The following is a 228,484-nucleotide window of genomic DNA, read 5'->3' on the forward strand; positions in this document are numbered from 1 at the left end:
CCGAACGGCCCGGACGGCGAGGTCGTCCTCGACATCGAGGTGGCCGGCGCGGTCGCGCACGGCGCCAAGATCGTCGTCTACTTCGCTCCGAACACCACCAAGGGCTTCCTCGACGCGGTCAACGCCGCCGTGCACGACACCACGCAGGACATCTCGGTGCTCTCGATCAGCTGGGGCGCGGCCGAGTCGGCGTGGACCCCACGGGCGATGAACGCCCTGAACGGGGCCTTCCAGACGGCGAGCCTGCTCGGCATCTCGGTGTTCTGCGCATCCGGCGACAACGGCTCGGACGACGGCGTCGGCGACGGCCGGGCACACGTCGACTTCCCGGCGTCCAGCCCGTTCGCGGTCGGCTGCGGGGGAACGACGCTGGAAGCGGACGGGACGGCGATCACCCGGGAGGAGGTCTGGAACGAGGACGGCGCCACCGGCGGCGGGGTCAGCGACCACTTCCCGGTCCCGCCGTACCAGGACGACCTCCGCCCCACCTCGGCCAACCCGCCGGGCACCCGGCACGGGCGGGGCGTGCCGGACGTGGCCGCGGTCAGCGACCCGCGGACCGGCTTCCGGGTGCTGGTCGACGGGCAGTCGATGGTGATCGGCGGCACGAGCGCGGCGGCGCCGCTGTGGGCCGGGCTCACCGCCCGCATCCAGCAGGCGGCCGGGCAGCGGGTGGCGCCGGTGCACGCGACGCTCTACCGGTCGCCCGGCGCGTTCCGCGACATCCGGGCCGGCGACAACGGGGATTATGCGGCGCGGCACGGCTGGGATGCCTGCACCGGGCTCGGGAGCCCGCGGGGCGAGGCGCTGCTCGCCGCGCTCGCCGGGTCCCCGTTCGACGCACAGGCGACATCGTCACCGGCAGCATCTGCGCAGGCATCGCAGGAAGCGTCGTCGGCGTCGTCGTCGGAGGCGTCGGAGGCCGACGTGACGTCGGAGTCGGAGGCCGAGGAGACGACGGCCGCGCCGTCCAGGTCGGTCGCGCGCCGGACGCCGCGCAAGGCGACGAAGCGGAGCCCCGGCCGGTGACCCGGCTGCGGGAGGCGATCCTGGTCATGCTCAGCGAGCGGCCGATGCACGGCTACGAGATCATGCGGGAACTCGCCGAACGCAGCGCCGGAACGTGGCACCCGGGCTCCGGCTCGGTCTATCCCACCCTGGAACGCCTGCGCCGGGACGGCTGCGTGGTCGCCGACGAGGTCCGGCGGCGCCGGATCCGCTACACGCTCACCGAGGCCGGCGAGACGGAGGCCCGGCGGGTGCGGCCCAGCCCGTGGTCACCGGGCCCCGCGCCGGCCGGCCACGTCGACGTCGTCTTCATGGTCGAGGCCGGCCACCTCCTGCACGACGTCCTGACCGCCGCGGCCGAGGTCCTCACGGCCGGCACGCCGGCCCAGGGCAGACAGGCCCACGCCGTCCTGACCGACACCAAGGACCAGCTCTACCTGGTCCTCGCCGGCCGCCGCTGACCGCCCGCCCGGGTCTTCGCGCCGACAGTCCGGCCGCCGCCCAGGCCGCCGCCAGATCCCGGCTCCGCGCCACCGCCGCGTCGACCGCTTGCCGCGACCCCGGCCGGCGTGTACGAACGGGTCCGGCCCGCGCGACAGCACATTTCGACGGAGCTCCCCGCCGTACCGAATCGTCTTTGTTCGGTAGGTTTTTGATGATGACGCTGTCGAGGGGACGATCATGAGCGTGGATCAGGTGGAGGCCGGCGTGCTGTCGGTCGCCTATCTGCGGGACGGGCCGCCGGACGGCTGGCCGGTCATCCTGTCGCACGGTTTCCCCTATGACGTCCACGCCTACGACCAGGTCGTCCCGGCGCTGACCGCGGCGGGCGCCCGGGTGATCCGCCCGTACCTGCGCGGCTTCGGCCCCACCCGGTTCCGCTCGGCCGGCACGATGCGCGCCGGACAGCAGGCCGCCCTCGGATCCGACCTGATCGCGCTGGCCGGCGCGCTGCGCCTGGACCGGCCGATCGTGGCCGGATACGACTGGGGTGGCCTCGCCTCCTGCGTCGCGGCCGCGCTGTGGCCCGAGCGGGTGGCCGGTCTGGTGGCCCTGGGCGGCTACGACATCATCGACATCGAGCGGCAGCGGCACGCGTTCGACCCGGCCGTCGAGCACGCCGTGTGGTACCAGCACCTGTTCCAGACCGAACGCGGCCGGGAGAGCCTGGCCGCGCACCGCCGCGACCTGTGCCGGATGCTGTGGCGGCAGTGGTCCCCCCGCTGGGCCTTCGACGAGGCGACCTTCGCCCGGACCGCCGCGTCCTTCGACAACCCGGACTTCGTCGACGTGGTCATCCACGCCTACCGGCACGCGCTCGGCCAGGCGACCGGCGATCCGGCCTACGACGACCTCGAGGCCCGCCTCGCCACCCGCCCGGGGATCACCGTGCCCGCGGTGACCCTGGACGGCGCGACCGACACGCTGAAGCCGGGTGGCACCGCCGGGCACGCGCCGATGTTCCTCGCCGGTCACGAGCACCGCCTGGTCGACGCCGGCCACAACCTCGCGCAGGAGGCGCCCGGCGCGTTCGCGGACGCGGTGCTGGCGGTCCGCGGCCTCATCCGGAAGTCGTAGAGGCCGGACCAGTCTCCTGACTGAGGCCCCGGAGCCGCGCGAACTCCTACGCTGAGAGTCATCCGCACCGAGCATGGAGGGTATCGATGACGAACGACAGCGCCTGGACCGGAACGGTCATCAAGAAGTCGCGCGCGGCGCTCGACGGCGCCAACCTCTACCGCCGCCTCAAGGTCCAGCTCGACGACGGCACCCAGTTGGACGTGAAGGTCGACCGGGACGTCTGGAAGGACCTGAACGTCGGCGACCACCTCGTCAAGCCGGAAGGCGAGTCCCCGCGCAAGAGCTGATCACGCGGAGAGTCATCGAGCGAGGGCCTCGATCGGAACAGCCCAGCACTCGATGGTCACCGGACCGACCGTCGTCGTGGTCCGGTGACTCGTGGCCGCGGGGTACACCAGCGCCGCCGAGGTGACGCCGAGCCGCTGCGCGTACGTGAAGAGCTGGTAGATCTCATCGGTACTCGGCGGCGACCGCCACGGCTTGTACTTGGCGTCGTAGACCGCGACCGCCTCCCCGCCGCGATACAGCACGAAGTCGGCATACCCGGTCCGCTTCTGCCCGGAGTCGGTCAGCGGAATCGCCTGCTGCGCGGCCACGGTGACCTCCGGTGACCGGTGCCGCAGCCAGGCACCGACATAGTTCTCCCAGAGCCGGGTCATGTCGAACATGACGCTCACCCCGGACACCCCCGCACCGGTGGGCAGCGCGCTGCGCTCATCCAGGATCAGCCGGGCCAGCTTCTCGATCTCGCGATAGCGGGCCGGGACCGGGCCGAGCACCACCGGGCGCCCGGCCGGCAGGCTTCCGATGCCGCGAAAAGCCGGATCCAGCGCCCGCACCCGGGCCCCGAGCCGCGCCTCCGGATAGGCCAACCCGCTCAACCGCCGATGCGCGCTCGCCACCAGGCGATTCAGCGTCACGTCGGGGGTGAGCCGGTTCGCCGAGGTGGCCAGCCGATCCGGCCGGCCCGCGTGCACCTTGAGATGCAGGGTCGCCGACGGCACCCCCGGATAGGGCGGCCGGGTGAAGGCGCGCCGCTGGTACTCCTTGGCCAGCCCCTGCCCGGCGAGCCGCTCCGCCTCCCGGACGAACGCCAGCGCGATCAGGTCCACCAGGCTGTGCCCGCCGCTGCCCGGTGCGGCGGCGTCGTCGAGCAGCGCCGCGCCCCGCCCGAGCCCGAGCAGCGTCGCCAGGTCCTGAAAGGGGAACCGGCCGGCGACCTCGACCACCTGACCGCTGAGCAGCTGAAACCTGCCGACGTACGGACCCGGCTGCAGGTCGTAGCAGCCGGGCTCGGCCGTCGGTGTCAGCCGCTCGATCACCCGGGCCCGCTCGCGCTCGCCGCGCGTTCCGACGGTCAGCCGGGCCAGTTCGGCCGCTTCTCCCGCGCTGAGCCGTACCGTCCTGGTCTGATACTCGACCAGCCGCAGCATCTCAGGCGAGTTCCGCGATCAGCGTCCGGACATCCGCGTCCAGCCGCCCCAGCTCGGCCGGTTGCTCGAACCAGTATTCGGCCAGGTAGGGGCGCAACTGGTACGCCCAGATCCGTTCGGCGACGGCGGCATCCAGGGCTTCCGTCATCCAGTAGGAGTGCCCGGGACTGACCGGCGCCTCGGGCCCGACCCGGTCCCGGATGAGCCGGAACACACCCAGCGCGAGCTCGGCGTTGCCGTCCGGGCGGCCCGCGGTCCACCGGTCGAGCACCTTCTCGTCGGGCGGCAGCGGAAAAGCGTTGAACCGCCGCCGCAGCGCGAAATCGAGCATCGCCAGACTGCGATCAGCGGTGTTCATCGTGCCGAGCAGAAAAACATTCGGAGGTACGGAGAAACGCCGTTGCGAATACGGCAGCGTCACCTCGGTGTCCCGGTACTCCAGCAGGTAGAGCAGCTCACCGAAGACAGCCGCGAGGTCGGCCCGGTTCATCTCGTCGATGATCATCACGAAGGTCTCGCCGGGCGCCTCCCGGGCCCGCTCACACAGCCGCGCGAAGATCCCGGGACGCACCTCGTAGCGCAACCCACCCTCGGACGCCTCCGGCCGCAGCCCTTCGATGAAGTCCTCGTACGAATACGCCGGATGAAACTGCGCGAGCTCGATGTGCGCGGGGGAGGTGGCCAGATGCCGGGCGAGCAGTCGTGCCACGTGGGTCTTGCCGGTGCCGGGCGGCCCGTGGAACACCCCCTGTCGCATCCCGGTGGTGAGCGCCTGAACCCACTGGTCCACCTGCTCGACCTCGAGGAAGCAGCCCTCGGCGACCTCCTCCACGCCGAGTTCCAGCGGCAGTTCCGGCTCGGCCGGCGCCGGCCGAGCGGCGCGCATGACGGCGGTCAGGATCGCATCGGCCTCCTGCGGCGCCACTCCGTGTCTCTCCCGCCAGGCGCGCAGATCAGCGCAGAACGTCTGGTATGCGGTCTGGCTGTTTGCGCTGTATCTGACCCCGGTTTCCTGGGCGAGCCCGAGCATCGTCGCGTTGACGCAGACGCCGAACTGGTCGGGATCGCGCAGGTAGAGCAGGAAGCTGGGCAGCGATGAGCCGGCATGCGCGAACATCGGCCGGAACGTGTAGATCCGCCCGAGCGTGGCCAGCGCCTCGGGGATGGGCTCACGCCACAGCCGGGTCGTCATCCGGTTGAACGTGGCCGGGTCGGTGCCGAGCTTGCTCATGATCGCGCCGGTGAAGCCCGGGGTGAACCGGTCGAACCGCGCCCGGCCGAGTTTGCCGTGCTGATTTATCAATCGGCCGAGCGCGATGATCCGCTCAGCGTCCATCACCCCGAGCTGTTCGTCGAGAAACGCGCGCACCTGATCCTCGGCGGCGATCCGGGCCGACACGAACTCCGGCCCGAACTGCTCACGGACAGCGGCAATGACCTCGGTGGTCCTGGTGACCGACATCCGCCAGTTCTAGCAGCCCGCCCGGCGACCCGTCATCGGCCGCCCCTGCCCGCCGCTCCCGGAATCCGGGTCGGGCGGATCGAACGTCAGGGTCAGGGTGCTGTGGTGACCGGCCGATTCACGGGACGAAGACCAGCCGGTCGCCGGTCTCCGAGGTCCACTCCCGGCCGATGTCCGCGAGCGGCACGGCCCGCGCCCGCACCTCCAGCCCACCCCCACCCAGCGCCCCGGCGAGCTCCGGCAGCTCGGCCATGAAGTCGCGCGGGCTGACCGACCCGATCCCACTGCCGATGATCCGCAGCCGGGCCGCCCGCAGCGCGACCGACGGCACGGCCGCCACCTCCCCGGCGATCGACCCGATCTGGATCCAGGTCAGCGGGGCCCCGCGATCCGCGCGGGCGGTCAGCATCGGAACCATGGCCCGGGCGGCCGGGTCCCCCCACACGTAGTCGATCACCACGTCGACGTCGGCGGCCCGCTCGATCCGGTCGAAGGTGATCGTCTCGTCCGCGCCGAGGCCGGTCAGCTCCGCGAGCCGGTCGGCGTCGCGCCCGGCGGCGATCACCCGGGCGGCGCCGAACAGCTTGGCGATCTGCACCGCCAACCGGCCCGCGCCGCCGGTCGCGCCCAGGACCAGCACCCGCTGCCCGGGCCGGAAGTCGATGCGCCGGCGCAGGGCGACCCAGGAGGACATCGCCGGGTTCATCCCGGCGGCGATCCGGACCGGGTCGGCGCCGGCCGGCAGCACGATGCTGCGGCGCACGTCGATCACCGTACGGTCGGCGAACGTCCCGAGGTTCGTGTCGTCGAGCGCGGCGTACCGCAGGTCGCCCGCCGGGTCACGCACGACGGCGTCGACGCCCGGCACGATCGGGAACCCGCCGGTGCCGCTGTAGTGCGTGCCGCCGGCCTTGGCCCGGGTCAGGTGGTGCAGGCCGGCGGCGAGCACGTCGACGACCATCTCGTGGTCGCCGGCGGCGACCGGGTCGGGCTGCTCGCGGTAGACCGGCGGAGCGTCGAACGAGGTGAGGACGGCGGCGTGCATGAGAACCTCCACGAAAGATAGGTGGGATTACCAACTAATCCGAGGATGGTTGGTAATCCCACCTATGTCAACTAGGGTGTGGGCATGACGTCGGACGCCGTGGTGGACGCGCTGGTCCGCAGCTGTTTCCAGGTGATGGGCGTGCTGACCCGGATCGGCGCGGAGAACGACCTGTCCCTGACCCAGCTGCGCGTGCTCGGCATCCTGCGCGACCGCCGTGCCCGGGTCACCGACCTGGCCCTGTTCCTGGGCGTGGACAAGTCGTCGATGTCCGGGCTGATCGACCGCGCCGAGCGCCGCGGGCTGATCGGCCGCGACCGGAATCCCGGCGACCGGCGGGCGACGGACGTGTTCCTGACCCCGGCCGGGATCGAGCTGACCGGGCGCCTCTACGCCGACGTCCGCCGCGCCCTGGAGCCGGCGACCCGCGAGCTCGACGCGGAGCAGCAGCGGACCCTGGTCACGCTGCTCGACCCGATCCTGATCGGCTCGGCCGGCCCCGGTCCGCTGAGTCCCGCCTGACGCCGGCGAACTTCAGGAAACAATCTTCGATTCGGTACGGACACAGCCCGCCCGCGTCGACCAGGATTCAACCCAGGTTCCTAGGATGCTCTAGCGGGTGTCGCGTGGCACACGGGGGATCGATCGGCTCCGACGCTAGGATGACCGGCAGTGCTGGTTCGCCCCGTCAGCCAGACGGCGGCGTCGTAAGAGGGAACCTGGTGCGAGACCAGGACTGCCCCGCAGCGGTGAGTGGGAACGAAAGCCGTCATCAAGCACTGGACCGCGAGGTCTGGGAAGCGACGGCCGGTAGGCGACCGGAAACGGTCCTGCCCGCGAGTCCGAAGACCTGCCAGCGCCGCGCCCGCCGTCCGGCGGGCGCCGCCGGCGGTCCCTCGGGAGGACCCAGGGGCCGAAGCCCTCCTTCCGTGTGCCCGCCGGGCACTTCGAGGGAAGGAACCCCCTGTGAGCACCGCATTCGGTCAGAGCACCGTGCTCGGCTATCCGCGCATCGGCGCGAACCGTGAGCTGAAGAAGGCCGTCGAGGCCTACTGGGCCGGCACGATCGACGAGGCGGCGCTGGCGTCGACCGCCGCCGGGCTGCGCGCCGAGGTGTGGCAGCAGCTGCGCAACGCCCGTCTCGACGCGATCCCGTCGAACACGTTCTCCTACTACGACCACGTGCTGGACACCGCGGTCGCGGTCGGGGCGATCCCGGCCCGGTTCCGCCGGCTGGAGCTGCCCGCGCTGGACACCTACTTCGCGATGGCGCGCGGTGTCGACGCCGAGCCCGCGCTCGAACTGACCAAGTGGTTCGCCACGAACTACCACTACCTGGTGCCCGAGATCGACCCGGAGACGATCTTCACCCCCAACCCCGCAAAACCGATTGCCGAGTACGCCGAGGCCCGCGCCCTGGGCATCGAGACCCGTCCCGTGCTGGTCGGCCCGGCCACGTTCCTGCTCCTGGCGAAGGGGCCGGATCCGTTCGCCCGCCTCGACGACCTGCTCGACACGTACGCGCAGATCCTGACCGCGCTGGCCGAGGCCGGCGTCGCCTGGGTCCAGCTGGACGAGCCGGCCTACGTCGCCGACCGGACGCCGGCCGAGATCGACGCCCTGCGGCACGCCTACACCCGGCTCGGCGAGGTGGAGCACCGGCCGCGGATCTTCGTCGCCACCTACTTCGGGGAGCTCGGCGACGCCCTGCCGGCGCTGCTCGACACCCCGATCGAGGCGCTCGGCCTGGACCTGGTCGCCGGCCCGGGCAACCTGGAACGGCTGGCCGCGTCCGGGCCGCTGGCCGGGCGGACGATCGTGGCCGGGCTGGTGGACGGGCACAACATCTGGCGCACCGACCTGCGCCGGGCGGTGGCCACCGGCGCGACCGTGACCGCGCTCGCCGACCACGTCGCCGTGTCGTCGTCGTGCTCGCTGCTGCACGTGCCGGTCGACCTGTCCGTGGAGACGCGGCTGGACCCGGAGCTGTTCGCGCGACTGGCGTTCGCCCGGCAGAAGGTCGACGAGGTGGTGCTGCTCGGCAAGGCCCTGCGCGACGGGACCGCGCACCTGCCGGCGCCGCTGCCGGCGACGCCCGCGGCGTGGCGCGATGACGCCGTACGGGCAAATCTTGCGGCCCTGACCGCGGCGGACCGTGAGCGAGGGGAATATGCGCAGCGTGCGGCTGCGCAGCAGGCGCGGCTGAAGCTGCCGGCGTTGCCGACCACGACGATCGGGTCGTTCCCGCAGACCGCCGAGCTGCGGGCGGCGCGGGCCGGGCTGCGGGCCGGCACGCTCGACGCGGCCGGGTACGAGCAGCGGATGCGCGCCGAGGTCGAGCACGTGATCCGGCTGCAGGAGCAGCTCGGGCTGGACGTGCTCGTGCACGGCGAGCCGGAGCGCAACGACATGGTGCAGTACTTCGGCGAGCGGCTCGCCGGGTTCGCCGCGACCGATCTCGGCTGGGTGCAGTCCTACGGGTCGCGGTGCGTGCGGCCGCCGATCATCTTCGGTGACGTGGCCCGCCCGGCGCCGATGACCGTGGCCTGGTCGAGCTACGCCCAGTCACTGACGGCGAAGCCGGTCAAGGGCATGCTGACCGGCCCGGTCACGATTCTGGCCTGGTCGTTCGTGCGCGCCGACCAGCCGCTGGCGGCGACCGCCGACCAGGTGGCGCTCGCGCTGCGCGACGAGTGCCGGGACCTGGAGGCCGCCGGGATCCGGGTGATCCAGGTGGACGAGCCGGCGCTGCGCGAGACGCTGCCGCTGCGCCGGGCCGACCAGCAGGCCTACCTGGAGTGGGCGGTCGGCGCGTTCCGGCTGGCGACCGGCGGGGTCGCCGACGACACCCAGGTGCACACGCACCTGTGCTACTCGGAGTTCGGCGAGGTGATCACCGCGATCGACGCCCTCGACGCGGACGTGACAAGCATCGAGGCGTCCCGCTCGAAGATGGAGATCCTCGGCGACCTGGCCGCGATCGGGTACGGCCGGGGCGTCGGGCCGGGCGTCTGGGACATCCACTCGCCGCGGGTGCCCGCGCACCGGGAGGTGGTCGAGGCGCTGCGGCGCGCGGTCGCGGCGGTCCCGGCGCGGCGGCTGTGGGTGAACCCGGACTGCGGGCTCAAGACCCGCGGTTATGCCGAGGTGGAGGCGTCGCTGCGGCGCCTGGTCGCGGCGGCCGCCGAGGTCCGCGGCAGCTGAACCACCGGGGCGAAACCACCTGATGTGCTGCCGGTTTCGTCCGTACGACTGATCCGCCGCATCGATTCGTGCCGTTCAGTGGCCCAGTGTCTGAATCTTGGTCGTCATCGGCGGGGCCGGCCGGCGGCGTGGTCCCGGCCTGGCGGCCGACCGGGACCCTGCTCCTGGCCGGCGCCATGGTCGTGGTGGCCGCGGTCTGGTTCTCGATCGGACTGGATCACCGCATCCCGTCGCTGGCCGGCTGGCTGCCGTTGTCCGTGGCGGTGCCGAACGCGGCGGTCGCCTCGTGGCGCGCCGCCGGCCAGGGCCGGGCCATGTGGCGGTACGTGTCGGTCGGCATCGCGCTGATCGGCCTGGGCGCCGCCGGGAACGCCTACGACTACTTCAGCGGACGGCAGCAGGGCCAGCACATCAGCGGCGTGACCGCCGGGATCTACGTGTCCGGGCTGCTGGTGATGCTGCTGGGCCTGCTGCGGGTGCCCGGCACCCGGCGTCCCCGGACCGAGTGGACCCGCTTCGGGCTCGACACCGCGACCGGCATCGTCACCGTGCTGACCTTCTGCTGGCACCTGATGTCCCCGCACTGGCACGGCTGGGTCAGCGGCGACATCGGCGGCGCGATCACCCTGCTGATCCTGCTCGCGGCCGGGTTCATCTGCGTCTTCGCGTTCATCAAGGTGGCGTTCACCGGGACCGGCCCGATCGACCGGCGGGCCCTGCACCTGATGGCGCTGACCGGCGCGGTCGGTGCGGCCGGCGGCGCGCTGGCTCCGCTGCTGGCGTCGCGTCCGTATCTGAACACCGCGCACGTGCTGCTCCCGACCACCTGCCTGTGCCTGTGCGTCGCCGCCGACCGGCAGTCGCGGGCCACCCGGGCGGGCCGGTCGGTGCCGCGCCCGGCGAGTCGCCGGCTCAGCCTGACGCCGTACGCGGCGGTGCTGGCCACCGGTGGGCTGCTGCTGTACGGGACGGCCACCCACGCGCCGGGGCTGCTGGTCGTCGCGGCCGGATCGGTGACCGTGGCGACGCTTGTCGCGATCCGCCAGCTGGTCGCGTTGCGCGACAACCTGCTGCTGCTCGACGACCTCGACGCCCGCCAGCGCGAGCTGGTCCACCAGGCGACCCACGACGTGCTGACCGGGCTGCCGAACCGGACCGTCCTGACCCGGGAGATCGACGCCGCGCTGGCCGGCGGACCGGAGGGGATCAGTGCCGCCCTGATCGATCTGGACGACTTCAAGGAGATCAACGACGACCTCGGGCACGCGGTGGGGGACGCCCTGCTGGTGGCGGTGGCCGGCCGGCTCGCCGAGCACCTGCCGGCCACCGCGGTCGTCGCCCGGCTCGGCGGTGACGAGTACGCGCTGCTGCTGCGCGCCGGCGACCACAGCGCGATCCTCGACCGGCTCGCCGAGCGGCTGCGCCTGCCGTTGCGCGCGGCCGGCCACGAGCTGGTCGTCGAGGCCAGTGTCGGGCTGGCGCCGGCCCGCGCCGGGGACGGCGCCGACGAGCTGCTGCGCCGCGCCGACGTGGCGATGTACGAGGCGAAGAGCCGGGGTAAGGGGCGCCGCGCCGGGTACACCGCCGAGCTGGACCAGCGCACCACCGAACAGTCGCGCCTCTCCGCCGACCTGCGCGCGGCGTTGCGCACCGACCAGCTGTACCTGCGGTACCAGCCGATCGTGTCGATGCCCGGTGGCGAGCTGTTCGGCGTCGAGGCCCTGGTCCGCTGGACCCATCCGGAGCGGGGCCCGGTCGCTCCGGCCGTGTTCGTCCCGGCGGCCGAGCGCACCGGCCTGATCGTCCCGCTCGGCGCCTGGGTCCTGGAGCAGGCCTGCCGTCAGGCGGCCGCGTGGCGGGCGCAGCTCGGTGCCGCCGCGCCGAAGACGGTGACGGTCAACGTGTCGGCCCGGCAGCTGCGCGAGGCCGACTTCGCCGCCGAGGTCGGTGCGGTCCTGCACCGGACCGGCCTGCCCGCACACGTCCTCACCGTCGAGGTGACCGAGACCGCGGTCTTCGACGGTGGCGCGGCCCTGGCCGAGCTGAAGGCGATCGCGGCGCTCGGGGTGAACATCGCGCTCGACGACTTCGGCACCGGCCACTCGTCGCTGAGTCTGCTGCGGACCTGCCCGGCCGACATCCTCAAGGTCGACAAGTCGTTCGTCGACGACATCACCGTGGGCGGCCAGCACGCCGTGGTCACCGCCGCCCTGATCCACATCTGTGACGGGCTGGGCCTGCGGGCGGTGGCCGAAGGTGTCGAGACGGCCGAGCAGGCCGAGGAGCTGCAGCGGCTCGGGTACCGGTACGCGCAGGGGTATCACTACGCGTGGCCGCTGCCGGCCGCGGAGATCCCCGCGTATCGGCCGCCGGCGTCATGGGCGGCGCAGGGCGAGCACCGCGTTGTGGCCGCCGAAGCCGTAGGACATGCTCAGGGCCACCGCGGCCGGCCCGGGTTCGGGCAGTGACCGCGCCCGCTCCAGCACCAGGTCGACGTCGTCGTCGACCGTCCGGGTCCCGGCGGTGGGCGGCACCACCCGGTGATGCACCGTCAGGGCGGCGATGACCGCCTCGACCCCGCCGGCCGCCCCCTGGAGATGGCCGAGCGCCCCCTTGGGCGCGGTCACCGGCGGCCGGTGACCGAAGAGGTCCCGCAGCAGCGCGGCCTCCACCGCGTCCCCGAGCACCGTCGACGTGGCGTGGGCGTTGACGTGCACCACGTCGGCCGGCTCGGCGCCGGCGTCGGCCAGCGCCTTGTGCACGGCGATGCGCACGCCGGCGCCGTCCGGCCGCGGCGCCACCATGTGGAACGCGTCCGAGGACAGCCCGTAGCCGGCGACCTCGCAGTAGACCCGGGCGCCGCGCGCGCGGGCGTGCCCGGCCGATTCGAGGATCAGGAGGCCGGCGCCCTCGCCGAGGACGAAGCCGTCGCGGTCCCGGTCGAACGGGCGGGACGCCCGCTCGGGGCTCCGGGCCGGGGTCATCGCCCGCATCGCGGCCAGCCCGGCGATCGCGGCGGGGTTGAGGAAGCCCTCGGTGCCGCCGGCGATCGCGACGTCCACGTGCCCGAGCCGGATCCGGTCCAGCGCGACCGCGATCGCCTCGGTGCCGGACGCGCAGGCCGAGCTGACGGTGCGGGCCTCGCCCCGGACGTCGAGGTCCATGGCGACGGCGGACGCCGGGCTGCTGGGCACGATCATCGAGATGGCGTGCGGTGACACGTGCCGGGCCCCGCGCGTGGCCAGCACGCGATCCAGGGTCATCAGCTCGGCGGCGCCCGGATTGATCGTCCCGAGGCTGACCGCGACCCGGTGCGGGTCGGCCGAGCCGGCCCCGGTCAGTCCGGCGTCGGCCCAGGCCTCGCGGGCCGCGACGACCGCGAACCGGGACGCTCGATTGAGGATCCGGGCCCGCTTGCGGTCCAGCCGGGTGGTGAGGTCGGCGGTCACCGGGGCTCCGATCCGGACCGGCAGACCGGTGAAGGCCGGGTCGTCGAGCAGCCGGATCCCGTGCGCCCCGGCGAGCAGCTTCGCCCAGGTCTCGGGGGCTGTCGCGCCGAGCGGGGTGACCGCGCCCAGACCCGTGACGACCACTCTGTCGGACACCGGCGCTCCTGACCGTCGCGGACCTGATGCGAGCAGGCTAGGAGCACCTAGTTGACGTCCACTTACTCCGCGGTGGACGCGCGGACCTGCCGGATGATCGCGTGGCCGACGACCCGCGGGCCCTCCAGGATCAGGATCTGCCGGCCGGGCCGCAGGTGTGGCTCGGCCAGGCCGGGGACCAGGAAGTCGACCCGGGCCAGCCGCTCGTGGGCGTCCCCGGCGAACTGCTCGACCAGGATGCTCAACTGGTCGGCCGATCCCGGCCAGCCCGGGACCACCTGCTCCTCCCCGCCGAGCGGGAAGACGCAGGTCGCCGCGTAGACCGGCGCGGTGGGCGGCCCGGACCTGCGCCCGCCTTCCGCCGCGGTCAGCCAGCGCACCGAGACCACCGCCGCTGGGTCGTCAATCCGGTCGATCATGATCCCCACCCGCGTCGCGTCTCGGTCATCGCCGCAGATCGTAGTGGGGCGAGGCTCAGGCGGGGTGGGCCATGGTGAGGTCGGCGTAGACCACGATGTTGTCCTCGTAGTGCCCGGCCGCGGTGTCGAAGTTGCCGCCGCAGGTGATCAGGCGCAGCCCGGCGCGGTTGATCGCCCCGTACACGGCGTTGGTGGGGAATTTCGCCTTGGCGTAACGGGCCACCTTGACCACGGTGAACATCGCCATGCTGCCGTCCGCGCGGTCCACGTTGATCGAGTCACCGGCCTTGAGGGTGGTGAGCTTGTTGAACGTGCCGGGCCGGTTCTGGTAGTCGACGTGGCCGGCGAGCACGGCCGGGCCGAGCGCCCCCGGCGTGGGGGCCTTGGTGTACCAGCCGACGGTCTTCGCGTCGGTCGGCACCTGCATGGTGCCGTCGCTCTGCTGTCCGAGGCCGGTCAGCGGCACGTCCACGTCGAGCGCCGGGATGACCACCCGGGTCGGCGCCGAGGTGCTCATCAGCGGCCCGCTGGTCAGGGTGGCGGCGGCCGCGTTGTCGGGCGGTGTCGCGTCGGCGGCCACCGCGGCCAGCGGCGGCTGGGCCGGCTCGTCCTGGTGGCCCCGGACGAGCGCGGTGATGCCGAGCAGGCTGAGGACCAGGACGGCCGCCGAGAGCGCGTAGCGCCCCCGGCGGTTCCCGGCCGGCCGTCGGGTGCCGGTGTCCGTCATGATCAGCTCAGGCGGCGACGGGCGACGAAGGCGCCGGCCGCACCGAGCAGGGCGAGCCCGCCGAGCGCGTACAGCGGGGTGGAGTCGTGGCGGGTGCTGCCGTCACCGGTGGCGACGCCGCCGACCGGCACCGAACCGGCGGCCGCGCCGGAGACCATGCCGCACAGGGCCGGGTCGGTCGCCTCCTCCGGGATGCCGCTCAGGCCGGCCGACTTCGCCAGGGTGGACTCGCCGAGCCCGTCCAGGTCGTACTTGCCGTTCTTGTTGGCGTCGATCCCGTGCTGGACCACGTGCAGGTCCTTGAGGTGGGTGATGGTCCCGGCGGGCAGGTCGGCGGCCGCGATGACCCGGTCGTAGCTCAGGTTGCCCTTGGCGTCGGCGGTCGGCATCCGGTCGATGGCCAGGCCGCTCTTGGGGGCGGTGTCACCCTTGGTGGTCAGCGAGATGAAGATGTTGCCGTAGACCGGCATGCCCTCCTCGGTGCTGACGTATCCGTTGCCGTCCTTGTCCGCCGACATGTCCGGGCAGTGGAAGTCCATGCCCTCGGTGGAGCCGTGCAGGTGCTGCGCGTGCGGCGAGTTCGGGACCAGCCCGGTGGACCGGATGCTGACCTTCAGGTCGCCGTCGGCCATCGCGGTCAGCGTCGCGCTGCCCGAGGCGCCGGAGTGGTTGAGCGCGTCGAGCTTGACGTGCACGCTCTCGTCGGCGAACGCGGCGCTCGGGATCGCCAGCAGCAGGACGGCCGCGGCGGGCAGGGCGAGAACGGTGCGGGAAAGCTTCACAGGGGCTCCTCGTTTTCGGTCACGAGGAATTCGGAGCGGGACCCGTACCGGATTGGCTCGAATGATGAATTTCTTTTCGTCAACGTCCGGGCCCGGGGATCGTCCAGGTGGCCGCCGGGTGCGCCGAGTCGCGGAAACCGTCCACGATGATGCGCTGGATGGGCAGGTCAAGGCTCCACTCGGAGTCCTGGGTGGTCCAGGTCAGGGTGTACGAGCGATCCCCGCCGGCGGCCAGCAGCACCCGATAGGCGTGCCGTCGCCGCCCACTGTCCGGCTGCCACGAGTACTCCCAGTCGGCGCCACCGCCAGTGATCAGAAGCAGTCCCATGCTGACTCGCTGATAGCCGGGCAGGGCCGCCGTCCGTTCGGCGTCCCGCAGCTGTTGCAGCGGTTTGCCGTCGATCGGCCCGCCGGCCCGCACGGTGAACGACCGGGTCCCGCCGGGGTCGCCGAAGCACACGCCGGCGGCGGTGTCCCGGCGATCCCAGCCGCGCGGCACCGGAAGCGCGAACCCGGCGGTGTCGACATGCCACGCCCACCCCTCGGGCAGCGAGATCGGCGCGTCCACCCCGGAGTCGGTCAGCCGCTGGGCCGCCGCGGTGCCGCAGGCGCTCAAGGGACTGACCGCCGCCGCCGAGGGCGGCGTGGCCCGGGCGTCGCCGTGGGTGTGCACCGCCGCGGTGGCACCGACCGCCGCCACGACAGCGGTGGCGACCCCGGCCAGGAGCAGCCCCCGCCGACGGCGCGCCGGCACCGGGGCGGCGGCGGACCGATAGTCGACCGCGCTGCCGGTCGGGCGGCGCGGCCGCGGCACGGCGTGCACCCCGACGGCGCGCCGGGTCACGTCCCGCATCGCCGACCGGGCGGCGCCGGTGCTCAGCCGCCGGCCCGGGTCGGCGGCGAGCAGCCCGGCGATCACCTCGTGCAACGGTCCCGGTTGCTGCGGCGGATCGGGCGCCTCGGCCTGCCGGGCGGCCAGCGAGACGGCGATCTCCGGCCGGGCGTACGGCGGCCGCCCCTCGACCGCCGAGTACAGCGTGGCGCCCAGCGACCACAGGTCGGCCGCCGGGCTGGCGACGCCGTCGCGGAAGCGCTCCGGGGCGATGTAGTTGGGCGAGCCGAGCAGCGGCTCGCCCCGCCCGGACGACCCGGCCACGATCGTGGCCAGCCCGAAGTCGGTGAGCACGACCCGGCCGTCGTCGGCGATCAGCACGTTGTGCGGTTTGACGTCGAGGTGCAGCACGCCCGCGCGGTGGGCGGCGTCCAGGGCGTCCAGCAGCGCCAGCCCGATCCGGGCCGCGTGCTGGTGGGTCAGCGGGCCGTCCCGGCTCACCACGTCGTGCAGCGAGTGGCCGGACACGTACTCCATGACGATCCAGGACCGGCCGATCGAGCGGACCACGTCGAAGATCCGGATGACGTTGGGGTGGTCCAGGCGGGCAGCGGCCCGGGCCTCGCGGACGGTGTTGTGCAGCAGCTCGGTCCGGTCCATCGCGGGCAGCGCGGCCGGCGCCAGCACCTCCTTGACCGCGACCTCCCGGTCCAGGAGCTCGTCGTGGGCGCGCCAGACCCGGCCCATGCCACCGGTCCCGGCCAGCTCGGTCAGGCGATACCGGTCGGCCACCAGGTGGCCGAGAATCTGTTCCACGCCGTCACCGTCTCCCCGGGCGCCCACCGCCCGCTATTCAGGGATTCGGAGCCGACCGGCGGCCGGATTGGTCCACTCTTCCGAGGGATATGTCCAATCTGTTGGCAAATCCACCAATCCGGCGGGCCGGCGGCACCGAATCGAAGGGGCAAGGGCCGTCACCGACGACGGCTCGTGACCCCGAGGGGGCACCACCATGTTCGATCTTCACCGTCAGCGGAGCGGACGCACCGGCGGACTGCGGCGCTGGGCCGTCCCGGTCGCCGTCGCCACGGTCGTCCTCACCGCCGGAGGCGGCGCCATCGCCAAGGCCGCCTCGGCGGCCGCACCCGGGCACGCCGCCGCGACGGCGGCCGACGGCGGGCGCGGCCCGGACGGCTTCGGCATGACCATGGGCAGCCACGCCGGCCACTCGTCGAGCTTCACCTACAACCACGGCTTCTACTGCGACCCGCACGTGAGCACCGAGTCGGCCACCGGCTGCGAGGCCGGCGCGGCCGCAAAGGTGCCGCCGGCGAAGGACTTCGACCCGCTGTTCATCACCGTGCCGCTCGGCTTCACCGCCAAGGGCCTGGACTGCCCGGACAAGCTCACCTGCGTGGACCACCCGATGAGCCTGGACATGACCCGGCTGGCCACGGCGCTCGCTCCGGTGTACAAGACCACCCCGGAGAAGCTGACGCCGGCGCTGCGCAACTTCACCACGCCCGGCCACGACCACTTCATCGGCACGAAGGCCCACGGCAAGGCGGAGTGGTGGGACGTGCGCGTGGTCGGCGTGACCGACGCCGCCACGTACCGCAGCATCCAGCGGCACCAGAGCTGGACCTACCTGAACGGCCTGATCAAGGCCAAGAACAAGCACGTGGTCGGGCCGATCCCGACCAACATGTTCCTGTTCTTCGCCGCCCGCTGACCGACCGCGGGGTGCGCCGGGCAAACACTCCGGCGCACCCCGCCGAAAAGCCCAGGACCAGGATCAACACCCTTTTTCCCGTACGGCGTTGAGCACCGTCACCGGCCGGGGGAGCGGGCCTGGCACGATCGTGGGATGTGTCCCCGGTGGATCCTGCGATGATCACTGAGTGAGATCAATGAGTCACACGGTCCTGGCCGGCGTTTCCCTTCTCGCTCTGCTCGGTGCGGCCGCGGGCTGCGCCAATGACACCACCACCGACTCCGCGGACCAGTCCGCTGCCGACGGCACCCCCGCCGCGGCCACCAAGAAGAAGCCGGCCGTCGACTCCTGCACCCTGCTCAAGGCCGATGAGGTCAAGAAGATCATCGGCGCCAACAGCGGCGCCAAGCCCGGCGGCGGCGTCGGCGAGAGCACCTGCTCGTGGGAGAACGAGGACAACTACCACTCGTTGACCGTGGCGATCGGCAACGCGAAGACCGCGCCGGGCGGGAAGCTGTCGAAGAGCGACACCGACGGGCTGCCCGGCGCGGGCAAGGCCGAGGCGGGTCCGGACGGCATCGTGTTCGCCGCCGACAACACCGCCACCTTCGCCGCCGGCGACCGGGAATGCTACGTGCAGGTCGTCACCGACCCGACCAGCACGAAGGACCGCGACGTGGCGGTCCGGCTGATCAAGCTGATCCGCACCCGGACCGAGGGCAAGCTCTGATTCACCGCGGGTCAGCCGGTCACCGGCTGACCCGCGGCTTTCAGTCCAGCGCGGCGGCCTTGCGGAGCAGGACCGCGCGTTCCCGGGTGTTGCCGCACAGCCGGGCGGCGAGCTCCAGCTCGGCGCGGGCCTCGACGGTCCGGCCGAGCCGGGTGAGCAGCTCGCCGCGGACGGTCGGCAGCAGGTGCGAGCCGGCCAGCCGGTCGGTGGCCACCAGGTCGTCCACGATCGGCAGGGCCGACGCCGGGCCGGTGGCCATCGCGACGGCCACCGCGCGGTTCAGCTCGACGACCGGGGACGGGGCGACCCGGCCGAGCGCCTCGTAGAGCAGCACGATCCGCTCCCAGTCGGTGCCGGCCACCGACGGCGCGCCGGCGTGACAGGCGGCGATCGCGGCCTGCAGCCCGTACGGGCCCAGCCCGCGGCCCAGCGCCGCGGCCCGGCTGATCGCGGCCAGCCCGCGCCGGATCGCCGCCCGGTCCCACAACCGCCGGTCCTGGTCCTCGAGCAGCACCGCCTCCCCGTCCGGCCCGGTCCGCGCGGCGAACCGGGCGGCGGTCAGCTCGCAGAGCCCGAGCAGGCCGTGCACCTCGGGTTCGTCGCCCAGCAGCGCGGCCAGCATCCGGATCAGCCGGATCGACTCGGCCGCGAGGTCGGCCCGCAGCAGCCGCTCGCCGGCCGTCGCGGTCGACCCCTCGGTGAAGATCACGTAGAGCACGCTGAGCACCCCGCCGAGCCGCTGCCGGCGCTGCTCCGGCGGCGGCAGCTCGAAGGGCACCCCGGCCGCGCCGATCGTCTTCTTCGCCCGGGTGATCCGGGCCTGGATCGTCGGCACCGGCACCAGGAACGCCCGCGCGATCTCCTCGCTGGTCAGGCCGCCGACCGCGCGCAGGGTGAGCGCCACCCGGGCCTCCGGGGAGAGCACCGGATGGCAGGCGATGAACATCAGCGCCAGCACGTCGTCGTCGATCCGGTCCGGATCCCAGGGCAGCTCGTCCGGCCCGGCCTCGTCCTCGGCGACCAGCGCGTACTTCGCGTCCTGGACGGCCCGGCGGCGGAAGACGTCGATCGCACGCCGCCGGGCCACGGTCAGCAGCCAGGCCCGCGGATTCGGCGGGACGCCGTCGGCCGGCCAGGAGACCAGCGCCTCCGCGACCGCCTCCTGCGCGACGTCCTCGGCCAGCGCGAAGTCCCCGGTGTGGCGGGCCAGGGCGCCGACGATCCGCGCCGACTCGATCCGCCACACCGCCTCGACCGCGCGCCGCGCCCGCTCCGCGCCCGGCTCGGTCATCAGATCTGGCCGGTCCGCTCGCGCCACGCCTTCTCCCGCACGACCCACTCGTTGTCCTGCGGGAACTCGTCGATCACCGGCACCCGCCGGATCTCACACTTGGCGCCGCTCATCGCCGGCATCCGCTTGGCCCACTCCACCGCGTCCTCCCTGGTCGGGACGTCGAGCAGGTAGAAGCCACCGAACAGCTCCTTGGTCTCCCCGTACGGCCCGTCGGTGACGACCGGGGTCTCGCCGGTGAAGTCGACCACCACGCCCTGCGACGGGTCGTCGAGCCCCTCGGCGGCGATCAGCACCCCCGCCTTGATCAGCTCTTCGTTGAACCGCCCCATCGTCTCGAGCATCTCCTCGAACGGGGTCTCCATCATCTTCGCCATCGTCTCGTCGGTGCCCCGCATGATCAGCATGTACTTCGCCATCGTGACGTCCTCTCGGTGCGCTCGGGCCGGGCCACTTCCCGACCCTCTCACCATGGGATCGAACAGCCCGGCCCCCGGATCGACACGCGGCCCGGAAATCTTGCGAAAATGTCGCGGACCGAAGGAAACCCTGGTGGCGGACCCGGTTCGACCCGGATCAGGAGGCGGCGGGGAAGGGGGCCAGGTCCTGGGCGCAGCGGGTGCCGGCCGGGGGGAGCCGGCCGGCCAGCAGGTAACGCGTGTACCAGTCCTGGACGCACGCGCTGTACCGGCTGGTGTGCCCGAACCCGTCGAGCGTGAGCAGCCGGGCGTTGCCCAGCTCCCGGGACATCCGCACGCCGAAGTCGTAGCGGGTGGCCGGGTCGAACGTGCCGTTGACGACCAGGACGGTGTTGGCGGTCCGCCTGTTCCACGGGCCGGCGTAGCGTTCCGTGACCCTCGGCCAGTTGGCGCAGCCGACCTCGCTGAACGCCTCGGCCCGGCCGAACGTCGGGTTGGCCTTCTCGAACACGTCGGCGAAGGCCGGGTAGAGCGCCGGGTTGCGCGGCAGCGGCGCGTCGGCGCAGTTCACCGCGTAGAAGGCGTCGTTGGAGGTGTAGCCGTAGGCGTCCGGCAGCCCGCCCCGGGCCGGCGGCGTCACGGGCATCGGCGGCGCCGGGGTCGCGCTCAGCGTGGCCGGGCCGCCGAACAGCTCGCCGTAGACGATCTGCAGGATCTGCGCGGTCTCCGGGAAGCTGGCCACGTCGTACATGCTGCCGCTGACCAGGCTGGTCAGGTCGTCGATGGTGACCTCGCCGTAGGTCGGTGAGGTCACCGGCCCCTGCCGGAAGCGGTCCCGCAGCCGGGTGAACTTCGCCTCGGCGTGGCCGGCGAACGCGCAGTCCGGCCCGGCCTTGTCGCACTCGCGGAAGAAGCCGGCCAGCGCGATCTCGAAGCCGCCGGCCCGCTCGAACTTGTTCGCCAGCCGGTGGTTGGCGCGCTGGTCCGGGTCGACGTTGCCGTCGATGATGACCGCCCGCACCTTGCTCGGGAACAGGTTGACGTAGGTGGCGCCGATCATCGTCCCGTAGGAGAAGCCGATGTAGGTCAGCGCCCGGTCACCGACCGCCTGACGCAGCCGGTCCAGATCCTTGGCCACGTTCAGCGTGCTCATGTGGGTCAGCAGCGGGCCGGCGTTGCGCTTGCAACCCTCGGTGTACGCCCGGTTCGCGGCGAGCGTCTCGGCGATCTCCGCCTTGGTGATCGGCACCGCCCGCATCCGGGACAGCAGCGCCTCGGCCTCCTCGTCGGTGGCGAAGCACTGGATCGGGTCGCTGGCGCCGATGCCCCGCGGGTCGAAGCCGACGAAGTCGAACCGGGCCAGCACCTCGGGCCGCACGATCCGGGCGGCCGCCTGGACCAGCCCGCGACCGGCGCCGCCGGGCCCGCCCGGGTTGACGAAGATCGTGCCGAGCTTGTGCGCCTGGTCGTCGGCGGGCCGCCGGGCCAGCGCGATCGTGGTGGTCGGGCCACCGGGACGGTCATAGTCGAGGGGGACCTGGTAGCTCGCGCAGTCGAATCCCGCCAGGGTGGACTCGGTGCACGCCGACCAGCCGACCGCGGCGGCCGGCCCGGCCTGAGCCGCGCCGGGAACGGCGACCGACGCGGCCACCAGCGCGAGAAGCACGCCGGCCCGGGCGGCGATCGATTGACGTACGGCCATGTTTTCGCCTTCCGCTGGGAAGCAGAACCAGCCGCCAATCTGTCACACATAGACGAAGATCGTTGCCCTGCTCGGCCTCGCGATCGGCGGTTGACCGCGAGGCCGGCCGCCCGACATATTGGAGCGCATGAGGCTGCGCCCGGGGCCGCTGCTCGCGCTCGCGGTGGCGTCCGCCTTCGCGCTGGTCGGAAACCTGGCCACCGGCACCGTTGACATCAACGCGGTGTGGATCAAGTGGACCGTGTGGGGCGCGACGCTGGCGCTCCTGGTCGCCGCCCTGGCTGTCGAACGGCTGAACGCCCGGGCCTGTCGCGCTGCGCCGCCGGGCGACGCCGAGGTGGAGCGGATCACCGACGAGATGGCTCTCCTGCTGCGGATGCAGTGGAAGGAGGAGGAGACGCGGCGCAAGGTGCGGGCCCCGGTCGCCCTGCCGGTGAGCTGGCACACGGTGACCGACCGGCGTCTGGTCGATCACTGGGAGAACGTCCGGATCCAACCGCTCGGCAGCAGCGCCGCACCGCTGTGTCTCGACGGCGGCCTCGACTCGATCCTCGAGGTGTACCGGCGGATCCCGTCCGCGCGTCTGGTGATCCTGGGCCGGGCCGGCGCGGGGAAGACCGTGTTGTCGGTGCACCTGCTGCTCATGCTGCTCGATGCCCGGACGACGGGCGGGCCGGTTCCGGTCATCTTCCACCTGCGGACCTGGGATCCGTCCACGCCGTTGCGAACGTGGCTGGCCGAGCGCCTGGCTGCCGGGTTCCCGCAGCTGGCCGACCCGGTCCCGCTGCTGGATCGAGACCGGATCCTGCCGATCCTCGACGGGTTCGACGAGATCAACCCCGGCCTGCACGAGGCGGCCATGCGGACCTTCGACCTCGTGCCCGGACCTCTGGTGCTCACCAGTCGGCCGGAACAGTTCGCCGAGGCTCTCCGCCGGACCCGTCCACTCGGCTCGGCGGCGGTGGTCCACCTCGACGACCTGCCGCTGGCCACCGTCGCGCAATACCTGCCCCGAACCACGCGGCAGACGGCATCGGCGTGGACTTCGGTGTTCGACCGCATCAGCGCCGATCCCGCCAGGCGGGGCGAGAGCAATGTCGGATACGCGCTCACCACGCCGCTGATGGTCTATCTCGCACGAACCATCTACTCGGGGACGAGAGATCCCCACGAGTTGCTTGACGCGGCCCGTTATCCGACGGCGCAGGCGATCGAACAGCATCTGCTCAGCGCCTACATTCCCGCCGTATACGGCGCCGACGGCCCCGAAGGGCGCTGGCTGACCACCATGGCCACGCTGCTGGAACGCTCCGGGAGCCGAAATCTGGCCTGGTGGCGACTGCGTGACAGCGTCCCCCGGGCGGTCCGGGTCGGTGCCTTCGCCCTCGCGTTCACGATGGTCCTCGGCTCCCTCCTGTTCGCCGTGGCAGCCGACGCGGGGTGGGACTTCCTTCTCGCCGGGATCCTCAGCATCGTTGTCGGCCCCGCGTTCGGCCTGCCGCGGAACGGGCCCGCTCCCGTACGGGGCCGCCTTCGCTACGACAGCAAGATGCGGGACACGGTCGAGAACATCGTCGCCTGCACCGCCACCTGCACCGTGTGTGGCATCGTCTTCGGCGGCATCGGCGCATGGGCCGCCGGCGGCTTGCTGCTCGGAATGGTGATGAGCGCCCCAAGGTCCGCCCTCATCGGAGCGACGATCGCCGCTCTGGGCGGCGCGGCCCTCGGTATCCGGTTCGGGCCGGCAGTGTTCGAGGCGGTTCTCGGCATGATCGCGGCCGGCGCTCTCGTCGGTGGTTGGATCGGTGGCGTCGGCGATATCGCCGACGCCACCGAAGCTCGGATCGACATGGCGTCGGTTGCACACCCGCTGGAATCACTGCGAGCCGACCGGGTCAATGCCGTCCGGCGGTCACTCGTCGTGGCGGCCACCTTCGACCTGTTGATCTTCGGTCTGATCGGTTGGGATTGGCAGGGCCTCTACCTGACAGGAGTGCTCTCCGCGCTCGTCGCGGCTCTCGGCACTGCGTGGGTCCAGTGGCTCATCCTCGCGCGGGTCTGGCTTCCCCTGCGTGGTCGCCTTCCCTGGCGGCTTCCCGCGTTCCTGGCCGACGCCCACGACCGCGGCGTCCTCCGGCAGTCCGGCGGCTTCTTCCAGCTGAGGCATGAACTGCTGCAACGCCACCTCGCCGGGGGTCGTTGATCGGCGGGACGGGTGGCCCTCGCCACGCGTGGAAAGGTTGACGCTACAACCTTTTCTGCCTACTGTGCGTGAGCAGGCAATAGTTGACGTTTCAAGGAAGGTGTCGGTCATGGGCATCGGATCCGTTCCGCTCCATCACGCCGCGCCCGTCGTGGCCACCGCCGGGTCGGTGGATCCGGCGGCGCCGCTGGTGGTGCTGCTGCACGGCCGGGGCTCGCACGAGCGGGAGATCCTCGGGCTGGCCGAGCACCTCCCGGCCGGGGCGGCGTACGCGGCCGTGCGCGCCCCGATCGCCGAGGGCGGCGGCTACGCCTGGTTCGCCAACCGGGGTATCGGCCGGCCGGTCGCCGCGTCGCTGCGCGCCGGTATGGACTGGTTCCGGGGCTGGCTCGACGGCGTCGCGCCCGCGGGCCGGCCGGTCGTGCTGATCGGTTTCAGCGGGGGAGCGGCGTTCGCCGGCGGGCTGCTGCTCGACGATCCGGCCCGGTACTCAGGCGCCGCGATCCTCTACGGCACCCTGCCGTTCGACGCCGGCGTGCCGACCACCGCGGGCCGGCTCGCCGGGGTGCCGGTCGTCGTCGCGCAGGGTGAGCACGACACCGTCATCCCGCGTGAGCTGCTCGATCGCACCTGGGACTACCTGCTCGGCGAGTCCGGCGCGCTGGCCACCGCGCGCCGCGACCCGGTCGGGCACGGCATCGCGGGGCCCGCGCTGCAGGCGGTCGCCGGCTGGCTGGGCGAGCGCCTGGCGGCGCAGGCCGAGGATCAAAACCATTGAGGGGTACGACGTGAAGCCGCGCGCTGACGACGTACCGTAAGCGGATTTTGATCTTGGGTTAGCGGTCGTAGCGGTTGTAGGTGCCGCTCATCCGGGCGTCCGGGTCGAGGCGGCCCAGGATGGCGTCGGCGATCGCGGTGAGCTGGGTGATCTGTTCCGGGCTGAGCGCGTCGACGACGTTGGCGCGGACGTTGGCGGCGTGCCCCGGGGCGGTCTCGACGACCTTGGTCCAGCCGGACTCGGTGAGCCGTGCGTTGGTCGCCCGGCGGTCCTGCGGGCAGGGGAAACGCTCGATCAGCCGGCGGCTCTCCAGGCGCTGCACGACGTGCGAGAGCCGGGGGAGCGTGGCGTTGGTCTGGCGGGCCAATGCGGTCATCCGCAGGGTGCGGTCCGGGGCCTCGGAGAGCATCGCGAGCACGAAGTAGTCGAACGAGCTCACGTCGGCGTCCCGGCGCAGCTGGGTGTCGAGCACCCCGGGGAGCAGTTCCACGACGGCGACCAGGCGCACCCAGGCCGCGCGTTCGGCGTCGGTCAGCCACGGCGAGTCCATGGCCCCATGATCGCGGTAGCGCCCGCGGGCATAAGCAGACACCTCCCGGTGTTTGACGTGTCAACTACTAGGGAGACAACACGATGACTGAGCTCGTACTGGGCCTGGACACCTTCGGCGACGTTCCGCGCGACGACGCCGGACAGCCGATCACGCAGGCCGCCGCGATCCGGCAGGTGGTCGACGAGGCGGTGCTCGCCGACGAGCTCGGCGTCGACGTGATCGCGCTCGGCGAGCACCACCGTCCGGAGTACTCGATCTCCACCCCGGAGACCGTGCTGGCCGGCATCGCCGCCCGCACCTCGCGGATCCGGCTGGCCTCGGGCGTGACCGTGCTCAGCTCCGACGACCCGGTGCGGGTGTTCCAGCGCTTCGCGACCGTGGACGCGATCTCGAACGGCCGGGCGCAGGTCATCCTCGGGCGGGGCTCGTTCACCGAGTCGTTCCCGCTGTTCGGGTACGACATGGCCGACTACGACACGCTGTTCGAGGAGAAGGTCGAGCTGTTCGCCGCGCTGCTCGAGGAGAAGCCGGTCACCTGGACGGGCACCACCCGCGCCCCGCTGGCCGACGCCGACGTGTTCCCGAAGACCGAGTCCGGGCGGCTCGACACCTGGGTCGGCGTGGGCGGCTCGCCGCAGTCGGTGGTGCGCACCGCGCGCTACGGGCTGCCGCTGATGCTCGCCATCATCGGCGGACAGGCGGAGCGGTTCGCGCCGTACGTCGACCTGTACCGGCGGGCCGCCGAGCAGCTCGGCACGGTCGCGCACCCGGTCGGCATGCACTCGCCGGGGTTCGTCGCCGACACCGACGAGCAGGCCAAGGAGCTGTGGTTCCCGCACTACAAGGTGCAGATGGACCGGATCGGCGCGCTGCGCGGCTGGCCGCCGCTGAGCCGGGCGAACTTCGAGGCCGAGGTCGAGGACGGTTCGCTGTACGTCGGTTCGCCGGAGACCGTGGCCCGCAAGATCGCCAAGTCGGTCCGGGGGCTGGGGGTCGGGCGCTTCGACCTGATCTACACGGCCGGGGCGCAGCCGGTGAGCGCCCGGATGCGCGCGGTCGAGCTGTACGGCTCGAAGGTGATCCCGATGGTCCGCGACCTGCTCAACGACTGATCCACCGCCCGGCGGCGCGGCCGAGGGCCGGGACAACATGCATGAGCGTCGATATGCTGGCGGGCATGAGGCTCAGCCGGATCCTGCTTGTCCTGGCCCTCGTGCTCGCCGGGGGCGGCCTGGCCGGCGCGCCATCGGTGGCGGCGCCCCGGCACCGCGTCGGCTACGACGCGCACTCGGTGACCGTGGACGGCCGGCGGGTGCTGGTGCAGGCCGCCGAGTTCCACTATTTCCGGCTGCCCAGCCCGGACCTGTGGCGCGACATCCTGGAGAAGGAGAAGGCGGCCGGGTTCAACGCGATCTCGGTCTACTTCGACTGGGCGTTCCACTCGCCGGCGCCGGGGGTCTACGACTTCACCGGCGTCCGGGACGTGGATCGGCTGCTGCGCACCGCGGAGCAGGCCGGGCTCTACGTGATCGCGCGGCCCGGGCCGTACATCAACGCCGAGACCAGCGGCGGCGGCTTCCCGGCCTGGCTCAAGCTGGTTCCGGGCCGGGCGCGCAGCAGCGCTCCCGGGTACACCGCGGCCTACCGGGACTGGCTCGGTCATCTCAACCCGATCATCGCCCGGCACCAGGTGACCCGCGGCGGGTCGGTGCTGCTCTACAACGTCGAGAACGAGTACGCGGTGAACACCGACGCCGCGTACATGCAGGATCTGCAGGACGTGGCCCGGGCGGCCGGGATCGACGTGCCGATCACCACCAACCTGTGCTGCGACGCCGGGTCGTGGAGTTCGACGTGGGGGTCCGGGCCGGGGGCGGTGCAGATCCCCGGGGTGGACGACTATCCGCAGTCGTTCGACTGCGGGAACGCCGCGACGGTCTGGGGGCCGTGGGGCGCCGGGCTCACCGAACGGGTCCGCGACGACGCGCCGGTCTTCGCCGCCGAGTACCAGGCGGGCGCGATCGACGTGAACAACGCCGGGTACGACGCGTGCCGGGAGCTGACCGGTGTGGCCTACACCCGGTTCTTCCAGAAGGGCAACCTGATCCTCAGCGGGGCGACGGCGTTCAACTACTACATGGGGTTCGGCGGCACGAACTGGGGCTGGCTGCCGCAACCCAACGACGTCTACACCTCCTACGACTACGGCGCGGCGATCACCGAGGCGCGGCAGCTCACCGCGAAGTACGACGAGTACAAGCGGCAGGGCTACTTCCTGCACGCGGTGGCCGGCTCGCTGACCCGGACCGACCCGGCGACCGCGCCGTCGGCGGCCGGGCTGGAGACCGCCGCGCGGGCCAACCCGGCCGACGGCGCCCAGTTCGTGCTGGTCCGCAACCCGGGCACCGCGGACGTGACGAGCACGCTCGACTGGGGCATGCCCGACGGGCACTACCTGCTGCCGGTGACGCTCACCGGGCATGACGCCAAGGTCCTGGTCGGCGGGTACGCCCTCGGCGGCCAGCGGCTGGTGGCGTCCACCTCGGAGATCCTGACGCACGAGACGATCGGCGGGCGGGACGTCGCGGTGCTCTACGGCAACGACGGCACCCCGGGCACCACGATCCTGCGCTACGCCGCCGCCCCGCGGGTGACCGTGCTCGCCGGCCGGGTCACCTCGGCCTTCGACCCGGCCGCCGGTGACCTGCGGCTCGACTACCGGCACACCGGCCTGGCCCGGGTGCTGATCCAGGGTGCCGGGCGCCGCCCGCTGCTGCTCCTGCTCGGCACGGACGCGGCCGCCGCGTCGTTCTGGCGGGCCGACACCGCCGCCGGTCCGGTGCTGGTGCGCGGTACGGACCTGCTGCGGTCGGCCACCGCGGTCGCGGGCGCGGTCGCGCTGCGCGCCGACACCGCCGCGGCCGGGCCGGTCGAGGTCTTCACGGCCGCGTCCGCGGTGACCGTCGACGGCGACGGGGTCGCCACCCGGCGCACGACCAGCGGCTCCCTGCTGGGGCACCTGCCCGGACCGGAGCGGGTGACCCTGCCGGCGCTGACCGGCTGGCGACAGCACGCCGAGACCCCCGAGGCCGCGCCCGGCTTCGACGACTCCGGCTGGACGATCGCCGGCAAGACCACCAGCCTCAGCCCGTTCGTCCCGGTCACGCTTCCGGTGCTGTTCAGCGACGAGTACGGCTTCCACACCGGCGACGTCTGGTACCGGGGCCGGTTCACCGCCACCGGGGCCGAGACCGCGGTGGACCTGAACGCGATCACCGGCAAGCGCGGCAACTACCTGGTCTGGCTCAACGGGCGGTACCTGGGGTCGGCGGCCGGTGGCGTCGAGGCCGACTCGGACGCGCCGGGCAACCCGCGGCCCGGGCCGGGCACGTTCCCGGTCCCGGCGGGCCTGCTCGACCCGGGCGCCCCGGCCGTGCTGTCGGTGCTGGTGCAGAACATGGGCCACAACGACGACTGGACCGCCGAGGACACCCGGTTCCGGCAGCCGCGCGGCCTGGTCGGCGCCCGGCTCGACGGTTCGGCGGCGCCGATCACCTGGCGGATCCAGGGCACCGCGAAGGTCGACCCGGTGCGGGGCGGCCTCAACACCGGCGGCCTCTACGGCGAGCGGGCCGGCTGGACCCTGCCCGGTCACCCGGACCGGGACTGGCCTTCCGCCACGATGACGGTCCCGGCCGGGGTCACCTGGCTGCGCACCGGTTTCCGGCTGGACCTGCCGGCCGGGCAGGACACCTCGGTGGTGCTGCGCTTCGACGGGACGCCGCCGGCCGGGTACCGCGAGATCGTCTACCTGAACGGGTGGCAGCTCGGGCAGTACGGGGCGGACCTCGGCCCGCAGACCGACTTCGTCCTGCCGGCCGGTCTGCTGCGCCAGGCCGGCGCCAACACCCTGGCCGTCGCGGTCATCGCCACCACGCCGGGCACCGTCGCCACCCCGCACCTGGCGGTGGCCGGCGTGCGGCGCGGCGGCGTCCCGGTGCGGGACGTGCCGTGACCCGGCTGCGCCGAGGCGGTTCGGCGCAGCCGGCGGCGGGGGTCAGCAGGTGGCGAGGCTGAAGTTGAACAGGGTGTCGACGTCGCCGTCGGTGGTGTTCATCGACATGGTGCTGGTGCCGGTGGAGGTTCCGGCGTCGACGCGCAGTTCGGTGTTGAGGTTGAGGACGCTCTGCGAGCCGCACTCGGCGTAGGCCAGCACCGGGGCGACGTCCCAGGTGGTCCAGAGGCCGGACCACGGGCCGGCGAACGTCGCGTCCTTGCGCTCGGTGGCCGACGACCCCTGCCAGTAGTAGCTGGTGCGCTGCAGGGCGGTGGCGCCGGACTGCAGGTTCGCCCGGCCGCGGTAGTTGGCCGAGGCGATCGCGATGGTCCAGCCGTCCGGGATCGTCACCAGGACGCTGAGCTGGCAGTTCTTGCGGCGGTCGACGATGCTGGCGCCGCCGCCGGCCGCGGCCACGAAGTCCCGGTACCTGACCCGGAACCCGGTGTTGTCGGCGTTGCTCACGACCGAGGCGGTGCCCGGGGCGCATCCGGAGCCGTTGGCGGCGATCACCTCGACGGTGATGGCGGCCGCGGCCGCGGCCGCGGTGGCGCCGGTCGCGGGGGCGGCGGCGTGCGCGGGCGTGCCGAGGGGGAGGGCGAGGGCCGTTGTCAGCACGGCGGCCAGCACGCGATTCCTGTTTTTCATGGACTTCCTTCCGGGGCAGAGGACATGCACCGGGCGCGGTTGTCGAGCGCGCCGCGGTATTGATTCTTGATGCATTCCAGAACTGTCTACAGCGCATCCGCGCCTACCGTAGTGGCGACCATCCGGGCCGCACAAGCATCGACCGTCCTCGATCTGAAATGCCTGCACAGCCTGCTCACAGGGTGCAATTTAGGCCAGTAAAAGGGGCAAAACGCCGTACGTTAAGCGGCTTTTATGGGGTTTTCTGCCTTGCAGGCCTCTTTTTCGAAAGGCATCAAGAATTCCCTCGCGGTGAACTGCCGCTGTTGACTCGCATTGAGTTTCGTCAATAGCTTGAGCCGGTCCGCCCCCGTTCCCGAAGGGATGAAAATGAAAAGGTTGTTAACTCATGGCTGCGTGGCGCTGGCGCTTCTGGCGTCATCGCTGCTCATCGCCGCACCGGCGTCCGCGAGAATCATTCTCACCGACCCGCCGCCGACCGGCGAGATGTCCATCGAGCTGGTCGCGATGGCCGGCTCGGGCTGCGCGCCGGGCACCGCGGACGTCGCGGTCTCGCCGGACAACTCGGCGTTCACGGCGATCTACAGCGCCTACCTGGCGCAGGCCGGACCGAACGTCCCGGTGACCGAGAACCGCAAGAACTGCCAGCTCAACGTGCTCGTGCACGCCCCGTCCGGGTTCACCTTCGCGATCGCGAAGGTCGACTACCGGGGGTACGGGTACCTGCGCAGCGGCGCGGTCGCCCAGCAGCGGGCGAACTACTACTTCCAGGGCATGACGACCGGCAGCTACGCCAACCACCCGATCGCGGCGCCGCTGGACGACAACTGGATCGCCACGGACGAGGTCCCGATCGCGTCCCAGGTCTTCCGGCCCTGCGGCGAGCAGCGCAATTTGAACATCAACACCGAACTCCGGGTCGCCAAGGGGACCTCGACCGACGTCAGCTACCTGACCATGGACTCGACCGACGGCAGCATCGAGACGATCTACCACTTCTCCTGGATGCGCTGCAACACCGGTAAGTAGACGACGGGGATGGTGGCGGATCCGCAACGTCCGCCACCATCGCCTCAATGCTGTCGCCGGCGCCGGGAGACCAGCAGGGCGAGCAGGGCTGTCACGCCGAGGGCGGTGCCGCCGAGGGTGGCGAGCAGTGGGCCGCGCGAGCGTTCCGGCGGCGCGGCCACGCTCGCACCGGCGGCGAGCTGGGTCGCCTTGGTGGTGCCGGCCGCCGACGCGACGGCCGAGGTCACCGCGGCCGGCGCCGAGGAAGCCGGCGGGACCGGGGTGCGCTGGACCGCGCCGAGGTCGCACGTCGTTTTCGGCCGGGCGGTGCCCCGCTGGTCGGTCGACGGGCAACTCCGGCCGGCGCCGAGCACGCCGCTGCCGGCCGCCGGGAGCATGGTCAGCGTCGGGCCGCCGTTGGCGGCCGGCCTGCCCAGCCTCGGGTTCTTCGCGAGCACGGCCGGGACGCACTTCTGTGAGCTGTCGGCCTTCCCGGCGCCCCACTGCAGGACGTGCGCGCCCCGACCGGGCGCGGAGCAGGTCTGGTTCATGCCCCACGGGTTGCCGGCCGTGTTGCCCGCGAACACGCTGCTGTCGTAGGTGGCGTTCTTGCCGAAGACCGCCCCGCCGTGCTGGCCGGCGTGGTTGTCCGCGTAGGTGACGTTGCGGCTGCTGTGCCCGTCACCGAAGAGCGCGCCGCCGAGGTCGCCGGCCCGGTTGCCGTAGAACGTGGTGTTGCTCAGCCGGCAGATCGGCGGGCAGTCCAGGTAGAAGCCGCCCCCGCCGCCGGGCGTGGTGTTCGACAGCACGCTGGAGTTCTGCACGATCAGCGTGCCGGTCCGGTGCTTGTCGGTGAGGCCGACGGCGAGCCGCGCGGCGCCGCCGAAGCTGCCGTCGCCGACGGCGTTCCGCACCGTGGTGTTGCCGTCGAACGTGGTCCGGTCGACGATCACCTGCTGTGGGGCGTACGACCAGACGAACGCCGCGCCGCCGCTGCCGTGCGCGGAGTTGCCACGGAACACCGCGCCGCAGAACCGGATCGTGCCCGGCTCGTCGGGCGCTGCGGCGCCGTCGGTGAGGATCGCGCCGCCGTTGCCGTACGCCGTCGTGCGGTTCCCGATGAACGTCGAGTTCACCACGGTCAGCCGGGTCAACGGGCTGTAGATCGCCCCGCCGCCCTCGGTCGAGCTGTCCGCCGTGTTGCCGCGGAACGTGCTGCCGACCACGGTGAGCCGGCTGCCCGAGCCCATCGAGATCGCCCCGCCGGCCTCGGTCGCGGTGTTGCCCTGGAACGTGCTGCCGATCGTCTCGATCCGGTTCCGGAAGTCGCTGATGATCGCCCCGCCGCGGGTCATCCCGGCGGTGCCGCCGTTGACCAGGCGCAGGTTCCGTACCGACAGGGTGGCGCCGAGCATCGCGTGCAGGATCCGGCCCGCGTGCCGGCCGTCGAGGGTGATCCGGCCCGCGCCGTCGATGACCGTGGTCCTGGTGACCTTGAGCTCGCTGGTCACCGCGATGGTGGCCGGGCCGCCGCAGGCGAACGTGACGTGCCCGCCGGCCAGCACGGCCCGGCGCAGGGCGGCCTCGGTGCAGCCGGCCGCCGTGCCGGAGCCGACCACCCGGGCGGCGGACGGCACCGGGACCCGCTCCGGGGCGGCGCAGGCCCCGGCCGCCGACGCCGGTGATCCGGTGCCGGCGACTACCGCGCCGGTCATCAGCACGCAGGCCAGCAGCCGTCCGAGATCTCTCCACTGCATGTGTGTGCTCCCGAGGTTCGGTGGGTGGTTCCGTGCAGGAGGCTCGGGGGCCGGGCCCGGCATAACGAAAATCTGTTCCTGAGGTTCGGGAGCCGGGGCCGGCATAGCGAAAATCGCTGTGAGCGCTGCCACACGGGCGCGGCACCGGTGGTTGCGTAAGGTGCCAGGGCGATGAGAACGATGGACGCCGCCGGGGTGGCCCGGGTCGCCGCGGCCCGCGCCGGCGACCGGGACGCGCTCGACACGCTGCTGGCCGAGCACCTGCCGCTGGTCTACAACGTGGTCGGCCGCGCCCTGGACGGGCACCCGGACACCGACGACGTGGTCCAGGAGACGATGCTGCGAGCCGTCCGCGACCTGCCCGGCCTGCGCGCGCCGGAGAGCTTCCGGTCCTGGCTGATCGCGATCACCGTGCGCCAGGTGGGCACGCACCGGATGCGGCGGCAGGCCGCCCGGCAGCGCGGCGAGCCGCTGGAGGAGGCCGCGGCGGCACCGGATCCGCAGGCCGAGATCGAGAACGTGACGCTGCTGCGGATGCGGGTCTCCGGCCAGCGGCAGGAGGCGGCCGAGGCGAGCCGCTGGCTCGACGACGACGACCGGACGGTGCTGGCGCTGTGGTGGCAGGAGACCGCCGGGCTGCTCACCCGGGCCGAGGTCGCCGCCGCGCTGGGGCTGTCCGCCGCCCATGCCGGGGTCCGGGTCCAGCGCGTCCGGGAACAATTCGATTCTTCCCGTACGGTCGTGGCCGCGCTCGCCGCCGACCCGGTCTGCCCGGAGCTGGCGGGGCTGATCTCCGGGTGGGACGGGGTGCCCGCGCCGGTCTGGCGCAAGCGGCTGGTCCGGCACACCCGGGACTGCCCGATCTGCCCGGCCGCCGACGCCGATCGGATCCCGGCCGAGCGTCTGCTGGCCGGCGCGACGGCACTGATCGTCCCGCCCGGCCTGCTGAAGAGCGGGCGTACCGCGACGATGACCAAGATCATCGCGGCCGTGGCGGCAACCGCTGCTGCTGTCACCGCCGCTGTCGTCGTGGTCTACCAGCGCGATCCCGAGCCGCTGGCGACGGCCGCCGAGCCGCCACCGGTGGCGGCGGCCACGGCCGCGCCCGGCCCCAGCGCGTCGCCGTCCGCCTCGCCATCGCCGGCCCGCCGCGCCGGGACGATCGTGGCGGGCCGGCTCTCGCTGGAGTCGGCCCGCGGCGGCTACCTGAGCGCCCGCGCCGACGACGTGGCCACGGTGGTGACGGTGGGCAGCGGGTCAGCCCAGCGCCGGGCGGCCACGTTCGTCGCGGTCGCCGGGCTGGCCGACCCGGACTGCTTCTCGTTCCACACGCTCGACGGCCGCTACCTGCGGCACTACACGCTGCTCGCGTTCACCCACGCCAAGCAGGACAACGAGCAGTTCCGGCAGGACGCGACGTTCTGCCCGCGGCGGGGCGCGGTGACCGATTCGGTACGCCTGGAGGCGGTCAACTTCGACCACCAGTACCTGCGGTGGACCGGGACCGAGCTACGCCTGGCCTACGACGACGGCAGCAGCGGCTTCCGCACCGACAGCACGTTCCGCGTCCGGCCGGCCCGGACGCCCTGACCGTCCCGCCGGCCCAGCCAGGTCAGCATCGCCCGATTCGTTTCCGCCGGCTTTTCCTGCTGGATCCAATGCCCGCAATCCAGCGTCAGCACTTCCGCGCCGGGCACGAATTCCGTCAGCTTCTCGGACGGCTGGATCGTATCCCGCTCGCCGTAGATCATGAGGGTGGGCTGGTGGATGATCGGGTCCACGTCCGCCAGCAGCCGCCAGTTGCGGTCCAGATTCCGGTACCAATTGATACTGCCCGCGAACCCTGATTCTTCGAAGGCGGCGACGAAAACGGCCAGTTCGTCGTCGCTCATCAAGGGCTCGCCCCGCGGGGCCTCCGCATTGGCGAGATTGATCATCATCATTCCCGGTTCCGGTGCTGCGAGTGGCACGTTCTTCCGGTACATGTTGCGCAGGAACCGGAACGTGTTCTCGTCCAGGACCGCGTCCGCGACGCCCGGCTGCCGGTTGAAGTGGACGAAGTAGAAGTCGCCGCCGAGCACCGCTTCCATGAACTCGATCCAGGGCTGTTCGCCCCGCTCCTGGTACGGCAGGCTCAGGTTGATCACCGCGTGCACGCGGTCCGGATGCAGCAGGGTCAGCCCCCACACGACCATCGCACCCCAGTCGTGACCGACGAAGGTGGCATTCTGGTATCCGTAGTGATCGAGCAGCGCGACGAGATCACCCGACAAATGTGCGATGTCATAATCCGTCACTTCGGCCGGCCGGGAAGAATTGCCGTAGCCCCGCTGGTTCGGGACGATGACGTGATAGCCCGCCGCGGCCAGGGCCGGCATCTGATGGCGCCAGGAAAATGCGTGCTCCGGCCAGCCGTGACAGAGCACGATGGGGTTTCCGGCATTTTGCCGCCCGGCTTCGAAGACTTCGAGCTGCACGCCGTTGACGGAAACCATGGTCGGCTCAGGAAAATCGATCATGCCGCCATTCTGCCGACCGAAATAGGTCACCCGATGACCGGTTTGAAAGAAAAGAGCGAACGTCCTACGGCCGGAGCCGAGCCATGAGACGGTCGTGGTGATGAGAACCTCGCGAGTGCGGCTCGGCTCGGTCGTCGCCGCCACCTCACTGGCCACGTTGGGCGCGGTCGCCCTGGACGTCGCACCGGCGGCCGCGGCTGCCGGCACCGAGCGGATCAGCGTCAGCACCGCTGGCGTCCAGGGCGACGCCGACAGTGGCCTCGACCTGCCCACCCAGGGTTCCAGCGACGACGGCCGCTACGTCGTGTTCGACTCGTTCGCCACCGATCTGGTCGCCGGGGACACCAACGACGAGTTGGACGTCTTCGTGCGCGACCGCCAGGCCGGCAGCACCGAGCGGGTCAGCGTCTCGTCCGCCGGCGTCCAGGGCGACAGCATGTCCGGCATCGCGGCGATCAGCGGCAACGGACGGTTCGTGGTCTTCACCTCGTCGGCCGACAACCTCGTGCCCGGTGACACCAACGGCACCGGCGACGTGTTCCTGCGCGACCGCTGGTCCGGCACCACCGAACGGGTCAGCCTCACCGACGGCGAGGCGCCGGGCAACGGCGCGTCGCTGCTGCCCACGGTCTCCGACGACGGCACCCGCGTGGCGTTCATCTCGGCGGCCGACAATCTGGTCGCGGGGGACACCAACAACACCACCGACGTTTTCGTACGGGATCGGCAGTCCGCCACCACCACCCGGGTCAGCGTCTCCGCCACCGGAGCGCAGAGCGACGACTCCTCGGGACTTCCGGCGATCAGCGGTGACGGCGGTTCCGTCTCGTTCACCTCGGGCGCGGACAACCTGGTGGCGGGCGACACCAATGACCAGTCCGACATCTTCGTCCGCGACCTGCAAGGCTCGACCACCGAGCGGGTCAGCGTCGCCACCGGCGGCGGCCAGGGTTCGAACCAGTCGGCCAGCCGCACCTCGATGAGCACCGACGGCCGCTACGTCGCCTTCGAGTCCGAGGCGCCCGACCTGGTCGCCGCGGACACCAACGGCGCCGGTGACGTGTTCGTCCGCGACCGGCAGAGCGCCACGACCGTCCGGGTCAGCGTCGCCACCGGCGGCGCCCAGGCCGACGCCGACTCGGGCGGCCCGTCGATCAGCGACGACGGCCGCTACGTCGTCTTCCCGACGGCGGCGACCAACCTCGTCGCCGCCGACACCAACGGCGTCGTCGACATCTTCCTGCGCGACCGGCAGGCCGGCACCACCGAACGGGTGAGCGTCACCGGCGCCGGCGCGGAGGGCAACGGTGACTCGGACCCCGGCTTCATCAGCGGCGACGGCCATCACGTGGCGTTCAGCTCGTCGGCGAGCAACCTGGTGGCGGGGGACACCAACAATGCCAGAGACATGTTCGTACGCGACCTCGCCACCGACAACTGCACCATCACCGGCACCGGCGGCAACGACACCCTGACCGGCACCGCCGGCGCCGACGTCATCTGCGGCCTGGGCGGCAACGACACGATCAGCGGTCTCGGCGGCAACGACACGATCAGCGGCGGTGGCGGCGACGACACGATCAGCGGCGGCGGTGGCCGCGACACGATCACCGGCGGTAGCGGCGACGACCTGATCGCCGGCGGCCCGGGCAACGACCACCTGGACGGGCAGGGCGGCGACGACGTCGTGGTCGACCACGGCGGCGCCGACACCGCGCTCGGCGGCTCCGGCAACGACCACCTCGACGTGCGCGACGGCGCGGGCGGCGACCTGGCCGGCGGCGGATCGGGCGCCGACGTCTGCACTGTCGACGGCGGCGACACGGTCAGCGGCTGCTGACTGCGCCGATCGCGGAGCGCGATCTCCGTCAGGTGACGGATTCCGCCGGCTCGCCGGGCCGAGGCGCTCGCCCACCTGACCGGAAACGGTCAGCTGCCGGCCGGCGTCGAGAGCACCGAGGTCGCGGCCCGGCTCGGCGAGGCGTTCGCGGCGGCCCGTCGACGCGCATGGCAGGACGTTGCTCATGCCGTACGCCAAGGTCGTGGTCTTTGATCGGGAAGGCCGGCCCCGGGCGGCCGGGACCGAACCGCCCGCCGGGCTGGTGGCGGCCCTGATCGATCCGCGGGCCGGCACCCGGCAACCGCACGGGCCCGGCCTGGAGATCGAGACGCCGATCATCGTCCCCGATCGCGTCGCCGTGGCCGTTCGAACCCCGAGGACCGCTGCGGCTCAGGCGTCGGTCTTCTTCAGCCGGTAGGCGGCGCCGGCCAGGGTGGCCGCGACGTACGCGGCGAAGACCAGCAGCCCGGTCCACGGCCCGAGCGAGCCGTCGGAGGTGTGCAGGGCCATGATCGCGCTGCCGGCGTTGCTGGGCAGGTAGGGGGAGACCGCCTCGGCGAGCGACCCGGGCAGCAGCATCAGCACCCCGGGCAGGATCAGCAGGGCGCCGGCCAGCACCGCGATGCTGCCCGCGCTGGAGCGCAGCAGCATCCCGAGCGCGACTCCGAGCACCGCGACCAGCCCCAGGTAGAGGCCGGCCCCGACCAGGGCGCGCAGCACTCCGGCGTCGCCGAGCCCGAGCGAGGCGCCGTCCAGCAGCGTGCTGCCGACGGTGAACGCGACGATCGCCCCGACGGTCATGACGGTGAACGCGGTGCCACCGGCGATCAGCGCTTTGGCCCACAGCACCGGCGTGCGGGCCGGAACCGCGGTGAACGTGGCCCGGACCATGCCGGTGGTGTATTCACCGGCGGCGAGCAGCACCCCGAGCACCCCGACCGCGAGCGCGGCGAAGGTGCTGCCGGACAGCGCCAGGCTGACCGGATCCGAGCCGGTTCCGGACCGGCCGACCAGCGACGCGATCAGGCCCAGGGCGACCAGCAGCACCGCCGAGACGCCGGTGGTGATCCAGGTGGAGCGCAGTGACCAGAATTTGGTCCACTCGCCGGCGAGCACGCCTTGGGGCGTGAGCCGGTAGGCCGGGCGGGGCAGGGTTGCGGTGGTCATCGCGCGAGCTCCAGGTGGCTGACGTATTCGACGGATTCCCGGGTCAGGTCCATGAACGCCTCTTCGAGGGAGACCGTGCGCGGGGTCAGTTCGAACAGCGGGATGCCGTGCTCGGCCGCGATCACGCCGATCCGGCGCGGGTCCAGGCCCGCGACGAGCAGTTCTTCCTCACCGAGCGGGCTGGCCGTCACGCCGGGGCCGGCGAGCAGCGTGCCCAGCAGTCCGGTGGCGGTCGTGCCGACCTTGACACCGCCGCCGGCGGCCTGCGCGACCAGGTCCGCGACGCTGGTGTCGGCGAGCAGTTTGCCGCGGCCGATCACCACCAGGTGGTCGGCGATCAGGGCGACCTCACTCATCAGATGAGAAGACAAGACGACGGTACGGCCTTCGCCGGCCAGCCCGGCCAGCAGATTGCGGACCCACAGCACGCCCTCGGGGTCGAGGCCGTTGACCGGTTCGTCGAGCATCACCACGGCGGGGTCGCCGAGCAGCGCGGCGGCGATCCCGAGACGCTGCCCCATGCCCAGGGAGAAGTTGCCGACCCGCTTGTTGGCCACCTTGGTCAGGCCGGCCAGCTCGATCACCTCGTGCACCCGGCGCCGCGGGATCCCGTGCGTGCGGGCCAGGGCGAGCAGGTGGTTCGCGGCGGTCCGGCCCGGGTGCACGGCCTTGGCGTCGAGCAGCACGCCGATCTCCTGCAGCGGGGAGGCGTGCTCGGGGTAGCGCCGGCCGTTGACCAGGACCTCGCCCGAGGTCGGCGTGTCCAGCCCGACGATCATCCGCATGGTCGTCGACTTGCCGGCGCCGTTCGGCCCGAGGAACCCGGTCACCTGACCCGGCCGGGCGGTGAACGACAGCCGGTCGACCACCGTCTTGTCGCCGTAGCGCTTGGTGACTTCCCTGACCTCGATCATCGGCGGTCTCTCCTCGTGTCCGGGCACCGGTCGTCCCCTTTTCGGCCGCCATCCGCCCCGCTTGAGGAGCCCTGCCGGCCGTCCGGATCCCATGGTGCCGGGCCGCCGAGGGCACCCGCCTCGTCCAGACGCAGGCAGAACGCCTACTCCGCCGGCGGTAGTCGCGGCTCCTGACCTACTGCCGGACGGCCCGGGGATCGCCGGCGGCCGGGGGCGCGGTGAGGCCGGCGCTGAGCATCGCCACCAGATCGTCGATCAGCACACCGATCGGCGCGGGCAGGCTGGACCGTTTGCGCTGGGCCGCGTGGTAGCGGGCCAGCGCGTGAACGGCGCTGGTCAGCGTCACCCACCAGCGTTCCTCCAGCACCGCGTCCGGGATGTCCGGGACGAGCCGGCGCAGGACGGTCTGCAGGGTGACGACCGACGCGCCGGTGTGGACGTTCCCGCCGAGCCCCTCGTAGCCGCCCTCCTCGGTGATGTAGAGCGAGAGGAACGTCAGGTAGTAGTTGTCCGGCTGGATGTGGATGGCCAGCGGCCGGACGAACGCGGCGACCACGTCGGCGACCGTGGGCGGGGTCGTGCCGAGCATCAGCCCGGCGACCAGGTCCACCCGGCTGGCCTCGCTCTGCGCGCCGCGGAACTCCATGATGGCCTTGACCACCTCGTCCCGCTCGCCGAAGTGGTACTGCACGACGGCGTGGTTGCGCTGCCCGGCGGCCGCGCCGATGTCGCGCAGCGGGACCGCCGCGATGCCGTGCAGGGCGAACAGGCGTTCCGCGGCGGTGAGCAGGAGCTGGCGGGTCACTTCGCCCCGGGAGTTCTTGCGCTCCCCGCCGGATCGCGAGGTGCCGCGGCGTGCTGCCCGGTCGGGCGGAGTCTGGGACATGGTTCAGAAATCTATCGGTACGGCGGTGTCGAGCGGCGCAAGGCCGGTGCCGGCCGGGTAGACGTTGCCGAACACCGCGACGCCGGCCTCGGTCAGCGTCGGAAGCAGTTCCCGCCCCGGCGGCAGCGTGGCCAGGACCAGCCCGTCGATGCCGAGATGCCCGCCGTCCGGGCGCAGCACCAGCCGCAGCCCGGTCAGGTTGACGTCGAGCGCGCCGTGATGCGCGCGGAACCGCACCCCGCCGCCGAAGCTCAGCTCCCGGCCCTCCGGCACCCGCACCGCGGCGACCAGCGGGAACTCGATGACGTCATCCGCGCCGAGCACGGCGCCACCGGTCACCTCGACGGTGCCGGCGGCGATCACCCGGACGTAGCGGACGAAGGACGTCTTCACCGCCCAGCGCAGGATCCCGGGCGGCGGGTTCAAGCGTCGCGCCGGTGGTCGTCGGGGAACCCGGTCAGGCCCTCGTCGAGCTGCAGCCCGAGCACGGTGAAGGCGGTGCAGTGCATGTCGTAGGTGCCGACGGTGAACGTGAGGTCGATCAGCTGCTGCTGGGAGAACTGTGCCGTCAACTCGCCCCAGGTGGTGTCGGAGACGTTCTTGACCGTGCACATCTCGTCGACGGCCCGCACCACCGCGGCGTCGGCCGGCGACCATTCGGCGGCGTCCGGGCCCTCGGCGAGCGCGGCGATCTCCGCCTCGGTCAGGAAGCCGGCGGCCTTGCTCATCCAGACGTGCTGGGCCCACTCGTATTCGCCGAAGCCGAGCCAGGTGGTCCGCAGAATCACCATCTCGCGCACCCGATCCGGGAGAGTCGAGTGGCGCAGGTGCTGAGAAAAGGGCATCCAGCCGCGTACGAAGGCGGGATGCCACGCATAGATGCCGAGGATGTTGGCCTTCGGCCGAGGCTGGCCGCTCGTCGGACCGAGGACCGCGAACGCCTCGTCGACCTCGTCGGTCCAGTCCTCGGTGGGGCGGGGGTTGATACGTGGCTTGGTCATCGAATGTCTTCCGTTCGGTGCGTGCGGTTTAAGGTTGTCATGAGACTAGTTGTCGTACGTTCAGGTTGCTCGGTAGGGTGTCCGGCATGTCCATCGAGACGGTGCGGTTCACCTATCGCCTGCGGCCGGGCCGCATCGCGCAGGCCGCGCTGCTCGAGGAGTGGGGTCGCTGCCGGTGGCTGTGGAACGAAGCCGTCCATCAGCAGAGGACCGGCCGCAAACCGACGTTCGGCAAGCTGTCGAAGATGCTGACCGAGGCTCGCTCCCGTAACGCCTGGCTGCGGGCCGGTTCTTCGGTTGCTCAGCAGCAGACCTTGCGGACCTACGGCATGGCCCTGAGCGCCTCGTTCACGGTCAAGGGCCGGGGTCGGCCGAAGGTCAAGCGCAAGAGGGACGCGCTGCCGAGCCTGGAGTTCACCACCCGGAGCTTCTCCGTCAAAGGTGGCCGGTTGCGGCTGCCGAACAGGGTCAGCGTTCCGGTTGTCTGGTCTCGCGACCTGCCGTCCGAGCCGACCAGCGTGCGTGTCTACCGGGACAGCCTCGGCCACTGGTACGCCTCCTTTGTGGTCCGCCGCGAGAGAGTCGTCGCTCCCGAGGCTGACCTGCCGGGCATCGGTGTCGATTGGGGTGTGAAGACCACCGCCACCACCACCGACCCGGTCTTCGACCTGCCGCACCTCGGGCATCGCCGCCGCTGCGCGGCGGAACTGGCCAAGGCCCAGCGCAGGATGGCGCGCCGTCGCCGGCCCCAAGGTCAGCCGGCGTCGAAGGGCTACCAGGCGGCGAGGCGGCAGGCCGCCCGGATCGCGAAGAAAGCGGCCCGGCGGAACACCCACGACGCCCGCGCCTGGGCCAAGAACGTCACCGACCACCACGCACTGATCGCGGTCGAGGACTTCAAGCCGAAGTTCCTGGCCAAGAGCACGATGGCCGGTAAAGCCGCCGACGCGGCAATCGGCGCCTGCAAACGGGAACTGATCTACATGGGTACGCGGGCGGGCCGGAAGGTGGTGCTGGTGCCGCCCGCCTACACCACGATGACCTGCTCCGGGTGCGGCGAGAGAGCCAATCACCGCCTCGGACTGGGTGTGCGCATCTTCGAGTGCGCGGCCTGCGGCTACACCGCCGACCGCGACCTCAACGCCGCGAGGACGATCCTCGCCACGGCTGAACGCCACCGTGTCAGTGCCGACGACGTCAGACAACTGATCGCCTCCTACCGGGACGGTGGATCAGGTGCGGTCCGAGCTGAAAATCCCGGGCCTCGACTCGGGAGGGAAAGTCCCCCGGATTCATCCGTGAGGATCGTTAACCGATAAAGGAGCCGCCATTGACGCTGACGGTCTGGCCGGTTACGTAGGAGGCCTCGTCCGAGACGAGGTAGGAGACGGCGGCGGCGATGTCCTCGCCGGTGCCCGTGCGCCCGACCGGGATGAACGTGGCCATCTGCTCGGCCGACGGCATCTTCCCGGCGTCGCGCTTCTTCTGCACGCTCGGCGTGTCGATCGACGACGGGGCGACGGTGTTGACCGTGACCCCGGTGCGTCCGAACTCCATCGCGAGCGCCTTGGTGAGCGCCAGCTGCCCGCCCTTGGACGCGGCGTAGTGCGCCATGTTCGGCGCGCCGCGCTGGGCGCTGGACGAGGAGATCAGCACGACCCGCCCCCAGCCGGCCGCGACCAGGTCGGGCAGCGCGGACTGGACCACGTTGAACGTCCCGGTGAGGTTGATGGCCAGCGTGCTGTTCCACTGGTCGAGGGTCATCTCCAGGAACGGCTGCTGCAGGGCGACCGCCGCGTTGGCGACGACCACGCTCAGCGGGCCGAGCTCGGATCGGGCCGCTTCGAGGGCGGCGTCGACCTGCGCGCGGTCGCTGACGTCGGCCCGGTAGCCGGTGATGTCCCGGCCGCCGGTCTGCTCGGCCACGTCGAGGGCCGCGACCTTGAATCCGTCCTTCGCGAGGCGCTCGGCGATCGCCCGGCCGATTCCGGCCGCGGCCCCCGTCACCACCGCGACGCGTCCAGCTCCCGCCATCAGGCTCACCTCTCGCCGCTTTCAAGAGAACAACTGTTCCGTTGCAGAATGTCGCGGTGATCGGGCGATGTCAAGCAACACGCTGGTCACCCGGCGTTGACACCCGATGACGGGCTTGGTGATACTGAATGCTCGTTGCGTTGTATCGGTATGCCGTTCTCTTCAATGACAAGGACCGGATTCGATGATCCACGTTGTAATCGTCGGCGCGTCCCTGGCCGGTACGCGGGCCGTGCAGGGCCTCCGCGCCCTCGGGCACACCGGTCCGGTCACGCTCGTCGGGGCGGAGGCCGAGCTTCCGTACGACCGTCCGCCGCTCTCCAAGTCGTTGCTCACCAGTGACTGGTCGGCGGCCGCGGTCGACGGGGTCCGGCTGATCACCGCCGCGGAGCTCGACCAGCTCGCCGTCACGGTGAGGCTGGGCGTCGCCGCCGTCGCCCTGGACACCGCGGCCAGGCTCGTCCGGCTGGCCGACGGGACCGAGGTCGCCTACGACGTGCTGGTCATCGCGACCGGGGCCGCGGCCCGGCCCTCGCCGTGGAATCCCGGGTCGGGGGTCTACCAGCTGCGGACCCTCGACGACGCGCGGGCGATCGCCGCCCGGCTGGCCCGGAGGGAGCCGGTCGTCGTCGTGGGCGGCGGCTTCATCGGCACCGAGATCGCCGCCGCCGCGGCCGGTCAGGGCTGTCCGGTGGTCGTCGTCGACCCGCTCCCGGAGCCGATGGCCCGGCTGGTCGGGCCGGAGATCGCCGGGAGCCTGGCCGGCCTGCACCTGCGCAACGGGGTGCGGACCCGCTTCGGCGCCGGGGTCGTCGGCATCGAGGGCGAGGCCGGCGCCCTCACGGTTTCGCTGGACACCGGCGAGCGGCTGGCCGCCTCGACCGCCGTGGTGGGGATCGGCTCGGTCCCGGCCGTCGAGTGGCTGGCCGGCTCCGGCCTCAAGCTCGACAACGGCGTGGTGACCGACCGCTTCCTGCGCGCGGTCGGCGCCGACGACGTGTACGCCGTCGGCGACGTCGCCCGCTGGCCGCACTCCGGTCGCGGCGTCGAGGTGCGGGCGGAGCACTGGACCAACGCCGGTGATCAGGCGCGCTACGTCGCCGCCGCGATCGTGACGGGCACGCCGGACCCCTACGAGTCCTCCGACTACGTCTGGTCCGACCAGTACGACTGGAAGGTCAACGCGGTCGGCTGGCGTGACCCCGAGGGCAGCACGGTCGTCATCGGCAGCCTCGACGACCTGGGCAAGGTGGCCGTCGTGCACACGGATGCGACAGGCGCCCCGTGCGGCGTGGTCACGGTCAACTGGGTCCGCGCGCTCAACCAGGCCCGCCGCCGGCTGATGGCGGGGGAGTCGGGGGCCACCATCGCCGAGGCCCTGCGGCAGTTGCTGTGAAGCAGGCGTGAGCGTCAGTCCTGCCAGTGGATGTTTCTCGTGCCGTTGGCCTCGGCCAGCTGCGCGGGCGTCAACTGACCGTGCCGGAGCTTGGCCCCCGCGAGCCACGTCCCGGTCACCGAGGCCGCGTCAAGATCGGCACCCCGCAGGTCCGCACCCTTGAGGATGGCCGCGTCCAGGACCGCCTCCCGGAGCCGGGCGTTCCCCAGGCCGGCCGCTTCGAGGTCCGCGCCGTCCAGGCGCGCCGCGCTGAGCCACGCCCCCTGCAGGCTCACCCCGCGCAGCCGGCCGTTCGTCAGATGGGCCGCGCGCAGCAGGGCTCCGTCGAACATGGCGTTGGTGAGATCTACCCCGTCCAGGTAGGCGCCGCGTAGGTCGACCGGAACCGACGATCGACTCAGCGGAGCCCGGCCCAGCACGTTGACCGCCGCCTGCACATCAGGCCGGAGGGCGGACACCTCGGCCGGGTCCGCCGGCAGGGGACAGGCGGCGCGGACGAACGTGGACAGCACCTCGACGATCGTGCCCGCGTCGCGCGGCGAGTCGCGCCCGACGCGCTCCAGGGCATAGACCGCACCCACCCGCACCGCGACGTCCTTCTCACCCAGCTGGCCCACGGCCTTCGAGTAACGGTCCGTCACCTGGCCGCTGGCGTTGAGAAAATAGGTCCGCCCGGTGAACGTCAGCCCGATCGCGGCCGCGGTGGCGGCCAACAGCGTGACCAGGGTGGACCGCACGTCATTCTGGGCCTTCAGTAATTCCGCCGCCGAAATGCCGTCGTCGTGCCCCGCGGTCAGGAGCAGGGGCAAGATCCAAAGAATTGCTACGAGTACGACGACGAACGTCAGCGTGAGAGCCAGGACCGCGCGAACCCTCCGCCACCGACGCATCTTCCCCGGCCGATCCACCGTGCCATGCTAGGTGGCGGGCCGGCCGCCTCGCCAGGTCGCGACCGGGCCGCGGGAGGGTGCGGTGACCGACAGGTCCGACGTCGAGAGATACTTCGCCGACTACACGGAGCTGGCGACGTCCATCCTGATGGCACACGGCGTCCCCGGTTCGGACATTCCTGATCTGATGCAGGAGCTGTGGGCGCTGCTGCTTTCGCATCCACCTCAGGACCAGGCGGCTGCCGCGACATTCGTGACCCGGGTCGCGCAGCGGCTGGCTCTGCAGTGGATCCGGCAGAGCGGCCGCGAGTTTCCCCGCGGCCTGCTCGCCGACGTGCCGGCGCCACTTGTCGACCACACCGACTTCGACGACCTCGGCCTCGGGCTGACCGACGAGGATCTGATCGAGGCGATCCGCCGGCTGCCGCGGCATTGCCAGGTGCTGCTGTTCACCCTCCTGGGCGGCCTGCCGGACGGCAACTACGCGCAGCTGTCCCAGGGCGCCGGAATGGCCGTCGGCAGCATCGGCCCGACCCGGCAGCGATGTCTGAAACGGCTCCGGGAGGACCTGGTCGCCAGGTTCGGGCGCCCCGATCCGTAGCCGGAACGGGGCGCAGCCACCCGGCCGTCAGGCGACCTGCTCGGCGAGCGAGTCGGCGAACACCACCCGGTCGGCGATCATCGCGTCGACCTCCGCCTCGGAGAACCCCAGTTCGTCGAGCATGATTCCGGCGGTGTCGGCCCCGAGTGCCGGCGGATAGACCGGCTGGACCGGCGTGGTGCCGACGAACCGGATCGGGGTCGCCACGTTCTCGAACGCGGCCGCCGCGCACTTCACCTCGATCAGGCTGCCGTCCCCGGCCGCCCGCGCGTCCTGCATGGCCTCCAGCACGTTCTTCACCGGGGCGGCCGGCACCGACGCCGCCGCGAGCGCCTCCACCCAGTCGGCCGCGGGCCGCTGGGCGAACCGCGCCTCCAGGATCGCCCAGAGCGCGTGCTTGTTCCGCAGCCGGCTCGCGGCGTCGGTGAAGCGCGGATCGGCGATCAGCTCGTCGACGCCGAGCACCCGGCACAGGGCCTCCCACATCCGCGGGGTGTTCGCGGTGACGACCAGTTCCCGGCCGTCGCCGCCGCGGAACGACCGGTAGGTGGCGATCGAGTCGTGGCCGGCGCCCTGCGGTTCCGGCGCGACGCCGTTGAGGTTGGTGTAGAGCGCCTGGTAGGACAGCATCGCGAGCTGCCCGCGCAGCATCGACACGTCGATGATCCGGCCGCGGCCGCTCTGCTGGCGGGCCTGCAGGGCGGCCAGCACGCCGATCACCGCGTACAGGCCGGCCACCACGTCGCCGGCCGGGATGCCGAGGCGGGCGGCCGGGGCGCCCGGGTGCCCGTTGAGGCTCATCACGCCGCTGAGCGCCTGCACGATCATGTCGTAGGCCGGCCGGTCGCGCAGCTCGCCCTCCTGGCCGAACCCGCTGATCGACGCCCACACCAGGCTCGGGTGCTCGGCGAGCAGGGCGTCCGGGTCCAGGCCGAGCCGGGCCGTCACGCCGGGCCGGAAGTTCTCGACGACCACGTCGGCCCCGGCGATCAGGCGCCTGAGCACCTCGAGCCCGCGCGGGGTCTTCAGGTTGAGCGCGATGCTGCGCTTGTTGCGGTTGTTGGCCAGGAAGTACGCGCTCTCGCCGAGCACGGTCGGCCCGACGATCGCCCGGCTGGAGTCGCCGTCCAGGGACTCCACCTTGATCACGTCCGCGCCGAGGTCGCCGAGCAGCTGGGTCGCCGACGGCCCGGACAGGAACGTGGTCAGGTCGACGACCCGGACCCCGGCCAGCGGCGGCGGCGCGCTCACGCCGCCTCGAAGATGTGGATCGTGCACGCCCCGTGGTCCAGGCCGGCGGTGCCGCCGCCGGTGACGTGGGTCGCCGCCCAGCGGGCGTCGTCGACCTGCCGCGCGCCGGCCTGCCCGGTGAGCTGCCAGAACGCCTCGGCGACCTGGGCCACGCCGCTGGCCCCGACCGGGTGCCCCTTGGCGAGCAGCCCGCCGCTGGGGTTGACCACGACGTCGCCGCCGAAGGTGGTGCGGCCCTCCCGCAGCAGGCTCGCCGCGCTCTGCTTCGCGGTCAGCCCGAACGCCTCGTAGTAGACGAGCTCGGCGATCGAGAACGCGTCGTGGAACTCGATCATGTCGAGATCGTGCGGTTCGATGCCGGCCTGGGCGTACGCGTCCCGCGCCGACTGATAGGTGATCTCCGGCTTGGTCATGTCCCGGAAGCCCTCCTCGACCTGTCCGGAGTGCAGCACCGACGCGGCCACCCGGGCGGCCCGGCCGGCGTCCAGCCGGTTGCGGGCCCGCTCGGAGGCGAGCACGACGACCGCCGCCCCGTCCCCGGTCGGGCAGCACATCAGCAGGGTGAGCGGGTCGGCGACCGGGCGGGCCGCGAGCACCTGCTCGACGGTGACCTCCTGGCGGTACTGCGCGAACGGGTTGAGCGCGCCGTGCCGGCGGGCCTTCACGCTGACCAGCGCCAGGTCCTCGACGGTGGCGTCGTTCTCGTACAGGTAGCGGGTGGCCCGCATCGCGTAGACCGCGGGCATCACGATGCCCTGCTTGACCTCGCGGTCCTCGGGGGAGAGCGGCAGGGTGCCGCCGCCGAACTGGGTGAGCTTCTCCACGCCGATGACCACGGCCACGTCGATCAGGCCCTGCGCGATCGCGGTCGTGGCCTCGTGCACCGCGGTGGCGCCGCTGGAGCAGGCGTTGTCCACGTTGACGGTGGGGACCGTGCCGAGCCCGATCTCCTTGGTGATCCGCTGGCCGGTCATCATGCCGCCGTAGGAGTGGCCGACGTAGACCGCGTCGACGTCGGACTTGCGCACCCCGGCGCGCTGCAGGGCGTCGATGAGCGGTGACACGGCCAGGCCCACGTAGGAGGAGCCGCGGTACTTGCCGAACGGGATCATCGAGGCGGAGATGACGTACACGTCTTCAGTCATGGGGGGTCCTTTTCGGTCAGGCGCCGGCGGACGGCGTGAAGAACCAGTCGTCGCCGTCGACGACGAGCTCGACGGGCGCGTCCGGCCGCAGCGGGGCCGGGCCCTCGCGCAGGTCGGCCAGCGTGCGCACGTCGTCGTCGAGGTCGACGTAGCCGACCGCGCGCACCCCGTCCCCGCCCACGTGCAGCCGGGTGAAGGAGTACAGGACGCCGGTGGCCGGCAGCGGGACGCGCGAGACGGCGCGGCTCACGCAGGTGCTGCACACGACCCGGGCGCCGATCATCGTCCGGCCGCAGTCGTCGCAGCGGGTGCCGACCAGGCGGCGGCCCACGTCGAAGGTGCCGAGCGGGTCGTCGCCGTCCAGGTCGGCGATCGGTGTGGAGACCGGAGCCTCGGGCGTGGTGCTCACGACGTACCCCCCAATTGTTTATCGGACGAGGCACGGGCGAGGGATCGGGTCGGGCACACGCTGATCGCCATGTCGATCTTGTCGTCGGGGTCGCCGTGGGCGTCGATGACGACCGCGACGTCGATGTCGTCGAGGTCGAACGTGTGCGGGGCGTAGAACGTGCACTGGCCCGAGCCCATGCAGCGATCCCGGTCGACGGTGATCTCCGGGTCCGCGCTCATCAGGCGAACTCCAGGTAGAGGTGGGTGTGGCCGCGGAACTTGTAGCTCTGCATCAGCTCCCAGTGGCGCTCCCCGGCCGGGCCGTGGTGCTGGTCCGAGATGGTGATCCGCTCGGTGCGCGCGAGCAGCCGCTGGATCGAGAAGACCGCCTCGGCGCGGGCCAGCGGCGCGCCCGGGCAGGTGTGGATGCCGCGGCCGAAGGCCAGGTGCTGGCGGGCGTTGGCGCGCTTGACGTCGAACGCGCCGGGGTCGTCGAAGACCCGCGCGTCGCGCCCGGCGGCCCCGTGCAGCAGCATCACCACCGTCCCGGGGGCGAGGTCGAGGCCGCCGATGCTGGTGGCGACCTTGGTGAGCCGGAACGAGCCGCGGATCGGCGCCTCGATGCGCAGCACCTCCTCGATGAACTTGGGCACCAGCGCGGGCTCGCGGCGCAGCAGGTCCTGCAGCTCGGGGTCCTCGGCGATCCGCGCCAGCGAGATGCCCAGCAGTTGCACGGTCGTCTCGTTGCCGGCCGCGAACAGGTTCGCGGCGATCCGGGCGACCTGGATCGGCTCGGGCAGCGAGCCGTCCGGGAAGGTGGCCAGGGCCATGCCGGTCAGGATGTCGCCGGCCGGGTCGGCCCGCCGCTCCTCGATCTGCCGCACGAAGTAGCCGTAGAGCCGCTCCAGGCTGTTGTGCCCGGTCTTCTTCAGCTCGAGGTTGCCCAGCATCGGCGCCTCGGTGGCCAGCTGATCGATCAGCATCAGGTGATCGGATTCGGGCACCCCGAGCAGGTCGGCGACCGCGAGGATCGCGTAGCGCTTGGCGTACCTCCAGATGAACTCGACCTCGCCGGCGGGCAGCAGCTCGTCCAGGAACCGGTCCGCGGTGCTGCGCAGGAACTCCTCGTTCTCCTTGAGCCGCTTCGGCGTGATCAGGCCCATCAGCAGCGCCCGGTGGTCGGTGTGCATCGGCGGGTCGAACGTGACGATCTGGTCGTTGGTCGGGAAGTGCTCCCGGTACCGCTCCAGCAGCTCGGTCAGGTCGTCGCCGACCAGCTCGACGGGCAGGTCGAGGACCGGGCCGCCGGTCCGGTTGATCGAGGAGTAGACCTCGGGCTGGTGGTAGACCTGCAGCGCCTCCTCGTAACCGGTGACGATGACGACCCCGTACTTCGACTCGCGCCACACCGGGTGGTTGGCCAGCATGTAGTCGAAATAGGGAGCCGAGTTCGCCGCCACGCCGGCGTCGGTGAAGTAGTCGATCTCCGCGATGCTCATCCGCTGCCCCTTCCTCATGAGCCTGCTGTTTCGCTGTAGCGAACGTCTGTCCTGTTATGCAGCGTGCTCAGGATGGTCCGCACGCTGCGGCAGTGTCAAGCCTCGCGGGCCGTTGACAGCAATGCGGGCCACATGAAGAATCCCGAACGTATTTCGTTGTAGAGTAACGGTGTTCGGTTTAAGGAGAAGCAGATGACCGAGGATCCGCTCGCCCCGTGGCTGCGTGCGATCGCCACGAAGCACGACGCCGAGCGTCACACCGCCGGAACGCAGTGCCGCGGCTCGGTCGCGCTGATCGACGAGGCGGCCCGCCTGCGCGGCGTCGCCGAGGTCCGCCTCGGAAAGGCGATCTCCCTCGAACGCGAGGTGGAGACCCGGCCCGCCCAGCTCGCCCGGCTCGCCGAGGCCGCCGCCGAGGAGAAACGGCAGTGGCAGGCGCTGGCCCAGGCCGAGCTCCCGGACGGCCACGGCTCGGTGGACCTGCAGGTCAAGGTCGGTCTCTACGGCCGCTCGGCGCACGGCGGCGACGTCATCTCCTACGACGCCCACGGCGTGCACAACACCCACATGGACGGCCTGGCCCACCTCGGCACCGACGCCACCTGGCACGGCCCGATCCCGGTCGAGAACTCCCGGACCGACGAGGACACCATCGTCAACTGGGCCCAGCACGGCATCGCCACCCGCGCCGTCCTGCTGGACATCCCCGCGGCTCGCGGCACGGACTGGGTCACCGCCGACCAGCCGGTCACCGCCGACGACCTGGACGCCGCCCTGACAGTCCCCCTCGAACCCGGCGACGCCCTGCTCATCTACCAGGGCCGCGACCGCTTCGAAGCGGCCGGCCACCGCTACACCCCGGGCGCGGTCTTCCAGGCCCGCCCCGGCATCGGCGAATCCGGCGCCAAGTGGATCGCCGCCCACGATCCGGGCGTCGTCCTCTGGGACTTCCACGACGCCCGCAGCAACCCCCGATTCGCCCTGGAGGTCCACTCGCTGATCTTCGCCATCGGCCTCTGCCTGATCGACAACAGCCTGCTCGGCCCGGCCGCCGCCGCCCTCCGGTCCGCCGGCACCGCCACCGGCCTGCTGGTCGCCGCCCCGACCGCGATCCACCGCTCCACCGGCGTGTTGATCAACCCACTGCTCCTGTACTGACGGGTGGGCTTCAAAATCAAGATCAAATTCTTCATTTCCGACGCTGCGGCCAATAACTGATCGTCGCTCCCGCGGGGACCCTTCCGGGCCTCGCAGGGCGCGGGGCGCCCAAAACGCGAGGCCCTACAGGGCGATGTCCGTGGGTGGTTGCGGTCAGAACACCAAACCCGTCCACGGGTGAGACTGAGTAGCGTTTGCGAGACCAGTACCACATCTGACGTGTAGTACTGTTTCCCGCATGCAGGGTGAGCGTCGTCCCGGTGCACGTGAGCTCGCCCGCCGTGCCATGCGGGCGCAGATCGCGGACATGGCCCTCGACCTGTTCCTGGACCGCGGCTTCGACCAGACCACCGTCGAGGACATCTGCTCGGCCGCCGGCATCTCGCGCAGCACGTTCTTCCGCTACTTCCCCTCCAAAGAGGACGTCTTCGCCGGCGAGACCTCGTCCGCCGTCGACGAGATCCTGGACGGCTTGCTCCAGCGCCCGGACGACGAAGCCCCGTGGACCGCGCTCCGCCACTCGATGGGCCCGCTCGTCGAGTACTACGCGAGCCGGAGCGAGCGCGCCTTCCGCCTGGCCGCCCTCGCCGTGGCGACCCCGGCCCTGGCCACCGTCCAGCGGGACAAGCAGGCCAAATTCCACGCCCTGATCACCCCCGAGCTGGCCCGGCGCCTCGGCGCGGACCTGGACGACCCGACCGATCCGCGCCCCCGGGCCCTCATCGCCGGCGCCCTGGGCTGTCTGGACGCCGCTGTGGCCGCCTGGATCGCCGGCAACGGCAAGCAGCAGCTGGGCCAGCTGCTCGACCGCGCGATGGACGCGATCAACCAGCCCGGCGCGAACTGAACGACCGCACACCACCCCTGCGGAACGTTCGCGTCCACGAGTCCGGTTGCCCGGGTCTCCGCCGCCGAGGTCGAAGGCGCCGGGGTGACCGTCGGCGCGGTCGGCCCCGGCATCTCCGGACTGCCGGTTATGCGCCCGGGTAGAGGTGGGACATGAAACGGCCGCCCCAGTCCATGGTTCCGGTCGGGACGTAGTAGTCCTTCTCGTCGACGATCTCGTCCCAGTGCGCGGCCACCCCCTCCGGCGTCGGCACACCGTCGGCGGTGTCGAGCCAGCCCGGCGTGAAGCCCAGGAACCACCGGCCGAACCGCCGCGCGCCGGCCACCAGGATCTCGCCGTTGACCGTGCACGACTCGTGGGCCAGGTAGGCGACCATCGGTGACACGTTCTCGGTCGCCATCGCCGCCGCCCGGGCCGCGTCCATCGGGTTGGCCGTGACCACGTTGGGCTTGGCCGCCGACTCGCTGGGCCGGGTCACCGAGTTCGGTGCGACGCAGTTGACCAGGATCCCCTTGGCGGCGCTGCCGAACGCGAGGCTGCGGGTGAACCCGATCAGCGCGCCCTTCGCCGTCGCGTACGCCAGGTTGTCGGCCAGCCCGAGCATCCCGGTCGACGCGGTCGTGACGACCCGCCCGTACCCCTGCTCCACCATGTGCGGCCAGGCCGCGCGTGTCGTGTGCCAGGTGCCCCGCAGGTGGACGTCGAGGGTCGGCTCCAGGTTCTCCGCATCGGCCTCGGGGAACCCGGCCCACCGGGAGATCCCGGCGTTGTTGACCACGATGTCGATCCGCCCGAACTCGCGTACCGCCCCGTCGACCAGGGCCTGACACCCGGCCTCGGAGCCCACCGAGTTGGTGTCGGCGACCGCGATCCCACCGGCGGCGACGATCTCCGCGACGACGTCGTTGGCCGGCCCGGTGTCGCTGCCCGCACCCTCCTTCGAGCCGCCGAAGTCGTTGACGACGACCTTCGCGCCGCGGGCGGCCAGGAGCAGGGCGTGCGCCCGGCCGAGCCCGCGCCCGGCGCCGGTCACGACGGCCACGCGGCCGTCGAATCGAAGTTGCTCAGAAGCGTCCATCGGTCTCCCTTTTCCTCACGTGTGCTCAGATCCTACGACCGCAATCAGCTTGAAACTTGCTACGAACGTACTGGAAGTCTTCAACTTTTGAGCACAGCGGCTTATATTTCGTCGCAGGACGCCGGGACGGCGGCCAGGGACGAGCGAGGGTGGGCCAATGACTGGGCGGACCGACAACGACGTTGACGTGGAAGTGCTGGTGATCGGGGCCGGCGTGGTCGGCATCTACGCGCTCTACCGCGCGCTCGACGCCGGATTCACGGCGCGGACCCTCGAAGCCGGCGACGGCGTCGGCGGGGTCTGGTACTTCAACCGGTACCCGCAGGCGCGCTTCGACTCGGAGAGCTACACCTACGCGTACATCTTCTCGAAGGACCTGTTCGACGAGTGGCGCTGGACGGAGGAGTTCGCCACCCAGCCCGAGATCGAGAGCTACCTCAACTTCGTCGTCGACCGCTTCGACCTGCGCGAGCACATCCACACCGGCCAGCGGGTCACCTCGGCCGAGTACGACGAGCCGGCCAACGTCTGGACGGTGACGACCGCCAGGGGCGACGTCGTCCGCGCCCGCTGGATCATCTCGGCCACCGGCGGCCTCTCCGTCCCGCACTACCCGGAGATCGACGGCCTGGACGACTTCGACGGCCTGGCGTACCACACCGGAGACTGGCCGCACACGCCCGTGGACTTCACCGGCAAGCGCGTCGCCATCATCGGCAACGGCCCCAGCGGCGCCCAGCTGCTCCCGGCCATCGTCGACATCGTCGCGTCGGTCGACCTCTACCAGCGCACCCCGACCTGGACCACCCCGCTCAACAACGCCCCGCTCACCGACGAGCGCCACCAATGGCTCAGCGAGAACTGGGACACCGTGGTCACGACACTGACCACCTCGCCGTCGGGCTTCCTGCACGCGCCGGCCGGCAAGTTCTCCACCGCCGACACCGCCGAGCAGCGGCAGGCCTTCTTCGAGACGATCTGGCGGGCACCCGGCTTCGGCAAGCTGACCATGAACTACTACGACATGACCACGAACCGCGAGCTCAACCTGGAGTTCTGCGAATTCCTGGCCGGCAAGATCCGCGGCATCGTCGAGGACCCGGTGACCGCCGAGCGGCTGATCCCCACGGACCACCTGTTCGGCGCCAAACGGCCGCCGTTCGTGGCGAACTACTTCGAGTCGTTCAACAAGCCGGCCGCGTCGCTGATCTCGCTCCGGGAGACCCCGATCGTGCGGGTCGACGCGACCGGCATCGAGACCACCGAGACGCACCGCGACTACGACATCATCGTGTACGCGACCGGCTTCGACTTCGGCACCGGAGCGCTCACCCGGATGGGCGTACAGGGACGTGCCGGTCTTGATCTGAGCAAGGACTGGGAAGACGGCCCGGCCGACTTCGGCGGCTTCAGCGCCCACCGGCTGCCGAACTTCTTCTTCCCCGGCGGCCCGCACGGCGCCGGTGGCGGCAACTATCCGCGCTACTCCCAGGACCAGGTCGACTGGATCCTGTCGACGCTGATCCACGCGCGCGAGCACGGCTTCGACGTCTTCGAGCCCACGCAGGACCACCAGGACGCGTGGATGTCCATGATCGAGACGCTGGCCCCGAAGTCGATCTTCTCGGCCGAGCACAGCCACTACTACGGCGCCAACGTCCAGGGCAAGCCCCGCAAGTTCCTGCTCAACCCGGGCGGGCGCCCCAAGCTGCACGAAATGCTCGGCGAGATGTCCTCGACCGAGAACTACACCGGTGCGTTCGGAAAGGTCGTCAACGATGTCCACGCCTGACCCTCGTCGCGAGGCGCTGCTGGCCCTCAGCAACCCCATCGAAGGCAAAGACGAAGAATTTCGTACGTGGTACTGGGGCACCCACATCCCGGAAATCCTCGCGCTGCCCGGCTTCGTGGCGGCCCACCGCTACCGGGTCCCGGACGCGGTCACGCTCGGGGCGCCGCACCGGTACGCCACGCTCTACGAGGTGGACGGCTCGGCCGACGAGGCCCGCACCCTGCTGTTCACCTCAAACCTGACCACCAGCGACGCCCTCGACGTGGCAACCGCCGTAGTCCTCCCCGTCGCCGCCGCCGACTGAGCCACCCGGGCCGGTTTTGATCCGATACGCCGACCACTGAGCCGTCCAGGCCGCGAGGTCACGCATCCACGGCGCCGTCGATCCGGCCGACTTGGACGCCCACTTCGCCGCGTTCTTCGCCGCGAAGTGGTCCAGGACCACCGGATCGGCGGACCGCCACGCGGGTTGGCGCGCCAGCCATCGGTCAGCCTGCTCGGGGGTATGGCCGGCGCCGATCAGCCACGGCGTGAGCATGGCCGGCTCGACCCACGGTGCTGCCCTGGTCGCCATCGCCCAGTCGACGATGCGCAGGCCGTGCCGGGTCACGATCAGGTTGGCCGGGCCGAGGTCGGTATGCACGAGCGTGTCGCCGCTCATCGCCGGATGGTCGAACCCGAGCCGCGCTTGCGGGCTGAACAGCGGCACATCGGGTGCCGGGGTCTCCCCGAGAACCGTCAGTGCCCCGCCGAGGAGCTCCAGACCGGGACTGCCCGGGGACAGGTCGGCGTGCGGGCCCGCGCAGTGCTCGAAGCCCACCGCCAGCCAGCCGGCCGCCTCGAAGTGCCAGGCGACCGCGGGTGAGTGCGGCCCGCTGACGGCCTCGCTCACCCGCCGCTCGAATCGCAGCGACCGGACACCGAAGTCGCTGCGGGCCGCCTTGACGAACACCGTGCCACTCGTCCCGGTGACGGTCGCGGCTATCTCCGCGTGGTCACCGGTCGTGGCGGGGACGACACGAAGTCCGCCGACGCGGTCGGCCACCTCTTTCGTGACGGCCTCGGGCAACGCGGTCCAGTCAATGCGCATCGATCAGGTAGCCCTCTCAGATCCCCGGATTCGGCGGGCAGCAGGACCTCGCCTCGCCATCCCGGAACTCGGGGGTCGATGTGGTAGCCGGTCGCCTTGAGCGCCTGGCGGATCTACTCCATGCTCGCCGTCGGAATCGGCACGTGGTGGACGAATCCTCCCGCAATCTGCTCGCAGGCCGACTGAGTCGGGGGAGCGGGCCGGGGTGTCCCAGGCCGTGGAATTCGGCGGGGATGCCTTGGCCCCGGCCTCCTACGCTGCGCGCATGACCGACACCTCCCTGCTGCCCGCCGCGGTGGCCGTCGCCTATCGCCGGGCCGAGACCGCCGGGTTCGGCTACTCCAGCGAACCGCTCGCCGGGCAGCTGCTGGCGACGCTGAGTGCCGCCGTGCGCCCGGGCGGCCGGATTCTCGAACTCGGCACCGGGGCCGGCGCCGGCCTGGCGTGGATCGGTCACGGCCTCGGCGATCGCCGGGATGTCGAGGTCGTCTCGGTGGAGTTCGACAAGAGCCTGGCCACCGCGGTCCGGGAGGCCGGTCTGCCGGACCGGTTCGAGGTCCGCGTCGGTGACGCCGAGGCGCTGCTGCCGGAGCTCGGCACCTTCGACCTGGTCTTCGCGGATGCCCCGGCCGGGAAGTGGACCGGCCTGGACCTGACCATTGCCGCGCTCGCCGACGGCGGGGTGCTGTTCGTCGACGACATGGACCCGGGCCGGTACGCCGAACCGGAGCACCGGGCGGTGGTCGACGGCATCCGGCGCACGCTCACCGGGCACGACGCGCTGGTCGCCACCGACCTCCCGGTGGGCAGCGGATTCATCCTGGCCGTCCGCCGCTGACCGGAAGCGGAAGATCGCGTTCCGCTCAACCGGTCGGACCCGGCCTACAACGCGTCAGCCGCCGGCCTTCGCCGACTCGGGGCGGGCGCCGGTGAAGCGCCGGGTCAGCAGCGCCGCCGCCTCCTTGACGAGCGCGGTCATCTCGGCCGTCCGGGTGGCGTTGAAACGCGTCTCCGGAATGGTGATGCCGACATCGCCGATCACCGCGTCGGCCGGCCCCAGCACCGGGGCGGCGATGGCGATCGCCCCGTCGATCCGCTCCCCGTGCGACAGCGCGTACCCGTCCCGCCGGATCTGGGCCAGCCGCTCGGCCAGCTTGTCCGCGTCGACCAGCGTCCGCTCGGTGAGCGCGTCCAGCGCCCCGTGGATGATCTGATCCTGCACGTCGGCGGGCAGGAAGGCGAGGATCGCCAGCCCGCTGGCCCCGGCGTGCAGCGGCAGCCAGACGCCCTGGGGCACCGTGTACCGCAGCGGGTGCGGGGACTCGACCGAGACCGCGAACATCAGCCGGCGGCGCTGTTCGTTGTAGACCGCGAAGAACGACGACTCGCCGCTCTCCTTGCTCAGGTCGGCCAGCACGTCGGTGGCCGCCTCGCGGATCGGGAAGCGGGTGCTGGCGGTCCAGGCCAGGCGCAGGAACTCCATGCCCAGGCGGTAGTTGCCGGCCGGGGTGCGCGACACCATCCCCAGCTCCTCCAGGTCGCCGAGCAGCCGGTGGGCGGTGCTGGCGCTGACCCCGAGACGGTTGCCGAGCTCGCGCACGCCGTAGGACGGCTCGCCGCTGTCGACCATCAGGGTGACGATCTCGATCCCGCGCGCCAGGGGATGACGCTGCCGGTCGGGGGCGCTCGGCGCTCCGGTTGCCTGCGTGTCCACGTCCTGCTCCTCTGCCTGTCCGGGAATCCCGCTCAGTCGAATGGCGGTTCTCTTAAACAAAACACTAGCAGGGCGGACGTACGACGAAAGCCCCGCACCGATCGGTGCGGGGCCTCTTCGCGGGTGGCCGGTCAGGCGATGCCGGCCGCCGCCAGCATGCTCGCCGTGTCGTGCAGCTTGACCCGGTCGCGCCCGTGCGCGGCGCCCAGCCGCGCCTCGGCGGCCTCGATGCGCTGCCAGCGGTCCCAGCCGACCACCGGTACGCCGCGCGAGCGCAGCAGGTCGTCGACCGGCCCGCCGGCCAGGTCCCGATCGAGCAGGGCGGGAGCGTCGGCCAGGAGGCTGGCCACGGTCTCGCTCGCGCACAGGCGATTGGTGCCGATCACGCCGCTGGGTCCGCGCTTGGCCCAGCCCACGACGTAGAGCCCGCCGGCCCGGTCGACGCGGGAGTCGGCGTGCGGGATCGTCCCGGTGGCGTCGTCGAAGGGGGCGCCCGGCAGCGGCGTGCTGCGGTAGCCCACCGCCGGCAGGACCAGGCCGGCGTCGATCTCCTCGACGACGGTGGGATCGCTGGTGCGGGCCAGGCGCACCGTCCGCACGCCGGTGTCGCCGGTGAACTCGATCGGGGTCCGGTCGAACAGCAACCGGATGCGCCGGTCGCGGCCCGCCGGCTCCCGGTCGGCGATCTTCTGCAGCGAGGCGAGCAGCCGCTTGGTGGCCGGCTCACCGGCGACGCGAGAGAGCTCGGCGTCGGGCAGCGCCAGGTCCGCGGGCTCGACGATCAGGTCGGCGCTCGGCACCGCGGCCAGTTCGAGCAGCTCCTTGTTGGTGAACCTGGCGAACCGCGGGCCGCGGCGCCCGACGACGGTGACCTCGCGGACCGCGTGCCCGGCCAGCGCGTCGATCACGTGCTCGGGCACGTCGGTGCGGCGCAGCTCGTCCGGGGTACGGACCAGCATGCGCGCCACGTCGAGCGCCACGTTGCCGACGCCCACGACCATGGCCCGCTCGGCGGCCAGCAGCGCGGTGTCGAAGGTCGCGTCCGGGTGGCCGCTGTACCAGGACACGAAGTGCCGGGCGGGCAGGACGCCGGGCAGGTGCTCGCCGGGGACACCGAGCCGGCGGTCCAGCGGCGCGCCGGCGGCCAGCACCACGGCGTCGTAGCGGGCACGCAGCTCGTCGAGGCCGAGGTCGGCGCCGACTGTCACGTTGCCGAGGAACCGCACGCGGGGGGACTCGAACGTCTCGGCCAGCGCGGCGACGATCGACTTGATCTTCTGGTGGTCCGGCGCGACGCCGTACCGGACCAGGCCGAACGGGGTGGGCAGGCGCTCGAACACGTCCACCGCGACGTCCCGGTCGGCCTCCTCGGTCAGGATCTGCGCGCAGTACAGGCCGGCCGGGCCGGAGCCGACGATCGCGACACGCAGCGGGCGGGCCATCAGCTCCCCTGGGGCGGCAGCTGAACGACGTAGTCGACGTCGTGCTCGATCCGGCCGAGCTTGCGGGCGCCCTTGAGCGGGCCGGTCGCCTCGAAGAACTCGGCGTTGAGGTCGAGGAACTTCTCGTCCTCGCCGGCCAGGTCGCCGTCGAAGCGGATCGCCGACATCGGGCACACCTCTTCGCAGGCGCCGCAGTCGATGCACTGGTCCGGGTTGATGTACATCATCCGGGCGCCCTCGTAGATGCAGTCGGCCGGGCAGACCTGGATGCAGCTCTTGTCCTGAACGTCGACGCAGCCCTGCGTCACCACGAAGGTCATGTTCTTCTCCAACGGAACGTATGTCACACACAACGGGACGGGCTCCGGTCGTACCGAAGCAAGGTTTTGACGGCCCGGCCCGGTGGCCGCAGCAGTGAGTGGCCGAACGGGATGGATGTTCGGTTGAGCGGTCAGTCGGCGAGCGAGAGGGCGCGGCCCGGGCAGACGTTGACCGCTTCCCGGGCCCGGGCGAGTCCGGCGTCGTCGTGCGGTTGCGCGCGGAGCAGGACGACCAGGCCGTCGGCGTCGTCCTGGTCGAAGGCGTCCGGGTCGACCAGGACGCACTGCCCGGAGCCGACGCAGCGGTCCCGGTTGGCCTCGAGGTGCATGCTCACCACGCCACCTGCAGCTCGTTGACGCCGTAGTTCGGGCCGTTCTCCTTGAACGGGATCTCGTCGAACGGCACCGCCAGCCGCAGCGTGGGCATCCGGCGCAGCACGGTGGCGAGGACGATCTCCAGCTCCAGGCGGGCGAGGTTCTGGCCGAGGCACTGGTGCGGGCCGAACCCGAACGCGAGGTGGTTGCGGGCCAGCCGGGTGAAGTCGAGGTCGTCCGGCTCGGGGAAGACCGATGCGTCCCGGTTCGCGGTGTGGGCGAGCCCGAACACCACCTCGCCCTCCCGGATCAGGACGCCGCCGATCTCGATGTCGGCCAGTGCGAGGCGCTGGTGCCCGACCTCGGCGATGGTGAAGTAGCGCAGCAGCTCCTCCACCGCGCCGACGGTGATCGCCGGGTCGTCGCGGAGCGCCTGCAGCTTCTCGCGCCGGTCCAGCAGGGTGGCGATGGACAGCGAGATCATGTTCGCGGTGGTCTCGTGCCCGGCGATCAGCAGCAGGAACCCGATCGGGCCGAGGTCCTCGGGGGCGACGCCGGCGGCGAGCTGGCGGGTGAGCAGGTCGTTGCCCGGCTCCTTGAGCTTCTGCTGGACCAGGTCGGCGAGGTAGCCGCGCAGGTTGGCGACGGCGGCGCCCTTCTGCTCCGGGGTCGTGTCGATCCGCGAGAAGTTCGCGCTGTTCTCCTGGAAGAAGGCGTGATCCGTGTACGGCACCCCGAGCATCTCGGAGATGACCATCGACGGGATCGGCAGCGAGAGCGCCTCGACCAGATCGGTGTGCGCCGGCCCGGCCAGCATCGCGTCGATGCTCTCGTCGACCATCTGCTGGATCCGCGGCCGCCAGGCGGCCAGCCGCGACACGGTGAACTCGCCGATCAGCGAGCGGCGCAGCGCGGTGTGCTCGGGCGGATCCATCTCGATCAGCCCCGGTTTGTAGTCCGGCCCCATGTGGGCCATGTGCGCGGGGTGCCGCGGGTCGCGACGGTCCGAGCTGAACCGGGTGTCCATCAGCATGGCCCGGACGTCCTCGTGCCGGGTGAGCACCCAGAGCTCGCGGCCGTCGGGCCGGCGCACCCGGCTGATCGGGGCCTCGGCCTGCAGTTTCACGTGATCGGCCGGCGGCCGGTAGGGCTCCGTACGGGTGAACGAGATCGTCGGTGACGTCATGGCGGGCTCCTGGGAGGCGCTAAGCTGTAAACGGAAGGTCATCGTCCGGTTATCTCTGCGAGGCTAATCACACGATGCCGTCCCCGGCCATACTTTTCGACAGGGGATTTTAAAAATTGGCTAGCGAGTCGACGATGCGCGCGGACGCCCGGCGCAACCTGCAGCAGATCATCGCGACGGCGATGCGGATGTTCGGCGAGTCGGGCCTGGACGTGCCGATGGAGGCGATCGCCCGCCGGGCCGGCGTCGGCGTCGGCACGTTGTACCGGCGCTTCCCGGACCGTGGCGAGCTGGTCGCCGCGGTCGCCGCGCACGCCTTCCGGGCCGTGCTGGAAGACCTGCGGGCCGCGTCCCGGGAGTCGGCGAGCGCCTGGGACGCGCTGGTCCGGTTGCTGACCGGTTCGGAGAACCTGCTCCTGACGATTCATCTGGCCTTCCTGTCTCCGCAGGTCTGGACCCCGGTGCACGCCGCGCCGGAGTCCCGCGACGTGCACCGGGAGATGATGGGCGCGCTGGACGCCCTGGTGCGCGACGCGCAGCGGGAGGGCGCGATCCGCGCCGACGTCGGTTCCGGGGACGTGCTGAGCCTGGTGTCGCTGGTGCTCGGGTCGCCGCTCGCGGCCGCCGATCCGGCCGGGCGGGTCCGGGCGCAGCGGTGGCTGCGTCTGGTGCTCGACGGGCTGCGCGCGGACCCGGGGAGCACGCTGCCCGGGTCCGCGGTCACGCTCGGGGATCTGGGGGTCGCCGAATTGAGCCTGCGTGATTAAAACAGTCGTTCATGCGGAGAGATGGGTCAACTGACCTTGCGACTCCGCCTGGCCGAGGTCGCCGGCCGTCTCGCCGAGCGTGCCCTTGCGGATGAACAGCGCCACCACGAAGGCCAGCACCGCGCCGACCGCGATGATCGCGAACAGGATGTTGTAGCTGGCATGGGTGCTGAACGGGGTGCCCTGGATCAGGTGCTGGGACAGGATGGTCGTCCCGACCGAGGTGCCGACGGCCGCGAACGCGTTCTGGGTGACCATGTAGAAGCCGGACACCTCGCTGGTGTTCTCGCCGTGCACGCCCTCGACGATCAGGTTCGGCAGCGAGCTGAGCATGAATCCGGTGGCGCAGGTCAGCACGAGCTGCGAGACGATCCACCCGGCGACCGTGCCGAGCAGCAGGGCCGAGAGGACCGCGGCGGCCAGGCCGAACGCGGCGCCGATCAGGAACGCGTTGCGCGAGCGCCCGCCGCGCGAGAGCCGGCCGCTCAGCGGGGCGATCGCGAAGCCGAGCAGCGAGCAGGCGAACGAGATGTCCCCGGCGACCCCGGCGCTCAGGCCGAGGCCGACCGGCGCGATCTTCGGCATCTGCATGACCAGCTGGCCGAGGAAACCGGAGATGCCCAGCGTGCCGAAGGAGACCAGCATCGTGACGACCAGGGTCAGGCCGATCTTGCGCGAGGCGAAGTACCGGACGTTGAGCAGTGGGTTGTCGTGGAAGTACTCCCAGGCCACCCAGGCGGCCAGCACCAGCAGGCCGCCGGCGATGAAGCCGAGGGTCTTGCCGCTGTCCCAGCCCCAGTTGCTGCTCTCGTGGATGCCGTACATGGCCAGGGCGATGCCCGGCGCGAACAGGATGCCGCCGAGCCAGTCGATCTTCGCGAAGCCGGTCCGGCTGACCGCCGCCGGCAGCAGGACCGCGCCGGCCGCGGTGACCAGGGCGAGCACCAGGGAGACCACGAAGATGTAGTGCCAGCCCCAGGCGTCGTAGATGTTGCCCGCGACGATGTTGCCGGCCGCGCCACCGCACATCGCCGCGCCGGCGACCGTGGCCACCGCGACCGGCAGGTTCCTACGCGGCAGGTTCTCGCGCAGGATGCCGACGCAGAGCGGGACCAGGCCACCGGCCAGGCCCTGGATCGACCGCCCGGCGATCAGCACGGCCAGGCTGTGCGCGAACAGGCTGACCGCCGAGCCGACCACTGACGCGAGCAGCACGACGATCAGGACGTTGCGACGGCCGAAGGCGTCTCCGAGGCGACCGCTGATGGCCGCCGACGCGGCGCCGACCAGGAGGAACCCGGTGAGGATCCATCCGGCGGCACTGGGCGTGGAGTGGAACTGCTCGATGATCCCGGGCAGTGCGGTGTACATCATCGTCGCCTCGAACGAGCTGACGACCGCGGCCAGGATCAGGATCGTGATGATCAGCGCGGGGGCGCGCTGGGCCCGCGGCGGCGCCGTCGGGCCAAGGGAATCTGCCATTCTCGCCTCTTTCATTCGGCGTTTCGTTGTAGAGAACGCGTGATCTCTACAACGTGATCGAGTGTGTTGGAGGTAACAATGGCTGTCAAGGACGTGTTACGGGAGGCGACCTTCCAGGCCCACGTCCTTGACAGTGACCAGCCGTAGTCCGATGCTGTTCGTGTTTACAATGAAACAGTCGTTCTACTAAAGGGAACGGTGGTCGGATGTCCAGCGAACTCCGCGCTGATCAGCGGGACGCCGAGGTGCCGCTGCGGCACCCGGAGAGGTTCTTCATCGACGGGCGGTGGGTCGCACCGGCCTCGGCCGCGAGCTTCGGCATCGTGGACCCCGCCACGGAGGAGCTCTACTACCGCGTGTCGCTCGCCGGCGAGGCGGACATGTCGGCGGCCATCGCGGCGGCCCGCACCGCGTTCGACCGCACCGGCTGGTCGCTGCTGCCCCCGGCCGAGCGCGCCGCCTGGGTGCACAAACTCGCCGAGGGCCTGCGGCGCCGGGCGGACGACGCCGGGCTGCTCTGGACCCGGCAGGTCGGCGTCCTGCACACGATGGCGGTCGCCTCGATGGCCCGGGTCGGCGCCACCTACGACTTCTACGCCGACCTGGCCGCCGACTTCGAGTGGGCGACCCGGCACACGCCGATGCAGGGCGGCTTCGGCGCGGTCGTGCGCGAGGCGATCGGCGTGGTCGGGGCGATCGTCGCCTGGAACACGCCCGCCTCGCTGATCGCCTACAAGGTCGCGCCGGCCCTGGTCGCCGGCTGCACGGTCGTCGTCAAGGCGCCGCCCGAGGCGCCCGGCGAGGCCTACGTGCTGGCCGAGGTCGCCGAGGAGATCGGCCTGCCGGCCGGCGTGCTCAACGTGCTGACCGCCGACCGGGAGGCCTCCGAGCTGCTGGTCCGGGATCCGCGGGTCGACAAGATCGCCTTCACCGGCTCCAGCGCGGTGGGCCGGCGGATCGCGAGCATCTGCGGCGAGCGGGTGGCCCGCTACACCCTCGAACTGGGCGGCAAGTCGCCGGCGATCATCTTCGACGACTACGACCTGGACACCGCGGCCAAGGCGCTGGCCGCCGCCGAGTGCACGCTCAACGGGCAGGTGTGCGCGTCACTGACCCGGATCATCGTGACCCGCGACCGGCACGACGCGTTCGCCGAGGCGCTGGCCGGCCACTTCAGTGCGGCCCGGATCGGCGACCCGTTCGACCCGAACGCGCAGATCGGGCCGCTGGCCATGGAGCGCCAGCGCGACCGGGTGGAGAGCTACATCCGGAAAGGTGTGGCCGAGGGCGCCAAGCTGATCGGCGGTGGCGGCCGGCCCAAGGACTTCGACCGCGGCTACTACCTCGAGCCGACCGTCTTCGCCGGCGTCGACAACCAGTCGACGATCGCTCAGGAGGAGATCTTCGGCCCGGTGCTGAGCGTCATCCCGGCCGACAGCGAGGAACATGCGATCGAGCTGGCCAACCAGACCGTCTTCGGCCTCAACGCGTCGGTCTTCACCAACGACATCGACCGCGCTTACCACGCGGCGCGGCGGATCCGCTCGGGCACGGTCGGGCACAACGGCTTCCGCAGCGACCCGCGGATGGGGGTCGGCGGCGTCAAGCAGTCCGGCTTCGGGCGCGAGGGCAACCGGGACGGCCTGCTGCCGTACCTGGAGCCCAAGAGCGTGATCCTCGACCAGATCCCGGCCGGTTTCTAGAAGGAGAGAGCTATGTCAGGACGTCTTGAGGGCAAGGTCGCCTTCATCACCGGCGCCGCCCGGGGGCAGGGCCGCACCCACGCGGTCCGGCTGGCCCGCGAGGGCGCCGACATCATCGCGGTCGACCTGCTCGACACCATCGACACGGTGCCCTATCCACTGTCCCGAAAAGACGATTTCGAGGAGACGGTACGGCAGGTCGAGGCGCTCGGCCGCCGGATCGTCGCCACGCCGGCCGACGTGCGGGTGCCGGCCGACCTGGCGGCCGCGGTCAGCGCGGGCATCGCCGAGTTCGGCCGCCTGGACATCGTGGTCGCCAACGCCGGCATCCTGACCATGGGGTCGGACACGGTGAAGGCGTTCCTCGACGTCGTCGACGTGAACCTGGTCGGCGTGTTCAACACCGTCGCCGCCGCCGAGCCGCACCTGCAAGCCGGGGCCTCGATCATCCTCACCGGTTCGACCGCCGCGCTGCTGGTCGGCACGGTCGACCGGGGCGGCCCCGGCGGTCTGGGCTACGCGCACGCCAAGCGGCACGTCGCCCGGCTCGGCCACGACCTGTCCCGGGTCTTCGCGAGCCGCCGGATCCGGGTCAACGTGGTGCACCCGACCAACGTGCACTCCGGAATGATGGACAACGACTTCATGTACCACGCCTTCCGGCCCGACCTGGCGAACCCGACCGGTGAGGACATGCTGCCCGCCCTGGTCGACAAGTCGCCGATGGGTGTGCCGTGGCTCGAGCCGGAGGAGGTCTCCGAGGCGGTGCTCTACTTCGCCTGCGACGAGTCGAAGTGGGTCACCGGCCAGCAGCTCAAGCTCGACGGCGGTCAGCTCGGCCCGGTCACCGACCCGGGAGTCCCCGCCTAACCCGCCTAACCCGCCGAACGCGTCGGAGCCAGGGTGCCTCAGGGCGTCCTGGCTCTTGGTGTTTGCGCTGCTCAGAGTGCCAAAACTACTTATGGCACGTGGTGCCAAAATAGCGTACGGTCATCGCAGAAGAGAAAGGGTGACAGCGCGATGGCGAGCACACGAGACTGGTTCGAGACGGTGGCCGAGGCCCAGCGGCGGGCGAAGAAGCGCCTGCCCCGCGGCGTCTACCTGGCGCTGGTGGCCGGCGCCGAGGCCGGCGTCACGATGGACGACAACGTCGCCGCGTTCAGCGAGCTGCGGTTCCGGCCGCACGTCGCCGACCTGCCGGAAAAGCGGAGCCTGGCCACCACCGTGATGGGCCAGGAGGTGAGCCTGCCGGTGCTGATCTCGCCGACCGGCGTGCAGGCCGTGCACCCCGACGGCGAGCTGGCGGTGGCCCGGGCCGCCCGCGACGCCGGCACCGTCATGGCGCTGTCCTCGTTCGCCTCCAAACCGGTCGAGCAGGTCGGTAGGGAGAACGACAAGCTGCTGTTCCAGTCGTACTGGGTGGGCAGCCGCGACGACGTGCTGGCCCGGGCCGAGCGGGCCCGCGCGGCCGGCGCCAAGGGCCTGATCGTCACCGTGGACTGGGTCTTCGGCTACCGGCGGGACTGGGGGAGTCCGTACATTCCGGAGCGGATCAACCTGAAGGCGATGCTGCGCTACGCCCCGCAGGTCGCGCCGAAGCCCGGCTACCTGTGGACCTGGCTGCGCAGCGGGCACCTGCCCGACCTGGGCGTGCCCAACCTGGGCGCCCGCGAGGCGCCGGTGCCGACCTTCTTCGGCGCCTACGGCCAGTGGATGGGCTCGGCGCAGCCGACCTGGGAGGACCTGGCCTGGCTGCGCGAGCAGTGGGGCGGCCCCTTCATGGTCAAGGGGATCACCCGGCCCGACGACGCGCGCCGCGCGGTGGACATCGGCGCCACCGCGATCTCGGTCTCCAACCACGGCGGCAACAACCTCGACTCCACCCCGGCCAGCATCCGCAACCTGCCCGCGGTGGCCGACGCGGTCGGCGACCAGATCGAGGTGCTGCTCGACGGCGGCATCCGGCGCGGCAGTGACGTGGTCAAGGCCCTCGCGCTGGGCGCGAAGGCCGTCCTGATCGGCCGCGCCTACCTGTGGGGGATGGCGGCCGGCGGCCAGCGCGGCGTCACCAACGTCCTGGAGATCATCCGCCAGGGCATCGACGAGACCCTGCTCGGCCTGGGCAGATCCTCGATCCACGAGGTCACCCGCGACGACGTCATCGTCCCCGACGGCTTCACCCTCAACGTCAAAAACTGATTTCGGTACGCGGTCAGCCCCCGCCCGTCGCCCCCGGAGGCGTGGATCCTCGTGTGCGAGGATTCACGCGACGGGCGTGGCCGACGGAGTGGAGCGAGCGTGGCGGAGCCGGCGACCGGTGCGGTCCGGAGTGGGCGGCCGCGGGTCGCGTCGCGGGCCGAGCTGGAGCGCATCGGGTTCGCGCTGTTCGAGCGGCAGGGCTTCGACGACACCACGATCGACGACATCGCCACCGCGGCCGGCATCGGCCGCCGTACCTTCTTCCGGTATTTCGCCTCCAAGAACGACCTGGTCTGGGGCGAGTTCGAGGAGCAGCTGACCCGGCTGCGGGCGCTGCTCGACGAGGTTCCCGCGGACGTGCCGATGATGGACGCGATCCGGCACGCGGTGATCGAGTTCAACCGGTTCGACAGCGCGGTCGTGCCCTGGCACCGCCGCCGCATGGAACTCATCCTGCGGGTGCCCGCGCTGCGCGCCGACTCGACGTTGCGCTACCTCTCGTGGCAGAAACTGATCACCGAGTTCATCGCCGGGCGCACCGGGCAACCCGCGGACGGCCCGGTGCCGCGACTGGCCGGCAACCTCGCGCTGACGACCAGTGTCACCGCCTACGAGCTGTGGCTGGAGGACGAGTCCGCGGACCTGACCGGGCTGCTCGACACGCTGTTCACCCGGCTCGCCGGCGCCTTCCGGGACGTGCCCGAGGTGCGCAGCTGAGGCAGCAGCGCCTTTACCGATCGGCCACGAAGAGCCGACCACCAGACCCCGCTTCCGTACGCGATGTCGTCGAGCCGATGGGCCAGCCAGTACCGCGGTGGGTCGAGGTCGATCCGCCCGCCGTTCGCGTACTCCAGGAGCACGTCGGCGACCACGGCCACCGCGGTCGCGCGGCGCACCCGCTTCGACACCAGGCAGCCCGCCACGGTCGCCGGCCACCAGTGCCGGGTGAGCAGGGCGCCGGTCTGCAGCAGCGTGCCGACCGCGCCACCGGCGGTGAGCCGCACGCCGAGCCCGGCCGACTCCTCGACGTCGAGCTTGCGGGCGATCCGCACCGCGGTCACCCCGCAGATCGCCGCCGCGACCGGAAGTGACCATCGGCGCTGAGCGAGCAGGGCAACCGTGAGGGCAGCGCTCCACGGCGCGACGATCGCCGGGGCGACCGACTCCGGGTGGCGCACGGCCAGAGGGTGCGCGCCGGTGCCGTAGACGAGCTTGCGAGTGAACCAGTCGCCGAACCTCGCCCGGTGCTCGTGCGCGGCGGCGACCGACGGCTCGAACCGGACCCGCCAGCCGGCGGCGACCGCGCGCCAGCCGAAGTCGACGTCCTCGGCGACCCGCATGTCCTCGTCGAACCCGTCGGCGATCGCCGCCACCCGGGCGATCGAGCAGGCGGTCGACGCCCAGGACACGTAGGAACCGGGCCGGACCGAGGCGGGCCGGGCCCCCAGATCCAGCGAGCCCCGCGCGTTCTCGAAGCGCCCGATCCAGGTGTGCGACGACGGGGTGTGCAGTCCGGTGATGCGGGGGACGGCCACCGCCGTACGCGGGTCATGGAAGTGTTTTAGAAGGGTTTGCACGGTGTTCTCGCCGAGCACGATGTCGGAGTCGACGAACGCCACGAACGGCGTGGTCACCTCGCGCAGGCCGGCGTTGCGGGCGCCGGCCGGGCCGAGATTGCGGGGCAGCGCGATCAGGCGCGCGCCGTGCCGGGCGGCGACCGCCGCGATGCCGGCCCGATCCTCCGACGCGTCGTCCACGACGATCACCTCGTGGCCCGGGCCGATACTGGTCAGCAGACGGTCGAGCGGCCGCGGCCGGTCGTGCACCGGGATGACATAGGTGCAGCGCGGATCCGGGTGTGGCGGCAACTCCTCGACCAGGGGATGCGCGATCGCGAGTTCGAGCAGGCGGTCGGCGAGCGTGGCGCTCGCGGCGTCGCGGACCCGCAGCTTCCGTCCGGTGAACAGCTTCTGCGCGCGCGGCGTCAGCCGCAGCAGATGGGTGGTCGGCGCGCCGCCGAGCAGCGCGCGGCCGTTGTCGACGAGCCGGGTCTTCTCGTCGAGCACGACGACGAAACCGATCGGGAGGGTCATGCCGTCACCAACCTTCCACGGGAGTCGGGGGCGAATCTGCTGATGCGCCGGATCGTGGCCGTGACCAGCGCGTCCAGCAGGTCACGGCCCTCGTCGGCGGACGCACCGGCCGGATCGCCGAGCACGCCGTTCGGTGCTACCGACCGGACTCCGCCGTTGACGAGCTCCGGCATCAGCTCGGCCAGCGGGCGGGTGTTCCCGGCGGCCGCGGCGGCCACTCGGACCTGGTCCGGGGCCAGGTGCAGCATCACGGCGGTCTCGGAGCGGCCGGCGTGCGCGTCGCCGGGGAACGCGCACGGCGTCCAGGCGACGTGGTGCCCCTCGGCCCGCAGCATCGTGACCGCGTTTTCGAGCGTGCGCACGTTGCCGCCGTGACCGTTTACGAACACCACCCGGTCGGCCCACAGCGCCAGCGAGCGCATCGTCTCGATCAATACCAGCCGCAGCGCCTCGTGCCCGATCGAGATCGTGCCGGGGAACCCCGCGTGTTCGCCGCTGTTGCCGAACGCGATCGCCGGCGTGACCAGGGCTCCGGGTAGGTCGGCGGCGGTCCGCTCGGCGACGGCGCGGGCGATGACGGTGTCGGTGGTGAACGGTAGGTGCGGGCCGTGCTGCTCGGTCGAGCCCACCGGGACCAGGACCAGCGAGCCGGCGGCGGGCACCTCGGTCCACACGGCGCGGGCCAGCTCGGTCATGGGATCGTCCGTCCTAGGGTGCGGGTGAAGCCGTCCGGGATCACCAGGTCGTCCGGTCCCAGGTCCCCGGGCGAGGCGTGGCCCAGTCCCAGGACCGCCGAGTCGAGGCCACCGCGCAGGATGTCCAGGACGTTCTCCACACCGGCCGGACCGTTCGCCGCGAGGCCCCACAGGTAGGCGCGGCCGATCAGGACGGCTTTCGCGCCGAGCGCGAGGGCTTTGGCCACGTCGCCGCCGCGCCGGATCCCGCCGTCGAGCAGCACCTCGACCTGGTCGCCGACGGCCGCGGCGATCGAGGGCAGCAGCCGGATCGTCGCCGGGGTGGTGTCCAGGTTGTTGCCGCCGTGGTTGGAGACCGACAGCGCGGTGACGCCTGCGTCGACCGCCCGGCGCGCGTCGTCGACCCGGCTGATCCCCTTGAGCAGGATTGGCCCACCCCACTGCTGCGCCAGCCAGGCGACGTCCGCCCAGGTGGGCGGCGTCGCCTGTTGCCACCGCCGGTAGGCGTCGAAGAAGGTCGTCGAGCCCTGGTTGGGGGTGGTCAGGTCCGGGATCCGCCCGGCCCGCGCGAACCGCCACAGCCAGCCCGGGTGCCGCAGCACGCCGGGAGCCATCCGCAGCATCGTCGCGAAGTCGACCTTCTCCGGGATGACCGGGCTGCCCCAGTCGCGGCCGTGCGAGAACGACCAGTCCAGGGTGATGATCAACGCCCGGCACCCCGCCGCCCGGGCCCGATCCACGCGCTGGAGAAGCGTGTCCCGGTCGGCGCTCCAATGGATCTGGAACACGGTGTCCGGGTTGGCCGCGACGACCTCTTCGACCGGCTTCGACGCGAAGTCGCTCAGGCTCATGATCACGCCACGGTTCGCGGCGGCGCGGGCGACCGCGACCTCGCCGTCCGGGTGCACGGCCTGCACCCCGGTCGGCGAGATCAGCACCGGCATGGACGTCCGCATGCCGAGCACGGTCGTGGACAGGTCCCGCTGCGCGTGCTGGCCGGCGACCCGCGGGGCGAAGCCCAGCTCGCCGAACGCGGCGACGTTGTCCGCGACGGTGCGGCCGGCCTCCGAACCGGCCAGCAGCGCGCCGTACACGACGTACGGCAAATTCTTCTTTGCCTGTCGTTGTGCCTCGGCGACCGATTCGAACCAGGGCATCAGCGCAGGTCCGCACCGGCCAGTGGCGACTCCGCGCAGGCGCTGACCGGCGGACGGGAGATGGTGACCCGGACCTTGCGGTGCGAGTGGTCGCCGGACGGCTTGGGCACCGCGCCGCGGTTGGCCAGCATCGCCTCGCCGTAGCCCTGCACGCATTCCGGGTCCGGCCCGTCCAGCGGCAGCCCGGTGAAGAACTTGGCCGCCATGCATCCGCCCTTGCAGGTGTCGAAGAACGCGCACGAACTGCACGCCCCGCCCTGCTGCGGCTCGCGCAGCCGCCGGAACAGCGCCGACTCGCGCCACACCGTCGCGAAGCCGCCCTCGCCGCGGACGTTGCCGGCCAGGAACTCGTCGTGGATCGCGAACGGGCAGGCGTACACGTCACCGACCGGGTCGATCAGGCACACCACCCGGCCCGCGCCGCACAGGTTGAGCCCGGGCAGCGGATCGCCGAACGCCGACAGGTGGAAGAACGAGTCGCCGGTCAGCACCTGCTCGCCGTTGGCCACCAGCCAGTCGTAGAGCTCGCGCTGCTGGTGCGGCAGCGGGTGCAGGTCGTCCCAGACGTCGGCGCCGCGGCCCGAGGGGCGCAGCCGGGTCAGGCGCAGCTGCGCGCCGTACCGGTCAGCGATGTCCTTGAATTCATCCAGCTGCGCGATGTTGTGCCGGGTGCACACCACCGACAGCTTGAAGTTCTTCATGCCGGCCGCGGCCAGGTTCGCCATCGCCCGCATCGCCGTCTCATAGGACCCATTTCCGCGTACGGCGTCGTTCACCTCCGCGGTCGCGCCGTCGAGCGAGATCTGCACGTCGACGTAGTCGTTGCCGGCCAGTCGCCGGGCGATCGCCGGGGTGATCCGCACGCCGTTGGTGGAGAACTTCACGCCCACGTGGTGCTCGGTGGCGTAGTCCAGCAGCTCCCAGAAGTCGGCGCGCACGGTCGGCTCGCCGCCGCCGATGTTGACGTAGAAGACCTGCATGGCCTCCAGCTCGTCGATGACCGCCTTGGCCTCGGCGGTGCTCAGCTCGCGCGGATCACGCCGGCCGGAGCTGGACAGGCAGTGCGTGCAGGACAGGTTGCAGGCGTAGGTGAGCTCCCAGGTCAGGCAGATCGGGGAGTCGAGGCCGTACTCGAAGAGATCCACCAGGGCGGTCATGGCTGCGGGCCCCTTTCGGTCAGCATGGACGATTCCGCGAGCACCGCGAGGGCTCGCGCGTACCGGGGGAGGTCGCCGACACCGGCGGCCTGGCAGGCGGCCCGCGCGCTCGGCGCGTCCGCGAGCTCCTGCACGACGGCGAGCAGCCCGCGGTCCTTGAGGAAGGACAGCTTGCGGGTGCCGAAGTGGTACAGCAGCGCCCCGAAGGGCTCGGGCCGCACCGAGACCTGCGGGTGCAGGTCCCAGGCGCGGTCCAGGTCGAAGACCGAGGCGACGGACATGGCGCGGGGTCTAGTAGACGCCGCACATGCCGTCGATGGAGACCTCTTCGACCAGGTCGTCGGCCTCGATCAGGGCCTCGGCCGGGACCTGCTCGGCGACGATCTCGGCCGGGTTGTCGGCAGTCTTCTGCTCGTCCATGATTGCTCCTCTGCCAGGGCGGATACCGTTGTTGCGAGATTAATGGCATGCGGTGCCAAAATGGAAGGGTGGAGAAGACCGAACCTGCTGACGTCGTGGTGATCGGGGCGGGCGCCGCCGGTGCCGTGCTGGCCGCGCGCCTGAGCGAGGACCCCGGCCGGGTCGTGCTCGTCCTGGAGGCGGGCCCGCTGGAACAGGACCCCGGACTGCTCGACGCCCGCCGCGTCCCCGGGGCGCAGCCCGGGCATCCGGCCACCGTCGACTACCCGGTGAACCTGATGCCCGGGCGCCCCTGGATCGTGCCGCGCGGGCGGATCCTCGGCGGCTCGACGACGGTCAACGGGGGCTACTTCATCCGCGCCCGGCACGCGGACTTCACCCGCTGGGCCGAGCCGGCCTGGGCGTACGACCGGGTACTGCCGTTGATGCGCCGGCTGGAATCCGGGCCGATGCCGATCCGCCACGCCCGCCTGGAGCATCCCGCCGCCGTGGCGTTTCAGCGGGCCGCCGCCGCTCTCGGGTTCCCGGCGGAGCCGGACAAGAACCAGCAGGGGGCGCCCGGGTTCGGCCCGGTGCCGTGCAACGTCGTCGCCGGGATCCGGCGGAACGCCGGGCTCGCCTATCTGCCCGCCGAGGTGCGCGCCCGGCCCAACCTGACCGTCCTCGGCGGGTGCCGGGCGACCCGGATCCTGACCGGGAGCGGCCGGGTCACCGGCGTGCTCACCGCGCACGGCACCGTCGCGGCCGGATCGGTCGTGCTCAGCGCCGGAGCGTTCGCCACCGCGCAGTTGCTGCTGCTGTCCGGCATCGGGCCGCGGGACGACCTGGAGCGCCTGGGGATCCCCGTGGTGCGCGACGCGCCCGGCGTCGGCGCCGGGTTCAGCGACCACCCCCACGTGGTGCTGCCGTGGGACATGCCGGCCGATCCGGGCGGCTCCTGGCTCGGCGGGTGCCTGCACCTGAACTCCAGCGACGCCGCCGGCGGTCCGGGCAACCTGGAGATCCTGCAGTCGCTGGACCCGCCGGCGTTCCTGGTGGCCGATCAGACACCGAGCCGGACCGGGACGCTGCGGCTGCGGTCGTCCGATCCGGATCAGCCGCCGGTGATCGACTACGGCTACCTCGGCACCCCGGCCAGCCGTCGCCGGCTGCGCGAGGCGGTGCGGGTCACCGCCGAGATCGCCGGCGCCCGGCTGCGCGGGCCGGCGCCCGCGACCCTGCGCGACGACCGGGCGCTCGACGAGTGGATCCGGGCGCATCTCGGGACCGCCCAGCACACCTGCGGCACGGCCCCGATGGGTCCGGTCGCCGATCAGTACGGCCGGGTGCACGGCGTCGACGGCCTGCGCCTCGCCGACACGTCACTGCTGCCCGACGCGCCGATGCGCGGACCGGCCGCCACCGCCGTCCTGATCGGCGAGCTGATCGCCGACGCCGTCCGCCGCGATTGGTGAGGCGAGATCGCGGAACACCTGGTGGGTCCGGGAGCCCGGGGCGGCGCAGTAGGCGATCAGCCGCTGGCCGGTCTCCGGGATGTGCAGGACCTGGCACTCGTACTCCAGCGGCCCCAGCCTCGCGGTCCGCACCTTCTTGGTGATCGCCCGGCGGACCTCGATGTCGTGCTCGGCCCACATCGCCGCGAACCGTGGCGCGGTGCCGAGCAGCTCGGTGACCAGGGCGGCGAGCCCGGCGTCCCCGGGATGCCGGGCGTAGGCGGCGCGCAGGTCGGCGACGGTCGACCGGGTGAACGCGTCCGCCGACCCGCTGTCCCAGCGCTCGTGGTCGACGTCGTGCCCGAACAGCCAGCGGATCATGTTCCGGTCACCGCGACCGGGATCGAGAAGATCACCCATGACGTACGGGGCCAGGCCGTTCCAGGCGAGGATGTCGTACTTGGCGTCGACGACGTACGCGGGTGTCGCCGGCAGCCCGTCCAGCAGGTAGCGGATCGCCGTGGGAATCTCGGTCGACGGGCCGCTCGCCCGCGGGGGAGTGACCCCCGCGACCCGGAACAGGTAGTCACGCTCGTCCCGGTTCAGTAGCAACGCCCGGGTCAGCGCGGCCAGGATCTGCCGCGACGGATTCGGCCCGCGGCCCTGCTCCAGCCGGATGTAGTAGTCGATCGACATGCCGGCCAGCTGCGCCACCTCCTGCCGGCGCAGCCCGGGCGTGCGCCGGCGCGACCCGTCCGGCAGCCCGACGTCACCGGGTCGCAGCCGGGCCCGCCGTGATCGCAGGAACGCCGCCAGCTCCGCCCGGTCCATCGCCCAAGGATGCCCCGGTGGCCGCCCCGGAAGGTGGTATCGGTTGTACCAGCATCGGGTGATCCCTGCCTCGCGCCGCCCGGGCCGCGCAGGATCGCGGCATGACGAAGATCGCGCTGGTCACCGGCGCCAACAAGGGAATCGGGTACGAGACCGCCCGGCTGCTCGCCGAGCAGGGCATGACGGTGCTGGTCGGGGCGCGCGACGAGGAGCTCGGCGCGACCGCCGCGGCGGCGCTCGGCGCGCGGTTCGTGCGGCTCGACGTCAGCGACGACGACTCCATCGCCCGGGCGGCCGAGCTGGTCGCCGCCGAATACGGCCGGCTGGACGTGCTGGTCAACAACGCCGGCATCACCGGCAGCGTCGAGGGCGCCCGGGGCGGCCCGAGCCGGACCAGCCGGGCGGCGCTGCGGCAGGTGTTCGAGACGAACGTCTTCGGCCTGGTCGCGGTCACCAACGCGTTCCTGCCGCTGCTGCGGAAGGCGGACGCCGCCCGGATCGTCAACGTGTCCAGCGAGGTCGGCTCGTTCACGTCGATGACCGACCCGGCGAACCCGCTCTCCGGGATGGCGGCGATCGTCTACCCGACGTCCAAGACCGCGGTCAACATGATCACCGTGATGTACGCCAAGGAGCTGGCCGGCACCGGGATCAAGGTCAACGCCGCGGTCCCCGGGCACTGCGCCACCGACCTGACCCGCCACACCGGCGACCGCAGCGCCACCGACGGCGCCACGGTCAGCGTCCACCTCGCCACCCTCCCGGCCGACGGCCCCACCGGCCGGCTCCTCACCGACGGCGGCCGCCAACTTCCCTTCTGACCCGGCCGGCACCCCCGCACCGCTTCACCGGGTGGTTCGGATGCCCAGGTTTCGCCGCGGACGATCGGTGCGGATCATGCTGGGCGTCACCCGGATGGCGATCAGCCCGGACGGGCCGCCGGCCATGATGGTGTCGCCGCCGACCACGGCGACGGACCAGACCGCGGGGCCGATCTCGATCACCTCGCCGACCCGGCCGTCGAGGTCCCAGATGGCGATCGCCCCGCCGTAGCTGCCGGTGACCACCACGGGACGGTCGTGCAGGCGGGTCACGACGACATCGCTCAGGCGCAAGCCGTGTCCGTCGTCCAGGGTGGTGTCGGCCAGGAGCGTGCCGTCCGCGGCGTCCCAGACGTGCACATGTGCCTGCGCGCCGACGCCGACGGCGACCGTCCGCCCGCCGATCCGGCCGGTGCTGATGCGCCAGATATCCGTGCCGGACCGGCATCCGTCGGCGAGTTTCCCGGCACAGAGCTCACCTTTGTCCAGGTCGACCGTCGTGATCCGGTTCCCGCCGGGCACGACCGCGACGTTGCCGATCGATGCCACCGATCTGACGAGGCCCCCGACGTCGACGGTCGCGAGCTCCTGCCGCAGCTGGTCCGGATCCCAGATCTGCAGGAGACCGGTCCTGGTCATCACCATGATCCGGCCCGGGGCCGTGCCCAATGCGGAGATCTGGCGCGGCTCACACGCGGTGAACCGGCGCCGGGTCTCGAGCGTGGCGACCTTGATGAGGTGCACGCTGCCGTCGGCCATTGCCAGCGCGAGGTCTTCCGGGCCGGGACCGGGATTGCGGGCCATCGGCGACAGGTCCTCGCACGGGGCGGGACGGGCGGCGACCGTGTGGCCGTTCGCGGGATCGAGGAGCAGGAGATGCTCACCGGTCGAAGCGAGCAGGCGTTCCTGGCCGTCTACGGGTATCGGCAGCAGCTGGCCGACGCCGAAGCCATGACGGGTCTCGGTGGTCCCGCCGGGGTACCAGATCCGCGTCGCGCCGTCGCCGCCACAGGTAGCCGCCACGGGACCGCCGGACAGGCTGAGCGTCGCGACGCCGGCGACGCCACCCTCGTGCGCGGCGATCTCCTGCGCCACGGGCCGACCGTCGGGCCAGGTCCACAGCCGCAGCCGTCCGTCGCCGCCGCCCGCCCACAACAGGCCGCCACCGATGGTCAGCGCCGTCGTGCCGATGCCGGGGCCGGTGAGGTCGTCGCCTACTCCGCGGCCGGTCAGGATGTCCCGCCGGATGATCGGGCGGTCCAGCCGGCCCCCGAGCACAGCCACGGCACGTCCGCCGGCCTCGCCGAGCGCACCCGACCACACGGGTCCGTCCGGGTCGGCGATACCGTCCTCGAAGGCCTGGAAGGGAACGCCGTACCGGGTCCCGGCCAGCAGATCGAGCGTTTCGACCGTCCCGTGCCGGTCGACCAGCAGCAGCGGGCGATCCACCACCACCGCGGCGGCGAGCGGCCGGGATCCGGCCGGAAGGCGGAGCAGTGGTCCGGCAGGCTCCGCGCGCTGCGGATCCCAGAGCCGGGCGGTTTCGGCACCCGCCAACAGCAGAAAATCCCTGCCCCGGTACGCCATCGGGGCGCAGTAGTTCGGCCGGTCCACCTCAGCCCGGGGAGTCCAGGGTTCGACGCCCCGGCTGTCCAGGTCGTATCGGCTCATGCTGCCGTCGTTGCCCAGGATGACGATGCCGCCGGGGACGGGCGCCGCCCAGCGTGCTGGCGGGCGAGGCTCGGGAAGGAAGACGGGCATGATCTGTTCCGGTGTTATCCGCCACGCGCTGATCCGGCTCTCGGAGTGCGCCACGATCAACCCGGCTCCGACTGCCACGCCGCGGACCGGGTGGGCCTGGGAACCGATCAGGCCGCTTCCGCCGGTGATGGCGTGCCATCGGGCCCACGGCACCGACCAGGGCAGTCGCAGCGGCAAGGCGCCGAGTTCGTCGGCGAGGTCGTCCGCGCCGAGCTTGCGTGCCGCCATCTGCAGGTAGGCCGCGCGCTCGCCGTCCTCGTGGACGAACAGCATCCGGCCCGCGCGCTGGACCACGTCGATGACGGCCTGGATCGCCGCGGTGGGTGGTCCCTCGGTCCGGTCGTAGACCGGCAGGTATCCGATCACCTGGTCGGGATCTGTCGCGACCAGGAACAGCGGATCGGTGAGCAGGCCGGTGATCTCGCGTGCGGCGGACGCGTGGGCGGCCAGGTGCAGGCGGACGTACTCACCGGCGGACAGCCAGTCGGGTCCGCTGCCGTCGGCCTGGGCCGGCACGTGCCTGATCAACGTGCGCATCACTACCCGGTGCGCGGCGCGGACGTCCATCCGGGCGGTGACCAGCCCCCGTAGGTGTTCCCGCAGAGCCTCGTGGAAGAGCCGGAAGGTGCGGTCGGTGACGTCCAGCAGGTGAACCGCCCGGCGCTCACCGAGCAGCCACGCCACGTCCTGTGCCGTGTAGCGGTCCGTGCCGAGTTCGGTTGCCAGCGCGGCCCACACGACGGGGTCGCTCAGACCGGCGCCCTCGGCGAAGGCCAGCGGAACCAGAAGATCGCGTACCCGCCTGCGCTCATCCCCGAATGCGGCCAGGTAGCGCTCCATCGCGGCATCGACCGAGTCCGGAAACTGTTCAGGCGAATCGTCGGTGGCCTGCGGCAGGGCTGCCAGCGTCAGACAGGTCAACTGCACGACCAGGAAGTTCGTGCCGGCGCGCCGGGCCAACGCGCCCGCCACGCGGTCCGCGAGCTCGGGCTCGTCCCGGTACGGCGAGGACACCCCGGGCTCGTCCTCGGCGGTCAGACACCGCCGGCCGTACTCGGCAAGGTCCACCTGCTCGAAGTAGGCGGGAGCTTCCAGCGGCAGTTCCACTGCGTGCGGGCCACAGCGGCGCAGCAGCGTGCGGTCGGGGCCGGTGCGCATACCGAGCAGGAGGCACAGACGCCACGCCGCCGCCCCCGCGGCCAGCGGTTCGAGCAGATCGGAGATGAGCTGCTCCGGGTCCTGGGCCTCGTCGATGGCGTCGACCACGATCCCGTAGACCGGCCGCGTCGCGTCGCGCGGCACCGCCGTCAGCAGCTCCTCGGCGGTCCGGACCGGCCTGCCCAGGTCGTGGCCGATGGCGGCGGCGACCTGATCGGTCGTCCGGCCGCGGGCATGCACGGCGCAGTGGACACTTCCCGGCGGTGGCACCAGGCCCGGTTCGTCCGGCACCTGGCCGGCAGGCACGTCTCGGCGCAACACGGCGTGCCCGAACGTCACCACCCGGCCCAGCACCGCGGATTTACCTGTCCCCGGGCCGCCGGTCACCACGCGTACCCGGAAATCGTCGGGGGACTCGCGCGCCAGCCATGCGGTGAGTTCCCGCAGCACACGCTGTCGTCCGGTGAAATACCACTGTTGGCGGAACGACGACGGCGTGACCCCTCGGCCCCGGGTCACGAAGTGCCGCCGGGTCGCGTCCATCGCCTCACCTGCCAGCCGGCGGCGATCCAGGCGCGACTCGGCGAGCACCAGCAGAATCGGCAGCGCGAACGCGAGAACGACGACGCTCAGCCAAAGGGTGATCGTGACGGCGCCGGGATCCTGTGCGCCGGAGAGCTCTGCCATCGCCGCGACCGCAACGCCGACGCCCGGGACCATGGCGAGCCACCACCGGCCCCTCCCGCTACGACTGCGTGATGCAGGGGACATACGCCGATCGTAGGGAGGAGGGGCCACCGCGCGTAGTTGCCGGATTTCGAAGCGTCAGCAATGGTGGTAGGTCATCCGAGGGCGAAGGTGCGCTCGTCGGGAGCGGCCTTGCGCAGGGCCAGGATCTGCCGGGCGAACTCGCCGACCGGCACGCGCAGGGGCAGGTCGGCCACGTCGACCGCGTCGGCGATCACCGACGCCGCCTCCTCGGTGGAGATCATGCCGGGGAAGGTGGTCTGGGCGTGCAGGTCGGCGTACGCGTCGTCGGGCCCCCGCAGCTCCCGCGGCGAGTCGAGCGCCCCGCTGGCGACCGGGCCAGGCTGCAGCAGCCCGACCGAGATCCCGTGCGCGGCGGTCTCCTGGGCCAGTGACTCGGCGAGCGCTTCGAGGGCGAACTTCGAGGCCGAGTACGCCCCGTCGAGGGGGAACGCGATCCGCCCGTTGATGCTGGACACGTAGAGGACGCGGCCGCTGCCCCGGCGGCGCATCTGCGGCAGCACGGCCCGGGTCGCCCGGATCGCGCCGACGGTGTTCACGTTGATCAGGTTCAGCAGTTCGTCGGCGGGGGTCTCCTCCACGGCGGACCGGAAGTACTGGGCCGAGTTGGAGATCAGCACGTCGACCTGGCCGGCCGCGGCGACGGCGGCGTCCACCGAGGCCTGGTCGCTGACGTCGAGCGCCAGCCGGGTGTCGACGTCGAGGTCGGCAATCGCGGACCGGCTGCGGGCGGTGGCGATCACCCGGTGGCCGCGCTTGGCCAGCTCGATCGCGGTGGCCCGGCCGATGCCGCTGGAGGTGCCGGTAATGAGTACAGCTGCCATGGTTCTCGTTCTCCCTGGTGAAAGGTGTTCTGTACTGGTTCGTCAAAAACATACCTCGGTTCTGTACTGAAGCGTCAAGAACTGGGGATGTGTTCTGTACTACACCGTCAAGAACGCGCTGCCGTGGGTGCCGTGCCGCCGTCGACCGCGTGCACGCCCGGGATTTCAAGCACTTGACTTAAACCGGGATCGGCGCGTTGACTGATCCCGACGAAGGGCAGAAATCCGCCCCAACGCCTCGGCACTGCTGTATCGAGGAGGTTATTCCCATGGCGCACGAAACCGCTGCCGCCTTCCCCATGGCACGAGCCCCGCAATGCCCGTTCGATCCGCCCCCTGACCTGCGTGAACTCCAGGAGCAGGCGCCGCTGACCCGGGTCCGGCTCTGGGACGGGTCCACACCCTGGCTGGTCACCCGGTTCGCGGAGCAGCGCACGCTGCTGGCCGACCCCCGGCTCAGCTCCGACCCGGCCCGGCCCGGCTATCCGTCGCCCTCCCCGGCGCGGCCGGCCGGCGGCACCGGCAGCAACATCGGCTTCATCCTGATGGACGACCCGGAGCACGCCCGGCTGCGCCGCATGGTGACCGCTCCGTTCGCGATCAAGCGGGTCGAGGCGCTGCGGCCGGCCGTCCAGAAGATCGTCGACGACCTGATCGACGACATGCTGGCCGGGCCGAATCCGGCCGACCTGGTCGAAGCGTTCGCCTTGCCGGTCCCGTCGCTGGTCATCTGCGCGCTGCTCGGCGTCCCGTACACCGATCACGACCTGTTCCAGGGCCACAGCCGCAACCTGATCAGCCGCAGTGTCCCGCCCGAACAGCGCGGCGCGTCGTTCCAGGCTCTGCACGACTACCTGGACCAGCTGCTCGAGCGGAAGCTCGCCGAGCCCGCCGACGACCTGCTGTCCCAATTGGTCGCCCGCGTGCGAGCGGGCGAGCTGAAACGCTCCGACGCCGCCGGTATCGGTGTGTTGCTGCTGGTCGCGGGCCACGAGACCACCGCCAACATGATCGCGCTGGGCACCCTGGCCCTGCTTGAGCACCCCGGCCAGCTGGCCCTGCTGCGCGACAGCGACGACCCGAAACTGGTGGCCGGCGCCGTCGAGGAACTGCTGCGCTACCTCAACATCACCCATACCGGCCGGCGCCGGGTCGCGCTGGACGACATCGAGATCGCCGGCGTCACGATCCGCGCGGGCGACGGCCTGATCATGGCCAACGACATCGGTAACCGTGACCCCGGCGTCTTCCCGGATCCCGGCCGTCTCGACGTGACCCGCGACGCCCGCCGGCACGTCGCCTTCGGCTTCGGTGTGCATCAGTGCCTCGGTCAGCCCCTGGCCCGGCTGGAGCTCCAGGTCGTCTACAGCACGCTCTACCGGCGCGTCCCGACCCTGCGCCGGGCGACCGCCCTGGAGAGCATCCCGTTCAAACACGACGGCGCCGTGTACGGCGTCTACGAGCTACCGGTGAGCTGGTGAGAACTGATGAAGGTCACCCTGGATCAGGACAGGTGCGTCGCCTCCGGCCAGTGCGTGATGGCCGCGCCGGAGGTCTTCGACCAGCGTGACGAGGACGGCGTCGCGGTGCTGCTCGCCACCGAGCCCGATCCGGTTCATCTCGAGGACGTGCGACAGGCCGCCGCGGTGTGCCCGGCCGTCGCCATCCGTGTCACGGCCGGCGACTGACCCGCCGCGCGGCCGGGCCGGCGTCCGGTCGCGCGCCGCCGGGGCGTCGGCGGGAGGATGGAGGCGCCCGGAACACCTGAGCGCACCTGGGGGACGCTGTGAAGCTCCTGCTGACGTCCGGCGGCGTGACCAATCCGAGCATCCGCGACGCGCTCGTGCGACTGCTCGGCAAGCCGATCGCCGACTGTCATGCCCTGGTCATCCCGACCGCGCAGTGGGGTCACCCGAGGTGCGGGCCGGCCTCGGTGCGCGGGCTGGTGGCCGCCGAGTCCGGCTTCGCGCACTTCACCGGCCTGGGCTGGGCGTCGCTCGGGGTCCTCGAGCTCACCGCGCTGCCCACCATCGGCGAGCAGCGCTGGGAGCCCTGGGTCCGGCAGGCCGACGTGCTGCTGGCCGACGGCGGCGACGCGACGTACCTGAGTCACTGGATGCGGGAGTCCGGGCTGGCCGGGCTGCTGCCGTCCATGCCGGACCAGGTCTGGGTCGGGGTCAGTGCCGGCAGCATGGTGATGACGCCGCGGATCGGCGACTACTTCGTCGAGTGGCCCGATGCTCCGGACGACCGCACCCTGGGGGTCGTCGACTTCTCGATCTTTCCGCACCTGGACGCGTTCCCGACGAACACGCTCGCGCACGCGGAGCGGTGGGCCGCCGGCCTCGGTGTCCCGGCCTACGTCATCGACGAGCAGACGGCGATCACGGTGGTGGACGGCTCGGTCGAGGTGGTCTCGGAGGGCCGGTGGACGAAGCTCGGCTGAGCGGGCGCCGGCTCACGCCGTACCCAAGCAAGGTTTTGATCGTCGAAACCCGCACGTGACATCGGCGTGATCGTCGTGCGAAGCTACCCATCGGTAACTTCAGTGACGAAGGGCGGCACCATGACCAGCGCGACCGAACCCGCGGCGATCGATCACGCGCTGGTGCGCCACACCTGGCGGGTGGCCGAGCCGCTGCACGGCATGATCTATTTCGTGCCCGAGGGGCCGGAGCGCTACGCCGCGCTCGGCATCGGCGCCCGCGAGGGCTATTTCGCGTCGCGGGCCGCCGCTCTGGGCGCCGTCGGCGCCGGCCCGGTCGTCGCCACCTTCTTCAACTTCAACCCGCGCCTGGTTGCCGCCGCCCTGCCCGCGGCCTGGGCAAAGGCCACCCCGGAGGCGATGCTGGCGGCCCGGCTGGACGCCGCCGGCGCGGCCCTGACCCGCGGTCTCGGCGACGCGGTGCACGGCCCGGAGGTGGCCGAGGCCGCCGAACTGGCCCGCCGGGCCGCCGAATCCGTCGCCGATCGTCCCGAGGGCCGCCCGCTGTTCGCCGCGCACGCCGCGCTGCCCTGGCCGGACCAGCCGCATCAGGTGCTCTGGCAGGCGCAGACGCTGCTGCGGGAGTTCCGCGGCGACGGGCACGTCGCGGCGCTGCTGCTCGCCGGGCTGACCGGGCTGGAGGCGCTGGTGCTGCACGCGGCCTCCGGTGACGTGCCGGAACGCTTCCTGCGCCGCAGCCGGGGCTGGAGCCAGGAGCAGTGGGACGGCGCCGTCGACGAGCTGCGGCACCGCGGGCTGATCGAGGCCGGCGAGCCGGTCCTGAGCGAGGCCGGCCGGGCGCAGCGCGCCGAGATCGAGGCGGCCACCGATCGGCTCGCCGCTCCCGCGTACGCGATCCTCGGCGTCGAGGGCTGCAACCGGCTGGCCGAGCTGGCCCGTCCACTGAGCCGGGCGATCGTCGCCGCCGGGCTGTTGAACGTGGACAACGCGATCCGCAAGGAGGGGTAACCCCCGGATAACCCGGGGGGCGATCCGGGGGTCTGCACCATTCTGCGGAGGCGCTCTGAGCAGCAGGATTGGTCCTGTCAGCAAGACCAGGGAACATCCCGGCAGACAGGACAGAGACCATGTGGCAGAGCAGCTACTCCTACGACGACAGCCAGACCTCCGCCTCCAGCGCGGCGGAGAGCTACCAGGGCCACTGCGGCACCGACGACTCCCAGCACCAGGATTCCCACCAGCAGGACTCCCACCAGCAGGACTTCCAGCACCAGGACTTCCAGCACCAGGACTTCCAGCACCAGGACTTCCAGCACCAGGACTTCCAGTACGAGGAGCACTACGAGTACCAGGAGTTCCACTACTACCACGCCGAGCACCACGTCGACTCGTCCGCGTTCTGCGGCTGACCGGCGGGAGGGGCCCGATGACGATCACCGTCGAGCACGACGAACTGCGGGAGCTCGTCCGGCTGGTCCGGCAGGGTGCCGAGGCCAACGCGCGACCCGACCTGATCGCCCGGCTGTCGGCGGGCCCCGTGACCGCCGATCAGGTCATCCGGTCCCTGCAGTCACTGGAGATCGACCTGCGCAACCGCCGTGCCGGGCTGTGCGAGCCGGGCCGTGGCGCCCGGCTCGCCGCCGAGGCCGGGCACGCCGAAACCCGGCTTCGCCGGTTCCGGGATCATTGCTCGCGCTGGCCCCGCACGCTCGCCGATGCGGTGGGCACGGCCGATTCGGATTTGGGGTACGGGCTTCAGCGCCACGTCCGTGCCCTCGTCGACGAGGGCACCGCGATGATCGCGGCCGGTGCCCAGCGTGCTGACGTCGACCGCTGGCTGCAGTACCGACTGGCCGCCGAGGTGACCGAATGTGATCGCACCCTGCGCCGGACCGCGCAGACCATCACCGCCCGGATGACCGCCGCCCTCGGCCTGCCCGCCGCGATCCCGCCGGTGAACCTGGTCTTCGGCGCGCCGACCGTGATCGCCCCGCCCCGGCGCGCCCCCGGGGGCCGGCAGCCGCTGGCGACCCGGCTGATGGGCGTCCTGATGCCCGCCTACAGCGGGATCGCGATCTGCCTGGTCCTGTCCCGGAGTCTCGGGCACCGGGTGCCGGGCCCGCTGCTGGCCGCGGTCGCGGTCGTCGCCGTGCTCGCCCTGGGCGGCGCCGCGCTGGCCGGCGACCGGTGGCGGCAGGCCGACCGGGAGCGCGGCGAGACCCTGAACTGGCTCCGCTCGACCGCCGACGCGTTGCGGCCGGCCCTGGGCAAGCAGGTCCGCGACGGCCTGCGCGCCATCGAGCAGCAGGTGCACGCCGCGGCGGACGCGGCGGTCACCGAGCACACCCGGCGGCTGACCGTCGCCGCCGGCACCGCCCGGCGGGCGGCCGAGGACCAGCGCTCCGGCCGGGCCCTCACGAACATCGACGCGGATCTGGCCTCGATCCGGGAGCTCCGGGCCCGGGCGGCACGTCTCCGGCCGTCGGGGTGAGCGGCAAAGGCTCGGGCGGCGGGGTGAGCGGCAGGTGCCCGGGTGTGGTGTCCCCGGCCGGTCGGGTGAGCAGCAGATGTTCACATGTCCGGACCACGGTCGCGGCGATTCTTCGGACCCCGTGGGCGGTTCCCGGGTGCGAGGCCCGGGCCCGCCAGATCGCCAGTGCCCGGCGCGCGGCCGCCGCGACCTGCGCCGGGTCGGCGTCCGGCGCCAGCGCGAGCCGGCTGTGCGGATCGGCTCCGTCGTCGCCGAGCAGCCGGGTGGCCGCCTCGACCTCGGCCGGGCCCAGGTCACCGGGGTCCGCGCGCAGCTCGTCGATCGCGGTCACCTCGGCGAACTCGCGGCTGCCGGAGCGGATCCGGTCCAGCCGGTGCCGCAGGTACTGCGCCCCGGTCGCCGGCGGGTCGTCGCGGACCAGCTCGTCCAGGGCCCGCAGCGCCGACCACGCCGCCAGGACGGCGTCGCGCCGGGTCGCCGGCGGGCCCAGATCGGCCCGGATCGCCGGCCGGTCCAGGCCAGTCCGGGTCGCGGGCCGGTCCAGGTCGGCCTGGGTCGCGGACCGGTCCAGGTCGGCCCGGATCCGGCGGATTCGCTCGGCCGGCTCGTCGTCGCCGTACGCGGCCGCGGCCTCCTGGATCGCCGCGCGGACCGCCCCGGCCAGCGAGGAGTCCGGCGGCGCGGCCCGCACCGGGACCCAGCCGTCGACCCGGGTGCCCGCGCCCGGCGCGGACCGGACCGTCACGAGCCCGCCGACGGCGGTCACCCGGGCCATCACGTTGCGCATGCCCCGGCCCGGCGATCCGTCCTGCGCGGTGGTGTCCCAGCCCGGCCCGTCGTCCTGGATCCCGAACCCGAGCCGGTCGCCGGTGCGGGTCAGCGCGAGGCGGATCGCCGCGCCCGGGGCGTGCTTGCGCGCGTTGTTCACCGCCTCCAGGCAGCAGAACCAGACGGCCGACTCGAGGTCCGCGGCGAACCGGCGGCCGTCGTCCATCCCGCCGACCGTGACCGGCACCCCGGTGCCCAGCTCGGCCCGCAGCGCCGCGGCCAGTCCCCGCCGGGCCAGCAGGGGAGAGGTCACCCCGGAGACGGTCCGGGCCAGGATCTCCTCGGCGTCGTCGATCCGCCCGGCGATCCGGTCCAGCGCGGCGCCGGCCTCGGCGAGGCGCCCGGCGCCGGTCTGGTGCTCGGCCAGGCCGAGCGCGAGCCGCAGCGAGACCAGGTGGTGCTGGGCGCCGTCGTGCAGGTCGCGTTCGATGCGGCGGCGTTCGGCGTCCATCTCGGCGACCAGCCGCCGCCGTGACCCGGCGATGTCGGCGGCGTGCGCCCGCACCACCCGCAGTTGCCGTTCCAGCTCGATGCCGAGCCGGTTCGCGGCGAGCACGGCGCCCAGGCCGTCCGCGATGTCCCGGACGAGCCGGCCGCGCTGGCCGTCCGGGCCGCCGGCCGCGGCCGCCCGGTCCACGGTGATCGACCCGAGCCGCTCGGCACCACGGGTGATCGGCAGGGTGAGCTCGGCACCGCGGGTGATCGGCAGGGTGAGCTCGGCGCCGGCCGGGCCGGGGCCGGACCACGCCCAGGTGCGGTCGGGAAGTCCCGGGCGGTGCACGGTCAGCCGGCACACCCGGGCGCCCAGGGCCTGCCCGACACCCTCGGCGACCTGCGACAGGTCGGTTCCGGACAGGGCGCCGAGACCGGCCAGGACGGCGTACGGCGAAGGCCGCCGCCCGTGCAGGATGCGCTCGGCGTAACGCTCCGCCCGTACCAAAGCGGGGTTTAGAAGCAGCGCCACCGGCGCTGCCGCAAGCGGTGCGGCGAGCCTGGTGTTCAGGAGCAGGAACAGCGCGCCCAGCAGGGCGGCCACCGGAAGCACGGTGAGCAGGCGGAACGTCGGCGTCACCGGGCCGGCTCGGCGTCGAGTCGATCGGGCAGCCGGGCGAGCAGGCGCAGCCCCTCGGCCGCGTCGTCGCACGCGAGGTCGCCGCCGAGCGCGGCCAGCCGTTCGGTGTCGTGGGCCAGCGCGGCCCGGATCTGCGCCGCGGTCACCGGCGGGTCGGCGTCCTCGACCAGCGCCCGGATCCGGCCGTCCACGCTGGTCAGACTGACCCGGATGGCGGCGCCGGGGGAGTCCGCGAGCACGGTCAGCGCGGCCGCGACGACCTGGTAGACGGCCGATTCGAGCTCCCAGGCGACCCGGACCCCGAGGTCCCCGCTGACGTGCACGCCGCGACGCAGATCGGCGGCCAGCTCCTCCAGGGCCGGGCCGGGTCCCTGGCCGCGCAGCACCGCGGGATAGACGCCGCGGGCGATCACCCGGAACCGGTCGACCAGCTCGTCGACCTCGGCGCGGGCCCGCGCCAGGCCCGGTCCGCGCGGGTCGGCCCGGGCGGTCGTGACGTGTTCGCGCAGCGCGACGAGCCGGCCGGAGGTCGCCCGGGCCAGCTCGGTCAGCAGCCGGCGCCGTTCCACCTCGCGGGCCTGCGCGAGCCGCTGCCGGGAGGCGGCCAGCTCCCGCGCCAGGTGGTCGGCGCGGTCGACCCGCTCGGCGAGCACGGCGTTGAGCGCGACCGTACGCAGCAGCAACGCCGCCCCGTTGGCCACGTCGCGCATCAGGTCCCGATCGCCGGGCGTGACCGGCAGCCCCGGCTTCTCGATCGACAGCACGGCCCGCAGCTCGGTGCCGTCGAGCACCGGCACGACGTGCCCGACGTCGGGGCGGGCGAGCAGCACGGCCAGGTTCTCCGCGCTGTCGGTGCCGGCCTGCAGACGTGGCCCGACCGCCAGCCACACCGCGGCCCGGCGCGCGCCGGTGCCGTCGGCGAGCACCCGTTCGAGCGCGGGCAGCGCCTCCTGGATCGACGCGGCGCCCAGGTGGCGGGCCGCGTCGGCCAGCGCGGTGTACGGCGTGACCGCCCGCCGCCCGGTCACCCGTGCCACCAGCGCGTCGGCGCCGCGCCGCAGCCGGGGCAGCAGCGCGGCGACCGCGGCGCAGATCAGGAACGGCAGCACGACGGCCCGCCCGGCGAACAGCAGCGGCAGGAACGCCGCCCCGGCCAGCAGCAGCGCGCTAGGCGACATCCGGTGCGGACCTCAGATAGGTCAGCACGGCCAGCACCCGCCGGTGGTGTTCGGCCGCGTCGGGCGGCAGCCCGAGCTTGGTGAAGATGTTCGCGATGTGCTTCTCGACGGCCTTCGGCATCACCACCAGCTGCCCGGCGATCCCGGTGTTGGACCGGCCCTCGGCCATCAGCCGCAGCACCTGCCGCTCGCGGCCGGACAGCGCGGCGACCACGTCGCGGCGTTCGCTGCTGGGCCGTTCGACCAGGCGCTGGGCCAGCATCGGCTCGATCACGATCTCGCCGTCGCGGATCCGGGTCAGCGTGTCGCTGAGGATCTCGACGCTGCCCACCTTCTCCTTGAGCCGGTAGCCGATCGCCTCGGTGCCGATCCGCAGCACCCGCATCAGGTAGTGCGTCTCCGCGTAGTGCGACAGGAACAGCAGGCCGAGCTTCGGGTGCGCGGCCCGCAGCCGTTCGGCGGTGGGCAGGCCGCCGTCCGGCTCGGGCGGCATCCGGATGTCCAGGATGGCGACATCGGCCGGCCGGGTGGCCAGCAGCTCCACCAGCGAGTCGCCGTCGGCGGTGCACCCGACCACCTCGTGCCCGGCCGCCTCCAGCAGCATGACCAGGCCGTCCCGGAACAGCGCGCCGTCCTCGGCGAGCGCTACCCGCACGGGATCCGCACCTTGAGCGTGGGCAACGCGGCACCTCCGACGATCTCGACCGCCCCGCCGAGCCACTCGATGCGGTCACGTACGGCTACGACCTGGCCAGTATCGACATTGGCCAGATCAAGAACCAGACCACTGTCATCCCTGCGTACGGTGATGTCCACCGTTCGAGTGGCATCGCGGAGGCCTTCGAGAACCTCGCGGACCGTGAAGAAGGCGACCCCCTCCACCGCGGTGTCGAACCGTCCGTCGCCGGCGTCCACCCGCACCGGCCCCGGGAGGCCGGCCGCCAGCTCCCGCAGGGCCGCGCCCAGCCCCTCCTCACGCAGCAGCGGCGGATAGATCTGGCCGGCGATCACGCGCAGCTCCTGCAGGGCGAGGTGCAGCTGGTCCTGCAGGTCCGCGATGTCCGGCCGCAGGTCGTGGGCCTTCTCGCCGAGCAGGCCCAGCCGCAGCGTCAGCGCCGCGATCCGGAGCGCCGGGCCGTCGTGCAGCCGCTGCTCCAGGGCGAGGCGGCGCCCCCAGTACTCGTCCGGCGTCATGCGGCCATTGTGGGCCATTCGTCCGACCTCGTCCGGGTGACATTCCTAGGTTATTGCCGCAAACTGCCCAAAAATGGTCAGGTGGGTTACAACCTCGGCGTCGATCTGGGCACCACCTTCGTGGCCGCCGCGATCGCGCGCGACGGCCGCACCGAGATGTGCACGCTGGGCAGCCAGACCGTGGTCAGCCCGGCGGTCGTCTACCTGACCGAGGAGTCCCGGCTGGCGTTCGGGGACGCCGCCGAGCGGCGGGCGCTGAGCCGGCCGGAGCGGGTGGAGCGCGCCTTCAAACGACGCCTCGGCGATCCGACCCCGGTCGTGCTCGGCGGGGTGCCGCACGCGGTGACCGCGCTGATGGCGGCCCAGCTGCGGGACGTGCTCGACACGGTGGCCCGGGTCGAGGGCGGGCCGCCGGACCGGGTCGCGCTGACCTGCCCGGCGACCTGGGGTCCGTACCGGCGGGAGCTGTTCGAGGAGGTGCCCCGGCTGGCCGGGCTGCACGAGCACGTGACGCTGACCGAGCCGGAGGCGGCGGCCGCGTTCTACGGCGCCTCCCGGCTGCTCGGCGAGGGCGACACGCTCGCCGTCTACGACCTCGGCGGCGGCACGTTCGACGCCACGGTGCTGCGCAAACGCGACGGGGCCGTCGAGGTCGTGGGTGACCCGGACGGGATGGAACGCCTCGGCGGCATCGACTTCGACGAGGCGATCCTGCAGTGGCTGGACTACAAGCACGGCGGCGCGCTGGCCGACCTCGACCTGTCGGCGCCCCCGGCCGCGGCGGCGATGGCCCGGCTGCGCCAGGAGTGCGTGCAGGCCAAGGAGGCGCTGTCGGCCGACACCGAGACCACCATCCCGGTGCTGCTGCCGAACCGGCACTTCTTCGCCAAGCTCACCCGGGCCGAGTTCGAGACGCTGATCCGGGCGCCGGTCGAGTCCACCATCGGCACCCTGATCCGGGCCGTGCACACCGCCCGGCTCGACGTCGGCCAGCTCTCCGGCGTGCTGCTGGTCGGCGGGTCGTCGCGGATCCCGCTGATCGAGCGGATGGTCGCCGCCGAGACCGGCCGGCCGACGGTGACCGACGCGCATCCGAAGTACGCGGTCGCGCTGGGCGCCGCGGTCGTCGCCGGTCAGCGGCCCGTCTCGGCCGGGGCACCGCCGCCGCCCTTCCTCGCCGCCGATCCCGAGCCCGCGCCCGCGGGTCCGCCGATCGTCCTGCCGCCCCCGCCCCGGCGGCGGTTCCCGGCCGTGCTCGCGATCCTCGCCGCCGTCCTGCTCCTCTCCGGTGCGTCGATCTACCTGGCCGAACGCGGCGAGGGCCGGGTGCAGCCGGCGCCGACGATCGCCGCCGCCACCTTCCGGGCCTCGCCCACCGTCGTTCCCGTTCCCGCGGCGGTGGCGGTGCCCTCGCTCGGCCGGGCGATCAAGCTGGCCCACACGCCCGACTTCGTCACCGCCGCGCCGGACGGGCGCCGGCTCTACATCGCCTCCGGCGAGCAGACGGTGTCCGTGCTCGACGTCGCCACCGGCACGGTGACCAGCGAGATCCCCACGCCCGGGCCGGCCCGCTTCGTGTCGTTCTCGCCCGACGGCCGCTTCGCCTACGTCAGTCTGTGGGACCAGCGCGACGGCAAGGTGCACGCGGTCAGCGTCCTGGACACCGACGACAACACCATCAAGAAGACCTTTCCGGTACGGACGAGGCCCTTCCTCGCCGCGGTGACCCCGGACGGGAAGTGGCTGTACGTGCCCAACCACGACGGTCACACGGTGACCGTGATCGACACCGGGCGACTGGTCCAGGTCGCCGAGATCACCGTCCCGCCGGAGCCGCACTACGTCTCGTTCTCGGTCGACGGCACCCGCGCCTACGTCGCCGACCACGAGTCCAACGAGATCAGCGTCGTCGACACGGCCACCCGGCGGGTGCTCGGCAACATCGGTGTCGGCCGCTCGCCGCACGCCGTCGAGCAGAACCCGCGCCGCCCGCTGCTGATCAACGTCAACTGGGACGACGCCACCGTCTGCGCGATCGACACCACCGACGGCACCGTGCACCGGACCGTCAAGGTCGGCAGCCAGCCGCTGGGCCTGCGCTGGTCCCCGGACGGGCGCTACGCCTACGTGGTGAACAGCGGCAGCGACAACCTGTCGGTGATCCGCGCCGACACGCTGACGGTCACCGCCACCCTGCCGACCGGCGACGCCCCGACCTCGATCGCCGTCCTGCCCGACGGCTCCCGCGGCTACGTCAGCAACAGCCACGACAAAACGTTGACGGTCCTGAACCTGACCCGTTGATCGCGGATCTGGTAGGGATAGGGGCATGAAAGTCTTGGTGGTGCGCGGGGGATGGGACGGCCACCGGCCGGTCGAGGCCACCGAGATGTTCCTGCCGTTCCTCACCGCCAACGGTTACCAGGTCACGGTCTCCGCCACGACGGCCGTCTACGCCGATCCGGCGGTGATGGTCGCGACCGACCTGATCGTCCAGTGCGTCACCATGTCGGAGATCGACCGCGCGGAGGTCGCCGGGCTGCGGGCCGCCGTCGCGGCCGGGACCGGGTTCACCGGCTGGCACGGCGGCATCGCCGACTCGTTCCGCGCCTCGTCGGACTACCTGCAGTTGGTCGGCGGCCAGTTCGCCACCCATCCGAGCAAGGAGCCCGGCGCCTGCGGCGGCGACGAGACCGACAACTTCCTCCGGCACCGGGTCGACCTGACCGCGCTGGGCCGGGAGCACCCGATCACCGCCGGTCTCGACGACTTCGAGCTGACCACCGAGCAGTACTGGGTGCTGCACGACGACCTCTGCGACGTGCTCGCCACCACCACCCACCCGGTGCGGCCGTGGCATCCCTGGCACCGGCCGATCGTTTCCCCGGCCGTCTGGACCCGGCAGTGGGGCAGCGGCCGGATCGTCGTCACCACCCCCGGGCACAGCCTCGACGTCCTGGCGAACCCGAACGTGCGTACCGTCATCGAGAGAGGAATGCTGTGGGCGACCCGCACCGCATCGGCGTCGTAGGCACCGGATACATCTCCGGGCAGTACCTGTCCACCCTGGCCGGGCACCCCGGGGTGCGGATCGCGGCGGTCGCCGACATCGACGCCGCCCGGGCGGCCTCGGTCGCCGCCGGCATCGACGGGTGCCGCGCCGTCGCGGTCGACGAACTGCTGCAGGACCCGGAGATCGACACGGTTCTCAACCTCACCGTGCCCGCCGCCCACGCGGCGGTCGCGCTGGGCGCCATCGGCAACAACAAGCAGGTGTACGGCGAGAAGCCGCTCGCCGCCGACCTGGCCGCCGCGCGCGTGGTGCTGGACCAGGCGGCCGCCTTCGGTGTGCCGGTCGGCTGCGCCCCGGACACCGTGCTCGGCACCGGCATCCAGAGCGCCCGGGCCGCCGTCGACGCCGGGCTGATCGGCCGCCCGATGTCCGCGGTCGCGGTGATGGCCACGCCCGGCCACGAGCGCTGGCACCCGAACCCGGACTTCTACTACCGGCCCGGCGGCGGCCCGCTGCTGGACATGGGCCCGTACTACCTGTCCGCGCTGATCCACCTGCTCGGCCCGATCGTGTCGGTGACCGGCGCCGGCTCCCGGCTGCGCGAGTCCCGGGTGATCGGCTCCGGGCCGCGCGCCGGCGAGCGGATCGAGGTATCGGTCGACACCCACGTGACAGGTGTCCTGCACCATGCCGGCGGCGCCCTGTCGACGATCACCACCAGCTTCGACGCGGTCCGGACCACGGCCGCCCCGATCGAGGTGCACGGCGAGACCGGCACCCTCGCCGTCCCGGACCCGAACACCTTCGACGGCGACGTCCGCCTCTTCGAGCTTGGCGCCGGGGACTGGCGCACGCTCGCCCCGTCGGCCGGGTACGTGGACGCGACCCGCGGCATCGGCCTGCTCGACATGATCACCGCGCCGGCGCCCCGGGCCGGCGGCGCCCTTGCCCTGCACGTCCTCGACGCGATGACCGCCCTGCTCCACTCGGCCGACCAGGGCCGCCGCATCGACCTCACCACCACCGCCGAACGCCCCGCCCCGGTCCCTTTCACCACCCCGGAGCAGTGGCGCTGATCAGATGAGTTCGGGGAGATCAGCACGCCGCGGCGTTGGGGGCTGCCGGGGGTGTTGGTGCTGTTGGCGGCGTATGCGTCCTAACACTTGCCGAACGCCAGATCGCCGGAGCCGGCCGGCTTCAGCGGCAGGGAGAAGGCCCATCCGGCATCTCGTTCGTAGACGTCGAACTCCAGCATCTCGCTGAGGACGGTGTCCCGGCCGATCTCCTCGACCTGCACCGCCAGCGTCACCACCTGCCCGGACATGGCGTCGGCTCCCAGCACCGACACGCCCCAGTCGCCGGCCGCGGTGGTGGCCGCCGGCGCTGTGCCCGGCTTCGGCGTGGGAACGCGGTACGAGATCTGACCGGCCAGGACCGGCGACATCGGATCCACCGTGACGTGGCCGTCGGTGAGTACGAGCCGGTCACCCTCCGGCGAACACCAGGTGCCGAGGAAGTCCGCCTCGGCCGGCGGGGTGCCGGGCTCGAACGCGGCCGCGATCATCTTGACGCCCGCCACGACGACGAGCAGCGCGATGACCAGGAGCGCCCCGGCGAGGGCCAGTGCCCGGCTCCACCGCGTCGGCACGTCAGGCCGTCGCCCGGCGCGAGCCGGCCACGATGACCTGCGAGTTCCTGTTCCGAACGACCATGGGCGGGGATCCTAGGAAGGCGGCGGCCCGCCGTCAAATGATCATGGCTGGGCGCCGTCGGGTCCGGCTTCGGAGCACAGGGCGGAGAGCAGGGCCTGGGCGCGGGCCGACGGGCGGGCGCGGGTCACGGCCACGGTGGCGCGACCGGCCCAGCGACTGTCGGTGACCGCCACCGTCCGGATGCCGGCCGGCAGGGCCCGCACCGCCAGGTCCGGGATGACGGTGATGCCGAGCCCGGCCGCGACCAGCCCGAGCCGGGTCGACCAGTGCCGCGCGGTGTGCGCGATCACCGGCTCGGCCAGGGTCGGCCACGCGCCGAACTGCGGCTCGCCGGCCGCCCCGGCGCCGACGATCCACGGCTCCTGGGCCAGGTCGGCGACGGCGACCGTCCGGCGGTCGGCGAGCCGGTGCCGTTCGCCGACCGCCAGCAGCAGGTCGCCGTGCAGCACGGTGGTCAGGTGCAGGTCGCCGAGGTCGTAGTCCGGCAGGCCGGAACCGACGCCGAGCACCGCCACGTCGAGCCGTTTCGCGCGCAGCTGTCGCAGCAGCGCCGGGGTGGACGCCTCGGTGAGCTGCACGGCGAGGCCGGGATGGGTGGCTTTCAGCCGCGCCATGGCCCGGGGCACCAGCGCCATCGCGGCGGCCGGGAACGAGCCCACCGTGAGCCGGCCGGCCAGCCGGTCCCGCAGCCCCGCGAGCTCCTGCTCGGTCGCCGACACGTCGGCCAGGATCGCGGTGGCCCGCCTGATCACGACCTCGCCCGCGGCGGTGACGGTCACGCCGCGGCGCCCCCGCTCGAAGATCGGCGCGCCGGCGGCGGCCTCCATGGCGGCCACCTGCCGGGAGACCGCCGACTGGGTGTAGCCGAGCAGATCCGCGGCCTGGGTGAACGAGCCGGTGGCCGCCACCTGCCCGACGACGCGCAGCCCGACCAGGGTGAACTCGGTCATGCCGGGAACCTAGCATGCGTACCTCGCATGGTTCCCAGTCCGAAACGTGTTGGGTACGCATGCCTGCGGCGCGTCATGGTGGGGGGAGATCCCGATCCGAGGAGTACGAGATGACGCAGCAGTACACGCGGGACCAGCTGGTGGCGCGCCTGGTCCGGGCCGGCGAGCTGGAAGTCACCGGCGAGCACCCGGACGAGGTCGGCGACTACTTCGACACGGAGAAGTTCCGCTTCCACGGCCCGGACGGCTTCGAGTCCGACTACGCCGGCCTGACCGCCTACTTCGCCGCGGTCCGCGCCGCGTTCGACGACCGCTCGATCCGGCGCGGCATCGTGGTCGCCGAGGGGGAGCACCTGGCCTGCCAGACCTGGATCGAGGGCACGTTCGTCCGCGAGTTCAGCCAGTCACCGGTGGGCCCGCTGCCGCCGAACGGCCGGCGGGTCGTCTTCGACCTGCTCAACATCTTCCGGGTCGACGACCGGGGCCGCCTGGTCGAGGAGTGGGTGCGCACCGACAACCGTGGCCTGCTGCGGCAGCTCGGTGCCGACGCCGCCTGAGCCCCGCGGGGCGCCGGTGCTGTCGCGCTCGACGATGTGCGCCTGTGGCGCCTCGTAGATCTCGCCGGAGCTGTCCCGCATCGCGTCGAGGACGGCGTCGGCGGCGATCTCGCCCACCCGGCTGACGTCGTGGCTCATCGCCGACAGCGCGGGCACGGCGAGCTGGCAGGGCACCGAGTCGTCCCAGGCGATCACCGACACCTCGCCGGGCACGGCCAGCCCGTACGTCTTGATCGTCGCCAGTCCGCTGAGCGCCATCACGTCGTTGTCGTAGATGATCGCGGTCGGCCGGGAGGCGAGCAACTGGGCGGTGGCGGTCCGCCCGGACGCCTGGGAGTAGTCGCCCTCGACGCTGATCAGCGTGACGCCGTGCGCGGCGGCCTCGGTCCGCAGGCCACCGAACCGCAGCTGGGTGTGCGCCAGCGCGAGCGGCCCGCTGACGTGCCCGATCCGCCGGTGCCCGCGGCCGGTGAGGAAACGGATCGCCTCCCGGGCCGAGCCGGCGTCGTCGGTCCACACGGTGGGCAGGCCGTCGGCGGTCGACGGGTCGCCGATCACCACGGCCGGCAGGTTCAGCCGGCGGACCAGGGCGACGCGGTCGTCACCGGGGGACAGGTCGACCATGATGACGCCGCCGACCCGTTCCTCGGCCGCCCACTGCCGGTAGGTGGCGCTCTCGGCCGCGTGGTCGGCGACGACCTTGACCAGCACCGAGACCCCGGCCGGGATCAGCACCCGGTCAAGGCCCTCGATGAACTCGTGGTAGTACGGCTCGTCGCCGAGCACCTGGGACGCCCGGGCCAGGATCAAGCCCACTCGACGGGTCACAGACGGTTCCTTTCCACGGTGTGTCCGGGTGCGACCGACGCCTGGATGACCAGCGCCGCGGCCCCGATCCCGGCCGCGTCGCGGGGCTGGGCGGAGATCTCCACGGCGACGCCGTCCAGCGCGGAGCGCAGCCGGCGGGCGTAGATCGAGCCGGCCAGGGCCACGCCCGGGCCGGTGAGCACGATGCGTTCCAGGTTGAGCAGGTTGACCATCGAGGTGACGGCCACGCCGAGGTAGCCGGCCGCCGTCTCGATCAGGGCGAAGGCCGCCGGGTCCCCGCCGATCGCGGCCCGGGCGATCGCGTCGTACCCGCGGAACGGCAGCCCGGCGGCGCGGGCCGCCTCGACGGTCGCGGTGGTCGAGGCGTACTGCTGCACGCAGCCCCGGTTGCCGCACGGGCAGGCCCGGCCGTCGTGGCCGATGGAGATGTGGCCGAACCGGTCGCCGCGGAACAGCGCGCCGCCGAAGACCAGCCCGGCGCCGATGCTGTCGGACAGGTAGACACAGCCGAACGCCTGCTCGCGCGGCACCCGCCGGCTCCAGAACTCGCCGAGCGCGGCCGCCGCGGCGTCGTTGTCGACCAGGACCGGGACGCCGATCAGCCCGGCCAGCTCGGGGGCGGCCGGCACCGGGCCGGGCGCCACGATCGCCAGGCCCTCGATCCGGTCGCGGGGCAGCGCCAGGGCGGCGGTGAAGTCGTGGAACAGGTCGGCGAAGGCGGGCCAGGGCCGGGGCACGACCTCGCGGCCGATCAGCCCGCCGGTCAGGTCGGCGGCCACGCAGGTCACCGTCTCCGGGCCGAGGTGGAACCCGATGCCGACCCGGTTGGCCGGGTTGATCGCGATGAGCCTGCGGGGCCGGCCCTGCGCCGAGTCCAGCGAGCCGATCTCGTGGATGATGCCGTCGGCGATCAGCTCCCGGACGATGTTGGAGATCGACGGCTGGGTCAGGCCGGTCAGCCCGACCAGCTCGCCGCGGCTGATCCGGGCCGCCGAGCGGATCACGTCGACGACGAGGGCCCGGCTGCCGGGCCCGGCAGCCGGTGTTTCGCGACGCGCCATCGGTCCGTCCCTTCGTTGTCGAGCCTCAGTACAGCATCTAATAAATTAATAATCTAATCTTGACATGCCTGTAACGACCGTCTCATGCTGGGCGCTCCACAGGGCTGAACCAGCAGGACGGATAACCGGCATGATCAATAGAAGGCAGTTCCTCGGCTTCGGCGCGGCGGCCACCCTGGCACTCGCGGCCGGCTGCACCGGCGGCGCCGGCGGCGACGACACCGCCGCGAGCGGCGACTTCTCCGGCGAGGTCAAGGGCACCATCACGGTGCTGACCAACCGGACCGACCTGGTCAGCACGACGCTGCCCGGGTACGCCAAGAAGTTCGAGGCCAAGTACCCCGGCACCAAGGTCGTCTTCCAGGGCGTGACGAACTACGACGACGACGTCACCACCCAGCTCAGCAGCGGCGACTACGGCGACGTGCTGCTGGTCCCGAACGCCGTCGCGATCGACCAGTACAGCCAGTTCTTCGAGCCGCTCGGCACGCAGGACGAGCTCAAGGCCAAGTACCGGTTCCTCAGCCCGGCGACGTACCAGGGAAAGGTCTTCGCTCTGTCCCTGGGCGGCGTGGCGAAGGGCTTCGTGATCAACAAGCGGATCTGGGCGCAGGCCGGGATCACCGCGCCGCCGAAGACGCCCGAGGAGTTCCTCGCCGGGCTCAAGGCGGTCGCGGACAAGACCGACGCCGTGCCGTACTACACCAACTACAAGGACGGCTGGCCGCTCGCCGAGTGGAACACCCACCGGGCCGTGCTCGGTGACCCGGCGATCAACGACAAGTTCCCGGCCGACCCGAACCCCTGGCAGCCCGGCAAGATCGAATACCTGGCGGACGGGCTGCTCTACGACATCGTGCACGCCAAGCTCAGCGAGAAGGACCCGCTGACGACCAACTGGGAGAGCTCCAAGCCGATGCTCGCCACCGGTAGGACGGCGACCATGCTGCTCGGCTCGTGGGCGGTCCCGCAGATGCAGGACGCCGCCAGGGCCGCCGGGGCGAACCCCGACGACATCGCGTTCTGGCCGTTCCCGTACCAGACCGGCGGCAAGTTCCACGCCAACATCGACGGCGACAAGCTCGGCGCGGTCAGCCGGAACTCCAAGAACAAGGCCACCGCGAAGGCCTGGCTGGACTTCTTCGTCAACGAGTCCGGCTTCGCCACCGACCAGCAGGCCATCCCGCCGGCCATCGACCAGCCGCTGCCCAAGAGCCTGCAGGACTTCACCGCGACCGGCGTCGAGCTGGTCGAGACCCCGGCCGCGACCACGAACTCCGGCAAGGAGGACGAGATCATCAAGGAGTCGGAGATCGACCTCAAGGGCAACATCTACCGGCAGAAGCTGGTCGACGTCGCCCGCGGCGCCGCCAAGGGCGACAAGGACTCCTTCTTCGCCGACCTGAACAAGCGCTGGAGCGAGGCCCAGTCCCGGGTCATGAAGTGACGACCAGGATCAAGATCTTCAAAACCCCTTGGCCGTACGTCGCCCCGGCGCTGATCCTGTTGATCACGTTCACCTACGTGCCGGTCGGCAACATGCTCTGGTACAGCTTCCACAAATGGGACGGCCTGGATCCCACGATGACCCCGGCCGGCCTGGACAACTACGTGCGCGTGCTCACCGACGAGCAGTACTGGCGGGTCTTCCTGGTCAGCCTCTACTACTTCGCCGCGTCGTTCGCACAGATCGCGATCGCCCTCTACTTCGCGGTCGTGCTGTCGTTCAGCGTCCGGTTCCGCAACCTGTTCAAGGGCATCCTGTTCTTCCCGTACCTGCTCAACGGCGTCGCGGTCGGCTTCGTCTTCCTGTACCTGTTCCAGCCGGACGGCACCCTCGACACGCTGCTGGGGGTGCTCGGCCTCGGCGGGCACACCCAGCAGTGGCTCGGCGACCCGGACATCGCCAACCTCTCGCTGGCCGGCACGTCGGTGTGGCGGTTCACCGGGCTCAACTTCGTGCTGTTCCTCGGCGCGATCCAGTCCATCCCGGGCGAGATCTACGAGGCCGCGGAGATCGACGGCGCGAACCGGTGGCACCAGTTCCGGCACATCATCGCGCCCGGCATCCGGCGGATCATCAGCCTCTCGTTCATCCTGGCGATCTCCGGCAGCCTCAGCGTCTTCGAGATCCCGTTCATCATGACCGGCGGCGCGAACGGCACCCGCACGTTCGTGGTCCAGGCGTACCAGACCGCGTTCCAGTTCCGGCAGATCGGCCTGGCCTCGGCCATGGCGGTCGTGCTGCTGCTGATCGTGCTGCTGCTGACCTGGATCCAGCGCCGGATCCTGCCCGACGACGAGGTGACCCTGACGTGAGTACCGTGGCGCGCGCCGCCAAGTACGCCTCGCTGATCCTGGCGTCGCTGGTGGTGCTGATCCCGCTCGTGGTGGTGCTGTTCGCGGCGTTCAAGACGCACGCCGAGTACAACAGCACCGGCCCGCTGACCCCGCCGCACGACTGGCTCAACTTCCACAATTTCGCGACCGCGTGGACCGCCGGCGACATGCTGCGCGGCTTCTGGAACACCACCGTCATCCTGGTCGTCTCGCTGACCGGCACCGTGCTGGTGGGGACGCTCGCGGCGTACGCGATCAGTCGTTTCGTCTTTCCCTTCAAGCGCTTGATACTCGGCCTCTTCCTGGTCGCGGCACTCGTGCCCGGGGTGACCACCCAGGTCGCCACCTACCAGATCGTCAAATCGATGGGCCTGGTCAACACGTCGTGGTCGGCGATCGTGCTGTTCCTCGGCACCGACATCGTGTCCATCTACATCTTCATCCAGTTCATGCAGTCGATTCCGCAGAGCATCGACCAGGCCGCGATGATCGACGGCGCCGGGCGGTTCACCATCTACCGCAAGGTGATCCTGCCGCTGATGAGACCGGCGATCGCCACCGTGGTCATCATCAAGGGCATCGCCATCTACAACGAGTTCTACATCCCGTTCCTCTACATGCGCTCGCCGGATCTGAGCGTCATCTCCACCGCGCTGTTCCGCTTCAAAGGACCCTACGGAGCGCAATGGGAGACGATCGCGGCCTGCACGATGATCGTCATCATTCCGACCGTGGTGATCTTCCTGTTGCTGCAGCGCTTCATCTACAACGGCATCACCGCGGGAGCGACCAAGTGACCTCTGTTCAAGACCTCTCCGGCGCCTGGGAGCTGCACGGCGACGACGTCCGCATCGCGGCGAGCGTGCCCGGGTGCGTGCACACCGATCTGCTCGCCGCGGGCCGCATTCCGGATCCGTTCCTGGACGACAACGAAAAAGCCGTCGCCTGGGTCGGACGTGCGGACTGGGCCTATCAGCGGGAAATTGCCTGGGACGGGCCGGAGCATGAACGCGTCGACCTGGTCTTCGACGGGCTCGACACGGTTGCCGCGATCGAGCTGGGCGGGGTGGAGGTCGGCACGACCCGCAACATGCACCGCAGCTATCGGTACGACGTCACCGGGCTGCTCGCCGGCGGCCCGCAGCCGCTGAGCGTGCGGTTCACCTCGGCCTACACCGAGGCCGAGCGGGTGCGGGAGCTGCTCGGGGCGCGGGACAACGCGTACCCGGAGCCGTTCAACTTCATCCGCAAGATGGCCTGCGGTTTCGGGTGGGACTGGGGGCCGACGCTGGTCACGGCCGGGATCTGGCGGCCGGTGCGGCTCGAGGGGTGGAGCACGGCGCGACTGGCCTCGGTGCGGCCGCTGGCCACCTGGTCGGACGGCATAGGGCGGCTCGACCTGAGCGTGGCGATCGAGCGGACCCGGCCGAGGGACCTGCGTGTCCGGGTTTCGCTGGGCGGGCGGGAAATTGCCGTACGCCAAATTGATGGTCTTGAATTGCGGTTGTCTTTGGACGTCGACGACGTGGTTCCGTGGCGACCGCTGGAACCGGCTCTCGATGATTTGCGGGTCGAGCTCCTCGACGGTGCCGACGTGCTCGATCATTGGGAGCGGCGCATCGGGTTCCGGAGCGTCGCCATCGACCGGAGCGGCGGTGGATTCGTCTTCCACCTCAACGGCGAACCGGTGCTGATCAAGGGTGTGAACTGGATTCCGGACGACATCTTCCCGTCCCGGATGACCCGGGAACGCTATGCGCTCCGGCTTGGTGAGGCCGTCGCGGCCGGCGTCAATCTGATCCGGGTGTGGGGCGGCGGCATTTACGAGAGCCGTGATTTCTACGAGGTCTGCGACGAGCTCGGGCTGATGGTGTGGCAGGACTTCCTGTTCGCCTGCGCCGACTATCCCGAGGAGGAGCCGATCTTTTCCGAAGTGGTCGCCGAGGCGCGGGAGAACGTGGCTCGACTCGCGCCGCATCCGAGCCTGATCACCTGGAACGGCAACAACGAGAATCTGTGGCTGCACCAGGCGATGCCGTGGAACGCGGCCGGCGCCTATCAGACCTGGGGCGAGCGGTATTACCTGGAGACGCTGCCGGCGATCGTGGCCGAACTCGACCCGTCGCGGCCCTATCAGGCGGGTAGCCCCTGGTCCGGTTCCTGGGAGCACGAACCCAACGACCCGGAGCACGGCACGTTCCATTCCTGGGAGGTGTGGAATCGCGAGGACTATCTGAACTACCGCGATTCCACGCCCCGATTCGTCGCCGAATTCGGCTGGCAGGCGCCGCCGGCGTGGACCACGCTGCGGGAGGCGGTCTCCGACGAGCCGATGCTGCCGGACTCGCCCGGCGTGCTGCATCATCAGAAGGCCGAGGACGGCAACGGCAAACTGGCGCGCGGCCTGGCCCCGCACTTCGGCGTTTTTGATGGAAGCACCGAGGCCTGGCACTATCTGACCCAGCTCAACCAGGTGCGGGCGGTGCGGACCGGCGTCGAGCACTGGCGCTCGCACTGGCCGCACACCGGCGGCAGCATCCTCTGGCAGCTCAACGACCTGTGGCCGGTCACCTCGTGGGCGGCGATCGACGGGGCCGGGCGGTACAAACCGCTGTACTTCGCGCTGCGCGAGATGAACGCGGACCGGGCGCTGACCATCCAGCCCCGCGACGGCGGCCTGACGCTGGCCGTGCTCAACAACACCGCCGCTCCCTGGGTGGGGACCGTGCGGTTCTCCTCGCTCGCGGCTGTGCAGGTCAGCGTGCCGCCGCGGTCGGTGGCGCTGGTCCCGGCGCCGGCGGCGGAGATGCTCGTCGCCGATCTCGACGAGTGCCGGGCGTTGTTTTTCAAGGCCGATTTCTCGTACGAGGATCCGGGGCTGACCGTCGACGCCGTGCCGGTGCCCGGTGGACTCGACGTGCGGGTGCACGCCGCCGGCCTGGCCCGCGACCTCCTGCTGCAGCCCGACCGCATCCACCCGCGGGCGACCGTCGACCGGGGCTTCGTCACGCTGCTGCCCGGCGAGTCGACGGTGTTCCACGTCCGCGCGCCGCTCGACCTGGACCCGGCCGCGGTCAAGGCCCCGTGGGTGCTGACCGACCTGGCCACGGTCATGGCGTCGATGAATCCTCAATGAAACGTCTACGGTGCTCGGTCATGGTTCGGGGGTAACGCATTTCAGAACTACCGAGGGACTTCTCGTGGCAAGGAAACTCCGCACCGCCGCTGTCGCCGCGTGCCTGGCGATCACCGCTCTCGCCGGGGGACTGACGGTTTCGGCCGCCCCCGCGGCGGCCGCGTCCAGCACCGCGTCCCAGCTGCTCTACCTGTACAACGGGCCGGCCGGCGGGCACGCCTGGGTCTCCGGGTACGACACGGGTAACTGGTACAACTACGGGTGGGCGAACTACGACGGCTCCGGCTGGGCGGTCACCGGCAACCACCGCTGGAGTGGCGGGCAGGTCTGGTTCGACGTGTACGACAGCAACTGGACGTTCCAGTACACGCACTCCTGCTACATGCAGCCGAACACGTGGGGGCTCGACGCGTACTGCTCCTGAGCACTGAAAAGGCCCGGCCGGTTCCCGTTGCCGGCCGGGCCTTTCGCTGGTTCACCTCGCCGGGGCCTCCTCCGGTGGCGCCGCGTCCGAGCCGGAACCGTGCCGGAACACCAGGTCGACGTCGAGGGCGGCGGCGTAGTCGCAGACGTTGCGGAGCGTCGGAACCTTGCGGCCCTCCTCCAGGGCCCGGAACGCCGCCAGCGGGACGCCGAGGCGTCGCGCGACGTCCGTGGCGTCCACATCGCGGGCGATGCGCAGCTTCCGCAGGTCCCCAAGAGCCGTGGCAGCATCGGCGATGACCAGCTCGGTGCCACCGCGCCGTCTCCGCCGCCGGGCTCGCGTCTCCATCACCGCGACCGTTCCCACCACGCCCACCACCGCGGAAGCGATCGGGACGATCCGGCCGGCCCAGTCCACCCAGGACGCGATGCTCTTCCCCGCCGGGACGGCCACGTCGACGCTCGACGTGAACGGGGCGATGGCACCCCGCGGATTCACCAGGTTGGTGTTCGACTGATCCAGGACCTTCAGCGCCGGCTGCAGCTCCAGGATCAGCTCCTTGGCGCCGCCGGACCGGGGCGTGACCCGCCACGCCCAGCGCGCCGATCCATTCTCGAACAGCGCCTGCGACACCCAGTCGGTCTGATCGATCGTGAAGTCGTCGGTGGCGCCGCGCAACCGGGCGTAGACCTCGCACGTCACGAGGACGGGCTCGGCGGTGGCGTTCCCGTGCCCGGGGAGAATCACCGAGGGGGCCAGGCTCCGGTCATAGGTGACCACGGCCTCGACGGTGTCCGTCCGGCCCAGTTCCATGGTCAGCCTGGGGTCGAAGACGACGCGGGCCGCGGCCAGTTCACCGGCCCGTTCACGGCATCGAGCCGAGACGACCGCGAGGTCGGCGCTCGGGGACTGAGCGGCCGGCGGGCTGGTGGTACCGGCCTGCGGGCTCGTCGGAGTGGCCTGTGGGATAGGTGTCGCATGGGCGGTGCCATCGGATGAATGGCCGTCGGAGGCCAGGTACGCCAACGTCAACGCGAGCAGGATGAGCAGCGTCACCGCGGCCCCGAGCGCCAGCAGGACCGGTGCTCTCCTCGGTGGTGGGGGCGTCGATTGCATCGGTGTGGCTCCTCGACCAGCAACGATGATGTCGGGGCCACGGTAACCGCGGCGACGCCGACCGGCGCGCCCGCGACGGAAACTTGTCAGCCGTCGGCGGCCTGCCGGTCAGCCTTCCTGCAGGAAGAACAGGAACTCCGCGGTTCCGTGGTCGGCGAGCGAACCCAGTGCCCCGTATCCCTTCGGGCCGGCGAGGTTCCAGTCGGCGAATCGGATGGGCACGGAGCCGGTGACCACCAGCCGCGAGGCGTCGCGCTGGGCGGTCACGACGGCGGTGATCGTCCGGGTGACGCCGTGCAGGGTCAGTTGCCCGGTGGCCTCCAGCGTGGTCGCGGATCCGGTGACGAAGGCGTCGTCGAGCGGAACGGGCGTGGTGAGCCGGACCGTGGCGGCCGGGAACCGGTCCGTCGCCAGGCTCGTGCCGAACTGCGGTGCGAGCTGCTTGCCGTTGTCGGTCAGGGAGAGCAGGTCGATGTTCGCCTCGACGGCGTCGATCCGGTTGTCGCGTACGGTCATGGTGCCGGTCACGGCCTCGGTGCGCCCGGTGACGTCGCTGCTCGCTCCGAGGAAGCGCTGTTCGACGCGGAAGCCGGCCACCGACCCGGAAGTGATCCGCCAGTGTCCGGCCAGCGGCCGGGACGCGGGAGCGGCGGCGGCCGGGAGGGTGAGCGGTGCGGGAGCGGGCTGAAGCGCGACGGCCGCCGCCGCTGTCGCCAGCAGGGCGAGCACGAGCGTCACGGTGATGCCGAGTGCCCACCACCACCGGCGTCGCCGGCGGGGCCGGGCCGCGGGGGCGGTCATCGGGCCGGCTCCGCGATGTCGACCCGGAACGCCGGGTACCGGCCGGCGATGGACGCGAACTCCGCTGGCGCCGCATGCCGGTCGATCGGCAGGTGCGGGCGGGCGCCGGGGACCTGCTCCAGGAAGCATCGCAGGATCGGCGGCCGATCGGCGACCGGGATCTCGACCAGCCGGCACTCGCGGGCCCGCCCGTGCCGGATGACAGCCTTGCCGCCGGCGGCCCGGACATTGCGGACCCAGTTGCAGTCCTCGCCCAGCATCGGCACCAGATACCAGTGACCCTGCCAATCGGTCATGCCGAGCGGGAAGCGCGTGCGGCGTCCGGTGCGGCGCCCGGGAACCTCGAGGGTGATCCAGCGCGGTGGGGTGATCCCGGTCGCGTGGACAGCGGCCCAGAACCGGGCGAACCGGCGGGCGGTGGCGTTGCCCCGGCCGCCGGAGTACATGGCGCGCAGCCGGTCGTCACTGAAGATCATGGCACCCCTCGCAATAGATCGACATCTCTGCGTCATGGCGAGTATGGAACTTGGGACTCCATGTCTCAAGTACCAAAGGTCCCGTCCTGTACTAGGCTCGTCCGCGATGGAACAGCGACCCATGGCCAGCGGTTTGACCCGGCGCAATCGGCGTCTGACCGATGTCGAGACCCGGGATCGGATGCTGCGGGCCGCCATCGAGATGATCAATCGAGATGGCCTCACCGTGAGCCTTGAGCACCTCAGCTTCGAGGCGATCATCCGGGCCGCGGAGGTGTCCCGGAGCAGCGCCTACCGCCACTGGCAGTACAAGGACCAGTTCTTCGGCGACGTGGTCAAGGAACTGGCCCGCACCGCCGGCGCGCCGGTCGTCCGGGACGAGATCGGCCTGCTCAAGGAGATCCTGGCCGAGAAGAAGGAATGGCTGTCGACCCCGCGCGGGCGGCACGACCTGATCGTCGAGCTGATCCGGCGGCTGGCTCATTTCGACCTGCGGGCGGTGCTCGCGTCGCCGGCCTGGCGGACCTACCATGCGCTCTGCGCCACCGTCACCGGCCTGGCCGACGGCGATCTGCGGGCCCAGGTCCAGGCCGCGCTCGCCGAATCGGAACAGGCCCGGATCACGCGCATCGCCGGTGCGTGGCAGACCCTGGCCGGGGCGTTCGGCTACCGATTGCGGCCCGAGCTCAACGCCGGATTCGACACCCTCGCCGCGGTGCTGAGCGTCAACCTGCACGGCATGATCATCACCGAGATCGCGGCGCCGGAGATCGCCGGCCGGGAGACCGTCGCCGGCCCGTTCGGCGCACCGGCCGACCAGCGCTGGTCGCTGTCGGCGCTGAGCCTCGCCGGCGTGGCGATGATGTTTCTCGAGCCCGACCCGGACGCCGAGTGGGGCGATCTCCGGCTGGTGCACCTGTATCAGGCTGTCGACGAGTGGGCGGCGCGGGACAACTGACCGGCACCCACCGCCAAGCCTGCCCGGTTCGGGACCCACCACGTCGCCACCCACCGCGCTGAACGGCTCCGGAACGACGATCAATTCATGAACGCCGCGACGACGACGTTGCCGAGCACGCCGAGGACGGCACCACCCACGAATGTCCACACTGCGGTGCGATTGCTGGACCGCTGCAGTTCATTGCTCAGGACAAGGATGTGCGCGCGCAGTTTCCGATCCAGTTCCGAGTCGTCCGGTGAAGGCTGATCGGGGATCGTCACCGACGACTCGGGTACCTGCTCGGGCGAGTGTGGCCGATAGAATGCGACGGCCTGACGCAGGATCACGAGTGCGAAGATCGACACGGCGCCGGTGGCCTCGACCGTGCTCAGGATCGCACCGGACATGACTTTACCGGCCAGGAACAGCGTCACCAGGGTGAGCGGCAGGAGCGGGGTCACCGTGGAAAGCCACGTGGCCTCCTGCGGCGCTTGGTGGGCGACGCGGCGCACCGGGTGGAAGTCCGGCATGGCGACCGCCCGGACGACGAGCAGCGCGCCTGCCAGATATCCGGCGCTCGCCACCAATGGGTACCGGGCGATGGTTCCGTTCAGGTACATGCTGAACGTGATATCGGACAGCGAGTTGGCGACCAGTCCGGCGCCGATCAGTGAGAGGTGCCGCAGGTTTTCGCGAGGGATGCGGCGCGTGGTGTAAATGAGCACGACTTGCGTGATCAGCACGACTTCCGCCGCGGGCACCCAGAAGACCAGCACCGAACGCGCGGAGGCGGCCCCGAGGGCGGTCATCCAGGCGAGCAGGAACAGCGAGCCGGACACGAGGAGACTGTCGAGAACCAGCCGCACCTCCGTGCGGCTGTCCCGGTGTGGCTGACCAGCCGTTGCGTGCCGGGTAATGACGGCAAGGCCGCAGATCACCACCAGCGCGGTGACCAGCCAGGCCACGTCGGGCCAGGACGGTACGGCCGGGTCGGACCGTTCGGCCGGCCCGTACCCCGCCCACACACCTTGGCCGGTGGCGTTCGCCGCGAGGGCGGTCGCCGCCAGGACCCGCCATCGCCGCTCCCAGCCGCGGGTCCGCGCCGCGAACCATCCACAGGCGATCGCCGCGCACGTGGTGATCGCGGTGACCATCACATTGTCCACGGCCACCGCGGTCTCGCGCGGAAGGGTCAGCAGGAACAATTCATAGGAACCGAGGACCAGTGCGGCCGCGGATATTCGGTGCATTACCGATGCGGTGGCGGACATGCTCCTCCCTGGATTGCGAGTCCGGCCGTCTGCGCGGGCCGAAAGATAGCAGCCCGGCAATGTCGATCGGTGGTCGGCAATACGACAAAACCAGGGTTGAACCTCGCCCATTGTGCGAACGGCTGATGCGGTCCCAGGAGGTTGCTCCGAGGTTGCGGCCCGACCGGCCGGATAGGATCATCCGGGCGTGTCTCGAACGGAACAGCTGCTGCTCAGGCCCTGGCGCGAGGACGACGCCCCGGCGGTGCTCGCCGCATTCGGCGCGGACGACATGGCCACCCAGGCCGGCGAACCGATCACCGACCTGGCGGCGGCCGGGCGGTGGATCGTGAGGTGGCGCGAGGCCGCGGAGGCGTTCCCGTTCGCGGTCCGGTCCGCGGGCCGGGTCGTCGGTCACGTCGCGGTGAGCGGGGTGGACCCGCAACACTCGGTCGGCTGGGTCTCCTACTGGACGACGCAGGCGGTGCGCGGGCGCGGGTGAAAGCTTCGACGTCGAGCTGCACGCCCGGCTGCGCACCGATCCCGCGCCCACGCCGCGGCACTCCTACGCGATCGACCGGTGACCGCTCTTACCGCCCGGCCCGGGGCGCGGTCGTGGGGCCGTACGGCGGCCTGTTCCGTGGTTTGATGATCGTGTGGACACTGCGGGCGGGGCCGGGCGTAGAGCGATCATCTTCCATGGGACCGGCGGCAACCCGGGGGTGGCCTGGTATCCCTGGCTCGCGGGGCAGCTCTCCGAGCGGGGCTACGTCGTCGACGTGCCGCACCACCCCGAGGTCAACGTCGAGCCGATCGGCACGTTCCTGCCGAAGGTCCTGGACCAGCACCGCTTCGACGAGCACACCGTGCTGGTCGGCCACTCCGGCGGTGCGGCCCTGCTGCTCGCCGTCCTGGAGCACGTGCAGGTGACCGTCGCGCAGGCGATCCTGGTGGCCGGCTACAGCACCCAGCCCAACACGTCGGAGGAGCCGGTTCTTCAGGCGGACTACGACTGGGACGCGATCCGGTCGCACGTTCGCGACATCTACTTCGTGAACTCCCGGAACGATCCGTACGGCTGCGACGACCGCCAGGGGCGGGCCATGTTCGATCGGCTCGGCGGCACGCAGATCGTCCGCGACGACGGCCACTTCGGCGACTACAACCAGGAGTACGACACGTTCGAGCTGGTGAACCGGCTCATTCCCTGAGGTGCCCGGTGGCGCGCAGCAGCGCCCGGGCGAACCGGTTGAGCTCGATCTCGGCGAGCTGGAGCGGGGCGAACCAGCCCAGCTCGCTGATCTCCTCCTGGTCCGGGGCGGGCGTCCCGCCGGCGACCCCCGCCTGGTAGACGGCGGTGACGTAGGCGACCCGGTCCCCGTTGGGGTAGGTCACCTCGAAGTCGGCGCCGCCGAGCACGTCCAGCAGGCGCGGCTCGCCGATCCGGAGGCCGGTCTCCTCGTGGATCTCCCGCGCGGCCGCCTGGACGGGGGACTCGCCGATCTCGACCGCGCCGCCGGGCACCGCCCAGCCTTCCCGGTGCCCGGCGTGCCGCACCAGCAGCAGCCGCCCGTGCCCGTCGACGACGACGACCGCCACGGACGGCAGCTGGATCAGTTCGTGACCGATCATCGTGCGGAGCCGGGCCAGGTGCGCGGAGATACCCATCTGGTCACGGTAGCCGCGGCGTACCCAATCGGCTCTTAGAAGTTGATCTCGCCCTGGTTGAGGACGCGGGGCAGGAAGTAGGCCGTCTGGATCTCGGCGTTGGTGTTGTTGCCGCGCAGTTGCTCGGACCAGATCATGAACCAGGCCCATTTCGGCTGGCTGTTGAGCAGCGCCGCGGTCGGCATCTTGCCCATCTCGGCGATCGCGATCGGCTTGCCCGCGGCGATCGACTGGATCTGGTTGTAGTCCGACGTCGACGGATAGTTCTTGTACCAGGCGTCGAGCGAGACCACGTCGACATAGTTGCTGCCGGGGTAGTACTGCGCCCAGTTGGCGGTCGGGTTGTCCTGGACGTTCCAGACCCAGATCAGGTTGTCCAGGCCCTGGCTGTCGAAGTAGTCCCGCATCTGCTGGTAGATCTTGGCCCCGCCGTTCGTGCCGGGCCGGGCGCCCCACCAGTTCCAGCTCTCGTTCATCTCGTGGAACGGCCGCCACAGCACCGGGATGCCGGCGTCCTTGAGCTGCTTGAGGTACGGCACGACGGCGGCCATCCGGCTGCGCCACACGGCGTTCAGGTTCGTGCCGCCGGTGACGATCTCCTGGAACTGAGCGTTGGTGATGCTCGTCTTCACGCCGCCGTCGAAGTTGCAGGTGGCGCCGACCGTGGGGGAGCAGGCGTGCCAGGTCAGGGCCACGAGCGAGCCGTTGGCCCACTCGGTCTTGGCCTGGTTGATCACGGACTGCCGGTTGGCGATGTCGGTGGAGGTGAACATCATGTCGCCGCCCCACAGCCCCGGGTACTGCCCGGTGACGGCCTTGACCTGGGCGGTGTACTGGCCGGGGTTGCTCGCCGGCTCCTTGTTGTGCTGGCCGGAGACGATCGATGTGCCGGTGATCGACCTCAGGTAGCTGAGCACCGTGGACTTCGGCGTGGCGGCGAAGGCCGAGGCCTCGGTCGCGCTGTAGATCAGGCCCGAGCCGAGCAGCGCGAGGACAGCGCCGAGGGCCCAGACGGGACGGGGGATTCTCATCGACAGACCTCCGTGGGGACGGATTTTTGGGAAGCGGGGCCCAGCATGCGACCGCATCCATCGATGTGTCAAGATTAGATTATTAATTTAAGCAAAGACGATTTGCCCGTACGGACATGAGCCGCCTGCCCGCCGAGCAGCATGATCTTGTAACTTCCGTGGATGACAACGTTCCGCACGGTGCCGAGCCGGCCCGCGCAGCCTGAATGGTGAGGACTCCGGTTCTTGGCCGTCCACCGGCGACGTCGGTGAGCGCGGCGTTCAGAGCGACGACGGCCGAGGCCGGGCCGATTTCGGCGAGCGTGACAAGCGCCGCGTCCGGCCCTTCCGGCGTGGCTCAGTTCGTGCTGTCGCGGGCGACGATGTGGGCCGGCGGTGCCTGGTAGACCGTGGCCGGGCGGCCGGCCATCGCGTCCAGCATGGCGTTCGCGGCCAGCTCGCCGATGCGGACCACGTCGTGGCTGATCGCGGACAGCGCCGGCGCGGCCAGCTGGCACAGCGCCGAGTCGTCCCACGCGACCACCGACATGCGCGCCGGCACCGCGATCTCGCGTTCGCGCAGCAGGTCCAGGGCGGCGAGGGCCATCAGGTCGTTGTCGCAGACGAGCGCGGTCGGCGCGTGGGTGAGCAGGTCGCCGGTGGCGGTGCGGCCCGACTCGTACGAATAATCGCCCTCGGCCTGCACCAGCGTGACCCCCAGCTCGTCGGCCTCGGCCCGCGCGCCGTCGCGGCGCAGCTGGGTGTGCACGAAGGACAGCGGCCCACTGAGCTGCCCGATCACCGTGTGCCCGCCCTCGGCCAGGAACCGGATCGCCTCCCGCGCGTAGCCGGCGTCGTCGGTCCACACCGTCGGCAGCCCGGGGGCGGTCGACGGGGCGCCGAGCACCACCGCCGGCAGTCCGAGCCCCTCGACCAGGGCGACCCGGTCGTCGCCGGGCACCAGGTCGACCAGGATGACCCCGCTGACCCGGTCCTGTTCGGCCCACCGCTCGTAGGTGCGGCTCTCCGCCTCCCGGTCGGTGACCACCTTGACCAGCACCGAGACGCCGGCCGGGGTCAGCACGCGCTCGAGTCCCTCGATGAACTCGTGGTAGTACGGCTCCTCGCCGAGCACCCGCGAGGCCCGCGCGAGAACCAGGCCGACCCGCCGTTGCGACTGTGCCACCGATTCCTCCGTACTCGTTACGCCGACAGGTACGGTATCGCCTGACAGTGGGGATCAGGCGAAACGGGGATCTTGCGAGATGGCACGTCGGGAAACGCCCGCGGCGGGGCCGGGCAGTCGTGCCCTGATCGTGGACGTGATCCGCTCGGCGGTCTCGATCAGCCGGGTGGAGGTCGCCGAGCGCACCGGCCTCACCCAGCCGTCGATCTCGAACATCGTCCGGGACCTGATCGCCGACGGGATCGTGCACGAGACCGGCTCGACCGGCTCGGCCCGCGGCAAGCCCCGCCAGCTGCTGGCGATCACCCCGGCCACCCGGTTCGGCGTCGGCTTCCAGCTCGGGCCGGACACGGTGACCTGCGTGGCCATCGACCTCACCGGTGGGGTGGTGGGCCGCGAGGTCGTCCCGCTCGGCGACTCCGACCTGGCCGACCAGCTCGCCGAGCGCTTCGACGACTTCCTGCTCGACCTGGACCTGCCCCGCGACCGGATCGAGGGCCTGGCGATCGTGGCGCCGGCCGCCCCGCCCAGCAGCGGGGACAGCCCGCCGGAGTGGGCCGCGGCCCGGCGCGGGCTGGCCGAGCGGCTGGGCATCCCGGTGCTGGTGGAGAACGACGCGGCGGCCGCGGCGCTCGGCGAGTTCTGGACCCGGCGGGTGTCGCGCGAGCAGGCGTTCGGCAGCGTCTACCTGTCCGCCGGGGTCGGCGCCGGCCTGGTCTTCGGCGGGGCGCTGTTCCGGGGCACCAGCTTCGACGCCGGCGAGCTCGGACATCTGTCGATCATGTACGACGGCCGGCCGTGCCCGTGCGGCAACCGCGGCTGCGTCGAGCGCTACGCCTCGATGACCGCGACCGTCGACGCGGCCCGCGAGGCCGGACTGGCCGTCGACCACAAGAACGTGTTCAGCGCGTACGACGCGATCGCGCACGCCGCGGTCAGCGGCGACCCGGACGCGTTCGCCGTGGTCGATCAGGCGGCCGGCTACCTCAGCGTCGCGGTGACCTCGATGGTGAACCTGCTCGACCTGGGCCGGGTGGTGCTGACCGGGCCGGGCATGGCGATCGCCGGCTCGATCTACGCCCGCCGGCTGCGGGCCCAACTGGCCGCGACCGCGCACGCCCGGTTCCGGCACGGGATCGTCGTCGAGCTGTCCGCCCAGCCGCGCGACGCGGCCGGCATCGGCGCGGCGGCCCTGGTCGTGCAGGCGTCGATCGCCCCCGGCCACACCACCGGAGTCTCCGGCGCCGACGAGGACTGACGGGCCACCGGATCAGAGCGGCGCCGGCTGGGCGAGCACCGTCGTCATCGCGGCCGGGACCGTGGCGAACATCGTGAAGACCGTGCTCAGCCGCGCCGCGCGCAGCACCTCGGTGACGAACGGCGGCGCGGCGGCCAGCAACAGTCCGCCAGGGCCGCGGCGCGCGGCCTGACCGGCGGCGGCGAGGACGCCGAGCGCCACCGAGTCGATCGCGCCCACCCGGCTCAGATCCACGATGATCCAGGGCTGTTCGGCGACCGCGGCGGCCAGGGTGGCCCGCAGCCGGGCGGCCACCGCCAGGTCCACGTCGCCGACCAGCCGGATCAGGCACATGCCGGTCATCGTGTGCACCACGATCCGGCATTCGTCGGCCTCGTACCCGTTCTCGACAGTCATGACATCCACGACGAGCCTCCCGTTCGTGCGAGCGAGCGTGATCCACTCTTTCCCCGTCCGCCCGCACGTTTCACCGATTTCGACCCGGGAAATTCAAAAGACGATTTCGACGTACGACGTAGGGAGGCGACGATGCCGGCCGGATCCAGTCCCAAACGGGAACGCCAGTACGAGCACATCAAGGACAGTGTCGAGAAGCGCGGCGAGTCGACCGAGACGGCCAAGGAGATCGCCGCCCGCACGGTGAACAAGGAACGCGCCCGCGCCGGCGAATCGCGGACCGCGAGCCGCACCTCGCTCGACGACGTCTCCTCGGGCCACCGCGGCGGCAAGCGCTCACACACCGGCGCGCAGGGCCGTACCAAGGAGCAGCTGTACAACGAGGCCAAGAAACGCAACATCGCCGGCCGCTCCGCGATGACCAAGGCCCAACTCGAAGCCGCCCTGGCCCGCTGACCGAATCCGGTCACGCAACCGGGCGGCGCAGCGCGGCCAGCAGCGGCGCGTGCAGGGCCGGCCCGGCCACCACGATGCTGTCCGCGCCGACCCGCCACGGAGCGCCCGCCGCGTCGGTCACCGTCGCGCCGGACTCCCGGGCCAGCAGCACCCCCGGCAGCACGTTGGTGTCGTCGTGGCCGTACTCCCAGAAGCCGTCGAGGCGGCCCGCCGCCACGTCCGCGAGCTGCCAGGACGTCGGACCGAGGTTGCGGACCGCGCCGGCCGCGAGCAGCACCGCGCTCAGCGACCGGCCGGCCGCCCGGACCGCCTCGGGCTGGGCGCCCACCGAGCGGCGGCTGGCTGGTCGCCACGAGCGCGGCCGTCAGGTCGGTCTTGGCCGACGGCGTGATCCGCGCGCCGTCCCGGAACGCGCCCGCTCCGAGCGACGCCGTGCAGGTCTCACCCAGCCGCGGATGGTGCAGCACCACGGCGACCGGCGTCCCGTCGCGGACCAGCGTCAGCGTCACGCACCACTGCGGCAGGCCCTGCAGGTACTGCACGGCGCCGTCGGTCGCGTCGCAGAGCCAGGCCTCCCCGGTTGCGGGCGTGGCCCCGTCGAGCTCGTCGAGCCACACCGCTCCGGGCCGCAGCGGCAGCAGCCGCTCGCGCAGCAGCGCCACCACCGGCGCGTCGACGGCGTCGAACGTGGCCCGGAACTCGGCGAACGTCGCGGCGGGCGCCGGACGCGGCAGGTCGAGCAGGTGCCGCCCGGCGGCGTGGGCGGCTTCGGTCATGGCATCGATCAGCGAGGACATGCCACAAGCATCAAACCCGACGATCAAAACCTTTGCCCGTACGGCGTGAGACCGAGCGATAATGACCGCCATGACCTCAATGGTGGCGGATTCGGTGCTCGACGACACGGATCGCCGGCTGGTGGCGGCGCTGCAGTGCGACGGGCGGGTGAGCGTCGAGCGGGTCGCCACGGTGCTCGGCCTGAGCGCCCGGGTCGTGCACCGGCGGCTGGGCCGGCTGCTCGGCGACGGGACCGTGCGGGTGGTCGCCGCCCCACGGGTCCGGCCGTACGAGGCGGTCATGCTGCTGCGCATCCGGGTGCTGCGCGGCTCGGTCTCGGCGATCACCGACGCGCTCGCCGCCCGGGCGGACGTGCCGTACCTGGACGTGTCGGCGGCCGGCGACGAGATCTCCGCGGTGCTGGCCGCCGGGCGGGACCCGCGCAACCGGCTGGTGTTCCGCCAGCTCCCGGCGACCAAAGCGGTCACCTCGGTTGAGGCGCAGACCGCCCTGCACGTGTACGCGGACGCGTCCGCCTGGCGGCTCGACGTGCTGACCGCGGCGGAACGGGCGGGGCTGGCCACCGCCGTACCCACGAATGGGGTTGATGATCTTGATTTGTCGATCCTCGACGCGCTGGCGGCGGACGCCCGCCTGCCGGCGGCGGCCGTGGCGGCGCGGCTCGGGCGGCCGGAGTCGACGATCCGGCGCCGGCTGGCCGCGCTGCCGCTGCGCACGCAGACCTATGTCGATCCGCTGCGCCTCGGCCTGCACGTCGACGCGAACCTGTGGCTGCGCCTGCCACCCGCCGACCTGGACCGGGTCGGCCTGGCCCTGGCCGTCCACCCGGCCGTGCACGGCGTGCTGAGCACCACCGGGCGGGCGAACCTGCACGTCGCGGTCTGGCTGTCCGACCTGGAGGCGCTGCACCGGTTCATCACGACGGACCTGGCCGCGCTCGGCGTGCCGGACGTGGAGACCGTCCTGGTCGGTCGAGCGGTCAAGCGCCCCGGGCTCGGCTGACCTCCGTTGCGGCTTTCCCGGCTGCCGAATGATGATCATGTGTTGACTCCGGCGACGGTGGTCGCGGGATCAGAAGCCTGTCGCCGATGGGTTCCAGGCATTTCCTGGAGCACCGGCCACGTCCAACCGGGCCACCGGCTGACATGAGACGGGTGAGCGGGCCGGGCGGCGCCCGTTCCGGGATGCGCCGCCCTGCCCGCCGCACCGTGTGATTCAGCCCGCGGGCTGCGGGTTGTCCCACAGCACACACTTCATGATCTTCGCGCCATCGAGCCACGGGTTGACCTTGACCAGGTCTTCCGTCTCCGGGAAGGTGCCCGCCCCGGCCTTGCGGATGAACTTGAAGATGGATCCGGGCGCGGTCTTCGCCAGGCACTTCATCGCGAGTTGCACGTCGTTGTCCGGCCCGCTCACCGCCTGATCGACGGGGGCGGGCTGCGGGGTGGGCACCGCGTCGATGTCGGACCAGGTGGACGGCAGGCTCGCCGAGCAGCCGGCCGGGGCGAACTCGAGCAGCGCGTCACCGGTGACCGGACCGACGGCGCCGTCGGCGGGCAGACCCGAGGAGGCCTGGAACGCCTTGACGGCGTCGTAGGTCTGCTGTCCGAACCGGCCATCGGCCGGCACGCCCAGCGTCTGCTGAATGCAGGTGACCCCTGCGGTGTTCGGCGATGGCTGCGGGCCGATCACGTCCACACCGGTCTCCGCGTACGCCGCGGTCGAACCGGTGAGTGTCAGCAAGCCGGCGGCGAAGCCGGTCACCACGATCTTCTTGAGCATGTCGCTCCCCTCTCGTGGACCCCTACGGCCGGTTTGCCTCGTTCGGGGTCTTGGGAATTACCGTCCATGCGGCAAGAATTTGCCGTCTAGCGGCAGGCGTGGACAGAAAATTTCTCGCAGGTCAACGGCGTGCCCGGCGAGGCGGCGGCAATTTTTTGCCGGGTCAAAAGGGGGAGCCATGAGCGACGGCAGGGAGGAGTCCAAGGGCACCGCGCGGCGAGGGAGGCCCTCGGACACCGCGGAACCGTCACCCGCGGCCAGTGAGCGGGCGGCTGCGGCGATCCGCGTGGCGGGCCGGACGCAGCAATGGGTCGCCGACCATCTCGGTGTCAGCGAGCGGACCCTTCGGCGATGGCTGGACGGTCGTCCACAGAACCGCGGTCCCACCCGCGTGATGGCCGCGGCGCTTGCTGGCCTGCTCGATGCCCCGGAGTTGGTCGGGCTGTGGTGGCCGGGACCGGACTCGGTCGGGGCGCCGCCCACCTCATCGTCTGCCGCTCCTGCCGGCGGCGGCGCCACGGATCACCGGCGCACCCCGGTGATCGTCGGGAGCATGACTGCGATCCTGGTGGTCGTGGCGGTTGTGATCGTCGTTGCGGTCAGCCGGGGAGACAAAGCCGCTCTGCCGGTGAAAACGGCGAAGGCGCCGGTCAGCCCGGGAATCGCCTCGACAGGACCGGCGGCTGTCACGTGCGGCTCGCCGGCCGTCGGAGCATCGGCAGCCGCGGGGACCGTAACCGGGAATGTCTGTGGTGTGTACGCCGGCAACCGTCTCCCGGCCAAGACCATCGGGCTGTGGACGAAGCCCGGCATGTCCTCGGGCTGTGATCTCGATGCCTGTCCGCCCGGTACCGTCCAGGCGGGGCGGGTCGCGGTCGGACAGACTGTCAGCGTTTCCTGCGTCGTCGGTGGCGGGCAGATGTTGCGCAACGGCTCGTCCGGGGAGCCCGGCTACTACGAGGACAAGAAGTGGGTGCGGATCGTACGAGGCCAGGAGGTGGGACAGACCGGCGACTACGATCTCTATCTCAGCAACGTCTGGTTCCTGCGCGATGCGTTGCCGCCACTGCCGGCCTGCTGATGCCCCATGCCGACGGGTTGTGGTTGCCATGCGTGTTCCCACCTCACCGCTGACCGGCTGGCTCTGAGCATTCCCGCCAGGTCGCGGCGCTGGCATGATCGCCGGATGGAGCAGGTGAGCAGCCGCGTCGTGTATCGCAATCCGTGGATGACCGTGCGGGAGGACGAGGTTCGGCGGCCGGACGGCAGCCCCGGCGTCTACGGGGTGGTCGAGAAGCCGGACTTCGCCCTGGTGCTGCCACGCCGGCCGGACGGATTCTGGCTGGTGGAGCAGTTCCGCTATCCGGTGGGGCGGCGGGCCTGGGAGTTTCCGCAGGGTAGTTGGGGCCGCGGGGCCGTCGGGGATCAGGTTGCTCTTGCCCGGCGGGAACTGGCTGAGGAGACCGGCCTGCGGGCGGGGGCGTTGACCCACCTGGGGCATCTGTTCGAGGCGTACGGATTCTCGACCCAGGGGTTTGACGTCTATCTGGCGACGGACCTCGAGGAAGGGGAGCCCGACCGGGAGGCGAGCGAGCAGGACATGGTTCATCGCGCGTTCGGCGACACCGAGATCGCCGAGATGATCCGTTCCGGACAGATCGTCGACGCGCCTTCGCTGGCCGCGTTGACTATCTTTCAGCTTTTCACGAAGACGGCTTCCAGTACGGCGTGAGCAGGCCGGCCGCATCGACGTCGGCGATGAACAGTCGGCCCGAGTCGGGGTGGTGGGCCAGGTCGGCGGGGGTGAGATCGGTTGTGGCGGTGGTGATGACGAGCAGGTTCAGGTCGGGGCCGGCGAACGTGACGCTGGTGGTGTGCGGGGCGTCCACCGTGACCGTGGCCAGCAGGCGGCCCTGCGGGGTGCGGCGTTCGACGCGGCCGCCGCCCCAGACGGCGATCCACAGGTTGCCGTCGGCGTCGGCGCACATGCCGTCCGGGAGGCCGTCGGTGATCCGGAACGCCTCGTGTCGTGGGCCGCAGGACGGGCCGTAGTCGCGGACCCACACCACGCCGGGGACCGTGTCGATGCTGTACAGCCGGTCGCCGGCCGGGGACCAGGCCAGGCCGTTGGAGAGGGTGAGGTCGGCGTCCAGGGTGGTCAGGCCGTCGCGGTCGAGGCGGACCAGCACCTCCGTCCCGGACCGCTGCCGCGGGTCGAGGCTGCCGACCAGGAAGCGGCCGGCCGGGTCGACCGCGCCGTCGTTGAGCCGGCTCGCCGAACCGTGGGGCAGGACCCGGGCCAGCTCGGTCCGGGTGCCGTCGAGGTCGATCCGGGTCAGGGTCTCGCGTTCGGCGACGAGCAGCTCGCCGGACTCGGCGACCGCCACCGCGCAGGCCTCCGCGGTGAACCGCCACGTGCCGGTGACGCCGATCGTGCCGGCGGCTTCGTCGAGTTCGCCCTGGTGGACCGTGTGACCGTCGATGTCGACCCAGAGCAGCCGGCGGCGGGCGGGATCCCAGACCGGGCCCTCGCCGAGGTGGTACACGCCCGCGCCGGACGGGCGGGCGGTGTAGGACTCGGTCATGGCGGCTCCGCCCGTACGGATCAATGGGCACTTGAAAGGTTTAGAATTTGATCCTGGTCGATCTAGGAGGTTGCCGTGCAGCCACGCCGCAGCGCGCAGTGGTACTCCGGCGATGACCGTAACAGTTATATCCATCGCGCCTGGATGCGGCGCGGGTTGCCGGTCGACGCATTCGACGGGCGGCCGCACATCGCGATCGCCAACACCGCGTCCGATCTGACGCCGTGCAATGCGCATCTGGACGACGTCGCCCGCAGCGTTTCCGCCGGCATTCATCAGGCCGGCGGCATCGCGCTGAATCTGCCGGTGGTGTCGCTGGGGGAGACGCAGGTGCGGCCGACCGCGATGCTCTGGCGCAACATGGCCGCGATGGCGATCGAGGAGATGTTGCGGGCCAATCCGATCGACGGGGTGGTGCTGCTCGGCGGCTGTGACAAGACCATTCCCGCGCTGCTGATGGGAGCGGCGTCGGTCGATCTGCCGGCGGTTGTCGTGCCCGGCGGGCCGATGCTGACCGGCACTTTTCGCGGGGTTCCGCTGGGCTGCGGGACCGGGGTCTGGCAGCTGAGCGAGGAGGTCCGCGCGGGCACGCTCAGCGCGGCCGAATTCGCCCGTTCGGAAGCCTCGATGATCAGAAGCAAAGGGCATTGCAACACCATGGGTACGGCGTCGACCATGGGCCTGCTCGCCGAGGTGCTCGGGATGACCCTGCCCGGCGTCGCCGGAACGCCCGCCCCGGACAGCCGGCTGATCGAGGCCGCCCACGCGACCGGCGTGCTCGCCGTCGACCTGGTGGACCGGGGTCTGCGGCCGAGCGCCGTGATGACCCGCGGCTCGTTCCGCAACGCGATCGTCGCGCTGGCCGCGCTCGGCGGCTCCACCAACGCGGTCGTGCACCTGCTCGCGATCGCCGGGCGGCTCGGCGTCGAGCTGAGCCAGGACGACTTCGACCGGATCGGCTCGCACGTGCCGCTGCTGGTGGACCTGCAGCCGGCCGGGCGGTTCCTGATGGACGACCTGTACCGGGCCGGGGGCCTGCACGCGGTGCTCGCCGAGATCCGGGACCTGCTCGATCCGGCCGCGCTCACCGTCACCGGGCGGCCGCTGGTCGACTACCTGGACGCCGCGCAGGTCTACGACCGGGAGGTGATCCGGGCACGGGAACGACCATTGCAGCCCGAGGCGGGGATCGCCGTGCTCTACGGCAACCTCGCGCCGGACGGTGCCGTGATCAAACCGGCGGCGGCCTCGCCCGGGCTGCTGACCCACCGCGGGCCGGCGGTCGTCTTCGACTCGGTCGAGGACCTGCACGCCCGGCTCGACGACCCGGATCTCCCGGTGACCGCGGACTCGGTGCTGATCCTGCGCGGGTGCGGGCCGAAGGGCTATCCCGGGATGCCCGAGGTGGCCAACATGCCGCTGCCGGCGAAGCTGCTCGCCGACGGCCTGCGGGACATGGTCCGGATCTGCGACGGGCGGATGAGCGGCACGGCGTACGGGACGGTGGTCCTGCACGTGGCGCCGGAGGCGGCGGCGGGCGGGCCGCTCGGCAAGGTCCGCACCGGCGACATGATCATCCTGGACGTCCCGAACCGGCGCCTGGACGTCGACCTCCCCGACGAGGAACTGGCCGCCCGTGCCCCGGCGCCGGAGGCGGTCGCGGCCTACGCCCGGCCGCAGCGCGGCTGGGAGCGCCTCTATATCGACACGGTCGGCCAGGCCAACACCGGCGCCGACCTGGACTTCCTGCTCGGCGCCAGCGGCGACCAGGTCTCCCGCGAATCCCACTGATCTCAGCGCGGCCGGGTGGCGTCCTCGGCGGGGGTCAGGTGGGTCAGGCGACGGGAGTCGGTCCAGAGTTTGGTGGCGCGGGGCTCGTCGTAGGAGAGCTTCGACGACCGTACCGTCGACAGTTTTTCTTCTTTGGCCTGTAGGTATGTGCCGGAGACGTCGGTGTATTGCGGGGCGACGGCCAGGTCGGCGAGGGATGTGCCGGAGAAGGTGACGTCGGAGGTGGTGACGCCGATGCGCCGCATCAGGAGGCTCGCGGCGCGGCTGGCCGAGAGGCGCTGGGCGGGCCGGGGCAGGTTGCGCAGGAAGTCGGTGCCGGCGACGGCGCCGGGGTCGTAGGCGATGGACGACACGGTGCTGCCGGCCGCGCGCAGGCGGCGGTGCAGTTCGTAGGCGTGCATGATCGTGCAGAGCTTCGAGGTCGAGTAGCGCACCCCGGCGGAGAGCGTCTTGGTGCCGGCCAGGGCGACCGCGTCGGGCTCGACGGACTTGCCGACCAGGCGCCCGTCCATCGTGTCGGGATCGTGGGTGCCGCTGACCGTGAAGACGATCCGGCCGTGCTCGGCGAGCTGCGGGAGCAGGAGCTCGACCAGCAGGAAGTGCCCGAGGTAGTTGGTGGCGAAGGTCGTCTCGTAGCCGTCGGGCGTGTAGGCGAAGCCGCCGGCGGACCGCCCGCCCGCGTTGCAGAGCAGCGCGTCCAGCGACCCGCGGAACTGATCCGCCGCCGACCGCACGGAGGCCAGCGAGGACGTGTCCAGCGGCAGGGTGGTGACGGCGACGCCGTGGGCCGCTTCCAGCTCGTCGGCGACGGCCCGCATGCGGTCGGGGCTGCGCCCGGCCAGGACGAGGTCGACCTTGCGGGCGGCCAGGCTGCGGGCCGCGGCGAGACCGATCCCCGAGTGGCCGCCGGTGATCAGGACCGTGGTCATGTGGTGTTCCCCTTTGCTGAGCGACGGACAAGATCAGCCTGATCCGGCCGGCGGGGAACAACCAGGACCACGTTGTCCCTGGCAACCTCAGGCGAACGTGCTGAACTCCTGGGTGCCGACGACTCTGAGCAGCTCCAGCTTGTCGCGCGTGTCGGTGCCCTCGGTCGGGAACAGCGCCAGGACACGGGTGTCCACCTCGGGTGACAGCAGCACCTCGCAGGTCAGGTGCAGGACACCGACCGTGGGGTGCAGGAAGCGCTTCCGGTCGAAACGGTGGTTGGCGACCTCGTGCCGCTCCCACAGCTCCCGGAACTCCGGGCTCCGTTTCAGCAGCGCGTGGACCAGCCGGGCGACGTCGGCGTCGTCGGAGCGCCGCGAATACGTCGCCCGCAGGTCGTTGACGTGGGCGAGTGAGTGCCGTGGCCAGTCCTCTTCCGGGAGACGGGAGCGCAGGGCCGGCTCGGTGAACCATTTCCACACCACGTTGTCGCCCCGGCCGGTGCGGCCCAGGGCGAGGTCGGCCAGGGTGTTCTGGTGGAGCACCTCGCCGAGGTCGGTCAGCACGCACACCGGCACGTCGGTCAGCCGGTCCAGCAGGCTGAGCAGGCCCGGCCGGAGGTGCCCGCCGTGCCGCCGGGGCGGGGCCGGGAACCCGGCCAGGTGATACAGGTGGTCGCGCTGGTCCAGGTCGCAGCGCAGGGCCCGGGTCAGCGCCGCGATGATCGGCTCGGACGGGTTCGCCCCGCGGGCCTGCTCCAGCCGGGCGTAGTAGTCGGTGGAGATGTTCGCCAGCTGGGCCACCTCGTCGCGCCGCAGCCCGGGCGTGCGGCGGCGCGGCGTGCCGGCGAGGCCGATGTCGGCCGGGTGCAGCAGCTCCCGGCGGCGGCGGAGGAAGTCGGCGAGGCCGGCACGGTCAATCATGGTTCGAGTAAACCCGGACTCGCCCGGCCCAACCAGGGAGAGCCGCTCCCAGGACCCTCGGGCGGGCCCCATGGGTGATACTTGGGCGTCCTACTGTCTGGCAATGGAATAGTTGGACATCCTAGTATCGTGGTATCGGTCGTCCTCGAGAGCAGGTGTGCCATGACGCTGCACGTTCCGATCAACCCTGTGCGGTTCGTGACCGCGGCGAGCCTGTTCGACGGGCACGACGCCGCGATCAACGTGATGCGGCGGCTGCTGCAGGCGCAGGGTGCCGAGGTGATCCATCTCGGGCACGACCGCAGCGTCGACGCCGTCGTGCAGGCCGCCGTCGAGGAGGACGCGCAGGGCGTCGCGATCTCGTCCTACCAGGGCGGCCACGTGGAGTACTTCACGTATCTGGTGGACCGGCTCCGCGAGGCCGGCGCCGGGCACGTCAAGGTCTTCGGCGGTGGCGGCGGCGTCATCGTGCCCGAGGAGATCGCGCTGCTGGCCGAGCGCGGCGTCACCATCTTCTCGCCGCAGGACGGGCAGCGCCTCGGCCTGCCCGGCATGATCAACGAGCTGATCCGGGCCTGTGACCTGGACCTGGCCGCGCAGGAGCCGGACGTCGACGCGGTGCTCTCCGGCGACCCGGCCGCGCTGGCGCGGGCGATCACCGTGCTCGAGTCGGGCCGGTCGCCGCGGATGGCCGAGCGGCTGCGGGAGGCCGGCCGGCGCGTGCCGGTCCTCGGCATCACCGGCACCGGCGGCTCGGGCAAGTCGTCACTCACCGACGAACTGCTCCGCCGGCTGCGCCTCGACCAGGAGGACAAGCTGCGGATCGCGGTGCTGGCGATCGACCCGACCCGGCGGCGCGGCGGCGGCGCGCTGCTCGGCGACCGGATCCGGATGAACGCGCTGGAGCCCGGGCGCACGTTCTTCCGGTCCCTGGCGACCCGCACCTCGGGCGCGCAGCTGCCGGAGAACCTGGGCGACATCCTGACCGCGGTGCAGGCCGCCGGGTTCGACCTGGTGATCATCGAGACGCCCGGCATCGGCCAGGGCGACGCCGCGATCGTGCCGTTCTCCGACGTCGCGCTCTACGTGATGACCCCCGAGTTCGGCGCCGCGTCCCAGCTCGAGAAGATCGACATGCTGGACTTCGCCGACGTCGTGGCGATCAACAAGTACGAGCGTCGCGGCGCCGAGGACGCCCGCCGGGACGTGGCCCGCCAGCTGGTCCGCAACCGCGAGGCGTTCGGCACGCCGTGGGATCGGATGCCGGTCTTCGGGACCAGCGCGGCCCGGTTCAACGACGACGGGGTGACCGCGCTCTACCAGCACCTTCGCGAGCTGCTCGTGGGCAAGGGGCTGACGGTCGGGGCGGGGACGCTGCCGCACGTCGACGTGCAGGCGTCGTCGGGGCTGACCAGTGTCGTGCCGGCGGCCCGCTCGCGCTACCTCGCCGACATCGCCGACGCGCTGCGGGGGTACCACCAGGTCACCGAGGCGCAGGTGGAGGTGGCGCGGCGGCGTCAGGCGCTGCGCCTGACCGCCGGCCTGCTGGGCGAGGACGCCGCCGGCGAGCGGGTGCGCGAGCTGGCTGCCGAGGCCGACGGGGCGCTGCTTCCCGACGTACGAAATCTGCTGGTGAAGTGGCCTTTGATCGTCGAGGACTACGCCGGGGAGGAGTACGTGTACCGGGTTCGCGACCGGGAGATCCGCACGCCGCTGACCCGCACCACGTTGTCCGGCTCCCAGGTCCGCCGGGTGGCGCTGCCCCGCACCCGGGACGAGGCCGAGCTGGTGTCGTTCCTGCGCCGGGAGAACCTGCCGGGCTTCTTCCCGTTCACCGCGGGGGTGTTCCCGTTCAAGCGCGAGGGCGAGGCGCCGGCCCGGATGTTCGCCGGTGAGGGTGATCCGTTCCGGACGAACCGGCGCTTCCACCTGCTCTCCGAGGGGCAGCCGGCGACCCGGCTGTCGACCGCGTTCGACTCGGTCACGCTCTACGGCCGGGACCCGGACCTGCGGCCGGACATCTACGGCAAGGTGGGCACGTCGGGCGTCTCGATCGCGACCCTGGACGACATGAAGGTCCTCTACGACGGGTTCGACCTGTGCTCGCCGAGCACGTCGGTGTCGATGACCATCAACGGACCGGCTCCGGCGATCCTGGCGATGTTCCTCAACACCGCCATCGACCAGCAGATCGCCGCGAACCCGGACGAACCGCGCGACGAGGTGGTCGCCCGGACCCTGGCGACCGTGCGCGGCACCGTGCAGGCCGACATCCTCAAGGAGGACCAGGGGCAGAACACCTGCATCTTCTCGACCGAGTTCGCGCTGCGCTGCATGGGTGACATCCAGCAGTTCTTCATCGACCGGAAGGTGCGCAACTTCTATTCGGTGTCGATCAGCGGCTACCACATCGCCGAGGCGGGCGCGAACCCGATCAGTCAGCTGGCATTTACGCTGGCCAATGGGTTCACGTTCGTGGAGTCGTACCTCGCCCGGGGTATGCAGATCGATGATTTCGCCCCGAACCTGTCGTTCTTCTTCTCCAACGGCATGGACGCGGAGTATTCGGTGATCGGCCGGGTGGCGCGGCGGATCTGGGCGGTGGCGATGCGCGAGAGGTACGGCGCGGGGGAGCGCTCGCAGAAGCTGAAGTACCACGTGCAGACGTCCGGGCGGTCGCTGCACGCGCAGGAGATGGACTTCAACGACATCCGGACGACGTTGCAGGCGCTCTGCGCGATCTACGACAACGCCAACAGCCTGCACACCAACGCGTACGACGAGGCCGTCACCACCCCGAGCGAGCACTCGGTGCGCCGCGCCCTGGCCATCCAGATGATCATCGACAAGGAGTGGGGGCTCGCCGGGAACGAGAACCCGCTGCAGGGGTCGTACATCGTCGACGAGCTCACCGACCTGGTCGAGGCCGCCGTGCTGGCCGAATTCGATCGGATCGCCGAACGCGGCGGGGTGCTCGGCGCGATGGAGACCGGCTACCAGCGCGGCCGCATCCAGGACGAGTCGATGCTCTACGAGCACCGCAAGCACGACGGCACCCTGCCCCTGGTCGGCGTCAACACGTTCCTCGACCCGCACCGATCCACCGAGCCGCCGCAGAAGGTCGACCTGGCCCGCGCCACGCCCGAGGAGAAGCAGTCGCAGCTGGACCGGCTGGCCGACTTCCACGCCCGGCACGTCACCGAGGCGCCGGCCGCGCTGGCCCGGCTCCAGCAGGTGGCGATGGACGGCGGGAACGTGTTCGCCGAGCTGATGAACGCGGTGCGGCACTGCTCGCTGGGCCAGATCTCCGACGCGTTCTTCACCGTCGGCGGGCAGTACCGGCGCAACGTCTGATCCCGATGGACGACGACCTCGGCCATCCGGTCGCCCTGACGACGCCGCCGCGGCGGATCGTCTCGCTCGTGCCGTCGCTGAGCGAGGCGCTCGCCGTGACCGTTCCGGATCGGCTGGCCGGGGTCACCGACTGGTGCACGCACCCGGCCGGGCTCGACCTGCCCCGGGTGCGGGGCACGAAGAACCCGGACCGGGCCGCGATCGCCGCCCTGCGCCCGGACCTGGTGGTGGCCAACCAGGAGGAGAACCGGCAGCTCGACGTGGAACGGCTGCGGGCTGCCGGGATACCGGTGTGGGTGACCGCGATCGAGTCGCTCGACGACGCGCTGCGGTCGATGCGCCGGCTCTTCACCGAGGTGCTCGCGGTCGACGAGCCGGCCTGGTTACGGGCGGCGACCGCGTCCTGGGCACAGCCGGCGCCGGCGCCGCGGCTGCGGGTGGCGGTGCCGATCTGGCGGGACCCGTGGATGGTGATCGGCTCCCGCACCTTCACCGGCGACCTGCTGACCCGGCTCGGCCTGGACAACGTGTTCGGCGACGACGCGGCGCGCTATCCCCGGATCGAGCTCGATCGGTTGCACGCCGCGACGCCGGATCTCGTGCTGCTGCCCGACGAACCCTATGTCTTCACCGAAAAAGACGGACCAGAAGCCTTTCCTTCGGTACGGACGGTGCTCGTCCCCGGTCGGCAACTGACCTGGTACGGCCCGTCCCTGGCCACCGCCCGCCGCGAACTGCTCGACCTGATCCGGGGTTCGTAGCCGGGCCGGGCGGCACACCGTGGGGTGTGCCGCCCGGAACCGCTACAGGAACAGCATCGACTGGAAGAACGACGGGTCGGTGTAGGAGCCCTCGTCCTCGTGCCAGGCGGGTGGCCCGGCCGCCACGAAGTTGGCCCCCTCGTCGTCCAGGAAGTAGAGCGCGCCGCTGCCCCAGGTCCCGCCGAGCCCGCGCTCGACGGACTCGCGCCGCTCGTCGGAGGCCAGCGAGATGCTCAGCCCCTCGAAGACCGGCTGCAGCAGCATCCGGCGGACCCCGCCGAAGACCAGGTCGATCCGGGTCGGGTGGGCGTCGTCCCGGGTGCTGCGCAGCAGCAGGGTGGTGTGGCTCACCGAGTACCGCCAGACCTGGAAGGTGCGCTCCGAATGGAAGATCAAGAGTTCATCAGCTCCCGCCAGTTCGGTTCCGGCATGTCCGCCGGGCTCAGCGGCTTGCCGTTGACGTACCACTTGATGCTGTCCCAATCCCGGAACCCCATGCGTACATAAAAACCGATCTGCCCCATCTCCCAGTCCGTCGCGCCGTACACGCCGCTCTTCGCCTTCTTGTAGGCGTTGAGGAACTTGGCGATCGGCGTCGCGCCGTCCATGTCGTCGATCGCGACGTGGATGGTCGAGCCCGGGCTCTTCAGCGCCTCGTTGACCTTCTTCTGCCAGCCCGCCAGACCACTCTCCGGGTCGATCGCCTTCAGATCGGCGCCGTTGTAGGTGAGGGCGTCAGCGGTGTCCGGACTCTTGCGCAGCGTATCGGCGAGCGCCTCGGAGTGCCGGTTGATGCCCAGCACGACGTTCTTGTCGCAGTTGTGCACCAGGATCGGCGTGTGGCCGGCCAGCACGTAATAGGTGTGCAGGGCGGCGACGGTGAGGTTGTACATCACCCGGTTGCCGGTGTACGTCCGGACCGCGCCCACCCGCGGCACGACCACCGTGCTGCGCAGCGCGTCACCCGGCCGCAGATCCGCCGCCTCGGTCCAGGACCGGGTGGTCTCGTCCCAGAACGGGTGCTCCTGGGTGGTGCGCAGCACCGCACCCGAGGCGATCCGCACGTCGGCCAGGTCGGTGTCCCGGTTGCGGTGCACCTGGGTGACCCGCTCGGGCTTCGTCACCCCCAGCTCCGGGTCGGTGGCCAGCACCCGGTCGCCGGCCCGGATCGCGGCGATCGGCTTGCTGCCGCCGCCGGCCAGCAGCACCCGGGTGTCGGCGGCGAAGCTGTTGCGCGCGAGGCAGGACTTGATCAGGTCCTCGAGGCCCTTGACGATCGGCGTGTTCCGCAGGTCCTTGAGAGCCTGCTCGACGGCGTCGATGCCCTTGACCACGATGGACCTGGCCATCGCGGCGATCTCCTCCGCGCTGAGCGTCAGCTTGATGGTCAGCGACTCGGCCAGGCTGAGCAGCCGGGCCGCGTTGAGCGCGCCGAGCTTGGTGACCGCGTTGGAGAGCAGCTCGCCGCCGTACTTGGCGGCCCCGGCCAGCAGGTCCTTCAGCCCGGCCTTGGCGATGTCCTTGGAGATGCCCTTCTCGAGCGCCTTGAAGATCGCCCCGAACCCGTCGGTCCCGATGATCGTGACCACGTCGACGATCGTCATCCCCAGGGCCCGCTGCCAGTTCTCGCCCCACTCGTTCCAGTGCAGCAGCTGCTTGGGATCCTTGACCAGCTTGGTCACCCCGTCCTGCAGCAGCTTGCAGGCCTTGTCCGGCTTCGGCCAGAAGGTGACGTCCGGAACCGTGTACTCGTCGGTCGCCGGGTCCAGGCCGATGAACGTGCCGACCGTGCAGTCACTGACGTACCAGAGCCCCTCGACCATCCCCAGCAGGCTGTCCTTGGCACCCTTGACGATGTCGGCGCCCCACGGCATCCAGTGGTCGATCGCCTGGTCGCTCTTCTCCTGCAACCACCGCATCCACGCGGTCTCGGCCGCGGCCTGCTCGACGTCGTAGGCCTTCCACGCGGTCTCCATCAGCGTCTTGGCCAGCCCGCTCATGCCGCGGGCCATGTCCCAGACGCTGTTCGAGATCGACGTGATCGTGCCGCTCATCGTCTCGGTGTCGCCGGCCAGCAGGTTCGCGTTGTCCGAGGCGAGCTTGGCCTTGTCGGCGTAGCCGCGCGCGGCGTTCTTCGCCTGCCGCGCCACCCCGGCGTTCTGGCCGGCCTGCTGACTCTCCGCCTTGGCCGCCTGCGCGTAGGAGTTCGCCTGGGCCTGGGACCGTCGCGCGTCCTCGGCGGCGGTGGCCGCGGCCGCCGCCTCGTCACTTGCGTCCTGCGCCGCGGTCACCGCGACCTTGCTGGCCGCGACCGCCCGCTTCGCCGCCTCGGCCGCCTTCTGCGCCGCGAGGTACGCCGGTTTCACCTGCTCCTGCGCCTGCGCCGCCATCTCCGCGGCATGCACCGCGGCGGCGGCCGCGTCGTCGGCGTGCTGCTGCGCGGCGACACTCTGTGTCGCGCCGATCGCCATCGCGTTGTTGGCCAGGTCGATGGCCATCGCGGCGTCGTTGTCGGTCTCGGCGTACACGCCGGCGACGTCCAGGGCCCGGGCCGCCGGGTCGGCGATGGCCTCCGCCGAGACCCGGGCGTCCAGGGCCGCGCGGCCCGCGATCCGGGTCTCGAACGCGGCGATCGCCGCCTGCCGGGTCGCGTCCTCGTACGCCTGCCGGGTCAGGTCGGCGTCCGCACCGGCCTGGGCGGCCCGCTGCACCGCCTCGCGGGCCGCGTCGACCGCCGCCGTGGCGTCGTTGTTGGCCTTGACGGCGTCGTCGATGGCCCGCGACGCCGCGGACGCCGCGGTCTCGGCGTCCTGGGTCGCCAGGCGCGCCTCGTTCGCCGCCCCACGGGCCGCGGCCGCCGCGGCCGCCGCAGCCGCGGCGGCCTGCCGGTAGTCATCGGCCGCCGCGTCGGCCGCCGCCGACGAGGCGGTGGCGTCGCCCTTGGCCGCCGTCGCCGCCGACCGGGCCGCGGTGGCGTCGTTCCGGGCCCGGGTGGCGTCGGCCGCGAGCTGCTGCATCTCGGCGGTGCCCGGGCAGCCGGTGCCGCTCGGGTTGTCCGGGTACTTGCAGGCCAGCTCGGCGGCGAGCTTGCGGGCCTCGGCCGCCTCGGCCTCCAGCTCCTTGGAGTGCGCGCCGTCGGCGGACTTCTTCGCCCGGTCGATCAGGTCCTTGGTCTGCTTGCCGACCTGCTCGAAATGCTGACCCGCGACCAGCGACCGGTCGTACGCCTGCTTCGCGTCGTCGTGCTTGGTGACCGCGACGTTCTGCTGGTTGATCGCCCGGACGGCCGCGTTGTAGGCCTGCTGCTCGTGGGCGATCGCGTTCGAGGCCGCCTGCTGGGCGATCTGTCGCTGCTGAACCGCGGTCTCGTAGTAGTCGCGGGCCTTGTTCACCCGGATCCGGGCGTCCGCTGCCGCCGCCTCGGCCCGCAACCGCTGGGCGTGCGCGTCGGCCGCCGCGGCCTGCGCGGCCGCCGCCAGCTGCTCGGCGCGCAGGGCCAGCTTCTCGGCCGCCGCCTGCTCGCGCTCGGCGGCCTGCCGGTACTTGACCGCGTTCGCCGCGTCGACGGTGGCACTGTGGTCGGCGTCCAGCGCCTTGGCCGCCGCCTCGGTCGCCTCGGCCGCGTGGCACGCGGTCTCGGCCGCCTGCTTGCCGGCCGTCGCGGCGTCGCCCTGGGCCTGCAGCACCTCGTTCCAGTCGATGCCGTGCGTCAACCCGGTGTCGGTCAGCGTCTGCGCCGCCGTCGCCGCGACCCCGGCCTGCGCGACCACCTGGTCGGCGTTCCGGGCGGTGGTGGCCGACTCGGCGCACGCGTCCGAGCGCAGCTTCGTCAGGTCGGCGGTGTGGGTCGCGCCGCCGGCCTTGCGGATCGGGACGTCACTGGCGTAGATCGCGTCGGCCTGCTTGGCGTACCGGTTGACCAGGCCCATCGAGTTGGCCGCCACGGTCAGCGACTGGGTCGCGCTGATGCTCGCCGTGACGATCTGCCGCTGCGCGGTGGCCGCCCGGGTCGCCTTCTGCGCCAGCGTGGCCAGGTCGCTGACCGCGGTCGCCCGGGCCGTGAGGGCGGCCTCGATCTCCCGCTGCGCGTCGGTGTCCAGCTGGGCCGCCGCGAGGTAGCCGTGGTTGTAGAACTCGGCGATCACCTCCGGGTCCTCGCTGTCCAGCGCCAGCTGGCCCTGCGACTGCACCTCGTAGCCGCCGGACGCGACCAGTTGGCCGACCCGGGCCTGGATCAGCTGGGCCTGCTGCTGGGCGGTCAGGACGTCCTGCGCGTCCGCGGCGTCGGCGGCGGCCTTGCCGATCGCGATGAAGTCGGCGATCTTCGTGGCGTTGTTGGTGGCCAGCGCCGCGGCGGCCTTCTGCCGCACGATCGGGGTGCCGGTGTCGGCCCAGTGCTGGACCAGCGCCCGGTCCTCGACGGTCTTGATCTTCTTGATCTCGTCGGCGGCCTTGCGGTAGACCGGCAGACCCTTGTCCAGGAAGTCCCGGATCGTCACCGGGTCGTTGGTGTCCAGCGCGGCCTGGGCCGCCGCCCGGACCTCCGGGTCCTCGTCGTAGTCGGCCAGATCCTGACACAGCATCCGGTCCAGATCCGCGTCGTCGATCGGGCCGTCCGTGTCCGGCACCGCGGTGACCGGGCCGGCGAGCTGCTCCAGCAGCTGCTGGACAGTCAGCGGGGCCGGGGCGGCCTGCGGCACCCGCTCCCGCGGCGCCGCGTAGGCACTGCTCGGCGCGGCGATCGCCACCGCCAGGCCGCCGGCGATCGCCGCCAGCGTCCGTCGTCGCCACCGTCCGCCGGTGAAACGGGCATGGAGCTTGAACGTCATGACACACCCCCGTGATGAGTCCGCCACCGCACGACACTGATCAATGTGGCCGGTTAGTCATACCAGAGACGAACTCATCGGCGCCGCCCGATGGATTCGCCTCCGGCCGGCCGGCAGCGTCGAGTGCGACCAGGCGGTTGCCGGGGAACGCTGCGGACCCGGCCGGAACTCGGGCATCCTCACCCGGGGGAGCTGGCAGGGCTGCTCCATGGAAAAGCTGACAGGATGAACGGCACGGCTGGGTCCACGTCCGGCGTCAGGCGGATACAAACCTTGAACTGGCTGACTTCGCGGTACCGAGCCCGCCCCGGGCCCGGTGTGCCGCTGCCGTCGTAGCCCCGACCGACCGGGCGGTGAGCGTCCGCGACGCCCTCGTGACGGCGCCGATCCGCCAGATTGATGCGAATCATCGTCCAGTGCCGACGCACGTACGTGTTTACCGCGAAGTCCAGGGTCGGTAGATCCATCCACTGGTAGGAACGTGTCACCCTGTGCCGCCACGGTGGATCCCCGTGGATCCGACCCTCGATCGTCTTCATACCGGCTGTGCGTCGCAAGGGGATGTCAGGTCCGTGCCGATCGAGCGTGTGCGCCCCGCGGCTGCGGTGCTCGATGTCATTGCGGATGATGTCGAATTCCGGCACTTCGTCGCTGAGCGGACCGTATCGGGGAATTGCCGCGAAGCCGGTCAGTGGGGTGATCGAAAACTGTCCCGGCATGAGGCGCTCCCGTCATCTGAATTGATCACCAGCGGTTGTCCGGCGGTGATCGATGAGCAGCGGTGATCCGGGGATAGATCCGGATTTGCTGTTCGACAGGAGCCACTTGAGCAGCGAATATTCAGGTTTTCGAGCTAATGGGAGGGTTCGGGAAGTGACGGGACGGCGCCTCTTGATCAAGTCGATGAGTGTCCAGCCCATAGCGCAGCCGTCGAGGAATTCGTAAGCTGTCCCGGAACGTCCAGCGTCGGCTGCGGGAGGTAGATAACACTGACCAGCGCGCCGACATTTGATCTTTCCAAAATCGGATCATGGCAGGAGTTCGCGAAATTCCTGACCTTGAAAAAAGACCGCTCCGGACTTTCCTTCAGTGATTTCGAGCGGCAGACCCGGCATGCTTCCGGGGATAAGCGTCCGCTGAGCAGGTCCACCTTGAGCGCGGTGTTGCAGGGGCAGCGCACGCCGCAGAAACCGGTGCTGGAGAGCTTCCTCGACGCACTGAACCCGTCAGTCGGCGAACGCGTCGAGATCATGGAAACCTGGGAGCGGCTGACCGATGAGTCACGCGAGTGGCAGTCCGGCCTGGTCCGGGTCGCCGAGGTGTCGCCGCGCGAACTCGGCGTCAACGCCGGCATCAGGCCGCTGCCCGGCTACGTTCCCCGCCACTTCGATCCGGATCTTCGGCAACTGATCGAGGACGGCACTCGGCAGGGCTGTTTCGTTGTCCTCATCGGCGGCTCGTCGACCGGCAAGACCCGCTCATTGTACGAAGCCGTTCGCGCCAAGGCCGAGCAATGGTGGCTGGCTCAGCCGGCGGACACTCGCGACATCTATCGCCTGCTCGACGAGCCGGATCGCCGGGCCGTCATCTGGCTCGACGAACTCGCTCGCTTCTTCGACCAGACACCCGCGCTCACCAAGCCACAGGTGGCACGTCTGGTCCGAGCCGGCCACATCGTCGTGGGCACGCTTTGGTTCGAGGACTACAAGGCCCGGATGGATTCGCGTGTCACCGGCGCGGCCGAGCGGGAGCTGCTCGTCTTCGCGGAACCGATCGATGTCCCACCCCGCTTCCGGCCAGCGGAACAGCTGTGTGCCCGTCAGCTCGCCACTACCGACAGCGCAATACGGGCTGCGCTGGACGCATCCGAGGACGGTCTGACCCAGGTGCTCGCCGCCGGTCCTGAGTTGATGCGCCGGTGGGAACATGCGCCGCCGTACGCCCGGGCCGCGATCACGGCGGCAGCGGACGCACGTCGCCTCGGCATTCTCTCGCCGTTACCGCCGGAGTTGCTCCTCGAAGCCATGTCCGGATACCTGAGCAGGCCGGAGCAGGCCGCATCAAGGGAGAGCTGGCTGAAGGAGGTGGATGCCTACGCCGCACAGCGGATCAACGAGACCTCAATCGCGGCGCTGCCCCAGGAAGCCGGCGATCGGCCGGGAAGTCCGCCCGGATATCGGGCCGCCGATTTCCTGGCCCAGCAGCTGCGCATTCAGCGCCGAGTGCAGTGCCCACCGGAAAGCCTCTGGACGGCGCTCATCGATCGTCTCGACAGCAAGGACGAAGTTCGGCGTCTCGGTGACGCGGCCGCGGCACGGATGCGGTACCGCATCCAGGCAAGGGCGCTGCACCGGCTGGCGACACTCGGCGACGGCAATGCCTGTGTCGAGTTGGCCACCCTGCTGGTCCGCCGTGATGACCTGCAAGCGGCAGAGTTGGTGCTGGTAGACGGCGTGCGGGGACAGCGGGAGACCAGAACGGCGACGACTCTGGTCGAAGTGATGACCCTGCGCGAGCGGTCGGACCCGCTACGCACCTCCGACCCGACCGCGCAGAAACTTCTGTGGGACCTGCTCTATGACCGCGGTGAGAGCCTCGACCTTAGGGCGAGGGCTGAGCGGGGCGACCTCACCGCCGGCGACGATCTCGCCAACCTGCTCGCCGAGCGGGGCGAACTGGCGGAGTTGCGGGAGCTCGCGGATGCCGGGCACCGCCTGGCGCCGAACCTGCTGACGGAGCTGCTGGCCACCCTGCGGCGCACTACTGAGCTGGCCGCCCGTGCGGAGCGGGGTGATCGGGTGGCGGCAACCAGGCTCGACCAGATTACCGGCGCCGGGGCCGCTGACTCCGTCCCCGGGATCGCCGAACTCCGCGACGAGCTGACCACCGGCGGAACGGCCGCAGCCGACCAGCTGACCTCGCTGCTGTTCGAGCTGGGCGACGAGACCGAGCTGCGCGCCGAGGTGGATGCCGGCACCCCACGCGCCGTCGACCGGTTGCTCGCCTTGCTCATGGCCGGCTGCGGTGACGACGCGACGGCTGCCGAGAAGGTTCGACGGCTGCGCGCCTTCGGTATGCACCCCGATGGAACCCTGGCTCTGACAGAAGGAAAAGACCATGGTTGACGATGACTTGACGGCTTCAGACGGCGCGATTCTCCTGGTACTCATGGTTGAGGCCAGAGAGGTGCTCAACACTGAATTGGCCGAACTCTACGGGTTGGATGTGCGCAAGGGGCCGCGCGAGAAACTCGAGAAATTGAAGTACATCGCCTCGAGGAAAAGCGGCCGTACGAACGCGCTGCTCCTGACCGACGAGGGCTGGCTCCGTGTGCGCGAGGACCTTGACTTCACCCTGCGGGGTGCGGGGGCCCTGGGCAGTGCGCTCAAGGCGTTGCATGCCGCAATTCGGAATCGTGTTCTGACCCGGGCGGGCTGCGCGACGCTCGGAGAGCTTTTCTCGTCGACCGATCTTCGTGCTCCGGCCAAACAGGATCTTCGTTCGCGCATCGTCAGCGCCTACTACGCCCTTGCCGACGAGCCGAAGGACTGGGTCAGCCTGCGCCGGCTGCGGCCTTTCTTCGCCGACGTGGCCAGGAAAGACCTGGATGAAGCCCTGCGCCGACTCATCGAGGAAGACAACGTCAGTCTTGCGCCCGAGTCGAGTGGCAGGCTGGTGACCGAGGCGGACACCGAGGCGGCTCTGCGCGTGGGTGGGCAGGACAATCACCTGCTGGCGATCGGTGTGTGATGGAGGACGAGGAACGCAAGGCGCTCTCCGCGCTGCGCTTCGACTGGGCGCCGGTGCCCGATGACCTGTGGCGGCCGCAGCCCTTTCACGTCGAAGGCCTGCACGTTCCCGTCCTGCGTGAAGTGGTGGCCGGTATCGGCGAGGCGGCGGCCAGCCCGGCCGGTAGCCCCATCGGCCTGGTGATCCAGGGACAGGGTGGATCCGGCAAGACCCACCTGCTCGGCTCGGTGCGGCAGGAGGTGCACGAGCGGGGCGGCTATTTCTTCCTGGTGAGCATGCTCAACGCGAAGACGTTCTGGGAGAGCGTGCTGGAGGCGATTCTGGACGGCCTCTCCCGGCCGGTGCCGGGCAGCCGCCAGAGCCAGCTCGGCCTGCTCCTGCGCAGCCTGTCGGCGATGGTGGCGGTGCCCCGCGCGGCGCGGCGGGCCGTCATGGGGGAGACGGAGCTGACCCGCGGCGCACTCGACGAATTCATCAAAGGCCTTGCCCAGCACGACCGGCAGGTGGCACGCAGCAGTCAAGAGACCGCGCGGGCGCTGGCCCTGAGCGCCTCGATGGATATCGGTCATCAGTACATCGCGGAGACCTACTTCTCCTCGGGTGAGGAAACCGAAACCGGCGAACGCGACGCCTGGGGACTACGCCGAGCCGCACGCCCGGCGCAGCAGATCGTGCAGGACCTCTCCCGATTGCTGGCGCTGACCGGACCATCGGTCATCGCCATCGACCAGATTGACACGCTGGTCGCATCGCTGGACATCGAGGCCGATCCGGCTGGTAGGTCCGCGGGCCTACGGCCGGAAGACGCTCGGATGCTTGCTGTGCTCGCCGACGGGCTCATGTCCCTTCGGGAGCTGACCCGCCGCACGCTCACCGTGATCACCTGTCTGCCCGGCACCTGGAAGAACCTTACCGGCGTCGCTGTCGCCACCGTGTCCGACCGGTTCCGTCAGACTGCTCCGCTCAAGCGGATCAGGGACAGGGCGCTCGCTCAGAAGATCATCGAGAAGCGGTTCGTCACCCGATTCGCCGAGATTGGATTCCAGCCGCTGTTCGACTCGTGGCCGGTCCTGCCAGAGGCGTTCGCCCATGCCGGGCCGTTCACTCCCCGTGAGTTGCTGATCAGGATCGACAATCACATTCGCACCTGTATCGCCACCGACCGCGTCGATCTGCTGGCGACCATCGGTGACCCGGCGCCGACCGGTCCACGGCCAGAGCCCTCGGCACCGCCTCCGGTCGCCGTCTCCGCCGGCGAGATGGCGCGGTTCGACGAACGGTTCGCCGAGCTCAAGCTGGCCGCGGACGACATCACCCCGCTCGAATACGGCTCCGAGGACGACGCGGTGCCCGGTCTGCTCGCCGCCGGGCTGACGGCCTGGATCTTGGAACGTGGCGAGGCCGGTACTGGGTTCAGTGTGGACCCGCCACCGGGCGCTCGCCCGGCACTGCACGCGCGGCTGCGGCTGACTCTCAACCCGGATACCGATGACCAGGTCCACTGGTCTTTCCGCGCGGTGAGCGCTGACCACCATTTCAACGGTGCGCTCTCTCGGCTGAAGAAGGCGACGATCGCCGCGGCTGCCGAGACCACGACCGGCAAACGCAACCTCTACATGCTCCGCAACGCGGAGTGGTCACAGGGCGGGACCACGCGCGACGAGCTCACGAAGGTGACCGCGACGCTCGAACTCGACCCTGAGGACCTGAGCATCCTGTCCGCCCTTCAGGTCATGCTCGGTGAGGCCCCGCGGGAAATGCACGGCTGGCTCATCGAAAGACGGCCGACGCGCAACCTGAAATTCCTGGAGGAGGCGCTCGCCGACGTCGACAGATGGGTGCCCGGCGAGCACACCGCCCACGAGGACGACATGCCAAGCCTGACAATCGGCTACGACCACGGGGACGGCACTCCGGTGACCATCCCGGTCGAGGCGTTGCGCAAGCACGCCGCGATCTTTGCCGGCTCGGGGTCCGGAAAAACCGTCCTCATCAGGCGCATCGTCGAGGAGTGCGCCCTGTACGGGGTGTCCGCGATCGTGCTCGACCCCAACAACGACCTGGCTCGGCTCGGCGACAGCTGGCCCGAGCCGCCGACAGAATGGCGGGCCGGGGACCGGGAAAAGGCCGCTTACTACCTCGCGAATACCGATGTCGTGGTCTGGACGCCGCGGCGGTCGGCGGGCCGGCCGCTGAGCCTTCAGCCGCTGCCGGACTTTCCGAGTGTCCTCGATGACCAGGACGAGTTCCACGAGGCGGTGGAGGCGGCGGTCGCGGCACTCGTGCCACGGGCGCTGGTCGCGGGCCGGGCTGCCAAGGCACACACCGGGCGCGCCGTGCTGCGCAAGGCCATCGAGCACTACGGCAGACGGGGAGGCACCCGCCTACAAGGTCTCATCGACACCCTGGCCGATCTTCCCGACGGCACCATCGACATAGACGGCGCCGACAAGATCGCCGCAGGCCTGGCGCAGACGCTGACCGCTGAGATGGTGAACGATCCGCTCTTCGGAGGCGATGGCACCCCTCTGGATCCCGGGGTGTTGCTGACTCCGGCCGCCGGCAAACGGGCTCGTGTCTCGGTGATCAGCATGGTGGGCCTGCCGTCGGATGCTGTTCGCCAGACATTCGTGAACCAGTTGCAGATGGCGCTGTTCTCCTGGATCAAGCAACACCCCGCCGGTGACCGGCCGCTGCTCGGCCTGCTCGTCATGGACGAGGCCCAGACCCTGGCACCGGTCAGCCCGATGACCGCATGCACGCAGAGTACGCTGATCCTGGCCGCCCAGGCGCGCAAGTACGGCCTGGGACTGCTCTTCGCGACCCAGGCCCCGAAGAGCCTGCACAATCGGATCCCGGGCAACTGCACGACGCAGCTCTACGGCCTGCTGAACAGCCCGGTGCAGATCGAGGCGGTCCGTGAGATGGCGAAGGCCAAGGGCGGTGACGTCCCCGACATCTCTCGTCTCGGGGCTGGCGAATTCTATCTGGCCGCCGAGGGCACGGCGCCGCGCAAGATCAAAACCCCGCTCTCGCTGACCCACCACCCCCGGAGTCCGCTGACGACCGAGGAGGTCCTGACGCGGGCACGCAAGGACTGAGGCCGGATATCGGGGCGGCGACCATACTCGTCCTGATAAATCGGGGCCAGCATTACGGGAAACGCAGGGGTGAAGGATGCCGTGGGCTAGGGGATTGGCGTCGAGTCAATAGCGGGCAGCACGTGTTGACGGCAATTGTTGATTTGTTTAGCGTCTTCAGTGCATCAATTTTCCGCAATGACATCAGCTTCGCTCATTCCGGGGAAAAGCTGAGGACGACGGGACTGTGGCATGCGTGAAGACATCGCTGTGGTGGGGGTGGCCTGCCGCTACCCGCAGGCGCGGAACGCGGCCGAGTTCTGGCGGAATCTGCGGGACGGGCGAAGCGCCATCAGTGCGGTCGGCATTCGGCAGTGGGATTCCGAGACGTATTACTCGGCGGATTCCGGGCCGGGCACGGTCAACAGCAAATGGGTGGGGGCGCTGGCCGACGCCGAATGTTTTGACCATGCGTTCTTCAATGTCTCGCCGCGTGAAGCCGTGGCCATCGATCCGCAGCATCGGCTGTTGCTCGAAGAGGCGTGGCACTGCGTCGAGGACTCCGGTCTGCCGTTGCCGGTGCTGCAAGGGGCGCGCACGTCGGTCAGCGTGGGGTTGTCAACGCATGATCATTTGCTGCGGTCCGTTGCGGACGGTCGGCCGGTGGACGTCTTCGACGGGGTCGGCAACTACGCGAGCATGGCGGCGAACCGGATCTCCTACCTGCTGAACCTGGACGGGCCGAGCCGGACCGTGGACACCGCCTGTTCCTCGTCGCTGGCCGCGCTCGGGCAGGCGCGCGCCGACCTGCTGCACGACGACTGCGAGTTCGCGCTGGTGGGCGGCGTCAACCTGATCAACTCGCCGTGGCGGTATCTGGCCTTCACGCAGTCGCGGATGCTCAGCCCGGACGGGCGGTGCTTCACGTTCGATCATCGCGCGAACGGGTACGTGCCGGGGGAGGGCGTCGGGGTGGTCCTGCTGACCACGGTCTCGACCGCGCGGCGGCTCGGCTGTCACGTCTACGGCGTGATCAAGGCGGTCGCCACCAACCACAACGGGCACAACCGCAGCGTCACCGCGCCGAGCGTGTCCGCGCAGGTGGACCTGATCCGGCGGGCGCTCAGGACGGCCGGGGTCGAACCCGGCCGGGTCGGCTACGTCGAGGCGCACGGCACCGGGACCAGCCTCGGTGATCCGATCGAGGTGCAGGCACTGCACGAGGCGTACGGCGTGGACCGGGACGGTCCGCTGCGGGTCGGGTCGGTCAAGACCGGCATCGGGCACGTCGAGGCCGGCTCCGGGATGGCCGGGCTGATCAAGGTCCTGTTGATGCTCCGGCACCGGACGATCCCGCCGACGCTGAACCGCGAGATCACCAATCCGATCATGCACGGGGCGGCCGAGCACATCGAGTTCCCCGGGACCGCGGTCGACTGGGCCGCGGACGGCTTGCGTACGGCCGGGGTCAGCGCGTTCGGGTTCGGCGGCGCGAACTGTCACGCGGTGCTCGAGGAGTACCGGTCCGAGGTCGCGGTGCCGCCCGCGGCGCCGGTGTTCACGGTCGCGGCCCGGTCCCGGGAGGCGTTGCTGGCGACCCTCGGCCGGTGGGCCGAGCAGCCGCACTCCGCCGCGGAACTGTGCGCGGCCAGCAACCAGCGGGCGCTGAACCTGCCGTACCGCTGGGGGGTTGAAGCTGTTGATCTTCCGGCGGCCCTGGCGCGGGTCCGTGCCGGTGAGGTGATCGAACCGGTCCGCGTCGGAGCATCGAAGCCGGAAGTTGTCGTGCTGCTCACCGATCCGGTGTCCGGTGACGGGTTCACCAGCGCCCTGGGGCGGCTCGAAGCGCTCACCGAGCGTGGGGTCCGGATCGCCGAGATCATCGCGACCGGGCCGGCCGGGAGTGCCGCCGCGCTGGTGCACAGCGGTGCGGTCACGCTGCGGGAGGCGGCGGATGCCCTGCTCGGTGACGGCCGGCTGACGACTCGCGAGCCGGTCGGCTGCGGCGTGTGGGCGGGCGCCGAGCACCTCGTGCCGAACGAGCTGACGGCCGGCTACCTGCGAAAGCTGCTGGACGGGCGGGCGGACACGGTCGAGAGCGTCGGGCGGTATGCCGGTCACGCCGCGACGCTGCTGGACCATCAGCACACGTTCCAGCGGGCGGTCGGGGAGTGGGAGAAGCTGCTGGCCGGCCGGGGGATCGACCTCGACGCCGCGATCCGGCGGTTCGGCGAGCGGGGGACGACGTTCTCGCCCGACGAGCTGGCCGCGATCGCGCTCGTGATCAATGTGGCGCTGGTCCGCATCTACGAGGCGTGGGAGCTGACGCCCGCGCCGTGGCTGCTACCCGGCACTCACGAGCTGGCGATGCTGGTCAGCCGGGGGGTCCTCGATCCGGCCGACGCGGTGGCCGCGCTGTTCGGTGCGGCCGACCTGGCCGGGCTCGCGGCCGGCGCGGCCGAGCATCCGGCGGTCCGCTGCGCGCCGCTCGACGGGCTGCCCGTGCTGCGGGCGGTGTCCCGGGACCGTGCTGACGGCAGGCGGATCCGGCTCGGCGGCGGCGATCCGGCGGAGCTGATGGCCGCCGCGGGACGCCGCCCGGCGGTCGTGGTGCTTCTCGGGGACCCGGCTGAACCCGTACCCGATGATCTGGATGTTCTCCGGTTCGGGGATCTGCCCGGACTGCTGCTGGAGCTCTGGCGGCGCGGGGGCGAACCGGCGTGGGCGAGCCAAGGGTCGCCCGGGCTGCCCGGCCTGCCGGGATACGCGTTCGACCGCCATCCGCACGTCCACGCCGACGCGAAAGCGGAAGAGACCCGGCCGGCCGACGCGAAAGCGGACGAGACCCGGCCGGCGGACGGGCCCGCCGAACTGGAGTCGGTGCTGTGCGGGCTGGTGGCGGCGGCGACCAGGGTGGCGCCCGCGGCGGTCCGGCCGGACACGCCCTTCGCCGACCTGGGCATCGACTCGCTGATCATCCACACGCTCAACGCGCAGCTGCGCACCCGGTTCGGGGAGATCTCGGCCACCCTGTTCTTCGAGTGCCGGGACGTGGCCGCGGTGGCGGCCCGGTTGTCGCGCGACTACGACGTCGAGGCGACCAGAGCCCCGGCGAGTCGCCCGACCGGCCCGCCGGACGAGTCGGGCATCGCGATCATCGGCTTCGACGGGCGGTTCCCGGGCGCGGACACGATCGAGGAGTTCTGGGCGAACCTCCGCGACGGGCGGGACTCGATCACCGAGATCCCGCGGTCGCGCTGGGATCACGATCGATACTTCGACCCGCGTCGCGGCGTACCCGAGAAGGTCTATGCCAAGTGGGGCGGGTTCCTGTCGGACGTGGAGCTCTTCGACGCCGACCACTTCGGGGTGGCGCCGGCCGACGCGATCTTCATGGACCCGCAGGAGCGGCTGTTCCTGGAGTCGGTCCGCGGCTGCCTGGAGGTCGCCGGCTACTCGCGGGAGCGGCTGCGCGAGGTGCACCGCAACGAGGTCGGGGTCTTCGCCGGGGCGACGGTCAACAACTATCAGCTGGTTCAGCACGAGGCCGGTACGGGTGCGCCGATCAACTCGCAGACCTACGCGATCGCCAACCGGGTGTCCTACACCTGGGATCTGCGCGGGCCGAGCCTGACGGTGGACACCGCCTGCTCCTCCGCGCTGTACGCGCTGCACCTGGCCTGCGAGAGCCTGCGCCGCGGGGAGTGCGAGATGGCCGTCGCCGGTGGGGTCAACCTGTCGCTGCACCCGTCGAAGTACCAGATGCTCGCGCACTACCGGTTCCTGTCCTCGGACGGGCGCTGCCGGGCGTTCGGGGCGGGCGGCGACGGCTACGTGCCGGCCGAGACCGTCGGGGCGTTCCTGCTCAAGCCGCTGGCGGCGGCGCGGCGCGACGGCGACCGGGTGTACGCGGTGATCCGCGGCAGCGCGCTCAGCCACGGCGGGCGCACTAACGGCTTCAGCGTGCCCAGCCCGGCCGCGCAGACCGCGGCGATCGACCGGGCGCTGCGGCGGGCCGCGGTGGATCCGGCGACGATCAGCTACGTCGAGGCGCACGGCACCGGCACGCGGCTGGGTGACCCGATCGAGATCGCCGGGCTGCGCGCGGCGTTCGAGCCGCACCTGTCCCGCCGGCAGCAGTGCGCGATCGGGTCGGTCAAGTCGAACATCGGGCACGGTGAGGCGGCCGCCGGGGTGGCCCAGGTCGCCAAGGTCCTGCTGCAGATGCAGCACCGGGCGCTGGTGCCGTCGCTGCACGCGGAGCGGACCAACCCCGAGATCGACTTCGCCGCCTCCCCGGTGCACGTCCAGCGCACGTTCGCGCCCTGGGACCCGGTCGCGATGGGCTTCGGCGAGGTGCCGCGCCGCGCGGGCATCACTTCGATCGGGGCCGGCGGCACGAACGTCCACCTCGTGATGGAGGAGGCCTGACCATGGCAGCCGACGACCGTCCGTTCGTCATCGCCGTCTCCGGCCACGACGACGAGTCGCTGACCGCGCGGGCCCGGGACCTGTCCCGCTATCTGCGGGAGAGCCGCCGGGAGACGGTCGCGTTCGCGCACGCGGTCACGCTGCCCGGGGTGGCGAAGACGCTGCTGTGCGGCAGGGAGACCGGGGCGCACCGGCTGTCGTTCAGCGCGGGCTCGGTCGGCGAGGTCGCCGAGCGGCTGCAGACCTACCTGGACCGGGTCGGGGACTGCCGGGCGCTGGTCCGCGACGGGATCTACCGGAACACCGTGGAGTGCGGCGTCTTCGACGAGCCGGACGACGACGGGGACCGGGCCTATGCGGCGGGGCTGGCGGCGCGGGGCCGGCATCGGCAGCTGGCCCGGCTGTGGGCGGTCGGCTATCCGGTCGACTGGGTGCGGGTCTATCCGGAGCTGGCCGGCGAACGACCGGTGTACCTGCCGCCGACCCGGTCGTCGCGACGGCGGTACTGGCCGACGGCGGAGCGGGTCGAGCCGGCGCCGCCGGTGGTCGGCGACGTGCGGGAGGTGCCGGCGCTGGTCCGTCAGCAGCGGCTGCGGGACTACCTGCAACAGCAGATCGCGGGGGTGCTCGGGTATCCGGCCGGGGAGTTGCCCCGTACCGAAACCGGATTTTTTGATCTTGGAATGACGTCGATCCACCTGGAGGCGGTCCGCTCGGCGATCGTGCGCGACCTGGCGGTCGAACCCGAGCTCTCCGCGGCCTTCGACCACCCGACGATCACGCAGTTCGTCCACTACCTGTCGGGGCGGCTCGACGGCGGGCCGGCCCCGTCCGCGCTGGCCGAGCTGGACGACCAGGAGATCGAGAGCCTCTCGGCGATCGATCTGGAACGTCTGCTCAGTGAGGTGGTCTAGATGTCCGGGACGGCCGAGGTCGACAAGCTGAAAGTGCTGCTCAGGAAGTCGCTGAGCACGATCCGGGAGCTGAACCGGGAGGCGGCCGGGCGGGACGCCGCCGGTCCGGTGGCGATCATCGGCGCGGCGTGCGAGCTGCCGGGCGGGGTCACCTCGCCGGAGGACTTCTGGTCGCTGCTGCGGTCCGGAACGGATTGCCTGAGCGACGGGCCGGCCAGCCCGTGGGTGCGGGCGGTCTACGACCGGTACTTCCGGCGGCACCCGGGGGCGCGGACGCACACCCGGGCCCACTATCTCGACGCCGACGTGATGCGGTTCGACCCGCGCCGCTTCGGGATCTCGCCGACCGAGGCGCGCGACATGGACCCGACCCAGCGGATGGCGCTCCGGCTGACCGTCCAGGCGCTGGAACGCGCCGGCTACGACCCGCACCGGGTCGGCGGGCGGGTCGGCGTCTACTTCGGGGTGATCGGCGGCGAGTACGGCGCGCTCGGCCGCAGCGCCGGCGCGCCGGGCCGGTACCTGGCCACCGGCATGCTCAACAGCGTGGTCTCCGGGCGGATCAGCCACACCTTCGGCTTCGACGGCCCGGCCGTGTCGATCGACACCGCCTGCTCGTCGTCGCTGGTCGCGCTGCATCTGGCCGCCGAGGCGATCCGCGGCGGCGACTGCGACGTCGCGGTGGTCGGCGGTGTCAACCTGCTGCTCGACCCGTCGGTGTTCACCGTTCTGGCCGGGGTCGGCGCGCTCGCCTCGGACGGCCGCTGCCACTCGTTCGGCGCGGGCGGCGACGGCTACGGGCGCGGCGAGGGCGGCGGCGTGGTGGTGCTCAAGCGGCTCGCCGACGCCGAGCGCGATCAGGACCAGGTGCTGTCGATCATCCGGGCCACCGGGGTCAACCACGACGGCACCTGCAGCGGGCTGACCGTGCCCAACGGGCGCGCGCAGCGCGAGCTGATCGAGAGCACGCTGCGCCGGGCCGGCCTGTCCGGGTCCGACGTCGACTACCTGGAGGCGCACGGCACCGGAACGCCGCTCGGCGACCCGATCGAGCTGGCCGCGGCGAGCGAGGCGCTCCGCCCGGCCCGCGCGCCCGGGGATCCGCTGGTGGTCGGCTCGGCGAAGGCCCAGATCGGGCACCTCGAAGCGGCGGCCGGCATCGTCTCGCTGATCAGGCTGATGCTGGTGCTGCGGCACGGCGAGGCGCCGGCGCAGGTGCCGGCCGGGCCGGTCAACGACAACCTCGACTTCGACGCGCTGCGGCTGCGGGTGCCGGCCGACCGGCATCCGTTGCGGGCCCAGGGGCGGCCGCTGACCGGGGCGGTCAGCTCGTTCGGCTTCAGCGGCACCAACGCGCACGCGATCCTGAGCCGGCCCGCCGGGCAACCGGCCGCGCCGGCGCCGACCGCCCGCCGGCAGGCCGTGCTGCTGTCCGGGCGGTCGGCGGCGGCGCTCGACGCGTGCGTCGCCGACCTCACCGCGCATCTGGCCGCCGACGACACCATCCGGGCCGCGGACGTCAGCTTCACCCGGGCGACCGGGCGCGAGCACGGTTCCTTCCGCGGTTACGTCACCGGCGCGGACCGGGACGAGCTGCGCACGGCGCTCGCGGCGTACCGGGAGACCGCCCAGTTCGTCACCGGGTCCGGGCCGGCGAAGCTCGCCTTCGTGCTGGCCGGCTCGGTGCCACCGGCCCGGGCGGCGGCCTGGCACCGCGAGTTCCCCGGCTTCCGCGCCGGTTTCGCCCGCCTCGCGCAGGCCTGGGCGGCGCTCGGCGGCGAACCGCTGGATCGCCTGCTGGCCACGGAGGCGGGCCGCGACGACCCCGTGGAGCAGGCGGTCTTCCAGGTCGCGACGTTCTGCGGCACGATCGGGATGCTCCGCGACTTCAAGATCAAACCCGCGATTTGGTACGGCGAGGGCCCCGCGCTCCTCGCCGTGGCCGTCGAGACCGGCGCGCTCACCGCCGAGGCGGCCCTGACCGAGCTGTCCCGGCTGAGCACCGCGACCCCCGGCCCGGCGGCGCCCGGCGGCACACCCGGGCGGGTCGCCGCGGCGATCGTCTGCCCGCGCGACGGCGGGTTCGTCGGCCCCCGCCAGCTGTCCGATCCGGATTACTGGCCGCGGGCGGCCTCGGCCCGGCCCGATCCGGACGCGGTCGCCGCGCTCTGCGCCGAGCACGGCGTGCGGATCGCGGTGGCGCCGGGCTCCGCACCCGTGCCCGCGGACCGGCCGGTGGAGATCGTCGACTTCGGGCCGGGCGAGGACCCCCACGAGGCCCTGCTGTCGGTGCTGCTGCGCCTCTTCGAGCTCGGCGTGGACCTCGACTGGCGGGCGCTGTACGCGGGGTCGTCCGTCCGAAGGGTGTTGCTGCCGACCACGCCGATGGACGAGACGCCGCACGCGTTCGCGTTCGAGCCGGACGACCAGCCCCCGCGACCGGTCCGCGACGACGTGCTGGAACCGGCCGTGCACCTGTCGCCGGGCGCCGCCGACGAGTTCGAGTTCGTGCTCGACGCGACGTCGCTGCCGCTGGCCGACACCCACCACATCGTGCACATCGGCTACTTCATCGAGATGCTGCTGCGGGCGGCGGCGCTGTCCCGCCCGGACGCCGAGTTCGACATCGAGCGGATGCGGTTCAGCACCGCGCTGGTCGTGGCGGCGGAGCCGGTCAGCGTGCGACTGACGTTCACCGACGTGCCCGGCACCCAGCCGGAGTTCGCGTTCCACTCGCTGGTGGACGCCGCGAGCAACCGCTGGCAGCTGCACGTCAGCGGCCGGCTGGCGCAGCGCAAGACGCCGCCCGGCCCGGCCGATCCGGCCGGGATCACCACGCCGCTGATGTCCGGCGCCGCGTTCTACGCCGGGCTGGACGAGCGGGGCATGCGGCTGGGCCCGAGCGTGCGGGCCGTCGGGGACGTCCGCCGGGACGCGGACGGCGTGCTGGCCGACGTCGACCCGGCCTTCGCGGCCGAGGTGGCCCGGGCCGCCGCGGTGGTGGCGCCGGGACTCTTCGACGGCGCGGCCCAGCTGTTCCACGTGGTGCTGCCGGACGCGGTGCCGCGCGACGCGGCGTTCATGGTGGAGACGCTCAGCTCGCTGGTGGTGCACCCGGGCGGCTACGCGCGGCCCGCGCACCTGCGGCTCGACGACGTGCGGCCGCAGCCGGACGCGGCGAGCGTGGCCGGCCGGCTGATGGTGCTGGACGAGAAGGCCCGGGTGCTGGTCGAGTTCCGCTGCGTGGTGCGCCGGATCGCCGGCGGCATCGACTCGGTCCTGGCCGCGGCCGCGCCACCGGCCGAGGACCCGCGGCTCGACCCGGCGGCGCTCGGCGACCCCGCGGCCCTGGCCGGGGCGTTGCGCGGGGTGGTGTCGGCGCTGACCGGCACCGCCGCCGAGCACATCGGGGCGGGCGACAGCACCCGGGATCTCGGGGTGGACTCGCTGCTGGCCAATCGGCTCTTCCACGCGATCGGGCCGGTGAACCGGAGCGGGCGGGTCGGGCTCCAGGACATCGTGCGGGGGATCTCGATCGCTCAGCTGGCGGACACGCTGACCGGCGGGGTGGGGACCGGGGGCTCGCCCGTACGTCGAAGGGGGTATCTGTCCTTGCGACCGGGAAAGCCACGGCTGCGTCTGCTGTGCGTGCCCTACGGCGGCGGCAGCACGCTGCTGTTCCAGGGCTGGCAGAAGCAGCTGCCCGACGACGTCGAGGTGTGCCCGGTCGCGCTGCCCGGCCGCGGCGACCGGATCGGCGATCGGCTGATCCCGGACGTCCATCGGCTGGTCGACGACCTGATCGGCGAGGTCGAGGCGGCCTCGGACGTGCCGCTGCACCTGTACGGGCACAGCGCCGGCGCGCTGATCGCCTACGTGCTGGCGCTGCGGCTCGCCGAGCGCGGCAACACCGCCGTGCGGCAGCTGACCGTCGGCGCGTTCAGCAGCCCGGGCGGCGCCGGCAACCCGTTCTACCTGGACTGTCTGCGGGCGCTGCACGCGGCCGGGTACGACCGGGTCCCGGACGCCGAGCAGATCCACGCCCTCGGCTCGGCCGAGCTGGCCGCCCTGGCCGAGATCTTCCGGTTCCCGCCGGTCGACGACCCGCAGCTGGACTTCACCCGGCTCAGCCTGCCGATCCTGGCCGGCGACATCAGCCTGGTGGGCAGCTTCCAGCCGGCCGACGCGACCGTCCTGGACGTGCCGATCACCGCGATCCACGGCCGCCACGACGACCGCGTCGGCGAACCCGAGATGCGCGACTGGCAGCGCTGGACCACGGCCGGCTTCGACTGCCACGTGCTCGACGGCGACCACTTCTTCCTGCACCCCGGCCAGCACCGCGACCGGACGCTGGACATCGTCAGAGATCGGCTGCGCTGAATGAGAGGCGGACGGCAATGAACGCGGAGAAGGTCGATGTGCTCGTCGTCGGCGCCGGCCCGGTCGGGCTGACGCTCGCCTGCGCGCTGGCCGACAACGGGGCCTCGGTGCGGATCATCGACAAGCGCGACGAGTGGTCCGAGCTGAGCAAGGCGATGACGCTCACGCCGCGCACCCTGGAGTGCTTCCACATGCTCGGGCTGGCCCCGCCCTGCCTGACCGAGGGCATCCTGTCGCAGCGCATGCACCACCACACCGAGCGCGGCGGCACGATCGCCGTCACCGACCTGGGTGACCTGGACGGCGCCTACCCCGGCTTCCTGCACCTGAGCCAGTACCGGACGATCCGGATCCTGGTGGACGCGCTGGCCGGGCGGGGTGTCAAGGTCGAGCGGGGCGTGGCGCTGCGGGACCTGCGCACGGAGGGCGATCACCACGTCGGCACGGTCGCGGGCGGCGAGACGATCACCGCCCGGTTCGTGGTCGGCGCGGACGGCAGCCACAGCCGGGTGCGCGAGACGCTCGGCTTCCGGTTCGACGGCGCCCAGCAGGACGAGACGTTCATCATGGCCGACGTCGAGATGACCGGCCACCTGCCCGACCCCGAGGACCGGCACGCCTACTACCTGGGCGAGGGCACCACCCTGTTCATCCTGCCGATCGACGGCCGCTACTTCCGGCTGGTCTCCACCTGCCGGACCCAGGCCGCGGAGGCCGACGAGGAGTTCGTGCTGCGGCGCTTCCGCTACCTGCTGGGCCGGGTGGGCCTCGACCGGGTCACCCTCGGTGACCCCTTCTGGGTGACAAGATTCAACCCGCGACAGTACGTCGCGGACGAGTTCCGCCGCGGCGGGGTGTTCCTCGCCGGGGACGCGGCCCACGTGCAGAGCCCGATCGGGGCGCAGGGGCTGAACACCGGCATCCAGGACGCGATCAACCTGGCCTGGAAGCTCGGCCGGGTGGTGCGCGGGGAGGGTGACGCCGCGCTGCTCGACAGCTATCACGCCGAGCGGTCCGCGGTGGCGCGGCAGCTGTTCGCGTACAACAACCTGATCAGCGCGCGGGTGTTCGGGCGGAACCGGATCAAGCGGCGGTTGCTGCGGTACCAGAACTACCTGCTGCGGTTGCCCCGGTATCACGCGCGGGAGCTGGACAAGGTCAGTCAGTTCCGGGTCGGCTATCCGGGCGTGGCGGTAGCCGGTTCCCCGCTCCAGGCCGGGCAGCGGATGCCGGCGTGCGACGTCGTCACCGGGGACGGCTCGCCCTTCGACCTGCTGCAGGAGCTCGGCGCGCGGCGGCACGTCGCCCTGACGTTCGCCGACGGGCCGCAGCCGCCGATCACGATGCCGGACGAGATCTCCGCGTTCGTCGTGCACGAGCGGACGTCGCCGCATCAGCGGCATCGTCGTCCCGCGCAGACGGACGCGCTCTTCGACATCGCCGGCCGGTGGCGGCGCCGGGTGGGCCTGCGCCCGGGCAGCACGCTGCTGATCCGCCCGGACGGCCACCTCGCCGCGGTGGCCACCCCGGACAGTCGGGACGCGCTCCTGGCCTACCTGCGAGCCAACTTCCCGCGCTGACGCCTAGCTTCCCGACGCGATCCGGGCTTCCACCAGCTCCAGGTCGGGGTCGCGCAGACCGACCGTGTCGGTGGTCCAGAACGCCTCGGGATAGATCAGCCGCCCGACCATCCACGGCCGGTACGACGACAGCAGCGCCACCTGGAACCCCGGGTCCGGAATCCGCGCCGAGGGCCGGTCGAACCCGAGCGCGGAGCCGGAGCCGAACCCGCGGCGCCCGTAGTAGTCCGGGCTGCCTTCCAGGAAGACCGCAGGCGCGCCGCTGCCTTCCGCGGTCGCCAGCGCCGCCGCGACCAACGCGGTGCCGACGCCGTGGCCCTGGCGGTCGGGCCGCACCGACAGCGGGGAGAGCACCAGCACCTCGACCAGCTCGCGCCGGGCGTCCACCCAGCCGCGCGAGAGCCCGACGTGCCCGATCAGTTCCCCGTCGGCAACCGCGACCAGACTCGCCCGAGCCGCTCCGCCGGCCCGCAGAGCGCGCGTCATCCGCACCACGCGTCCGTCCGCCGGCTCGCCGAATGCCGCCGCGACGACCCCCTCCGCAACCGGCTCCTCGGCCGGCCGTACCGCACGGATCTCCATGGCGCGACCCTAGTGTCGGCGCTCGGCCGGCGCACCGGAGTTTCCCGGGCTCCGTAGCCTGACGGGATGCGGTGGAATCTCGGCGAGCTGGTGGCCCGGTACAACGTGCCGGGCGCGCAGGTCGCCGTGCTGGCCGGCGGGGAGATCCGGGACCAGGCCGCGGGCCTGCTGAGCCTGCGCACCCGGGTGGCGGCCACGACCGACTCGGTGTTCAAGGTCGGCTCGATCACCAAGATCTGGACGGCCACGCTGCTCCAGCAGCTGGTCGGCGAGGGCCTACTGGAGCTCGACCGGCCGGTGCGCGACTACCTGCCGGGCTTCCGGCTCAGCGATCCGGCCGCCACCGCCACGCTGACCGCCCGCCACCTGCTCACCCACACCGGCGGGATCGACGGCAACCACTTCACCGACACCGGTCGCAACGACGACGCCATCGAGCGGTTCGTCGCCACGCTCGCCGAGGTGGACCAGCTCCTGCCGCCGGACACCGTCTTCTCGTACTCCAACAGCGGGTACGTGGTGCTCGGCCGGCTGGTGGAGGTGTTGCGCGGCAAGCCCTTCCACGACGTGCTGCGCGAACGCCTGGTGACCCCGCTGGGCCTGCACACCGCCGCGACCGACACCTACGAGGCGATCCTGCAGCGTGCCGCGACCGGCCACGTCCAGACCGGTACGGCGGTGGTACCGGCAAAGGACTGGGCGGTCTCCTACTACTCCGCGCCCAGCGGCTCGCACTTCGCGATCAGCGCCCGGGAACTGCTGGAGTTCGTCCGCCTGCACCTCACCGATCCGGCGCTGGCGGCACTGCGCGAACCCCAGGTCGCGTCCGTCCCGGACTTCGGCGGCGGGGTCGTCGGCTGGGGGCTCGGCTGGATGCTCTACCCGGACGGGGTGGTGGGCCACACCGGTGTCTCCAAGGGGCAGAAGGCGTTCCTGCGGGTGGTCCCGGCGGCGGGTGTCGCGGTGGTCGTGCTGACCAACAGCACGGGCGGCGCACCACTGGCCTACGAGATCTTCGATACGGCGCTCCGGGATCTCGCCGGCATCGAGACGCCTCCGCTGCCCACGCCGCCCGCGGACCCGGCCGGGATCGACGCGGGCCGGATGTGCGGCACCTACCGCTCCACGCTGTACGACATCACGCTCAGCAGCGAGGGCGGGCGGGCATTTCTGACGTACCACCCGCGTACCGGCCTCGCCGGGGCCCGGGATCGGGTCGAGGTGGTCCGCCGCACCGACAGCTCGATCATCACCGTCGAACCGACGTCCGACGGGCACCAGGTCTGGTCCCTGGTCGGCTCGGACGAGAACGGGCGGGCCCGCTTCCTGCACGACGGCGCCGCCGCCTACCGGATCGACTGACTAACCGGGCCGGCCGGCGGCGATCTTCTGGATCATCGGGGTCAGCATGGGGCGCGAGCCCAGTTCGACGACGCGCGTCTCGCCGCGGTCGAGCAGCAGGCGGATGCTGTCGGTCCAGCGCACCGAGCCGGAGATCTGGGCGCTCAGGGTCGGCCGGAGCTCGGCCGCGGTGTACGGCCGGGCCGTCAGGTTGCTGATCACCGGGATCCGCGGCGGCGACACCGGCGTCCCGGCGAGCACCCGCGCGAACTCCTGCTCCGCCGGGCGCATCAGCGGGGAGTGGAACGCGCCGCTGACGCGGAGCGGCAGGTAGGCGGTGGCGCCTTCGCCGAGGAAGTACTGCTCCGCCGCGGGCACCTGATCCGCCCGGCCGGAGACGACGATCTGGTCGGGGGCGTTGTAGTTGGCCACCCAGATGCCACCGCCGGGCCAGCCCGCCGTGACCGAGGCGGCGCGGGCCGGATCGAGGCCGATCACCGCCGCCATCGCGCCGCTCGCCGCCTGGGCCATCAGCTCGCCGCGCCGGGCCACCAGGGCCAGCCCGGTCCGGAAGTCGAACGCGCCGGCCAGGTGCAGCGCGCAGTACTCGCCGAGGCTGTGCCCCAGCAGGTAGGACGGCCGGCTGGGGCAGCGCCGCTGGAAACGCAGATAGCCGAGCACGTTGACGACGAAGATCGCCGGCTGGGCGAAGCGGGTCTGTCCGAGCCGCTCGACATCCGTTCCGAGACAGAGTTCCGGTACGGACCAGCCGAGCACCTCGTCCGCCTCGCGCACGTGGTCCGGGAACAGGTCGAACAGGTCCCGTCCCATGCCGGGCACCTGGGAGCCCTGGCCCGGAAAGGCGAACGCCGGCATCAGGCGAGCCACTCCACGATGCCGCCGTCGCTGAGCTCCGCCAGGAACTCGGCGATGTCCGGCTGCACGTCGGTCGGCTCGCACTCGTAGGCCTCGGCGACGATCCGCGCGATGTCGGCGACCCGGTTGCGCCCGTTCGCCGACGTGATGATCAGCGTGCCCACGTCGTCGAACTCCAGCGCGTCGGCCTCGACGCCCACGATCAGCTTGCCGGCGACGCGGCGGAAGGGCACGCCCAGAGCCCGGCGCGGAATGTCCCGTACGGCGGTCATCGAACCTCCACGTGCACCGAGATGTCCTGGCAGACGGTCAGTACCTGCTGGACCCAGGCCTGCGGGTCGGCCGGGTCGTAGTCGCGCATCGTCTCCAGCGCCCAGTACCGCTCGAACGACAGGATCTCCGGGGCGGCGGCCCGGAAGCGCACGGGTCGCCACTTGGGCATGTGACTGCCGAACTCGCCCGCGCTCTCCAGCAGCCCGTCGACGGCGTGGCCCAGCGCCCGGCGGCCGGACAGCACCGCGCTCTCCAACTGCCCGGATTCCAGCTGTCCCAGCGCGTCCTCGGCGGCGTCGTCGGCCAGGCTGAACGAGCGGGCGGTGACGATGGACCGGAACGCGGACGCCTTGAGCTGCTCGTACCGGTCCTCGATCCAGGCGTGGCCGAGCAGCGGGAGGCAGTGCCCGAGCCGGGCGATCGTGGTCTCCTCGCGCGGGGAGAGCGCCTCGTTGGCGACGATGCCGCTGTCGTAGACCGCCCAGCTGACCTTGGCGAGCATCTGGTCGATCTGGCTCGCCAGCCAGTAGGTGACCTCCCAGCGCTGCTCGTCGTCGAAGAAGCGCTCGGTGCTGACCCGGGGCGGGTCGAGCGGCATCCGGATGGTGCCGCTGGTCTCGGTCTGCCACACGTCGGTGGTGACCACGTAGATGTCGAAGTCGCTGCGGGCGTTGTGCCAGCCGCGGGCGGCCGAGCCGACCAGGAACGCCGCGACGGTGCCGTCCGGGATCAGGTCCCGCTCGTACAGCGGGGCCAGCCAGTCCTGCGCGGTGGTGGTGGTCATCGCCGCCAGGCCAGGGTCATGCCGTCGGCGATCGGGACCATCACGACGTCGACGCGGTCGTCCTTGACCAGGCGGGCGTTGAAGTCGATGACGGCGTCGTCGACCTCGCTCTCCGGGCGCAGCACCCGGCCGCTGCGGAAGACGTTGTCGAACGCGAGGATGCCGCCCGGCCGGGTCCGTACCAGAAGCTCTTCGAGGTATTCCTGGTATCCGGTCTTGTCCGCGTCGACGAACGAGAAGTCCAGGTAGGGCACGTCGGGCAGGGCGCGCACGGTGTCCAGGGCCGGCGCGATCCGCAGGTCGACGCGGTCGTCGACCCCGGCGGCCCGCCACGCCTCGCGGGCCACCTCGGTGAACTCCTCCGAGACGTCGCAGCTCACCACGGTGCCGCCCGGCTGCAGGCCGCGGGCGATGGCGAGCGCGGACAGGCCGGTGAACGTGCCGACGTCGACCGCCTGGCGCGCGCCGAGCGCCCGCACCAGCAGGGTGAGGAACGCGCTCTGCTCGGGCGCGGTCTGCCAGTGCGCGACCTCGGGGAACTCGGTGGTCCGCTCGACCACCCGGCGCTGGATCGCGTCGAGCGGGGCGCTGTGCGCGAGCATGTACCGCCGCATCTCGGCCGGCAGGAACTGGGCGCTTTCCTTCATGGTCAAACCCTTTCCATCAAGAGGGGCCGGGGAAGCCGGGCGTGGAACAGGCGCAGCACCTCGTCGGCCAGGGCGCGCGGGGTGCCGGCGGACGACGACAGCACGGTCCACTCGTCGCGATCCACCAGCTGCTCGATCGTCAGCTCGTCGAGCACCGCGATCTCGTCGATGTGGCGCTGCAGGAACGCGTTGACCGCGTGCTTGGCCGGGCGGGCCACCGTGCGCCGCACCCGGGTGGCCGGGTCGCAGGTCAGATAGACCTGCACGGTGAACCGGGGCGCGTGGGCGTCGATCCACTCGCGGGTCAGGTAGCGCGCGCCCGGGGTCAGGAAGGTGTTGAACGCATGCTGGGTGAGCCAGTAGCGGTCCTGCAGGAACACGTCGTACCGGCCGGGCGGCTCCTGCGCGGCGACCAGCTCCGCGTCGATCATCAGCTGCGCGGACCGCACGCTGTTGAAGCGGCGCCACAGCCGCGGGTCCCGGAACGGCCGGCCGGCCGAGTCGGCGAACGTCGCCACCGCCTCGTGCAGCATGGCGTCCAGCAGACCGCTGCTGGTCACCGTGGCGTGCGCCGCGGCGACCCGCCGGCCGGCCGCTGCCAGGTCGGCGGCGACCAGCCGGGCCACGGTGGTCTTGCCGCTGCACTCGTGCCCTTCGAGCAGGATGCCGGGCAGGACGGGACGGGCCATGACGGTGCCTCCTTCCGGGTCGGTCAGCGGCGGCGGGCGAACAGCGGGGTACGGGTCGCGGCCGGCGCGTAGACCCCGCGCAGGTCGTCGAGCAGGGCGACCGCGCGGACCGGGTCGTCGGCCCCGGCGGTCTCCTCGGCGAGCATCAGGCCGGCCACGCCCTCCTCGATCAGCGCGCTGACGTGCGCGAGCTCGGAGCGGTGCGGCAGCCAGCCGGCGGCCAGGCTGGTCAGCAACTGGGTGCCGACCAGCACCGGGCAGCCGGCCGCGTGCGCGGCGTCCAGCACCCGGCGGTACGCGGCGTAGAACTCGATCACCCCGGTGTCCAGCAGCAGGTCACCACGGCCGAGCAGGATGCCGTCGGCGGCGCCGGCGATCTCGGCCGCGGCCCGCGCCCCGGCCCCGGTCTCGATCTTGGCGATCACCGCGGCCGACTGTCGCAGCAGCGCGCGGGCCTGCTCGACCTGGCCGGCCGACTCGGCGAACGAGATGATCACGGCGTCGAAGGGACCGCCGGCGACGGCTCGCAGGCCGTCGAGGTCGTATCCGGTGAAGCCCCCGGCCCGGGTGGCGCCCGGGAACTGGACGCCTCGCCGGATCCCGAGAACACCCCTGGTCAGCGGCGTCACCGTGCAGGAGTCGAGCCCGACGGCGACGACCCGCAACGCGTCCTCGCCGTCACCGACCACGACGATGTCGCCGATCCCGGGCAGCGGGTCCCGGGCGTCGCGTCCGTCGACCCCGAGCGTGGGCGTCGGCCCGGCCGGTTGACCGGGCCTGCCGTCGAAGCTCAGCACCAGCTCGGTGACGCCGGCCAGGTCGAGGTAGTCGTCGTTGGTCAGCCGGGTCTTGGCGCCGGGCAGGTCGATCAGCAGCTCGACCTCACGGCCGAGGTCGCCGGCGAGCCGCCGGACGGTCTCGGCGAGCGGGATCAGCCGTGCGACCGGCGTCTTGGACGCGGTGAACCGGAACTGGTCCACCCCGGCCTTGAGCAGGTCGGTGAGGCCCGCCTCGGACGAGCAGGCCGGCCCGACGGTGGCGACGATGCGGGTCATCGCGCGCCGGCCAGGCTCGGCTGCCGCAGGCCGAGGGTCGCCAGGGCGCGGACGGCGGGTTCCGCGGCGATCCGGGCCAGGCCCGCGTGGACGAAGGAGAGGCTGAGCCGGAAGACGAGCCATCCCCGGGTCTCGTTCTCCAGCGGGGCGAAGTCGAACGGCCGCTCGCCGACCATCTCCGGCGTCCAGGTGCTCAGCGACCCACGCATCTCCGCCGGGACCAGCGACAGCGCGGAGATGCCGTAGCGCAGCAGCATCAGGCAGGTCAGCAGCTCCATCCGGGCCAGCTCGGCCGCGGTCGCCGGGCGGTCGAAGTACGCCTGCAGGAACCGCCCGCGAACGGTCTCGTCCAGGCCGAACGACAGCGCGGCGGTGGCCACGTCGAACAGCGGGTCGGCGGCGCCCGCGTGGTCGAAGTCGATGAGCCAGGCGCGCGAGTCGTCGAACAGCACGTTGCCCGGGTTCAGGTCGTTGTGGCACAGCCGGTCCGCGACGTCCAGCCGCCGCAGGTCGTCGCGCAGCGCGTCGAACCGCTCGAACGCCTCCCGGTAGATCGCCAGCCGGGGGAGACCGGCGCTCAGCTGCGCCGCCGCGGTGCTCGCGCTGTCGCGCTTGCGGACGTGCAGGCGGGGTGCCTCGGCGAGCCGGAGCGCGTCCAGCGGGAGCGAGTGCAGCCGGCGCAGCGTCCGCGCCAGCGTCAGGACCTGCCAGAGGGCGGGGGAGCGGACGTTGGCGGCGTCCTCGACCTTGTCCATGACCAGCACGCCGGTCACCGGGTCGGCGTGACGCACCCGGGGGCCGAGGCCGTGCTCGCCGAGGAGGCGGGCGATCTCGAACTCGGCCTCGATGTCGGGCCGGTCGGTGAGCTCCAGGGTGACCAGGCGGGCCACCAGGCTGACGGCGCCGGCGGTGACGCCGTACGAGTGCGCCCACGGGGTCGGGGTGGGCGGGAAGGCGTAGCTGCTCGCCTCCGGGCCGAGGGGTTCGAGTATGCCGGTGAGCCGGTCGTCTACGGACATCCGGAGGTCTCCTTGTCATCGAGTCGGTCAGCGGCCGGGTACCGCTGGATCAGGTCGGCGAGCAGCCGCGTGGTGCGCAGCGGATCGCTGCCGCCGGTGGTCTCGGCCGCCAGCAGCAGCCCGTCCACCCCCGACTCCAGCAGCCCGCACAGGTAGGCGAGCTCGGAGCGCAGCGGCAGCCACGAGTGCTCCAGACCGGACAGCAGCTGGGTGGCCACGACCACCGGCACGGACACGTCGCGGCACCGGCGTACGGCGCTCGCGCACAGCCGATGGAAGTCCAGCACCCCGGTGTCGAGCAGCAGGTCGCCCCGGCCGATCAGCACGCTGTCCGCGGCCCGGGCGATGTCGGCGATCCGGGCCACGCCCGCCCTCGTCTCCACCTTCGCCACGACGGCGTTGCCGCCGCGGTGGCCCCAGCGGGCGCGGACCGGCGCCAGCGCGGCCGGGTCCTCGACGAACGAGACGATCGCCCCGGTGAACGCCGAGTTGTCCAGCCGATCGAGCAGGTCGAGGTCCGACCGGGCACCGGACGGGCGGCGGTGGGCCGCTTTCCCGGTCAGCCAGACGCCCTTGCGCGGGGCCAGCAGGCCGCCGGTGAGCGCCTCGACGGTGCAGCAGCCGTCCGAGACCGCCACCGCCCGCAGCGCGATCTCGCCGTCGCCGACCAGCAGGACGTCCCCGACGCCGATCTCCCGACCCAGCTCCGGATCCGGCAGGCCCACGTCGACCAGGCCCGGCTCACTCGCCGGCGGCCACGGGCCGAAGTGGATCCGGAGCACGCGGGTGGTGTCGAGGTCGATGATCTCCGGGTTGGCGAACCGGATCTTCGAGCCGGGCAGGTCGAGCAGCAGATCGACCGGCCGGCCGACGGCCCGGCTCGCGGCCCGGGCGTCGGCGGCCTGCGCGGCCAGCTCGTCCACACCGAACTTGGAGGCGGAGAAGCGGAACCCGCTGACGCCGAGCCGCAGCAGAGCGGCCATCGTCTCGGGCGCGCGGGTCGCCCGCCCGATCGTCGCGAACATCGCGGTCACGGCGTGTCCTGCCCACCGAAGTCGCGCTGCCGGCGCAGCGGGGTCGACAGCAGGACGAGCGGGCCGAGCAGCATGCCCGCGCACACCAGCCAGAGGGCCGGTCGCAGCCCGGCCACCCCGGCGACGAGTCCGGCGGTCGCGGCGCCCAGCGGCAGGGCGCCCCACGACACGAACCGGGTGGTCGCCATGACCTGCGACAACAGCTCCGGCGGGCTCGCGGTCTGCCGGTAGGTGCGGGTCAGGATGCTGCCGATCACGACCCCGGCGTTCAGCCCCAGGTTGCCGAGCATGAAGAACCCGACCGTGCCGGAGCTGTGCGTGAACGGGATGACCAGGGCGGCGGCGCCGGCCGCGAGGGTCGCGACGATCAGCGTACGGGCGGTGCCCAGCCCGGTCGCCAGTCGCGTCGCCAGCAGCGCGCCGATCAGCCCGCCGGCCCCGTCCATGGCCAGGACCAGGCCGACCGTCACCGGTGGCGCGCCGACGCCGCGGACCAGGTAGACCGGCGTGAGCGCGAGAATCGCCGAGCAGAAGAAGTTCGTCACCGTCGCCCAGACCAGGCACGGTCCCATCACCGGATGCCGGACGACGAAGTGCCAGCCCTGCTTGATCAGCGGCAGCGATCCGGACCTCGGGCCCGGGTCGGCGCGGTGCTCCGGCAGGGTGCGCAGGGTCAGCGCGGAGACCAGGTAGCTGACGGCGTCGACGAGCAGCGCCCCGACCGGCCCGATCCCCTGGATGATCAGCGCGCCGAGCGACGGGCCGCCGGTCTGGGTGACCGCGTGCGTCCCGGACATCAGGCTGTTGCGGGCGTTGAGCTGGTCGGCGTCGACGATCGCCGGGATGAACACCGTGCTGCCGATGTCGAACAGCACGCTCGCCAGCCCGACGGCCAGCGCGGCGACCAGCAGCTGGGCGTAGGTGAGCACGCCCAGCGCCCAGGCCACCGGCACCGAGGCGATCGCGACCAGGCGGACGAGGTCCATCACGATCTGCAGGCCGCGCAGCGAGTAGCGCCGCACGATCACCCCGGCCGGCAGGCCGAGCACCAGCCAGCCGGCCTGCTCGGCCGCGCTGAGCAGGGTGACCTGCCAGGCCGAGCTGCCCAGGACGGTCAGGGCGGCCAGCGGCAGGGCGATCAGCGTCACCGCCGAGCCGGCGTTGCTCACGGTGGTGGCGAACCAGAACCGGCGGAACTTCGCCGCCGGGGTCAACCCCGAAGAGCTTGCCGGGGTACGGGTCGGTCCATCGGTCCTCAGGCTCTGGGTCACCATGTCGCCCCTGCTCCGATCGGCTGTCGTGCGATGAGACCGGCCCGCTCGAACGAGTCGAGCGTCCGGGCGTCGTCGAGCGCCCCGGCGTTCGTGAAGTAGCGCACGACCGGCGCGGCGGCCTCCGCGATGCCGCGGCGCACCGTCTCCCGCGGCCAGGACTCGGCGATCACCTGGTCGGCCTGCGCCTCGGTCAGCCCGATGCCGAGCAGGTGCCGGAACGTCTGCGCGTAGTCGGGCTCGAGGAACGCGTAGACGGCGGCGGGGACCTGCGGCCCGATCGCCCGCCGCTCCTCCGGGGTCAGCGCCGGCCACAGGTGCTCCAGCACCGACCGGAAGTAGATGTGGTGCCGGCCCTCGTCGGCGGCGTGGTCGCGGACCAGCTCGCGCACGCTGTCCGGCAGCCGGTCGTCGCGCGGGATGTCGGAGAGGATCCCGGAGATGAGCGTTTCACTGACGATCGCGAACAGCAGCGCCTCCAACCCCCGTACCGAAATGGGAAGTTGATCGCGCATGTCGTCGAGCCGTTGCATGAAGGCGGGCACACCGGTGTCCCGCGCGGCGGCGCGGGGGATGAGCGTGGTGGCCGCGATCTGCCGGGCGAAGTCGTAGGAGAACTGCCCGTGCCAGGCCTCGTCGGTGACGATCTTGTAGGCGTCGGCCATCATCTGCTCGGGCAGGATCAGCCCGGAGCGGCCCCGGCTGATCTTCTGGGCCACCGGGATGACCGCGTGGTTCTCCAGGTCGACGGTGAAGTCGAGGTAGTCGTAGAGGCGGCACAGCAGCAGCGCCTTGCCCACCGTCTCGCCCTTCGCCGCCACCAGCGGATGCAGCACCACGGGGTACAGCTCCGGCGGGAAGAACAGGTCGGCGGGCGGGCTCCCGTCCGGCGGCGCCGGGAAGTTCCGGCGGGGCCGGCGGCGGACGCTGGACAGGTCCTCCCAGCGCTCGTAGCGGCTGGCGTAGGCGGTGGTGCGCTGCCGGATCGACGCGTCGCCGGCCAGCAGCGTCTGCCGGGCCATCTCTTGATACATGATCAGTCGGCTCCCTCGCTGAAGACCAGGCGCTGCTGGAGGGCGAGGAGGTCCAGGTCGGCACGGACGTCGTCGGCATCCACCCCGGCCTTGTCGAGGACGGCACCGAACGAGGTCTCGCCGTCGACGTGCGTCAGCACGTTCAGCGTCGGGTTGCCCTCCTCGAACACGAACTCGATCTGGCCCTCGTGCAGCAGGTACCACTCGCCGCGGGTGTCGGTGAGCAGCTGAACGCCGTCGGCCAGCGCGGGCACCTCGTGCGCGCCGCGGCCCGAGCCCAGCGCGCTCGCCTCGGCACCGACCTCGGTGGCGGCCGCGGACACCCGGATCGCACCGGCGGACAGCTCGCCCAGCCGGGGTGGGGCCGCCGCCATCTCCGCGAGCAGGCCCATGTTCACCACCCGCATGAGCATCTCGACGCCGGGCGCGTCGGTCTCGCCGGTGCCGAACTCGTGGAGGCGGTGGCGGATCGCGGCGCCGTCGAGGTACCGGTCGGCGCCCGGCGCGGCCAGCGCCCGCTCGACGAGCTCGGCGTTGTTCGCCCGCATGAGCCGGACCAGCATCCGGTAGGCGTGCGCGGTGCCCGAGCCGTAGAAGAACGGTCCCTTCGGGCGCTGGGCGATCCGGTCCGGCAGCCGGCCGGCGACCGCGTCGCGCAGGATCCGCTTGTCCCACAGCAGGCGTGGGCGCAGCCGCTCCGGGATCACCGCGGTGATCTCGACCAGCCGATGATCGAGGAACGGCACCCGGGCCTCGGTGCCGCTGCCGGCGGCCGTCCGGTCCTCGTGCCACACGTTGTACTGCTGGATCTTCGTGTACTCGGAGTCCAGGTAGGCGCGGTACAGATCGGGCGTGGCCCGGCCGGAGAGGTGCGCGATCGCGTCGTCGGAGAAGAAGTCGTTGCCCTCGGACCACCAGCGGCGCAGGCCGGCGTGCCGGTCCAGGCGGGTGGCCCGGTCCAGGTAGCGCAGGCTCGCCAGGAACGAGTCCCAGTCCTGGTCGCCGATCAGGTCACGGGAGTAGCCACCGTTGAACTCGTCGCTGGCCGCGCCGAGCAGCATGCCCCGCAGCTGCGGGCGTTCGGCCCGGGCGTACCGATGAAGCTCGTGTTTGTAGTAGATCTCCGGGCCGGCCATCGGGGTCTCGGTCAACCAGACCAGGCGCCGCCACGCCTCGGGCGTGGGCACGTGATCGGGACCGAAGACCACCTGGTGGTTGTGGATCCCCATGGTGTCGGCCAGCCACTTCGCGTGCTCGGCGTCGCCGTTGACCTGGGTGCCGCCGGACAGCGCGGTGAACGTGTGCAGCCCGTCCAGCTGGGAGGCGGCCAGCGCGAGCACCGCGGAGGAGTCGATGCCGCCGGACAGGAACAGGCCGAGCTCGGTGTCCGCGGTGGCGCAGTCGCGCACCGACTCCTCGAGGACGTCGCCGTAGCGCTGGATGAACTGCTCCGCGCTGGTGCCCTCCTCGGCCTCGACCGGCATCGTCCAGTAGCGATGGTGCCGCGTGCGGCCGTCGTTCAGGTCGATGCGCATGATCGTCGCGGCCGGGACGCTCTCGATCCCCTCGAACCAGGTGGTCAGGCCCGCGCCCGCGAGATGGGGGGCGGCGGCCAGCAGCGGAACGGACAGCGAACGCTCCCAGTCGAAGGCCCGCGGGGTGGCCGGATCGACGAGCAGTCCTTTGATTTCCGAGGAGAGCGTGATCCGCCGGTCGTCGCGGTGATAATAGAGCGGTTTGATGCCGAACCGGTCGCGCGCGAGGATCAGTTGATTATTGGCCCGATCCCAAAGAACAAGAGCGAACATTCCCCGTACGTCGGCAAGGAAGTCGAGTCCGTGCTGACGGTAGAGATACAGCAGGACTTCGCAATCCGAACCGGTCTTGAGACGGGTTCCGGAGGGAAGTCGCCGCGCGAGTTCGCGGTGGTTGTAGATCTCACCGTTGGCGATCAGGACCAGATTCTGGTCGTCGCTGATCAGCGGCTGGCTGCCGTCCTCCGGATTCACCAGGGAGAGCCGGGTGAAGGCGAGCCCGACCGGCCCCCGGCGCAGGCATTCCCGCTCGTCCGGTCCCCGGTGGTGCAGCGTGTCGGCCAGCATGGCCAGGAGCGCGTCCGCGTCAGGACCGAGGTCCTGCCCGTCCAGGCGGGCGGTGCCGGCAATTCCACACATGACGGATTCCTTAAACTCGATCACTATGGGCGATGGTGCGCGCCCCCGACCGGGGACGCGCACCAGCATTGCGACATGCCGCAGACGACAGTCAGGTGCCGATCGGCACCCGGCCGACTCAGGTGTGGGACTTGAGAACCGTGCTCTGGGCGACCTTCTTGACGCTCGGCTTGATGTACTTCTTCATGTGGATCCCCTTTCGCGGGCCTCACTTGTTCGGCGTCGGCGGTTCATTCCGTCGCCGTTCTTGATGAAAGAATCAAAGCACGGCGAACAACGGCCGGTCCAGAGATGCACGTCTATGTAGGGGGATAGTCTGTACCATTAGGGGGTTTGGATTTTGAATAGCAGTTGCGGCGGCGTGACAATTATGCGATTCGCGCGGCCCGATGCTGCAGGGTCGAGATCAGGGCGAGGGTGGACTCGGCGCCCTGGTTGAGATTGGGCCCGTGCGGGGTCAGCCCGTCGTAGCCGCCGCCGGTCGCCGGGTCCCACATGGCCTGACCGAGGTCGTTGTCGCCGAGGAACCAGGCGACGCACCGGTCGACCCCCGCCGGCCAGATCGGATCGCCGGTGACGGCGGCGGCGGTGGCGCAGGCGTCGGCCAGCGCGGCCACCTCGATCGGTTGCTGGTCGTGCCGCCGCCGCGGGGTGCCGCGCCGCCAACCGGCCGCCGGCAGCACCGAGAGGTGGCCGTCGCTGGTCTGCACGTCGAGCAGCCAGGCCAGCATCCGCAGGCCGGCGGCCAGCGTCGACGGATCGCCGAGGAGATCGCCGGCCAGGACGAGCACCTCGGCGAGCGCGGCGTTGGCGTAGGTGAGCCGGTCCCGCGGCCACCGCCAGGCGGGATCGGGACCCGGCCGCCCGATCGCCGCCGCGGCGTCGGTGAGCAGCGCGGCCGCCGCCCGGTCACCGGGCTCGGCGCGCAGCAGCTCGGCGGCGCCCAGCGCCGCGAAGGCCATCGCCCGCGGGCTGGCCGCCCGGCGGGAGACGCCCTGACCGAAAGCGATCCGGGCCTCCTGGCGGATCCACGGAGCCGGGCACCGGGCCGCGGCGGTACCGAGGCCCCAGAGGGCGCGCCCCCACCAGTCGCCCAGACCCGGCTCGTCGGCCCAGCTCCGGTCGAAGCCGAGCCGGTTGTGGAACGCGCCGCCGGTGTCCTGGGCGTGCACCAGGAACGTCAGATAGCGCTCCGCGAGCCGCAGCACCTCGGCGGAGGGGCTCGGCTCGCGGCTCGTGACGACCAGGCCCCGGGCCACGTCGTCGGTGCAGTAGCCGTGCTCGCGGCGCACCGTGGCGTGCCGGGCGTGCTCGAAGAGGCCGGTGTCGTCGGTGAGCCGGACCAGGTGCGTGAAGGGCGCCGGGGGCGCGGCCCGGCCGGCCGGCCGGGCCGGTCGGGCGGCCCCCAGGGTCACCTGGCCACCGCGACCCGGCGGCGGTCGGCGACCAGCGTCGCGGCGAGCTCCCGGTACCGCCGGGCCACGGCCGGCCAGCGCAGGGCCGGCTCGGCGCGCCCGTTGCGCCCGCGCAGCGTGGCGGCCAGCGCGGGCGTGGTCAGGATCCGCCGGATGGCGTTCGCCAGCGCGGCCGGGTTCCGGTGCGGCACGAGCAGGCCGGGCCCGTCGGTGAGCAGCTCCACCGCGTGCGGGAACTCGGTGGCGACCACCGGGACCCCGGCGGCCACCGCCTCGACCAGGACCCCCGAGGTGACCTGCTCGGTCGAGTCGTACGGCAGCACGACCACGTCGGCCGAGCGGATCAGCTCGCCGAGCGCCGCGTCGTCCAGATAGGCCGACGCGAAGCGCACGTCGGCCGCGACGCCGAGCGCCGCGCCGAGCTCCTGCAACCCCGCCCGGTACGCCTCGCCGTGCAGCTCGACGACCTTGGGATGGGTCCGCCCGGCCACCGTGTAGAGCGGCCGGGGCCGCAGATCCGTCAGCCGGGCCAGGCCGCGCAGCGCCCACTCGATGCCCTTGCCCGGCCCGAGCAGGCCCCAGGTGAGCAGCTGCGGCCGGGCGTCCCGGCGGACCGGCGGGCCGGTGTAACCGGCGGCGCCGTGCGGGATCACCGAGACCTTCGCGGCGTCGACCGCGTAGCCGGCGAGCAGCCGGTCACGCGCCGCCCGGGTGATCGTCACGACCGCGCCGGCGGCGGCCACGATCTGTTCGAGCAGCGCCTTCTGCCGCGGCGTGGGGTGGGTCAGCACGGTGTGCAGGACGGCGATGCTCGGCACGGTGAGCCGGCGCAGCACGGACAGCACGTCGGCGCCGTCCGGGCCGGGGTAGATGCCGTACTCGTGCTGGACGACGGCGATGTCGAAACCGTTCAACGCCTCGGCGCTGCCGAGCCAGCCGTACGGCGTCCCGGCCGCCCAGGTGTGCACCACACCGGGCTGGGGCCGCAGATCGTCGCCGGGGGCCGCGACCCGCACGACGCCACCCCGGCCGAGGTGCGCGGCGAGCGCGGAGTTGAAGCTTGCCAGCCCGCAACGGGTGGGCGGGTGGGTGCTGAGAAGTCCGTACCGGATGGTCATGAACTTGCCTCCTCTCCCGGGCTGTCCACCGAAGGTGGACCGAGGTCGCCGGGGTCTGGAACGACTCCTGCAGAATACGCCGCGCGGGGCCGCCGCTCAGGGACGCGTCAGGCCGGGCAGCGCGTCCGGCTCGGTGACCACCAGCTCAGCGACCTCGGTGAGCCGCCGGTGATGGTTCCGGGCGTAGGCGCGGATCCGGTGGAAGGCCTCGTCGACGCTGATCCCGTACACCTGGGCGAGCGCCCCTTTGGCCTGCTCGATGATGATCCGGCTGTTCAGGGCGCCCTGCAGCTGCTCGGTCAGCGCCTCACTGCGGCGGATCGCGCGTTCCTGGATCAGCCCGATCGTCGCCACGTCGGCGATCGCCTGCATGATCGGCACGTCGGCCGGGCCGAAATCCCCGCCGGTGGTGTTGCCGAAGATGTTCAGGGCGCCGATCACCTGGGTGCGCAGGCGCAGCGGGAACGCGTGCACGGACTGGAAGCCGGCTGCCACCGCCCGGGGTGCGAACCGCGGCCAGCGGGCGGTCGCCGCCGGGAGATCGACGTTGAAGACCGACTGCCCGGTCCGGTACGCCTCCAGGCACGGACCCTGGTCGTTCTGCAGCTGGAACAGCTCGACCAGGCGGACGTTCTCGTCCGAGCCCGCCACGAACTCCAGCCGCCCCCGCTCGTCGGCCAGCATCAGCCCGGCGGCGGCCGCGTCGACCAGCCCCCGGGCCCGATCGGTGATCATGTGCAGGAACTCGAGCAGGTCGAACTCGTCGACCAGGGTGTCCGCGGCCTCCACGAAGATCGCCGCGAGCCGTTCCGGCGAAACGCCGCTCATTCGTCTCTCCCGTCCCATCGCAGCCGCCGGGTGACGACATCGTGGGCGACGTCGCCGAGACGACGGTTCTCGGCGTAGGCGTAGGCCCGCATCCGGACGAGCGCCTCGCCGATCGAAACCCCCAGCTGCACCATGACCATCCCCTGTGCCTGGAACAGTTCGGCGCGGTGCCCGACGTCCAGACCCGCGGCGCCGGCACCGTCGCGTGCGACGCCGCTCGCCTGCATGTCGAGCAGCGCTTCCACGGTGAGGTCCGCGAGCATGACGGCCGTCCGCAGCTCCGCACCGTCCAACGGGCCTACCCGGTCACGGTAGATGTCCAGGACGCCGAGTTGCACGGCCCCGACCTGAATGGGGAACGCGAAAACGGCGCGGACGCCGTCGTCGCGGGCGGTCGGCGCGTAGACCGGCCAGCGGAATCCCGCGAAATTGGACAAATCTGCCGCGAGCACCGGCCGGCGAGCGGCGAAGGCGTCGACGCACGGGCCCTCGCCCAGGGTGAACTGCAGCTCCTCGATGCGTTCGCTGACCGGATCCGAGGTCACGCACACCCCGCGCGTGCCGTCGGTGGTCATCACGCTGATGCCGGAGCCGCTGGCCGCCAGGGCCACCACGGCGGCCCGGCAGATCCGCTGCAGCGGGCCCAGATCCGGCGGCTGCCGGTCGACCAGCCGCCGCAGGGGCGCCCGTCGTTCGTCCTCGCCGGGGGTCGGGAGCATGACTACCGGGCGTGCGCCGCGGTCCGGCCGACCGTGTCGAGATGCCGCAACGCCTGGGCGTACGAGGAGACCAGCCCGGTCTCCAGGTAGGACACCTGCTGATCGGCGCAGAACTGCTTGACCAGGAGCTGGGCCCGGCGCAGGTTGCCCCGCGGCATCGACGGGAACAGGTGGTGCTCGATCTGGTAGTTGAGGCCGCCGAGGGCGAAGTCGGTGAGCCACAGCCCGCGCACGTTGCGCGAGGTGAGCACCTGGCGGCGCAGGTAGTCGGCGTTGTCGGCCGGGCTCAGCGGCGGCATGCCCTTGTGGTTGGGCGCGAACGAGCAGCCCAGGTACAACCCGAACAGCGCCTGGTGCAGCACCACGAAGGCGACCGCCTTGCCGGGCGGCAGCAGCACGAAGACCGCCGCCAGGTAGGCCACCAGGTGCAGGGTGATCAGCACCAGCTCGCGGAACCGGGACCGGTCCCGGGCGCCGATCAGGTAGCGCACGCTCGACACCCGCAGGCTGACCGCCTCCAGCAGCAGCATCGGGAAGAACATCCAGGCCTGGTAGCGGTGGAAGAAGCCGGCGAGGCGCCCGCTGGCCTCGGCCTGGCGGGTGGTGAAGACCAGCGCGCCGGCCCCGATGTCCGGGTCCCGGTCCTCGTCGTTCGGGTGCGCGTGATGGCGGTTGTGCTTGTCGACCCACCAGCCGTAGCTGAAGCCGACCCCGAGGTTGGCCAGCATGATCCCGACCCCGTGGTTGCTCCGCGCCGAGCGGAAGATCTGCCGGTGCCCCGCGTCGTGGCCGAGAAAGCCGAGCTGGGTGGAGACGACCGCGAACCAGGCGGCCACCAGCAGCTGCCACCAGGAGTCGCCGATCACGACCAGGGCGGTCACTCCCGCGGCCAGCAGGGCCAGGAGCAGGGCGGTCTGCGCGGTGTACCAGCCGGGCCGGCGGTCGAGCAGCCCGGCCTGTTTGATCTGGCGGGACAGGATCGAGTACGCGCTTCCCCGGGGTCCGTCGGCGGGGGTCCCGGTAGCCGTCATGATCGCTCCCTCGACAGTGCTCACCTCATCGGGCGGCCGTCGGGGTCTGGGACGATCGGCTTGGCGGTACCCGGTCGACCCTACCGGCAAACCGGCTCGGGGGAGAGCGCCAAATGCTAGGACGTCCGACTATCGGACGTGCATTCTTCGGTACGTGATCCGATATGCTCCGTCCGTGTCCGCTCCCGATCGTCTGCACCTGGATCCCATCGCCGAGGCCCGCCGCCAGTGGGCCGACCACGGCTGGGGGGACGCCGCCGACGGCATGGCCGCGGTCACCTCGCTGATGCGCGCCCAGCAGATCGCGCTCGGCCGGGTCGAGTCGGTGCTGCGCCGCCACGGGGTGACCTTCGCCCGGTACGAGCTGCTCATGCTGCTCTACTTCAGCCGGGCCGGCGCCCTGCCGATGACGAAGATCGGCCTGCGCCTGCAGGTGCACCCGACCAGCGTCACCAACGCCGTCGACCGGCTCGAGACGGCCGGCCTGGTCCGGCGCACCGCACACCCCACCGACCGCCGCACCACGCTGGTCGAGCTGCTCGACGCCGGGCGCGAGCTGGCCCTGGCCGCGACGAACGAGCTCAACGCCGAGGTGTTCCGGGACCCCGGCTTCTCGCCGGCCGGCGTCCTCTCGCTGGTCGACATCCTCACCGAGATGCGCCGGGGCGCCGGCGACTTCTGACCGGGCCGCGTCAGCCCAGGATCTCCTCGAGGTCCTTGCCGATCTGCTCGGGGGTGACCTTCGACTCGTAGCGGCGCAGCACCGTGCCGTCCCGATCCACCAGGAACTTCGTGAAGTTCCACCGGATCTCGTCGCTGTCGATCGCCTCGGGGCGGGACGCCTTGGTCCGTTCGTACAAGAAATGGTCCGGTCCGAAGTCGCCGGGCTCCTGCGAGCGCAGATAGGCGTAGAGCGGCGCGGCCGCCGGGCCGTTCACGTCGACCTTGGCCAGGATCGGGAAGGTCACGTCGTAGGTCAGCGAGCAGAACTCCTGGATCTCCTCGTCGGTGCCGGGCTCCTGGCCGCCGAACTGGTTGCACGGGAAGCCGAGCACCCGCAGGCCACGCGGGCCGAAGTCGCGGTGCAGCGCCTCCAGGCCGGCGTACTGCGGCGTCATGCCGCACTTGCTGGCGACGTTGACGATCAGCAGGACGCTGCCGGCATAGTCACTCAGCGAACGGGAACCGCCGTCGGCCGTGGCAACATCGAATTCGTGGACGCTCATGGGGCATGCTCCTGCAAGGTCGAGACGGGTGCGCAGCACTCTATCGTTTGCCCGGCGGCCCGACGATGAAGCAGGTGAACGGATGAACGGTTGGATCCGGGTGGTCGGTGGCGCGCTGCTGCTCCTGATCGGGGTGGTCTGGAGCCTGCAGGGTTCGGACGCGCTGGGCGGCAGCGGCGGGATGAACGGCCAGTCCCAGTGGCTGGTGATCGGAATCGTGGTCGCGGTCGTGGGCCTGGTGCTGCTGATCGGCGGCCTCCGGCGGGTGCGTTCCCGGCCACGGCGGTGAGTCAGGACGACGACGACCGCGCCGGCACCCCCGTCGGCCGGCGGATCGTGCTCGGCGTGCTCGCGCTCGGCGCCGCCGGGGTGGCCTTCGGCGCGCGGGTGCAGAAGTCGACCGACGGCGTCCTGGCGGCGATCGGCAGCAAGGATCCGACCGGCCTGACCGGGCTGTTGCCGGGCGGCGGCGGTTTCCGCTTCTACTCGGTCGCGTCGAGCGTTCCGCACCGCTCGGCCGCCGACTACCGGCTCACCGTGGACGGCCTGGTCGACAAGCCCGGCACGTACACGCTGGCGCAGTTGCAGGCGATGCCGCGCACCCGGCTGGTCCGCGACGTGCAGTGCGTGACCGGCTGGCGGGTGCCGCAGACCGCGTTCGCCGGGGTGCTGCTCGCCGACCTGCTGACCGCGGCCGGTGTCCAGCCGGGCGCCACCGCGCTGCGGTTCAGCTGCTTCGACGGCGTTTACAGCGAGAGCCTCACCCTGGAGCAGGCGCGGCGCCCGGACATGCTGGTCGCCTACGAGATGCGCGACGAGCCGGTCAGCGCGGCGCACGGCGGCCCGGTGCGGCTCTACGCCGCGCCGATGTACTTCTACAAGTCGGCCAAGTGGCTGTCCGGGATCACCGTCACCGACCACGTCACGCCCGGCTACTGGGAGGACCGTGGCTACGACGTGGACGGCTGGGTCGGCCGATCGAACGGACGTGATGACCATCCCACCTCCTGAGGCCCCGCTGCGGCGTTTCACGGTCGCCGAGCGCTGGATCCACCGCGGCACCGCCGCCCTGCTGGGCACCGCCATGATCACCGCCGCCTTCCTGTACCTGCCGATGCTCAGCGAACTGGCCGGCCGGCGGGACCTGCTGGTCACGGTGCACGAGTGGACCGGCGTCCTCGGGCTGATCCCGGCGCTCGCCGGCCTGGCGTCCCGGGCCTTCCGGGCCGACCTCGGCCGGCTGAACCGGTTCGTCCCGCACGACCGCGGCTGGCTGCGGGCCACCCTGCGCCGGCGCCCGCACCCGAGCGGGAAGTTCAACGCCGGCCAGAAGCTGTTCGCGGCCCTCGCCACCGGCGCCGTCCTGGTGATGACCGGGACCGGGCTGATCCTGTGGTTCCCGGGCCTGACGCCGCTGGTCACGCGGACCGGGGCGACCTTCGTCCACGACTGGGGCGCGCTGCTGCTGGGCACCGCGGTCGCCGGGCACATCTGGATCGCCTCGAACGATCCGGAGGCCCGCCTCGGCCTGCGCACCGGATTCGTGTCGCGCTCGTGGGCCCGCCGCCACCACCCGCTGTGGGAGGCCGACAAGCGATGAACAACAGGCTGCGCCCCTTCTCAGGGTGACCTCCGCCGGACCACACTGCCAGGGGAGTCCACTCTGGAGGTAGCTGTGCGGATGAGACGGTCAGCTGTCGGGGCCTTGACGTTGTCGTTGATCGTGCTGGGGCTGCAGGCGCCCGCGGCCGCCAACCCGGCCGGTACGGCCGTCGTGATCAGTGAGGTCTACGTCAACGGCGGCTCGGCCGGGGCGAGCTTCGCCAACAAGTTCGTCGAGTTCTACAACCCGGCGTCGAGCGCGGTCACCCTGGCCGGGACCACGCTGCAGTACCGGGCCGCGACCAGCACGGTCACCCCGAGCGGGGCGCAGGTGTTCGCGCTGTCCGGCACGGTCGCGGCGCACGGGCACTTCCTCGTGCAGCTGCCCGGCAACGGTGCGGCGAATCCGGGCGCGGCGCTGCCCACGCCGGATCTGAGCACCGGGACCAGCGTCAACCCGGGCGCGGCCGGCGGCACGCTCTACCTCGCCGCGAGCACGTCCGGGGTGCTGCCGACCGATGCCGCGGTGCTCGACAAGGTGGGCTGGGGGACCAGCAACTCGCCGGAGGGGACCGCGCCGACCGGCAACTCGATCGTGCTGAGCTACCAGCGGGCCGCGAACGGCGCGGACACCGACGACAACGCCGCCGACTTCACGGTGGCCGCGCCGGCGCCGCAGAACTCGGCGGACGGCGGGACGAGCGCGCCGCTCGCGTTGACGAATCCGGGCCCGCAGAACGCCACGACCGGGTCGGCGATCACGCCGGTGACGCTGGTCGCGGCGGGCGGCTCCCCGCCGTACGTATGGAAGGCTCTTGATCTGCCCTTGGGTCTGGAAATCTCGGACGCGGGCGTGATCTCGGGGACGCCGACGACCGCCGGCAGCTCGTCGGTGACCGCGACCGTGACCGATTCTGCCGGTGCGACCGCCTCGACGACATTCACCTTCGTCGTTGCCGAGCCCGCTCCCGTGCTGCCGATCGCGGAAATTCAAGGGATCAACACCGACATTTCGCCGTACGTGGGTAAGACCGTCGCCGCCGACGGAGTCGTCACGGCCGTCTATCCGACCGGCGGCTTCAACGGGTTCTTCGTCGAGACCGGCGGTGCCGACACCACGCCGGGCGCCTCGGACGGCGTGTTCGTCTTCGGCTCGCAGTCCGCGGCGCAGGTCAGCGTGGGTGACTCGGTGCGGGTCACCGGCAAGGTCGCCGAGTTCCAGGGCGAGACCGAGATCACCGCCCCGTCGGTGACCGAGCTCGCCACCGCCCTGGAGCCGGTCCAGCCCCGGAGCCTGCCCTGGTCGGACCTGACGACCGACGCGCAGAAGGAAGCCCACGAGGGCGAGCTGGTCACGCCGCAGGGCGCGTTCACCGTGTCCGATAATTACGACACCAACTGGTACGGCTCGTTCACCCTGGCCGCCGGCGACGAACCGCTCCGCCAGCCGACCGACGCCGGCCGGCCGGGCAGCCCGCAGGCGCAGGCCGTGGTCGCCGGCAACGCCGCCCGCATGATCACCCTCGACGACGGCGCGAGCGTCAACTACAGCTCGGCCGCGAACACCGGCACCCCGCTGCCGTGGCTGACCCCGGACAACCCGGTCACGATCGGCGCGAAGGTCGCCTTCCACCAGCCGGTCGTGCTCGACTACCGCTTCGCGCTGTGGAACTTCCAGCCGACCGCGCGGGTCACCGACGCCGGCCGGGCCGTCGCGACCTTCAGCGACCTGCGCACCGGCAACCAGCAGCCGGCCGCGGTCGGCGGCGGCGCCCGTCTGGCCACGTTCAACGTGGAGAACTACTTCCCGATGACCGGCGAGCGGTACGTCGCCGCCGGGCTGGGCACCTGCACCTACTACAACGACCGGGCCGGCACCCCGATCGGCGTCAACACCTGCACCGGCAGCGGCCCGCGCGGCGCGGCGACCGCGGCCGGCTTCGCCCGCCAGCAGGCCAAGATCGTGACCGGGATCAACCGGCTCGACGCGAGCGTCGTCTCGCTCGAGGAGATCGAGAACTCGGTCAAGTTCGGCGAGCCGCGCGACACCGCGCTGGCCGGGCTGGTCGACGCGCTGAACGCGGCCGCCGGGTCGGAGATCTGGGCGTACGTGCCGTCGCCGGTCGCCGACCAGCTGCCGCCGGTGAGCCAGCAGGACGTCATCCGGACCGCGTTCATCTACAAGAAGGCGCAGGTCGCGACGGTCGGCACGGCGGTCGTGCTGACCGGGCTGTCCGACCCGGGCGAGCCGTTCTCGATCGCCCGGCAGCCGCTCGCGCAGGGCTTCAAGAAGGCCGGCGCGAGCGACACCGACGTGTTCCTGGTCGTCGCGAACCACTGGAAGTCCAAGGGCGCGGGCACGCCGCTCTACCCGGGGGACGTGGAGGACACCTCGTCGCCGGCGGTGAACCAGGGCGCGTACAACGAGACCCGGGTGCACGAGGCCGAGGCGGTGGTGACGTTCGCGGCGCAGCGGGCCGACGCGCTGCGGACCGACCGGATCTTCCTGCTCGGGGACTTCAACGCGTACACCCACGAGGACCCGATGGAGAAGCTGTACGCGGCCGGGTACGCCGACCTCGGCAGCGTGCTCGACCCGGCCGAGCAGACCTACTCGTTCAACGGCCTGGAAGGCTCGCTCGACCACATCCTCGCCAGCCCGGCGGCGAAAGCCCTGGTCACCGGCGCGGACGTGTGGCAGATCAACGCGCAGGAGGCGATCGCGTACGCCTACAGCCGGTACAACTACAACGCGACCCTGCTGTTCGACGCGACCGACCCGTTCGCCGCGTCCGACCACGACCCGGTCCTGGCCGGACTGAACCTGCCGTCGACGCCGGCCTTCGACCCGAAGACGATCTACCACACCGGCGACGTGGTCAGCTACGCCGGCGCGACCTGGCGGGCGCTGTGGTGGACGGCGATCATCGCGCCGGGCGCCCCCTACGGCGCCTGGGAGGAGATCGCGGTGACCTCGGACGGGACCGCGCTGTGGACCCCGTCGCGGATCTTCGTGGCCGGTGACATCGTGGTCTACCAGGGCAAGAAGTACGTCGCCCAGTGGTGGACCCGCAACCAGCCGCCGGGTCAGCCCTACGGCCCCTGGAAGCTCGCCGCCTGAGGACGTGGGCCGCCTTCGGGCTCCGGGGGCGGCCTCAGCCCAGGATCCGGGCGATGACGTCGGCGACCATCGTCGGTGGAACGGCCCGGTGGGCGACGAAGCGCCGGTAGAAGAACGGCGCGGTGAGCAGGTCGACGGTGAGATCCGGGTCCAGGCCGGCGGGCAACTCGCCCCGGTCCCGGGCCCGGATCAGCACCGCGAGCAGCGGCTCGCGCCGCCGCCGGGTCAGGTCGGCGTGCAGCGCCCCGAGGGTCGGATCGCGCTCGGCGGCGTCGATGAAGGCGGCGAGCAGGCGCGGGAACGGCGTCTGTTCGAGCAGCGTCACGAACGCCGTGAGCAGCTCCGCGACATCGGTGCCGACCCGCCCGGTGTCCGGGACCGGGAACGGCTGGAAGGTCGCGTCCATCGCGTCGACCAGCAGCGCGCTCGACGTCGGCCAGTGCCGGTAGAGCGTCGCCTTGCTGGCGCCCGCCCGCCGGGCCACCGCCTCCATCGTGAAGCCGGCCAGGCCGGACTCGTCGAGCACCCGGAGCGCGGCCCGCAGCACCCGCTGCCGGGCGCCGGGCCCTCGCGAAATGGGCGTTCCCGCGCCCGCCGGTGGCGTCATTGCCGCACCTCCATCGAGACGGTAGCGTACCGATAAAGGTACGGGTCCGTTTCGTTAGGGGGATCCGATGCGACCAGGACCGTACGGCTACTGGCCGGCCACCGCGATCGTGGCCGGTGAATGCCTGATCGGCGGCGCGCTGGACCTGCTCAAGGCGCCACCGTTCTACCCGGTGATGATCGAGCTCGGCTATCCCGGCTATCTCGCCACGATCATGGGCCCCGCGAAGCTCATCGCCGGGCTGGTCCTGCTGCTGCCGCGGCTGCCACGGCTGAAGGAGTGGGCGTACGCCGGGGTGCTCATCAACATGATCGGCGCCGCCGCCTCCCACGCCGCCATGCACCAGCCCGTGACCACGTTGCTGGCCCCGGCCATGTTCGCGACCCTGGCCCTGCTGTCCTGGTCCTGGCGCCCACCGCCCCGCCGCCTCTGATTCATCTGTCGCGCAGCTTGTCGCCGCCCTCGCCGATGACGCGGCCGTTCCGGTCGTAGGCCAGCAGCAGGGCGTCGGTGGTGTCGTTCGTGCTCACCGCGAAGCGGTGCGTCGTCCAGCTGCGCTGATCCACGACCGGCAGCACCTTCGCCGGATCGTTCAGGTCCGGCCAGGTCGCCGGCGTGGGCAGTTCCGGCCACAACGGCACGTCCACCGGCCTGGCTCCCTGCACGGGGACATACGCCAGACGGACCACGTCCGAGCCTGCCTGGCCCTCGATCCCGATGTGGCCGGCACCGTCGTCACCCATCGAGAAGTTCAGCTGCTCACCGGCCATCGCCGGCCCGGTCAAGTCGTTGCACAGCCACTTCCCGTCCCCGTAGGTCATGCCCCCGCACGGACCGCTGCTGAACGCGTCCGCCCAGACCGGATCGTTCGCGTTCTGCGCCGCGTACACCTCGGCGGTGACCGCTCGATCGCGCGTGAACACCAGCACCCCGGCGATTCCCGCGGCCGCGACCGTGCAGTACAGCAAGGCCGTCCGGGGCCGTCCCACCACCGCCAGGCCCGGCAGCAACCGCACCCGCCCGGCCGCCGCCGACCAGAGGCTGACCGCTCCGCCGCAGCACACCGCCACCGCGCACAGCGCCCGCGCGTTGTCGCGCAGGAACCCGCCGGCCGGCAGCACCGCCCCGAGCTGCACGCTCATCGTGACCAGCACGATCACCCCGGCCGCGATCCGGCCCCGCCGCGGGCCGGCGACCAGGAGGATTCCGGCCAGGACGGTCCAGATCTGGTGGTGGGTCCAGGACACCGGGGAGACCGCGACGGTCGCACATCCGATCACCACCGCGGCCAGGGCCACCTGCCCGCGCCGGTGGTACTCCCGCGCGCACAGGAACGCGACCAGGCACACCAGCCCGGCCAGCGCCGCCCAGGCGATCGACCGTTCACCGGTCGGAATCGCGTAGCGCAGCAGCGTCCCGTTCAGCGACTGGTTGCCGGTCGACGACAGGTCCCCGATCCGCGAGGTGGTCAGCACCGCCCGGGTCCAGAACGTCACCGACGCCGACGGCCACACCGCCAGGGCCAGCAGCGCGCAGGCCACGAACGTGGCCCCGGCCCGTACCGCGTCCCGGCGGCGGCCCACCACCCAGAGGTACGGCACGAACAGCAGCGGGGTCAGCTTGATCGCCGCCGCCACGCCGATCAGCACGCCGCCCGCCCGTCGCGGCAGCAGGCCCAGCGCATCCACCAGGGCGAGCAGCACCACGAAGAGGCTCACCTGCCCGAACCGCAGGTTGCTCTGCACCGGCGCCGACGCCAGCAGCGCCGTCGAGGCGGCGAGCATCACCACCAGAAACCGCTGCCGCCCGGCCAGCCCGTTACGCATCGTGAGGGCCGCCGCGAGGGCCATCACCCCGGCCACCGTGACCAGCGTCCACGCGACCTGGACCACCGGCTCCGGCACCGCACCCAGCGGCCAGAAGACCAGCGCCGCGAACGGCGGATAGGTGAACGGGTCGCCGTTCTCGGCCGCGTACGAGTACAGCGGGATCCCGTCCCGCATCGCCCGCACCGCACCCAGATAGACGTGCAGGTCGGCGAGCCGGTCGTAGGCCGGCCGGGTCAGCGCCGCGGTGATCGACCACGCGGCGAGCGCGACGAACACGCCGACGGCGCCGGCCAGGGCGAGCGCCCGGGTCCGGGGCGACATCCGCGTCCACGATCGACTCCACGGAGATATCGGCGCTTCGACCGTCACCGCGCCGCCGACCCGGACCTGTAGATATTCAACACGGACGCTCCCCCGAACCGGACCGGCATGATCGCCGAGGACGGTACCAAGGCCCGCCGCGGATCCGATCAGGCCGCCTCGAGGCCTAGGAAGAGGAAGCACAGGAAGGAGCCCGAGGGCGAGGTCTCCAGGTCGGGGAAGAGTTCGTGGGCCTCGGGTGCGGGCGGCGGCTCGCTGACGACCGTGATCCGGAAGCCGGCCGTGACGAACTCGTTGAGGATCGTGTGCAAGGGGCGGTGCCAGAACGTCAGCGGGAAGGTCCGGCCGTCGAAGGTGAAGTCGTCGCGCCACGGTTCGGTGGCGAAGTAGTCGCCGTCCGGGTTGAGCAGCTTGTACATGAAGGGATGGTTGACGGCCACCAGGAGCCGCCCGCCGGGCACCAGCACCCGCCGCAGCTCGGCGAGCGCCGCCGCCCAGTCCTGGACGTAGTGCAGGACCAGGCACGCGATCACGTCGTCGAACGCGGCGTCCGGGAACGGCAGCGGATCGCCGCCGAGTCCGCCCAGGTGCAGGGCGGTGCCGGGGCCGAGCCGCCGGCGGGCCAGGTCCAGCATCCGGATGCTCGGCTCGACGCCGGTCACCACCGCGCCGCGGTCGCGCAGGGTCTCCAGCAGCGGGCCGGCACCGCAGCCGACGTCCAGGATCCGTCGTCCGGCCACGTCCCCGGCCAGCTCCAGGATCGCCGGCCGGGTGTAGTAGCCGTTGATCAGGTTGGACTCGGTCTCGGCCGTGTACGCCTCGGCAAAGGCGTCATAGGCAGCCGGGTCGGGGGAGTACTGGAGGTCGGCAGACATGCGGCCGATCCTGGCAGAGTTGATCAACCCCGAAATTCCGGAGATTCATGTCGTGCGCTGCGGCCGATAACTGACCGCCGCTCCCGCCGGGACCCCTCCGGGCTCCGCAAGGGCGCGGGGCGCCCAGAACGCGAAGCCCTCCGGGGCGACGTCCGCGGGTGGTCGCGGTCCAAAAACCAAAGACCGAACGGGCGATGCGCGACCGCGCCCCCGTGCATAGATTGCGGACTATGACCCGTCTGAGGCGATCGTTGCTGGTCGGGGCGGTCGGCGGCGTCGCCGGGACCGTTCTCTGGCTGGCCGTCGTGCTGGTCGCCCCGCCGATTCCGGCCTCGCCCGGGCTGGCCCTCGCGCTGGCCGCGGTGGCCGCGGCCGGAGCGGTGCTGGCCGGCCTCGACCGGGCCGAGATCGACGCGGCCGGCCTGCTCGCGGGCGTGATCGCGATCGCCGGCACGCTGCTGTCGATCTTCGTCGCGGTGCTGGTGCTGGCGCACTGGGGGCCGGACAGCCTGATCCCGGACGTCACCCCGCAGGCCCTGCCCGGCCAGCACGTCAGCGAGAGCCGGATCGAGATCGTCGACCCGTACGTGCTGGTCCTCGCGCTCGGCGTGCTCGCGGCGCTGGCGGGCGGCCTGCTCGTGCCGGCCGCCCGCGGCGCTCGCCGGGTGACCGGCGCGGCCGTCAGCCGGCGGCCTTCGCGCTGAACTCCGTCGTGTAGGTCTTGGACAGGTCCACCTGGTCCTTCTTGCCCTTGACGTTCGGGGAGAACTGGCTGAGCACCTCCAGCACGTTCTTCGCCCCGTCCGCCTTCATCAGCCCGTCGCCGTTGAACATGCCGATGCTGTCGTGGATCGCCTTGGCGTACAGCTGCGGGTCGCCGGCCGCGAACTCGGCGGGCATCTTCGCCGCGATCGCCTCGGGCGTGTTCGCCTTGATCCAGTGCAGCGTCTTGACCAGCGCGTTCGCCAGCTTCTGCACCTGCTCCGGGTGACTGCTGACCCAGGCGCAGTCCATGTAGAGCGAGCTGGCCGGGTACAGCCCGCCGAGCGCCGCGCGGGTGCCCGCCTCGGTGCGCATGTCCAGCAGGATCTTGCCCTTGCCGGTGCTGAGCAGCTTGGCCGCGGTCGGGTCGGTGGTCATCCCGCCGTCGATCCCGCCGTTGTCGAGCGCGGCGATGAACGTCTGCCCGGCGCCGGCCTTGACCGTCGTGTAGTCGGCCGTGGTCAGCCCGCCCTTGGTGGCCAGGTACTGGGTCAGGAAGTCGGTGGACGAGCCGGGGCTGGTCACGCCGAGCTTGCGCCCCTTGAAGTCGGCCGGGGACGTGATCGGCGAGTTCGGCGCGACGATCTCCACCTCGCCGGGCACGTCGGCGAACTGCACCACACCGGTGATGCACTTGCCCTTGGTCTGCAGGTCGATGGTGTGGTCGTAGAAGCCGACCACGCCCTGCACGTCGCCGGAGATCAGCACGTTCTCCGCGGTCGCGCCGGACGGCTCGGTCAGCAGTTGCACGTCCAGGCCCTCGGCCTTGAACCCGCCGAGCTGCTCGGTCAGCTTCGCCGGCAGGTAGATCACCTTGTCGATCCCGCCCACCATGATCTTGATGGTGGGGGAGCCGCCGCCGGACGTGGCGTCGTCGGGGCTGGTGCCCCGGCAGCCGGCCACCGCGAACGCGAGGACGCCGGCCACCGCCAGAAATTTGCGCACAACAATCTCCTTAGATCTGGTGAACGTCGGACTGGACAGGCGGGCGCCACCGCAGGAGACGGTTCTCCAGCAGCGTGAGCAGCCATTCGGCGAGCAGCGCGACAACGGTGATGATGATCATTCCGGCGTAGATGCCGGCCGCGTCGAACGTGCCCTGGGCATTGGCGATCAGCAATCCGAGGCCCTTGTCGGCCCCGGCGTATTCGCCGACCACCGCGCCGATCAGCGCGAATCCGAACGCGGCGTGCAGCGACGCGAAGATCCAGCTGGTCGCGCTGGGCACCACGATCGAGGTCAGCACCTGAGCCCGCGAGGCGCCCAGGATCCGGGCGTTGTTGACCAGGTTGCGGTCGACCTCGCGGGCACCCTGGAACGCGTTGAAGAAGACCGCGAAGAAGACCAGTACGACCGCGGTGGCCACCTTGGAGGTCAGGCCGAGCCCGAACCAGATGATGAACAGCGACGCGAGAACGATCCGGGGGACGGCGTTCGCGGCCTTGATGAACGGCGCCGCCACCTCCGCGACGAATCGCGCCCGGCCGAGCAGAATGCCGAGCACCACGCCGGCCACCGCGCCGATCGCGAAGCCGAGCACCGCCTCTTCCAGGGTGATGAACAATTGCGTCCACACCGAGCCGAACGCGGTCCCGGTGGTGAACCAGTCGCCCAGCCGGGCCCCGATCGCCGACGGTTTGGAATAGAAGAACGGGTCGATCCAGTGCGTGGCGGCCAGTTCCCAACTGCCCAGCCAGAAGACCACGACCAGGGACCGGACCAACCACATTTTCGTACGTCGATCAATCGGTTTTCTGATCTTGTCGCCGAGAATCTCGGGCGCGACGGTCAGCTCAGCCTGCACGGCTCGTCTCCTCCCGAGCCCGCGCGACCTCGTCCCGCAGGCTCTCCCAGATCTCGCGGTAGGTACTGGTGAACGCGGGCGTCATCCGGATCTCCTCGACGTCGCGCGGCCGGGGCAGCGGCACGTCGAAGATCGCCTTGATGGTCGCCGGGCTGGAGGTCATCACGACCACCCGGTCGGCCAGGGCGATCGCCTCCTCCAGGTCGTGCGTGACGAAGATGACCGCCGCGCCGGTGCCGTGCCACAACCGCAGCAGCTCGTCCTGCATCAGCTGCCGGGTCTGCACGTCGAGCGCGCTGAACGGCTCGTCCATCAGCAGGATCCGCGGCTCGTTGACCAGCGTCTGGGCCAGCGAGACGCGCTTGCGCATGCCGCCGGAGAGCTGGTGCGGGTAGTAGCCGGCGAACTTCGCCAGCCCGACCCGCTCGACCCAGACCATCGCCTTCGCCCGGGCCGCGCTCTTGTCCAGCCCGCGGTAGCGCGGCCCGGCGGCGACGTTGTCGACCACCGACCGCCAGGGCAGCACCGCGTCGGTCTGGAACATGTAGCCGACGCCGTCCGGGATGCCGCGCACCGGCGCGCCGTCCACCTCGACCTCGCCGCTGGAGGCCGGCTCCAGGCCGGAGACCAGCGACAGCGTCGTCGACTTGCCGCAGCCGGTCGGGCCGACGACGGCCACGAACTCACCGGCTTCGACCGAGAAGGTCAGGTCCCGGACGGCGGTGTGCGGTTGACCACCGGTTCCGGGGAAACGCTTGGTCGCGTTCCGCAACGCGATTACCGTCAAGGTCGTCCTCCCTGGCTGTTACGTGGGTGTTTCCTTGCGGCGACGGTAGGAAGTCCGGCCCGGGATCGGAATCCATCTGGGCCTTGCGCCGCTAAGCCGCGTTGACCGCGTATTGCGCGTTCTGCTCACCGGTTCCGAGGCGGTGACGGGCGTTACAGTGCCCGCATGTCACGCCGTCCCGTTCCGTTCGCCTGGCAGGTCATGGGCCTGCAGGTCGGTCTGCTCGTGGTGGTCTTCGGGATGGGTTCGGCGCTGATCGGCTGGCTGTTCAACGGCGAGCTGACCGACCAGTACGGCAGCCGAGCCCTGGCCGTCGCGCACACCCTGGCCGCCGACCCGGTGATCGTGGCCGCCGCCGCGACCGGCGACCCCGGCGGCGTGCTGCCGGCCCGCGCCGAGGCGGCCCGCCACGCCAGCGACGCGCTGTTCGTGGTGATCACCGACCGGCACGGCATCCGGCTGGCCCACCCCGACCCGGCCCGCCTGCACGAGCCGGTCAGCACCGACCCGTCCGCGGTGCTCGCCGGGCGGGACACGATCAGCGTCGAGCAGGGCACGCTGGGCCTGTCGGCCCGCGGCAAGACGCCGCTGCGCGCGGCGGACGGCACGGTGGTGGGCGAGGTCAGCGTCGGCTTCCGGGTCGACAAGATCCGGGGGTACGTCTGGCAGCAGCTCGGCGTCGGCGGCATCGTCGCCGGCTGTGCCCTGCTGCTCGGCGTGGCCGGGTCCGCGCTGCTCAGCCGCCGGCTCAAGCGGCTGACCCTGGGCCTGGAACCGGCCGAGCTCGCCGAGCTGGTCCGCGAGCGGGAGGCCGTGCTGCGCGGGATCAGCGAGGGCGTGCTGGCCGTCGACGCGACCAGCCGGGTGACCGTGTGCAACCAGGAGGCGGTCCGGCTGCTCGGCGCCGGCCCGGCCCCCGGCACCCCGGTCACCGACGCGGGCCTGCCGCCCGGCCTGGTCGCCGTCTTCGAGCAGCGGGCCGCCGACAACGTGATCATCCTGGCCGGCGACCGGGTGCTGGTGGTCAACTACCGCCAGGTCCGGCGGGGCGGCCGGGACCTGGGCGGGGTGCTGACCCTGCGGGACCGGACCGACCTGGAGAACGTGACCCGCGAGCTGGACTCGGTGCGCACGCTCAGCAACGCGCTGCGCGCCTCCCGGCACGAGTTCGCCAACCGGCTGCACGTGCTCGCCGGGCTGCTGCAGAACGGGCACCGCGACGAGGCCCTGGAATACCTGCACCTGGTCGCCGGCGGGGCGCTCGCGGCGGCCGGGCCGGTGGGGGCGGTCGACGACCCGTACCTGCAAGCCTTTGTCGCGGCCAAATCCGCGGAAGCGGCCGAGAAGGACGTCCGGCTGACCCTCTCCGACACCAGCTGGGTCGGCACCCGGGTGACCGCGCCGGTCGAGGTCACCACGGTGCTCGGCATCCTGGTCGACAACGCCCTGGACGCGGCCCGCCGCGGCGCCAGCCGGCCGGCCTGGGTGGACCTGGCGCTGCTCTCCGACGACGACGCCCTGCACATCTCGGTGGTCGACTCCGGCGACGGGGTGGACCCGGCGCTCGGCGAGCAGATCTTCACGGCCGGCGTCACCACCTGCGGCGAGGAGGGCCGCGGACTCGGGCTGGCGCTGGCCCGCCAGGCCGCCCGGCAGCTCGGCGGCGACGTCGCGCTGACCGCCCCGGCCGGCGACGGGCACGGCGCGGTCTTCGAGGCCCGGCTGCCGCACGCCCTGGTGGCGGTCGCCGCATGATCCGGGTCCTCGTCGTCGAGGACGACTTCCGGGTCGCGCAGGTGCACGTCGACTTCACCGCCCGGGTCGACGGCTTCGTCGTCGCCGGGACCGCGCGCACGGCCGCCGAGGCCCGCGCGTTCCTGGCCGCCCGCCCGGTCGACCTGGTGCTGCTCGACAGCTACCTGCCCGACGAGTCCGGCCTGGACCTGCTGGCCGGGCTGACCGTGGACACGATCATGCTGACCGCCGCGTCGGACGCCGCCTCGGTCCGGCTGGCGCTGGCCCGCGGGGCGTTGAACTACCTGGTCAAGCCGTTCACCGCCGAGCAGCTGGGGGACCGGCTGACGGCGTACCGGAGGTTTCGGGGTGCCCTGGCCGGGGAGCGCAACCTGGGGCAGGAGGAGATCGACCGGGCGTGGCGCCTGCTGCATGAGGGTGACCGGCCGGCCGTCCCGAAGGGGCAGTCGGCGGTCACCGTGCACCTGGTCAGCGCCGCGCTGCGGGCGGCCGGCGGCCCGCGCACGGCCGCCGAGATCGCCGACGAGCTGGGCATCTCCCGGGCGACCGCGCAGCGCTACCTGGCCGCCCTGGCCCGGGACGGGGTGGCCGAGATGCGTCTGCGGTACGGCACCACCGGCCGCCCCGAGCACCGCTATCGATGGCGCTGAGGGAGGTTTCGGGCAGTGTAATTGAGGTTACTTAACGTGACTCATACTTTCGGCTAGCTTTACACCCGACCATTCGGTTAGTCTCGTGCTGCCGAACGGATATCCGGGCTGGCAGGACAACCGGAGGAACATCGTGACCACGACTTCAGTCGAGACGACCACCCGGTCGGCCACCACCCACAGTGACCCGATCGATGGTGCCGAGCAGACCGATGTCGCCGGTGACCTGATCAACGCGCTGGCCGCGATGCCCACCGGCCACCCGTCGCGCCCCGCCCTGCGGGACCGCACCATCGAGGCCTGGCTGCCGCTGGCCCGGCACCTCGCCAAGCGCTACGCGGGCCGCGGCGAGCCGACCGACGACCTGATGCAGACCGCCACGATCGGCCTGATCAAGGCCGTCGACAAGTTCGACCCGCAGTACGGTGTGGACTTCGCCGGCTACGCGATCCCGACCATCATCGGCGAGGTCAAGCGGCACTTCCGGGACAAGACCTGGTCGATCCGGGTGCCCCGCCGGCTGCAGGAGCTGCGCCTGCGGATCACCGAGGCGAACAACAGCCTGACGCACACGCTGAACCGCCCGCCGACGGTGGCCGACATCGCGCTGCACATCGGGATCAGTGAGGAAGAGGTCCTCGAGGGCCTGGAGGGCGCCCGCGCCTACAACGCGACAAGCCTGTCCACCCCGGTCGGCCCGGAGGGCTCCGCCGAGCTCGGCGACACGCTCAGCAGCGAGGACAACGACTACGACGTCGTCGACCTGCGGGCCAGCCTGAGCCCGGCGCTGGCGATGCTCGACGAGCGCGAGCAGAAGATCGTCACGCTGCGCTTCTACGGCAACCTGACCCAGTCGCAGATCGCCGAGCAGATCGGCGTCTCCCAGATGCACGTCTCCCGGCTGCTGACCAAGGCGCTGGTGAAGCTGCGCAAGCACATCGACCCCGAGATGCTCTGATCGATCGCTTCGACAGACGGTTTTCGCACTGTCTGACGGCGGGCTGACCGGCGCGGCCGATGCCGCTAGGTTGCCGGACATGACCGCGAGTCCTTATGAGACAGTCATGGGCTTCATCGTCGGGCCGTGGCTGGCCCAGGCCGTCCGGGCGGCCGTCGACCTGTCGCTGGCCGAGCACCTGGCCGGCGGCCCACGCACGGCCGCCGAGATCGCCGAGGCCGAGGGGTCCGACCCGGCGGCGACCGCCCGGTTCCTGCGGGCCTGCGCCTCGATGGGGCTCGTGACGTACGCCGAGAAGGGTTTTGCCGGCACCGAGGCCCTGGCCGTGCTGCACCGGGACGCGCCGATGTCGCTGCGGGACCTGGCCGCGTCGCAGTCGAGCGCCCTGCTCTGGCACACCTGGGCCCGCATCCCGGAGGCGGTCCGCACCGGCGAGTCGCAGACCGAGCTGGCGCTGGGCATGCCGTTCTTCGACTACCTGGCCGCGCACCCGGACGAGGGACAGCTGTTCGGCCGCGCGATGGCCAGCATGTCCGCCCCGGTGGTCCGGGCCGCGGTCGAGGTGATCGACGTGGCCGGCGCCACCACGGTGGTCGACGTCGGTGGCGCGCACGGCTCGTTCGCGCTGGCCATGCTGGCGCGGCACCCGGAGTTCGACGCGATCGTGCTGGATCTGCCGCACGCGGTGCCCGGCGCCCGGGCGGCGGCGGCCGAGCACGGCCTCGACGACCGGCTCAGCGCGGTGGCCGGCGACTTCTTCACCGCGGTCCCGGCCGGCGACCTGATGCTGCTGAAGTTCATCCTGCACGACTGGGGTGACGACGAGAGCGTGCACATCCTGGCGAACTGCCGCGCGGCCCTGCGCCCCGGCGGCCGCGTGGTGATCACCGAGATCGTCATCGACGACCACGCCCCGGGCATCGCGCCGCTGATGGACATCGCCATGCTCGCCACGGCCGGCAGCCGCGAACGCACCCTGGCCGAGTTCGACGACCTGCTGACCCGGGCCGGGCTGCGCCGGATCGCGGCCACCCCGGTCGAGCCACCCTACTTCGTGATCGAGGCGATCCCGGCGGCCTGACGTGCGCGCCGAGAAGACCGCGGACGGGGTGGCCCTGGTGCGGGCGCTGGAGCAGCACGCGCCGCGACGGCTGTTCGACGACCCGCTGTCGGCCCGGATGATCTCCGGCTGGCCGTCGATGGTGGTGGCCCACCGGCCGCTGCGGTGGTTGTTCCTGCGCGCGCTGGAACGGGCCGGACCTGGACTGTACGGGGCGGTGGTCTGCCGTACCCGGGCCATCGACGACGCCTGCCGGGCGGCCCTCGCCATCGGGATCAACCGGGTGGTGATCGTCGGCGCGGGCATGGACACCCGCCCCTACCGGATGCCGGAGATGGCCGCCGCCGAGGTCTGGGAGTTCGACCTGGCGTCCACCCAGGCGGTCAAGAAGGCGACGCTGGCCCGGGCACTGGGCGACCGGCCGGCGCACGTCCGCTACCTGCCGCTGGACCTGACGGCGCCGGACTCGGCGGACACGCTGGCCCGCGCGGGCACCGGCCGCACGCTGCTGATCTGCGAGGCGGTGACGATGTACGTGCCGGCCGAGGCGGTCGAGCGGGTGCTCGCCTACGCCGGAACGCTGGCCTCGGGCAGCCGGATGGTCCTGACGTACCTGCCGCGGGCGGAGGCCGACCGGGCCGAGAACCGCCGGTGGTCGCGGCGGCTGCGGTGGCGCAGCGCGTTCGACCCGGCCGAGCTCGCGGACCGCCTGCGAGCGCACGGCCTCACCCCGCTGGCCGACCTCGGGGCCGAGGAGCATCAGGCGCGGTTGCTGCGGCCGGCCGGTCGTACCCTCAGCGTCTTTCCCGGCGAACGCATCGCGCTCGCCGTGGTCGGCTATGACCGGAAGTCCGCCCCGTGATCGAGGGCCCAGGTGTGGAATGACCGGGCCGGGCGGCCGGTGACGGCCTCGGCGGTGGGCTTCGACGCAGGCTGCGGCGCCTTGGGAGAATGGTCGGGCGTTCCGCCGGAATACGTCTGGAAACCGGTGAGGAAATCCGCGGAGGCCGCCGCGAAACCGCCCTGGGCCAGATACAGTTCGCGCGCTCGCGCCGGGGTCACCACGTCCAGGCGAATGTCCTGCCCGAGCGCTTCGGCGATGATGCGCACCTGGTCGCGGCGGCTGAGCGACTCGGGGCCGTACAGGTCGTAGGCGGCGCCCTGATGACCGTCGTCCAGCAGCGCCGCGGTGGCGACCTCGGCGATGTCACGCTCGTGGACGGGGTGCCCGGCCCGGTCCGGGAACGGTTCGCGGACGACCCGCTCGGCCCGGATCGACGGCCCCCACAGCCACAGGTTGTTGAGCATGAACTCGGCCGGGCGCACGTGGGTCCACGCCATGCCGGAGGCCTCCACCGCCTGCTCGACAGGCAGGTGGAAGTTCGTGTCGTAGCCGGTGCTGACCGCGCCCGAGGACAGGGTGACGACGCGGCGGACCCCGGCGCGTTCGGCGAGGCCGACCAGTGCGGCGGCGCTGGACGGGGACGGGAACAGATACATCCGGTCGACCGACTCGAAGGCCGGGCGCAGGCTTTCCGGGTCGGTGAGGTCGCCGCGGACTACCTCGACCTGTCCGGTGGGGAAGGTGCTGTCGCGGCGGCTGACCACCCGTACCGTCGCTCCGGTTTTGAGCAGTTGTTCGACGACGAGCCTTCCGATGTTTCCGGTTCCCCCGGTGACCAGAATTCGCATTCGCTCTGCCTAACACGTCGCGCGGCGAAGCCGCAAATGCGAACAGTGCGTTCACGTATTGGTGTTGACCTGGATAAATGCGTCGTGAAAGCAAGGTGGGGCGTCCGCATCTGACAGTGCGGACGCTCCCTCCGTACCAAATCAGGGGTTGTGGTTTTTGAAGACCGGTGCCCGGATCGGGGGCATGACCGGCAGGCGGCGGCGCTCCAATGTCTTCATGTGCTTCTCCTTTTTGTCAGCAGCCGAGCCGGTCGGCCAGCACGCCGAGGACTTCCCGCAGGTCACGGGTCATCCGGGCGCGCAGGCCGAGTTCGGTGATCCCGGCGCCGAAGCCGGGATGCCCGGGCAGCACCCGGTGCAGCCGATGGGTGACCCGGGTGCCGCCGGGACAGGCGGCGACGGTGTGCACGCCGGCGTACCAGCTCTGCACCGCCAGCCCGGTCCGGCCCCGCTGGACCAGCACCGGCTCGACCCGCCCGGCCAGCTCGACCCGGTAGGCGCCGGCCCCGGCGGCCAGCACGGTCATCGCACCGAGCCGGGCCGCCGAGGCGCGGGCCAGGACCAGCAGGTTGTCGTCGCCGACCCGCCCTTCGGCGACGGCGAACAGCAGGTCGGCGACGCCGCTGACGGGTGCGGCGAGCGTGCCCCGCACCGCCCACCGGGCGGGCAGCGCGTCCAGTTCGCTGAGCAGCGAAGGCGTGGTCTGCATGGGCCGAGCCTCGGCCCGGCGACCGGTGCGGGACAACCGGCGCGGTGCGCCGCGGGACACCACGCGGTCCGGTCGCACGCGCGTGACCTGCGGCGACGCCTCGGAGCTCAGTCGGTGCCGGGGTGTCCCGGGACGGGACGGGACACCTGGGACAGGCCCTCGCGCACGGCCGGCATCAGGTGGTCGAGGCCGTGCCCGGTGGCGATCTCCAGGGCGGTCCGGAACCACGTTCCGGCTTCGGCCGGGTCATTCATCACCAGACAGGCTTGCGCGTACGCGATGAGCCCGCGCGCCGTCAGATGCGGCTCGCCGGTCCGTTGCAGCAGCCGGACCGCCTCACCGTTGCGCCGCGCCGCCTCGGCGGTGCGACCGAGATGGCGCAGGGCGACCGCGGTGTCGGTGAGGCTGCCCGCCTCGAACAGCGGATTGCGGGCCGCCCGGTTGATCGCGAGGGTCTGCTCGGCGAAGTCCAGGGCGCCCCGCGGGTCGCCGGTGCCGAGCGCCGCCCAGCCCAGCACGTCCAGGCACACCCGCTCGGTCTGCCGATCCAGCCCGCGCGCCAGGTCGAGCACCTCGAGGATCACGTCCCGGGCCTCGGCGTGGCGGCCCAGCCGGACCAGCGACCGGCCCAGGATGGTGGCCTCGCGCACCCGGATCGCCACGCCGGGCGGTGGCGCTGACGCCTGCCGCAGCACCTCGACGGCGCCCTGCTCGTCGCCGAGACTGGACCGGAGCTCGGCGAGCTGCGCCCGGGCCAGCGCCTCCCCGTCCGGATCGCCCTCGGCGGCCATCAGCTCCCGGGCCGCCGCGAGGTGCCGGGCCGCCTCCTCCGGCCGGCCGACGCGCACCTGCACCGCGCCGAGCAGATACCGGTGCCAGGCCAGCACCGGGCGCGAGCCGACCCGGAGCGCCGCGGGCAGGCTGTCCGCCAGGAGCTGCCGCATCTGTTCGGTGCTGCCGTGGCCGGCGCCCCCGCCCGCGGCCAGCTGCGCGATCGCGGCCGCCGCCGGGTCGATCCGCAGCCGGGTGGCCAGCCCGAACGTCGCGATGAGATTGGCCCACTCGGTGTTCTTCCAGTCCACCGCGGCGTCGTGGGTGGCCAGCACGGGCCGCGCCGGTGGTGGCTGCGCCTCGGTCACCGGCACCCGGCGGATCGCTCCGACCAGCGTGTTCACCACCAGCATGCAGCTGATGTAGTAGTCGGCGAGCCGGCCGATCGCCGGGGCCGGGTCGTCCGCGCCGGCCTCGGCCCGGGCGGCCTGGCGCAGCAGGTCGTGCATCCGGTAGCGGCCCGCGGCCGGCTCCTGGACGAGGTGCACGTCGACCAGGTCCGCCAGCAGGCCCCGGGCGTTGGCGAGCGGGATGGCGGCCAGCGCGGCGGCCCCGTAGACGTCGATGTCCGCGCCCGGCGCCAGCCCGAGCAGGCCGAACATCCGGCGCTGGGCCGGATCGAGCTGCCGCAGCGACATCCCGAAGATCTCGGAGACCGCCGGCTCGCCGTCGCGCAGCCGCTCGACCAGGGTGTCCAGGGTCCAGGCCGGCCGGTGCCGGAGCCGGGCCGCGGCCACCCGGATCGCCAGCGGCAGATTCCCGCACCGGCGCAGCACCTCGCCGGCGTCACCGGGCCGGGTGCCGCCCGCCGACTCGGTGAACAGCTGCAGCGCCTCGTCGCCCGGCAGGACGTCCAGCGAGATCGGCCGGACCCCGTCCAGGCCGATCATCCGCCGCCGGCTGGTGATCATGATGAAGCTCGGGCCGGCGCCGGGCAGCAGGTCCCGGACGTGCTCCTCGTCGGCGGCGTTGTCGAGCAGCACCACGGCGCGCCGGGGCACCAGCTCCGAGCGCCACAGCGCGGCCCGCTCGGCGGTGCCGTCCGGGATCCGGCCGGGCGGCACGCCGAGCGCGGTCAGCAGCACCCGGAGGGCCTCGGCGGGCTCGATCCGGTCCCGGCCCGGGGTGAAGCCGTGCAGGTCGAGGTAGAGCTGACCGCCGGGGAAGTCCGGGGTCAGCCGGTGCGCGGCGTGCACGGCCAGCGCGGACTTGCCGACTCCGCCCATGCCGTCGATCGCCACCAGCAGCCCCTGGCCGGCGGCGTCCAGCACCGCCCGCAACTGCTCGCGGCGCCCGGTGAACGAGGTGATGTCGTGCGGCAGATCGTTACGCACCACCGGGGCGGCGGGCGCCGGCGCCGGGCCCTCCTTGGCGCGCTCCCAGATCTCGCGGAGCGGCCGCGGGTCGCGGTTGGCGACCCGGCACAGCGCGACCACCGCCGGCCAGGGCGGGACGGCCTGGCCGGAGAAGTAGCGGGACAGCGACGAGCTGCTGAGGTTGCTGTCCCGGGCCAGCTCGCGCAGGCTGCGCCCGGTCAGATCCCGTAGCTGCCGCAGACAACCGGCCAACTCCTCGTGCATGCGCCGATCTTATGTGGACCGATGGGACTTCCGGCACCGTCGCCGGCGTGCTGACCGGCCTCTGGCTGTACGGGACCGCGAAGCCCTGAGTCGCCGGTCCGGGGTGGGCCGGTGTCGCCTACGTCATACCGCGAGGGTCCCCGGACCGGGAAGAAGCGGCCGGCCCGCGGCGTTCGGGCAGCATGTCGGCTCCATGATCGGCTCGACCGCGCGACCGCGGCCGGGCCGTCGTGGCGGAGCTGCCCATGACCAGATCGGGGAAGATCATGCGACGGCTGTCGGGCGACATCGCGGAGAAGCGGCAGACCAGCCGGGCCCCGGGCGGGATCATCCTGCTGGGCGCGCCCGGCGCCGGCAAGGGCACGCAGGCCGTCACCCTGGCCCGGCGACTCGGCGCCCGGCACATCTCGACCGGCGACATCTTCCGGGCCCACGTGGACCGGGGGACCGAGCTGGGCCGGGCCGCGCAGGGCTATCTCGACGCCGGCCGGTACGTGCCGGACGAGGTCACCAACGCCATGCTCCGGGCGACCATCGTCGACTCGGCCCCGGCCGGCGGCTTCGTCCTCGACGGATATCCGCGAACCACCGCACAGGTCGGCTTCCTGGACGACCTGCTCGCCGAGTTGGATCTGCCGCCCGCGCTGGTGGTCGCGCTGAGCGTGCGGCCGGACGAGCTCATCCGGCGCCTCGTGCGCCGGTCCCGGGACAGCGGCCGCTCGGACGACACCGAGGACGTGATCCGCGGACGGCAGGCGGTGTACCTCACCGAGACCACGCCGCTGCTGACCATCTACCGCGAGCGCGGCGTGCTGCGGGAGGTGGACGGCACCGGTCGCGAGTCGGCCGTGGGCAAGCGCGTCGACTCGGCACTGGCCGCGCTGGCCGCCCGGCCGGATCCGGTCGTTCAGTAGCGGTCAACAAATACTCCAGAAATGCGCTCTAACGTTCCGTCCGGTACGAGATGGAACAGAGCGAATGGTTTGGAGTTCAGCGTGGAAAAGCGTAGTGCGATCACGGGTGTACTGGCGGCGGCCGCGACGGTGGTGGCCTCCACCCTGGTCATGTCCTCGCCGGCGCAGGCCGCCTATGTGTGCGCGGCGAACGAGGTCTGCCTCTACCAGGACTGGGGCCTGCACGGATCGGTGAAGGTGTTCCGGGACCTCACGCCGGGCAACGGGATCCTCGAATTCCGCAACTACAGCTACACCAACGGCGCGAATCTGAATGACTCGGTGTCGTCCATCTACAACCGCTCGGGATACACCGTGGTGGTGTGGGAGGACGGCGATTACAACCTGACCAATCCCACGCGCAAGTCCATGCGGATCAAGCCTGGTCAGGCTCTGGACTTCAACAGCACCACGGTGATGCCGAACGACATGATCAGCTCGATCAGCATGCAGAAGTAGCGAACCGGGATCAGGGGTAGGCGGCCTGGCTGCTGGACATCGCCCGGCTCAGGCTGGGCCTGCCGCCGGGCCGGCCGGCGTGCGGAGGCCGTCCAGCAGGACGTTGAGCAGACGGTTCGCCCGGTCCTCGTGTTCCGGTGGGCGGGCCACGGTGAAGATGCCGATCAGGGCGGCGGCGATGTCCTCGGCGGTGACGTCGTCCCGCAGTTCGCCCGTCGCCCGCCCGGCGCCGAGGATCTCGTCGATGGCCGCGAGCAGTTCGGCCTGCGTCCGGGTGTGGGCGATCTCGCCGGACTCGATCATCGCGAGCAGCGTGTCGAGCATGCCGTTCTTGGCCGCGATCCAGTCCCCGAACAGGTCCGCCCAGCGGCGCAGTGCCGCCGGCGGGGCAAGCTCGGCGAGCAGCTCGCGGGCGCCGGCGGTGAGCCGCTCGACCTGGTCGCGGTAGATCGCGTCGACGAGCGCCTCCCGGGTGGGAAAGTGCCGGTAGAGCGTGGCGATGCCGACGCCGGCCTCGCGGGCGATCGCGCGCATCGACGGTTCGGTGCCGGCCGCGACGAACACCCGGGTCGCGACGTCGAGGAGCTGGCTGCGGTTGCGCGCCGCGTCCGCCCGCTGCCCGCGGGATTCTGGCTGAGTCAAAACGGAACACGCTCCGGTTGTGTTACGGTGGCTCGGGTAACCGGAGCATAGTCCGTTTCCGGTGCTCATCGGCAGGGGGAAGTGGTCATGCAGCAGTCCAGCGTCGACACGTCGAGCCGGGCGGTCCAGTTCGAGTCGTTCGGCGGTCCCGAGCTGCTGAGGCTCCGGGAGGTGCCGGCGCCGCAGGCCGGCCCGGGGCGGATCCGGGTGCGGGTCACCGCGGCCGGGCTGAACCCGATGGACTGGTTCATGACCTCGGACGCGGCGACCGCCGCCCGATTCGGCCTGCGCCTGCCGTCCGGGTTCGGCACCGACTACGCGGGCGTGGTGGACCAGGTCGGCGCCGGCGTGACCGGCTTCGCGACCGGCGACCGGGTGTTCGGCGGCGCGCTCTCCCGCGCGGTCGCCGACCACGTGGTGATCGACGCGACGGGGACCATCGCGGTGGGCGGCGACGCGCACCACACGCCGGACGGGGTCGACGACCGGACCGCCGCCACCCTGACCATCGCCGGGTGCACGGCCGCCGCCGCCCTCGCCGTGGTCGCTCCCGGCCCGGGCGACACCCTGCTCGTCGGCGGTGCGGGCGGCGGCGTCGGCGTGTTCGTCGTGCAGCTGGCCCGCCGCGCGGGCGCGCGCGTGATCGGAACGGGCTCGGCGACGTCGGCCGAGGCCCTGCGCGCGCTCGGGGCCGAGCCGGTCGCCTACGGTGCCGGCCTGGCCGACCGGGTCCGCGCGCTGGCTCCCGGCGGGGTCACCGCGGCGATCGACCTGCACGGGACGGACACCGCGCAAGTGGCCCGCGAGCTCGGCGTGCCGGACCGGCGGATCACCACCATCGCCGCGGTGGTCGACGGGATCACGCCGGCGAACGGCGCCAACGCCGCCGCCGGTGCGATCGAGGAGATCGCCCGCCTGGTCGCCGAGGGTCAGCTCCGGGTGCCGCTGGCGGCGACCTTCCCGGTGGAGCGGATCCGCGACGCGGTCGAGCTGCAGGCCGGCCGGCACGTGCACGGCAAGGTCGTCATCGACCTCTAGAGCGCTTCTGCAGCCGGTCGAACAGGCCCCGCAGCCGGCGCTGGTTCTCCGGCTTGGCCAGCTGCCGGCGCCCCTGGTCCACCAGGCGCTGCCCCTGGGGGCTCTGGAAGAACGTGCGTACGCGTTGGGCGAGAGTCGCCATCGTGGTGCCTCCTTGGGTCCCGAGCCCGCTACTTACCCGGTCGCCGGGCGCGGCAACCCGGGTCACCCGGCGAGGCGGCGGCGTATGCCGCTGAAGTGCTCGTGCACCGCGGCGATCGACTCCTCGACGTCGCCGGCACGCACCGCGTCGTAGACCCGCCGGTGCCGGGCGGCGATCTCGGTGGGGGACTCGTCGGCCTCGCCGAGGTCGGGGTGCAGGGCGTGGTAGACGTCCCAGAACGCGGCCAGCAACTGGATCACCAGCGGGTTGCCCAGCGGCTCGTAGAGCAGCTCGTGGAAGCGCTTGTCGGTGTCCGGGGTGACCAGGCCGGCCCGGGCCTCGGCCTCCATCCGGTCCATCACCTCGGCCAGCTCGGCGGCCGGCGCGCCGGGGGCGGCGATCACCTGCCGGATCAGGCCGGACTCGAGCACCTCGCGGATCTCCACCAGGTGACGCAGGTCGTTGTGACCGGCCTGCAGCGACATCCGGCCGTGGAAGGTGAGCTCGTCGACCAGCGACACCAGTGACATGGTGCCGACGTACATCCCGAAGCCGTGGCGGATCTCGACGATGCCGACCGCCTGCAGCGCCTTGAGCGCCTCGCGCAGCGAGTTGCGGCTGACGTTGACCTGTTCCTGCAGCTCCAGCTCGGTGGGCATCGGATCGCCGGCGGCCAGGCCGCGTTCCAGGATCAGCTGCTTGATCAGCTGTTGCACCTCGTCGGTCCGGCTGGGCCGCCGCGTGGTGCCGGCGGGTGACCCGGTGCGTCGTCTCATCGGAGTCCCTATGTCGAATGGCCCCCGATCGCGCCGGGGATGTGCGGATTCTGTCATCGAGGCCTTTTGCCGGTCGCCCTTGACCGGCCGAAGTCGCAACCCTAAGGTACCGCATACAAAGTACGTGGGACGTAGGACGTCCTATAAATAACCGATGGAGATGCGATGAACAGCAACGGCGTGTCGAGACGAGACCTGCTGCGCTACATGGGCGTCCTGGGCGCGGCCACCACCATCACCGCGGGCCTGGGCGCCTGCGGGGGCGGCGGCAGCGACACCGGCGGCTCCGGGAGCAAGGCCATCGAGGCCACCCTCGCGTTCACGCTGTCCAGCGGCTTCGACCCGATGAACGCCTCCAGCGCGGTCGCCACCACGGTCAACCAGCACGTCTTCGAGGCGCTCGTCGACCTCGACCCGATCACCCGGGCGCCCTACCCGGCGCTGGCCGCCGCACTGCCCACCCCCGGCGCCGACCAGCTCCGCTGGACGGTCACCCTGCGCGACGGGGCAAAATTCTCCGACGGTACGGCGGTGACCGCCGACGACGTCGTCTGGTCGTTCCAGCGCGCGCTCGACCCGGCGAACAAGGCGCTGATGGGCGGCTTCATCACGTTCGTCGACAAGGTCACCGCCAAGGACGCCACCACCGTCGAGTTCACCCTGAAGACGCCGTTCAGCCTGTTCCCGCAGCGCATCGCCGTCATCAAGATCGTGCCCCGGGCGAAGACCGGCACCGCCGCCGAGGCCAAGGCCTTCGACACCGCGCCGATCGGCTCCGGGCCGTTCACCGTGGTCAGCGCGAACGCCACGGCCGGCGTGGTGATGGGCGTCAACGCGCACTACAACGGCCCGCGCCCGGCGAAGGTCGAGAAGATCACGCTGCGGACCACCCCGGACAACACCGCCCGGCTCAACGACCTGCAGGGCGGCTCGTCCCAGGCGATCGAGGCGGTGCCCTACCTGGACGTCGCCGCGGTCACCGACGGTCGCGAGGTCGACGAGAAGCAGGCCTTCAACCAGCTGTTCCTGATGTTCAACTGCGCCGCGAAGCCGTTCGACGACAAGCGGGTGCGCCAGGCGCTGCACTACGCGATCGACACCGACAAGCTGATCACGACCGCGGTGCAGGGCCACGCCACCGCGGCGACCAGCTACCTGGACGAGGGCAACGCCGGCTACCAGAAGGCCGCCACCGTCTACGGCTACGACCCGGACCGGGCCAAGGCGCTGCTCGCCGCGGCCGGCGCCACCGACCTGTCGTTCGAGCTGGTCACCACGGACACCGCGTTCGTCAAGGACAGCGCGCCGGTGCTGATCGACGCGTGGAAGGCGATCGGGGTCACCGCCACCCTGAACACCAACCCGTCGTCGGCCGTCTACGGCACCATCGTGCCCGGCGCCGGCTTCCGGGTCCTGGCCGCCAGCGGCGACCCGGCGGTCTTCGGCCCGGACGTCGACCTGCTGCTGCGCTGGTTCTACACCAACGAGACCTGGACCAAGAACCGGCACCGCTGGGCCGGCACCCCCGCCGCCACCCGGTGCGCGAGCCTGATCGAGGACGCCGCCAGGTCCACCGGCGCGACCCAGACCGGGCTGTGGAAGCAGGTGCTCGACCTGGTCGCCGACGAGGCGCCGCTCTACCCGGTCTTCCACGCCAAGACGATCACCGCGTTCGACCCGGCCAAGGTCACCGGCTTCCAGGGCGCCGCGACCACCGGGCTGTACTTCCTCGGGGCCTCGCGCGGATGAGCACTCCCGTGCGGGTCACTCGTGAAGGGAGCGGCGGATGGATGCGTTTCTCGGCATCATCCTGCGCCGGCTGGCGGCGCTGATCCCGCTGATGCTCGGCATCATCCTGTTCATCTTCCTGGTCATGGCGCTCTCGCCGAACGACGCCGCGCTCTCCGTGCTCGGTGACCAGGCCACCGCCGAGCAGATCGCCGCGTTCAACCACGCCAACGGCCTGGACCAGCCGCTGCTGGTGCGCTACCTGGACTACCTGTGGGCGCTGGTGCACGGCGACCTGGGGCAGACCTACTCGCTGAACGCGCCGATCAGCGGCGTGATCACCGGCGCCCTGCCGGTGACGCTGCAGCTCACCGCGCTGGGCATCACCCTGGCCGTGCTGCTGGCGCTGCTCCTGGGCGTCACCGGCGCGCTCTACCGCGACCGGTGGCCCGATCAGCTGACCCGGCTGCTGTCCATGGCCGGCATCTCCATCCCGTCGTTCTGGCTGGCCATCCTGCTGATCCAGCAGCTGTCCACGATCGGCGGCGGGTCCCTGCCCAGCGGCCACTACGTCGCCCCGGCCGAGTCGTTCGGCGGCTGGTTGCAGCACCTGATCCTGCCGGCCATCGCCCTGGCCGTGCCGACCGGCTGCGCCCTGGCCCGGGTGGTGCGCACCTCGATGGTCGAGGAGCTGGACCGGGACTACGTGCGTACCGCGATCGGCGCCGGCCTGCCGCCGATCGTGGTGGTCGGGCGCAACGTGCTGCGCAACGCCCTGCTCACCCCGCTGACCGTGCTCGGCCTGCAGGTCGGCTACCTGATCGGCGGCGCCGTCATCATCGAGGCGATCTTCACCCTGCCCGGCATGGGCACCCAGATCATGAGCGCGGTCCAGCAGAACGACATCGGCCTGGCCCGCGGCCTGGTGATCACGATCGCGCTCGGGTTCATCGTGGTCAACCTCGTCGTCGACCTGCTCTACCTGGCGGCCAATCCCCGGATGCGAGGAGCGCACTGATGATCGCCGCAATCCGGCGCCTGCCCCCGGCGGCCAAGGTCTGCCTCGGCTTCCTCGTCCTGGTCATCGCGATCGGCGTCGCCGCGCCCTGGCTCCTCCGGCACGACCCCACCCAGGTGGCCCTGGCGCCGCCGTCGACCGGCCCGAACGGGGACCTCTGGTTCGGCGCCGACCGGCTCGGCCGTGACCTGTTCTCCCGCCTGGTCGCCGGCACCCGGCGCTCGCTGATCGTCGGGTTCGGCTCGGCCGGGCTGGCCCTGCTGCTCGGCGCGCTGATCGGGGCGATCGCCGCGACCAGCCGCCGCGCCGCCGACGAGACGATCATGCGGCTGCTGGACGTGATCATGGCGTTCCCGACCATCGTGCTGGCCGCGATCCTGGTCGTCGCGTACGGCCACGACAGCGTGCCGGTCCTGGTCGGCGCGATCGGGTTCGTGCTGATCCCGCAGTTCGCCCGGCTGGTCCGCGCCAACGTGGCGGCCCAGTACCAGGAGGACTACGTCGCCGCGGAACGGGTCATCGGGGCCGGCCGGGCGCACATCCTGATCCGGCACGTGGCCCGCAACTGCGCCGCCCCGATCCTGGTCTACGCCACGGTCATGGTGGCCAACGCGATCGTCTTCGAGGCGTCGCTGTCGTTCATCGGCGGCGGCCTGCAACCCGAGGCCGGCCCGTCGTCCTGGGGCAGCGTCATCGCGTACGGTCAGCAGCTGCTCGCCAGTCACGGCTGGTGGGCGACGTTCTTCCCCGGCCTGCTCATCCTGCTCACCGTGCTGTGCCTGAACATCCTGGCCGAGGGCCTCTCGGACGCCTGGGCGGCACCCGCCGCCCGGCGGCGGACCGGCGCCGGACCGGCCGCGTTCGAGCCGGTTGGCGACGACGCCGAACCGGTCGTCGCCCTGCCGGGCCTGGCCGAGGCCGCCGCCCGGCTGGCCGCCACCGCCCGCCCGCCGGTCACCGGCCCGCCGATCCTGTCGGTCCGCGACCTGCGGATCGGGTTCGCCGCCAGCCACCGCGGGGTGGACATCGTGGACGGCGTCAGCTTCGACGTGCGGCCCGGCGAGGTGCTCGGCCTGATCGGCGAGTCCGGGTGCGGCAAGTCGCTGACCGCGCTGACCCTGATGGGCCTGCAGCCGCGCGGCGCCCGGGTCGGCGGGACCGTCGACTTCGCCGGCACCGACCTGCTCACCCTGCGCGGCGCCGACCGCCGGGCGGTGCTGGGCCGCCGGATCGCGATGATCTACCAGGACGCGCTGTCCGCGCTGAACCCGTCGATGACCGTCCGGGCGCAGCTCAAGCAGGTCATCCGGCGGGGCGGCACGCGCACCGCCGAGCAGCTGATGACCCTGGTCGGGCTCGACCCGGGGCGCACGCTGACGTCGTACCCGCATGAACTGTCCGGCGGGCAGCGCCAGCGCGTGGTGATCGCCCTGGCCCTGGCCCGCGACCCGCAGCTGGTGATCGCGGACGAGCCGACCACCGCCCTGGACGTGACCGTGCAGGCCCAGGTGATCCAGCTGCTGCTGCGCCTGCGGGCCGAGCTGGGCTTCGCGCTGATCCTGGTCTCGCACGACCTGGCCCTGGTCAGCGACGTCTGCGACCGGATCGCGGTGATGTACGGCGGCCAGATCGTCGAGGAAGGCCGGACCACCGGCGTGCTCGCCGCGCCGCTGCACCACTACACCCGCGGCCTGCTCGGGTCGGTGCTGTCGCTGGAGTCGCAGGCGCCCCGGCTGATCCAGATCCGCGGCACCGTGCCGTCCCCGGCGGACTTCCCGGCCGGTTGCCGGTTCGCCGGCCGCTGCCCCCGCGCGACCCGGGTCTGCGCCGACGAACGCCCGTCCCTGGACGACGTCAACGGCCACCCGGCGGCCTGCCACCACCCCGCCCTGACGCTGGAAGGAAAGCCCTCATGACCGAGCCACCGCTGGCCGAGCTGCGCGACGTCAGCGTGCGGTTCCGCGCGCCGGGCAGTTCCGTCCTCAACCGCGACCGGGTGCACGCGCTCACCTCGGCCGACCTGAGCGTCGCCGCCGGCGAGACGCTCGGCGTGGTCGGCGAGTCCGGCTGCGGCAAGTCCACCCTGGTCAAGGTCCTGGTCGGGCTGCAACGCCCGACCGGCGGGACGGTCCACGTCGACGGCCGGGACCTCTGGGCGGGCAGCGCCGCCCAGCGCCGGCGGCACGTCGGCCGGCGGGTCGGGATGGTCTTCCAGGACCCGGCCACCTCGCTGAACCGCCGGCTCACCGTGCGGCGGATCATCGCCGATCCGCTCGACGTGCACCGCTGGCGCGGCCCCGCCGACCGGGCGGCCCGGGTCGCCGAGCTGATGGACCTGGTCGGGCTGCCGTCCTCGGCCCGCGACGCGCTGCCCGGCCAGATGTCCGGCGGTCAGCGGCAGCGGGTCGCCATCGCCCGGGCCCTGGCCCTGGAACCGGCGCTGCTGGTCGCCGACGAACCCACCTCGGCGCTGGACGTGTCGGTCCGCGCGCAGATCCTCAACCTGCTGATGGACCTGCGCGCCCGGCTCGGCCTGGCGATGGTCTTCGTCTCGCACGACCTGCAGACCGTGCGGCGGGTCTCCGACCGGATCGTCACCATGTACCTCGGCCGGATCGTCGAGGAACTGCCCGCCGACCGGATCCACCAGGGCCGGCACCCGTACACCCGGGCGCTGTTCTCGGCCGCGCCCGGCCTGCTGCACCCGATGCGGCCGATCCCGCTGACCGGCCCGGTCCCGTCGGCCGTGCACCCGCCGTCCGGCTGCCCGTTCCGGACCCGCTGCTGGCGGGCCGCCGACGAGTGCGCGGTGGCGATGCCGCCGTACGCCGCCGACGGCCGGTACCGCTGTTACCACCCCGTCACCGATCCCGCCGATCTGCCCCTCCAGGAGCTCGCATGACCACCGCCATCGCCACCGTGTCCAAGCTCGCCGGCGTGGTCCCCCCGGTGTGCACCCCGCTCACCCCCGATCACCAGGTCGACGTCGCCTCGCTGCTGCGGCTGGTCGACTTCCAGCTCGCCGGCGGCGTGGACGGGCTGTTCATCCTCGGCTCGTCCAGCGAGGTCGCGTTCCTGCCCGACGCGCACCGGGCGGTCGTGATCGACACCGTGCTCCAGCACGTCGCCGGGCAGGTCCCGGTCCTGATCGGGGTGATCGACATGACCACCCTGCGGGTCCTCGACCAGGCGAGGCGCGCGGTCCGGGCCGGCTGCGCCGGCATCGTGGCCACCGCGCCGTTCTACACCCGCACCCACCCGGCCGAGATCGAGCTGCACCTGCGCCAGATCCAGGAACAGACCCAGGTTCCGCTGTACGCCTACGACCTGCCCGTCTCGGTGCACAGCCACCTGGATCACGACATGCTGCTGCGCCTGGCCGCGGACGGCGTGCTGGCCGGGCTGAAGGACTCCAGCGGCGACGACGCCGGGCTGCGCGACCTGATCGTGGCCCGCAACGACGCCGGCCTGACCGGCTTCAGCGTGCTGACCGGCTCCGAGCTGACCGTCGACAACGCGCTGCGGATGGGCGCCGACGGCGTGGTCCCCGGCCTCGGCAACGTCGACCCGCACGGGTACGCCACTCTTTACGCCCACGCCCGGGCCGGCGACTGGGACCGGGCCGCCCGGGAACAGGAGCGGCTGCTGCGCCTGATGCGGATCGTCCGGGCCGCCCCGGCCGGGCGGATGGGGCGCGGCTCGTCGGCGCTCGGCGCCTTCAAGACCGCGCTCAAGCTGCGCGGCGTCATCGAGCACGCGGTGACCGCGCCGCCGCAGATCCCGCTCGACGACGCCGAGACCGAGTACGTCCGGGGCATCCTGGCCACCGCCGGGCTGCTGTGAGCACGGACGTCGTCGCGGCCGTCGACATCGGCGGCACCAAGATCGCCGCCGGGCTGGTCGACGACACCGGCCGCGTCCGGCACCAGATCCAGGTCGCCACGCCGGCCGGGCCGGCCGCCATCGTCGAGGTCGTCGCCGAGCTGGTCACCGGGCTGCGCTCGCGGGCCGTCGTGCGGGCCGTCGGGGTCGGCGCGCCGGGCGTGATCGACCCGGCCGCCGGGGTGGTCCGGTCGGCCACCGACATCCTGCCCGGCTGGGCCGGCACTCCGATCCGGGAGCTGCTCGCGGCCCGGCTCGGGCTGCCGGTCGCGGTGATCAACGACGTCGGGGCCGCCGCGGTCGGCGCCGCCCGCGGTCCCGAACTGCGCGGCTACCCGGAGATCCTGCACGTCTCGGTCGGCACCGGGATCGGGGGAGCGCTGATCCGGAACGGACAGTTGGTCTCCGGTCCGCACGCGGTTGCCGGCGCGGTCGCGCACCTGCTGGTGCCGGTAGCCGGGGTGATCCCGTGCGGCTGCGGGCGCTTCGACCACCTGGAGGCGGTGGCCGCCGGACCGGCGATCGCCGCCGCCATCGCCAAGGAGACCGGTAGCGCCCCGCTGCCGTTGACCGGGGCGATCCGGGTTCCCGGGGCCGAGGCGGTGATCGCCGCGGCGGCGCGCCTGCTCGGTCGTACCCTCGCGGGTCTGGTCTGCGCTGTTGACGTTGACGCGGTCGCCCTGGGCGGTGGCGTCGTGCACGGCGTCCCCGGATTCGCCGGCCTCGTCCGGGACGCCTTGCATGCCGAGGCGCTCGCTCCGCTGCGCACCCTGCCGGTGCTGGTGCCCGGCGCCGGGGCGGACGCGCCGCTGCTGGGCGCCGCCCACCTCGCCCGACAGACCGTCGCCGGGGCGGACGCGCGCCACCTCGCCCGACAGACCGGAGTGCACCCGTGACCGTCCTCGGCAAGCTGATCGTTTCCTGCCAGGCCGGGCCGGGCCATCCGCTGCGCGACACCCCGACCATCGTCCGGATGGCCCAGGCGGCCGTCCTCGGCGGGGCCCGCGCGATCCGGTGCGGGGGAGCGGGCGGGCTCGACGACGTGCGGGCGGTCGCCGCCGCCGTCGACGTCCCGGTCATCGGGCTCACCAAGCGGGGGCGCGAGGGGGTCTTCATCACCCCGACCGTCGCGGACGCCCTCGCCGTGCTCCGGGCCGGCGCCACGATCGTCGCCGCCGACGGCACGACCCGTCCCCGGCCGGACGGGGCGCTCTTCGTCCGTACCGTCGAAGCAGTGCACGCCGAAGGCGGTCTGGTGATGGCCGATGTCTCCACCGAGGCCGAAGGCCTCGCCGCGGCCGAGGCCGGCGCCGATCTGATCGCGACGACGCTCTCCGGCTACACCCCGGCGAGCCCGGTCCGGTCCGGGCCGGACCTGGATCTGGTCGCGGCGCTCGCCCGGGCGCTGCCGTCGGCGGTGGTCGTCGCGGAGGGCCGCTACCACCAGCCGGCGCAGGTCCGCGCCGCGCTCGCCGCCGGCGCGTCCTCGGTGGTGGTCGGCACCGCCATCACCGATCCGGCCTGGATCACCGGGCGGTTCGCCGCCGGCCTGGAAGTACCATCGGCGTGACCGATCGACGGAGGTGATCGCGGTGCGCACCTGCTTATGACGGCCCCGGCCCGGGGCGTCACGGAGCCGAAAGGTGCCCGGATGAGCAGGACCGACAAGACCCGCCCCTGGTGGGTCCAGATGGCCGACGCGCCGATGGTGGCGGGCCGGCCGGTGCACGACCACCGGCGCGGGGAGTGCACGCTGCCGGAGCGGATCACCGCGGAGAGCGCCCGGCCGGGGGAGGGCTGCTTCTGGGGCCTGACGCGGTCGTACTGGTTCCGCCGCGTCGAGAGCCACGGCTACCGGGAGTGGAGTCTCCAGCGCCGCGCGGACCGCCGCCGCAGCCGGCATGAGGCCCGCCGAGCGGTCCGGCATCAGGCCCGCCGAGCGGTAGGAGGCGGGCCCGGCGCCGGGCCCGCCGGGCGGTAAGAGGTCGGTAAGAAAACGGATTTAGTACGCCGTATCCCGCATCCTCCCGGGAATACTCGGCCAGGTCATCGGCGCGAGTCAGAGCCCCTGCCGCGCCCACGATCGTGCCAATCCGGCGATCCCCCGTCCCGCGCCTTGATCATCGAACGGCGCTGGACGGCGGAGCGCGCCGCGAACCGGGAGGCCTTGCCCTGATGCAGTCCAAAGTGATGTCCGGCGTCCTGGTGGTGACCCTGCTCGCCGCCGGTGGCTGCGGCAGCGACGACACCACCGACTCGGCCGCGCCCGGCGCGAGCAGCGCCGCGCAGGGCCGCGGCCCGGGCGGTCCCGGCGGTGGTGGCATGGGGAACATGCAGACGTTCACCGCGGTGAACCTGAACACCGACGGCGACAGCCCGGGCGGCGCGAACACCGCCGAGGTGGTCACCGCGGCGAAGGCGTTCCTGGCCACGCTGGACGCGACCACCCTGGACAAGGTCAGCTTCGACTTCACCGACAACCAGTCGCGCCAGACCTGGTCGAACTATCCGGCCACCACGGTGGCCCGCAAGGGCGTCGCGCTCAAGGATCTGACCGAGGCGCAGCGGACCGCGGCCCTCGCGATGCTCAAGGTGGCGCTCAGCGACGACGGCTACCAGCAGGTGCTGAACATCCAGAAGTCCGACGACTACCTGAACAGCCTCGGCGGGCAGGGCGCGGACGGCTTCGGCAGCCTGGTCGACTACTTCGTGGCGGTCTACGGCACCCCGTCGGCCACCGACCCGTTCATGATCCAGTTCGGTGGGCACCACCTGGCCCGCAACCTCACCTACAACGGGACGAAGGTCAGCCAGACGCCGCAGTTCGTCGGCTCCGAGCCGACCTCGTTCCAGGTCGACGGCAAGACCGTGGCGCCGGTCGAGCCGGAGTCCGACTCGATGTTCGCGATGGTCGCGGCGCTCAGCGCCGACCAGAAGACCGCCGCCAAGCTCACCTCGGGCACCTACGACGACCTGCTGATGGGCCCGACCCACGACGACGGCACGTTCCCGGCGTCCGAGGGGCTGGCCGTCTCCGGGCTCAGCGCCGCGCAGAAGAAGCTGGTCACGGCGGCGATGACGGCCTACGTCGCGGACCTGCCGGCCGACGCGGCGGCCAAGTCGCTGGCCAAGTACCAGTCCGAACTGGACTCCACCAAGATCGCCTGGGCGAACAACACCGGGCCCAGCGACGAGAGCAGCTACATCCGGATCGACGGGCCCAGCGTCTGGATCGAGTTCATCAACACCCGCAGCATGAGCACGCCGAACATCCACTACCACTCGGTCTACCGGGACAAGACCAACGACTACGGCAGCACGAAACCGTCATGAGGTTCGGCCGGTTGATCGCGTGCGTCGTGCTGGCGTACGCGATCGTCGCGGCGGTCGCCCCCGACGGCGCCGCCGCGCATCCGCTCAGCACCACGGCGGTGCTGCTGAAACCCGGGACGCACGCGGTGACCGGAACGGTTCAGCTGCCGATCGACCGGCTGGAGGTCGCGCTGGACGAGCCGCTCAGCGCGGCGACGGTGACCCAACCGGACAAACTTCAGGAGCTCACGACGTACGTCGAAAGCCATGTCACCGCCGCGGGAAACGCCGGAGCCTGGACCGTCGCCCTGGCCGGAGGCCGGGTGGAGAACGTCGACGCGGTCGACCACCTGGTCCTCGACCTGACCCTGACCCCGCCGGACGGCGTGGTCGGCGACTTCCGGTTGAGCTACGACGCGATCCTCCACAGGATCGTCAGTCATCAGGTCTTCGTCGCGGTCGAACAGCCCGGCGCGGACAGCTACACCAGCCTCGGCGTGCTCGACTGGCGCCGGCACGTGATCACCGTGCCGGTCGCCGGCGCGACCCGGCAGGACGGGTTCCTGGCGTCGGTGCGGCTCGGCGTCCGGCACATCGGCGAGGGCGCCGACCACCTGCTCTTCCTGATCATGCTGCTGCTCCCGGCGCCGTTGCTGGCCCGCCGCGGCCGCTGGGTGCGCGGCGGCGACCTGCGCCGCAACGGCGTACGGGTGGTGCACGTGGTCACCGCGTTCGCGATCGGTCACTCGATCACCCTGGCGCTCGGGGCGCTCGGCTACGTGGCGGTGCCGACCCGGGTGGTGGAGAGCCTGATCGCGCTCTCGATCCTGGTCTCCGGCGTGCACGCGATCCGGCCGCTGGTCCCGGGCGGGGAGGCGTGGATCGCGGCCGGCTTCGGGCTGATGCACGGGCTGGCGTTCGCCGCGCTGATCGGCGACCTCGGACTGGGCCGGGGATCGCTGGTGGCCGACCTGCTCGGCTTCAACCTGGGCATCGAGCTCACCCAGCTGATCGTGGTGGCGCTGCTGATGCCGTCGCTGCTGGTGCTCAGCCGGACCCGGTTCTACCCGGTGGTCCGTACCGCGCTGGCCGGCGCGGGGATCGTGCTGGCCGCGGCCTGGCTGGCCGAGCGCACCACGCTGATCGCCGCGAACCCGATCGACCCGGTGACCGACGCGCTCGTGGCCCACCCGTTCGCGGTCGCGGTGGCCCTGGCCGCGCTGGCCGCGGCCGGCTGGACGGCGTCCGGGGCGGAGTTCAGATCCGGAAGCCGCCGATCACCTGTTGCAGCTCGGCGCTGATCCCGGCCAGTTCCTGCACCGTGGTGGTGGCCTCGGCCAGCGACTCCGTCGTGGTCTGCGCCGCGCTGGCCACCCCGGTGATCGTCCCGGCGATCTCGCTGCTGCCCTGCGCCGCGTCGCCGACGCTGCGGCTCATCTCGCCGGTGGTCGCGGTCTGCTCCTCGACCGCCGAGGCGATGGTCAGCTGGTAGTCGTTGATCCGGGCGATGATCTGGGAGATCTCGCCGATCGCGGCGACCGCGTTGGTGGTGTCGGTCTGGATCGCCTCGACCCGCTTGGAGATGTCGTCGGTGGCCCGGGCGGTCTCCTGGGCGAGGTCCTTGACCTCGCTGGCGACCACGGCGAACCCCTTGCCCATCTCGCCGGCCCGGGCCGCCTCGATGGTGGCGTTCAGCGCGAGCAGGTTCGTCTGCTCGGCGATCGCGGTGATCGTCTTCACCACGTTGCCGATCTCGGTGCTGGACGCGCCCAGCTTCGACACGGTCGCGTTGGTGGTCTCCGCGACGGTCACCGCCTCGGCGGCGACCCGGGCGGCCTCGTTCGCGCTCTCGGCGATCTCCCGGATCGAGACGCCCATCTCCTCGCTGCCGGCGGCGACCGTCTGCACGTTGATCGACACCGTGCCGGCCGCGGCGGCGACCGTGTCGGCCTGGGCCGCGGCGTCCCGCGCCGACGAGCCGATCCGCTCGGTCGCGCCGGTCAGCCGCTGGGTGCTCTGCCCGAGCACCCGGGTGCTGGTGGTGAGCCGGCCGACCATCTCGCGCAGGCTGTCCCGGGCGGTGTTGACCGCGACCGCCATCGCGCCCAGCTCGTCGCGGACCTGCACCTCGGCCGGGACGGTGAGGTCGCCGCGGGCGACCGCGCCCAGCGAGGTGGAGACGCTGCCGAGCTGGCGCACGATCACCCGGCAGACGAACGCGCCGAGACCGACCGCCAGCACCAGGGCGATCGCCATGTAGATCAGCATCTGGTCGCGGGCGCTGCCGGCCGAGTTCTCCGCGTCGGTCGCCATCGCGGCGGCCTCGGCGTCCTCGGTCTGCTGCAGCTGCGCGATCGCGTCCTTGAGCTTGGTCTGCGTATTGGTCCAGGCGGTCGTGATCTGATCGGCGGCCGGCACCTCGAAGCCGGACGCCGGCGCCTCCCGGAACAGCACCACGTTCCGCAGGTTCTGGAAGTACGTGGCGGCCTCGTCGACCTGCTGCGCGGCCGCGGTCCGGTCGGCGGAGCCGCGAGCCAGCTGCTGGTAGGCGGCGAGCGCCGTGGTGAACGCCTCGTCGGCGTCCGCGACCAGGGTCCGGGAGGCGGCCTTCTGCGCTGCCGGGACGGCCAGCCAGCCGAACGTGTTCTGCCAGCCGTCGCCGGTCGCGCCACGCAGCTTGCTCAACTGCACCAGCGCGTCGACGTGCGTGGACTTCATCTCCTTGATGTCGTCGCGCATCCCGTTGACCCGGACGATGCCCAGGATCCCGATCGCGAGCGCGGCGGCCGCGACGGTCAGCACCGACACGAAGATCTTGGTGCCGACCCGGTAGTCGGAGAGCCGGCCGGCGATCGCGTTCCGCGGCACGGTGATCTGCGCCCTGGCCGGCCGGACACCAGTGCTCATCGCCAGACCCCCATCGTGACGGCGTACTCCTACGCCTTGATGATCTGCCGCCGCGGCGGCATTGTCAGAGCTTTGCCCGGAACCCGGTCAGCCGCCGCGGGCAGGTTCCCCGCCGCCCGATTCGGGTAGAACGTCTGGAGTGACCTCAGACCAGCACGACCGGCGTGACACGGCCGAAACGATGCACGACACCGCGGACGAGCTGGAACGCAGCGAAACGATGCTGCACGAGGCCGCCGAGCGGTCCCCGGACGCCGCCACCACGGCCCGGCTGCACCGCCTGGGCGACGAGGTGACCCGCCGGGCCAAGGAGATCGACCGCCGCGCCGCCACCCTCGAAGCCGCCGCCGAGACGCCGACCGCCATCGGTTGAACACCGTGCTGGCCGGCGACCCGGCTCAGTCCCCGGCAAAACACCGCGTGGACCGAGGCGCCCGCACCGACCGCGGTCGCCACCCGGGCACCACGGTCTCCGTCATCGAGAAGGCGGCCCGCCGGACCACCGGCTGACGCTCACTCAGCGAGCCAGAACGGACCCGGCGCGGGCACCTCGGTGACGGCGGCTTCCCGGACCTGCCACATCGAGGCGCCCGCGCCCTCCTCGGCGGTGACCACGAACAGGCCGCGGGGCCAGTCGTCGTCCTCGTCGACCGGCGTCATCCTGGCCAGCTGCTCGACCTGCTCACGAAGCCACGGGACCTCGCCCTGCCGGATGTCGCCGCCGTAGAACAGATACAGCGACCAGTTGAACGGCCTGACCGGAAAGGCCCACCCGCCGGAGTAGAGCTCATGCCGGTGCCGCTCGATGATCCCCTCAGCGGCTTCCCGCTGCGCGAAGTCGATCTCGAGCCACCCGCGAATGGACGCGTACATCCCCACGCCCGGCATGGTAGTTCGGCCAAGCCGCGGCACCCGCCGGCCGCTGCGGCTTCTGTCGCCTGTCGGCAGTGCCGGCGCCGCGGCCGTGGACCGCTTCTACGCTGGCGTTTCACCGAGAAACGCCGAAGAGGTGTCGAGGATGGACGAGGCGACCCGGGTGACGATCGTCGTCGGTGACGACGGCGCCGACGAACAGCGGCTCGACGAGGCGACCCGGCTGCCGCGGCGGGAACCGGTCGCCGTCCCGGACGCCATGGAGACGTTCTTCGACGACGGCGACAACAGCTTCCCCGCCGTGTTCCTGCTCGCCGCGTGGACCTTCCTGACCGTGATGGCGGCCGTCGTCACGGTCGTGCGCCGCCGGGCCCGGCCGTTCTCGCCGGCGCCCGCCCTGGGCGCCCTGTCGACCGCCGTCACCCTGGCGGCACCCGGCTGGATCCTGGTCCAGGGCCCGACCGACGCCCAGCGGGTCGCCCACGCCACGATGCTGGTCGTCGCCGTCCTGATCGTCCTGCTGCTCGACGACGACCGTCCGGTGCCGGTGGCCGCGGCCCGGCTGTCGCTGCTCGCCATGCTGCTGTTGCAGGTCCCGGCCGACCCGGCGGTCAGCCGTACCGTGTCGGCCTGGCCCTTCGTGCTGGCGACGATCGCCGCCGTCCTCGCGGCCGGCGCGCTCTACGCCGGCCGTAAGGAAGTCGTCACCCCTTGACCGCGCCGGTGAGGCCGCCGACGATGCGGCGTTCGAAGAGGCTGAAGAAGACCAGGGCCGGGATCATCGACAGCGACGTGAACGCGAGGACCTTGGCGGTGTCCACCGAGTACACCGACGCGAACGCCTGCACACCCAGCGGCAGCGTGAACGTGTCCGGGTCGTTGAGGATGAACAGCGGCAGCAGGTAGCTGTTCCAGCTGGCGATGAACGCCAGGATCCCGGTGGTGATCAGGCCGGGCACCGACAGCGGCAGCACGATCCGCCAGAAGAAGCCGAGCCGGCTGCACCGGTCGATGGCCGCGGCCTCCTCCAGCTCCTTGGGGATCGCCCGCAGGAACGGCACCAGGATGATGATCGTGGTCGGCAGTCCGAAGGCGATCTGCGGCAGGATCACCCCGGGCAGCGTGTTCACGATCCCCAGGTTCTTCACCAGCAGGTACAGCGGGGTGATGGCCACCGACGCCGGGAACATCAGGCCGGCGGCGAACAGCGCGTACATCGCGCCGCGGCCCCGGAACCGGTAGCGGGCCAGGACGTAGCTGGCCATCACCCCGAGCGCCACGACGCCGATGGTCGTGGCGCCGGCCACCACCGTCGAGTTGCCGACCTGGCGCCAGAACGAGCTGCTGGTGAGCACGTCGGTGTAGTTGCCGATCACCCACGGATGGGGCAGGCCGGCCGGGTCGACGGTGATCTGCGAGTTGGTCCGGAACCCGCCGACGATGATGTAGACGACCGGCCCGAGCATGATGCCGACCAGCAGCAACGCGGCGAGGTAGACGATCGGGTTGCCCCACGTGTGGTCCGACCGGGATCGGGGTCTGGGGCGGGGCGAAGCGATGCTGACCATGTCTAGCGGCCTCCGGTGAGTGCGCCCTCGGTGTCCCGGCGCAGAACGAAGCGCTGGTACAGCAGCGCTATGACCATGGAGACGATGAACAGGACGACGGCGACCGCGTTGCCGTAGCCGTAGTTGCCCGCGTTGCGTCCCTCGTTGACCAGGTACGTGACCATCGTCGAGGTGCCGGCGGTGGACGCCACGTACTGGCCCCAGATGATGTACACCAGGTCGAACAGCTGCAGGGCGCCGATGATCGACAGGAACGCCCAGATCCGGATGGTCGGCCCGAGCAGCGGCAGCACGATCCGCCGCTGGGTCTGCCAGTAGGTCGCGCCGTCCACCGCGGCGGCCTCGGACAGCTCCTCCGGGATGTTCTGCATGCCGGCCAGGAACAGGATCACCGCGAAGCCGACGTACTTCCAGGTCAGGATCAACATCAGGGTCCAGATGGCGAGTTTCGGATTCGCCAGCCAGTCCTGGGTCAAACCCGCAAGACCAAGCGATTTCAGTACGCCGTTGACCGCCCCGTTCGTCTGCAGCAGCAGCGCCCACGCCGTCCCGACGATCACCTCGGCGATCACGTACGGCACGAAGATCAGCACCCGGATCACCGACCGCCCCCGGATCCGCTGGTTGAGCAGCAGAGCCAGGACGATCGCGATCGGCCCTTGAAGGACCAGCGAGAGCACCAGGATCAGGGCGTTGTGCCAGAGCGCCTCGCGGAACGCCTGGTCCTGCAGGATCGTGACGTAGTTGTCCAGCCCGACGAAGTTGGTCGGTGGCCCGAACCCCTTCCACCGGTAGAAGCCGTAGTAGGCGGCCATCAGTACCGGGACGATCACGAAGCCGACGAACATCAGGATCGCCGGCCCGGTGAGCAGCGCGATCTCGCCGCGCTGGGCCCAGCCGAGGCCGCGCCGGCGGGGCCGCAACGGCGGCGGCGTCTGCACGCCACCGCCGTCGCGTACCTGGTCGGCGACCATGGAGGCCACGCTCAGCCCTTCTTGGCCGCGTCGTTCACGGCCTTGATGATCCCGGCGACGTCGCCCTTGCCGGCCAGCAGGTTGACCACGCCGACGTTCAGCGCGTTCCCGACGTTCTGCCCGTACACGGTGTCCAGCCACTGCGACACGTACGGGGCCTTGTTGTAGGCGTCCAGAACCGCCTTGAGGTAGTCCTCGGTGATGGTGCCCTGGGCCGCCTTGTTCACCGGCAGCGAGTTGAAGGCCTTGTAGTACGCCTCCTGCACGTCCTTGGTGACGATGTAGTTGAGGAAGTCCACGCACTCCTTCGGCGCCTTGGCCGAGCACGAGTAGCCGTCCGCGCCGCCCATCACCGCGGCCGGGTCACCCTGCCCGCCGGGCACCGAGGGGAACGGGAAGAAGCCCAGGTCGGGCAGGGGCTTGGTGTCCTTGGTCAGCGATGCGATCACGCCCGGGTCCCAGGCGCCCATCAGTTCCATGCTCGCCTTGTGGTTGGCGACCAGGCCGGCCGAGCTGCCCGCGCCCTGCTGCGCCGAGGTGGTCAGGAAGCCGTCGTTGAACGGCTTGGTGTCGACGAACGCCTTGAGGTCCTCGCCGGCCTTGGTCCAGCACGGGTCGTCGAAGGTCTTGCTCTTGGCGGTCGCGTCGAGCGTGGCCTGGCTGCAGGCGCGCAGCGCGAAGAAGTAGTACCAGTGCGCGGCCGGCCAGGCGTCCTTGCCGCCGAGCGCGATCGGGGTGCCGCCGGCCTTGAGCTTGGTCACCGCGGCGTTGAGCTCGTCCAGGGTGGCCGGGGGAGTGGTCACGCCGGCCTTCTGGAACAGGTCTTTGCTGTACCAGAGACCGCCGGGCAGGATCGAGACCGGGATCGCGTACGCCTTGCCGTCGATCTGCGCGGTCTTGAGCGCGGCCTCGCTCACGGCCTGCTTGGTGTCCGCGTTGATCCCGTCGGTGATGTCCTTGAGCTGGCCGGCCTCGACCATCGCGGCCATCTTGCCGCCGCCGCGCTGCAGGAAGATGTCCGGCGCGGAGCCGGAGTTCAGCGCGGTCTGCAGCTTGCCGTCCAGGTCCTCGTTCTGGATCGACTGCACCTTGATCGTCACGTTCGGGTGAGCGGTGTGGAAGTCGGCCGCGGTCTTGTCCCAGAACGCCTTGCCCGGCCCGGTCGTGGAGTTCTGCCACAGCTGCATCGTGACGTCGCCACCCGCGGTGGTGCCGCCGTCGTCATCGCCGCCGCAGGCGGTCATGCCGAGCGCGCTCAGCGCCAGCACGGCCGCCACGGCCAGGGTCTTTTTCGGTGTCATGAAAGTCCACCTCGAGGTAGCGAAAGTTTCGGAATGTTTCCGGAAGATGGCGCTCAAACTATGAACCAGCTCATAGGGATGTCAAGCTATTGCTCTGACAGAAATGCATTGCTGCACGTAGCGACAGGGATGCATGGAGTCAGCGGCATGGCGCGGCGAGCCCTTGTCCAGTAGGAAGATCACTCAAGGGCTGCGTGAGGCTCGTCTCGGGCTCCGCCGGCGATGCCGTCCGTGCCCCGCTTGGAACTTACGAAATTTTCGCCGAAATTATCGGGGGTCATCACGTGACAGCAGCCCACCTCGGCCATCGTTCGGGCGAAGTGCTGGTCACCGTGCTCGACGGGGACGGGCGCCCGCTGAGTCACCGCGAGGTCGTCGTCGAGCAGCGCTCGCACGCCTTCGCGTTCGGGAACATCGGCTTCGACCTGATCGCGCTGGCCAACGCCGAGACCGATCCGTTGCCCAGCGCGTTCGGCAGCGCCGCCCCGGAACGGGCGGTGCGGCTGGCCGGCCAGTGGCTGGAGGTCTTCAACACCGCGACGCTGCCGTTCTACTGGAGCGGCTTCGAGCCGGAGCCCGGCCGGCCGGACACCGCGCGCCTGCACCGGGCCGCGACCTGGTTCGCCGAGCGGGGCTGCCGGGTCAAGGGGCACCCGCTGCTCTGGCACACGCTGGCCCCCGACTGGCTGCGCGACGCGCCGCTCGACGAGATCGAGGCGACCGTCCGGGCCCGGATCCGGCGCGAGGTCACCGACTTCGCCGGTGTCGTCGGCACCTGGGACGCGATCAACGAGGCGGTGATCATGCCGGTGTTCCGCAACGAGCCGCGCCCCAACGCGATCACCCGGCTGGCCGCGGACCGGGGGCGGGTGGCGACCGTGCGACTGGCGTTCGAGGCGGCCCGCGCGGCCGATCCGACCGTGACGCTGCTGATCAACGACTTCGACCTGTCCACGGCGTACGAAAATCTGATTGAGAATGTTCTTGATGCCGGCATCGTGATCGACGCCATCGGGCTGCAGAGCCACATGCATCAGGGGTATTGGGGCGAGGAGCGGACGCGCGAGGTCCTCGACCGGTTCGCCCGGTTCGGGCTGCCGCTGCACATGACCGAGACGACGCTGCTCTCCGGCGAGCTGATGCCGCCGGAGATCGAGGACCTCAACGACTTCCAGGTCCCGTCCTGGCCGTCCACGCCGGAGGGCGAGCAGCGGCAGGCCGACGAGATCGTCCGGCACTACCGGACGCTGCTCGCGCACCCGGCGGTGCAGGCGGTCACCTACTGGGGGCTGACCGACGAGGGCGCGTGGCTCGGCGCCCCGTGCGGTCTGGTCCGGGCCGACGGCACCCCGAAACCGGCCTACGACGCGCTGCAGCGCCTGATCAAACAGGAGTGGTGGGGTGATCCGGCGACCCTGCGCACCGATCACGCCGGGCAGGTCGAGGTCCGCGGCTTCCTCGGCGACTACCAGCTCTACTGCGCCGGCGCGACGGTCGCCCTGGCGATCACCGCACCCGGCCGGGCACTGACCACGCTCCACCTGAAAGGCACCCGATGACCGTCGAAGCCGTGATCAACGTGGACCTCGACGGTCCCCGGATCAACCGCCACGTCTACGGGCACTTCGCCGAGCATCTGGGCCGCTGCGTCTACGGCGGCCTCTTCGTCGGCGCGGACTCGGACATCCCGAACGTGGGCGGCATCCGGCTCGACGTCGTCGAGGCCCTGCGCGCCCTGAGCATCCCGAACCTGCGCTGGCCGGGCGGGTGCTTCGCCGACGAGTACCACTGGCGCGACGGCGTCGGCCCGAAGGACGAGCGACCGGTCATGGTCAACACGCACTGGGGCGGCGTCGAGGAGAACAATCATTTCGGTACGCACGAATTCATGGCCCTGTGCGAGCTGCTCGGGGCCGAGCCGTACATCAGCGGCAACGTCGGCTCCGGCACGGTGCGCGAGATGAGCGAGTGGGTCGAGTACCTGACCCGGGCCGGCGACTCGCCGATGGCCCGGCTGCGGCAGGCCAACGGCCGCGACCAGCCGTGGCCGGTCCGGTTCTGGGGGCTCGGCAACGAGGCCTGGGGCTGCGGCGGCAACATGACCGCCGAGCACTACGCGCAGGAGGCCCGCCGGTTCGGCACGTACTGCCGCGACTACGGCGACAACCGGCTCTACAAGATCGCGGCCGGGGCCAACGGCGCGGACTACGCCTGGACCGAGACGCTGATGAAGCAGCTCGGGCACCTGGGCTGTCAGCACGTCCGCAGCACCGGCTACCACGCGCTGTCCGTGCACTACTACACGATCACCGGCCCCACCTGGGAGGAGAAGGGCTCGGCCACGGTCTTCGACACCGGCGAGTACTACACCACGATGGTGGCCGCGGCCCGGGTCGAGGAGATCCTCGCCGGGCACGCCGCGGTGATGGACTGCTACGACCCGAACAAGAGCGTCGGCCTGGTCCTCGACGAGTGGGGCACCTGGTTCGACGTGGCCCGCGGCACCAACCCCGGCTTCCTGTACCAGCAGAACACGCTGCGCGACGCCCTGGCCGCGAGCGTGCACTTCGACGCGTTCCACCGGCACGCCGACCGGCTGGTGATGGCCAACATCGCGCAGACCGTGAACGTGCTGCAGGCGATGATCCTCACCGACCCGGACACCAGGGCGATGGTCCGCACGCCGACCTACTACGTCTTCGCGATGAACCGCGACCACCAGGACGCCACCTCGCTGCGGGTCGACCTGCGCACCCCGCTGCCGTCCCGCCCGGTCGGCGACGCGACGCTGACCACCATCTCGATGTCGGCCAGCCGTAAGGACGGCCGCCTGCTCGTGTCGCTGTCGAACCTGGACGCGGCGGACGACGCCGAGGTGGAGATCGACCTGCGCGGCGGCACCGTCGAGTCGGTGGCCGCGCTGATCCTGACGGCCGGCGCGCTGCAGGACCACAACACGCCGCAGGCGCCGTCAGCGGTGGTGCCGCGCGCCTACGACGACGTGTCGGTGACCGGCAACCGGCTGTGGGTGCGCCTGCCGGCTCACTCGTTCGTCACGCTCAGCGGCACGGTGTCGTAACCGGCCCGGTCGAAGTCGGCGTAGCCGCCCTCGGCGCCCAGGTCCTGCACCCACAGCCCGACGAACGCCCCGGTGAAGCCCCACGCCTCGGGCTCACCGGGGACGATCGTCGCGGCGTACTCGTCGGACAGGGTGGTGGCGTCGAAGGTCCGGCCCAGCTCGTGCCACCCGGCGTCGCCGTCCGGGTCGGTGGTGTACGCGAAGGTCAGCGCCGCGTCGTCGAGCCGCACGCGCAGGCCCACCCGGCGCACGTCGCCGAGCGGGACCCGCAGGCCCGGGGCCAGCGTGACCCGCCCGCTGTCGCAGCACAGCACGTCGAGCACCGCCGCGCCGTCGTCGTCGGCGGTCACGTGCAGGTAATACCAGTTGCGGGTGTTGTAGTACGCGGTGACGCCGGCCAGGTCGCGGTAGCTGCGCGGCTCGAACTCGCAGGTCGCCTCGAAGACGCAGTGCCGGGCGGTCACCCGGCGGGCGACCAGGCTCGGGCGGTGCCGGGCCATCGGCGACTGGCCGCCGTGGATCCGCAGGTGCGAGGGGCGGCTGGTCAGGTCGATCCAGTCCGGGCCGGCCGGGCGGCGCAGGGTCGACCAGTCCGGGCCGAGCACCGGGGCGTCGAAATGATCGTCCCCGCCGTCCCCGGCGGCGAACGCCTGGGCCGCGGCCGGGGCGGGGACCCGCTCGGCCGGGATGCCGTCGCGGATGCGGGGCCACTCGCCGGCCGGCCACTCCACCTTCTGCAGGGCGGTCTCGCGGCCGAGCACGCACCGGCCGCTCGGCGCGTACGGCCGGGCCACCAGGTGGGCCAGGTACCAGTCGCCGTCCGGGGTCCGCACCAGACTGCCGTGCCCGGCCTTCTGCAGGGCCAGGTCGGGCCGCCCGGCCGAGGTGAGCAGCGGACCGGCCGGATCCGCCTGGTAGTCGCCGAGCAGGTGCCGGGAGCGGGCCACCGTGACCTGGTGGGTCAGGGTCGTCCCGCCCTCGGCGGTGACCAGGTAGTACCAGCCGTCCCGGCGGTAGATGTTGGGCGCCTCGGTGAGGCCGGCGTCGGTACCCTCGAAAATGATCTTCTCGGGTCCGGTCAGGCGGCGTTCGTGCCGGTCGTAGCGCTGGATCGAGATGCCGGCGAAGCGGTCCCGGCCGGGTCGCCAGTCGGCGCGCATGGACAGCATCCAGGTCGAGCCGTCGTCGTCGTGGAACAGCGAGGCGTCGAAGCCGCGGCCGTGCAGCACCACCGGGTCCGACCACGGGCCGTCGACGGCCGGCGCGGTGATCAGATAGTTCTGCGGGTCCCAGTAGCCGCCGGCGAACGTCGCCACGTCCGAGTAGAGCAGGTGGAACAGCCCGTCGGCGTAGGTGAGGTTCGGCGCCCACACGCCGCACGAGTCGGCGGTCCCGGTCAGGTCGAGCAGCCGCCGCTCGGTCAGCGCGCCGCCGAGCGGCCGCCAGGTGACCAGGTCGGTCGAGTGGTGCAGGCGCACGCCCGGGTACCACTCGAACGTCGAGGTCGCGATGTAGTAGTCGGCGCCGACCCGCAGGATCGACGGATCCGGGTGGAAGCCGGGCAGCACCGGGTTCCGGATCGTGGGGTGGTCGCTCGTGCCGTCGTGGGCGACGGGGGCCGGGGCCTTGGCGATCGTCACGAAGTTCCTCCCGCTGATGGTGACCCTTCGGCCGAGCCCATCCAGGTCCGTCATTGCGCGATCGTGGCCTGTCGGCGTTCCGCCTGTCAACAATTATCGGAAACAGAACGGAAATACCGACCTCGGCCGACGATCCGGATGGCGGACATAATCGCAGTTGGAAGCGGTTCGTGGGGGTGGGAGTGGCGCCGCGATGTCGGTGATCTGCCGCACTGGGCTGATAGTATCGGCTGGATATCCGAAACTTACGGGACCGGTGCGCCGCGGTCGGACCACCGCGGCGCACCGGCCGCTCAGGACACCGCGCAGGTCAGCGCCGGCGTCGCCGGGGTCCCGGCGGCGAGCAGCCCGAAGGTCGTGCTCGCGCCCGGGGCCACCGAGCCGTTGTAGGCCGCGTTGACCACCGTGGCGGTGCCGCCGGCGGTGCTCAGCGAGCCGTTCCAGACCTGGCTGATCGACTGCCCGGCGGGCAGCGCCCAGCTCACCCGCCATCCGGTGATCGCCGCCGCGCCGGTGTTCGACACGGTGACCTCCGCCTGGAAGCCGCCCGACCAGCTGTTGACGACGCGGTATCCGACGAGGCAGGCGCCGGCCTGGCCGCTGGGCGACGGAGACGGGGCCGGTGATGATGACGACGGTGACGGCGATGCGGTGCCGGGCAACTGCGAGAAGAACGACCAGATCTCGTTTCCGGTCCAGGTGCGGGCACCGTTGGTGCCGGTCGAGCCGTCCACCGGATCCGGGGCGTGATCGCCGTCGAAGGCGATCCAGCGCACCGGATAACCGGCCCGGCAGCCGCCGTACGAGGTGGCGACGTGCGTCAGGCTGCCGCGCGCCGGTTCGGCCGGACTCTGGGCCGTGCAGCCGTTGGCGCGCACGAACGTGTCCCGGATGCCGCGCCCGAGCGAGATGTCCAGAACACTGTCGTGGGTGCCGTGGATGCCGAGGTAGGCGACCGGCTGGGTGCCGCCGGAACAGCCGCTGAGGTTGGCTCCGGAGAGCACGGCGACCGCGCGGAACACGCTCGGGCGGGCGCACGCGACCGCGTAGCTCATCGCACCGCCGTAGCTCCAGCCGAGCGCGAACAGCCGCGAGGTGTCGACGCACAGGTCGCCCTCGATCAGCGCGGTCAGGTCGTCGACCAGGGTCAGGTCCCGGCCGCCGGTGTTCGCCCACCCGTTGTCGATGCCCTGCGGCGCGACCAGGATGGCGCTGTTGTCCGACAGCCGCTGCTGCCCGTAGTAGGCCCAGGTGGATCCCGCGGAACCGCCGGTCGCCACGTCACCGGCGGTCCCGTTCAACCAATGAAAGGCGAACATCAGGGTGTACGGGCGGTTCCGGTCGTAGTTGTCCGGAACCCGCAGGACGTAGGTGCGGTCCTGGCCGCCGCTGCGGATGGTGCGCGTGCCGCCGGTCAGGGTCGGGGCCTTGCCGCATCCGGCGGTCGTCGCCGCGGCGGTCATCGGTGCCGCGGACGCGGTGGCGCCGAGCATCCCGGTGAGCATCGCGGTCACCAGCGCCAGCGCGCACCCGACGGCGATCATCTGCCCCAGACCGCGCCGGGACATCACGAACCCGCCGAGCAGGTGGGCGTGGCGGTGGGCCCGGTGCCGGTGCCCTGGAAGCCGAACTCGGTGGCGGCGCCGGCCGCCAGCGTGCCGTTGTAGTCGACGTTGCGGAAGCTCACCGTGCCGGTGGAGCCGCTGTTGGTGGCGCTCCACGTGCTGGTCACGGCGCTGCCGGAGGGCAGCGTCAGGCCGACGGCCCAGCCGTTGACGCCGGCCGAGCCGGCGGTGACCCGGACGGTCGCGACGAACCCGCCGTTCCACGAGTTGAGCGACACCGTGGCGCTGCACGCGCCGGTCGGCACCGGGGGAGTGCTGGTGCTCGGTGACGGGGAGGTGGTGCCGCCGCCGGCGTTGAGGGCGTTGAGGACCGAGGTGTACGCGGCCTTCTTGTTGCCGGAGTTGTCGAACAGCAGCGGGTTCTCGCCGGTGCGCCAGGAGTCGCTGTCGCGGATGCCCCAGACCGTGATGCCGGTGCACCGCGACACCGCCATGCAGGCCCGGGTCACGCCCGCGTAGATGTTCGCCTGGTTGCCGCCCTGCGCGACGTCGAGCTCGGTGATCTGCACGTCGACGCCCAGATCGGCGAAGCGCTGCAGGTTCGACTGGTAGTCGCCGGGGAGGCCGGTGCCCAGGTGCGACTGGAAGCCGACGCAGTCGATCGGCACGCCGCGGGACTTGAAGTCCCGGACCATGTTGTACACGCCGGTCGACTTCGCGTTGACGCCGTCGGTGTTGTAGTCGTTGTAGCAGAGCTTGGCGTTCGGGTCGGCGGCCCGCGCGGCGCGGAACGCGGCCTCGATCCAGTCGTTGCCGGTGCGCTGCAGGTTGGAGTCGCGCCGCGCGCCGCTGCCGCCGTCGGCGAACGCCTCGTTGACCACGTCCCAGGCGTAGATCTTGCCCTGGTAGTGGGTCGCGACCTGGGTGACGTGGTTCATCATGGCCGAGCGCAGCGCGGTGCCGGACATCGACTGCGCCCAGCCCGGCTCCTGCTGGTACCACAGGAGGGCGTGCCCGCGGACCTTGGCGCCCATCGAGATGCCCTGGTTGAGGATGCGGTCGCCGTTGGTGTACGTGAACCGGCCCTGGGACGGCTCGGTGGCGTCCCACTTCATCTCGTTCTCCGGGGTGACCGCGTTGAACTCACGGTTCAGGATGCCGGTGTAGGTGGCGTCGCCGAGTTTGCCGGCGGCGATGGCCGCACCGAAGTAGCGGCCGGACTGCGCCGCGGAGGCGCCGAGCGTGCCGGCCGCCTCGGCGGTGCCGGCCAGGGCGACGCCGGCCGCGACGGTGACTCCCGCGACGGCCGCGACCAGCAGCGCGGTGCGGCGGCTCGTTCCGAACAGGGGCATGGCGGGAACCTTTCGACGGGGATCTGGGAGCGTTCCCATCAGGGGTTGTCAATGTTGCCAGCGCATTTCCCGGAAAGGCAACCCACGACTATCGGGCCGATCCGGAAATAACAATTCCCGGCGTCAGAAAAATCGTCGGTCCGGAAGTGTTATGTGACCGTGGGCCGTCGAGTCGTCATTCGCCGAGCCTCCCCGGAAAAGACCCCTTGAATGTCTGGAAACATCCTGGCAATCTTCGGAATCAAGCTGTTAGCGCTCCCATCCCCCGCTGAGATCTTTCTCGCCTTGCCTCGGACCAGTGGCCAAGGCGGTGTGAGCGATAACAGAAACCGCGATCCCCAAGGAGGCGTCGCCATGCCCCGAAGAAGACGGTGGTGGCTCGCACCCATCCTCATCGCCGCGTTGGCCACCATCGGTGCCGTGGCCCCGCCCGGGCAGCCCGCCGAGGCGCTCGAGAACGGCGTGGCCCGGACCCCGCCGATGGGCTGGAACAGCTGGAACACCTTCGGCTGCAACATCAGCGAGAGCCTGATCCGCGGCATGGCCGACGCCATGGTCAGCAGCGGCCTGCGCGACCTCGGCTACCAGTACGTGGTCGTCGACGACTGCTGGTTCAACCCGAACCGGGACTCCGCCGGCAACCTGCAGGGCGACCCGACCCGCTTCCCCAGCGGCATGCGGGCGCTCGGCGACTACCTGCACGGCAAGGGCCTGAAGTTCGGCATCTACCAGGGCCCGCTGGACAAGACCTGCGCGCAGTACTTCAACAGCTATCCCGGCGCCACCGGCAGCCTGGGCCACGAGGCACAGGACGCGCGGCAGTTCGCCGCCTGGGGCGTCGACTACCTCAAGTACGACTGGTGCTCGCCGACCGGCTCGATCAACGACCAGGTCACCACGTTCGCCAGGATGCGCGACGCGCTCGCCGCCACCGGCCGGCCGATCCTGTTCAGCATCAACTCGAACAGCGTGCACGCCAAGACCGGCCCGCAGCGCGACTGGGGCGACGTCGCCAACATCTGGCGGACCACCGAGGACATCAGTGACGCCTGGGACACCGGGCAGAGCAACGGCTACCCGATGGGTGTCAAGAACATCGTCGACGTGACCGTGCCGCTGGCCGGTTACGCCCGGCCGGGACAGTTCAACGACCCGGACATGATGGAGGTCGGCCGCGGCGGCCTGACCGACACCGAGCAGCGCAGCCACTTCGCGCTCTGGGCGATGCTGGCCTCGCCGCTGATCGCCGGCAACGACCTGCGCTCGATGAGCGCGGCGACCCAGACCATCCTGAAGAACCCCCGGCTCATCGCGATCAATCAGGACCCGCTCGGCCTTCAGGCAAATCAGATCTCGTACGACGGCACGCGCCGGGTGCTGGCCAAGAAGCTCGCCAACGGTGACGTCGCGGTCGCCCTGTTCAACCAGGGCGGCGCCACCGCCACGATGTCGACCACCGCCGCCGCGATCGGCAGGTCCGGCAGCTCGTTCACCCTGCAGGACGCCTGGTCCGGCGCCACCACGACCAGCACCGGCGCCATCAGCGCCGCGGTCCCCGCCCACGGCACGGTGGTCTACCGGGTCAGCGGCGGGACCACCACGCCGGCGACCACCACCACGTTCGTCAGCGCCGCCTCGGGACGGTGCCTGGACGTGCCGAACGGCAGCACCGCCAACGGCACCCAGCCGGTCGTCTGGGACTGCAACAACGGCACGAACCAGCGCTGGACCAGCACCGCGGGCACCCTCCAGGCGCTCGGCAAGTGTCTCGACGCGCCGGTCGGCGCCGCCGCCGGGGCCAAGGTCCAGCTCTGGGACTGCAACGGCCAGAGCAATCAGCAGTGGACGGTCCAGTCCGACGGCACCGTCCGGGGCACCGCCTCCGGCCTCTGCCTGGACGTCGACCACAACCTCACCGCCAACGGCACGCTCGTCCTGCTCTGGACCTGCACCGCCGCCACCAACCAGCGATGGAGCCGAGTCTGATGCCCAGGAGATCGCTCGCCGGCCTGCTCTGCGCGGCGGCCGTGGTGCTGCTGACCGCGGCGGTGCCGGCCGCGGCGCGCGCCGACAACCCGATCGTGCAGACGATCTACACCGCCGACCCGGCGCCGCTGGTGTACAACGGCCGGGTCTACCTCTACACCGGCCACGACGAGGACAACTCGACCTGGTTCACGATGAAGGAGTGGCGGGTCTACTCGTCGGCCGACATGGTCAACTGGACCGACCACGGCTCGCCGATGAGCCTGAGTACCTTCAGCTGGGCCAAGAGCGACGCGTGGGCCGGCCAGGTCGTCGCCCGCAACGGCAAGTTCTACTGGTACGTCCCGGTCACCAGCCGGGCGACCGGGCGGATGGCCATCGGCGTCGGCGTGTCCAGCAGCCCGACCGGGCCGTTCACCGACGCGCTCGGGCACCCGCTGGCCGAGAACGGCGAGATCGACCCGACGGTCTTCATCGACGACAACGGCCAGGCCTACCTCTACTGGGGCAACCCGAACCTCTGGTACGTGCGGCTGAACGCCGACATGATCAGCTACTCCGGCGGCGTCACCCAGATCCCGCTGACCACGGCGGGCTTCGGCACCCGGACCGGCGACGCCAGCCGGCCGACCCTGTACGAAGAGGGGCCCTGGGTCTACAAACGCAACGGGCTCTACTACAACGTCTTCGCGGCCAAGTGCTGCTCGGAATTCATCGGCTATTCCACCGCGACCGGGCCGACCGGGCCGTGGACCTATCGCGGCACCGTGATGGCCACCCAGGGCAGCAGTTTCACCAATCATCCGGGCATCGTCGACTTCAACGGCGGTTCGTATTTCTTCTACCACAACGGCGCGCTGCCCGGTGGCGGCGGATACACCCGCTCGGTGGCCGTGGAGAAATTCAGCTACAACGGCGACGGCAGCATTCCGGCGATCAGCATGACCACGACCGGCGCGCCGCAGAACGGGACGCTCAACCCGTACGTCCGGCAGGAGGCCGAGACCATCGCCTGGAGCTCCGGGGTGGAGACCGAGCCGGCGAGCGAGGGCGGCCTGAATATCGGCTTCCTCGACAACGGTGACTACGTGAAGGTGAAGGGGGTCGCCTTCGGCTCCGGCGCGACCTCGTTCACCGCGCGGGTCGCCTCGGCCGGCGCCGGCGGCCGCATCGAGGTGCGGCTGGGCAGCGCCACCGGCACGCTCGCCGGGACCTGCACGGTTCCGGTCACCGGCGGCTGGCAGACCTGGACCACCGTCAGCTGCCCGGTCAGCGGCGCGACCGGCACCCGGGATCTGTACCTGCGGTTCACCGGGGGCAGCGGCTACCTGTTCAACGTCAACTGGTGGCAGTTCGCCGCTGGGTCGATGCGATAGGGCAGGATCGGCGATGCTACACAGGCGACACACAGGTACGCGGTGACGGTGACAGGAACGACATGGGAGTGACCCGTACGAGCGGATCCGGCCTGGTGCGAGCGGCCCAGGCCGGTGACCGCGCGGCGCTGGACGAGCTGGTCGCGACCTACCTGCCGATGGTCTACACGATCGTCCGGCAGGCGCTCGACGGGCATCCGGACGTCGACGACGTCACGCAGGACGTGATGGTGCGCGCCCTGCGGCAGCTGCCGTCCCTGCGGTCGCCGGCCAGCTTCCGCTCCTGGCTGGTGGCGATCGCGCTGCGCCAGGTCAGCACCCACCGGCACCGGATGATCCGGGACGCGCGCCGCGTCGTGCCGCTCGACGCCGCCGGTGAGCTCCCGGACTCCGGCGCCCGGTTCGAGGGCCTCACCGACCTGCGGGTCGAGTTGTCGGCCCAGCGCCACCAGGTGCGGCGCGCCGCCAGGTGGCTGGATCAGGACGACCGGATCCTGCTGTCGCTGTGGTGGCTCGAGGTGGCCGGGCGACTGTCGCGTGCGGAGCTGGCGGCGGCGCTCGGCATCACGGTCGTCCACGCCGGCGTACGGGTGCAGCGCATGCGCGCGCAGCTCGAGCTCAGCCGCGCCCTGGTCGCGGCGCTGGACGCCCGGCCCCGGTGCCCGGGACTGGCCGCCGAGCTGCCGGGCTGGACCGGCGCGCCCGGCCCGCGGTGGCGCAAACGGCTGGTCCGGCACGTCCGCGACTGCCCGGTCTGCACCCGGGTGGCCGAGGAGCGGATGCCCACCGAGCGGTTGCTGCCCGCGCTCGTGCTGCTCCCGGTGCCCACGGCGCTGACCGCGGCGACCCTGGCCAAGACCGCGGGCGCCGGGGTGGTCGCCGGCCCGGTCGCCGGGGCTCTCGGACAGCTGGCGGGGCTGGCGGCCCATCCGGTGGTGGTCGTGGTGACGGCCGGCACGCTGATCGCCGGGGCCGCCGCCGGCGCGGTGGTGCTGACCGGCCCGGAGGCCCCGCGCCCGGCGACCGTCGCGGAGACGCCGCGGCCGGCGTCGATCGCGGCGCCGACCCCGGCCCCGCGCAGCGCCGCCGCGTCGGGCGCCGGCCTGTTGCGCACCGGGCCGGTGTCGATCGAGGCGGCGAACGCCACCGGGCGCTACGTGACGGCGCCCGGGACCTACGGCATGCTGACCGCGGTCGGCACGGACGACCCGGTCGCCGCCCGGCAGCAGGCGACCTTCCAGGTGGTGGCCGGGCTCAACGACCCGCGGTGCGTCTCGTTCCGGGCGGCCGACGGCCGCTACCTGCGGCACATCTCGTGGCGGCTGCGGCTCTACACCGACAACGGCACCGCGCTGTTCCGCGGGGACGCCACGTTCTGCCCCGGCCCCGGGCAGGCCGCCGGGTCGATCACGCTCGAATCGTCCAACTATCCCGGCTGGTTCCTGCGCCACCGCGGTGACGAGCTGTGGGTCGACCAGTTCGACGGCACGGCCGCGATGCGCGCCGACGGCTCCTTCCTGGCCCGCCCGGCGCTGGCCGGCTGAGCCGACTCCGGCCCGGTCCCGCACATAACAGAATCCGCCGAATCTCTTTTCGCGCAATCGGCCGGAAGAATCTCCCGGGAATCGTTATGCGTGGGCATCTGTGCTGGTCGGACGGTTAAGGAATTGAACTGCGTGAAACCGTCTGGCAATATCGCTGACGAATGTTAGCGCTCTCAATGTGGCGCCGGTGCGGAGAATCCGGCGCCGGGATCCGCGCGTCCACCTCGATCCGAGGAGTTGATGATGAGGGCTCGCCTCCTGCTCGCCGCCGCCCTGACCGCAGTGCTGAGCGCGGCAGTCGCGGTCACCGCGGCCCCGCCCGCCGGCGCCGCGACGATCGACACCGGCGCCTCCTACGTGCTGGTCAACCGCACCAGCGGCAAGGCCCTGGACCTGTACAACCTGGCCACCAACGACGGCGCGCGGATCACCCAGTGGACGCGCAACGACCAGGCACAGCAGCAGTGGCAGTTCGTCGACTCCGGTGGCGGCTACTACCGCCTGAAGTCCAAGCTGTCCGGCAAGGTCCTGGACGTCTCCGGCGCCTCGACCGCCGACGGTGGCGCGATCGTGCAGTGGACCGACAACAACGCCACCAACCAGCAGTTCAGCGTCCAGGACGTCGACGGATACATCCAGCTGATCAACCGCAACAGCGGCAAGGCCGTCGAGGTGCAGAACGCCTCGACCGCGGACAACGCGAACGTCGTGCAGTACAGCGACTGGAACGGCGCCAACCAGCAGTGGCAGCTGGTCAAACTCGGCGGCGGCACCGCCACCGGCACGTTCACCAACCCGGTGGTCTGGCAGGACTTCGCCGACGGCGACATCATCCGGGTCGGGGACGCCTACTACTACTCGGCGTCGACCATGCACTACTCGCCCGGCGCGCCGATCCTGCGCTCCTACGACCTGGTCAACTGGGAGTACGCGGGACACTCGGTGCCGCGCCTGGACTTCGACTCGAACGCCTACGACCTCAACGGCGGCCGGGCGTACGTCAAAGGCATCTGGGCCTCGGCCTTCAACTACCGGCCGAGCAACAGCACCTACTACTGGCTGGGCTGCACCGAGTTCAACCGGACCTACGTCTACACCGCGTCCGCGGTCGACGGCACCTGGTCGAAGAAGGCCCGGATCAACAACTGCTACTACGACGCCGGCCTGCTGTTCGACAACGACACCCCCTATGTCGCGTACGGCAACGGCACGATCAGCGTCGCCCAGTTGTCGCCGGACCTGACCTCGCAGGTGCGGTCACAGGCCGTCTACACGACACCGTCGAGCATCGGGACGCTCGAGGGCTCCCGGATGTATAAGCGCGGCAACTACTACTACATCTGGGTAACCCGCCCGGCCAACGGCCAGTACGTGCTGCGCTCGACCAGCCCGTGGGGTCCGTACGAGCAGAAACAGGTCCTTCTTGATCTTCCCGGGCCGATCTCCGGGGGCGGTGTGCCGCATCAGGGCGGGCTGGTGCAGACGCAGAGCGGTGACTGGTGGTACATGGCGTTCACCGACGCCTTCCCCGGCGGCCGGGTGCCGACCCTGGCCCCGATCACCTGGAGCAACGACTGGCCGGTTCTGACCACCGTCGACGGCCGGTGGGGGAGCACCTACCCGAAACCGAACATCACCACCACCAGGACCGTGCAGTCGATGATCGGCGCCGACACGTTCACCGGCAGCACGCTCGGGCCGCGCTGGGAGTGGAACCACAACCCGGACACCAGCCGGTTCAGCGTCGGCAACGGGCTGCGGCTGTCCACCGCGACGGTCACCGGCGACCTGTACAACGCCCGCAACACGCTCACCCACCGCATCCAGGGACCGACTTCGACCGCCACCGTCGAGCTCGACTACTCGCAGATGGCCAACGGCGACCGGGCCGGGCTGGCCATGCTGCGCGACTCCTCGGCCTGGATCGGCGTGCGCAGGGACAACGGCGTCACCCGGGTGTCGATGACCACCGGGCTGACCATGGATGCCAGCTGGAACACCACCGGGACCGGCAGCGAGGCGGCCGGCACGGGCGTCAGCGGCGGCAGGATCTGGCTGCGGGTCAGCGCGGACATCCGGCCCGGCTCCGGCCGCACCGCGACGTTCTCCTGGAGCACCAACGGCAGCACGTTCACCACCCTCGGCCCGGCATTCACGCTCAACAATGCCTGGCAGTTCTTCATGGGCTACCGGTTCGGCCTGTTCAACTACGCCACCCAGGCCCTGGGCGGCGCGGTCACGGTCAAGAGCTTCAACCTTCAGACCCCCTGACGGTACGTCTTCATCCCCGTTCCCCGAGGAGATCGACATGCAAGTGAAGAAGTTCGTGCGCCGAGCAGCTCTCGCCGCGATGGCCCTGATCGCCGGCGCCGGCGTCGTCGCGGTCACCACCTCGCCGGCGTCCGCGGCGACGATCGACACCAGCGCCTCCTACGTGCTGGTCAACCGCACCAGCGGCAAGGCCCTCGACCTGTACAACATGGCCACCAATGACGGCGCGCGGATCACCCAGTGGACCCGCAACGACCAGGCGCAGCAGCAGTGGCAGTTCGTCGACTCCGGCGGCGGCTACTACCGGCTGAAGTCCAAGCTCTCCGGCAAGGTCCTCGACGTCTACAACCTGTCGACGGCCGACGGCGGCGCGATCGTCCAGTGGACCGACAACAACACCACCAACCAGCAGTTCAGCGTGCAGGACATCGACGGATACATCCAGCTGATCAACCGGAACAGCGGCAAGGCCGTCGAGGTACAGGGCGCGTCGACCGCGGACGGCGCGAACGTCGTGCAGTACAGCGACTGGAACGGCGCCAACCAGCAGTGGCAGCTGGTCAAACTCGGCAGCAGCGGTGGCGGCGGCGCGTGCACGCTGCCGTCGACCTATCGCTGGTCATCGACCGGCTCGCTGGCCAACCCGAAGTCCGGCTGGGTCTCGCTGAAGGACTTCACCGTCGCGCCCTACAACGGCAAGCAGCTGGTCTACGCCACCACGCACGACACCGGGTCGAGCTGGGGCTCGATGAACTTCACCCCGTTCACCAACTGGTCGGACATGGCCTCGGCGAGCCAGAACGGGATGAGCCAGGGCACGGTGGCGCCGACGCTGTTCTACTTCGCGCCGAAGAACATCTGGGTCCTGACCTACCAGTGGGGTCCGACCGCGTTCTCCTACAAGACGTCGAGCGACCCGACCAACGCCAACGGCTGGTCGTCGGCGCAGACGCTGTTCACCGGCAGCATCTCCGGCTCCGGCACCGGGCCGATCGACCAGACGCTGATCGGCGACGGGACGAACATGTACCTGTTCTTCGCCGGGGACAACGGCAAGATCTACCGGGCGAGCATGCCGATCGGGAACTTCCCGGGCAGCTTCGGCTCGTCCTACACGACGATCATGAGTGACTCGACCAACAACCTGTTCGAGGCGCCCCAGGTCTACAAGGTGCAGGGCCAGAACCAGTACCTGATGATCGTCGAGGCGATCGGATCCAACGGGCGGTACTTCCGCTCCTTCACCGCGAGCAGCCTGAGCGGATCGTGGACGCCGCAGGCCGCGACCGAGAGCAACCCGTTCGCGGGCAAGGCGAACAGCGGTGCGACCTGGACCAACGACATCAGCCACGGCGAGCTGATCCGCGCGTCCGCCGACCAGACGATGACGATCGACCCCTGCAACCTGCAACTGCTCTACCAGGGTCGCTCGCCGAGTTCCGGCGGCGACTACGGGCTGCTGCCGTACCGGCCGGGCCTGCTCACCCTGCAGCGCTGATCAACGCCCGGCGGGCCGGCCCCCACCGGTCCGCCGGGCCATCCCCCGAGGAGCACGCATGACCCCGTTCCCGATCAGCCGCCGTCGCCTGTTGCAGGCCGCCGGCGCCGGCGCGGTCGCCACCACGCTCGGCGGCGTCACCCCGGCCCGGGCCGCGGCGGTGG

General features: G+C 71.7%; 206 protein-coding genes, 2 pseudogenes and 1 riboswitch (2 of these 209 running past the window's edge). Of the genes and pseudogenes, 102 read left to right on the top strand and 106 right to left on the bottom strand.

Annotated features, from left to right (window positions below):
- From L3i22_RS23620 to L3i22_RS23635, 4 genes are all read left to right on the top strand, one after another.
- Positions 1–1,029: the 3' portion of a protease pro-enzyme activation domain-containing protein gene (locus tag L3i22_RS23620; RefSeq protein WP_221329125.1), read on the top strand. It extends 732 nt beyond the left edge of the window; 1,029 of the gene's 1,761 nt are visible here — the last part of the coding sequence; the start codon falls outside the window, past its left edge; it ends in the stop codon at positions 1,027–1,029.
- A complete protein-coding gene (locus L3i22_RS23625; protein ID WP_221329126.1) occupies positions 1,026–1,469 on the top strand; it encodes a PadR family transcriptional regulator in 444 nt (147 codons plus the stop codon). Before L3i22_RS23620 ends, L3i22_RS23625 begins: the two co-directional genes overlap by 4 nt.
- 220 nt (positions 1,470–1,689) lie before the next feature.
- The gene (locus L3i22_RS23630) at positions 1,690–2,586 is read left to right on the top strand and encodes an alpha/beta fold hydrolase (RefSeq protein WP_255658532.1); all 897 of its coding nucleotides are present in this window, start codon (positions 1,690–1,692) and stop codon (positions 2,584–2,586) included.
- An 86-nt stretch (positions 2,587–2,672) separates the two neighbouring features.
- Positions 2,673–2,876, top strand: coding sequence for a hypothetical protein (locus L3i22_RS23635; RefSeq protein WP_221329127.1), 204 nt, complete (start codon positions 2,673–2,675; stop codon positions 2,874–2,876).
- Positions 2,877–2,888: 12 nt separating this feature from the next.
- On the opposite strand, the gene L3i22_RS23640 is transcribed toward L3i22_RS23635, so the two are convergent.
- The 3 genes from L3i22_RS23640 to L3i22_RS23650 all read right to left on the bottom strand — a co-directional run bounded on the left by L3i22_RS23640 (position 2,889) and on the right by L3i22_RS23650 (position 6,529).
- Positions 2,889–4,022 carry an McrC family protein gene (locus L3i22_RS23640; protein ID WP_221329128.1) on the bottom strand — a complete coding sequence of 378 codons (1,134 nt, stop codon included), beginning with the start codon at positions 4,020–4,022 and terminating at the stop codon, positions 2,889–2,891.
- 1 nt (position 4,023) lies between these two features.
- Positions 4,024–5,484 (bottom strand): McrB family protein, encoded by a 1,461-nt coding sequence (locus L3i22_RS23645; RefSeq protein ID WP_221329129.1) that lies wholly within the window; start codon positions 5,482–5,484, stop codon positions 4,024–4,026.
- Positions 5,485–5,602: 118 nt separating this feature from the next.
- A complete protein-coding gene (locus tag L3i22_RS23650; RefSeq protein WP_221329130.1) occupies positions 5,603–6,529 on the bottom strand; it encodes a zinc-binding alcohol dehydrogenase family protein in 927 nt (308 codons plus the stop codon).
- Positions 6,530–6,613: 84 nt separating this feature from the next.
- Here L3i22_RS23650 and L3i22_RS23655 point away from each other — a divergent pair, with 84 nt between their 5' ends.
- The 3 genes from L3i22_RS23655 (at position 6,614) to L3i22_RS23665 (ending at position 12,201) form a co-directional block, all read left to right on the top strand.
- The gene (locus L3i22_RS23655) at positions 6,614–7,051 is read left to right on the top strand and encodes a MarR family winged helix-turn-helix transcriptional regulator (protein WP_221329131.1); all 438 of its coding nucleotides are present in this window, start codon (positions 6,614–6,616) and stop codon (positions 7,049–7,051) included.
- Positions 7,052–7,188: 137 nt separating this feature from the next.
- Positions 7,189–7,402: riboswitch (cobalamin riboswitch) on the top strand.
- 93 nt (positions 7,403–7,495) lie between these two features.
- Positions 7,496–9,733 (top strand): 5-methyltetrahydropteroyltriglutamate--homocysteine S-methyltransferase, encoded by a 2,238-nt coding sequence (gene metE, locus L3i22_RS23660; RefSeq protein WP_221329132.1) that lies wholly within the window; start codon positions 7,496–7,498, stop codon positions 9,731–9,733.
- An 86-nt stretch (positions 9,734–9,819) separates the two neighbouring features.
- Positions 9,820–12,201, top strand: a complete 2,382-nt coding sequence (locus L3i22_RS23665; RefSeq protein WP_221329133.1) for a bifunctional diguanylate cyclase/phosphodiesterase — start codon at positions 9,820–9,822, stop codon at positions 12,199–12,201.
- Here L3i22_RS23665 and L3i22_RS23670 read toward each other — a convergent pair.
- The 5 genes from L3i22_RS23670 to L3i22_RS23690 all read right to left on the bottom strand — a co-directional run bounded on the left by L3i22_RS23670 (position 12,109) and on the right by L3i22_RS23690 (position 16,914).
- Positions 12,109–13,338 (bottom strand): beta-ketoacyl synthase, encoded by a 1,230-nt coding sequence (locus tag L3i22_RS23670; RefSeq protein WP_221329134.1) that lies wholly within the window; start codon positions 13,336–13,338, stop codon positions 12,109–12,111. The two genes, L3i22_RS23665 and L3i22_RS23670, sit on opposite strands and share 93 nt — an antisense overlap.
- A gap of 62 nt (positions 13,339–13,400) precedes the next feature.
- Positions 13,401–13,757, bottom strand: coding sequence for a hypothetical protein (locus L3i22_RS23675; RefSeq protein ID WP_221329135.1), 357 nt, complete (start codon positions 13,755–13,757; stop codon positions 13,401–13,403).
- Positions 13,758–13,812: 55 nt separating this feature from the next.
- Positions 13,813–14,484, bottom strand: a complete 672-nt coding sequence (locus L3i22_RS23680) for a class F sortase (RefSeq protein ID WP_221329136.1) — start codon at positions 14,482–14,484, stop codon at positions 13,813–13,815.
- A gap of 2 nt (positions 14,485–14,486) precedes the next feature.
- The gene (locus tag L3i22_RS23685) at positions 14,487–15,266 is read right to left on the bottom strand and encodes a hypothetical protein (protein WP_221329137.1); all 780 of its coding nucleotides are present in this window, start codon (positions 15,264–15,266) and stop codon (positions 14,487–14,489) included.
- A gap of 79 nt (positions 15,267–15,345) precedes the next feature.
- The gene (locus L3i22_RS23690; RefSeq protein WP_221329138.1) at positions 15,346–16,914 is read right to left on the bottom strand and encodes a serine/threonine-protein kinase; all 1,569 of its coding nucleotides are present in this window, start codon (positions 16,912–16,914) and stop codon (positions 15,346–15,348) included.
- 196 nt (positions 16,915–17,110) lie between these two features.
- Here L3i22_RS23690 and L3i22_RS23695 point away from each other — a divergent pair, with 196 nt between their 5' ends.
- Positions 17,111–17,830 (top strand): hypothetical protein, encoded by a 720-nt coding sequence (locus L3i22_RS23695; protein ID WP_221329139.1) that lies wholly within the window; start codon positions 17,111–17,113, stop codon positions 17,828–17,830.
- A gap of 178 nt (positions 17,831–18,008) precedes the next feature.
- The gene (locus L3i22_RS23700; protein ID WP_221329140.1) at positions 18,009–18,542 is read left to right on the top strand and encodes a DUF3558 family protein; all 534 of its coding nucleotides are present in this window, start codon (positions 18,009–18,011) and stop codon (positions 18,540–18,542) included.
- A 40-nt stretch (positions 18,543–18,582) separates the two neighbouring features.
- On the opposite strand, the gene L3i22_RS23705 is transcribed toward L3i22_RS23700, so the two are convergent.
- The 3 genes from L3i22_RS23705 to L3i22_RS23715 form a co-directional block, all read right to left on the bottom strand.
- A complete protein-coding gene (locus tag L3i22_RS23705) occupies positions 18,583–19,833 on the bottom strand; it encodes an RNA polymerase sigma factor (RefSeq protein ID WP_221329141.1) in 1,251 nt (416 codons plus the stop codon).
- Complete coding sequence (locus L3i22_RS23710) at positions 19,833–20,252, bottom strand: YciI family protein (RefSeq protein ID WP_221329142.1); 420 nt, start codon at positions 20,250–20,252, stop codon at positions 19,833–19,835. Before L3i22_RS23710 ends, L3i22_RS23705 begins: the two co-directional genes overlap by 1 nt.
- 157 nt (positions 20,253–20,409) lie before the next feature.
- The gene (locus L3i22_RS23715; RefSeq protein ID WP_221329143.1) at positions 20,410–21,954 is read right to left on the bottom strand and encodes an alpha/beta hydrolase; all 1,545 of its coding nucleotides are present in this window, start codon (positions 21,952–21,954) and stop codon (positions 20,410–20,412) included.
- 163 nt (positions 21,955–22,117) lie between these two features.
- Here L3i22_RS23715 and L3i22_RS23720 point away from each other — a divergent pair, with 163 nt between their 5' ends.
- On the top strand, positions 22,118–24,157 hold the full coding sequence (locus L3i22_RS23720) for an NACHT domain-containing protein (RefSeq protein ID WP_221329144.1): 2,040 nt from the start codon (positions 22,118–22,120) through the stop codon (positions 24,155–24,157).
- A 109-nt stretch (positions 24,158–24,266) separates the two neighbouring features.
- Positions 24,267–24,935: an alpha/beta hydrolase gene (locus L3i22_RS23725; RefSeq protein WP_221329145.1), complete on the top strand. Its 669-nt coding sequence runs from the start codon at positions 24,267–24,269 to the stop codon at positions 24,933–24,935.
- 58 nt (positions 24,936–24,993) lie between these two features.
- On the opposite strand, the gene L3i22_RS23730 is transcribed toward L3i22_RS23725, so the two are convergent.
- Positions 24,994–25,485, bottom strand: coding sequence for a MarR family winged helix-turn-helix transcriptional regulator (locus L3i22_RS23730; RefSeq protein WP_221329146.1), 492 nt, complete (start codon positions 25,483–25,485; stop codon positions 24,994–24,996).
- Between the two features lie 83 nt (positions 25,486–25,568).
- Here L3i22_RS23730 and L3i22_RS23735 point away from each other — a divergent pair, with 83 nt between their 5' ends.
- Together L3i22_RS23735 and L3i22_RS23740 are read left to right on the top strand one after the other, a co-directional pair.
- Positions 25,569–26,600, top strand: coding sequence for an LLM class flavin-dependent oxidoreductase (locus L3i22_RS23735; protein WP_221329147.1), 1,032 nt, complete (start codon positions 25,569–25,571; stop codon positions 26,598–26,600).
- A gap of 65 nt (positions 26,601–26,665) precedes the next feature.
- Positions 26,666–29,503, top strand: a complete 2,838-nt coding sequence (locus tag L3i22_RS23740; RefSeq protein WP_221329148.1) for a beta-galactosidase — start codon at positions 26,666–26,668, stop codon at positions 29,501–29,503.
- Between the two features lie 42 nt (positions 29,504–29,545).
- On the opposite strand, the gene L3i22_RS23745 is transcribed toward L3i22_RS23740, so the two are convergent.
- Positions 29,546–30,193, bottom strand: a complete 648-nt coding sequence (locus L3i22_RS23745) for a DUF4360 domain-containing protein (protein WP_255658533.1) — start codon at positions 30,191–30,193, stop codon at positions 29,546–29,548.
- Positions 30,194–30,562: 369 nt separating this feature from the next.
- On the opposite strand from L3i22_RS23745, the gene L3i22_RS23750 reads away from it, so the two are divergent.
- The gene (locus L3i22_RS23750) at positions 30,563–31,222 is read left to right on the top strand and encodes a DUF4360 domain-containing protein (protein WP_221329149.1); all 660 of its coding nucleotides are present in this window, start codon (positions 30,563–30,565) and stop codon (positions 31,220–31,222) included.
- A 44-nt stretch (positions 31,223–31,266) separates the two neighbouring features.
- On the opposite strand, the gene L3i22_RS23755 is transcribed toward L3i22_RS23750, so the two are convergent.
- Positions 31,267–32,958: a choice-of-anchor Q domain-containing protein gene (locus tag L3i22_RS23755; RefSeq protein WP_221329150.1), complete on the bottom strand. Its 1,692-nt coding sequence runs from the start codon at positions 32,956–32,958 to the stop codon at positions 31,267–31,269.
- 171 nt (positions 32,959–33,129) lie between these two features.
- On the opposite strand from L3i22_RS23755, the gene L3i22_RS23760 reads away from it, so the two are divergent.
- Positions 33,130–34,548 (top strand): sigma-70 family RNA polymerase sigma factor, encoded by a 1,419-nt coding sequence (locus L3i22_RS23760; RefSeq protein ID WP_255658534.1) that lies wholly within the window; start codon positions 33,130–33,132, stop codon positions 34,546–34,548.
- Here the strand turns inward: L3i22_RS23760 and L3i22_RS23765 are convergent.
- Complete coding sequence (locus L3i22_RS23765; protein ID WP_255658535.1) at positions 34,479–35,477, bottom strand: alpha/beta fold hydrolase; 999 nt, start codon at positions 35,475–35,477, stop codon at positions 34,479–34,481. The two genes, L3i22_RS23760 and L3i22_RS23765, sit on opposite strands and share 70 nt — an antisense overlap.
- A 100-nt stretch (positions 35,478–35,577) precedes the next feature.
- Between L3i22_RS23765 and L3i22_RS23770 the strand changes: the two genes are divergently transcribed.
- Both L3i22_RS23770 and L3i22_RS23775 read left to right on the top strand, forming a co-directional pair.
- Positions 35,578–37,317, top strand: coding sequence for a hypothetical protein (locus L3i22_RS23770; RefSeq protein WP_221329152.1), 1,740 nt, complete (start codon positions 35,578–35,580; stop codon positions 37,315–37,317).
- A gap of 184 nt (positions 37,318–37,501) precedes the next feature.
- Complete coding sequence (locus tag L3i22_RS23775; RefSeq protein ID WP_221329153.1) at positions 37,502–37,735, top strand: hypothetical protein; 234 nt, start codon at positions 37,502–37,504, stop codon at positions 37,733–37,735.
- Here the strand turns inward: L3i22_RS23775 and L3i22_RS23780 are convergent.
- The 5 genes from L3i22_RS23780 to L3i22_RS23800 form a co-directional block, all read right to left on the bottom strand.
- Entirely contained in the window at positions 37,708–38,484 is a 777-nt protein-coding gene (locus tag L3i22_RS23780; RefSeq protein WP_221329154.1) for an ABC transporter permease, read from the bottom strand. The two genes, L3i22_RS23775 and L3i22_RS23780, sit on opposite strands and share 28 nt — an antisense overlap.
- Positions 38,481–39,398 (bottom strand): ABC transporter ATP-binding protein, encoded by a 918-nt coding sequence (locus L3i22_RS23785; RefSeq protein ID WP_221329155.1) that lies wholly within the window; start codon positions 39,396–39,398, stop codon positions 38,481–38,483. Before L3i22_RS23785 ends, L3i22_RS23780 begins: the two co-directional genes overlap by 4 nt.
- A gap of 175 nt (positions 39,399–39,573) precedes the next feature.
- Entirely contained in the window at positions 39,574–40,284 is a 711-nt protein-coding gene (locus L3i22_RS23790) for a TetR/AcrR family transcriptional regulator (RefSeq protein WP_221329156.1), read from the bottom strand.
- A gap of 3 nt (positions 40,285–40,287) precedes the next feature.
- Entirely contained in the window at positions 40,288–40,710 is a 423-nt protein-coding gene (locus L3i22_RS23795; protein ID WP_255658536.1) for an HtaA domain-containing protein, read from the bottom strand.
- Entirely contained in the window at positions 40,707–41,285 is a 579-nt protein-coding gene (locus L3i22_RS23800; RefSeq protein ID WP_221329158.1) for a carboxymuconolactone decarboxylase family protein, read from the bottom strand. The genes L3i22_RS23795 and L3i22_RS23800 overlap by 4 nt, the downstream gene beginning before the upstream one ends.
- Before the next feature lie 86 nt (positions 41,286–41,371).
- On the opposite strand from L3i22_RS23800, the gene L3i22_RS23805 reads away from it, so the two are divergent.
- Positions 41,372–42,604: an RNA-guided endonuclease TnpB family protein gene (locus L3i22_RS23805; RefSeq protein ID WP_221329159.1), complete on the top strand. Its 1,233-nt coding sequence runs from the start codon at positions 41,372–41,374 to the stop codon at positions 42,602–42,604.
- Here the strand turns inward: L3i22_RS23805 and L3i22_RS23810 are convergent.
- Positions 42,594–43,319 (bottom strand): SDR family NAD(P)-dependent oxidoreductase, encoded by a 726-nt coding sequence (locus tag L3i22_RS23810; RefSeq protein WP_221329160.1) that lies wholly within the window; start codon positions 43,317–43,319, stop codon positions 42,594–42,596. The genes L3i22_RS23805 and L3i22_RS23810 overlap by 11 nt on opposite strands.
- A 184-nt stretch (positions 43,320–43,503) precedes the next feature.
- On the opposite strand from L3i22_RS23810, the gene L3i22_RS23815 reads away from it, so the two are divergent.
- Entirely contained in the window at positions 43,504–44,715 is a 1,212-nt protein-coding gene (locus tag L3i22_RS23815) for an NAD(P)/FAD-dependent oxidoreductase (RefSeq protein ID WP_221329161.1), read from the top strand.
- Positions 44,716–44,729: 14 nt separating this feature from the next.
- Here L3i22_RS23815 and L3i22_RS53675 read toward each other — a convergent pair whose 3' ends face one another.
- Entirely contained in the window at positions 44,730–45,524 is a 795-nt protein-coding gene (locus L3i22_RS53675) for a pentapeptide repeat-containing protein (protein ID WP_255658537.1), read from the bottom strand.
- 163 nt (positions 45,525–45,687) lie between these two features.
- On the opposite strand from L3i22_RS53675, the gene L3i22_RS23825 reads away from it, so the two are divergent.
- A complete protein-coding gene (locus L3i22_RS23825; RefSeq protein ID WP_221329162.1) occupies positions 45,688–46,206 on the top strand; it encodes a sigma-70 family RNA polymerase sigma factor in 519 nt (172 codons plus the stop codon).
- Positions 46,207–46,233: 27 nt separating this feature from the next.
- On the opposite strand, the gene L3i22_RS23830 is transcribed toward L3i22_RS23825, so the two are convergent.
- From L3i22_RS23830 to L3i22_RS23850, 5 genes are read right to left on the bottom strand one after another with little or no spacing between them, the layout of a single operon-like run.
- Positions 46,234–47,457, bottom strand: coding sequence for a CaiB/BaiF CoA-transferase family protein (locus L3i22_RS23830; protein WP_221329163.1), 1,224 nt, complete (start codon positions 47,455–47,457; stop codon positions 46,234–46,236).
- Positions 47,454–48,602 carry a thiolase family protein gene (locus L3i22_RS23835; protein WP_221329164.1) on the bottom strand — a complete coding sequence of 383 codons (1,149 nt, stop codon included), beginning with the start codon at positions 48,600–48,602 and terminating at the stop codon, positions 47,454–47,456. The genes L3i22_RS23830 and L3i22_RS23835 overlap by 4 nt, the downstream gene beginning before the upstream one ends.
- A gap of 16 nt (positions 48,603–48,618) precedes the next feature.
- The gene (locus tag L3i22_RS23840; protein WP_221329165.1) at positions 48,619–49,011 is read right to left on the bottom strand and encodes a Zn-ribbon domain-containing OB-fold protein; all 393 of its coding nucleotides are present in this window, start codon (positions 49,009–49,011) and stop codon (positions 48,619–48,621) included.
- Positions 49,008–49,232: a ferredoxin gene (locus tag L3i22_RS23845; RefSeq protein WP_221329166.1), complete on the bottom strand. Its 225-nt coding sequence runs from the start codon at positions 49,230–49,232 to the stop codon at positions 49,008–49,010. Before L3i22_RS23845 ends, L3i22_RS23840 begins: the two co-directional genes overlap by 4 nt.
- Positions 49,232–50,491: a cytochrome P450 gene (locus L3i22_RS23850; RefSeq protein ID WP_221329167.1), complete on the bottom strand. Its 1,260-nt coding sequence runs from the start codon at positions 50,489–50,491 to the stop codon at positions 49,232–49,234. Before L3i22_RS23850 ends, L3i22_RS23845 begins: the two co-directional genes overlap by 1 nt.
- 192 nt (positions 50,492–50,683) lie before the next feature.
- Between L3i22_RS23850 and L3i22_RS23855 the strand changes: the two genes are divergently transcribed.
- On the top strand, positions 50,684–51,649 hold the full coding sequence (locus L3i22_RS23855; RefSeq protein ID WP_221329168.1) for a cyclase family protein: 966 nt from the start codon (positions 50,684–50,686) through the stop codon (positions 51,647–51,649).
- 238 nt (positions 51,650–51,887) lie between these two features.
- A complete protein-coding gene (locus L3i22_RS23860) occupies positions 51,888–52,496 on the top strand; it encodes a TetR family transcriptional regulator (protein WP_221329169.1) in 609 nt (202 codons plus the stop codon).
- A gap of 127 nt (positions 52,497–52,623) precedes the next feature.
- Here L3i22_RS23860 and L3i22_RS23865 read toward each other — a convergent pair whose 3' ends face one another.
- On the bottom strand, positions 52,624–53,574 hold the full coding sequence (locus L3i22_RS23865; protein WP_221329170.1) for an SDR family NAD(P)-dependent oxidoreductase: 951 nt from the start codon (positions 53,572–53,574) through the stop codon (positions 52,624–52,626).
- A gap of 157 nt (positions 53,575–53,731) precedes the next feature.
- On the opposite strand from L3i22_RS23865, the gene L3i22_RS23870 reads away from it, so the two are divergent.
- The gene (locus L3i22_RS23870) at positions 53,732–55,366 is read left to right on the top strand and encodes an NAD(P)/FAD-dependent oxidoreductase (RefSeq protein ID WP_221329171.1); all 1,635 of its coding nucleotides are present in this window, start codon (positions 53,732–53,734) and stop codon (positions 55,364–55,366) included.
- A complete protein-coding gene (locus tag L3i22_RS23875; protein WP_221329172.1) occupies positions 55,353–55,670 on the top strand; it encodes a DUF4286 family protein in 318 nt (105 codons plus the stop codon). Before L3i22_RS23870 ends, L3i22_RS23875 begins: the two co-directional genes overlap by 14 nt.
- Here L3i22_RS23875 and L3i22_RS23880 read toward each other — a convergent pair.
- Positions 55,599–56,456, bottom strand: coding sequence for a phosphotransferase (locus L3i22_RS23880; RefSeq protein ID WP_221329173.1), 858 nt, complete (start codon positions 56,454–56,456; stop codon positions 55,599–55,601). The two genes, L3i22_RS23875 and L3i22_RS23880, sit on opposite strands and share 72 nt — an antisense overlap.
- Positions 56,457–56,721: 265 nt before the next feature.
- Between L3i22_RS23880 and L3i22_RS23885 the strand changes: the two genes are divergently transcribed.
- Positions 56,722–57,294, top strand: coding sequence for an O-methyltransferase (locus L3i22_RS23885; protein WP_221329174.1), 573 nt, complete (start codon positions 56,722–56,724; stop codon positions 57,292–57,294).
- A 54-nt stretch (positions 57,295–57,348) separates the two neighbouring features.
- Here L3i22_RS23885 and L3i22_RS23890 read toward each other — a convergent pair whose 3' ends face one another.
- From L3i22_RS23890 to L3i22_RS23910, 5 genes are all read right to left on the bottom strand, one after another.
- A complete protein-coding gene (locus L3i22_RS23890; RefSeq protein WP_221329175.1) occupies positions 57,349–58,170 on the bottom strand; it encodes an IclR family transcriptional regulator in 822 nt (273 codons plus the stop codon).
- Between the two features lie 131 nt (positions 58,171–58,301).
- A complete protein-coding gene (locus tag L3i22_RS23895) occupies positions 58,302–59,612 on the bottom strand; it encodes an FAD-dependent oxidoreductase (RefSeq protein WP_221329176.1) in 1,311 nt (436 codons plus the stop codon).
- Positions 59,612–59,932: a ferredoxin gene (fdxA, locus tag L3i22_RS23900; protein ID WP_221329177.1), complete on the bottom strand. Its 321-nt coding sequence runs from the start codon at positions 59,930–59,932 to the stop codon at positions 59,612–59,614. The genes L3i22_RS23895 and fdxA overlap by 1 nt, the downstream gene beginning before the upstream one ends.
- Before the next feature lie 131 nt (positions 59,933–60,063).
- Positions 60,064–60,261, bottom strand: coding sequence for a ferredoxin (locus tag L3i22_RS23905; protein ID WP_221330122.1), 198 nt, complete (start codon positions 60,259–60,261; stop codon positions 60,064–60,066).
- A 2-nt stretch (positions 60,262–60,263) separates the two neighbouring features.
- The gene (locus L3i22_RS23910) at positions 60,264–61,433 is read right to left on the bottom strand and encodes a cytochrome P450 (protein WP_221329178.1); all 1,170 of its coding nucleotides are present in this window, start codon (positions 61,431–61,433) and stop codon (positions 60,264–60,266) included.
- 134 nt (positions 61,434–61,567) lie between these two features.
- On the opposite strand from L3i22_RS23910, the gene L3i22_RS23915 reads away from it, so the two are divergent.
- Positions 61,568–62,200, top strand: a complete 633-nt coding sequence (locus tag L3i22_RS23915; protein ID WP_221329179.1) for a TetR/AcrR family transcriptional regulator — start codon at positions 61,568–61,570, stop codon at positions 62,198–62,200.
- A gap of 9 nt (positions 62,201–62,209) precedes the next feature.
- Here the strand turns inward: L3i22_RS23915 and L3i22_RS23920 are convergent, their stop codons facing one another.
- Positions 62,210–63,682, bottom strand: coding sequence for an MFS transporter (locus tag L3i22_RS23920; RefSeq protein ID WP_221329180.1), 1,473 nt, complete (start codon positions 63,680–63,682; stop codon positions 62,210–62,212).
- A 206-nt stretch (positions 63,683–63,888) separates the two neighbouring features.
- Here L3i22_RS23920 and L3i22_RS23925 point away from each other — a divergent pair, with 206 nt between their 5' ends.
- From L3i22_RS23925 to mftR, 4 genes are all read left to right on the top strand, one after another.
- A complete protein-coding gene (locus tag L3i22_RS23925) occupies positions 63,889–65,385 on the top strand; it encodes an aldehyde dehydrogenase (protein WP_221329181.1) in 1,497 nt (498 codons plus the stop codon).
- Between the two features lie 12 nt (positions 65,386–65,397).
- Positions 65,398–66,255 (top strand): mycofactocin-coupled SDR family oxidoreductase, encoded by an 858-nt coding sequence (locus L3i22_RS23930; protein WP_221329182.1) that lies wholly within the window; start codon positions 65,398–65,400, stop codon positions 66,253–66,255.
- Positions 66,256–66,405: 150 nt separating this feature from the next.
- Positions 66,406–67,584 carry a pre-mycofactocin synthase MftD gene (gene mftD, locus L3i22_RS23935; protein ID WP_221329183.1) on the top strand — a complete coding sequence of 393 codons (1,179 nt, stop codon included), beginning with the start codon at positions 66,406–66,408 and terminating at the stop codon, positions 67,582–67,584.
- Between the two features lie 99 nt (positions 67,585–67,683).
- The gene (gene mftR / locus L3i22_RS23940; protein WP_221329184.1) at positions 67,684–68,301 is read left to right on the top strand and encodes a mycofactocin system transcriptional regulator; all 618 of its coding nucleotides are present in this window, start codon (positions 67,684–67,686) and stop codon (positions 68,299–68,301) included.
- Here the strand turns inward: mftR and mftF are convergent.
- From mftF to mftA, 6 genes are read right to left on the bottom strand one after another with little or no spacing between them, the layout of a single operon-like run.
- Positions 68,193–69,677: a mycofactocin biosynthesis glycosyltransferase MftF gene (gene mftF / locus L3i22_RS23945; RefSeq protein ID WP_221329185.1), complete on the bottom strand. Its 1,485-nt coding sequence runs from the start codon at positions 69,675–69,677 to the stop codon at positions 68,193–68,195. The two genes, mftR and mftF, sit on opposite strands and share 109 nt — an antisense overlap.
- Entirely contained in the window at positions 69,674–70,372 is a 699-nt protein-coding gene (gene mftE, locus L3i22_RS23950; RefSeq protein WP_221329186.1) for a mycofactocin biosynthesis peptidyl-dipeptidase MftE, read from the bottom strand. Before mftE ends, mftF begins: the two co-directional genes overlap by 4 nt.
- Positions 70,369–71,529, bottom strand: a complete 1,161-nt coding sequence (gene mftD / locus L3i22_RS23955; protein ID WP_221329187.1) for a pre-mycofactocin synthase MftD — start codon at positions 71,527–71,529, stop codon at positions 70,369–70,371. Before mftD (L3i22_RS23955) ends, mftE begins: the two co-directional genes overlap by 4 nt.
- The gene (gene mftC / locus L3i22_RS23960; RefSeq protein WP_221329188.1) at positions 71,529–72,686 is read right to left on the bottom strand and encodes a mycofactocin radical SAM maturase; all 1,158 of its coding nucleotides are present in this window, start codon (positions 72,684–72,686) and stop codon (positions 71,529–71,531) included. The genes mftD (L3i22_RS23955) and mftC overlap by 1 nt, the downstream gene beginning before the upstream one ends.
- Positions 72,683–72,967 carry a mycofactocin biosynthesis chaperone MftB gene (mftB, locus tag L3i22_RS23965; protein ID WP_221329189.1) on the bottom strand — a complete coding sequence of 95 codons (285 nt, stop codon included), beginning with the start codon at positions 72,965–72,967 and terminating at the stop codon, positions 72,683–72,685. Before mftB ends, mftC begins: the two co-directional genes overlap by 4 nt.
- 10 nt (positions 72,968–72,977) lie before the next feature.
- Positions 72,978–73,106 (bottom strand): mycofactocin precursor MftA, encoded by a 129-nt coding sequence (gene mftA, locus L3i22_RS23970; RefSeq protein WP_221329190.1) that lies wholly within the window; start codon positions 73,104–73,106, stop codon positions 72,978–72,980.
- A 68-nt stretch (positions 73,107–73,174) separates the two neighbouring features.
- Here mftA and L3i22_RS23975 point away from each other — a divergent pair, with 68 nt between their 5' ends.
- Entirely contained in the window at positions 73,175–74,560 is a 1,386-nt protein-coding gene (locus tag L3i22_RS23975; protein WP_255658539.1) for a GMC family oxidoreductase, read from the top strand.
- Here L3i22_RS23975 and L3i22_RS23980 read toward each other — a convergent pair.
- Complete coding sequence (locus L3i22_RS23980; RefSeq protein WP_221329192.1) at positions 74,468–75,370, bottom strand: helix-turn-helix transcriptional regulator; 903 nt, start codon at positions 75,368–75,370, stop codon at positions 74,468–74,470. The genes L3i22_RS23975 and L3i22_RS23980 overlap by 93 nt on opposite strands.
- Before the next feature lie 101 nt (positions 75,371–75,471).
- Here L3i22_RS23980 and L3i22_RS23985 point away from each other — a divergent pair, with 101 nt between their 5' ends.
- On the top strand, positions 75,472–76,191 hold the full coding sequence (locus tag L3i22_RS23985) for an SDR family NAD(P)-dependent oxidoreductase (protein ID WP_221329193.1): 720 nt from the start codon (positions 75,472–75,474) through the stop codon (positions 76,189–76,191).
- 24 nt (positions 76,192–76,215) lie between these two features.
- On the opposite strand, the gene L3i22_RS23990 is transcribed toward L3i22_RS23985, so the two are convergent.
- Both L3i22_RS23990 and L3i22_RS23995 read right to left on the bottom strand, forming a co-directional pair.
- Positions 76,216–79,797: a WD40 repeat domain-containing protein gene (locus L3i22_RS23990; protein ID WP_221329194.1), complete on the bottom strand. Its 3,582-nt coding sequence runs from the start codon at positions 79,795–79,797 to the stop codon at positions 76,216–76,218.
- A 155-nt stretch (positions 79,798–79,952) separates the two neighbouring features.
- On the bottom strand, positions 79,953–80,702 hold the full coding sequence (locus L3i22_RS23995; RefSeq protein ID WP_221329195.1) for an SDR family NAD(P)-dependent oxidoreductase: 750 nt from the start codon (positions 80,700–80,702) through the stop codon (positions 79,953–79,955).
- A gap of 269 nt (positions 80,703–80,971) precedes the next feature.
- On the opposite strand from L3i22_RS23995, the gene L3i22_RS24000 reads away from it, so the two are divergent.
- The 6 genes from L3i22_RS24000 (at position 80,972) to L3i22_RS24020 (ending at position 85,639) form a co-directional block, all read left to right on the top strand.
- Positions 80,972–82,183 carry a cytochrome P450 gene (locus L3i22_RS24000; protein WP_255658540.1) on the top strand — a complete coding sequence of 404 codons (1,212 nt, stop codon included), beginning with the start codon at positions 80,972–80,974 and terminating at the stop codon, positions 82,181–82,183.
- 3 nt (positions 82,184–82,186) lie between these two features.
- Entirely contained in the window at positions 82,187–82,390 is a 204-nt protein-coding gene (locus L3i22_RS24005; RefSeq protein ID WP_221330124.1) for a ferredoxin, read from the top strand.
- A gap of 98 nt (positions 82,391–82,488) precedes the next feature.
- Positions 82,489–83,148, top strand: a complete 660-nt coding sequence (locus L3i22_RS24010) for a Type 1 glutamine amidotransferase-like domain-containing protein (protein ID WP_221329196.1) — start codon at positions 82,489–82,491, stop codon at positions 83,146–83,148.
- 120 nt (positions 83,149–83,268) lie between these two features.
- Entirely contained in the window at positions 83,269–84,156 is an 888-nt protein-coding gene (locus L3i22_RS24015) for a hypothetical protein (protein WP_221329197.1), read from the top strand.
- Positions 84,157–84,275: 119 nt separating this feature from the next.
- On the top strand, positions 84,276–84,557 hold the full coding sequence (locus L3i22_RS53680) for a hypothetical protein (RefSeq protein ID WP_255658541.1): 282 nt from the start codon (positions 84,276–84,278) through the stop codon (positions 84,555–84,557).
- Between the two features lie 17 nt (positions 84,558–84,574).
- Complete coding sequence (locus L3i22_RS24020; protein WP_255658542.1) at positions 84,575–85,639, top strand: hypothetical protein; 1,065 nt, start codon at positions 84,575–84,577, stop codon at positions 85,637–85,639.
- Here the strand turns inward: L3i22_RS24020 and L3i22_RS24025 are convergent.
- Genes L3i22_RS24025 through L3i22_RS24040 form a run of 4 tightly spaced genes read right to left on the bottom strand, consistent with a single transcriptional unit; the run spans position 85,563 to position 89,911 of the window.
- On the bottom strand, positions 85,563–87,539 hold the full coding sequence (locus L3i22_RS24025) for a sensor histidine kinase (RefSeq protein ID WP_221329199.1): 1,977 nt from the start codon (positions 87,537–87,539) through the stop codon (positions 85,563–85,565). The two genes, L3i22_RS24020 and L3i22_RS24025, sit on opposite strands and share 77 nt — an antisense overlap.
- Entirely contained in the window at positions 87,536–88,717 is a 1,182-nt protein-coding gene (locus tag L3i22_RS24030; RefSeq protein WP_221329200.1) for a hypothetical protein, read from the bottom strand. The genes L3i22_RS24025 and L3i22_RS24030 overlap by 4 nt, the downstream gene beginning before the upstream one ends.
- Positions 88,707–89,372, bottom strand: a complete 666-nt coding sequence (locus L3i22_RS24035; RefSeq protein ID WP_221329201.1) for a response regulator transcription factor — start codon at positions 89,370–89,372, stop codon at positions 88,707–88,709. The genes L3i22_RS24030 and L3i22_RS24035 overlap by 11 nt, the downstream gene beginning before the upstream one ends.
- Entirely contained in the window at positions 89,363–89,911 is a 549-nt protein-coding gene (locus tag L3i22_RS24040; protein ID WP_221329202.1) for a hypothetical protein, read from the bottom strand. Before L3i22_RS24040 ends, L3i22_RS24035 begins: the two co-directional genes overlap by 10 nt.
- Before the next feature lie 81 nt (positions 89,912–89,992).
- Here L3i22_RS24040 and L3i22_RS24045 point away from each other — a divergent pair, with 81 nt between their 5' ends.
- The 3 genes from L3i22_RS24045 to L3i22_RS24055 are packed head-to-tail and all read left to right on the top strand — an operon-like array spanning position 89,993 to position 94,000.
- The gene (locus tag L3i22_RS24045) at positions 89,993–92,215 is read left to right on the top strand and encodes an Hsp70 family protein (protein ID WP_221329203.1); all 2,223 of its coding nucleotides are present in this window, start codon (positions 89,993–89,995) and stop codon (positions 92,213–92,215) included.
- Positions 92,216–92,240: 25 nt separating this feature from the next.
- Positions 92,241–92,942 carry a ThuA domain-containing protein gene (locus L3i22_RS24050; RefSeq protein ID WP_221329204.1) on the top strand — a complete coding sequence of 234 codons (702 nt, stop codon included), beginning with the start codon at positions 92,241–92,243 and terminating at the stop codon, positions 92,940–92,942.
- Positions 92,912–94,000: a Gfo/Idh/MocA family protein gene (locus L3i22_RS24055; protein WP_221329205.1), complete on the top strand. Its 1,089-nt coding sequence runs from the start codon at positions 92,912–92,914 to the stop codon at positions 93,998–94,000. The genes L3i22_RS24050 and L3i22_RS24055 overlap by 31 nt, the downstream gene beginning before the upstream one ends.
- Positions 94,001–94,080: 80 nt before the next feature.
- Here the strand turns inward: L3i22_RS24055 and L3i22_RS24060 are convergent, their stop codons facing one another.
- Both L3i22_RS24060 and L3i22_RS24065 read right to left on the bottom strand, forming a co-directional pair.
- The gene (locus L3i22_RS24060; RefSeq protein ID WP_221329206.1) at positions 94,081–94,572 is read right to left on the bottom strand and encodes a hypothetical protein; all 492 of its coding nucleotides are present in this window, start codon (positions 94,570–94,572) and stop codon (positions 94,081–94,083) included.
- Between the two features lie 105 nt (positions 94,573–94,677).
- Positions 94,678–95,586 carry a LysR family transcriptional regulator gene (locus L3i22_RS24065; RefSeq protein WP_221329207.1) on the bottom strand — a complete coding sequence of 303 codons (909 nt, stop codon included), beginning with the start codon at positions 95,584–95,586 and terminating at the stop codon, positions 94,678–94,680.
- A gap of 110 nt (positions 95,587–95,696) precedes the next feature.
- On the opposite strand from L3i22_RS24065, the gene L3i22_RS24070 reads away from it, so the two are divergent.
- Positions 95,697–96,143 carry an ester cyclase gene (locus L3i22_RS24070; protein ID WP_221329208.1) on the top strand — a complete coding sequence of 149 codons (447 nt, stop codon included), beginning with the start codon at positions 95,697–95,699 and terminating at the stop codon, positions 96,141–96,143.
- A 27-nt stretch (positions 96,144–96,170) separates the two neighbouring features.
- On the opposite strand, the pseudogene L3i22_RS24075 reads toward L3i22_RS24070, so the two are convergent.
- Together L3i22_RS24075 and L3i22_RS24080 are read right to left on the bottom strand one after the other, a co-directional pair.
- Positions 96,171–96,971 (bottom strand): annotated as a pseudogene (locus L3i22_RS24075) (LacI family DNA-binding transcriptional regulator); the annotation flags it as partial.
- Complete coding sequence (locus L3i22_RS24080) at positions 96,968–98,032, bottom strand: ROK family protein (RefSeq protein WP_221329209.1); 1,065 nt, start codon at positions 98,030–98,032, stop codon at positions 96,968–96,970. The gene L3i22_RS24080 and the pseudogene L3i22_RS24075, both read right to left, overlap by 4 nt.
- A 130-nt stretch (positions 98,033–98,162) precedes the next feature.
- Here L3i22_RS24080 and L3i22_RS24085 point away from each other — a divergent pair, with 130 nt between their 5' ends.
- The 5 genes from L3i22_RS24085 (at position 98,163) to L3i22_RS24105 (ending at position 103,932) form a co-directional block, all read left to right on the top strand.
- Positions 98,163–99,479, top strand: a complete 1,317-nt coding sequence (locus tag L3i22_RS24085; protein WP_221329210.1) for an ABC transporter substrate-binding protein — start codon at positions 98,163–98,165, stop codon at positions 99,477–99,479.
- Entirely contained in the window at positions 99,476–100,351 is an 876-nt protein-coding gene (locus tag L3i22_RS24090) for a carbohydrate ABC transporter permease (RefSeq protein WP_255658543.1), read from the top strand. Before L3i22_RS24085 ends, L3i22_RS24090 begins: the two co-directional genes overlap by 4 nt.
- Positions 100,348–101,169: a carbohydrate ABC transporter permease gene (locus L3i22_RS24095; RefSeq protein WP_255658544.1), complete on the top strand. Its 822-nt coding sequence runs from the start codon at positions 100,348–100,350 to the stop codon at positions 101,167–101,169. Before L3i22_RS24090 ends, L3i22_RS24095 begins: the two co-directional genes overlap by 4 nt.
- Complete coding sequence (locus L3i22_RS24100; protein ID WP_221329211.1) at positions 101,166–103,508, top strand: glycoside hydrolase family 2 protein; 2,343 nt, start codon at positions 101,166–101,168, stop codon at positions 103,506–103,508. Before L3i22_RS24095 ends, L3i22_RS24100 begins: the two co-directional genes overlap by 4 nt.
- Before the next feature lie 64 nt (positions 103,509–103,572).
- The gene (locus L3i22_RS24105) at positions 103,573–103,932 is read left to right on the top strand and encodes a hypothetical protein (protein ID WP_221329212.1); all 360 of its coding nucleotides are present in this window, start codon (positions 103,573–103,575) and stop codon (positions 103,930–103,932) included.
- A gap of 51 nt (positions 103,933–103,983) precedes the next feature.
- Here L3i22_RS24105 and L3i22_RS24110 read toward each other — a convergent pair whose 3' ends face one another.
- The 3 genes from L3i22_RS24110 to L3i22_RS24120 form a co-directional block, all read right to left on the bottom strand.
- Complete coding sequence (locus L3i22_RS24110) at positions 103,984–105,048, bottom strand: helix-turn-helix transcriptional regulator (protein WP_221329213.1); 1,065 nt, start codon at positions 105,046–105,048, stop codon at positions 103,984–103,986.
- A 108-nt stretch (positions 105,049–105,156) separates the two neighbouring features.
- Positions 105,157–105,849, bottom strand: a complete 693-nt coding sequence (locus L3i22_RS24115; protein WP_221329214.1) for a YceI family protein — start codon at positions 105,847–105,849, stop codon at positions 105,157–105,159.
- Positions 105,846–106,325 (bottom strand): nitroreductase family deazaflavin-dependent oxidoreductase, encoded by a 480-nt coding sequence (locus L3i22_RS24120; protein ID WP_255658545.1) that lies wholly within the window; start codon positions 106,323–106,325, stop codon positions 105,846–105,848. The genes L3i22_RS24115 and L3i22_RS24120 overlap by 4 nt, the downstream gene beginning before the upstream one ends.
- 106 nt (positions 106,326–106,431) lie before the next feature.
- On the opposite strand from L3i22_RS24120, the gene L3i22_RS24125 reads away from it, so the two are divergent.
- The gene (locus L3i22_RS24125) at positions 106,432–107,283 is read left to right on the top strand and encodes a TetR/AcrR family transcriptional regulator (protein ID WP_221329215.1); all 852 of its coding nucleotides are present in this window, start codon (positions 106,432–106,434) and stop codon (positions 107,281–107,283) included.
- Between the two features lie 80 nt (positions 107,284–107,363).
- On the opposite strand, the gene L3i22_RS24130 is transcribed toward L3i22_RS24125, so the two are convergent.
- Positions 107,364–108,536, bottom strand: a complete 1,173-nt coding sequence (locus L3i22_RS24130) for a hypothetical protein (RefSeq protein WP_221329216.1) — start codon at positions 108,534–108,536, stop codon at positions 107,364–107,366.
- Between the two features lie 187 nt (positions 108,537–108,723).
- Between L3i22_RS24130 and L3i22_RS24135 the strand changes: the two genes are divergently transcribed.
- On the top strand, positions 108,724–109,017 hold the full coding sequence (locus tag L3i22_RS24135) for a GNAT family N-acetyltransferase (protein WP_221329217.1): 294 nt from the start codon (positions 108,724–108,726) through the stop codon (positions 109,015–109,017).
- A 154-nt stretch (positions 109,018–109,171) separates the two neighbouring features.
- Positions 109,172–109,726, top strand: coding sequence for an alpha/beta hydrolase (locus tag L3i22_RS24140; protein ID WP_221329218.1), 555 nt, complete (start codon positions 109,172–109,174; stop codon positions 109,724–109,726).
- Here the strand turns inward: L3i22_RS24140 and L3i22_RS24145 are convergent.
- From L3i22_RS24145 to L3i22_RS24155, 3 genes are all read right to left on the bottom strand, one after another.
- Entirely contained in the window at positions 109,716–110,183 is a 468-nt protein-coding gene (locus L3i22_RS24145; RefSeq protein WP_221329219.1) for an NUDIX domain-containing protein, read from the bottom strand. The genes L3i22_RS24140 and L3i22_RS24145 overlap by 11 nt on opposite strands.
- 35 nt (positions 110,184–110,218) lie before the next feature.
- Complete coding sequence (locus L3i22_RS24150) at positions 110,219–111,214, bottom strand: glycosyl hydrolase (protein ID WP_221329220.1); 996 nt, start codon at positions 111,212–111,214, stop codon at positions 110,219–110,221.
- A 337-nt stretch (positions 111,215–111,551) separates the two neighbouring features.
- Positions 111,552–112,379 (bottom strand): LacI family DNA-binding transcriptional regulator, encoded by an 828-nt coding sequence (locus L3i22_RS24155; protein ID WP_221329221.1) that lies wholly within the window; start codon positions 112,377–112,379, stop codon positions 111,552–111,554.
- A 79-nt stretch (positions 112,380–112,458) separates the two neighbouring features.
- Between L3i22_RS24155 and L3i22_RS24160 the strand changes: the two genes are divergently transcribed.
- A complete protein-coding gene (locus L3i22_RS24160) occupies positions 112,459–113,637 on the top strand; it encodes an ROK family transcriptional regulator (protein WP_221329222.1) in 1,179 nt (392 codons plus the stop codon).
- A 12-nt stretch (positions 113,638–113,649) separates the two neighbouring features.
- Here L3i22_RS24160 and L3i22_RS24165 read toward each other — a convergent pair whose 3' ends face one another.
- Entirely contained in the window at positions 113,650–114,033 is a 384-nt protein-coding gene (locus L3i22_RS24165) for an STAS domain-containing protein (protein ID WP_221329223.1), read from the bottom strand.
- A gap of 132 nt (positions 114,034–114,165) precedes the next feature.
- Between L3i22_RS24165 and L3i22_RS24170 the strand changes: the two genes are divergently transcribed.
- Positions 114,166–114,489, top strand: coding sequence for a plasmid stabilization protein (locus tag L3i22_RS24170; protein WP_221329224.1), 324 nt, complete (start codon positions 114,166–114,168; stop codon positions 114,487–114,489).
- A 10-nt stretch (positions 114,490–114,499) separates the two neighbouring features.
- Here L3i22_RS24170 and L3i22_RS24175 read toward each other — a convergent pair whose 3' ends face one another.
- The gene (locus L3i22_RS24175) at positions 114,500–114,817 is read right to left on the bottom strand and encodes an inositol monophosphatase family protein (protein ID WP_221329225.1); all 318 of its coding nucleotides are present in this window, start codon (positions 114,815–114,817) and stop codon (positions 114,500–114,502) included.
- Between the two features lie 25 nt (positions 114,818–114,842).
- Positions 114,843–115,358: pseudogene (locus L3i22_RS54635) on the bottom strand (inositol monophosphatase); the annotation flags it as partial.
- Between L3i22_RS54635 and L3i22_RS24185 the strand changes: the two are divergent.
- Positions 115,357–116,289 (top strand): Lrp/AsnC family transcriptional regulator, encoded by a 933-nt coding sequence (locus tag L3i22_RS24185; RefSeq protein ID WP_221329226.1) that lies wholly within the window; start codon positions 115,357–115,359, stop codon positions 116,287–116,289. The pseudogene L3i22_RS54635 and the gene L3i22_RS24185 overlap by 2 nt on opposite strands.
- A 213-nt stretch (positions 116,290–116,502) precedes the next feature.
- Here the strand turns inward: L3i22_RS24185 and L3i22_RS24190 are convergent, their stop codons facing one another.
- Positions 116,503–117,069, bottom strand: a complete 567-nt coding sequence (locus L3i22_RS24190) for a peptidoglycan-binding protein (RefSeq protein WP_221329227.1) — start codon at positions 117,067–117,069, stop codon at positions 116,503–116,505.
- Between the two features lie 178 nt (positions 117,070–117,247).
- Between L3i22_RS24190 and L3i22_RS24195 the strand changes: the two genes are divergently transcribed.
- Complete coding sequence (locus L3i22_RS24195) at positions 117,248–118,150, top strand: helix-turn-helix domain-containing protein (protein ID WP_221329228.1); 903 nt, start codon at positions 117,248–117,250, stop codon at positions 118,148–118,150.
- Between the two features lie 105 nt (positions 118,151–118,255).
- Positions 118,256–118,801 carry an NUDIX hydrolase gene (locus tag L3i22_RS24200; protein WP_221329229.1) on the top strand — a complete coding sequence of 182 codons (546 nt, stop codon included), beginning with the start codon at positions 118,256–118,258 and terminating at the stop codon, positions 118,799–118,801.
- Here the strand turns inward: L3i22_RS24200 and L3i22_RS24205 are convergent.
- Positions 118,773–119,654, bottom strand: coding sequence for an SMP-30/gluconolactonase/LRE family protein (locus L3i22_RS24205; protein WP_221329230.1), 882 nt, complete (start codon positions 119,652–119,654; stop codon positions 118,773–118,775). The genes L3i22_RS24200 and L3i22_RS24205 overlap by 29 nt on opposite strands.
- Positions 119,655–119,729: 75 nt before the next feature.
- Here L3i22_RS24205 and L3i22_RS24210 point away from each other — a divergent pair, with 75 nt between their 5' ends.
- On the top strand, positions 119,730–121,445 hold the full coding sequence (locus tag L3i22_RS24210; RefSeq protein WP_221329231.1) for an IlvD/Edd family dehydratase: 1,716 nt from the start codon (positions 119,730–119,732) through the stop codon (positions 121,443–121,445).
- Positions 121,446–121,447: 2 nt separating this feature from the next.
- On the opposite strand, the gene L3i22_RS24215 is transcribed toward L3i22_RS24210, so the two are convergent.
- Together L3i22_RS24215 and L3i22_RS24220 are read right to left on the bottom strand one after the other, a co-directional pair.
- Positions 121,448–122,374, bottom strand: coding sequence for an SDR family NAD(P)-dependent oxidoreductase (locus L3i22_RS24215; RefSeq protein ID WP_221329232.1), 927 nt, complete (start codon positions 122,372–122,374; stop codon positions 121,448–121,450).
- Between the two features lie 87 nt (positions 122,375–122,461).
- Positions 122,462–123,295 carry a helix-turn-helix transcriptional regulator gene (locus L3i22_RS24220; RefSeq protein ID WP_255658546.1) on the bottom strand — a complete coding sequence of 278 codons (834 nt, stop codon included), beginning with the start codon at positions 123,293–123,295 and terminating at the stop codon, positions 122,462–122,464.
- A gap of 162 nt (positions 123,296–123,457) precedes the next feature.
- On the opposite strand from L3i22_RS24220, the gene icmF reads away from it, so the two are divergent.
- Complete coding sequence (gene icmF, locus L3i22_RS24225) at positions 123,458–126,649, top strand: fused isobutyryl-CoA mutase/GTPase IcmF (RefSeq protein WP_221329233.1); 3,192 nt, start codon at positions 123,458–123,460, stop codon at positions 126,647–126,649.
- A gap of 5 nt (positions 126,650–126,654) precedes the next feature.
- Positions 126,655–127,410: a helical backbone metal receptor gene (locus tag L3i22_RS24230; protein ID WP_221329234.1), complete on the top strand. Its 756-nt coding sequence runs from the start codon at positions 126,655–126,657 to the stop codon at positions 127,408–127,410.
- A gap of 42 nt (positions 127,411–127,452) precedes the next feature.
- Here the strand turns inward: L3i22_RS24230 and L3i22_RS24235 are convergent, their stop codons facing one another.
- Complete coding sequence (locus L3i22_RS24235) at positions 127,453–127,806, bottom strand: hypothetical protein (protein WP_221329235.1); 354 nt, start codon at positions 127,804–127,806, stop codon at positions 127,453–127,455.
- The gene (locus tag L3i22_RS24240) at positions 127,803–132,239 is read right to left on the bottom strand and encodes a polymorphic toxin-type HINT domain-containing protein (RefSeq protein ID WP_221329236.1); all 4,437 of its coding nucleotides are present in this window, start codon (positions 132,237–132,239) and stop codon (positions 127,803–127,805) included. The genes L3i22_RS24235 and L3i22_RS24240 overlap by 4 nt, the downstream gene beginning before the upstream one ends.
- A gap of 512 nt (positions 132,240–132,751) precedes the next feature.
- On the opposite strand from L3i22_RS24240, the gene L3i22_RS24245 reads away from it, so the two are divergent.
- From L3i22_RS24245 to L3i22_RS24280, 8 genes are all read left to right on the top strand, one after another.
- Complete coding sequence (locus tag L3i22_RS24245) at positions 132,752–133,024, top strand: hypothetical protein (RefSeq protein ID WP_221329237.1); 273 nt, start codon at positions 132,752–132,754, stop codon at positions 133,022–133,024.
- A 273-nt stretch (positions 133,025–133,297) separates the two neighbouring features.
- A complete protein-coding gene (locus L3i22_RS24250) occupies positions 133,298–135,364 on the top strand; it encodes a hypothetical protein (protein WP_221329238.1) in 2,067 nt (688 codons plus the stop codon).
- The gene (locus tag L3i22_RS24255) at positions 135,357–135,989 is read left to right on the top strand and encodes a hypothetical protein (protein ID WP_221329239.1); all 633 of its coding nucleotides are present in this window, start codon (positions 135,357–135,359) and stop codon (positions 135,987–135,989) included. The genes L3i22_RS24250 and L3i22_RS24255 overlap by 8 nt, the downstream gene beginning before the upstream one ends.
- On the top strand, positions 135,989–139,090 hold the full coding sequence (locus L3i22_RS24260; RefSeq protein ID WP_221329240.1) for an ATP-binding protein: 3,102 nt from the start codon (positions 135,989–135,991) through the stop codon (positions 139,088–139,090). The genes L3i22_RS24255 and L3i22_RS24260 overlap by 1 nt, the downstream gene beginning before the upstream one ends.
- Before the next feature lie 231 nt (positions 139,091–139,321).
- Positions 139,322–143,500: a beta-ketoacyl synthase N-terminal-like domain-containing protein gene (locus L3i22_RS24265; protein WP_221329241.1), complete on the top strand. Its 4,179-nt coding sequence runs from the start codon at positions 139,322–139,324 to the stop codon at positions 143,498–143,500.
- A 2-nt stretch (positions 143,501–143,502) separates the two neighbouring features.
- Positions 143,503–144,414, top strand: coding sequence for an acyl carrier protein (locus tag L3i22_RS24270; RefSeq protein ID WP_221329242.1), 912 nt, complete (start codon positions 143,503–143,505; stop codon positions 144,412–144,414).
- Positions 144,415–148,797 carry a beta-ketoacyl synthase N-terminal-like domain-containing protein gene (locus tag L3i22_RS24275; protein WP_221329243.1) on the top strand — a complete coding sequence of 1,461 codons (4,383 nt, stop codon included), beginning with the start codon at positions 144,415–144,417 and terminating at the stop codon, positions 148,795–148,797.
- A gap of 17 nt (positions 148,798–148,814) precedes the next feature.
- A complete protein-coding gene (locus tag L3i22_RS24280) occupies positions 148,815–150,377 on the top strand; it encodes an FAD-dependent monooxygenase (protein WP_221329244.1) in 1,563 nt (520 codons plus the stop codon).
- A gap of 3 nt (positions 150,378–150,380) precedes the next feature.
- On the opposite strand, the gene L3i22_RS24285 is transcribed toward L3i22_RS24280, so the two are convergent.
- Positions 150,381–150,959, bottom strand: coding sequence for a GNAT family N-acetyltransferase (locus tag L3i22_RS24285; protein ID WP_221329245.1), 579 nt, complete (start codon positions 150,957–150,959; stop codon positions 150,381–150,383).
- Between the two features lie 66 nt (positions 150,960–151,025).
- Between L3i22_RS24285 and L3i22_RS24290 the strand changes: the two genes are divergently transcribed.
- On the top strand, positions 151,026–152,321 hold the full coding sequence (locus L3i22_RS24290) for a serine hydrolase (protein WP_221329246.1): 1,296 nt from the start codon (positions 151,026–151,028) through the stop codon (positions 152,319–152,321).
- On the opposite strand, the gene fabD is transcribed toward L3i22_RS24290, so the two are convergent.
- The 16 genes from fabD to L3i22_RS24370 all read right to left on the bottom strand — a co-directional run bounded on the left by fabD (position 152,322) and on the right by L3i22_RS24370 (position 168,267).
- Entirely contained in the window at positions 152,322–153,176 is an 855-nt protein-coding gene (gene fabD / locus L3i22_RS24295) for an ACP S-malonyltransferase (RefSeq protein WP_255658711.1), read from the bottom strand.
- Positions 153,176–153,448 (bottom strand): PqqD family protein, encoded by a 273-nt coding sequence (locus tag L3i22_RS24300; RefSeq protein WP_221329248.1) that lies wholly within the window; start codon positions 153,446–153,448, stop codon positions 153,176–153,178. Before L3i22_RS24300 ends, fabD begins: the two co-directional genes overlap by 1 nt.
- On the bottom strand, positions 153,445–154,233 hold the full coding sequence (locus L3i22_RS24305; RefSeq protein ID WP_221329249.1) for a hypothetical protein: 789 nt from the start codon (positions 154,231–154,233) through the stop codon (positions 153,445–153,447). The genes L3i22_RS24300 and L3i22_RS24305 overlap by 4 nt, the downstream gene beginning before the upstream one ends.
- Positions 154,230–154,880, bottom strand: coding sequence for an O-methyltransferase (locus L3i22_RS24310; RefSeq protein ID WP_221329250.1), 651 nt, complete (start codon positions 154,878–154,880; stop codon positions 154,230–154,232). Before L3i22_RS24310 ends, L3i22_RS24305 begins: the two co-directional genes overlap by 4 nt.
- A 2-nt stretch (positions 154,881–154,882) precedes the next feature.
- Complete coding sequence (locus tag L3i22_RS24315) at positions 154,883–155,569, bottom strand: hypothetical protein (protein ID WP_221329251.1); 687 nt, start codon at positions 155,567–155,569, stop codon at positions 154,883–154,885.
- Positions 155,570–155,592: 23 nt separating this feature from the next.
- The gene (locus tag L3i22_RS24320) at positions 155,593–156,624 is read right to left on the bottom strand and encodes a pyruvate kinase (protein WP_221329252.1); all 1,032 of its coding nucleotides are present in this window, start codon (positions 156,622–156,624) and stop codon (positions 155,593–155,595) included.
- Complete coding sequence (locus tag L3i22_RS24325; protein ID WP_221329253.1) at positions 156,621–157,643, bottom strand: phosphotransferase; 1,023 nt, start codon at positions 157,641–157,643, stop codon at positions 156,621–156,623. Before L3i22_RS24325 ends, L3i22_RS24320 begins: the two co-directional genes overlap by 4 nt.
- A complete protein-coding gene (locus L3i22_RS24330) occupies positions 157,634–158,668 on the bottom strand; it encodes a pyruvate kinase (protein WP_255658712.1) in 1,035 nt (344 codons plus the stop codon). Before L3i22_RS24330 ends, L3i22_RS24325 begins: the two co-directional genes overlap by 10 nt.
- 5 nt (positions 158,669–158,673) lie before the next feature.
- Positions 158,674–159,891 carry an MFS transporter gene (locus tag L3i22_RS24335; RefSeq protein ID WP_255658547.1) on the bottom strand — a complete coding sequence of 406 codons (1,218 nt, stop codon included), beginning with the start codon at positions 159,889–159,891 and terminating at the stop codon, positions 158,674–158,676.
- Positions 159,892–159,944: 53 nt separating this feature from the next.
- A complete protein-coding gene (locus L3i22_RS24340; protein WP_221329256.1) occupies positions 159,945–160,982 on the bottom strand; it encodes a diiron oxygenase in 1,038 nt (345 codons plus the stop codon).
- 2 nt (positions 160,983–160,984) lie between these two features.
- Positions 160,985–163,156, bottom strand: coding sequence for an asparagine synthase (glutamine-hydrolyzing) (gene asnB, locus L3i22_RS24345; protein ID WP_221329257.1), 2,172 nt, complete (start codon positions 163,154–163,156; stop codon positions 160,985–160,987).
- A 368-nt stretch (positions 163,157–163,524) separates the two neighbouring features.
- Complete coding sequence (locus L3i22_RS24350; protein WP_221329258.1) at positions 163,525–164,571, bottom strand: glycosyltransferase; 1,047 nt, start codon at positions 164,569–164,571, stop codon at positions 163,525–163,527.
- A complete protein-coding gene (locus L3i22_RS24355; protein ID WP_221329259.1) occupies positions 164,568–165,689 on the bottom strand; it encodes a glycosyltransferase in 1,122 nt (373 codons plus the stop codon). Before L3i22_RS24355 ends, L3i22_RS24350 begins: the two co-directional genes overlap by 4 nt.
- 96 nt (positions 165,690–165,785) lie before the next feature.
- Entirely contained in the window at positions 165,786–166,517 is a 732-nt protein-coding gene (locus L3i22_RS24360; RefSeq protein ID WP_221329260.1) for a GAF and ANTAR domain-containing protein, read from the bottom strand.
- Complete coding sequence (locus L3i22_RS24365) at positions 166,514–167,236, bottom strand: GAF and ANTAR domain-containing protein (protein ID WP_221329261.1); 723 nt, start codon at positions 167,234–167,236, stop codon at positions 166,514–166,516. The genes L3i22_RS24360 and L3i22_RS24365 overlap by 4 nt, the downstream gene beginning before the upstream one ends.
- A gap of 2 nt (positions 167,237–167,238) precedes the next feature.
- On the bottom strand, positions 167,239–168,267 hold the full coding sequence (locus L3i22_RS24370) for an acyl-CoA desaturase (protein ID WP_221329262.1): 1,029 nt from the start codon (positions 168,265–168,267) through the stop codon (positions 167,239–167,241).
- A gap of 175 nt (positions 168,268–168,442) precedes the next feature.
- Between L3i22_RS24370 and L3i22_RS24375 the strand changes: the two genes are divergently transcribed.
- Positions 168,443–168,949 carry a MarR family transcriptional regulator gene (locus L3i22_RS24375; protein ID WP_255658548.1) on the top strand — a complete coding sequence of 169 codons (507 nt, stop codon included), beginning with the start codon at positions 168,443–168,445 and terminating at the stop codon, positions 168,947–168,949.
- A 10-nt stretch (positions 168,950–168,959) separates the two neighbouring features.
- Here the strand turns inward: L3i22_RS24375 and L3i22_RS24380 are convergent, their stop codons facing one another.
- Positions 168,960–169,493 (bottom strand): glutathione peroxidase, encoded by a 534-nt coding sequence (locus L3i22_RS24380; RefSeq protein WP_221329264.1) that lies wholly within the window; start codon positions 169,491–169,493, stop codon positions 168,960–168,962.
- An 82-nt stretch (positions 169,494–169,575) separates the two neighbouring features.
- Between L3i22_RS24380 and L3i22_RS24385 the strand changes: the two genes are divergently transcribed.
- The 4 genes from L3i22_RS24385 (at position 169,576) to L3i22_RS24400 (ending at position 174,216) form a co-directional block, all read left to right on the top strand.
- Entirely contained in the window at positions 169,576–169,782 is a 207-nt protein-coding gene (locus tag L3i22_RS24385) for a hypothetical protein (protein WP_221329265.1), read from the top strand.
- Positions 169,779–170,504, top strand: coding sequence for a molybdopterin-dependent oxidoreductase (locus L3i22_RS24390; protein WP_221329266.1), 726 nt, complete (start codon positions 169,779–169,781; stop codon positions 170,502–170,504). Before L3i22_RS24385 ends, L3i22_RS24390 begins: the two co-directional genes overlap by 4 nt.
- Positions 170,485–171,093, top strand: coding sequence for a cytochrome b/b6 domain-containing protein (locus L3i22_RS24395; protein ID WP_221329267.1), 609 nt, complete (start codon positions 170,485–170,487; stop codon positions 171,091–171,093). The genes L3i22_RS24390 and L3i22_RS24395 overlap by 20 nt, the downstream gene beginning before the upstream one ends.
- 105 nt (positions 171,094–171,198) lie before the next feature.
- Complete coding sequence (locus L3i22_RS24400; protein WP_255658552.1) at positions 171,199–174,216, top strand: ExeM/NucH family extracellular endonuclease; 3,018 nt, start codon at positions 171,199–171,201, stop codon at positions 174,214–174,216.
- Between the two features lie 34 nt (positions 174,217–174,250).
- On the opposite strand, the gene L3i22_RS24405 is transcribed toward L3i22_RS24400, so the two are convergent.
- Positions 174,251–174,823, bottom strand: coding sequence for a TetR/AcrR family transcriptional regulator (locus L3i22_RS24405; protein WP_221329269.1), 573 nt, complete (start codon positions 174,821–174,823; stop codon positions 174,251–174,253).
- Positions 174,824–174,890: 67 nt separating this feature from the next.
- On the opposite strand from L3i22_RS24405, the gene L3i22_RS24410 reads away from it, so the two are divergent.
- A complete protein-coding gene (locus tag L3i22_RS24410; protein ID WP_221329270.1) occupies positions 174,891–175,256 on the top strand; it encodes a DoxX family protein in 366 nt (121 codons plus the stop codon).
- Position 175,257: 1 nt separating this feature from the next.
- On the opposite strand, the gene L3i22_RS24415 is transcribed toward L3i22_RS24410, so the two are convergent.
- Both L3i22_RS24415 and L3i22_RS24420 read right to left on the bottom strand, forming a co-directional pair.
- Entirely contained in the window at positions 175,258–176,973 is a 1,716-nt protein-coding gene (locus L3i22_RS24415; protein WP_221329271.1) for a glycosyltransferase 87 family protein, read from the bottom strand.
- A 149-nt stretch (positions 176,974–177,122) separates the two neighbouring features.
- A complete protein-coding gene (locus L3i22_RS24420) occupies positions 177,123–177,848 on the bottom strand; it encodes a class I SAM-dependent methyltransferase (RefSeq protein WP_221329272.1) in 726 nt (241 codons plus the stop codon).
- 230 nt (positions 177,849–178,078) lie between these two features.
- Here L3i22_RS24420 and L3i22_RS24425 point away from each other — a divergent pair, with 230 nt between their 5' ends.
- Positions 178,079–178,552, top strand: coding sequence for a hypothetical protein (locus tag L3i22_RS24425; protein ID WP_221329273.1), 474 nt, complete (start codon positions 178,079–178,081; stop codon positions 178,550–178,552).
- Here the strand turns inward: L3i22_RS24425 and L3i22_RS24430 are convergent.
- Genes L3i22_RS24430 through L3i22_RS24440 form a run of 3 tightly spaced genes read right to left on the bottom strand, consistent with a single transcriptional unit; the run spans position 178,530 to position 181,201 of the window.
- Positions 178,530–179,555 (bottom strand): ABC transporter substrate-binding protein, encoded by a 1,026-nt coding sequence (locus L3i22_RS24430; RefSeq protein ID WP_255658553.1) that lies wholly within the window; start codon positions 179,553–179,555, stop codon positions 178,530–178,532. The genes L3i22_RS24425 and L3i22_RS24430 overlap by 23 nt on opposite strands.
- A 10-nt stretch (positions 179,556–179,565) precedes the next feature.
- The gene (locus tag L3i22_RS24435; protein ID WP_255658554.1) at positions 179,566–180,414 is read right to left on the bottom strand and encodes an ABC transporter permease; all 849 of its coding nucleotides are present in this window, start codon (positions 180,412–180,414) and stop codon (positions 179,566–179,568) included.
- Positions 180,404–181,201: an ABC transporter ATP-binding protein gene (locus tag L3i22_RS24440; RefSeq protein ID WP_221329274.1), complete on the bottom strand. Its 798-nt coding sequence runs from the start codon at positions 181,199–181,201 to the stop codon at positions 180,404–180,406. Before L3i22_RS24440 ends, L3i22_RS24435 begins: the two co-directional genes overlap by 11 nt.
- A 165-nt stretch (positions 181,202–181,366) precedes the next feature.
- On the opposite strand from L3i22_RS24440, the gene L3i22_RS24445 reads away from it, so the two are divergent.
- The 5 genes from L3i22_RS24445 (at position 181,367) to L3i22_RS24465 (ending at position 186,486) form a co-directional block, all read left to right on the top strand.
- A complete protein-coding gene (locus L3i22_RS24445) occupies positions 181,367–182,956 on the top strand; it encodes a sensor histidine kinase (protein WP_221329275.1) in 1,590 nt (529 codons plus the stop codon).
- Positions 182,953–183,606, top strand: a complete 654-nt coding sequence (locus L3i22_RS24450) for a response regulator (RefSeq protein WP_221329276.1) — start codon at positions 182,953–182,955, stop codon at positions 183,604–183,606. The genes L3i22_RS24445 and L3i22_RS24450 overlap by 4 nt, the downstream gene beginning before the upstream one ends.
- A gap of 247 nt (positions 183,607–183,853) precedes the next feature.
- Entirely contained in the window at positions 183,854–184,564 is a 711-nt protein-coding gene (locus tag L3i22_RS24455; RefSeq protein ID WP_221330131.1) for a SigB/SigF/SigG family RNA polymerase sigma factor, read from the top strand.
- A gap of 79 nt (positions 184,565–184,643) precedes the next feature.
- A complete protein-coding gene (locus tag L3i22_RS24460; RefSeq protein WP_221329277.1) occupies positions 184,644–185,645 on the top strand; it encodes a methyltransferase in 1,002 nt (333 codons plus the stop codon).
- Position 185,646: 1 nt separating this feature from the next.
- Entirely contained in the window at positions 185,647–186,486 is an 840-nt protein-coding gene (locus tag L3i22_RS24465; RefSeq protein WP_221329278.1) for an SAM-dependent methyltransferase, read from the top strand.
- Here L3i22_RS24465 and L3i22_RS24470 read toward each other — a convergent pair.
- The 3 genes from L3i22_RS24470 to L3i22_RS24480 form a co-directional block, all read right to left on the bottom strand.
- Positions 186,462–187,316, bottom strand: coding sequence for an SDR family oxidoreductase (locus tag L3i22_RS24470; RefSeq protein WP_221329279.1), 855 nt, complete (start codon positions 187,314–187,316; stop codon positions 186,462–186,464). The two genes, L3i22_RS24465 and L3i22_RS24470, sit on opposite strands and share 25 nt — an antisense overlap.
- A 235-nt stretch (positions 187,317–187,551) precedes the next feature.
- Positions 187,552–188,025, bottom strand: coding sequence for a hypothetical protein (locus L3i22_RS24475; RefSeq protein WP_221329280.1), 474 nt, complete (start codon positions 188,023–188,025; stop codon positions 187,552–187,554).
- Positions 188,026–188,132: 107 nt separating this feature from the next.
- Positions 188,133–190,436, bottom strand: a complete 2,304-nt coding sequence (locus L3i22_RS24480) for a tetratricopeptide repeat protein (protein WP_221329281.1) — start codon at positions 190,434–190,436, stop codon at positions 188,133–188,135.
- Positions 190,437–190,681: 245 nt separating this feature from the next.
- Between L3i22_RS24480 and L3i22_RS24485 the strand changes: the two genes are divergently transcribed.
- Together L3i22_RS24485 and L3i22_RS24490 are read left to right on the top strand one after the other, a co-directional pair.
- Positions 190,682–191,350, top strand: a complete 669-nt coding sequence (locus L3i22_RS24485; protein ID WP_255658555.1) for an adenylate kinase — start codon at positions 190,682–190,684, stop codon at positions 191,348–191,350.
- Between the two features lie 81 nt (positions 191,351–191,431).
- Positions 191,432–191,848, top strand: coding sequence for a peptidase inhibitor family I36 protein (locus L3i22_RS24490; RefSeq protein ID WP_221329282.1), 417 nt, complete (start codon positions 191,432–191,434; stop codon positions 191,846–191,848).
- 48 nt (positions 191,849–191,896) lie between these two features.
- Here the strand turns inward: L3i22_RS24490 and L3i22_RS24495 are convergent, their stop codons facing one another.
- Entirely contained in the window at positions 191,897–192,490 is a 594-nt protein-coding gene (locus L3i22_RS24495) for a TetR/AcrR family transcriptional regulator (RefSeq protein WP_255658556.1), read from the bottom strand.
- Positions 192,491–192,577: 87 nt separating this feature from the next.
- On the opposite strand from L3i22_RS24495, the gene L3i22_RS24500 reads away from it, so the two are divergent.
- Positions 192,578–193,528 carry an NADP-dependent oxidoreductase gene (locus tag L3i22_RS24500; protein ID WP_255658557.1) on the top strand — a complete coding sequence of 317 codons (951 nt, stop codon included), beginning with the start codon at positions 192,578–192,580 and terminating at the stop codon, positions 193,526–193,528.
- Here the strand turns inward: L3i22_RS24500 and L3i22_RS24505 are convergent.
- Entirely contained in the window at positions 193,515–193,670 is a 156-nt protein-coding gene (locus L3i22_RS24505) for a hypothetical protein (protein WP_221329285.1), read from the bottom strand. The genes L3i22_RS24500 and L3i22_RS24505 overlap by 14 nt on opposite strands.
- Positions 193,671–193,732: 62 nt before the next feature.
- Positions 193,733–194,446 carry a FadR/GntR family transcriptional regulator gene (locus tag L3i22_RS24510; RefSeq protein ID WP_221329286.1) on the bottom strand — a complete coding sequence of 238 codons (714 nt, stop codon included), beginning with the start codon at positions 194,444–194,446 and terminating at the stop codon, positions 193,733–193,735.
- A gap of 165 nt (positions 194,447–194,611) precedes the next feature.
- Here L3i22_RS24510 and L3i22_RS24515 point away from each other — a divergent pair, with 165 nt between their 5' ends.
- The 10 genes from L3i22_RS24515 to L3i22_RS24560 all read left to right on the top strand — a co-directional run bounded on the left by L3i22_RS24515 (position 194,612) and on the right by L3i22_RS24560 (position 205,687).
- Positions 194,612–196,195: an ABC transporter substrate-binding protein gene (locus tag L3i22_RS24515; RefSeq protein WP_221329287.1), complete on the top strand. Its 1,584-nt coding sequence runs from the start codon at positions 194,612–194,614 to the stop codon at positions 196,193–196,195.
- A 37-nt stretch (positions 196,196–196,232) separates the two neighbouring features.
- Positions 196,233–197,192, top strand: coding sequence for an ABC transporter permease (locus tag L3i22_RS24520; protein ID WP_221329288.1), 960 nt, complete (start codon positions 196,233–196,235; stop codon positions 197,190–197,192).
- Complete coding sequence (locus tag L3i22_RS24525; protein WP_221329289.1) at positions 197,192–199,108, top strand: dipeptide/oligopeptide/nickel ABC transporter permease/ATP-binding protein; 1,917 nt, start codon at positions 197,192–197,194, stop codon at positions 199,106–199,108. The genes L3i22_RS24520 and L3i22_RS24525 overlap by 1 nt, the downstream gene beginning before the upstream one ends.
- The gene (locus L3i22_RS24530; protein ID WP_221329290.1) at positions 199,105–200,094 is read left to right on the top strand and encodes an ABC transporter ATP-binding protein; all 990 of its coding nucleotides are present in this window, start codon (positions 199,105–199,107) and stop codon (positions 200,092–200,094) included. Before L3i22_RS24525 ends, L3i22_RS24530 begins: the two co-directional genes overlap by 4 nt.
- Positions 200,091–201,035 carry a dihydrodipicolinate synthase family protein gene (locus L3i22_RS24535; RefSeq protein ID WP_221329291.1) on the top strand — a complete coding sequence of 315 codons (945 nt, stop codon included), beginning with the start codon at positions 200,091–200,093 and terminating at the stop codon, positions 201,033–201,035. The genes L3i22_RS24530 and L3i22_RS24535 overlap by 4 nt, the downstream gene beginning before the upstream one ends.
- Positions 201,032–201,970, top strand: coding sequence for an ROK family protein (locus tag L3i22_RS24540; RefSeq protein WP_221329292.1), 939 nt, complete (start codon positions 201,032–201,034; stop codon positions 201,968–201,970). The genes L3i22_RS24535 and L3i22_RS24540 overlap by 4 nt, the downstream gene beginning before the upstream one ends.
- Positions 201,967–202,644, top strand: coding sequence for an N-acetylmannosamine-6-phosphate 2-epimerase (locus tag L3i22_RS24545; RefSeq protein ID WP_221329293.1), 678 nt, complete (start codon positions 201,967–201,969; stop codon positions 202,642–202,644). The genes L3i22_RS24540 and L3i22_RS24545 overlap by 4 nt, the downstream gene beginning before the upstream one ends.
- Positions 202,645–202,725: 81 nt before the next feature.
- Positions 202,726–203,055, top strand: coding sequence for a hypothetical protein (locus tag L3i22_RS24550; protein WP_221329294.1), 330 nt, complete (start codon positions 202,726–202,728; stop codon positions 203,053–203,055).
- 194 nt (positions 203,056–203,249) lie between these two features.
- On the top strand, positions 203,250–204,407 hold the full coding sequence (locus L3i22_RS24555) for a DUF3500 domain-containing protein (protein ID WP_221329295.1): 1,158 nt from the start codon (positions 203,250–203,252) through the stop codon (positions 204,405–204,407).
- Positions 204,404–205,687: a HupE/UreJ family protein gene (locus L3i22_RS24560; protein WP_221329296.1), complete on the top strand. Its 1,284-nt coding sequence runs from the start codon at positions 204,404–204,406 to the stop codon at positions 205,685–205,687. Before L3i22_RS24555 ends, L3i22_RS24560 begins: the two co-directional genes overlap by 4 nt.
- Here the strand turns inward: L3i22_RS24560 and L3i22_RS24565 are convergent.
- Positions 205,644–207,293 (bottom strand): methyl-accepting chemotaxis protein, encoded by a 1,650-nt coding sequence (locus L3i22_RS24565; protein ID WP_221329297.1) that lies wholly within the window; start codon positions 207,291–207,293, stop codon positions 205,644–205,646. The two genes, L3i22_RS24560 and L3i22_RS24565, sit on opposite strands and share 44 nt — an antisense overlap.
- Before the next feature lie 139 nt (positions 207,294–207,432).
- Between L3i22_RS24565 and L3i22_RS24570 the strand changes: the two genes are divergently transcribed.
- Positions 207,433–207,666: a hypothetical protein gene (locus L3i22_RS24570; RefSeq protein ID WP_221329298.1), complete on the top strand. Its 234-nt coding sequence runs from the start codon at positions 207,433–207,435 to the stop codon at positions 207,664–207,666.
- 140 nt (positions 207,667–207,806) lie between these two features.
- Here the strand turns inward: L3i22_RS24570 and L3i22_RS24575 are convergent, their stop codons facing one another.
- Positions 207,807–208,172 (bottom strand): hypothetical protein, encoded by a 366-nt coding sequence (locus L3i22_RS24575; protein WP_221329299.1) that lies wholly within the window; start codon positions 208,170–208,172, stop codon positions 207,807–207,809.
- A 139-nt stretch (positions 208,173–208,311) separates the two neighbouring features.
- Here L3i22_RS24575 and L3i22_RS24580 point away from each other — a divergent pair, with 139 nt between their 5' ends.
- Complete coding sequence (locus L3i22_RS24580; protein WP_221329300.1) at positions 208,312–208,881, top strand: hypothetical protein; 570 nt, start codon at positions 208,312–208,314, stop codon at positions 208,879–208,881.
- On the opposite strand, the gene L3i22_RS24585 is transcribed toward L3i22_RS24580, so the two are convergent.
- From L3i22_RS24585 to L3i22_RS24595, 3 genes are read right to left on the bottom strand one after another with little or no spacing between them, the layout of a single operon-like run.
- A complete protein-coding gene (locus L3i22_RS24585) occupies positions 208,871–209,734 on the bottom strand; it encodes a carbohydrate ABC transporter permease (RefSeq protein ID WP_221329301.1) in 864 nt (287 codons plus the stop codon). The genes L3i22_RS24580 and L3i22_RS24585 overlap by 11 nt on opposite strands.
- A 2-nt stretch (positions 209,735–209,736) precedes the next feature.
- Positions 209,737–210,708, bottom strand: coding sequence for a carbohydrate ABC transporter permease (locus L3i22_RS24590; protein ID WP_221330133.1), 972 nt, complete (start codon positions 210,706–210,708; stop codon positions 209,737–209,739).
- A gap of 11 nt (positions 210,709–210,719) precedes the next feature.
- Positions 210,720–212,009: an ABC transporter substrate-binding protein gene (locus L3i22_RS24595; protein WP_221329302.1), complete on the bottom strand. Its 1,290-nt coding sequence runs from the start codon at positions 212,007–212,009 to the stop codon at positions 210,720–210,722.
- A gap of 284 nt (positions 212,010–212,293) precedes the next feature.
- Between L3i22_RS24595 and L3i22_RS24600 the strand changes: the two genes are divergently transcribed.
- A complete protein-coding gene (locus tag L3i22_RS24600; RefSeq protein ID WP_221329303.1) occupies positions 212,294–213,568 on the top strand; it encodes an endo-1,4-beta-xylanase in 1,275 nt (424 codons plus the stop codon).
- Positions 213,565–215,088 carry an alpha-N-arabinofuranosidase gene (locus tag L3i22_RS24605; RefSeq protein WP_221329304.1) on the top strand — a complete coding sequence of 508 codons (1,524 nt, stop codon included), beginning with the start codon at positions 213,565–213,567 and terminating at the stop codon, positions 215,086–215,088. Before L3i22_RS24600 ends, L3i22_RS24605 begins: the two co-directional genes overlap by 4 nt.
- Here L3i22_RS24605 and L3i22_RS24610 read toward each other — a convergent pair.
- From L3i22_RS24610 to L3i22_RS24620, 3 genes are all read right to left on the bottom strand, one after another.
- Positions 215,052–216,782, bottom strand: coding sequence for a glycoside hydrolase family 43 protein (locus L3i22_RS24610; RefSeq protein WP_221329305.1), 1,731 nt, complete (start codon positions 216,780–216,782; stop codon positions 215,052–215,054). The two genes, L3i22_RS24605 and L3i22_RS24610, sit on opposite strands and share 37 nt — an antisense overlap.
- 239 nt (positions 216,783–217,021) lie before the next feature.
- Positions 217,022–218,272, bottom strand: a complete 1,251-nt coding sequence (locus tag L3i22_RS24615; RefSeq protein WP_255658558.1) for a cellulose binding domain-containing protein — start codon at positions 218,270–218,272, stop codon at positions 217,022–217,024.
- 23 nt (positions 218,273–218,295) lie between these two features.
- On the bottom strand, positions 218,296–219,645 hold the full coding sequence (locus L3i22_RS24620; protein ID WP_221329307.1) for an endo-1,4-beta-xylanase: 1,350 nt from the start codon (positions 219,643–219,645) through the stop codon (positions 218,296–218,298).
- Between the two features lie 354 nt (positions 219,646–219,999).
- On the opposite strand from L3i22_RS24620, the gene L3i22_RS24625 reads away from it, so the two are divergent.
- The 6 genes from L3i22_RS24625 to L3i22_RS24650 form a co-directional block, all read left to right on the top strand.
- The gene (locus tag L3i22_RS24625; protein ID WP_221329308.1) at positions 220,000–221,631 is read left to right on the top strand and encodes a ricin-type beta-trefoil lectin domain protein; all 1,632 of its coding nucleotides are present in this window, start codon (positions 220,000–220,002) and stop codon (positions 221,629–221,631) included.
- Positions 221,631–223,007 carry a glycoside hydrolase family 43 protein gene (locus L3i22_RS24630; RefSeq protein ID WP_221329309.1) on the top strand — a complete coding sequence of 459 codons (1,377 nt, stop codon included), beginning with the start codon at positions 221,631–221,633 and terminating at the stop codon, positions 223,005–223,007. Before L3i22_RS24625 ends, L3i22_RS24630 begins: the two co-directional genes overlap by 1 nt.
- Before the next feature lie 62 nt (positions 223,008–223,069).
- Entirely contained in the window at positions 223,070–224,551 is a 1,482-nt protein-coding gene (locus L3i22_RS24635) for a sigma-70 family RNA polymerase sigma factor (RefSeq protein WP_221329310.1), read from the top strand.
- Positions 224,552–224,794: 243 nt separating this feature from the next.
- Entirely contained in the window at positions 224,795–226,822 is a 2,028-nt protein-coding gene (locus tag L3i22_RS24640; protein ID WP_221329311.1) for a family 43 glycosylhydrolase, read from the top strand.
- A gap of 37 nt (positions 226,823–226,859) precedes the next feature.
- Positions 226,860–228,320 carry a non-reducing end alpha-L-arabinofuranosidase family hydrolase gene (locus L3i22_RS24645; RefSeq protein ID WP_221329312.1) on the top strand — a complete coding sequence of 487 codons (1,461 nt, stop codon included), beginning with the start codon at positions 226,860–226,862 and terminating at the stop codon, positions 228,318–228,320.
- Between the two features lie 58 nt (positions 228,321–228,378).
- A protein-coding gene (locus tag L3i22_RS24650; protein ID WP_221329313.1) for a beta-L-arabinofuranosidase domain-containing protein crosses the window boundary here: on the top strand, positions 228,379–228,484 show its 5' portion. The gene runs 2,186 nt beyond the window's last position; 106 of the gene's 2,292 nt are visible here — the first part of the coding sequence; it begins with the start codon at positions 228,379–228,381; its stop codon lies off the right edge, out of view.

Source organism: Actinoplanes sp. L3-i22, from assembly GCF_019704555.1.
Classification (GTDB): Bacteria; Actinomycetota; Actinomycetes; order Mycobacteriales; family Micromonosporaceae; genus Actinoplanes.

Coding starts and splice junctions, on each gene's coding strand:
- L3i22_RS23630 (WP_255658532.1), top strand. CDS start 1,690: ATGAGCGTGGATCAGGTGGAGGCCGGCGTGCTGTCGGTCGCCTATCTG.
- L3i22_RS23635 (WP_221329127.1), top strand. CDS start 2,673: ATGACGAACGACAGCGCCTGGACCGGAACGGTCATCAAGAAGTCGCGC.
- L3i22_RS23640 (WP_221329128.1), bottom strand. CDS start 4,022: ATGCTGCGGCTGGTCGAGTATCAGACCAGGACGGTACGGCTCAGCGCG.
- L3i22_RS23645 (WP_221329129.1), bottom strand. CDS start 5,484: ATGTCGGTCACCAGGACCACCGAGGTCATTGCCGCTGTCCGTGAGCAG.
- L3i22_RS23650 (WP_221329130.1), bottom strand. CDS start 6,529: ATGCACGCCGCCGTCCTCACCTCGTTCGACGCTCCGCCGGTCTACCGC.
- L3i22_RS23655 (WP_221329131.1), top strand. CDS start 6,614: ATGACGTCGGACGCCGTGGTGGACGCGCTGGTCCGCAGCTGTTTCCAG.
- L3i22_RS23675 (WP_221329135.1), bottom strand. CDS start 13,757: ATGATCGACCGGATTGACGACCCAGCGGCGGTGGTCTCGGTGCGCTGG.
- L3i22_RS23680 (WP_221329136.1), bottom strand. CDS start 14,484: ATGACGGACACCGGCACCCGACGGCCGGCCGGGAACCGCCGGGGGCGC.
- L3i22_RS23695 (WP_221329139.1), top strand. CDS start 17,111: ATGTTCGATCTTCACCGTCAGCGGAGCGGACGCACCGGCGGACTGCGG.
- L3i22_RS23700 (WP_221329140.1), top strand. CDS start 18,009: ATGAGTCACACGGTCCTGGCCGGCGTTTCCCTTCTCGCTCTGCTCGGT.
- L3i22_RS23705 (WP_221329141.1), bottom strand. CDS start 19,833: ATGACCGAGCCGGGCGCGGAGCGGGCGCGGCGCGCGGTCGAGGCGGTG.
- L3i22_RS23710 (WP_221329142.1), bottom strand. CDS start 20,252: ATGGCGAAGTACATGCTGATCATGCGGGGCACCGACGAGACGATGGCG.
- L3i22_RS23715 (WP_221329143.1), bottom strand. CDS start 21,954: ATGGCCGTACGTCAATCGATCGCCGCCCGGGCCGGCGTGCTTCTCGCG.
- L3i22_RS23725 (WP_221329145.1), top strand. CDS start 24,267: ATGGGCATCGGATCCGTTCCGCTCCATCACGCCGCGCCCGTCGTGGCC.
- L3i22_RS23730 (WP_221329146.1), bottom strand. CDS start 25,485: ATGGACTCGCCGTGGCTGACCGACGCCGAACGCGCGGCCTGGGTGCGC.
- L3i22_RS23735 (WP_221329147.1), top strand. CDS start 25,569: ATGACTGAGCTCGTACTGGGCCTGGACACCTTCGGCGACGTTCCGCGC.
- L3i22_RS23740 (WP_221329148.1), top strand. CDS start 26,666: ATGAGGCTCAGCCGGATCCTGCTTGTCCTGGCCCTCGTGCTCGCCGGG.
- L3i22_RS23745 (WP_255658533.1), bottom strand. CDS start 30,193: ATGAAAAACAGGAATCGCGTGCTGGCCGCCGTGCTGACAACGGCCCTC.
- L3i22_RS23750 (WP_221329149.1), top strand. CDS start 30,563: ATGAAAAGGTTGTTAACTCATGGCTGCGTGGCGCTGGCGCTTCTGGCG.
- L3i22_RS23755 (WP_221329150.1), bottom strand. CDS start 32,958: ATGCAGTGGAGAGATCTCGGACGGCTGCTGGCCTGCGTGCTGATGACC.
- L3i22_RS23760 (WP_255658534.1), top strand. CDS start 33,130: ATGAGAACGATGGACGCCGCCGGGGTGGCCCGGGTCGCCGCGGCCCGC.
- L3i22_RS23765 (WP_255658535.1), bottom strand. CDS start 35,477: ATGATCGATTTTCCTGAGCCGACCATGGTTTCCGTCAACGGCGTGCAG.
- L3i22_RS23770 (WP_221329152.1), top strand. CDS start 35,578: ATGAGAACCTCGCGAGTGCGGCTCGGCTCGGTCGTCGCCGCCACCTCA.
- L3i22_RS23775 (WP_221329153.1), top strand. CDS start 37,502: ATGCCGTACGCCAAGGTCGTGGTCTTTGATCGGGAAGGCCGGCCCCGG.
- L3i22_RS23780 (WP_221329154.1), bottom strand. CDS start 38,484: ATGACCACCGCAACCCTGCCCCGCCCGGCCTACCGGCTCACGCCCCAA.
- L3i22_RS23785 (WP_221329155.1), bottom strand. CDS start 39,398: ATGATCGAGGTCAGGGAAGTCACCAAGCGCTACGGCGACAAGACGGTG.
- L3i22_RS23790 (WP_221329156.1), bottom strand. CDS start 40,284: ATGTCCCAGACTCCGCCCGACCGGGCAGCACGCCGCGGCACCTCGCGA.
- L3i22_RS23800 (WP_221329158.1), bottom strand. CDS start 41,285: ATGACCAAGCCACGTATCAACCCCCGCCCCACCGAGGACTGGACCGAC.
- L3i22_RS23805 (WP_221329159.1), top strand. CDS start 41,372: ATGTCCATCGAGACGGTGCGGTTCACCTATCGCCTGCGGCCGGGCCGC.
- L3i22_RS23810 (WP_221329160.1), bottom strand. CDS start 43,319: ATGGCGGGAGCTGGACGCGTCGCGGTGGTGACGGGGGCCGCGGCCGGA.
- L3i22_RS23815 (WP_221329161.1), top strand. CDS start 43,504: ATGATCCACGTTGTAATCGTCGGCGCGTCCCTGGCCGGTACGCGGGCC.
- L3i22_RS23835 (WP_221329164.1), bottom strand. CDS start 48,602: ATGACTGAAGACGTGTACGTCATCTCCGCCTCGATGATCCCGTTCGGC.
- L3i22_RS23845 (WP_221329166.1), bottom strand. CDS start 49,232: ATGAGCGCGGACCCGGAGATCACCGTCGACCGGGATCGCTGCATGGGC.
- L3i22_RS23850 (WP_221329167.1), bottom strand. CDS start 50,491: ATGAGCATCGCGGAGATCGACTACTTCACCGACGCCGGCGTGGCGGCG.
- L3i22_RS23855 (WP_221329168.1), top strand. CDS start 50,684: ATGACCGAGGATCCGCTCGCCCCGTGGCTGCGTGCGATCGCCACGAAG.
- L3i22_RS23860 (WP_221329169.1), top strand. CDS start 51,888: ATGCAGGGTGAGCGTCGTCCCGGTGCACGTGAGCTCGCCCGCCGTGCC.
- L3i22_RS23865 (WP_221329170.1), bottom strand. CDS start 53,574: ATGGACGCTTCTGAGCAACTTCGATTCGACGGCCGCGTGGCCGTCGTG.
- L3i22_RS23870 (WP_221329171.1), top strand. CDS start 53,732: ATGACTGGGCGGACCGACAACGACGTTGACGTGGAAGTGCTGGTGATC.
- L3i22_RS23875 (WP_221329172.1), top strand. CDS start 55,353: ATGTCCACGCCTGACCCTCGTCGCGAGGCGCTGCTGGCCCTCAGCAAC.
- L3i22_RS23880 (WP_221329173.1), bottom strand. CDS start 56,456: ATGCGCATTGACTGGACCGCGTTGCCCGAGGCCGTCACGAAAGAGGTG.
- L3i22_RS23885 (WP_221329174.1), top strand. CDS start 56,722: ATGACCGACACCTCCCTGCTGCCCGCCGCGGTGGCCGTCGCCTATCGC.
- L3i22_RS23895 (WP_221329176.1), bottom strand. CDS start 59,612: ATGGCCCGCCCGCTGCGTGTCGCGATCGTCGGCTCCGGCCCGGCCGGC.
- fdxA (WP_221329177.1), bottom strand. CDS start 59,932: ATGACCTTCGTGGTGACGCAGGGCTGCGTCGACGTTCAGGACAAGAGC.
- L3i22_RS23905 (WP_221330122.1), bottom strand. CDS start 60,261: ATGCACCTCGAGGCCAACCGGGACCGCTGCGTCGGCTCCGGGCAGTGC.
- L3i22_RS23910 (WP_221329178.1), bottom strand. CDS start 61,433: ATGACGTCACCGACGATCTCGTTCACCCGTACGGAGCCCTACCGGCCG.
- L3i22_RS23915 (WP_221329179.1), top strand. CDS start 61,568: ATGCGCGCGGACGCCCGGCGCAACCTGCAGCAGATCATCGCGACGGCG.
- L3i22_RS23920 (WP_221329180.1), bottom strand. CDS start 63,682: ATGGCAGATTCCCTTGGCCCGACGGCGCCGCCGCGGGCCCAGCGCGCC.
- L3i22_RS23925 (WP_221329181.1), top strand. CDS start 63,889: ATGTCCAGCGAACTCCGCGCTGATCAGCGGGACGCCGAGGTGCCGCTG.
- L3i22_RS23930 (WP_221329182.1), top strand. CDS start 65,398: ATGTCAGGACGTCTTGAGGGCAAGGTCGCCTTCATCACCGGCGCCGCC.
- mftD (WP_221329183.1), top strand. CDS start 66,406: ATGGCGAGCACACGAGACTGGTTCGAGACGGTGGCCGAGGCCCAGCGG.
- mftF (WP_221329185.1), bottom strand. CDS start 69,677: ATGACCCTCCCGATCGGTTTCGTCGTCGTGCTCGACGAGAAGACCCGG.
- mftE (WP_221329186.1), bottom strand. CDS start 70,372: ATGACCGAGCTGGCCCGCGCCGTGTGGACCGAGGTGCCCGCCGCCGGC.
- mftD (WP_221329187.1), bottom strand. CDS start 71,529: ATGCCCTGGTTCGAATCGGTCGCCGAGGCACAACGACAGGCAAAGAAG.
- mftC (WP_221329188.1), bottom strand. CDS start 72,686: ATGACCGCCCTGGTGGATCTCTTCGAGTACGGCCTCGACTCCCCGATC.
- mftB (WP_221329189.1), bottom strand. CDS start 72,967: ATGTCCGTCGCCTCGGTCTTCGACCTGGACCGCGCCTGGGACCTGCAC.
- mftA (WP_221329190.1), bottom strand. CDS start 73,106: ATGGACGAGCAGAAGACTGCCGACAACCCGGCCGAGATCGTCGCCGAG.
- L3i22_RS23980 (WP_221329192.1), bottom strand. CDS start 75,370: ATGGACCGGGCGGAGCTGGCGGCGTTCCTGCGATCACGGCGGGCCCGG.
- L3i22_RS23985 (WP_221329193.1), top strand. CDS start 75,472: ATGACGAAGATCGCGCTGGTCACCGGCGCCAACAAGGGAATCGGGTAC.
- L3i22_RS23990 (WP_221329194.1), bottom strand. CDS start 79,797: ATGGCAGAGCTCTCCGGCGCACAGGATCCCGGCGCCGTCACGATCACC.
- L3i22_RS23995 (WP_221329195.1), bottom strand. CDS start 80,702: ATGGCAGCTGTACTCATTACCGGCACCTCCAGCGGCATCGGCCGGGCC.
- L3i22_RS24000 (WP_255658540.1), top strand. CDS start 80,972: ATGGCGCACGAAACCGCTGCCGCCTTCCCCATGGCACGAGCCCCGCAA.
- L3i22_RS24015 (WP_221329197.1), top strand. CDS start 83,269: ATGACCAGCGCGACCGAACCCGCGGCGATCGATCACGCGCTGGTGCGC.
- L3i22_RS53680 (WP_255658541.1), top strand. CDS start 84,276: ATGTGGCAGAGCAGCTACTCCTACGACGACAGCCAGACCTCCGCCTCC.
- L3i22_RS24020 (WP_255658542.1), top strand. CDS start 84,575: ATGACGATCACCGTCGAGCACGACGAACTGCGGGAGCTCGTCCGGCTG.
- L3i22_RS24030 (WP_221329200.1), bottom strand. CDS start 88,717: ATGTCGCCTAGCGCGCTGCTGCTGGCCGGGGCGGCGTTCCTGCCGCTG.
- L3i22_RS24040 (WP_221329202.1), bottom strand. CDS start 89,911: ATGACGCCGGACGAGTACTGGGGGCGCCGCCTCGCCCTGGAGCAGCGG.
- L3i22_RS24050 (WP_221329204.1), top strand. CDS start 92,241: ATGAAAGTCTTGGTGGTGCGCGGGGGATGGGACGGCCACCGGCCGGTC.
- L3i22_RS24065 (WP_221329207.1), bottom strand. CDS start 95,586: ATGACCGAGTTCACCCTGGTCGGGCTGCGCGTCGTCGGGCAGGTGGCG.
- L3i22_RS24070 (WP_221329208.1), top strand. CDS start 95,697: ATGACGCAGCAGTACACGCGGGACCAGCTGGTGGCGCGCCTGGTCCGG.
- L3i22_RS24080 (WP_221329209.1), bottom strand. CDS start 98,032: ATGGCGCGTCGCGAAACACCGGCTGCCGGGCCCGGCAGCCGGGCCCTC.
- L3i22_RS24085 (WP_221329210.1), top strand. CDS start 98,163: ATGATCAATAGAAGGCAGTTCCTCGGCTTCGGCGCGGCGGCCACCCTG.
- L3i22_RS24110 (WP_221329213.1), bottom strand. CDS start 105,048: ATGCAATCGACGCCCCCACCACCGAGGAGAGCACCGGTCCTGCTGGCG.
- L3i22_RS24115 (WP_221329214.1), bottom strand. CDS start 105,849: ATGACCGCCCCCGCGGCCCGGCCCCGCCGGCGACGCCGGTGGTGGTGG.
- L3i22_RS24120 (WP_255658545.1), bottom strand. CDS start 106,325: ATGATCTTCAGTGACGACCGGCTGCGCGCCATGTACTCCGGCGGCCGG.
- L3i22_RS24125 (WP_221329215.1), top strand. CDS start 106,432: ATGGAACAGCGACCCATGGCCAGCGGTTTGACCCGGCGCAATCGGCGT.
- L3i22_RS24130 (WP_221329216.1), bottom strand. CDS start 108,536: ATGTCCGCCACCGCATCGGTAATGCACCGAATATCCGCGGCCGCACTG.
- L3i22_RS24145 (WP_221329219.1), bottom strand. CDS start 110,183: ATGGGTATCTCCGCGCACCTGGCCCGGCTCCGCACGATGATCGGTCAC.
- L3i22_RS24150 (WP_221329220.1), bottom strand. CDS start 111,214: ATGAGAATCCCCCGTCCCGTCTGGGCCCTCGGCGCTGTCCTCGCGCTG.
- L3i22_RS24160 (WP_221329222.1), top strand. CDS start 112,459: ATGGCACGTCGGGAAACGCCCGCGGCGGGGCCGGGCAGTCGTGCCCTG.
- L3i22_RS24165 (WP_221329223.1), bottom strand. CDS start 114,033: ATGACTGTCGAGAACGGGTACGAGGCCGACGAATGCCGGATCGTGGTG.
- L3i22_RS24170 (WP_221329224.1), top strand. CDS start 114,166: ATGCCGGCCGGATCCAGTCCCAAACGGGAACGCCAGTACGAGCACATC.
- L3i22_RS24185 (WP_221329226.1), top strand. CDS start 115,357: ATGACCTCAATGGTGGCGGATTCGGTGCTCGACGACACGGATCGCCGG.
- L3i22_RS24190 (WP_221329227.1), bottom strand. CDS start 117,069: ATGCTCAAGAAGATCGTGGTGACCGGCTTCGCCGCCGGCTTGCTGACA.
- L3i22_RS24195 (WP_221329228.1), top strand. CDS start 117,248: ATGAGCGACGGCAGGGAGGAGTCCAAGGGCACCGCGCGGCGAGGGAGG.
- L3i22_RS24200 (WP_221329229.1), top strand. CDS start 118,256: ATGGAGCAGGTGAGCAGCCGCGTCGTGTATCGCAATCCGTGGATGACC.
- L3i22_RS24205 (WP_221329230.1), bottom strand. CDS start 119,654: ATGACCGAGTCCTACACCGCCCGCCCGTCCGGCGCGGGCGTGTACCAC.
- L3i22_RS24215 (WP_221329232.1), bottom strand. CDS start 122,374: ATGACCACGGTCCTGATCACCGGCGGCCACTCGGGGATCGGTCTCGCC.
- L3i22_RS24220 (WP_255658546.1), bottom strand. CDS start 123,295: ATGATTGACCGTGCCGGCCTCGCCGACTTCCTCCGCCGCCGCCGGGAG.
- icmF (WP_221329233.1), top strand. CDS start 123,458: ATGACGCTGCACGTTCCGATCAACCCTGTGCGGTTCGTGACCGCGGCG.
- L3i22_RS24230 (WP_221329234.1), top strand. CDS start 126,655: ATGGACGACGACCTCGGCCATCCGGTCGCCCTGACGACGCCGCCGCGG.
- L3i22_RS24240 (WP_221329236.1), bottom strand. CDS start 132,239: ATGACGTTCAAGCTCCATGCCCGTTTCACCGGCGGACGGTGGCGACGA.
- L3i22_RS24255 (WP_221329239.1), top strand. CDS start 135,357: ATGGTTGACGATGACTTGACGGCTTCAGACGGCGCGATTCTCCTGGTA.
- L3i22_RS24260 (WP_221329240.1), top strand. CDS start 135,989: ATGGAGGACGAGGAACGCAAGGCGCTCTCCGCGCTGCGCTTCGACTGG.
- L3i22_RS24265 (WP_221329241.1), top strand. CDS start 139,322: ATGCGTGAAGACATCGCTGTGGTGGGGGTGGCCTGCCGCTACCCGCAG.
- L3i22_RS24270 (WP_221329242.1), top strand. CDS start 143,503: ATGGCAGCCGACGACCGTCCGTTCGTCATCGCCGTCTCCGGCCACGAC.
- L3i22_RS24275 (WP_221329243.1), top strand. CDS start 144,415: ATGTCCGGGACGGCCGAGGTCGACAAGCTGAAAGTGCTGCTCAGGAAG.
- L3i22_RS24280 (WP_221329244.1), top strand. CDS start 148,815: ATGAACGCGGAGAAGGTCGATGTGCTCGTCGTCGGCGCCGGCCCGGTC.
- L3i22_RS24285 (WP_221329245.1), bottom strand. CDS start 150,959: ATGGAGATCCGTGCGGTACGGCCGGCCGAGGAGCCGGTTGCGGAGGGG.
- L3i22_RS24290 (WP_221329246.1), top strand. CDS start 151,026: ATGCGGTGGAATCTCGGCGAGCTGGTGGCCCGGTACAACGTGCCGGGC.
- fabD (WP_255658711.1), bottom strand. CDS start 153,176: ATGCCGGCGTTCGCCTTTCCGGGCCAGGGCTCCCAGGTGCCCGGCATG.
- L3i22_RS24300 (WP_221329248.1), bottom strand. CDS start 153,448: ATGACCGCCGTACGGGACATTCCGCGCCGGGCTCTGGGCGTGCCCTTC.
- L3i22_RS24305 (WP_221329249.1), bottom strand. CDS start 154,233: ATGACCACCACCACCGCGCAGGACTGGCTGGCCCCGCTGTACGAGCGG.
- L3i22_RS24310 (WP_221329250.1), bottom strand. CDS start 154,880: ATGAAGGAAAGCGCCCAGTTCCTGCCGGCCGAGATGCGGCGGTACATG.
- L3i22_RS24315 (WP_221329251.1), bottom strand. CDS start 155,569: ATGGCCCGTCCCGTCCTGCCCGGCATCCTGCTCGAAGGGCACGAGTGC.
- L3i22_RS24320 (WP_221329252.1), bottom strand. CDS start 156,624: ATGACCCGCATCGTCGCCACCGTCGGGCCGGCCTGCTCGTCCGAGGCG.
- L3i22_RS24325 (WP_221329253.1), bottom strand. CDS start 157,643: ATGTCCGTAGACGACCGGCTCACCGGCATACTCGAACCCCTCGGCCCG.
- L3i22_RS24330 (WP_255658712.1), bottom strand. CDS start 158,668: ATGTTCGCGACGATCGGGCGGGCGACCCGCGCGCCCGAGACGATGGCC.
- L3i22_RS24340 (WP_221329256.1), bottom strand. CDS start 160,982: ATGTATCAAGAGATGGCCCGGCAGACGCTGCTGGCCGGCGACGCGTCG.
- asnB (WP_221329257.1), bottom strand. CDS start 163,156: ATGTGTGGAATTGCCGGCACCGCCCGCCTGGACGGGCAGGACCTCGGT.
- L3i22_RS24355 (WP_221329259.1), bottom strand. CDS start 165,689: ATGACCATCCGGTACGGACTTCTCAGCACCCACCCGCCCACCCGTTGC.
- L3i22_RS24360 (WP_221329260.1), bottom strand. CDS start 166,517: ATGAGCGGCGTTTCGCCGGAACGGCTCGCGGCGATCTTCGTGGAGGCC.
- L3i22_RS24365 (WP_221329261.1), bottom strand. CDS start 167,236: ATGCTCCCGACCCCCGGCGAGGACGAACGACGGGCGCCCCTGCGGCGG.
- L3i22_RS24370 (WP_221329262.1), bottom strand. CDS start 168,267: ATGACGGCTACCGGGACCCCCGCCGACGGACCCCGGGGAAGCGCGTAC.
- L3i22_RS24380 (WP_221329264.1), bottom strand. CDS start 169,493: ATGAGCGTCCACGAATTCGATGTTGCCACGGCCGACGGCGGTTCCCGT.
- L3i22_RS24385 (WP_221329265.1), top strand. CDS start 169,576: ATGAACGGTTGGATCCGGGTGGTCGGTGGCGCGCTGCTGCTCCTGATC.
- L3i22_RS24395 (WP_221329267.1), top strand. CDS start 170,485: ATGACCATCCCACCTCCTGAGGCCCCGCTGCGGCGTTTCACGGTCGCC.
- L3i22_RS24405 (WP_221329269.1), bottom strand. CDS start 174,823: ATGACGCCACCGGCGGGCGCGGGAACGCCCATTTCGCGAGGGCCCGGC.
- L3i22_RS24410 (WP_221329270.1), top strand. CDS start 174,891: ATGCGACCAGGACCGTACGGCTACTGGCCGGCCACCGCGATCGTGGCC.
- L3i22_RS24415 (WP_221329271.1), bottom strand. CDS start 176,973: ATGTCGCCCCGGACCCGGGCGCTCGCCCTGGCCGGCGCCGTCGGCGTG.
- L3i22_RS24420 (WP_221329272.1), bottom strand. CDS start 177,848: ATGTCTGCCGACCTCCAGTACTCCCCCGACCCGGCTGCCTATGACGCC.
- L3i22_RS24425 (WP_221329273.1), top strand. CDS start 178,079: ATGACCCGTCTGAGGCGATCGTTGCTGGTCGGGGCGGTCGGCGGCGTC.
- L3i22_RS24445 (WP_221329275.1), top strand. CDS start 181,367: ATGTCACGCCGTCCCGTTCCGTTCGCCTGGCAGGTCATGGGCCTGCAG.
- L3i22_RS24450 (WP_221329276.1), top strand. CDS start 182,953: ATGATCCGGGTCCTCGTCGTCGAGGACGACTTCCGGGTCGCGCAGGTG.
- L3i22_RS24455 (WP_221330131.1), top strand. CDS start 183,854: ATGCCCACCGGCCACCCGTCGCGCCCCGCCCTGCGGGACCGCACCATC.
- L3i22_RS24460 (WP_221329277.1), top strand. CDS start 184,644: ATGACCGCGAGTCCTTATGAGACAGTCATGGGCTTCATCGTCGGGCCG.
- L3i22_RS24470 (WP_221329279.1), bottom strand. CDS start 187,316: ATGCGAATTCTGGTCACCGGGGGAACCGGAAACATCGGAAGGCTCGTC.
- L3i22_RS24475 (WP_221329280.1), bottom strand. CDS start 188,025: ATGCAGACCACGCCTTCGCTGCTCAGCGAACTGGACGCGCTGCCCGCC.
- L3i22_RS24480 (WP_221329281.1), bottom strand. CDS start 190,436: ATGCACGAGGAGTTGGCCGGTTGTCTGCGGCAGCTACGGGATCTGACC.
- L3i22_RS24485 (WP_255658555.1), top strand. CDS start 190,682: ATGACCAGATCGGGGAAGATCATGCGACGGCTGTCGGGCGACATCGCG.
- L3i22_RS24500 (WP_255658557.1), top strand. CDS start 192,578: ATGCAGCAGTCCAGCGTCGACACGTCGAGCCGGGCGGTCCAGTTCGAG.
- L3i22_RS24505 (WP_221329285.1), bottom strand. CDS start 193,670: ATGGCGACTCTCGCCCAACGCGTACGCACGTTCTTCCAGAGCCCCCAG.
- L3i22_RS24510 (WP_221329286.1), bottom strand. CDS start 194,446: ATGAGACGACGCACCGGGTCACCCGCCGGCACCACGCGGCGGCCCAGC.
- L3i22_RS24515 (WP_221329287.1), top strand. CDS start 194,612: ATGAACAGCAACGGCGTGTCGAGACGAGACCTGCTGCGCTACATGGGC.
- L3i22_RS24520 (WP_221329288.1), top strand. CDS start 196,233: ATGGATGCGTTTCTCGGCATCATCCTGCGCCGGCTGGCGGCGCTGATC.
- L3i22_RS24525 (WP_221329289.1), top strand. CDS start 197,192: ATGATCGCCGCAATCCGGCGCCTGCCCCCGGCGGCCAAGGTCTGCCTC.
- L3i22_RS24530 (WP_221329290.1), top strand. CDS start 199,105: ATGACCGAGCCACCGCTGGCCGAGCTGCGCGACGTCAGCGTGCGGTTC.
- L3i22_RS24535 (WP_221329291.1), top strand. CDS start 200,091: ATGACCACCGCCATCGCCACCGTGTCCAAGCTCGCCGGCGTGGTCCCC.
- L3i22_RS24550 (WP_221329294.1), top strand. CDS start 202,726: ATGAGCAGGACCGACAAGACCCGCCCCTGGTGGGTCCAGATGGCCGAC.
- L3i22_RS24555 (WP_221329295.1), top strand. CDS start 203,250: ATGCAGTCCAAAGTGATGTCCGGCGTCCTGGTGGTGACCCTGCTCGCC.
- L3i22_RS24560 (WP_221329296.1), top strand. CDS start 204,404: ATGAGGTTCGGCCGGTTGATCGCGTGCGTCGTGCTGGCGTACGCGATC.
- L3i22_RS24565 (WP_221329297.1), bottom strand. CDS start 207,293: ATGAGCACTGGTGTCCGGCCGGCCAGGGCGCAGATCACCGTGCCGCGG.
- L3i22_RS24580 (WP_221329300.1), top strand. CDS start 208,312: ATGGACGAGGCGACCCGGGTGACGATCGTCGTCGGTGACGACGGCGCC.
- L3i22_RS24585 (WP_221329301.1), bottom strand. CDS start 209,734: ATGGTCAGCATCGCTTCGCCCCGCCCCAGACCCCGATCCCGGTCGGAC.
- L3i22_RS24590 (WP_221330133.1), bottom strand. CDS start 210,708: ATGGTCGCCGACCAGGTACGCGACGGCGGTGGCGTGCAGACGCCGCCG.
- L3i22_RS24595 (WP_221329302.1), bottom strand. CDS start 212,009: ATGACACCGAAAAAGACCCTGGCCGTGGCGGCCGTGCTGGCGCTGAGC.
- L3i22_RS24605 (WP_221329304.1), top strand. CDS start 213,565: ATGACCGTCGAAGCCGTGATCAACGTGGACCTCGACGGTCCCCGGATC.
- L3i22_RS24610 (WP_221329305.1), bottom strand. CDS start 216,782: ATGACGGACCTGGATGGGCTCGGCCGAAGGGTCACCATCAGCGGGAGG.
- L3i22_RS24615 (WP_255658558.1), bottom strand. CDS start 218,272: ATGATCGCCGTCGGGTGCGCGCTGGCGCTGGTGACCGCGATGCTCACC.
- L3i22_RS24620 (WP_221329307.1), bottom strand. CDS start 219,645: ATGCCCCTGTTCGGAACGAGCCGCCGCACCGCGCTGCTGGTCGCGGCC.
- L3i22_RS24625 (WP_221329308.1), top strand. CDS start 220,000: ATGCCCCGAAGAAGACGGTGGTGGCTCGCACCCATCCTCATCGCCGCG.
- L3i22_RS24630 (WP_221329309.1), top strand. CDS start 221,631: ATGCCCAGGAGATCGCTCGCCGGCCTGCTCTGCGCGGCGGCCGTGGTG.
- L3i22_RS24635 (WP_221329310.1), top strand. CDS start 223,070: ATGGGAGTGACCCGTACGAGCGGATCCGGCCTGGTGCGAGCGGCCCAG.
- L3i22_RS24640 (WP_221329311.1), top strand. CDS start 224,795: ATGAGGGCTCGCCTCCTGCTCGCCGCCGCCCTGACCGCAGTGCTGAGC.
- L3i22_RS24645 (WP_221329312.1), top strand. CDS start 226,860: ATGCAAGTGAAGAAGTTCGTGCGCCGAGCAGCTCTCGCCGCGATGGCC.